Annotated in this window: 230 protein-coding genes and 1 tRNA gene (2 of these 231 running past the window's edge); 108 read left to right on the top strand and 123 right to left on the bottom strand. The window is 63.7% G+C overall.

Translation table 11 applies throughout. The features are described 5' to 3' along the window. Positions 1-21: the 3' portion of a VOC family protein gene (locus AC1DYJ_RS16075; RefSeq protein ID WP_477287694.1), read on the top strand. Its footprint begins 408 nt before the window's first position; 21 of the gene's 429 nt are visible here — the last part of the coding sequence; its start codon lies beyond the left edge, outside the window; it ends in the stop codon at positions 19-21. Here AC1DYJ_RS16075 and lhpI read toward each other — a convergent pair. From lhpI to sppA, 4 genes are all read right to left on the bottom strand, one after another. Beyond that, positions 11-976, bottom strand: a complete 966-nt coding sequence (gene lhpI, locus AC1DYJ_RS16070; RefSeq protein ID WP_477287696.1) for a bifunctional Delta(1)-pyrroline-2-carboxylate/Delta(1)-piperideine-2-carboxylate reductase — start codon at positions 974-976, stop codon at positions 11-13. The two genes, AC1DYJ_RS16075 and lhpI, sit on opposite strands and share 11 nt — an antisense overlap. A 30-nt stretch (positions 977-1,006) precedes the next feature. Continuing rightward, entirely contained in the window at positions 1,007-1,351 is a 345-nt protein-coding gene (locus AC1DYJ_RS16065; protein ID WP_477287698.1) for a LapA family protein, read from the bottom strand. Positions 1,352-1,405: 54 nt separating this feature from the next. Continuing rightward, positions 1,406-1,690, bottom strand: a complete 285-nt coding sequence (locus AC1DYJ_RS16060) for an integration host factor subunit beta (RefSeq protein ID WP_006200394.1) — start codon at positions 1,688-1,690, stop codon at positions 1,406-1,408. A gap of 80 nt (positions 1,691-1,770) precedes the next feature. Beyond that, positions 1,771-2,727 carry a signal peptide peptidase SppA gene (sppA, locus tag AC1DYJ_RS16055; RefSeq protein WP_477287699.1) on the bottom strand — a complete coding sequence of 319 codons (957 nt, stop codon included), beginning with the start codon at positions 2,725-2,727 and terminating at the stop codon, positions 1,771-1,773. Between the two features lie 295 nt (positions 2,728-3,022). On the opposite strand from sppA, the gene lptC reads away from it, so the two are divergent. The 6 genes from lptC to ptsN all read left to right on the top strand — a co-directional run bounded on the left by lptC (position 3,023) and on the right by ptsN (position 8,266). Further along, positions 3,023-3,736 (top strand): LPS export ABC transporter periplasmic protein LptC, encoded by a 714-nt coding sequence (gene lptC / locus AC1DYJ_RS16050; protein ID WP_477287702.1) that lies wholly within the window; start codon positions 3,023-3,025, stop codon positions 3,734-3,736. After that, on the top strand, positions 3,723-4,304 hold the full coding sequence (locus tag AC1DYJ_RS16045; protein ID WP_477287704.1) for an LptA/OstA family protein: 582 nt from the start codon (positions 3,723-3,725) through the stop codon (positions 4,302-4,304). Before lptC ends, AC1DYJ_RS16045 begins: the two co-directional genes overlap by 14 nt. Further along, a complete protein-coding gene (gene lptB / locus AC1DYJ_RS16040) occupies positions 4,304-5,122 on the top strand; it encodes an LPS export ABC transporter ATP-binding protein (RefSeq protein ID WP_477287706.1) in 819 nt (272 codons plus the stop codon). The genes AC1DYJ_RS16045 and lptB overlap by 1 nt, the downstream gene beginning before the upstream one ends. Before the next feature lie 215 nt (positions 5,123-5,337). After that, positions 5,338-6,864 (top strand): RNA polymerase factor sigma-54, encoded by a 1,527-nt coding sequence (rpoN, locus tag AC1DYJ_RS16035; RefSeq protein WP_477287708.1) that lies wholly within the window; start codon positions 5,338-5,340, stop codon positions 6,862-6,864. Between the two features lie 293 nt (positions 6,865-7,157). Continuing rightward, positions 7,158-7,742 (top strand): ribosome hibernation-promoting factor, HPF/YfiA family, encoded by a 585-nt coding sequence (hpf, locus tag AC1DYJ_RS16030; protein WP_477287710.1) that lies wholly within the window; start codon positions 7,158-7,160, stop codon positions 7,740-7,742. 59 nt (positions 7,743-7,801) lie between these two features. Continuing rightward, positions 7,802-8,266: a PTS IIA-like nitrogen regulatory protein PtsN gene (gene ptsN / locus AC1DYJ_RS16025; RefSeq protein ID WP_006200387.1), complete on the top strand. Its 465-nt coding sequence runs from the start codon at positions 7,802-7,804 to the stop codon at positions 8,264-8,266. Positions 8,267-8,340: 74 nt separating this feature from the next. On the opposite strand, the gene AC1DYJ_RS16020 is transcribed toward ptsN, so the two are convergent. Continuing rightward, the gene (locus tag AC1DYJ_RS16020; protein WP_112562677.1) at positions 8,341-8,598 is read right to left on the bottom strand and encodes a BQ00720 family protein; all 258 of its coding nucleotides are present in this window, start codon (positions 8,596-8,598) and stop codon (positions 8,341-8,343) included. Between the two features lie 64 nt (positions 8,599-8,662). After that, positions 8,663-9,088: an Hsp20 family protein gene (locus AC1DYJ_RS16015; protein WP_023669741.1), complete on the bottom strand. Its 426-nt coding sequence runs from the start codon at positions 9,086-9,088 to the stop codon at positions 8,663-8,665. 144 nt (positions 9,089-9,232) lie between these two features. On the opposite strand from AC1DYJ_RS16015, the gene AC1DYJ_RS16010 reads away from it, so the two are divergent. After that, positions 9,233-10,174, top strand: a complete 942-nt coding sequence (locus tag AC1DYJ_RS16010; protein ID WP_477287713.1) for a nucleoside hydrolase — start codon at positions 9,233-9,235, stop codon at positions 10,172-10,174. Between the two features lie 60 nt (positions 10,175-10,234). On the opposite strand, the gene AC1DYJ_RS16005 is transcribed toward AC1DYJ_RS16010, so the two are convergent. The 6 genes from AC1DYJ_RS16005 to AC1DYJ_RS15980 form a co-directional block, all read right to left on the bottom strand. Further along, complete coding sequence (locus tag AC1DYJ_RS16005; protein WP_477287715.1) at positions 10,235-10,606, bottom strand: hypothetical protein; 372 nt, start codon at positions 10,604-10,606, stop codon at positions 10,235-10,237. A 57-nt stretch (positions 10,607-10,663) separates the two neighbouring features. Beyond that, entirely contained in the window at positions 10,664-10,936 is a 273-nt protein-coding gene (locus AC1DYJ_RS16000; protein ID WP_477287717.1) for a hypothetical protein, read from the bottom strand. 148 nt (positions 10,937-11,084) lie between these two features. Beyond that, positions 11,085-11,699: a LysE family translocator gene (locus AC1DYJ_RS15995; RefSeq protein ID WP_477287719.1), complete on the bottom strand. Its 615-nt coding sequence runs from the start codon at positions 11,697-11,699 to the stop codon at positions 11,085-11,087. A 301-nt stretch (positions 11,700-12,000) separates the two neighbouring features. After that, positions 12,001-13,449 (bottom strand): amidase, encoded by a 1,449-nt coding sequence (locus AC1DYJ_RS15990; protein ID WP_477287720.1) that lies wholly within the window; start codon positions 13,447-13,449, stop codon positions 12,001-12,003. Positions 13,450-13,455: 6 nt separating this feature from the next. Next, a complete protein-coding gene (locus AC1DYJ_RS15985; RefSeq protein WP_477287722.1) occupies positions 13,456-14,364 on the bottom strand; it encodes a ribokinase in 909 nt (302 codons plus the stop codon). 166 nt (positions 14,365-14,530) lie between these two features. After that, positions 14,531-15,436: a methylated-DNA--[protein]-cysteine S-methyltransferase gene (locus AC1DYJ_RS15980; RefSeq protein WP_477287724.1), complete on the bottom strand. Its 906-nt coding sequence runs from the start codon at positions 15,434-15,436 to the stop codon at positions 14,531-14,533. 115 nt (positions 15,437-15,551) lie between these two features. On the opposite strand from AC1DYJ_RS15980, the gene AC1DYJ_RS15975 reads away from it, so the two are divergent. Then, positions 15,552-16,367, top strand: coding sequence for a class I SAM-dependent methyltransferase (locus AC1DYJ_RS15975; protein WP_477287726.1), 816 nt, complete (start codon positions 15,552-15,554; stop codon positions 16,365-16,367). Between the two features lie 8 nt (positions 16,368-16,375). On the opposite strand, the gene AC1DYJ_RS15970 is transcribed toward AC1DYJ_RS15975, so the two are convergent. Next, complete coding sequence (locus AC1DYJ_RS15970) at positions 16,376-16,870, bottom strand: DUF2244 domain-containing protein (protein ID WP_477287728.1); 495 nt, start codon at positions 16,868-16,870, stop codon at positions 16,376-16,378. A 22-nt stretch (positions 16,871-16,892) separates the two neighbouring features. On the opposite strand from AC1DYJ_RS15970, the gene nth reads away from it, so the two are divergent. Then, positions 16,893-17,699 (top strand): endonuclease III, encoded by an 807-nt coding sequence (gene nth, locus AC1DYJ_RS15965; RefSeq protein WP_477287730.1) that lies wholly within the window; start codon positions 16,893-16,895, stop codon positions 17,697-17,699. Between the two features lie 32 nt (positions 17,700-17,731). On the opposite strand, the gene AC1DYJ_RS15960 is transcribed toward nth, so the two are convergent. The 5 genes from AC1DYJ_RS15960 to AC1DYJ_RS15940 form a co-directional block, all read right to left on the bottom strand. After that, a complete protein-coding gene (locus AC1DYJ_RS15960) occupies positions 17,732-18,379 on the bottom strand; it encodes a glutathione S-transferase family protein (protein WP_477287732.1) in 648 nt (215 codons plus the stop codon). Between the two features lie 116 nt (positions 18,380-18,495). Beyond that, the gene (locus tag AC1DYJ_RS15955; RefSeq protein ID WP_477287735.1) at positions 18,496-20,004 is read right to left on the bottom strand and encodes a tripartite tricarboxylate transporter permease; all 1,509 of its coding nucleotides are present in this window, start codon (positions 20,002-20,004) and stop codon (positions 18,496-18,498) included. A 4-nt stretch (positions 20,005-20,008) separates the two neighbouring features. Then, entirely contained in the window at positions 20,009-20,488 is a 480-nt protein-coding gene (locus AC1DYJ_RS15950; protein WP_477287737.1) for a tripartite tricarboxylate transporter TctB family protein, read from the bottom strand. A gap of 90 nt (positions 20,489-20,578) precedes the next feature. Further along, on the bottom strand, positions 20,579-21,553 hold the full coding sequence (locus AC1DYJ_RS15945) for a tripartite tricarboxylate transporter substrate-binding protein (protein ID WP_477287739.1): 975 nt from the start codon (positions 21,551-21,553) through the stop codon (positions 20,579-20,581). A 179-nt stretch (positions 21,554-21,732) separates the two neighbouring features. Continuing rightward, a complete protein-coding gene (locus tag AC1DYJ_RS15940) occupies positions 21,733-22,188 on the bottom strand; it encodes a DUF2214 family protein (RefSeq protein WP_477287741.1) in 456 nt (151 codons plus the stop codon). A gap of 252 nt (positions 22,189-22,440) precedes the next feature. On the opposite strand from AC1DYJ_RS15940, the gene AC1DYJ_RS15935 reads away from it, so the two are divergent. Next, complete coding sequence (locus AC1DYJ_RS15935) at positions 22,441-22,980, top strand: GNAT family N-acetyltransferase (protein ID WP_477287743.1); 540 nt, start codon at positions 22,441-22,443, stop codon at positions 22,978-22,980. A 138-nt stretch (positions 22,981-23,118) separates the two neighbouring features. After that, a complete protein-coding gene (locus AC1DYJ_RS15930) occupies positions 23,119-24,219 on the top strand; it encodes an OmpA family protein (protein WP_477287745.1) in 1,101 nt (366 codons plus the stop codon). An 18-nt stretch (positions 24,220-24,237) separates the two neighbouring features. Here AC1DYJ_RS15930 and AC1DYJ_RS15925 read toward each other — a convergent pair whose 3' ends face one another. Together AC1DYJ_RS15925 and AC1DYJ_RS15920 are read right to left on the bottom strand one after the other, a co-directional pair. Beyond that, positions 24,238-26,724, bottom strand: a complete 2,487-nt coding sequence (locus AC1DYJ_RS15925; RefSeq protein WP_477287747.1) for an EAL domain-containing protein — start codon at positions 26,722-26,724, stop codon at positions 24,238-24,240. Between the two features lie 330 nt (positions 26,725-27,054). Beyond that, complete coding sequence (locus AC1DYJ_RS15920; protein ID WP_477287749.1) at positions 27,055-27,807, bottom strand: IclR family transcriptional regulator; 753 nt, start codon at positions 27,805-27,807, stop codon at positions 27,055-27,057. 206 nt (positions 27,808-28,013) lie between these two features. Between AC1DYJ_RS15920 and AC1DYJ_RS15915 the strand changes: the two genes are divergently transcribed. The 5 genes from AC1DYJ_RS15915 (at position 28,014) to AC1DYJ_RS15895 (ending at position 33,238) form a co-directional block, all read left to right on the top strand. Beyond that, positions 28,014-28,991, top strand: a complete 978-nt coding sequence (locus tag AC1DYJ_RS15915) for a Bug family tripartite tricarboxylate transporter substrate binding protein (protein WP_477287751.1) — start codon at positions 28,014-28,016, stop codon at positions 28,989-28,991. Between the two features lie 140 nt (positions 28,992-29,131). Continuing rightward, positions 29,132-29,668, top strand: coding sequence for a tripartite tricarboxylate transporter TctB family protein (locus tag AC1DYJ_RS15910; RefSeq protein WP_477287753.1), 537 nt, complete (start codon positions 29,132-29,134; stop codon positions 29,666-29,668). Positions 29,669-29,672: 4 nt separating this feature from the next. Beyond that, the gene (locus AC1DYJ_RS15905) at positions 29,673-31,196 is read left to right on the top strand and encodes a tripartite tricarboxylate transporter permease (protein WP_477287755.1); all 1,524 of its coding nucleotides are present in this window, start codon (positions 29,673-29,675) and stop codon (positions 31,194-31,196) included. Positions 31,197-31,211: 15 nt separating this feature from the next. Continuing rightward, positions 31,212-32,390, top strand: coding sequence for a CaiB/BaiF CoA transferase family protein (locus AC1DYJ_RS15900; protein ID WP_477287757.1), 1,179 nt, complete (start codon positions 31,212-31,214; stop codon positions 32,388-32,390). Further along, positions 32,387-33,238, top strand: a complete 852-nt coding sequence (locus tag AC1DYJ_RS15895) for a citryl-CoA lyase (protein WP_477287759.1) — start codon at positions 32,387-32,389, stop codon at positions 33,236-33,238. Before AC1DYJ_RS15900 ends, AC1DYJ_RS15895 begins: the two co-directional genes overlap by 4 nt. 3 nt (positions 33,239-33,241) lie before the next feature. Here the strand turns inward: AC1DYJ_RS15895 and AC1DYJ_RS15890 are convergent, their stop codons facing one another. Both AC1DYJ_RS15890 and AC1DYJ_RS15885 read right to left on the bottom strand, forming a co-directional pair. After that, positions 33,242-33,718 (bottom strand): NUDIX hydrolase, encoded by a 477-nt coding sequence (locus AC1DYJ_RS15890; protein ID WP_477287761.1) that lies wholly within the window; start codon positions 33,716-33,718, stop codon positions 33,242-33,244. Positions 33,719-33,841: 123 nt separating this feature from the next. After that, positions 33,842-34,114, bottom strand: coding sequence for a hypothetical protein (locus AC1DYJ_RS15885; RefSeq protein WP_477287763.1), 273 nt, complete (start codon positions 34,112-34,114; stop codon positions 33,842-33,844). A gap of 228 nt (positions 34,115-34,342) precedes the next feature. On the opposite strand from AC1DYJ_RS15885, the gene AC1DYJ_RS15880 reads away from it, so the two are divergent. Next, a complete protein-coding gene (locus tag AC1DYJ_RS15880) occupies positions 34,343-34,921 on the top strand; it encodes an invasion associated locus B family protein (protein WP_477287765.1) in 579 nt (192 codons plus the stop codon). Positions 34,922-34,936: 15 nt separating this feature from the next. On the opposite strand, the gene AC1DYJ_RS15875 is transcribed toward AC1DYJ_RS15880, so the two are convergent. The 8 genes from AC1DYJ_RS15875 to AC1DYJ_RS15840 form a co-directional block, all read right to left on the bottom strand. Next, entirely contained in the window at positions 34,937-35,629 is a 693-nt protein-coding gene (locus AC1DYJ_RS15875) for a response regulator transcription factor (protein WP_477287766.1), read from the bottom strand. After that, the gene (locus AC1DYJ_RS15870; protein ID WP_477287768.1) at positions 35,626-38,361 is read right to left on the bottom strand and encodes a DUF4118 domain-containing protein; all 2,736 of its coding nucleotides are present in this window, start codon (positions 38,359-38,361) and stop codon (positions 35,626-35,628) included. Before AC1DYJ_RS15870 ends, AC1DYJ_RS15875 begins: the two co-directional genes overlap by 4 nt. A gap of 53 nt (positions 38,362-38,414) precedes the next feature. After that, positions 38,415-38,981, bottom strand: coding sequence for a potassium-transporting ATPase subunit KdpC (gene kdpC, locus AC1DYJ_RS15865; RefSeq protein WP_477287770.1), 567 nt, complete (start codon positions 38,979-38,981; stop codon positions 38,415-38,417). Between the two features lie 11 nt (positions 38,982-38,992). Beyond that, positions 38,993-41,086: a potassium-transporting ATPase subunit KdpB gene (gene kdpB, locus AC1DYJ_RS15860; RefSeq protein WP_477287772.1), complete on the bottom strand. Its 2,094-nt coding sequence runs from the start codon at positions 41,084-41,086 to the stop codon at positions 38,993-38,995. Continuing rightward, positions 41,083-41,298: a hypothetical protein gene (locus AC1DYJ_RS15855; protein WP_477287774.1), complete on the bottom strand. Its 216-nt coding sequence runs from the start codon at positions 41,296-41,298 to the stop codon at positions 41,083-41,085. Before AC1DYJ_RS15855 ends, kdpB begins: the two co-directional genes overlap by 4 nt. Positions 41,299-41,306: 8 nt before the next feature. Beyond that, positions 41,307-43,010: a potassium-transporting ATPase subunit KdpA gene (kdpA, locus tag AC1DYJ_RS15850; protein WP_477287776.1), complete on the bottom strand. Its 1,704-nt coding sequence runs from the start codon at positions 43,008-43,010 to the stop codon at positions 41,307-41,309. Between the two features lie 34 nt (positions 43,011-43,044). After that, complete coding sequence (locus AC1DYJ_RS15845; protein WP_477287778.1) at positions 43,045-43,293, bottom strand: potassium-transporting ATPase subunit F; 249 nt, start codon at positions 43,291-43,293, stop codon at positions 43,045-43,047. 184 nt (positions 43,294-43,477) lie between these two features. After that, positions 43,478-43,876 (bottom strand): GFA family protein, encoded by a 399-nt coding sequence (locus tag AC1DYJ_RS15840; protein WP_477287780.1) that lies wholly within the window; start codon positions 43,874-43,876, stop codon positions 43,478-43,480. Between the two features lie 220 nt (positions 43,877-44,096). Here AC1DYJ_RS15840 and AC1DYJ_RS15835 point away from each other — a divergent pair, with 220 nt between their 5' ends. Further along, entirely contained in the window at positions 44,097-45,887 is a 1,791-nt protein-coding gene (locus AC1DYJ_RS15835; protein WP_477287782.1) for a flavin-containing monooxygenase, read from the top strand. Between the two features lie 181 nt (positions 45,888-46,068). On the opposite strand, the gene AC1DYJ_RS15830 is transcribed toward AC1DYJ_RS15835, so the two are convergent. Beyond that, positions 46,069-47,295 carry an amidohydrolase/deacetylase family metallohydrolase gene (locus AC1DYJ_RS15830; RefSeq protein ID WP_477289101.1) on the bottom strand — a complete coding sequence of 409 codons (1,227 nt, stop codon included), beginning with the start codon at positions 47,293-47,295 and terminating at the stop codon, positions 46,069-46,071. A 40-nt stretch (positions 47,296-47,335) separates the two neighbouring features. Then, positions 47,336-47,701, bottom strand: coding sequence for a RidA family protein (locus tag AC1DYJ_RS15825; RefSeq protein WP_477289099.1), 366 nt, complete (start codon positions 47,699-47,701; stop codon positions 47,336-47,338). A gap of 185 nt (positions 47,702-47,886) precedes the next feature. Between AC1DYJ_RS15825 and AC1DYJ_RS15820 the strand changes: the two genes are divergently transcribed. After that, entirely contained in the window at positions 47,887-48,372 is a 486-nt protein-coding gene (locus tag AC1DYJ_RS15820) for a hypothetical protein (RefSeq protein WP_477289097.1), read from the top strand. On the opposite strand, the gene AC1DYJ_RS15815 is transcribed toward AC1DYJ_RS15820, so the two are convergent. Further along, complete coding sequence (locus tag AC1DYJ_RS15815) at positions 48,369-48,611, bottom strand: DUF982 domain-containing protein (protein WP_477289095.1); 243 nt, start codon at positions 48,609-48,611, stop codon at positions 48,369-48,371. The two genes, AC1DYJ_RS15820 and AC1DYJ_RS15815, sit on opposite strands and share 4 nt — an antisense overlap. A 128-nt stretch (positions 48,612-48,739) precedes the next feature. Next, positions 48,740-48,970 carry a hypothetical protein gene (locus tag AC1DYJ_RS15810; RefSeq protein ID WP_477289093.1) on the bottom strand — a complete coding sequence of 77 codons (231 nt, stop codon included), beginning with the start codon at positions 48,968-48,970 and terminating at the stop codon, positions 48,740-48,742. 146 nt (positions 48,971-49,116) lie between these two features. Here AC1DYJ_RS15810 and AC1DYJ_RS15805 point away from each other — a divergent pair, with 146 nt between their 5' ends. The 3 genes from AC1DYJ_RS15805 to AC1DYJ_RS15795 all read left to right on the top strand — a co-directional run bounded on the left by AC1DYJ_RS15805 (position 49,117) and on the right by AC1DYJ_RS15795 (position 52,477). Next, positions 49,117-49,758, top strand: a complete 642-nt coding sequence (locus AC1DYJ_RS15805; RefSeq protein WP_477289092.1) for a glutathione S-transferase family protein — start codon at positions 49,117-49,119, stop codon at positions 49,756-49,758. A 137-nt stretch (positions 49,759-49,895) separates the two neighbouring features. Then, the gene (locus tag AC1DYJ_RS15800; RefSeq protein WP_477289090.1) at positions 49,896-51,398 is read left to right on the top strand and encodes a helicase HerA domain-containing protein; all 1,503 of its coding nucleotides are present in this window, start codon (positions 49,896-49,898) and stop codon (positions 51,396-51,398) included. A gap of 149 nt (positions 51,399-51,547) precedes the next feature. Continuing rightward, positions 51,548-52,477, top strand: a complete 930-nt coding sequence (locus AC1DYJ_RS15795; protein ID WP_477289105.1) for a hypothetical protein — start codon at positions 51,548-51,550, stop codon at positions 52,475-52,477. Between the two features lie 61 nt (positions 52,478-52,538). Here AC1DYJ_RS15795 and AC1DYJ_RS15790 read toward each other — a convergent pair whose 3' ends face one another. Then, on the bottom strand, positions 52,539-52,982 hold the full coding sequence (locus AC1DYJ_RS15790) for an SRPBCC family protein (protein ID WP_477289088.1): 444 nt from the start codon (positions 52,980-52,982) through the stop codon (positions 52,539-52,541). Positions 52,983-53,389: 407 nt separating this feature from the next. Here AC1DYJ_RS15790 and eglC point away from each other — a divergent pair, with 407 nt between their 5' ends. Genes eglC through AC1DYJ_RS15775 form a run of 3 tightly spaced genes read left to right on the top strand, consistent with a single transcriptional unit; the run spans position 53,390 to position 57,892 of the window. Continuing rightward, positions 53,390-54,811 carry an endo-1,3-1,4-beta-glycanase EglC gene (eglC, locus tag AC1DYJ_RS15785; protein WP_477289086.1) on the top strand — a complete coding sequence of 474 codons (1,422 nt, stop codon included), beginning with the start codon at positions 53,390-53,392 and terminating at the stop codon, positions 54,809-54,811. A gap of 3 nt (positions 54,812-54,814) precedes the next feature. Continuing rightward, positions 54,815-56,569 (top strand): type I secretion system permease/ATPase, encoded by a 1,755-nt coding sequence (locus AC1DYJ_RS15780; protein WP_477289084.1) that lies wholly within the window; start codon positions 54,815-54,817, stop codon positions 56,567-56,569. Positions 56,570-56,572: 3 nt separating this feature from the next. Beyond that, positions 56,573-57,892, top strand: coding sequence for an HlyD family type I secretion periplasmic adaptor subunit (locus AC1DYJ_RS15775; protein ID WP_477289082.1), 1,320 nt, complete (start codon positions 56,573-56,575; stop codon positions 57,890-57,892). On the opposite strand, the gene AC1DYJ_RS15770 is transcribed toward AC1DYJ_RS15775, so the two are convergent. After that, positions 57,879-58,868: a GlxA family transcriptional regulator gene (locus AC1DYJ_RS15770; RefSeq protein ID WP_477289081.1), complete on the bottom strand. Its 990-nt coding sequence runs from the start codon at positions 58,866-58,868 to the stop codon at positions 57,879-57,881. The two genes, AC1DYJ_RS15775 and AC1DYJ_RS15770, sit on opposite strands and share 14 nt — an antisense overlap. A 235-nt stretch (positions 58,869-59,103) precedes the next feature. Beyond that, positions 59,104-59,571, bottom strand: coding sequence for a hypothetical protein (locus AC1DYJ_RS15765; protein ID WP_477289079.1), 468 nt, complete (start codon positions 59,569-59,571; stop codon positions 59,104-59,106). A gap of 94 nt (positions 59,572-59,665) precedes the next feature. Between AC1DYJ_RS15765 and AC1DYJ_RS15760 the strand changes: the two genes are divergently transcribed. From AC1DYJ_RS15760 to AC1DYJ_RS15750, 3 genes are all read left to right on the top strand, one after another. Then, positions 59,666-60,082, top strand: a complete 417-nt coding sequence (locus tag AC1DYJ_RS15760) for a hypothetical protein (protein ID WP_477289077.1) — start codon at positions 59,666-59,668, stop codon at positions 60,080-60,082. 25 nt (positions 60,083-60,107) lie between these two features. Next, positions 60,108-61,256 carry an amidohydrolase gene (locus tag AC1DYJ_RS15755; RefSeq protein WP_477289075.1) on the top strand — a complete coding sequence of 383 codons (1,149 nt, stop codon included), beginning with the start codon at positions 60,108-60,110 and terminating at the stop codon, positions 61,254-61,256. Between the two features lie 84 nt (positions 61,257-61,340). Beyond that, on the top strand, positions 61,341-61,700 hold the full coding sequence (locus tag AC1DYJ_RS15750) for a hypothetical protein (RefSeq protein WP_477289073.1): 360 nt from the start codon (positions 61,341-61,343) through the stop codon (positions 61,698-61,700). A gap of 39 nt (positions 61,701-61,739) precedes the next feature. Here AC1DYJ_RS15750 and AC1DYJ_RS15745 read toward each other — a convergent pair whose 3' ends face one another. The 3 genes from AC1DYJ_RS15745 to AC1DYJ_RS15735 all read right to left on the bottom strand — a co-directional run bounded on the left by AC1DYJ_RS15745 (position 61,740) and on the right by AC1DYJ_RS15735 (position 63,814). After that, entirely contained in the window at positions 61,740-62,447 is a 708-nt protein-coding gene (locus tag AC1DYJ_RS15745; RefSeq protein ID WP_477289071.1) for a hypothetical protein, read from the bottom strand. Between the two features lie 131 nt (positions 62,448-62,578). Beyond that, positions 62,579-63,304, bottom strand: a complete 726-nt coding sequence (locus AC1DYJ_RS15740) for an SDR family oxidoreductase (RefSeq protein ID WP_477289069.1) — start codon at positions 63,302-63,304, stop codon at positions 62,579-62,581. A gap of 30 nt (positions 63,305-63,334) precedes the next feature. Continuing rightward, positions 63,335-63,814: a VOC family protein gene (locus tag AC1DYJ_RS15735; protein ID WP_477289067.1), complete on the bottom strand. Its 480-nt coding sequence runs from the start codon at positions 63,812-63,814 to the stop codon at positions 63,335-63,337. 125 nt (positions 63,815-63,939) lie between these two features. Here AC1DYJ_RS15735 and AC1DYJ_RS15730 point away from each other — a divergent pair, with 125 nt between their 5' ends. From AC1DYJ_RS15730 to AC1DYJ_RS15715, 4 genes are all read left to right on the top strand, one after another. After that, a complete protein-coding gene (locus AC1DYJ_RS15730) occupies positions 63,940-64,821 on the top strand; it encodes a transcriptional regulator GcvA (protein ID WP_477289065.1) in 882 nt (293 codons plus the stop codon). Positions 64,822-64,954: 133 nt separating this feature from the next. Beyond that, positions 64,955-65,368: a hypothetical protein gene (locus tag AC1DYJ_RS15725; RefSeq protein WP_477289063.1), complete on the top strand. Its 414-nt coding sequence runs from the start codon at positions 64,955-64,957 to the stop codon at positions 65,366-65,368. Between the two features lie 66 nt (positions 65,369-65,434). Continuing rightward, positions 65,435-66,310, top strand: coding sequence for an alpha-1,2-fucosyltransferase (locus AC1DYJ_RS15720; RefSeq protein WP_477289061.1), 876 nt, complete (start codon positions 65,435-65,437; stop codon positions 66,308-66,310). Next, positions 66,307-67,221: a glycosyltransferase family protein gene (locus AC1DYJ_RS15715; RefSeq protein ID WP_477289059.1), complete on the top strand. Its 915-nt coding sequence runs from the start codon at positions 66,307-66,309 to the stop codon at positions 67,219-67,221. The genes AC1DYJ_RS15720 and AC1DYJ_RS15715 overlap by 4 nt, the downstream gene beginning before the upstream one ends. Here AC1DYJ_RS15715 and AC1DYJ_RS15710 read toward each other — a convergent pair. Both AC1DYJ_RS15710 and AC1DYJ_RS15705 read right to left on the bottom strand, forming a co-directional pair. Continuing rightward, complete coding sequence (locus AC1DYJ_RS15710) at positions 67,205-68,443, bottom strand: cytochrome P450 (protein WP_477289057.1); 1,239 nt, start codon at positions 68,441-68,443, stop codon at positions 67,205-67,207. The genes AC1DYJ_RS15715 and AC1DYJ_RS15710 overlap by 17 nt on opposite strands. Continuing rightward, a complete protein-coding gene (locus tag AC1DYJ_RS15705) occupies positions 68,440-69,069 on the bottom strand; it encodes a GNAT family N-acetyltransferase (protein ID WP_477289055.1) in 630 nt (209 codons plus the stop codon). Before AC1DYJ_RS15705 ends, AC1DYJ_RS15710 begins: the two co-directional genes overlap by 4 nt. Positions 69,070-69,318: 249 nt before the next feature. On the opposite strand from AC1DYJ_RS15705, the gene AC1DYJ_RS15700 reads away from it, so the two are divergent. Beyond that, positions 69,319-70,317 carry a hypothetical protein gene (locus AC1DYJ_RS15700; protein ID WP_477289054.1) on the top strand — a complete coding sequence of 333 codons (999 nt, stop codon included), beginning with the start codon at positions 69,319-69,321 and terminating at the stop codon, positions 70,315-70,317. 160 nt (positions 70,318-70,477) lie between these two features. Continuing rightward, entirely contained in the window at positions 70,478-70,918 is a 441-nt protein-coding gene (locus AC1DYJ_RS15695) for a hypothetical protein (RefSeq protein ID WP_477289052.1), read from the top strand. Between the two features lie 271 nt (positions 70,919-71,189). Here AC1DYJ_RS15695 and AC1DYJ_RS15690 read toward each other — a convergent pair whose 3' ends face one another. The 8 genes from AC1DYJ_RS15690 to AC1DYJ_RS15655 all read right to left on the bottom strand — a co-directional run bounded on the left by AC1DYJ_RS15690 (position 71,190) and on the right by AC1DYJ_RS15655 (position 80,467). Beyond that, positions 71,190-72,170, bottom strand: coding sequence for an ABC transporter permease (locus tag AC1DYJ_RS15690; protein WP_477289050.1), 981 nt, complete (start codon positions 72,168-72,170; stop codon positions 71,190-71,192). Positions 72,171-72,387: 217 nt separating this feature from the next. Then, positions 72,388-73,359 carry an ABC transporter permease gene (locus AC1DYJ_RS15685; RefSeq protein WP_477289048.1) on the bottom strand — a complete coding sequence of 324 codons (972 nt, stop codon included), beginning with the start codon at positions 73,357-73,359 and terminating at the stop codon, positions 72,388-72,390. Further along, a complete protein-coding gene (locus tag AC1DYJ_RS15680) occupies positions 73,356-74,906 on the bottom strand; it encodes a sugar ABC transporter ATP-binding protein (RefSeq protein WP_477289047.1) in 1,551 nt (516 codons plus the stop codon). The genes AC1DYJ_RS15685 and AC1DYJ_RS15680 overlap by 4 nt, the downstream gene beginning before the upstream one ends. 238 nt (positions 74,907-75,144) lie before the next feature. After that, the gene (locus AC1DYJ_RS15675; RefSeq protein ID WP_477289045.1) at positions 75,145-76,179 is read right to left on the bottom strand and encodes an ABC transporter substrate-binding protein; all 1,035 of its coding nucleotides are present in this window, start codon (positions 76,177-76,179) and stop codon (positions 75,145-75,147) included. Positions 76,180-76,255: 76 nt separating this feature from the next. Beyond that, positions 76,256-77,173 carry a sugar phosphate isomerase/epimerase family protein gene (locus tag AC1DYJ_RS15670; protein ID WP_477289043.1) on the bottom strand — a complete coding sequence of 306 codons (918 nt, stop codon included), beginning with the start codon at positions 77,171-77,173 and terminating at the stop codon, positions 76,256-76,258. Positions 77,174-77,185: 12 nt separating this feature from the next. After that, on the bottom strand, positions 77,186-78,721 hold the full coding sequence (locus AC1DYJ_RS15665) for a mannitol dehydrogenase family protein (protein ID WP_477289041.1): 1,536 nt from the start codon (positions 78,719-78,721) through the stop codon (positions 77,186-77,188). Beyond that, positions 78,718-79,500, bottom strand: coding sequence for an SDR family oxidoreductase (locus AC1DYJ_RS15660; protein WP_477289039.1), 783 nt, complete (start codon positions 79,498-79,500; stop codon positions 78,718-78,720). The genes AC1DYJ_RS15665 and AC1DYJ_RS15660 overlap by 4 nt, the downstream gene beginning before the upstream one ends. Positions 79,501-79,579: 79 nt before the next feature. Then, positions 79,580-80,467: a MurR/RpiR family transcriptional regulator gene (locus AC1DYJ_RS15655; RefSeq protein WP_477289037.1), complete on the bottom strand. Its 888-nt coding sequence runs from the start codon at positions 80,465-80,467 to the stop codon at positions 79,580-79,582. Between the two features lie 87 nt (positions 80,468-80,554). Here AC1DYJ_RS15655 and AC1DYJ_RS15650 point away from each other — a divergent pair, with 87 nt between their 5' ends. Continuing rightward, positions 80,555-81,739, top strand: coding sequence for a Gfo/Idh/MocA family protein (locus AC1DYJ_RS15650; protein ID WP_477289035.1), 1,185 nt, complete (start codon positions 80,555-80,557; stop codon positions 81,737-81,739). Between the two features lie 219 nt (positions 81,740-81,958). Here the strand turns inward: AC1DYJ_RS15650 and AC1DYJ_RS15645 are convergent, their stop codons facing one another. Next, positions 81,959-83,398: an amidase gene (locus AC1DYJ_RS15645; RefSeq protein WP_477289033.1), complete on the bottom strand. Its 1,440-nt coding sequence runs from the start codon at positions 83,396-83,398 to the stop codon at positions 81,959-81,961. Between the two features lie 77 nt (positions 83,399-83,475). Here AC1DYJ_RS15645 and AC1DYJ_RS15640 point away from each other — a divergent pair, with 77 nt between their 5' ends. Together AC1DYJ_RS15640 and AC1DYJ_RS15635 are read left to right on the top strand one after the other, a co-directional pair. After that, the gene (locus tag AC1DYJ_RS15640; protein WP_477289031.1) at positions 83,476-84,252 is read left to right on the top strand and encodes a helix-turn-helix transcriptional regulator; all 777 of its coding nucleotides are present in this window, start codon (positions 83,476-83,478) and stop codon (positions 84,250-84,252) included. A 98-nt stretch (positions 84,253-84,350) separates the two neighbouring features. Next, entirely contained in the window at positions 84,351-84,722 is a 372-nt protein-coding gene (locus AC1DYJ_RS15635) for a hypothetical protein (RefSeq protein ID WP_477289029.1), read from the top strand. Positions 84,723-84,750: 28 nt separating this feature from the next. On the opposite strand, the gene AC1DYJ_RS15630 is transcribed toward AC1DYJ_RS15635, so the two are convergent. Continuing rightward, complete coding sequence (locus tag AC1DYJ_RS15630; RefSeq protein ID WP_477289028.1) at positions 84,751-86,082, bottom strand: APC family permease; 1,332 nt, start codon at positions 86,080-86,082, stop codon at positions 84,751-84,753. 285 nt (positions 86,083-86,367) lie between these two features. On the opposite strand from AC1DYJ_RS15630, the gene AC1DYJ_RS15625 reads away from it, so the two are divergent. Further along, on the top strand, positions 86,368-86,658 hold the full coding sequence (locus AC1DYJ_RS15625) for a hypothetical protein (protein ID WP_477426146.1): 291 nt from the start codon (positions 86,368-86,370) through the stop codon (positions 86,656-86,658). 166 nt (positions 86,659-86,824) lie between these two features. On the opposite strand, the gene rsgA is transcribed toward AC1DYJ_RS15625, so the two are convergent. Both rsgA and AC1DYJ_RS15615 read right to left on the bottom strand, forming a co-directional pair. After that, positions 86,825-87,859: a ribosome small subunit-dependent GTPase A gene (gene rsgA / locus AC1DYJ_RS15620; protein ID WP_477289024.1), complete on the bottom strand. Its 1,035-nt coding sequence runs from the start codon at positions 87,857-87,859 to the stop codon at positions 86,825-86,827. Positions 87,860-88,604: 745 nt separating this feature from the next. After that, positions 88,605-89,633 carry an aldo/keto reductase gene (locus tag AC1DYJ_RS15615; protein WP_477289022.1) on the bottom strand — a complete coding sequence of 343 codons (1,029 nt, stop codon included), beginning with the start codon at positions 89,631-89,633 and terminating at the stop codon, positions 88,605-88,607. A 185-nt stretch (positions 89,634-89,818) separates the two neighbouring features. On the opposite strand from AC1DYJ_RS15615, the gene AC1DYJ_RS15610 reads away from it, so the two are divergent. The 4 genes from AC1DYJ_RS15610 to kdgD all read left to right on the top strand — a co-directional run bounded on the left by AC1DYJ_RS15610 (position 89,819) and on the right by kdgD (position 93,912). Continuing rightward, positions 89,819-90,895 carry a substrate-binding domain-containing protein gene (locus AC1DYJ_RS15610; RefSeq protein WP_477289020.1) on the top strand — a complete coding sequence of 359 codons (1,077 nt, stop codon included), beginning with the start codon at positions 89,819-89,821 and terminating at the stop codon, positions 90,893-90,895. Between the two features lie 107 nt (positions 90,896-91,002). Beyond that, a complete protein-coding gene (locus AC1DYJ_RS15605; protein WP_477289018.1) occupies positions 91,003-92,076 on the top strand; it encodes an ABC transporter permease in 1,074 nt (357 codons plus the stop codon). Further along, positions 92,073-92,900 carry an ATP-binding cassette domain-containing protein gene (locus AC1DYJ_RS15600; protein WP_477289016.1) on the top strand — a complete coding sequence of 276 codons (828 nt, stop codon included), beginning with the start codon at positions 92,073-92,075 and terminating at the stop codon, positions 92,898-92,900. The genes AC1DYJ_RS15605 and AC1DYJ_RS15600 overlap by 4 nt, the downstream gene beginning before the upstream one ends. A 79-nt stretch (positions 92,901-92,979) precedes the next feature. Beyond that, positions 92,980-93,912 carry a 5-dehydro-4-deoxyglucarate dehydratase gene (kdgD, locus tag AC1DYJ_RS15595; RefSeq protein ID WP_477289014.1) on the top strand — a complete coding sequence of 311 codons (933 nt, stop codon included), beginning with the start codon at positions 92,980-92,982 and terminating at the stop codon, positions 93,910-93,912. A gap of 48 nt (positions 93,913-93,960) precedes the next feature. Here the strand turns inward: kdgD and AC1DYJ_RS15590 are convergent, their stop codons facing one another. Further along, complete coding sequence (locus AC1DYJ_RS15590; RefSeq protein ID WP_477289012.1) at positions 93,961-94,686, bottom strand: FadR/GntR family transcriptional regulator; 726 nt, start codon at positions 94,684-94,686, stop codon at positions 93,961-93,963. Between the two features lie 152 nt (positions 94,687-94,838). Here AC1DYJ_RS15590 and AC1DYJ_RS15585 point away from each other — a divergent pair, with 152 nt between their 5' ends. After that, entirely contained in the window at positions 94,839-95,669 is an 831-nt protein-coding gene (locus AC1DYJ_RS15585) for an NAD-dependent epimerase/dehydratase family protein (protein WP_477289010.1), read from the top strand. Between the two features lie 4 nt (positions 95,670-95,673). Here AC1DYJ_RS15585 and AC1DYJ_RS15580 read toward each other — a convergent pair whose 3' ends face one another. Beyond that, positions 95,674-97,269 (bottom strand): GMC family oxidoreductase, encoded by a 1,596-nt coding sequence (locus AC1DYJ_RS15580; RefSeq protein ID WP_477289008.1) that lies wholly within the window; start codon positions 97,267-97,269, stop codon positions 95,674-95,676. Positions 97,270-97,487: 218 nt separating this feature from the next. Between AC1DYJ_RS15580 and AC1DYJ_RS15575 the strand changes: the two genes are divergently transcribed. The 4 genes from AC1DYJ_RS15575 to AC1DYJ_RS15560 all read left to right on the top strand — a co-directional run bounded on the left by AC1DYJ_RS15575 (position 97,488) and on the right by AC1DYJ_RS15560 (position 102,183). Further along, positions 97,488-98,558 carry a sugar ABC transporter substrate-binding protein gene (locus AC1DYJ_RS15575; protein WP_477289006.1) on the top strand — a complete coding sequence of 357 codons (1,071 nt, stop codon included), beginning with the start codon at positions 97,488-97,490 and terminating at the stop codon, positions 98,556-98,558. Between the two features lie 160 nt (positions 98,559-98,718). Continuing rightward, positions 98,719-99,702: an ABC transporter permease gene (locus AC1DYJ_RS15570; protein WP_477289004.1), complete on the top strand. Its 984-nt coding sequence runs from the start codon at positions 98,719-98,721 to the stop codon at positions 99,700-99,702. Positions 99,703-99,707: 5 nt separating this feature from the next. Next, a complete protein-coding gene (locus tag AC1DYJ_RS15565) occupies positions 99,708-101,210 on the top strand; it encodes a sugar ABC transporter ATP-binding protein (protein ID WP_477289103.1) in 1,503 nt (500 codons plus the stop codon). Positions 101,211-101,214: 4 nt separating this feature from the next. Continuing rightward, positions 101,215-102,183 carry an ABC transporter permease gene (locus AC1DYJ_RS15560; RefSeq protein WP_477289002.1) on the top strand — a complete coding sequence of 323 codons (969 nt, stop codon included), beginning with the start codon at positions 101,215-101,217 and terminating at the stop codon, positions 102,181-102,183. A gap of 71 nt (positions 102,184-102,254) precedes the next feature. Here AC1DYJ_RS15560 and gloA read toward each other — a convergent pair whose 3' ends face one another. Then, positions 102,255-102,668, bottom strand: coding sequence for a lactoylglutathione lyase (gene gloA / locus AC1DYJ_RS15555; RefSeq protein ID WP_477289000.1), 414 nt, complete (start codon positions 102,666-102,668; stop codon positions 102,255-102,257). Between the two features lie 152 nt (positions 102,669-102,820). On the opposite strand from gloA, the gene AC1DYJ_RS15550 reads away from it, so the two are divergent. Next, the gene (locus AC1DYJ_RS15550; RefSeq protein ID WP_477288999.1) at positions 102,821-104,263 is read left to right on the top strand and encodes an FAD-binding oxidoreductase; all 1,443 of its coding nucleotides are present in this window, start codon (positions 102,821-102,823) and stop codon (positions 104,261-104,263) included. 3 nt (positions 104,264-104,266) lie between these two features. Then, positions 104,267-105,064 (top strand): FadR/GntR family transcriptional regulator, encoded by a 798-nt coding sequence (locus AC1DYJ_RS15545; protein ID WP_477288997.1) that lies wholly within the window; start codon positions 104,267-104,269, stop codon positions 105,062-105,064. Between the two features lie 235 nt (positions 105,065-105,299). Here the strand turns inward: AC1DYJ_RS15545 and AC1DYJ_RS15540 are convergent, their stop codons facing one another. Further along, positions 105,300-106,193 carry an AraC family transcriptional regulator gene (locus AC1DYJ_RS15540; RefSeq protein WP_477288995.1) on the bottom strand — a complete coding sequence of 298 codons (894 nt, stop codon included), beginning with the start codon at positions 106,191-106,193 and terminating at the stop codon, positions 105,300-105,302. Positions 106,194-106,496: 303 nt separating this feature from the next. Between AC1DYJ_RS15540 and AC1DYJ_RS15535 the strand changes: the two genes are divergently transcribed. Then, positions 106,497-107,627 (top strand): IS481 family transposase, encoded by a 1,131-nt coding sequence (locus tag AC1DYJ_RS15535; RefSeq protein WP_477426144.1) that lies wholly within the window; start codon positions 106,497-106,499, stop codon positions 107,625-107,627. A gap of 229 nt (positions 107,628-107,856) precedes the next feature. On the opposite strand, the gene AC1DYJ_RS15530 is transcribed toward AC1DYJ_RS15535, so the two are convergent. Next, on the bottom strand, positions 107,857-108,780 hold the full coding sequence (locus AC1DYJ_RS15530) for an NAD(P)-dependent oxidoreductase (RefSeq protein WP_477285942.1): 924 nt from the start codon (positions 108,778-108,780) through the stop codon (positions 107,857-107,859). Positions 108,781-108,885: 105 nt separating this feature from the next. Here AC1DYJ_RS15530 and AC1DYJ_RS15525 point away from each other — a divergent pair, with 105 nt between their 5' ends. Then, positions 108,886-109,626 carry a FadR/GntR family transcriptional regulator gene (locus AC1DYJ_RS15525; protein WP_477285944.1) on the top strand — a complete coding sequence of 247 codons (741 nt, stop codon included), beginning with the start codon at positions 108,886-108,888 and terminating at the stop codon, positions 109,624-109,626. Positions 109,627-109,652: 26 nt separating this feature from the next. Here AC1DYJ_RS15525 and AC1DYJ_RS15520 read toward each other — a convergent pair whose 3' ends face one another. The 5 genes from AC1DYJ_RS15520 to AC1DYJ_RS15500 form a co-directional block, all read right to left on the bottom strand. Further along, positions 109,653-110,375, bottom strand: coding sequence for an ABC transporter ATP-binding protein (locus AC1DYJ_RS15520; protein WP_477285946.1), 723 nt, complete (start codon positions 110,373-110,375; stop codon positions 109,653-109,655). Continuing rightward, a complete protein-coding gene (locus AC1DYJ_RS15515; RefSeq protein WP_477285948.1) occupies positions 110,372-111,094 on the bottom strand; it encodes an ABC transporter ATP-binding protein in 723 nt (240 codons plus the stop codon). Before AC1DYJ_RS15515 ends, AC1DYJ_RS15520 begins: the two co-directional genes overlap by 4 nt. Then, positions 111,091-112,101: a branched-chain amino acid ABC transporter permease gene (locus tag AC1DYJ_RS15510; RefSeq protein ID WP_477285950.1), complete on the bottom strand. Its 1,011-nt coding sequence runs from the start codon at positions 112,099-112,101 to the stop codon at positions 111,091-111,093. Before AC1DYJ_RS15510 ends, AC1DYJ_RS15515 begins: the two co-directional genes overlap by 4 nt. Then, positions 112,098-112,970, bottom strand: a complete 873-nt coding sequence (locus AC1DYJ_RS15505; protein WP_477285951.1) for a branched-chain amino acid ABC transporter permease — start codon at positions 112,968-112,970, stop codon at positions 112,098-112,100. Before AC1DYJ_RS15505 ends, AC1DYJ_RS15510 begins: the two co-directional genes overlap by 4 nt. Positions 112,971-113,046: 76 nt before the next feature. Next, positions 113,047-114,261: an ABC transporter substrate-binding protein gene (locus tag AC1DYJ_RS15500; RefSeq protein WP_477285953.1), complete on the bottom strand. Its 1,215-nt coding sequence runs from the start codon at positions 114,259-114,261 to the stop codon at positions 113,047-113,049. A gap of 176 nt (positions 114,262-114,437) precedes the next feature. On the opposite strand from AC1DYJ_RS15500, the gene AC1DYJ_RS15495 reads away from it, so the two are divergent. Both AC1DYJ_RS15495 and AC1DYJ_RS15490 read left to right on the top strand, forming a co-directional pair. Beyond that, on the top strand, positions 114,438-115,424 hold the full coding sequence (locus AC1DYJ_RS15495; RefSeq protein WP_477285955.1) for an aldo/keto reductase: 987 nt from the start codon (positions 114,438-114,440) through the stop codon (positions 115,422-115,424). 429 nt (positions 115,425-115,853) lie between these two features. Next, the gene (locus tag AC1DYJ_RS15490; RefSeq protein ID WP_477285957.1) at positions 115,854-116,999 is read left to right on the top strand and encodes an extracellular catalytic domain type 1 short-chain-length polyhydroxyalkanoate depolymerase; all 1,146 of its coding nucleotides are present in this window, start codon (positions 115,854-115,856) and stop codon (positions 116,997-116,999) included. A 63-nt stretch (positions 117,000-117,062) separates the two neighbouring features. Here the strand turns inward: AC1DYJ_RS15490 and AC1DYJ_RS15485 are convergent, their stop codons facing one another. The 10 genes from AC1DYJ_RS15485 to AC1DYJ_RS15440 form a co-directional block, all read right to left on the bottom strand. After that, positions 117,063-117,281: a hypothetical protein gene (locus AC1DYJ_RS15485; protein ID WP_477285959.1), complete on the bottom strand. Its 219-nt coding sequence runs from the start codon at positions 117,279-117,281 to the stop codon at positions 117,063-117,065. A gap of 39 nt (positions 117,282-117,320) precedes the next feature. Beyond that, positions 117,321-119,432, bottom strand: coding sequence for a catalase (gene katE / locus AC1DYJ_RS15480; RefSeq protein ID WP_477285961.1), 2,112 nt, complete (start codon positions 119,430-119,432; stop codon positions 117,321-117,323). A 90-nt stretch (positions 119,433-119,522) separates the two neighbouring features. Further along, positions 119,523-120,128, bottom strand: coding sequence for a hypothetical protein (locus tag AC1DYJ_RS15475; RefSeq protein WP_477285965.1), 606 nt, complete (start codon positions 120,126-120,128; stop codon positions 119,523-119,525). A gap of 33 nt (positions 120,129-120,161) precedes the next feature. After that, positions 120,162-120,926 carry a DUF4142 domain-containing protein gene (locus tag AC1DYJ_RS15470; protein ID WP_477285967.1) on the bottom strand — a complete coding sequence of 255 codons (765 nt, stop codon included), beginning with the start codon at positions 120,924-120,926 and terminating at the stop codon, positions 120,162-120,164. 175 nt (positions 120,927-121,101) lie between these two features. Continuing rightward, positions 121,102-121,608 (bottom strand): YciE/YciF ferroxidase family protein, encoded by a 507-nt coding sequence (locus AC1DYJ_RS15465; RefSeq protein WP_477285968.1) that lies wholly within the window; start codon positions 121,606-121,608, stop codon positions 121,102-121,104. Between the two features lie 114 nt (positions 121,609-121,722). Next, positions 121,723-121,896 carry a hypothetical protein gene (locus AC1DYJ_RS15460; protein WP_477285970.1) on the bottom strand — a complete coding sequence of 58 codons (174 nt, stop codon included), beginning with the start codon at positions 121,894-121,896 and terminating at the stop codon, positions 121,723-121,725. Positions 121,897-121,975: 79 nt separating this feature from the next. Next, on the bottom strand, positions 121,976-122,182 hold the full coding sequence (locus tag AC1DYJ_RS15455) for a hypothetical protein (protein ID WP_477285972.1): 207 nt from the start codon (positions 122,180-122,182) through the stop codon (positions 121,976-121,978). Positions 122,183-122,207: 25 nt separating this feature from the next. Next, positions 122,208-122,396 carry a hypothetical protein gene (locus AC1DYJ_RS15450; protein WP_477285974.1) on the bottom strand — a complete coding sequence of 63 codons (189 nt, stop codon included), beginning with the start codon at positions 122,394-122,396 and terminating at the stop codon, positions 122,208-122,210. Between the two features lie 8 nt (positions 122,397-122,404). Further along, a complete protein-coding gene (locus AC1DYJ_RS15445) occupies positions 122,405-122,662 on the bottom strand; it encodes a hypothetical protein (protein ID WP_477285975.1) in 258 nt (85 codons plus the stop codon). Between the two features lie 100 nt (positions 122,663-122,762). Continuing rightward, positions 122,763-122,993, bottom strand: coding sequence for a DUF6894 family protein (locus tag AC1DYJ_RS15440; RefSeq protein ID WP_477285977.1), 231 nt, complete (start codon positions 122,991-122,993; stop codon positions 122,763-122,765). Positions 122,994-123,206: 213 nt separating this feature from the next. On the opposite strand from AC1DYJ_RS15440, the gene AC1DYJ_RS15435 reads away from it, so the two are divergent. Beyond that, positions 123,207-123,935: a Crp/Fnr family transcriptional regulator gene (locus AC1DYJ_RS15435; RefSeq protein WP_477285979.1), complete on the top strand. Its 729-nt coding sequence runs from the start codon at positions 123,207-123,209 to the stop codon at positions 123,933-123,935. Between the two features lie 121 nt (positions 123,936-124,056). Further along, positions 124,057-124,311, top strand: a complete 255-nt coding sequence (locus AC1DYJ_RS15430) for a DUF6894 family protein (protein ID WP_477285981.1) — start codon at positions 124,057-124,059, stop codon at positions 124,309-124,311. A gap of 29 nt (positions 124,312-124,340) precedes the next feature. Here AC1DYJ_RS15430 and AC1DYJ_RS15425 read toward each other — a convergent pair whose 3' ends face one another. Beyond that, entirely contained in the window at positions 124,341-124,532 is a 192-nt protein-coding gene (locus tag AC1DYJ_RS15425) for a hypothetical protein (protein ID WP_477285983.1), read from the bottom strand. Between the two features lie 216 nt (positions 124,533-124,748). Here AC1DYJ_RS15425 and AC1DYJ_RS15420 point away from each other — a divergent pair, with 216 nt between their 5' ends. Further along, positions 124,749-125,066 carry a hypothetical protein gene (locus AC1DYJ_RS15420; RefSeq protein ID WP_477285985.1) on the top strand — a complete coding sequence of 106 codons (318 nt, stop codon included), beginning with the start codon at positions 124,749-124,751 and terminating at the stop codon, positions 125,064-125,066. A 99-nt stretch (positions 125,067-125,165) separates the two neighbouring features. On the opposite strand, the gene AC1DYJ_RS15415 is transcribed toward AC1DYJ_RS15420, so the two are convergent. Next, entirely contained in the window at positions 125,166-125,339 is a 174-nt protein-coding gene (locus tag AC1DYJ_RS15415) for a hypothetical protein (protein ID WP_477285987.1), read from the bottom strand. 189 nt (positions 125,340-125,528) lie between these two features. Between AC1DYJ_RS15415 and AC1DYJ_RS15410 the strand changes: the two genes are divergently transcribed. Further along, on the top strand, positions 125,529-125,867 hold the full coding sequence (locus AC1DYJ_RS15410; protein WP_477285988.1) for a hypothetical protein: 339 nt from the start codon (positions 125,529-125,531) through the stop codon (positions 125,865-125,867). 83 nt (positions 125,868-125,950) lie between these two features. Here AC1DYJ_RS15410 and AC1DYJ_RS15405 read toward each other — a convergent pair whose 3' ends face one another. Continuing rightward, positions 125,951-126,211, bottom strand: coding sequence for a hypothetical protein (locus tag AC1DYJ_RS15405; protein ID WP_477285990.1), 261 nt, complete (start codon positions 126,209-126,211; stop codon positions 125,951-125,953). A 150-nt stretch (positions 126,212-126,361) separates the two neighbouring features. On the opposite strand from AC1DYJ_RS15405, the gene AC1DYJ_RS15400 reads away from it, so the two are divergent. After that, complete coding sequence (locus AC1DYJ_RS15400; protein ID WP_477285992.1) at positions 126,362-126,949, top strand: TetR/AcrR family transcriptional regulator; 588 nt, start codon at positions 126,362-126,364, stop codon at positions 126,947-126,949. A gap of 113 nt (positions 126,950-127,062) precedes the next feature. Further along, on the top strand, positions 127,063-127,650 hold the full coding sequence (locus AC1DYJ_RS15395) for a DUF308 domain-containing protein (protein ID WP_477285994.1): 588 nt from the start codon (positions 127,063-127,065) through the stop codon (positions 127,648-127,650). Between the two features lie 290 nt (positions 127,651-127,940). Here the strand turns inward: AC1DYJ_RS15395 and AC1DYJ_RS15390 are convergent, their stop codons facing one another. Continuing rightward, complete coding sequence (locus AC1DYJ_RS15390; RefSeq protein WP_477285996.1) at positions 127,941-128,399, bottom strand: DUF3237 domain-containing protein; 459 nt, start codon at positions 128,397-128,399, stop codon at positions 127,941-127,943. Between the two features lie 93 nt (positions 128,400-128,492). Here AC1DYJ_RS15390 and AC1DYJ_RS15385 point away from each other — a divergent pair, with 93 nt between their 5' ends. The 3 genes from AC1DYJ_RS15385 (at position 128,493) to AC1DYJ_RS15375 (ending at position 130,017) form a co-directional block, all read left to right on the top strand. Further along, on the top strand, positions 128,493-129,350 hold the full coding sequence (locus AC1DYJ_RS15385) for a LysR family transcriptional regulator (RefSeq protein WP_477286310.1): 858 nt from the start codon (positions 128,493-128,495) through the stop codon (positions 129,348-129,350). A gap of 125 nt (positions 129,351-129,475) precedes the next feature. Next, a complete protein-coding gene (locus AC1DYJ_RS15380; protein ID WP_477285998.1) occupies positions 129,476-129,685 on the top strand; it encodes a hypothetical protein in 210 nt (69 codons plus the stop codon). A gap of 62 nt (positions 129,686-129,747) precedes the next feature. Beyond that, positions 129,748-130,017 (top strand): PilZ domain-containing protein, encoded by a 270-nt coding sequence (locus tag AC1DYJ_RS15375; RefSeq protein WP_477286000.1) that lies wholly within the window; start codon positions 129,748-129,750, stop codon positions 130,015-130,017. Positions 130,018-130,403: 386 nt separating this feature from the next. Here the strand turns inward: AC1DYJ_RS15375 and AC1DYJ_RS15370 are convergent, their stop codons facing one another. Together AC1DYJ_RS15370 and AC1DYJ_RS15365 are read right to left on the bottom strand one after the other, a co-directional pair. Continuing rightward, complete coding sequence (locus AC1DYJ_RS15370) at positions 130,404-131,360, bottom strand: DMT family transporter (protein ID WP_477286002.1); 957 nt, start codon at positions 131,358-131,360, stop codon at positions 130,404-130,406. 174 nt (positions 131,361-131,534) lie between these two features. After that, positions 131,535-132,008 carry an MgtC/SapB family protein gene (locus AC1DYJ_RS15365; protein ID WP_477286004.1) on the bottom strand — a complete coding sequence of 158 codons (474 nt, stop codon included), beginning with the start codon at positions 132,006-132,008 and terminating at the stop codon, positions 131,535-131,537. Positions 132,009-132,489: 481 nt separating this feature from the next. On the opposite strand from AC1DYJ_RS15365, the gene AC1DYJ_RS15360 reads away from it, so the two are divergent. Both AC1DYJ_RS15360 and AC1DYJ_RS15355 read left to right on the top strand, forming a co-directional pair. Then, positions 132,490-132,645: a hypothetical protein gene (locus tag AC1DYJ_RS15360; protein WP_477286006.1), complete on the top strand. Its 156-nt coding sequence runs from the start codon at positions 132,490-132,492 to the stop codon at positions 132,643-132,645. A gap of 297 nt (positions 132,646-132,942) precedes the next feature. Continuing rightward, positions 132,943-134,937 carry an AI-2E family transporter gene (locus AC1DYJ_RS15355; RefSeq protein WP_477286008.1) on the top strand — a complete coding sequence of 665 codons (1,995 nt, stop codon included), beginning with the start codon at positions 132,943-132,945 and terminating at the stop codon, positions 134,935-134,937. Positions 134,938-135,027: 90 nt separating this feature from the next. On the opposite strand, the gene AC1DYJ_RS15350 is transcribed toward AC1DYJ_RS15355, so the two are convergent. From AC1DYJ_RS15350 to AC1DYJ_RS15340, 3 genes are read right to left on the bottom strand one after another with little or no spacing between them, the layout of a single operon-like run. Continuing rightward, a complete protein-coding gene (locus AC1DYJ_RS15350; RefSeq protein WP_477286009.1) occupies positions 135,028-135,324 on the bottom strand; it encodes a helix-turn-helix domain-containing protein in 297 nt (98 codons plus the stop codon). Positions 135,325-135,383: 59 nt separating this feature from the next. Beyond that, positions 135,384-135,590 carry a hypothetical protein gene (locus AC1DYJ_RS15345; RefSeq protein ID WP_477286011.1) on the bottom strand — a complete coding sequence of 69 codons (207 nt, stop codon included), beginning with the start codon at positions 135,588-135,590 and terminating at the stop codon, positions 135,384-135,386. An 18-nt stretch (positions 135,591-135,608) separates the two neighbouring features. Continuing rightward, a complete protein-coding gene (locus AC1DYJ_RS15340; protein WP_477286013.1) occupies positions 135,609-135,812 on the bottom strand; it encodes a hypothetical protein in 204 nt (67 codons plus the stop codon). Positions 135,813-136,188: 376 nt separating this feature from the next. On the opposite strand from AC1DYJ_RS15340, the gene AC1DYJ_RS15335 reads away from it, so the two are divergent. From AC1DYJ_RS15335 to greA, 4 genes are all read left to right on the top strand, one after another. Further along, entirely contained in the window at positions 136,189-136,593 is a 405-nt protein-coding gene (locus tag AC1DYJ_RS15335; RefSeq protein WP_477286015.1) for a host attachment family protein, read from the top strand. 55 nt (positions 136,594-136,648) lie between these two features. Next, complete coding sequence (locus AC1DYJ_RS15330; protein ID WP_477286017.1) at positions 136,649-137,152, top strand: hypothetical protein; 504 nt, start codon at positions 136,649-136,651, stop codon at positions 137,150-137,152. A gap of 175 nt (positions 137,153-137,327) precedes the next feature. Beyond that, a complete protein-coding gene (locus tag AC1DYJ_RS15325) occupies positions 137,328-138,728 on the top strand; it encodes a phospholipase D family protein (protein ID WP_477286019.1) in 1,401 nt (466 codons plus the stop codon). A gap of 198 nt (positions 138,729-138,926) precedes the next feature. Continuing rightward, positions 138,927-139,409 (top strand): transcription elongation factor GreA, encoded by a 483-nt coding sequence (gene greA, locus AC1DYJ_RS15320; RefSeq protein ID WP_477286021.1) that lies wholly within the window; start codon positions 138,927-138,929, stop codon positions 139,407-139,409. A 277-nt stretch (positions 139,410-139,686) separates the two neighbouring features. Here the strand turns inward: greA and AC1DYJ_RS15315 are convergent. Then, positions 139,687-139,776 (bottom strand) — tRNA-Ser (locus AC1DYJ_RS15315). 362 nt (positions 139,777-140,138) lie between these two features. On the opposite strand from AC1DYJ_RS15315, the gene AC1DYJ_RS15310 reads away from it, so the two are divergent. The 4 genes from AC1DYJ_RS15310 to AC1DYJ_RS15295 all read left to right on the top strand — a co-directional run bounded on the left by AC1DYJ_RS15310 (position 140,139) and on the right by AC1DYJ_RS15295 (position 143,086). After that, a complete protein-coding gene (locus AC1DYJ_RS15310; protein WP_477286023.1) occupies positions 140,139-140,894 on the top strand; it encodes a hypothetical protein in 756 nt (251 codons plus the stop codon). Positions 140,895-141,010: 116 nt separating this feature from the next. Next, a complete protein-coding gene (locus AC1DYJ_RS15305; protein WP_477286025.1) occupies positions 141,011-141,334 on the top strand; it encodes a hypothetical protein in 324 nt (107 codons plus the stop codon). 233 nt (positions 141,335-141,567) lie between these two features. After that, complete coding sequence (locus AC1DYJ_RS15300) at positions 141,568-142,557, top strand: BMP family lipoprotein (protein ID WP_477286027.1); 990 nt, start codon at positions 141,568-141,570, stop codon at positions 142,555-142,557. Positions 142,558-142,624: 67 nt separating this feature from the next. Then, positions 142,625-143,086, top strand: a complete 462-nt coding sequence (locus AC1DYJ_RS15295; RefSeq protein ID WP_477286029.1) for a GNAT family N-acetyltransferase — start codon at positions 142,625-142,627, stop codon at positions 143,084-143,086. Here the strand turns inward: AC1DYJ_RS15295 and AC1DYJ_RS15290 are convergent. After that, positions 143,081-143,476 (bottom strand): hypothetical protein, encoded by a 396-nt coding sequence (locus AC1DYJ_RS15290; RefSeq protein WP_477286030.1) that lies wholly within the window; start codon positions 143,474-143,476, stop codon positions 143,081-143,083. The two genes, AC1DYJ_RS15295 and AC1DYJ_RS15290, sit on opposite strands and share 6 nt — an antisense overlap. Positions 143,477-143,489: 13 nt before the next feature. Further along, complete coding sequence (locus tag AC1DYJ_RS15285; RefSeq protein WP_477286032.1) at positions 143,490-143,699, bottom strand: SlyX family protein; 210 nt, start codon at positions 143,697-143,699, stop codon at positions 143,490-143,492. 214 nt (positions 143,700-143,913) lie between these two features. Between AC1DYJ_RS15285 and AC1DYJ_RS15280 the strand changes: the two genes are divergently transcribed. The 6 genes from AC1DYJ_RS15280 (at position 143,914) to deoA (ending at position 150,209) form a co-directional block, all read left to right on the top strand. Beyond that, positions 143,914-145,446: an ABC transporter ATP-binding protein gene (locus AC1DYJ_RS15280; protein WP_477286034.1), complete on the top strand. Its 1,533-nt coding sequence runs from the start codon at positions 143,914-143,916 to the stop codon at positions 145,444-145,446. Continuing rightward, positions 145,443-146,582 carry an ABC transporter permease gene (locus tag AC1DYJ_RS15275; RefSeq protein WP_477286036.1) on the top strand — a complete coding sequence of 380 codons (1,140 nt, stop codon included), beginning with the start codon at positions 145,443-145,445 and terminating at the stop codon, positions 146,580-146,582. Before AC1DYJ_RS15280 ends, AC1DYJ_RS15275 begins: the two co-directional genes overlap by 4 nt. 1 nt (position 146,583) lies before the next feature. After that, entirely contained in the window at positions 146,584-147,555 is a 972-nt protein-coding gene (locus AC1DYJ_RS15270; protein ID WP_477286038.1) for an ABC transporter permease, read from the top strand. A 108-nt stretch (positions 147,556-147,663) separates the two neighbouring features. Continuing rightward, positions 147,664-148,056, top strand: a complete 393-nt coding sequence (gene cdd, locus AC1DYJ_RS15265; protein ID WP_181057375.1) for a cytidine deaminase — start codon at positions 147,664-147,666, stop codon at positions 148,054-148,056. A 12-nt stretch (positions 148,057-148,068) separates the two neighbouring features. Next, on the top strand, positions 148,069-148,890 hold the full coding sequence (locus AC1DYJ_RS15260) for a purine-nucleoside phosphorylase (RefSeq protein WP_477286040.1): 822 nt from the start codon (positions 148,069-148,071) through the stop codon (positions 148,888-148,890). Further along, positions 148,890-150,209, top strand: coding sequence for a thymidine phosphorylase (gene deoA / locus AC1DYJ_RS15255; protein ID WP_477286042.1), 1,320 nt, complete (start codon positions 148,890-148,892; stop codon positions 150,207-150,209). Before AC1DYJ_RS15260 ends, deoA begins: the two co-directional genes overlap by 1 nt. A 12-nt stretch (positions 150,210-150,221) precedes the next feature. Here the strand turns inward: deoA and AC1DYJ_RS15250 are convergent, their stop codons facing one another. From AC1DYJ_RS15250 to AC1DYJ_RS15240, 3 genes are all read right to left on the bottom strand, one after another. Continuing rightward, positions 150,222-150,785: a TIGR02281 family clan AA aspartic protease gene (locus AC1DYJ_RS15250; protein ID WP_477286044.1), complete on the bottom strand. Its 564-nt coding sequence runs from the start codon at positions 150,783-150,785 to the stop codon at positions 150,222-150,224. A 130-nt stretch (positions 150,786-150,915) separates the two neighbouring features. After that, positions 150,916-151,545, bottom strand: a complete 630-nt coding sequence (gene upp, locus AC1DYJ_RS15245) for a uracil phosphoribosyltransferase (RefSeq protein WP_095084682.1) — start codon at positions 151,543-151,545, stop codon at positions 150,916-150,918. 113 nt (positions 151,546-151,658) lie between these two features. Continuing rightward, positions 151,659-152,633, bottom strand: a complete 975-nt coding sequence (locus AC1DYJ_RS15240) for an adenosine deaminase (protein ID WP_477286046.1) — start codon at positions 152,631-152,633, stop codon at positions 151,659-151,661. Positions 152,634-152,768: 135 nt separating this feature from the next. On the opposite strand from AC1DYJ_RS15240, the gene ubiE reads away from it, so the two are divergent. From ubiE to coaBC, 3 genes are all read left to right on the top strand, one after another. Then, a complete protein-coding gene (ubiE, locus tag AC1DYJ_RS15235) occupies positions 152,769-153,545 on the top strand; it encodes a bifunctional demethylmenaquinone methyltransferase/2-methoxy-6-polyprenyl-1,4-benzoquinol methylase UbiE (RefSeq protein ID WP_477286048.1) in 777 nt (258 codons plus the stop codon). 31 nt (positions 153,546-153,576) lie between these two features. Beyond that, complete coding sequence (ubiB, locus tag AC1DYJ_RS15230) at positions 153,577-155,151, top strand: 2-polyprenylphenol 6-hydroxylase (protein ID WP_477426142.1); 1,575 nt, start codon at positions 153,577-153,579, stop codon at positions 155,149-155,151. Positions 155,152-155,213: 62 nt separating this feature from the next. Then, positions 155,214-156,686: a bifunctional phosphopantothenoylcysteine decarboxylase/phosphopantothenate--cysteine ligase CoaBC gene (coaBC, locus tag AC1DYJ_RS15225; RefSeq protein WP_477286052.1), complete on the top strand. Its 1,473-nt coding sequence runs from the start codon at positions 155,214-155,216 to the stop codon at positions 156,684-156,686. A gap of 14 nt (positions 156,687-156,700) precedes the next feature. Here coaBC and AC1DYJ_RS15220 read toward each other — a convergent pair whose 3' ends face one another. After that, a complete protein-coding gene (locus AC1DYJ_RS15220; RefSeq protein WP_477286054.1) occupies positions 156,701-158,026 on the bottom strand; it encodes an aspartate aminotransferase family protein in 1,326 nt (441 codons plus the stop codon). 96 nt (positions 158,027-158,122) lie between these two features. On the opposite strand from AC1DYJ_RS15220, the gene AC1DYJ_RS15215 reads away from it, so the two are divergent. After that, a complete protein-coding gene (locus tag AC1DYJ_RS15215; protein ID WP_477286055.1) occupies positions 158,123-158,968 on the top strand; it encodes a LysR family transcriptional regulator in 846 nt (281 codons plus the stop codon). A 44-nt stretch (positions 158,969-159,012) separates the two neighbouring features. Here the strand turns inward: AC1DYJ_RS15215 and AC1DYJ_RS15210 are convergent, their stop codons facing one another. The 8 genes from AC1DYJ_RS15210 to AC1DYJ_RS15175 form a co-directional block, all read right to left on the bottom strand. Further along, a complete protein-coding gene (locus tag AC1DYJ_RS15210) occupies positions 159,013-160,449 on the bottom strand; it encodes an MFS transporter (protein WP_477286057.1) in 1,437 nt (478 codons plus the stop codon). Positions 160,450-160,690: 241 nt separating this feature from the next. Beyond that, positions 160,691-161,173: a DUF992 domain-containing protein gene (locus AC1DYJ_RS15205; protein WP_477286059.1), complete on the bottom strand. Its 483-nt coding sequence runs from the start codon at positions 161,171-161,173 to the stop codon at positions 160,691-160,693. A gap of 169 nt (positions 161,174-161,342) precedes the next feature. Then, a complete protein-coding gene (locus tag AC1DYJ_RS15200) occupies positions 161,343-161,816 on the bottom strand; it encodes a DUF992 domain-containing protein (RefSeq protein WP_477286061.1) in 474 nt (157 codons plus the stop codon). A 203-nt stretch (positions 161,817-162,019) separates the two neighbouring features. Then, positions 162,020-162,589: a DUF4274 domain-containing protein gene (locus AC1DYJ_RS15195; protein ID WP_477286063.1), complete on the bottom strand. Its 570-nt coding sequence runs from the start codon at positions 162,587-162,589 to the stop codon at positions 162,020-162,022. A 301-nt stretch (positions 162,590-162,890) separates the two neighbouring features. Then, entirely contained in the window at positions 162,891-163,745 is an 855-nt protein-coding gene (locus tag AC1DYJ_RS15190) for a tetratricopeptide repeat protein (RefSeq protein ID WP_477286064.1), read from the bottom strand. A gap of 208 nt (positions 163,746-163,953) precedes the next feature. Further along, the gene (gene rpsU, locus AC1DYJ_RS15185) at positions 163,954-164,232 is read right to left on the bottom strand and encodes a 30S ribosomal protein S21 (protein ID WP_023671138.1); all 279 of its coding nucleotides are present in this window, start codon (positions 164,230-164,232) and stop codon (positions 163,954-163,956) included. Between the two features lie 176 nt (positions 164,233-164,408). Further along, positions 164,409-164,795, bottom strand: a complete 387-nt coding sequence (locus AC1DYJ_RS15180) for an SET domain-containing protein (protein ID WP_477286066.1) — start codon at positions 164,793-164,795, stop codon at positions 164,409-164,411. A gap of 103 nt (positions 164,796-164,898) precedes the next feature. Next, positions 164,899-165,669 carry an SDR family oxidoreductase gene (locus AC1DYJ_RS15175; RefSeq protein ID WP_477286068.1) on the bottom strand — a complete coding sequence of 257 codons (771 nt, stop codon included), beginning with the start codon at positions 165,667-165,669 and terminating at the stop codon, positions 164,899-164,901. Between the two features lie 229 nt (positions 165,670-165,898). Here AC1DYJ_RS15175 and AC1DYJ_RS15170 point away from each other — a divergent pair, with 229 nt between their 5' ends. The 5 genes from AC1DYJ_RS15170 (at position 165,899) to AC1DYJ_RS15150 (ending at position 171,414) form a co-directional block, all read left to right on the top strand. Then, positions 165,899-167,152, top strand: coding sequence for a sarcosine oxidase subunit beta (locus tag AC1DYJ_RS15170; protein ID WP_477286070.1), 1,254 nt, complete (start codon positions 165,899-165,901; stop codon positions 167,150-167,152). Positions 167,153-167,214: 62 nt separating this feature from the next. After that, positions 167,215-167,511, top strand: a complete 297-nt coding sequence (locus AC1DYJ_RS15165) for a sarcosine oxidase subunit delta (protein ID WP_477261157.1) — start codon at positions 167,215-167,217, stop codon at positions 167,509-167,511. Continuing rightward, on the top strand, positions 167,508-170,516 hold the full coding sequence (locus AC1DYJ_RS15160; RefSeq protein ID WP_477286072.1) for a sarcosine oxidase subunit alpha: 3,009 nt from the start codon (positions 167,508-167,510) through the stop codon (positions 170,514-170,516). Before AC1DYJ_RS15165 ends, AC1DYJ_RS15160 begins: the two co-directional genes overlap by 4 nt. Continuing rightward, positions 170,509-171,081 (top strand): sarcosine oxidase subunit gamma, encoded by a 573-nt coding sequence (locus AC1DYJ_RS15155; RefSeq protein WP_477286073.1) that lies wholly within the window; start codon positions 170,509-170,511, stop codon positions 171,079-171,081. Before AC1DYJ_RS15160 ends, AC1DYJ_RS15155 begins: the two co-directional genes overlap by 8 nt. A 102-nt stretch (positions 171,082-171,183) precedes the next feature. Beyond that, positions 171,184-171,414, top strand: a complete 231-nt coding sequence (locus AC1DYJ_RS15150) for a hypothetical protein (protein ID WP_477286075.1) — start codon at positions 171,184-171,186, stop codon at positions 171,412-171,414. A 122-nt stretch (positions 171,415-171,536) separates the two neighbouring features. On the opposite strand, the gene AC1DYJ_RS15145 is transcribed toward AC1DYJ_RS15150, so the two are convergent. From AC1DYJ_RS15145 to AC1DYJ_RS15120, 6 genes are all read right to left on the bottom strand, one after another. Continuing rightward, a complete protein-coding gene (locus AC1DYJ_RS15145) occupies positions 171,537-171,770 on the bottom strand; it encodes a DUF680 domain-containing protein (protein WP_477286076.1) in 234 nt (77 codons plus the stop codon). A gap of 193 nt (positions 171,771-171,963) precedes the next feature. Then, positions 171,964-172,608, bottom strand: coding sequence for a TetR/AcrR family transcriptional regulator (locus AC1DYJ_RS15140; RefSeq protein WP_477286078.1), 645 nt, complete (start codon positions 172,606-172,608; stop codon positions 171,964-171,966). Between the two features lie 124 nt (positions 172,609-172,732). Continuing rightward, positions 172,733-173,509: an SDR family NAD(P)-dependent oxidoreductase gene (locus tag AC1DYJ_RS15135; RefSeq protein WP_477286080.1), complete on the bottom strand. Its 777-nt coding sequence runs from the start codon at positions 173,507-173,509 to the stop codon at positions 172,733-172,735. Positions 173,510-173,528: 19 nt separating this feature from the next. Beyond that, a complete protein-coding gene (locus AC1DYJ_RS15130) occupies positions 173,529-174,566 on the bottom strand; it encodes a phosphotransferase (protein ID WP_477286082.1) in 1,038 nt (345 codons plus the stop codon). Continuing rightward, positions 174,563-175,078, bottom strand: coding sequence for a MaoC family dehydratase (locus AC1DYJ_RS15125; RefSeq protein WP_477286084.1), 516 nt, complete (start codon positions 175,076-175,078; stop codon positions 174,563-174,565). Before AC1DYJ_RS15125 ends, AC1DYJ_RS15130 begins: the two co-directional genes overlap by 4 nt. Next, complete coding sequence (locus AC1DYJ_RS15120) at positions 175,075-175,890, bottom strand: SDR family oxidoreductase (protein ID WP_477286086.1); 816 nt, start codon at positions 175,888-175,890, stop codon at positions 175,075-175,077. The genes AC1DYJ_RS15125 and AC1DYJ_RS15120 overlap by 4 nt, the downstream gene beginning before the upstream one ends. 138 nt (positions 175,891-176,028) lie before the next feature. Here AC1DYJ_RS15120 and AC1DYJ_RS15115 point away from each other — a divergent pair, with 138 nt between their 5' ends. From AC1DYJ_RS15115 to AC1DYJ_RS15095, 5 genes are read left to right on the top strand one after another with little or no spacing between them, the layout of a single operon-like run. After that, positions 176,029-176,670, top strand: a complete 642-nt coding sequence (locus tag AC1DYJ_RS15115; RefSeq protein WP_477286087.1) for a TetR family transcriptional regulator — start codon at positions 176,029-176,031, stop codon at positions 176,668-176,670. Beyond that, entirely contained in the window at positions 176,667-177,908 is a 1,242-nt protein-coding gene (locus tag AC1DYJ_RS15110; RefSeq protein WP_477286089.1) for an acyl-CoA dehydrogenase family protein, read from the top strand. The genes AC1DYJ_RS15115 and AC1DYJ_RS15110 overlap by 4 nt, the downstream gene beginning before the upstream one ends. A 4-nt stretch (positions 177,909-177,912) precedes the next feature. Continuing rightward, complete coding sequence (locus AC1DYJ_RS15105) at positions 177,913-178,881, top strand: NADPH:quinone oxidoreductase family protein (RefSeq protein WP_477286091.1); 969 nt, start codon at positions 177,913-177,915, stop codon at positions 178,879-178,881. A 12-nt stretch (positions 178,882-178,893) separates the two neighbouring features. After that, the gene (locus AC1DYJ_RS15100; protein WP_477286092.1) at positions 178,894-179,931 is read left to right on the top strand and encodes a zinc-binding dehydrogenase; all 1,038 of its coding nucleotides are present in this window, start codon (positions 178,894-178,896) and stop codon (positions 179,929-179,931) included. 26 nt (positions 179,932-179,957) lie between these two features. Then, entirely contained in the window at positions 179,958-180,455 is a 498-nt protein-coding gene (locus AC1DYJ_RS15095; RefSeq protein ID WP_477286093.1) for a hypothetical protein, read from the top strand. A gap of 29 nt (positions 180,456-180,484) precedes the next feature. On the opposite strand, the gene AC1DYJ_RS15090 is transcribed toward AC1DYJ_RS15095, so the two are convergent. From AC1DYJ_RS15090 to AC1DYJ_RS15080, 3 genes are all read right to left on the bottom strand, one after another. After that, positions 180,485-183,616 carry an efflux RND transporter permease subunit gene (locus AC1DYJ_RS15090; RefSeq protein WP_477286095.1) on the bottom strand — a complete coding sequence of 1,044 codons (3,132 nt, stop codon included), beginning with the start codon at positions 183,614-183,616 and terminating at the stop codon, positions 180,485-180,487. Next, a complete protein-coding gene (locus tag AC1DYJ_RS15085; RefSeq protein WP_477286097.1) occupies positions 183,613-184,770 on the bottom strand; it encodes an efflux RND transporter periplasmic adaptor subunit in 1,158 nt (385 codons plus the stop codon). The genes AC1DYJ_RS15090 and AC1DYJ_RS15085 overlap by 4 nt, the downstream gene beginning before the upstream one ends. Before the next feature lie 169 nt (positions 184,771-184,939). After that, a complete protein-coding gene (locus AC1DYJ_RS15080; RefSeq protein WP_477286099.1) occupies positions 184,940-185,767 on the bottom strand; it encodes a MurR/RpiR family transcriptional regulator in 828 nt (275 codons plus the stop codon). Positions 185,768-185,913: 146 nt separating this feature from the next. On the opposite strand from AC1DYJ_RS15080, the gene AC1DYJ_RS15075 reads away from it, so the two are divergent. From AC1DYJ_RS15075 to AC1DYJ_RS15030, 10 genes are all read left to right on the top strand, one after another. After that, the gene (locus tag AC1DYJ_RS15075; RefSeq protein WP_477286101.1) at positions 185,914-186,732 is read left to right on the top strand and encodes an N-formylglutamate amidohydrolase; all 819 of its coding nucleotides are present in this window, start codon (positions 185,914-185,916) and stop codon (positions 186,730-186,732) included. A 19-nt stretch (positions 186,733-186,751) separates the two neighbouring features. Next, a complete protein-coding gene (locus AC1DYJ_RS15070; protein ID WP_477426140.1) occupies positions 186,752-188,296 on the top strand; it encodes an amino acid permease in 1,545 nt (514 codons plus the stop codon). A 78-nt stretch (positions 188,297-188,374) separates the two neighbouring features. Then, positions 188,375-189,931 (top strand): amino acid permease, encoded by a 1,557-nt coding sequence (locus tag AC1DYJ_RS15065; protein ID WP_477286105.1) that lies wholly within the window; start codon positions 188,375-188,377, stop codon positions 189,929-189,931. An 85-nt stretch (positions 189,932-190,016) separates the two neighbouring features. Continuing rightward, positions 190,017-191,387, top strand: a complete 1,371-nt coding sequence (locus tag AC1DYJ_RS15060) for a glutamine synthetase family protein (protein WP_477286107.1) — start codon at positions 190,017-190,019, stop codon at positions 191,385-191,387. Positions 191,388-191,519: 132 nt separating this feature from the next. Continuing rightward, positions 191,520-192,908 (top strand): aldehyde dehydrogenase family protein, encoded by a 1,389-nt coding sequence (locus tag AC1DYJ_RS15055; RefSeq protein WP_477426138.1) that lies wholly within the window; start codon positions 191,520-191,522, stop codon positions 192,906-192,908. A 17-nt stretch (positions 192,909-192,925) separates the two neighbouring features. Next, positions 192,926-194,098, top strand: a complete 1,173-nt coding sequence (locus AC1DYJ_RS15050) for an iron-containing alcohol dehydrogenase (RefSeq protein ID WP_477286111.1) — start codon at positions 192,926-192,928, stop codon at positions 194,096-194,098. A gap of 240 nt (positions 194,099-194,338) precedes the next feature. Further along, on the top strand, positions 194,339-195,445 hold the full coding sequence (locus tag AC1DYJ_RS15045) for an extracellular solute-binding protein (RefSeq protein ID WP_025583855.1): 1,107 nt from the start codon (positions 194,339-194,341) through the stop codon (positions 195,443-195,445). Positions 195,446-195,511: 66 nt separating this feature from the next. Further along, positions 195,512-196,429, top strand: a complete 918-nt coding sequence (locus AC1DYJ_RS15040) for an ABC transporter permease (protein WP_477286114.1) — start codon at positions 195,512-195,514, stop codon at positions 196,427-196,429. Then, on the top strand, positions 196,426-197,217 hold the full coding sequence (locus AC1DYJ_RS15035; RefSeq protein WP_477286116.1) for an ABC transporter permease: 792 nt from the start codon (positions 196,426-196,428) through the stop codon (positions 197,215-197,217). The genes AC1DYJ_RS15040 and AC1DYJ_RS15035 overlap by 4 nt, the downstream gene beginning before the upstream one ends. Positions 197,218-197,233: 16 nt before the next feature. After that, complete coding sequence (locus tag AC1DYJ_RS15030) at positions 197,234-198,298, top strand: ABC transporter ATP-binding protein (RefSeq protein ID WP_477286118.1); 1,065 nt, start codon at positions 197,234-197,236, stop codon at positions 198,296-198,298. A gap of 49 nt (positions 198,299-198,347) precedes the next feature. Here AC1DYJ_RS15030 and AC1DYJ_RS15025 read toward each other — a convergent pair whose 3' ends face one another. Together AC1DYJ_RS15025 and AC1DYJ_RS15020 are read right to left on the bottom strand one after the other, a co-directional pair. Next, a complete protein-coding gene (locus tag AC1DYJ_RS15025) occupies positions 198,348-198,893 on the bottom strand; it encodes a hypothetical protein (protein ID WP_477286120.1) in 546 nt (181 codons plus the stop codon). Positions 198,894-198,965: 72 nt separating this feature from the next. Further along, on the bottom strand, positions 198,966-199,592 hold the full coding sequence (locus tag AC1DYJ_RS15020) for a glutathione S-transferase family protein (RefSeq protein ID WP_477286122.1): 627 nt from the start codon (positions 199,590-199,592) through the stop codon (positions 198,966-198,968). 125 nt (positions 199,593-199,717) lie between these two features. On the opposite strand from AC1DYJ_RS15020, the gene AC1DYJ_RS15015 reads away from it, so the two are divergent. The 3 genes from AC1DYJ_RS15015 (at position 199,718) to AC1DYJ_RS15005 (ending at position 203,120) form a co-directional block, all read left to right on the top strand. After that, positions 199,718-201,271, top strand: coding sequence for a cation:proton antiporter (locus AC1DYJ_RS15015; RefSeq protein WP_477286124.1), 1,554 nt, complete (start codon positions 199,718-199,720; stop codon positions 201,269-201,271). 87 nt (positions 201,272-201,358) lie between these two features. Next, the gene (locus tag AC1DYJ_RS15010; protein WP_477286126.1) at positions 201,359-202,267 is read left to right on the top strand and encodes an endonuclease/exonuclease/phosphatase family protein; all 909 of its coding nucleotides are present in this window, start codon (positions 201,359-201,361) and stop codon (positions 202,265-202,267) included. A gap of 7 nt (positions 202,268-202,274) precedes the next feature. Continuing rightward, positions 202,275-203,120, top strand: coding sequence for an EamA family transporter (locus AC1DYJ_RS15005; protein WP_477286128.1), 846 nt, complete (start codon positions 202,275-202,277; stop codon positions 203,118-203,120). On the opposite strand, the gene AC1DYJ_RS15000 is transcribed toward AC1DYJ_RS15005, so the two are convergent. From AC1DYJ_RS15000 to AC1DYJ_RS14935, 14 genes are all read right to left on the bottom strand, one after another. Then, on the bottom strand, positions 203,117-204,334 hold the full coding sequence (locus tag AC1DYJ_RS15000) for an MFS transporter (RefSeq protein ID WP_477286130.1): 1,218 nt from the start codon (positions 204,332-204,334) through the stop codon (positions 203,117-203,119). The two genes, AC1DYJ_RS15005 and AC1DYJ_RS15000, sit on opposite strands and share 4 nt — an antisense overlap. A gap of 90 nt (positions 204,335-204,424) precedes the next feature. Further along, the gene (locus AC1DYJ_RS14995) at positions 204,425-204,742 is read right to left on the bottom strand and encodes a Dabb family protein (protein ID WP_477286132.1); all 318 of its coding nucleotides are present in this window, start codon (positions 204,740-204,742) and stop codon (positions 204,425-204,427) included. Positions 204,743-204,764: 22 nt separating this feature from the next. Beyond that, on the bottom strand, positions 204,765-206,393 hold the full coding sequence (locus AC1DYJ_RS14990) for a GMC family oxidoreductase (protein WP_477286134.1): 1,629 nt from the start codon (positions 206,391-206,393) through the stop codon (positions 204,765-204,767). A 13-nt stretch (positions 206,394-206,406) separates the two neighbouring features. Further along, the gene (locus AC1DYJ_RS14985; RefSeq protein WP_477286136.1) at positions 206,407-207,168 is read right to left on the bottom strand and encodes a 3-ketoacyl-ACP reductase; all 762 of its coding nucleotides are present in this window, start codon (positions 207,166-207,168) and stop codon (positions 206,407-206,409) included. Further along, positions 207,165-208,667 (bottom strand): GMC oxidoreductase, encoded by a 1,503-nt coding sequence (locus AC1DYJ_RS14980; RefSeq protein WP_477286138.1) that lies wholly within the window; start codon positions 208,665-208,667, stop codon positions 207,165-207,167. The genes AC1DYJ_RS14985 and AC1DYJ_RS14980 overlap by 4 nt, the downstream gene beginning before the upstream one ends. Positions 208,668-208,672: 5 nt before the next feature. After that, the gene (locus AC1DYJ_RS14975; RefSeq protein WP_477426136.1) at positions 208,673-209,788 is read right to left on the bottom strand and encodes an ABC transporter ATP-binding protein; all 1,116 of its coding nucleotides are present in this window, start codon (positions 209,786-209,788) and stop codon (positions 208,673-208,675) included. A gap of 22 nt (positions 209,789-209,810) precedes the next feature. Beyond that, positions 209,811-210,755, bottom strand: coding sequence for a carbohydrate ABC transporter permease (locus AC1DYJ_RS14970; RefSeq protein ID WP_436261269.1), 945 nt, complete (start codon positions 210,753-210,755; stop codon positions 209,811-209,813). Then, positions 210,752-211,702 carry a carbohydrate ABC transporter permease gene (locus AC1DYJ_RS14965; protein ID WP_477286142.1) on the bottom strand — a complete coding sequence of 317 codons (951 nt, stop codon included), beginning with the start codon at positions 211,700-211,702 and terminating at the stop codon, positions 210,752-210,754. Before AC1DYJ_RS14965 ends, AC1DYJ_RS14970 begins: the two co-directional genes overlap by 4 nt. A gap of 156 nt (positions 211,703-211,858) precedes the next feature. Next, positions 211,859-213,112, bottom strand: coding sequence for an ABC transporter substrate-binding protein (locus AC1DYJ_RS14960; protein ID WP_477286144.1), 1,254 nt, complete (start codon positions 213,110-213,112; stop codon positions 211,859-211,861). Between the two features lie 59 nt (positions 213,113-213,171). After that, a complete protein-coding gene (locus tag AC1DYJ_RS14955) occupies positions 213,172-214,683 on the bottom strand; it encodes an aldehyde dehydrogenase family protein (RefSeq protein WP_477286146.1) in 1,512 nt (503 codons plus the stop codon). Between the two features lie 10 nt (positions 214,684-214,693). Then, positions 214,694-215,470, bottom strand: coding sequence for an enoyl-CoA hydratase/isomerase family protein (locus AC1DYJ_RS14950; protein ID WP_477286148.1), 777 nt, complete (start codon positions 215,468-215,470; stop codon positions 214,694-214,696). After that, the gene (locus AC1DYJ_RS14945) at positions 215,463-217,064 is read right to left on the bottom strand and encodes an acyl CoA:acetate/3-ketoacid CoA transferase (protein WP_477286150.1); all 1,602 of its coding nucleotides are present in this window, start codon (positions 217,062-217,064) and stop codon (positions 215,463-215,465) included. The genes AC1DYJ_RS14950 and AC1DYJ_RS14945 overlap by 8 nt, the downstream gene beginning before the upstream one ends. Further along, positions 217,061-218,077: a Gfo/Idh/MocA family protein gene (locus AC1DYJ_RS14940; protein WP_477286152.1), complete on the bottom strand. Its 1,017-nt coding sequence runs from the start codon at positions 218,075-218,077 to the stop codon at positions 217,061-217,063. Before AC1DYJ_RS14940 ends, AC1DYJ_RS14945 begins: the two co-directional genes overlap by 4 nt. Further along, positions 218,074-219,132 (bottom strand): LacI family DNA-binding transcriptional regulator, encoded by a 1,059-nt coding sequence (locus AC1DYJ_RS14935; protein ID WP_477286154.1) that lies wholly within the window; start codon positions 219,130-219,132, stop codon positions 218,074-218,076. The genes AC1DYJ_RS14940 and AC1DYJ_RS14935 overlap by 4 nt, the downstream gene beginning before the upstream one ends. A gap of 230 nt (positions 219,133-219,362) precedes the next feature. On the opposite strand from AC1DYJ_RS14935, the gene AC1DYJ_RS14930 reads away from it, so the two are divergent. Together AC1DYJ_RS14930 and gmd are read left to right on the top strand one after the other, a co-directional pair. Further along, on the top strand, positions 219,363-220,517 hold the full coding sequence (locus tag AC1DYJ_RS14930; RefSeq protein ID WP_477426134.1) for a dihydrodipicolinate synthase family protein: 1,155 nt from the start codon (positions 219,363-219,365) through the stop codon (positions 220,515-220,517). A gap of 101 nt (positions 220,518-220,618) precedes the next feature. Continuing rightward, positions 220,619-221,588 carry the 5' portion of a GDP-mannose 4,6-dehydratase gene (gene gmd / locus AC1DYJ_RS14925; RefSeq protein WP_477286158.1) on the top strand. It continues 101 nt past the right edge of the window, so the window shows 970 of its 1,071 coding nt (coding positions 1-970); it begins with the start codon at positions 220,619-220,621; the stop codon falls past the right edge of the window.

Here is a 221,588-nt window from a genome sequence, read left to right as displayed (position 1 = left end):
GTGGCAGACGCTACGGCTTGAGCGCGTTGTAGACGGCGATGCCGGCGGCGAGATCCTCGAGCGCGGCGCCAACCGATTTGAACAGGGTAATCTCACTGGCGCTCTGACGGCCCTTTTTCTCGCCGCGCGCCAGTTCGTGCAGATCGGCGACGATCGCTTCCGGCTTCAGCACGCCGGAGGCGAGTGGCTGGACGATGTCGCCGGCTTCCTTGGTGGCCCCGGCGCGGGTGTCGACATAGATGCGGGCACGCATGATCGCATCGTCATCGCTTTCGCGCATGGTCGGCGTGAAGCCGCCGACCAGATCGACATGCGCGCCCGGTTTCAAGAGCGCACCCTTGACCAGCGGCGTCGTCGTGATCGTCGCCGACGAGACGATGTCGGCTTGAGCAAGCTCGGCGTCGAGATCGCCAGCGGCCTCGGCCGCAAAACCTTCAGCGCTTAATTCCGCCGCGACCTTTTCGGCATTGGCCAGCGTGCGGTTCCAGATGCGGATGGTCTTGATCGGCCGCACCGCCGAATGCGCCTTGGCCAGGAATGGCGACAGCGCGCCGGCGCCGACCACCAGGAGCCGTGAGGCGTCCTCGCGGGCGAGATAGGAGGCAGCCAGCGCCGAGGCGCAAGCGGTGCGCCACTGCGTCAATCGCTGGCCGTCGATCAGCGCCTCGGGCTCGCCAGTGGCGCCGTTGAGCAGGAGATAGAGGCCCATGACAGCCGGCTTGCCGATGGCGTTGTTGTCGGGCGAGACGGTGACGATCTTGACGCCGATATGGCCGCCCACCGATGTGCCGGCGGCATGGAAGTCGGTCCAGGCCGGCATCAAAAGCAGCGTGGACGTGGCGCCGTCGGGCCGCTCGACGCCGTGATGATGGCGGACCGGCTGTACAGCACCCTCGCGGAAGGCCGTGCGCAATGTCTCGACCAGTCCGGGAAAGGTCAGCGCCTGGTCGACAGCGTCGGCCGAAATGGTCAGCATGCAAAACTCCGCGACGATAAAAGCGCCGGCTCAGGCCGTCGGCTTCGGTAGCGCCGTCCCCGGGGCAGAGCCTTGCGGCGCGGCCGGCACGCGGCTGACCGCCTGGCGCAAATTCTCGGCTTCGACGCCGCGCTGGCGTGCCAGCTTGCGGTAGCGGCCCTGCTTGACCCAGGTCGCCAGGCTGCCGACGACCATGCCGATGGCGAGCGCCACGAACAGGTAGATGAACAGCGGCAAGTTCAGCGTCAGCTTCGGGTTGCCGGGATTGAACGGGTCGAGCGTGAAGGCGACCAGTTCGCGGTTGGCGACGGCCAGCGCAATCAGGATGACGGCCAGCGGCACGAAGACCACGATGAGTATGAAGCGGTTGAACATAGAGATTCCTTGGGGAGGGCAGGCCTTGAGAAAGGCCGGCGCGTTGGTCCGCGCTTATTTGCCGCCGTTCAGCCTTTCACGCAATTCCTTGCCGGTCTTGAAGAACGGCACCCACTTCTCCTCGACCTCGACGGATTCGCCGGTGCGCGGGTTGCGGCCGGTGCGGGCAGGGCGGTTTTTCACCGAAAAGGCGCCGAAGCCGCGCAACTCGACCCGGTTGCCTTCAGCAAGGGCATCAGTGATCTCGTCGAATATCGCCCCCACGATGTTTTCGACGTCGCGCAGGAAAAGATGCGGGTTGCGCGTGGCAATGATCTGCACAAGCTCGGATTTGATCATCAGAAAGGTCCCCGTGAAAGCGCTGCGGTCAAATTATCAGGATGATTTTATTTGCTTTTTTACTCGCCCCAGACGGCAGATCAAGGGTGCCAGACGGAAACGAGACCGTCAAGAAACAAGCGATCAGCGCCAATTTCGTGAAGAACGTCGCTTCCCGAGTCCGACAGGCCGAGCGCGCTGCCGACGCTGCGCGCCATTGCTTTCGAGAACAGGAAGCCGCCACGCCGTTCGGTGTCCTTCCATTCTACCACCTTGAGCTTGGCGTCGACGCCCTTGGTTGCCAGCCAGTCGATCGCCACGCTTTCGCCGCCGACAGCGTCGATCAGACCGTTGGCGAGACCCTGGCGGCCGGTGAAGATCGAACCGTCGGCCAAGGCGAGTGCCTGCTCGCGGGTCATCTTGCGGCGCTCGGCGACGATTCCGACGAACCAGTCATAGCTGTCGAGGATGAGCTTGCGGACCATGGCGCGCTCATCGTCATTGGTCGGCTTGAAGGGCGAGGGCGCGGCCTTCAGCGGTGAGGATTTCACCTCTTCGAGCTTGATGCCGACCTTGTCCATCAGGCCGCTGACATCGGGATACTGGATCAGCACGCCGATCGAGCCGACGATCGAGGTCTTGCGGGCGACGATGTGGTCGCTGGCGCTGGCGATCATGTAGCCGGCCGATGCGGCCAGCGTGCCGACCTCGGCCACCACCGGCTTGTCGGCGGCAAGCTTGCGCACCTCTTCGTAGATCGATTCGCCGCCAACTGTGGTGCCGCCGGGCGAATCGATGGCCAGGATGACGCCCTTGACCTGCGAGGACGTGCGGATGGTTTCCAGCCGCTTGATCAGTTCCTCGTCTTCGGTGATGGTGCCTTCGATCCTGACCTTGGCGATGTGGTCGACGGAAGTGCCGCCGAGGTCTTCGCCGTAGAACCAGCTTGCAAGCGCAATCACACCGAGGGCCACGATGGCAATGGCGGCACCGCGCCAGAAGGTCAGCTTGCGCCGCAAGCGGCGGCGGTCGATCAGGTCGTCGGCTCTCAGTGCCATGGTCTGCCTCATAGTCGGTGGGAAGCGATGCTTTTAAAGCAAGCGTCAGCGCCCGGCTACCTCTTCCTCACGGGCCTGCGACGAAGCGACCGAGGCAGTGGCAGCCTTTCAGGAAAGAATTACGCGGCGCGTTGGTTTCTGCTATGAAGTGCCGAAATTGTGTCGCCTGATTTCCGTTTGCAAAAACAACGGCGGTCACATTTTTGCGGTTTTCCTCCGCTTGTGCTTGCTTGCGGGGGCCGGCAACCCACCTATAGCAGGTGTTTTGGCGGCAAGGGTTTATTAGAAGACAGTCATGCTAGCGCGATCGAACGAACCGACCAACGCCGATGCGGCCTTGGCGCCCACGGCGCCAGCGGGCACGCGCGGTGACGCCTTCGACCGTGCCCAACGCCATTCGCGCCGCGTGCGGGTGCTGAAATTCGCAGTGCCGCTGCTTGCCGCCGGCATCGCGGTTGCATTTCCGGTCTATTCCTATCTCGCGGCGCCGATCAACATTTCGATACAGGCAGACGGCACCGCTTTCGCCGATGGCAAGCTGGTGATGGCCAATCCCAAGCTCAACGGTTTCACTAAGCAGAAGCTTCCCTATTCGCTGACGGCGGAGCGCGCCATCCAGGACGTCGGCAAGCAGGACATCATCGAGCTCGAAGGCATCCATGCCAAACTGCCGCTGACGGCCGACAATGTGGCGGTCGTCGACGCCAAGCGCGGCATCTACAACCGCAGCGCCAACACGATGGACATGACCAGCGACGTCACCGTCACCACCACCGACGGCGTCGCGGCCATCTTCAAATCGGTCTTCCTCGACATGGGCAAAGGCTCTATGAAGACAGGCGATCCGGTCGATGTCAGCCGCAACGGCTCGCGGATCACGGCGGGTTCGATGTCGGTCGAAGAAAATGGCAAGGTTGTCGTTTTCGAAAACAAGGTAAGCGTCCACATCGATCCGGCCACTATGAAGGCGGCAGAGGCAAAGAGCGGAGAATCGAATGCGTCCCAGTAATTCGGCACGGCTTGTCGCCGCAGCCTCGGCCTTGCTGTTGCTGGGTATGGCGCCGTCCTGGGCTCAGTCCAGCGCCAGCAGCCAATCGGGGCTCAAGCTGTCGGGCGACCAGCCGATCCAGATCGAAAGCGACAAGCTCGAGGTCCGCCAGGCCGACAGCATGGCGCTGTTCAGCGGCAACGTCACCGTCACGCAGGGGCCGACGCTGCTCAAGGCCGGCAGTATGGAGGTCTACTACGTCAAGGACCCCAATGCCGCCAAGGGTGCGGCCGCCGGCGCTTCGGCGATGACAGGTTCGGCAAACATCGATCACCTGGTGGTCAAAAACAAAGTCTACATCAAGTCGAATGACCAGATCGCCACTGGCGACAACGCCACGTTCGACATGAAGACGCAGGTTCTGGTCCTGTCGGGCAATGAAGTCGTGCTGTCCCAGGGCCCAAACGTGCTCAAGGGCTGCAAGCTCACCGTGCAGATGAAGAGTGGCCTGGCTCAGGTCGATGGTTGCGGCAAGCGCGTCATCATGTCGATGACGCCGCCGCCGAAATCCGAGGCGCCGAAACAGTAATGACTGGCGTATCTTCGCTGCTGACCCGCCTTCCGGGACGGGCGGCGAGCAAACTTGCTGCCCCGGCCACGGTCACTGTCGATTCCGCGAAGTTCAAGGGCACCCTGATCGCCAAGGGTCTGACCAAGAGCTACAAGGGTCGCAAGGTGGTCAGCGGCGTCACCATCGGCGTGCGCGCCGGCGAGGCTGTCGGATTGCTCGGCCCGAACGGCGCCGGCAAGACCACCTGTTTCTACATGGTCACCGGCCTGGTGCCGGTCGACGAGGGCACGATCGAGATCGACGGTTTCGACGTCACCTCGATGCCGATGTACCGCCGCGCCCGACTCGGCATTGGTTATTTGCCGCAGGAAGCATCGATCTTCCGCGGCCTCAATGTCGAGCAGAACATCCGCGCCGTGCTTGAGGTGGTCGAGAAGGACCGCAAGGTGCGCGAGCGCAGTCTCGACGAACTGCTCGAGGAATTCCACATCAGCCATCTGCGCAAGTCGCCGTCCATGTCGCTGTCGGGCGGCGAGCGGCGGCGCCTCGAAATCGCCCGTGCGCTGGCGACGCGCCCGGCCTACATGCTGCTCGACGAGCCTTTCGCCGGCATCGACCCGATTGCCGTCGCCGACATCCAGCAGCTTGTGCGCCATCTGACGGCGCGGGGCATCGGCGTGCTCATCACCGACCACAATGTGCGCGAAACGCTCGGCCTCATCGACCGCGCCTACATCATTCATGCCGGCCAGGTGCTGACGCATGGCCGCGCCGACGAAGTGGTGGCTAACCCCGATGTGCGCCGGCTCTATCTCGGCGAGGGTTTCACACTCTGAGCGTGAAATTTGTTTCCTGACGTGATTTTTTGCCGCGTCGCCGGAGTTTTTTCGCCGATTTTGCGTGAGATAGCGCTCCGGTAGGCGCCTTTTGCCAGCATTTGCCTTGACAAGCAAAAGCCGGGCCAGTTTCTATGGAGGGTCGGAAAAATTCATTTTTCGGCAGCTTCTGATGTGTAGGCTTGCGGGTGCAGAAGGGCGTTTGAAACCGAACCATGGCGCTGGCGGCGAAATTACAGCTACGACAATCCCAGTCGCTGGTGATGACGCCGCAGCTGATGCAGTCGATCAGGCTGCTGCAGCTCACCCATATCGAGCTCGACCATTTCATCGACGACGAGATCGAGCGCAATCCATTGCTGGAGCGCGCCGAGCCCCAGGACGACGCCGCAAGCGACCAGGTGCAGAAGAGCGATGCCGCGCCTGAGCCAGCCGCCGATGGCGACTGGTTCGAGAGCGAGACGGTCTGGAGCGCCGAAGCAATCTCGGACAAGCTCGACAGCTCGCTGGAAAACCTGTTTCCTGACGATCCCGGCACCAGCGAGCGGCTCGGTCCCGACCTGACGGCGCAGTGGAAGTCGGCCACCGGCAATGGTTCGTCCGGCTCGTCCGAAGGCTTCGACGTCGGCGACATGGCTGCTGCCGCCATCACGCTGCGCCAGCATGTCGGCGAGCAGATCGCGCTTGCCTTTGCCGATCCGGCCGCAAGGCTGATTGCCGGCGAGCTGGCCGATGGCCTGGACGAGGCAGGCTATCTGCGCGCCGACCTGGCAGACATCGCAAAACGGCTCGGCGGCGATCAGGCCATGGTGGCCAAGGTGCTGGCCGTCTGCCAGACATTCGAGCCGGTCGGCCTGTTTGCGCGCGACCTTGCCGAATGCCTGTCGCTGCAGCTTGCCGTGCGCGATCGCCTCGATCCGGCGATGAAGACGTTGATCGGCAACCTCGAACTCCTGGCGCGACGCGACTTCCAGACGCTGAAGCGGCTTTGCGGGGTCGACGAGGAGGATCTCCTCGACATGCTGGCCGAAATCCGCGCGCTCGACCCGCGCCCGGGTACGGCATTTTCGGGCGGCACCAGCGACGCCATCGTTGCCGATGTCGAAGTCCGCGCCGCCAATGATGGCAGCTGGACGGTCGAGCTCAATGCCGAGACGCTGCCGCGGGTTTTGGTCGACCACATCTATTTCGCCCAGGTCTCGCCGCAGGCGAAGAACCAGGCGGAGAAGGATTTTTTGGCCGAATGCCTGCAGAACGCCAATTGGCTGACGCGCAGCCTCGACCAGCGGGCAAAGACGATCCTGAAAGTGGCGTCGGAAATCGTGCGCCAGCAGGACGCTTTTCTGGTTCATGGCGTACGTCACCTCAGGCCGCTCAACCTGCGTACGGTGGCCGACGCCATCGGCATGCACGAATCGACCGTGAGCCGGGTGACGGCCAACAAATACATGCTGACGCCGCGTGGCGTGTTCGAGCTGCGCTATTTCTTCACCGCCTCGATCGCGGCGTCGGGCGGCGGCGACGCGCATTCCTCTGAAGCGGTGCGCGACCGCATCAAGCAGCTGATCGACGAGGAAAAGCCCGCTGACGTGCTGTCCGATGACGCCATCGTCGACATGTTGAAGGAAAGCGGCGTCGATATTGCCAGGCGCACGGTGGCCAAATACCGCGAGGGCATGAACATCCCCTCCTCGGTGCAGAGGCGGCGTGAAAAGCGCGCTTTGGCCAGTGCCGGGCGCTAGTTGTGCTTGCCCGACGGGGCTTTTGCTACGGCTGGATTTCCACAAGTTTGGAGCTTCATTGACAAGCTGCAATGAAGTGTCTAGAAGCCCGCCCGCATGAGACGGGCTTGCGGCCCGCATGCGGATGGTCCGTCACGATGAAGGCCACGGGACGGCCAAGAAGGCGGATTGTGATCAACCGGAAAGTTCGGATCTAAAATCGGCGCGAGTTGACGCCGCAAAGCTTGTGCGCACGGACCACGAGTATAAACTCTGGCCAGTTTGAAGCCTGAGCAAGGAAGGTCAGTTTTCAGATGAAGCTGCGCATATCGGGAAAGCACATGGATATCGGCGATGCGTTTCGTACGCGCATCACCGATCGTGTCGGCGAAGCGATCGGTAAATATTTCGATCGCGGTTTTTCAGGACATGTCACCGTCATCAAATCGGGGTCGCGCTATTCCGCCGACTGCATGATAAGGCTGGATTCCGGCGCTTCTCTGCAGGCGACCGGGGATGCCCAGGATCCAACGCTGGCCTTCGAGGCGGCGGCGGATCGCCTCGAAACCCGGCTTCGGCGCTACAAGCGCCGGCTGAAATCGCACAATTCAGGCAATGGCAACGGCGAAATCACCGACATCGCCTATACGGTGATGGCGCCGCTTGCCGACGACGACGAGGAGTTTCCGGAGGATTTCGCCCCGGCCATCGTCGCCGAATCAACCATGACGCTGCAGACCATGTCGGTGGCGTCGGCAGTCATCGAGCTCGACACCAAGGAGAGCCCGGTCTTCGTCTTCCGCAACGCCGGAAACGACCACCTCAACATCGTCTATCGGCGACCGGACGGAAATATCGGCTGGATCGACCCGTCCACGACCAAAGTCGCACAAGGATAATTGCCAGCCGCGCGAGGGGCGAGGACTGGCGACGGCAGGCGAATAAGGGATTTTCAAGCATGGATCTGAGCGATCTTATCAACGTTCCGGCGATCATGCCGGCGTTGAAGGCGAACTCCAAAAAGCAGCTTCTGCAATTGCTGTCCGAGAGAGCGGCGGCGATTTCGGGCATTCCGGAGCGCGAAGTGTTCGACACCATCCTGCAGCGCGAACGGCTGGGTTCCACCGGCGTCGGCAACGGCATCGCCATTCCGCATGGTAAGCTCGCGGGGGTCAAGCGTATCGCCGGCGTCTTTGCCCGGCTGGAGACGCCGGTCGATTTCGAGGCGCTGGACGACCAGCCGGTCGATCTGGTGTTTCTGCTGCTGGCCCCGGAAGGCGCCGGCGCCGATCACCTCAAGGCGCTGTCGCGCATCGCCAGGGTGCTGCGTGACGCTGACACGGTGGCCAAGATCCGCGGCACGCGCGATGCGGTCGCCATCCACGCGCTGCTGTCGGACACGCAGGCTTCGCACGCTGCCTGAAGTTTTGTTGGATTAAGCGTTCCAGGGGCCGCCAAAGGCGGCCCTGTGCATTTCCGACACTGAACGCTATCGCCTTAGTGAATGGCGACGGTGGTCAGGTCGTTTTCCATGGCGCCGGCCAGAGCCCGGTCTTTCGCATCCGAAAGCAGGATCGGCTGGCCGTTGGCGGCAAACAGCGCCCACAGGACCATTCCGGGCGCGATTTCGCCGAGATTGGGAAAGCGGCCGAGCAATTCTTCGCTCGAGACCTTGCGGAGGTAAGCGACCGAGCCTTCGCCGAGATGGGCGAATTCGCCGCTGGTCATGGTGATGGTTTCGTCAGTTCTGGTCATTTCAAGCCTCCTTGGCGCGAGGACGCCGCTCAAGGCCATCCCGCATGAGAGCCATCGGTAAAGATCAGTCTTTCACCGATATATTTATTTTCCGTACCAGCCGTTCGGTGTCAGGCCGATCGAGATCGATCGACAAAAGGCCGTTCTTCAGTTCCGCTGCGATCACCCGCATGCCGTCGGCCAGCACGAAACAGCGCTGGAACTGGCGCGCGGCGATGCCGCGATGGAGGAATTCGCGCTCGGTGTCGTCGGTCTGACGGCCGCGCACGACCAGCTGGTTTTCCTCCGTGGTGACATCGAGATCGCTTTCGGCGAATCCCGCGACAGCGAGCGTAATGCGCAGCCTTTCGGCCTTGCCGTCGGCACCGCTGAGGCGCTCGATGTTATAGGGAGGATAGCTGTCACCGGATTTCGCCAATCGTTCCAGGGTCTTTTCCATGGCATCGAAACCCAGGAGAAGCGGGCTGGAGAAGGGCGTCATTCGGCTCATGTTACACTGTCCTCTTTGGAGCGACATAAACTGGAAAAACCCGGATGGCATTTTTCCCGATGGTCTTGATATGGTCCGCGCCGCGGCGAAGTTCAAGCCGTCTAAAACCCCCGCCAAAAAGACTCCCCCGCATAAGGAAATGAAATGCCCCAAACCCGCAAGATCATCATCGACACGGATCCCGGCCAGGACGATGCCGTCGCCATATTGCTGGCGCTCGGCAGCGCCGAACTGGAGATCGTCGGCATCTCCGCTGTTGCCGGCAACGTGCCGCTGAAATTGACCGAGAAGAACGCCAGAAAAATCTGCGAACTGGCCGGCCGGCCCGACATCAAGGTCTATGCCGGCGCCATCCGCCCGCTGGCGCGCGAACTGGTCACCGCCGAGGAAGTGCATGGCAAGACCGGCCTCAACGGCCCGCAACTGCCCGACCCGAAGATGAAGCTGCAGCACCAGTATGCGGTCGATTTCATCGTCGAAACGCTGATGAAGGAAGAGGCCGGAACCATCACGCTGTGCGCGCTCGGCCCGCTCACCAATGTCGCGCTGGCGCTGATCCGCGAACCGAAGATCGCACCGCGCATCAAGGAAATCGTGCTGATGGGCGGAGGTTTCTTCGAAGGCGGCAATGTCACGCCGACCGCCGAGTTCAACATCTATGTCGACCCGCAGGCTGCAGACCTGGTGTTCAAATCCGGCATCCCGATCGTCATGATGCCGCTCGACGTCACCCACAAGGCGCTGACCACAGCCAAGCGTACACAGGCCATCCGTCAGCTCGGCACCAGGGTCGGCACCGCGACGGCCGAGATGCTGGAATTCTTCGAGCGCTTCGACGAGGAGAAATACGGCACCGATGGCGGGCCGCTGCACGATCCGTGCGTCATTGCCTATCTCTTGAAGCCGGAGCTGTTCACGGGCCGCAACTGCAACGTGACCGTCGAAACGGCCTCCGAGCTGACCATGGGCATGACCGTCATCGACTGGTGGGGCGTGACCAAACGGCCGAAGAACGCCATGGTGATGCGCGACATCGACCATGATGCGTTTTTCGCGCTGCTGGTGGAGCGGTTGGCGCGGCTCTAAGCCTGCCTCGATGCAGATCGTTCGCCCAGGGGCTTGCGCCTCTGGGCGATGGCTGTTCGCCTATTCGCGCAGCAGGCGGTATGTTTGGGTGTCGTTGCGGCGATGCTGCCGCTCGATCGAGACCTTGGCGCCGATGGCTCGCGGCGCTGTCGCGTCGCCATAGACGAAGACCAGGCGGTCATTTTCGTCGAGGCGAATTCCATACAAATAGGTGAACCCTCTGCCGGCCGAGCTTTCGGGATCCGGAGTCGTGTTGAGAACGTTGATCACAGTACCGGTCAGGCGTTCCACATTGACGATGGGGCTGCTTTGCCTTGCAATCGGGATGCCGATTGCAAGGGCGCAGACGCCTACGACGAGGATGGTGATGAGGATGCCCCTGAGGTTCTCCTGCAGGGTTATCCAGGCGAGGGAATGCCGGTGATTGGTCATGCGTATCACCTGACAGCAAGGACGCTGTGTTTCATCGGTACCGTGACCGGTGGTGGTTCAATTCGCGAACCTGTAGAAGGTCGAGCCATTCTCGCGCGTGACAAGCTCCAATCTTGCCGGCGCGCCGATCAGATGCGGGAGGTCGTCTTCGACAAGAGTGGACGAACCGGTTTCGAGTGCAACCAGATAAAGCGTGCGGCCGTGGTCTGAATGGGTACTTCTGACCGTTGCGTCGATTGGCTCGACCGACCGGATGGGGCTCGCATCATTCGTCCATTTGTAGAGAGCCGAAGGAACCATCACCGCAAACAGCACGACGATCAGGACCACGCCGGGCGTGTCCCTTTTTATGCCAGCGTAAGTCCATGACATCGACGTGAATCCCCCCACGCCGATTCATGTGGTGGCGTAAAGGCAGACTTTCAATCAGCCTTTGTGTTCCGGCTCATACTGCGTCGGGGATATCTGTTCGCGGTTGTTACTTCGCCTTTGAAAAGGCCAGCCACAGGCCGCCGCCGACCAAAAAACTGCCGCTGATCCTGGACATCAGCTTGATGCGGCTGGCCGAGAGCAGGCGTCCGGCGCGGCTGGCGGCGAGCGCGTAGGTCGAATCCGAGACGGCGGCGAAGATCATGGCGGTGAGGCCCATGACGACGATCTGAAGCGTGTAGTTGCCCTGCGGGGCGATGAACTGCGGGAAGAAGGCGCCGAAGAACACCAGCGTCTTGGGGTTGCTCAGCGCCACCAGCAGGCCCTGCAGGAAGAAGCCGCCGCGCGGCTTCCTGGCGGTGCCGTCGGCGTTCAGCGTGCCCTTGGCGCGGAACATCTGCACGCCCATCCAGATCAGATAGGCGGCGCCGATCAGGCGCACCCATTCGAACCAGTGGCCCATGCCCGATATCAGCGTGTTGAGGCCGATGCCGACAATCGCGATCATCACGGCAAGCCCCGCCTGCGTGCCGGCGACATTGGCGAGCCCGGCGCGCGCGCCATGGCGGATGCTGTTGGCGATGATCAGCGTCACGGTCGGGCCGGGCACCAGGATGATGACGATGCAGGCAAGGACATAGGCGGCGTAGAGTTCCAGCGACATTGGGTTCCTCGGGGATTTCCTCAGGCAGGATGCGCCTCGCACGGGCGCGTCAGATCGTGATCAATGCACGCCAGCAAGGCCGGTGCAAGCCGGCTTGGAGAGCAGAGCCAATCAAGAATGGTGGCAGAGGCAAGGAGTGAGCTGCCCTTTTCTCACCCGGTGCCCAAGACCCTGGGCGCGGTCAGCATTACCCTCTGTTGCCCCGTATGGGGCTGGCCTTCCCCTCTGCCACGACGGACTTATACAACAACTTTGAGGGAGCGATAAGTGGATCCAGGATTTCAATTCGGACCCTGGGTATCTATGCGCCTGCCTGCCATGGCAGCGTCGCCTCATAGGCGGCTCCGGCCCTGAGCACCGCAAGGTCGCCGCGCGGCCGACCGATCAGCTGCATGCCCATCGGCCTGCCCCTGGCGTCGAAGCCGACGGGAATGTTAAGCGCCGGACAGCCGCCGAGCGTGGCGAAGGCCGAAACCTGCATCCAGCGGTGGTAGCTGTCCATCGCGCGCCCGGCGACTTCGCGCGGCCAATGAATGCCGACTTCGAAAGGAAACACCTGCGCCGTCGGCAGCGCGATGAGATCGAAGCGCTCGAACAGCGATAGCAGCGTCCTGTGCCAGGAGGTGCGGATGACCGAGGCCGCGCGGATCTGCGGCGCCGTCAGCCGCATGGCGTTCTCCACCTCCCAGACGGCTTCCGGTTTCAGCAGGGCGCGCTTGTGCGGCTCGTCATAATGGATCTTGAGCGCGGAGCCGCTGGTCGCCTGGCGCAGCGTCACGAAGGCTTGCCACAGCGCCTCGACATCGACATCCGGCAGCAAGGGCTCGCTCACGAAGGATGCCTCGGCGAAGCGGCCGAGCGCGGCCCCGCACAGATCGAGGATGCCTGGTTCGACCGGCAGATGGCCGCCGAGGTCGCCGAGCCAGCCGATGCGGCCGCCCGTCGCCGGCGTAGCCAGGCCTGCGAGGAAGGAGCCAGGCTTGTCCCACGACAGTGGCGCCTGCGGGTGATAGCCCGCCTGCACATCGAGCAGCAGCGCCATGTCACGCACATTGCGGCCCATCGGCCCGTCGATGCCCATCTGGGCATGAAAGACCTCGACGTCCGGTCCGCCGGGAACAAGGCCCTGCGACGGGCGGAACCCATAAACATTGTTCCAGGCGGCCGGATTGCGCAGCGAGCCGCCGAAATCGCTGCCGTCGGCGACAGGCACCATGTCGAGCGCCAATGCGACAGCGGCGCCGCCGCTCGAGCCGCCGGCGGTGAGGGCCGGATCGAAAGCGTTCAATGTCGGGCCGAACACGGGGTTGTAGGTGTTGGAGCCGAGCCCAAATTCGGGAACATTGGTCTTGCCGATGATGATGGCGCCGGCCTTGCGGATGCGCTCGACGAAGAAATCGTCTTCCTGCGGCACGAAATCGGCGAAGATCGGCGAGCCGAAACTGGTCCTCAAGCCGCGTGTCATGGCGAGGTCTTTTATCGCCATCGGCAGGCCGAACAGCGTGCCGGCCGGCTTGCCTTGCGTCAGATGCGCGTCAGCCGCGTCGGCCTCGCGCAGAATGTCGGCGCGCTCGCGCAACGACACGATGGCGTTGACCAAGGGGTTCACCGCGTCGATGCGGTCGAGGAAGGCGGTCACCACCTCGCGCACGGACAGGCGGCGGCTCTTGATCGCTTCGGCGAGATCGACGGCGGACAGGCGGCAGATGTCGCCGGCCGGCGGCACGGCGTGTTTTATCGCGGGGCGCATGGGCTGTTACTCGGCGTTGTTGCGCAGGGCTGCATCTACATCGGCCGCMAGCGGGATCGCCGGCTGGGCGCCGGGCTTCAGGCAGGCCAGGGAACCAGCCGCGGCGGCGCGGATGAGAGCCTGTTCGAGCGGCAGGTTGGACGCGAGCCCGGCAGCAAGATAGCCGCAAAACGTATCGCCGGCGCCGACTGTGTCGACCGGGGTGATCTTCAGCGCCGGCACGGTCAGGAAACCGTCAGGCGTCGCCGCCAGCACGCCGTCGCCGCCGAGCGTGACGACGATGGTGCGGCCGGTCTTGCCGGCGAAGTCGCGCATGCGCGCCGGGCGGTCGCGGCCCTTCAGCGACAGCGCCTCGCCGTAAAGGTCGAATTCGGTTTCGTTGGCGACGGCGTAATCGGCCTTGCCGAGAAAAGAAGCCGCCTCGCCGCGGAAGGGCGCGGTGTTGAGCACGGTGATCGCGCCGGCGGCGCGCGCGGCATCAAGGGCGGCATCGACCGTCTGCAGCGGTATCTCGTGTTGCAGCAGGACGACGTCGCCTTTCGCAAGGAAAGCCTTGGCAAGATCGCCCGGCAGCACCGAATCATTGGCGCCGGGCACCACTGCGATGACGTTCTCGCCGTCGGCGCCGACCAGGATCAGCGCCGTGCCGGTGGAGGCGAAACTCTGGCCGACGCCGGAGAGATCGACCATGCCGGCCACAAGCAGGGCGAGCGCATCGGTGGCGAAGTTGTCCTTACCGACGGCACCGACCATGCGCACCTTGGCGCCGGCACGGGCCGCGGCCAGCGCCTGGTTGGCGCCCTTGCCACCCGGGGCCGTGGTGAAGCCGGAACCGCGCACCGTTTCACCCGGCGAGGGCAAGCGGTCGACATTGGCGATAAGGTCGAGGTTGATCGAGCCGATAACGATAATCAAGAAAATGCCTCCAGCAGAACGTGCCGGACGCTAACCCGTAAGCCGGCAGCTTGCCAGACCATGCGGATGTTTTGCGCAAATTGCGAGTGGCTTTGCCGATCGCCTGGGGCCAGACGCAAAAAACACCGGCGAAGGGTTTCGCCGGTGTTGCTTTAAGCGGCTCGTTTCAGGACGCGGTCTGGCCCGCTTCCCAGCCGAGGATGGCGCGCTTGCGCGTCAGGCCCCAATGGTAGCCGGTGAGCGCGCCGGATTTGCCGATCGCCCGGTGGCAGGGCACGACGAAGGACATCGGGTTGGCGCCAACCGCCGCGCCCACCGCCCGGCTGGCCTTCGGCGCGCCGATCTGGGCTGCGATCGAGGAATAGGTGCAGGCCCGGCCCATCGGGATGCGCAGCAGGGCGTCCCAGACGCGCAGTTGGAAGTCGGTGCCGATCATCACCACGCGCAGCGGCTGGTCGGCGCGCCATAGCGTCGGATCGAAGATGCGCGCGGCATAGGGTTGGGTGGCGCTCATGTCCTCGACATAGGTCGCGTTCGGCCAGCGGCCCGACATATCGGCGAAGGCCGCCCGCTCGCCGCCTGGATCGTTGAAGGCGAGCCCGGCAAGGCCGCGATCGGTGACCATGATCAAGGCGATGCCGAAGGGCGAGATGTGATAGCCGTAGCGGATGGTGAGCCCGGCGCCGCGCGTCTTGTAGTCGCCCGGCGACATCGCCTCATGGGTGACGAACAGATCGTGCAACCGGCCGGGGCCGGACATGCCAAGTTCGAACGACGTCTCCAACAGCGGCATGCCTGAATCGAGCAGCTTGCGCGCATGGTCGAGCGTGACCGCCTGCAGGAAGGCTTTTGGCGACAGGCCGGCCCAGCGGGTGAACAGCTTTTGCAGCCCGGTCGGCGTCTCGCCGACATCGGCTGCCAGGGCTTCCAGCGAGGGCTGGTCGCGATAGTCGAGGCTGATCTTCTCGATGGCGCGGCGCACGACCTCGTAGTCGCTGCCTTCGGGGGTGATGTCGTGCTGCAGGATGGCTGTCGGTTTCATTTGCGTATTCATGGTCATCTGGGCGTTCATGGCAATATCTCCTTGACCGCGAATATCGGTCTTTCCGCCCATTGCAACCACCCGAAACTTGCCTTGTCGCCGACCGTTCCCAGATAGACACAGGATTGCCAAGCAGGAGATGCCGATGGCCGGCGAAAAGGTAAACCTGAGCGGGGCAAGGGAGACCTTGCTGATGACGCTCTACGGCAAGGCGCTGGAGAGCCGGCTGCCGCATTCGCTGCTCAAGGACCGTTTCGCCGATGAGGCGGTGCGCGCGATCGACTATGATTTCTCGCGGCTCAAGGTCGACAGCAATCTCGGCATTGGCCTGGCGATCCGGGCGAAAACGTACGACGTCCGCGTCCAGGATTTTCTCGCCAGAAATCCCGGCGCCATCGTGCTGCATCTCGGCTGCGGGCTCGACACACGCATCTTCCGCGTCGATCCGCCGGAAGGCGTCGAGTGGTTCGATGTCGATTTTCCCGACGTCATCGAACTCAGGCGCAAGCTCTACCCGTCCCGGGACAATTATCATCTCGTGGCGTCATCGGTCACCGAACCGGACTGGCTGGCTGAGGTGCCGCGCAACCGCCCGGCCGTCGTGGTGATGGAGGGGCTGACGCCCTATCTCCCGGCAGAGGAAGGGCCACGGCTGTTGGCACGCCTCGTCGCACATCTTGCCAGCGGCGAGCTGATGTTCGACGCCTACAGCCGTTTCGGCCTGAAGCTGCTGCGCCTCAACCCAACCATCAGGGCGACCGGCGCCGAGGTTCACTGGGCGATCGACGACCCGCACGAACTGGAGCGCGCCGTCCCGAAGCTGCGCTTTGTCGATGACATCTCGGCCTACAGCGCCGAACGCACCACTCACATGGGCTGGTCCGCGCGACTGTTCATCGGGCTATGGAGACACATTCCCGCGCTACGCAAGGTCGGCAGGATCCTGCGCTTCCGGTTCTAACGCAGGCTCTAGCGCGTCCTGGCTTTTGTCAGCGCACGCGAAAAGGCAGTGGCAAAACTTTCGCGGGATTCTGGATCCAGGAAAGACCCGATCGGCACATTCTGCCCTTGTGCTTCCACCGCCATCCTGGTGATGCCGATCTCGGCATGGCGGGCGACGGAAAAGCGCGCCCAGAACGGGTTGAAGCGATGCGCTTCCGACTTGCCCGAGGGCGCGGTCTTGCGGATGTCGAGGCTGGTGCGCGACACCGACACTTCCTCGCGGGCGCGGGCGGCGCGGTAGTTGACGCGGAAGGCGATGTAGACGGCAATCACGTCGAGCCCGAAGAAGCCGAACACCGGCCAGGCGCCGCGCGACAGAAAAAATGCGCCCGTGACCACCCAGCCGAACAGCAGCGCGCCCATCAGGATCAGGAAGCCCGTCCTGCCCAGCGACCGGTGTGGGGTCAGCAATGCGTGGAAGAATGGCTCGTCAGCCTGAAACGAGGCGTTTGTGTCGCTCATGGCGGGATACTATAGGAGGGAAATGGCGAGCCCCAAGTCCAAAGATTCTTCCCTGCCCAAAAGTGAACTACCGCCCGGGCGGCGCGATGGCTCCAACGCCAAGCCGCGGCCGCGGCCGGCACGCGCCCGCTCGCTCTACAGCGCCGCCGAAGTGCACGAGATTTTTCGGCGGTTTTCGGTGCAGCGGCCCGAGCCGAAGGGCGAGCTCGAGCATGTCAACGCCTTCACGCTGCTGGTGGCGGTGGTGCTGTCGGCGCAGGCGACCGATGCCGGCGTCAACAAGGCGACGCGGGCGCTGTTCAAGATCGCCGACACGCCGCACAAGATGCTGGCGCTTGGCGAGGCCAGGGTCGGCGAGTACATCAAAACCATCGGGCTTTGGCGCAACAAGGCCAAGAACGTGATTGCGCTGTCGGAGGCGCTGATCCGCGACTATGGCGGCGAGGTGCCCGGCGAGCGCGATGAACTGGTCAAGCTGCCGGGCGTCGGGCGCAAGACCGCCAATGTCGTGCTCAACATGGCGTTCGGCCAGCATACGATGGCGGTCGACACCCACATTTTCCGCATCGGCAACCGGCTCGGTCTGGCGCCGGGCAAGACGCCGGAACAGGTCGAGCAAGGGCTGCTGCGGATCATCCCGGACGAGTATATGCGCCACGCGCACCACTGGCTGATCCTGCATGGCCGCTATGTTTGCAAGGCGCGCAAGCCGGACTGCCTGGCCTGCGTCATCGCCGATACCTGCAAGGCGGCGGAGAAGACCACCGATGTGCCGGCGCCGCTGGTGGAAATCTCGGCGCCCGTCCCCGTTGGCGAGCAAGCGCCATAGCGAGGACCTTGGTCCCAAGCGTGTGGTGATTTTCAGCTGGTTGATGCGGCGTTGATCGCAAATTGCGCGGCGAACGCCCTGACATAAGCGGGCCGGGCTTCCCCGCGCGCGACATAGGCTGCCAGGTTTTGATATTCGTCCAGAATGCCGGACATTCTCAGGCGCAACAGCACGGATACCATCAACAAATCGCCGGCGCTGAACGCACCATCGAGCCAGTCGGCGGCGCCCAAGTGTGCCGAGAGCGGGTCCAGCCGAGCGCGAACACGGTCTTTTACCAGCGGCAAGCGCGCCTCGCTCCAAGGCTTGTCGGCTTCGAATATTCTTGCCGTCGTCAGGTCGAGGATCGGTGGCTCGACGGTGTTGAGGGCGGCAAACATCCACGTGATCGCACGCGCTCGCGCGTCGCGATCCCTGGGCAGCAGGCCCGCATGCTGTTCGGCAAGATGAAAGACGATCGAGCCGGTCTCGAACAGCGAGAGGGAACCGTCCTCATAGGTGGGGATCTGGCCGAAGGGATGGATGGCCAGATGGTCGGGCGCCTTCATCTTTGCGAAGGAAACGAGACGAACCTCATAGGGCTGCCCCACCTCTTCGAGCGCCCAGCGAACGCGTGTATCGCGCGCCAGTCCCTTGCCGCCATCCGGCGATCGTTCAAAGGCTGTGATCGTGATCGTCATCGTCTCCATGTCCTTGCCTGGGCGAATTTCTTCCGCCCCCTGACATGAAGACGAATGAGCTTGCCGAACAACGACAGCGGTCCTGAACTATTTTCATTGCCTGGCGCAGCTACTTCCTAGTTCTCATCCACGAACACCTCTTCGCGCTTCTTCTTGACCGAGGGCAGGAAGACAACGACGAGCACGGCGAGTGCCACGAGCAGCAGGCCGGCGCTGATCGGTCGCTCCACGAAGGTGCTCGGATCGCCACGCGACAGGATCATGGCGCGGCGCAGGTTTTCCTCCAGCAGCGGTCCCAGAACGAAGCCGAGCAGCAGCGGTGCGGGTTCGCAGCGCAGCTTGGTCAGGACGTAGCCGAGCAGGCCGAAGAAGGCGACGGCATAGAGATCGAAGGCGTTGGTGTTGACGCTGTAAACGCCGATCGAGCAGAACGCCATGATGATCGGGAAGAGCACATAATAGGGGATCGTCAACAGCTTCACCCAAAGCCCGATCAGCGGCAGGTTGAGCACGATCAGCATCAGATTGCCGATCCACATCGAGGCGATGATGCCCCAGAACAGTGCCGGTTGTTCGGTGGCGACATTGGGACCGGGCACGATGCCCTGGATGATCATGGCGCCGATCATCAGCGCCATGACCGGGTTGGCCGGAATGCCCAGCGTCAGCATCGGAATGAAGGAGGTCTGGGCGCCGGCATTGTTGGCCGACTCCGGTCCGGCGACGCCGGCGATGGCGCCCTTGCCGAACTCCTCCGGGTGTTTCGAGACACGCTTTTCGACGGTGTAGGAGGCGAAGGCGGCAAGCACCGCGCCGCCGCCGGGCAGGATGCCGAGCGCCGAACCGATAATGGTGCCGCGCACGATGGGTGCCGCCATCGCCTTGAAGTCGTCGCGGGTCGGCATCAGGCCGGAGACCTTTTTGATCAGCACCGAGCGCTCGTGCTCGTTTTCGAGGTTGCGCAGGATCTCGGCGACACCGAAGACACCGACCGCCACCGCGACGAAGTTCAGCCCGTCGGCATATTCGCGGATGCCGAGCGTGAAGCGCGGCGTGCCGGTGTAGATGTCGGTGCCGACAATGCCGAGCAGCAGACCGAGCACGACCATCGCCAGTGCCTTGACGATCGAGCCATGGGCGAGCGCGATGGACGAGACGAGGCCGACGATCATCAGCGAAAAATACTCCGCCGCGCCGAATTGCAGGGCGATTGCGGTCAGCGGCGGGGCGAAGACAGCGACCAGGAAGGTCGACACCGTGCCGGCGAAGAACGAGCCGATTGCGGCGATGGCGAGCGCTGCCCCGGCGCGGCCGTTGCGGGCCATCTGATAGCCGTCGATCGCGGTGACGGCCGAGGAGGATTCGCCCGGCATGTTGATCAGAATGGCGGTGGTCGAGCCGCCATACTGGGCGCCGTAGTAAATGCCGGCAAGCATGATGAGCGAGGAGACCGGGTCGCCGATCTGGAAAGTGATCGGCAACAGCATGGCGATGGTTGCCGTGGCGCCGATGCCGGGCAGCACGCCGATCAGCGTGCCGAGCAGAACGCCGATCAGGCAGAACCCGAGATTTGCCGGCGTTGTCGCCGTCGAGAAGCCGAGTTCGAGGTTTCTGAGGAGGTCCATCTCATTACCTCAGAATTGCCGGCCATTGGGGCAGCCAGGGGCCGAAGCGCTGGAACGGCAGCCCGAGCGCGTAGCTGAAGACCAGCACCGAAAACAGCGTCAGGCCTGCCGACAGAAGAAGTGCCGTCAGCGGCTTCATGCGGGCGCTGGCGAAAGAGGCGATCAGCGCCGTCAGGAAGATCGACGGAACGAAGCCGAGGCCGCGCACCGTCAGGCCGAAGAAGATCGGCGCAGGCAGGATGAACAGCATRCCGCGCCAGGCGATGGGGCCGATTGGCTCGCCTTCGATGCGCACCGCCTGAACGAGGATGATGGCGCCAAGCACGATCAGCACGACCGCCAGCACCAGCGGGAAATAGCCCGGTCCCATGCGGAAGGCGGTGCCGATTTCGAGGCCTAGCGATTGTATGGCGAAAAAGGCGCCGAAAAAGATGAACAGCGCGGCGCACAGGCCGTTTGTCCTGTCGATAGCGAAAGGTTTCATGACGGTCCTCCCAGGCCCCCGGGCCCTGCCGTTGCGAATGGAAACGGGTCGAAGCGAAAACGGGGCACTGGTCGCGCCCCGTTCAAGCCCTCAGTCGGCGTATTGCCCGGCGGCTTCGATGATCGGCTTCCAGCGCGTGATCTCGCCTTCCAGCTTGGCCTTCAGCGCCGCCGGCGTCGCGTCGGCTTCGGATGACGGCTTGGTGCCGAGTTCGGCGAAGCGGGCGACGACGTTCGGGTCCTTCAACGCGACCTGGAGCGACTTCGACAGGCGCTCGGTGACTGCGGCCGGCGTGCCCTTGGGCGCATAGAGGCCGTGCCAGATGCCGACCTGCACTGCGGGCAGGCCACCTTCGATGGTCGTCGGCACGTCCTTCATGACATCGAGGCGTTCCGGCGTGGTGACGGCATAGGCCTTGATCGTGCCGCCCTGGATCTGCTTGGTGGTGTTTGTCGTCTGGTCGCACATGATATCGACCTGGCCGCCGAGAAGGTCGGTCATGGCCGGGCCGGTGCCCTTGTAGGGCACGGTGACCAGCGGCGTGCCGATGGCGCTCATGAACAGCATCCCGCACAGATGCGAGGCAGCACCGATGCCGGCATTGGCGACGGTGATGGAGTCCTTGTTGACCTTGGCGTATTCCACCAGCCCTTTCAGGTCTGTCGGCTCGAGGTCCTTGCGGGCGACGATGGCCATCGGCACCTCGGTGACGAGGCCGACATATTCGAAAGCGTTCAGCGTGTCGTAGGCGAGCTTCCTGTAGAGCGTGGCGCTTGTCGCCATGCCGATGTGGTGGAGGAGCAGCGTGTAGCCGTCCGGGTCGGCGTTGGCGACGCGGCCGGCGCCCAGCGTGCCGCCGGCGCCGCCGACATTCTCGACGATGATCTGCTGGCCGAGATCCTTCGACATGGCCTCGGCGACAAGGCGCGTGACCGTGTCGGTCGGGCCGCCGGCCGCAAACGGCACCACGACGGTAATGGTGCGTTCGGGATAGGTCTGAGCGCTGGCGGTGAACGAATAGAGTGTGACGGCCGCGGCGGCCAGGGCGGCAACAAATTTCCTCATCGTAATTCTCCTCCCAGGATATCAATTTCCGATCGCTGTGCAGGTCAGGCAGCGATGGTGCAACAAAAGCAAGCTAACAGATTGTCGCCTGACGCAAACTGTTAAATACAGTCGTTCGCAGCCATGGCGATCAGTGGGGCGTATGCCCGGCGGAGGTGGGGTTTCGTGTCGGCGTTGCTTCAATAACCGTAGCCGCGCGCCATCGCCGCCGCGAAGATCGGGATCAGCAGGAAGATGAACGCTTCGGCGCGCACATAGGTCTTCACCGAGGCGAGTTCGGCCGCCGGCACCTGGAAGCCAGGACTGGCGCTGGCCTGCCGGTTCCAGGAGATGAAGCGGATGGTGGGCACGATCGACAGCAGGCCGACGATGCCGAACGCCACCATCTTCGCCCAGAACACCCAGTTGTAGATGTAGAACTCCCAGCCCTTCAGGCCGTAGATGACGCGGCCGATGCCGATGATGATGATCAGCGTGGCGAGGACGCCATAGTGGCGGTCGATGTTGGCAAGCCGCTTGAGCGTGGCGGCGGACAGATCGCCGCGGATCAGGACAAATTCGGCGCCGATGATGCCGGCCAGCGAGAACACCAGAAGATGATGGAAAATGGCAAGCACAAGATCGGTGGTGTCCATGGTGTTCTCCTGCCATTGGCGGTATCGAGACCGGCCCTTGCCGGACCGGTTGCGGAAGGTAGCATCGTTCGGCAGAATTCCCAGAGGCGGGCTGCTTCTGGTCCATTCATCAGTGTCATTGACGCCACATCCTGACAGCCAGCTTTTGGTTTGATCGAGATAGTTTCCCTGGCCGTACGATGATACGGCCTGGCCCTTGTCCGGGCGCGCGGGTTTGCTAAGCGCTGCCACGTCAACGGAGGCAGAGTTTTCATGGGTAGTCCAAAAGCAGCCGGCGTTCCGATCCTCGAAACGGAGCGGACCATCATGCGGGCGCACCGGATCGATGATTTCGACGACTACGCCGTCATGTGGGCCGATCCCGTCACCACCCGCTTCATCAGCGGCAAGCCGCGGACGCGCGAGGAAAGCTGGATGCGTTTCCTCAGGCACGCCGGCCTGTGGTCGCTGCTCGGCTACGGCTTTTGGGCGGTCGAGGACAAGGCCAGCGGCCGCTTCATAGGCGAGGCCGGTTTTCACGATCTGAAGCGCGACATCCAGCCGTCGCTCGAAGGCATACCGGAGGCGGGTTGGGCGCTGGCGCCGCACGCGCATGGCAAGGGTTTTGCCAGCGAAATCGTCAGGCGAGCGCTGGCCTGGGGCGACGAAACCTTTGCCGGCGCAAAGACCGTCTGCATCATCGATCCGGAAAACACCGGCTCGCTGAATGTCGCGGCAAAGTGCGGCTACATCAAAGTGCTGGAAACCACCTATCACGATGGGCCGACGATCCTGCTCGAACGGCGGGTGTGAAGCACTTCATCGACGCAATTGCCTCGTTCTGGAAAAATTGCCATCCTGATCCAGCGACGCAATTCCGGTGGGAAAGCCGCTCATGCTTTTCCTGGAATTGCTCTTGATTCCTGGAATTGCTCTTGGGGGAGGCTCACCATGCGTACGATCAATGCGATAGTTGCAAAGTTTTTCTGGGCGGGGCTGCTGCTGTTTGCAGCGGTGCGGCTGGCTGGCGCCGATGCGACTGTGCCGACCGCCGACCTAGAGGGTGCCGCCGACAATCATCTGGCCAAGCGCTATGAGGGGTCGTTCATCGTCTCCTACGAAAAATTCGCCTACACCGATTTCACTGTCCCGCTGTCGCCGCTGAAGCCCAGTGCCGATGCGGAGGCGCGCGATACGATGAACAATCGCATCTATGCGCCGGACAAGAAGGCCGAGGTCGAGGGCGCGCTCACCCGCATCGCCTATGTGCTGCCGGCCGAGCGCTCGCCGCTCGAAGTGCTGCGCAACTATCAGGATGTGGTCGAGGCCGCCGGCGGCGAAGTGCTGTTTGAATGCAAGAAGGAAGAGTGCGGCGGTGCTGCCGACCGGTCGTCGAGCGGCGGCGGCGGCGACATGAGCCTGATGATGTATTTCTTCCATGAAAGCGACATCAAGGACGCGGCGTTTTCCAATGGCGCCTGTGCCCTGACCTCGGGCATCAACGACCAGCGCTTCTTCGCCGCCAAGGTGCCGCAGGATGGCGGCGACGCCTATGTCACCGTGCAGGCCTATTCGATGATCGATGAGCAATACTGCAAGGAACTCAACGGCCGCACCATCGCCGTCGTCCAGGTGCTGGAGCCCAAGGCGCGCGACAAGAAGATGGTGGTGGTCGAAGCCGCCAAGATGGCGGATTCGCTGTCGGCCACCGGATCGATCTCGCTCTACGGCATCTTCTTCGACACCGACAAGGCCGACATCAAGGCGGAATCGGAACCGACGCTGAAGGAGATCTCGACGCTGTTGACCAACGAACCCGGCATGGCGGTGATCGTCGTCGGCCACACCGACAATCAGGGCGCCTTCGACTACAACATCGACCTGTCGTCGCGCCGCGCCCAGTCGGTGAAGGCCGCCCTTGTCTCGAAATACGGCATAGACGGCGGGCGGCTGACTGCCGCCGGCGCCGGCATGATGGCGCCTGTCGCCAGCAATGACGACGAAACCGGCCGCGCCAAGAACCGCCGCGTGGTGCTGGTCAAGGCGAACTGAGGAAGCCGGTTTCTGTGGTCATCCAGCCTTGCGCAGCTTGCGCGCAAGGTCGCTCCACAGATCGTCATCTCGACCGGACGGTGCTGCACCCGGGTTCAGCAACCTCGTCGACGCATCGAAAGGTTGCGGCCGGGCGATCGCGTAGCCCTGGGCGTGGTCGACGCCGATTTCCTTCAGCGCCGCGACGATGCCTTCGCTTTCGACGAATTCGGCGATGGTGCGCTTGCCCATCACCTTGCCGATATGATGGATCATCTCGACCATGGCGCGGTCGATCCTATCCTCCAGCATGTCCTTGACGAAGCTGCCGTCGATTTTCAGATAGTCGACGGGCAGGTGCTTCAGGTAGGCGAAGGACGACATGCCGGAGCCGAAGTCGTCGAGGGCGAAGCGGCAACCCAAGCCGCGCAGATCGGCAATGAAGCGCATGGCATTGGCGAGATCGGCGATGGCGCTGGTCTCGGTGATTTCCAGACAGATCATTTTCGGCGGAATGCCATAGGCAAGAAACTGCTCGCGCAGGAAGCCGAGGAAGGTCTCGTCACCGAAGCTTGCGCCGGAAAGATTGATGGCACAGGTTGTGATGGGAGAGGCTGACGGATCGGCGAGGCGCGCCGCCAGGACGCCGAAGGTGTTGCGCACGACCCAACGGTCGATCGACGGCATCAGCCCATAGCGCTCGGCGGCCGGAATGAAGCTGGCGGGCGAGACGACGAGACCGTCCTCGTCGGTCAGCCGCAGCAGGATCTCGATATGTGCGCCGGCTTCGGCGGCGACCTCGTTGAGCGGCCAGATCTCCTGGGCATGAAGCGTGAAGCGGTTTTCTTCCAGCGCGGCATGCAGGCGCTGAACCCAGGCCATCTCGCCGAACCGTTCGCGCAAGGCGGCATCGCTGTCGCTGTGCAGCTGAACCCGGTTGCGGCCTTTTTCCTTGGCCATGTAACAGGCGACATCCGCAGCCCGCAGGGTCTCTTCAATGGTGATTTCGGCATTGGTGATCTGAACCACGCCGATACTGACGCTGCTGTTGAAAGGCCTGGCTTCCCAGGTGAAATGCAGGTCCTGCACCGTTGCACGCAGGCGTTCGGCGATGTCGACGGCGAGATCCGGGCTGCAATCGAACAGCAGAACGCCGAACTCGTCGCCACCCAGCCGCGCCAGCATGTCACCAGGCCGCAGCGCATTGCCGAGGAGAACGGAAATCTGCCGCAGCAACTGATCGCCGGCGGCATGACCACACGTATCGTTGACAAGCTTGAACTGATCGAGATCCAGGTACATCAGCGTGTGCTGGCGGGGCTTGTGACGCAACTCGGCGATTTCCAACTCCAGCCGGCTTTCGAAGTCGTGGCGGTTGGCAAGCCCGGTCAGCGCGTCATGCGAGGCCTGCCAGGAGAGCCGCTCAATGTAGTCCTGCTCGCGCGTCATGTCGTGGAAAACCAGCACTGCGCCAACCACATGGCCGGAAATTAGCAGTGGCGCGCCGGTCAGCGCCACGGGGATGACCGAGCCGTCCGCACGCTGCAGCAGTTGCGGGCGCACGTTGGGGCGGCGCGGCTCGCCAGCCACCAGGCGTTCCGCCAACCCAAGTTCCTCGACACCGGTGTCCTTGTCCAGCAAGCGGAACAGCGAGGCTATCGGCTTGCCTCTGGCGGTGTGGAGCGGGTGTGCCAGCAGCCGCTCGGCGACGGGATTCATGTAGTCCACCAGTCCGTCCGCTTGCGTGCTGATGACAGCCTGGCCGATCGAGGCGAGGGTGATCTGGGCGCGCTCGCGTTCGGCGTTGAGGGCGGATTGGAAAGCCCGGCGCTGCGCCAGCAGTTTGCGGGTGCGCCACACGGCGAGCAGGATGAGCAAGGCAGCGGTAACCAGATTGGCGAGCGTCAGCGCCATCTTGATGAAGCGGGATCCCTCACCGAGGCTGTCGGAGAAGGCCTTGGAAAGGGGACCGATCAGATGGTTGAGTTGATGGATCTGCGCTTTCCAGATGCTGATTTGCGCAGCCGAAACGGCACCTTCCGCAAATCCCTGGTGGATCGTGGTTCCGAGCCGATCGATTTCAAGGATCATGCGGTCGGCGGCCCTCCAGTGCTGGATGGCAATGTCGAGATAGCTCACCTTCCGGAAGTTCTGGAACAGCCAGATCAATCCTGAGAGATCGTCAGGGTGGTTGCCGCCTTGCAGGAAGCCGGCGCGGGCAGCAGCGATGTCGGGTTCGGGTTGCTCGAGGGCAAGTCGAGCCGAACGATCGGCGAGCGGAACGGCGATGGCGCCGCGATACTCGTTGAAGAATTCTTCCTTGCCGGTTTCGGCATAGAGACTGAGAAAGTAGATGGCCTGCTTCTGTCCCTTGGACCAGTGGCTTTCGCCGCCGACATAGGCGCGCACCGCCGAGAGCGTGTAAAGGCTGCCGCTGGCAACCAGGGCCTGGACAAGAACCACGAGGATGAACGGCCAGACCAGCCCGAGAAGACGGGGGCTGGTGTCGGTTGGTGACAGCCTCATCAAGCTTCCATGGGAATAGCCATGGCTCCTCACGAATTGCCTGCCGCCCAGATGCCGGTCGGCCGACCCTCTCCCCATGTCACCATATCCGGCGACGCTTGTTTGACTAGCCTACCGGCATTAACAGCCAATAAATTCTTAGGCTATTTGCTTCCGGATTGGCCCGATTTCTGTAAAACGTGCTTACGCGGCGTCAGGCGCGCAATCTTTCGCAAAAGCTGCATTGTATTCGAGTACGCCAGGAGAATACATTCGCGGTCGAGGACCTGCAAGGGCGGGTGGAAACACTGCGTGACCGCAGGTTTGATCGCGTTGCGGGGCCCGATTGCGCTAGGTGAGGTTGCCTGCTTGCACGCCTGCACGCTCAAGGGCTGACGCGTCCTCGCCGAAGGCACGCGTGGCTCGGGCCGCCGCTTCCAGAAGGGTCGGCGTCATGCGCCGCAGGAACGCTGCGTCGACACGCGTCGACGGGCCGGCGAGCGTCAAGGCGCCGAGCAAAATGTGTCCGGGCCCGAACACCGGCGCCGACACGCCCGCGGTCTCGGGGTCACGGTCGCCGATCGACAGATAGTGGCAGGTTTCGCGGATGGTCTCGTAAGGTTCGCCCTGCTGGCCAGAAAAGGCAGCGAGTACACGGCCGCCGGAACCGGCGAGCAGGGGCAGCAGGTCACCTTCCCGGATGGTGTAGCGGATCGGATGTTTGGATTCGACGCGGTAGAGGCAGGTGCGGGCGTCGCCCGAGCGGACATAGAAGGCCACGCTTTCCCAGCTGCGCTCGGCGAGATCGCGCATGATCGGCAACAGGATGTCGACCGCCACCACCGAGCGCTGATAGAGCGCGCCAAGCCGGAAGGTCGCTGGCCCGATGCGGTAGCGGCCATCGTCGAGCCGCTCGAGCAACTGACCGCGCAGCAACGAGTTCGCCAGCCGCAAAATGGTGCTCTTGTAGAGCCCGGTCCGCGCCGCGATTTCGGCCAGGCTGAGCGAGCGGTCGGCGGTGGCGAAAGCGTCGAGAATGGCGATCGCGCGATCGAGCGCGGCAACGCCATCGGCCGGCAACGGCTGGGATCGCGCTTCGGTCATCTCAGGGACGGTTTCATTCCAGTTTACTCGCTCGGGCACAGGCCGATCGGCAGGATTGTGCCGCATATCCATTGTTCTGTCTAGTAGAACGTCGTTCCTGTTGACAGAACGTGCTGAAATCGGCATGAATTTTTGCCGAGCGGGTCTGTTTTCAGGCTACGTTTCTGGCAGGCACCGGAGGAGGTGTCGTGATTTGGAGGAATCCCATGCTGAACAGACGCAAATTTTTGATGAGCACCGCGGCCGCAGGCGCTGCCGGTTTCGTCGCAACGCATTTGACGCCCGCCTTCGCCCAAGATGCTCCGCAGATCCAGATTTTCGTGCCAGCCGCGCCGGGTGGCGGCTGGGACCAGACAGGACGCACCATCGACCAGGTGCTGCGCAGTGAAAAACTGATCTCCGGCTCGCAGATCACCAATGTCGGCGGCGCCGGCGGTACGGTCGGCCTGCCGCAGTTCATCAGCCAGTGGAAGGGCAAGGGCAATTCGCTGATGGTGGCCGGCATGGTCATGGTCGGCGCCATCATCGCCAACAAATCCGCCAACAACCTCTCCGAAGTCACGCCGATCGCCCGCCTCACCGGCGAGTTCGAGGCGCTGGTGGTGCCGGCGGATTCGCCGTTCAAGACGGCCGGCGATTTCGTTGCCGCGCTCAAGGCGGATCCGACCAAGGTGCCGGTTGCCGGCGGCTCGGCCGGCGGCTCCGACCATATATTGTTCGGCCTGATCGCCAAGACGGTCGGTGTTCCGGCAACCAACCTCTCCTACGTGCCGTTCGCCGGCGGCGGCGAGGCGCTGTCGGCGCTGCTCGGCAACCAGGTGGCGGCCGGCATTTCCGGCTTTGGTGAGTTCTCAGAACAGGTCAAGGCGGGCGCGCTTCGGTTGCTGGCGATCTCCGCCGACAAGCGCCAGGACGGCATCGACGCACCGACGATGAAGGAAGCCGGCATCGACGTCGAGCTGTTCAACTGGCGCGGCGTCTTCGCACCGCCCGGCGTCTCCGATGCCGACAAGGCGGCGATGGTCACGATGATCGAGACCATGGCCAAGAGCGATGCTTGGGCAACCGAGTGCAAGAACCGCAACTGGACGCCCATCCTTCTGACCGGCGACGACTATGCAAAATTCCTCGCCGACGACACCGCACGCATCGCCGCCATCCTCAAGGATCTCGGCCTCGCCTGATGTCTTCACGGGGCGGCCTCTCCAAGGAAGCTTGGGCCGCCCCTTCCGACTTTCGCCTGCGGCATGGACATATCATGCGGTGGGAGTGAAACTGCGGATGCGGCCGGCGGGAGGATGCCGGCCCTATTGGGAGGACATTGATGAGCAGCAGCGACCAGCAGCCGGCGCCCCCGCGCCTTGCCATGCCCGAATTGTTGATCGGCGTCGGGCTTCTCGCCTGCGCCGCGGCCGTGGCGTGGCAGACCCTGGCGATCCCGGTGTCGCCGCTCTATTCCAAGGTCGGGCCGACCGTCTTTCCCTACATCACCATGACCGGCATGATCGTGCTGTCGCTGCTGCTCATCGTCGCCGCGGTGCGCGGCGGCTGGCAGCCGCTGGAGGAAAAGGAAACACCGACCGACTGGAAAGCGATGGGCATCGTCGTTGCCGGCCTGGTTGCCAATCTGGTGCTGATCCAGCCGCTCGGCTTCACCGCCGCCTCCGTCATCATGTTCGTGCTCGTCTGTTACGGGTTCGGCAGCAAGCACACGCTGCGCGATGCGCTGACTGGGTTGATCCTGGCGCTGGCCGCCTATTTCGGCTTTGCCAGGGCGCTCGGCGTCAACATCGGCGCCGGCTTCATCGAAAACCAGCTGAACACGGTGATCGACGCGATCATCACTGCAGTGAGGGGCTGACGCCATGGAGACGCTCGGTCATCTCGGTCACGGATTTTCCGTCGCTTTCTCACCGATGAACCTGCTGTGGTGCCTGGTCGGCACCACGCTCGGCACCGCCATCGGCGTGCTGCCCGGCCTCGGGCCGGCACTCACCATCGCGCTGCTGTTGCCGATCACCTACCAGGTGGCGCCGGAGGCCTCTTTCATCCTGTTCGCCGGCATCTATTACGGCGCCATGTATGGCGGCTCGACAACGTCGATCCTGCTGAACACGCCGGGTGAAAGCGCCACCATCGTCACCGCGCTCGAAGGCAACAAGATGGCCCGCTCCGGCCGCGGCGGCGCGGCACTGGCGACCTCGGCAATCGGTTCCTTCGTCGCCGGCACCATCGGCACGCTGGGCGTCGCCTTCCTGGCGCCGGTGGTGGTGAAGTTCGCGCTGGCTTTCGGGCCGGCCGAATATTTCTCGCTGATGGTGCTCGCCTTCATCACAGTGTCCGCCGTGCTCGGCTCGTCGGCGGTGCGCGGCCTCACCAGCCTGTTCATCGGCTTCGTCATCGGCATGATCGGCGTCGACCTCCAGACCGGACAGCCGCGCTTCACCTTCGGCACAAACGAACTGCTCGACGGCGTCGATGTCATCATTGCCGCGGTCGGCCTGTTTGCCGTTGGCGAGACGCTGTACATGGCCTCACGCCGCTATGCCGGCAAGGACGAGATCGTGCCGCTCAAGGGCTCGCTCTACATGACCGCCGCCGAATGGGGGCGCTCGTGGAAGGCCTGGCTGCGCGGTGCTGCGATCGGCTTCCCGATCGGCGCCATGCCGGCCGGCGGCGCAGAAATCCCGACCTTCCTGTCCTATGCCATCGAAAAGAAGCTGTCGAAGCACAAGGAGGAGTTTGGCACGGTCGGCGCCATCGAGGGCGTCGCCGGCCCGGAAGCCGCCAACAACGCGTCGGCCGCCGGCGTGCTGGTGCCGATGCTCACCCTTGGCCTGCCGACCTCGGCGACCGCCGCGATCATGCTGTCGGCCTTCCAGAGCTACGGCATCAATCCGGGGCCGCTGCTGTTGACGACGCAGGCCGATCTGGTCTGGGGCCTGATCGCCAGCCTGTTCATCGCCAACGTCATCCTGGTCATCCTCAATCTGCCGCTGATCGGGCTGTGGGTGCGGCTGTTGAAAATCCCGGCGCCGCAGCTCTACGCCGGCATCCTGGTGTTCGCCACCGTCGGCACATACGGCATCTCGCAATCGCCGATCGACCTCGTCATCCTCTATCTGCTGGGGGCCGCCGGCTTCCTGATGCGGCGCTTCGATTTCCCGACCGCGCCGGTGATCATCGGCATGATCCTCGGGCCGCTCGCCGAAACCCAGTTCCGCCGCGCGATGACGATCTCGAATGGCGACTGGTCGGTGTTCTATACCCACAAGCTGTCGCTGGTGCTGCTGATCCTCGCCTTCATTGGCCTCGCCGGTCCGCACATCTGGGCCTTCATCGAGCATCGGCGCCGGCGCGGACCGGAGCATGTGCCGGGCGATGCCTGAGCGATCTGGAGTATCATGACCGATCTGCTTGCCGGTATCCGCGTTCTCGACCTGACCAACGTGCTGGCCGGGCCTTACTGCGCCTACCAGCTGGCGCTGCTCGGCGCCGATGTCATCAAGGTCGAGGCGCCGCAAGGCGGCGATCTGGCGCGCCAGCTCGGCGCCTCGCCGGCGCTCAACAAAGCCGGCATGGGCGCGTCGTTCCTGGCCCAGAACGCCGGCAAACGTTCGGTGGTGCTCGATCTGAAGAAAGAAGCCGACCGCGAGCGTTTCCTCGATCTGGTGGCCTCCGCCGACGCACTGGTCGAGAATTTTCGTCCTGGTGTGATGGCGCGTCTTGGCCTTGGCTATGAGCAGCTGAAAGAGGTTCGCCCCGATCTCGTCTATTGCGCCATATCGGGGTTCGGCCAGACCGGACCGATGCGCGACAATCCGGCCTACGACCAGATTATCCAGGGGCTGTCCGGCATTATGAGCATCACCGGCACGCCGGAGACCGCGCCGCTCAGGGTCGGCTATCCCGTTGCCGACACGCTGGGCGGGCTGGTCGGGGCCTTTGCCATCGCTGCTGCGCTGGTCAAGCAGAAGACATCGGGCGAGGGCGCGTTTCTCGATGTGTCGATGCTTGAATGCACACTGTCGGCGCTCGGCTGGCCGGTCTCCAACTATCTGACCGCCGGCGTCGAGCCGAAGCCGATGGGCAATGAGAACATGACGGCGGCGCCCTCCGGCGCGTTCCGCACCGGCGACGGGTTGCTCAACATCGCCGCCAACAAGCAGGAACAGTTCGTCACGCTCTGCCACCTGATCGGCCAGCCGGAGCTGGCCTCGGATCCGCGCTTTGCCGAGCGCGAGACGCGCAAGCTGAACCGCGCGGCCCTGAAGGCGCTGATCGAGACGGCGCTCGCCAGTGCCTCGGCCGCCGAATGGGAAGAAAAGTTCAACCGCGCCGGCGTGCCGGCGGGTCGGGTGCTGACCATCCCGCAGGTGCTGGGCGAGCGCCAGGTGGTCGAGCGCGACATGACCGCCAGCTTCCGGGGCCTGCCCGGCATGGATGAGCCGCTGACCGTTGTGCGCGGCGGTTTCATGGTCGATGGCACGGCACCCTTGCCGGTCTTGCCGCCGCCGGTGCTCGGCGAGCATATGGACGAGGTTTTTTCCACCCTGCCGCCGCGCGCCAGGAGAAGCGCGTGAGCGAGAAGGCGAAAAAAACCGGCCGCGAGCGCGGCGAGGAGTGGTGGCAGACCGGCATCATCGAGATGAGCCCCGGCATCATCCGGCTGCGCGGCTATGAAATCCAGGATCTGATCGGCCGGGTCAGCTTCCCGGCCACGATCTGGCTAATGCTGCGCGGCGAGTTGCCCAGCGAAGAGCAGGCGGCGCTGCTTGGCATTGCGCTGGGGGCGGCCGTCGATCACGGGCCGCAGGCTCCGTCTATCGCCATTGCCCGCATGGCGATCACCTGCGGCGTCGGCATCAACAGCGCCATGGCCTCGGCCGTCAATGTGCTGGGCGACGTGCATGGCGGCGCCGGCGAACAGGCGCTGTCCTTCTACGGCGACATCGCGGTGGCGCTCGATGCAGGTGCTGCGCTCAGCGAAGCGGTCTCGGCGCGGCTCGACCGCTTCTCTGCCGAGGAGAAAGGCTACGTGCCGGGCTTTGGCCACCGCTTCCATCCGGTCGATCCGCGCGCGCCGCGCCTCATCGAAGTGACCCGCGATTTTGCCGCGCGCGGCGTCGTCAGCGGGCGCTTCGCCGACATCGCCGAGGCTGTCGAGGCGGAGGTCGCCCGGCGCAAGGGCAAGAAGATCCCGCTCAACATCGACGGCGCCACCGCCGTCATCTATGGCGAACTCGGCTTTCCGCCGCCGCTGACGCGCGGCCTGTTCGTGCTGTCGCGCTCGGTCGGCATCCTGGCGCATGCCTGGGAGCAGTCGCAGCAGAGCGACCGCAACAAGGGGCCGCTGCCGCGCGAATGGCTATGGGCGTATACCGGCGCGCCGGTGCGGCCGTTTCCTGCTGAAGGCGACGAGGGCAAGTGAGGTTTAGACCGGGCCTGGCACCGCTGGCTGCGTGGTCGCCAGGTTCGCCATCAGTGTCGAAAGATCGGGCTCGTCGATGAGCAATGCCGCGTCCTGTGGCTTGAGCCATGCGCGCTGGCGGCTCTTGGCCTCCTGCCAGTTGGCCAGCTCTTCGTGCACTTCGAGCAGGTAGACGACGACGTCGACGCGAACGAAATTGTGTTCCAGCCGTTTCCAGTAGGAGTAGCTGCCGGCCGGCGCCTTGCGCGTCTTACCGAGCACGCCGGCCTCTTCTCGTGCCTCGATGGTGGCGGCCTTGCGGCCGCTCTTGCCTTTCATCGGCCAGCCCTTCGGCACGATGAAGCGCTTGGTCGTGCGCGACGTCACCAGCATCACTTCGAAATTGCCATGCTCATCCAGGCGAAACGGGATGGCGGCGACCTGGCGTATCCGCTCGCCTCGCCTTGCCTTGCGCACCGCCTTTTTCTTCGTCGTTGCCATGTGCTGAAAAACCCGGTCGACGGGCGCATCGCCGTACGCCGTCTGCAAACCCCAAAAATGCCCGCGAGGCAATGAAGCATTTTTATTAGATAAGTCGACTAAGTAAATCGAAAGCGACCGATATCAACGGCAAACACGCACAATCTGGTTGTTGACGATCTGAATCGGGCAAGCTTGCCTGACGACGGGGACGTCGGGGCGCGGTTGCGGCACGATCCGGCGGTCCTGGTCGCGATACTGCTGCTGCTGTTGCTGGAACTGCTGCCGCTGCAGAGTGTTGCGCAACTGCTGCAGCTGGTTCTGCTGCATCAGCCGGTTGGCGCTGGGATTGACGGCCTGCGCCGCGGCAGCTCGCACCATGCCCGACAGCGTCGCTGCCGCCAGCATCGCCGACATCAGAACCGTCGATAGGCGAAGCGTCGACATCCGTTCATTCCCGTACAAACATAATCTCCTCCCTATATAGGGCGTCCCCACCGATCTGCCATGGGCCGCCGAAATCGGCAGAACCAGGCGCCGAAGCGACCTGCCCGCACTTGACAGAAATCACCTGATGACCGCTCTATCGGGCGCGGTCCTCGGGCCCAATGGCGGGCGGCTCGAGGCAGAATCGGGAGCATATTGATGAAAAGCAGGCAAGTATATTTCGCAGCGCTACTGGGCGGCATCTGTATTCTTGGCCCGGCGGCGGTCGCTGCGCAGACCAAGACCGACAAGGCGGCACCTGCCGCCGCTGCCGCCGCCCCGACCCTGCCTGGCGGCGCGTCGGCGCTGTCCGAAACCCATGGCGACTGGACGGTCAATTGCCAGATAACGGGCACCAATAAGGCCTGCAGCCTGTCGCATCAGCAGTTCAACAAGCAATCCAACCAGCGCCTGCTGGCGATAGAGCTGTCGAGCAAGAGCGGCGAGGATGCTGCCGGAACGCTGGCGCTGCCGTTCGGCCTGGCGCTGGCCAAGGGCGTCAGCCTGACCATCGACGACCAGAAGCTGGACGGCAGCCTGCCCTTCAACACCTGCCAGGCCGTCGGCTGCCTTGTGCCGGTGGCGTTCGACGCCAGCCTGACGCCACTGCTCAAGGCAGGCACGACGCTGAAGATCGACGCGTTTGCGGCCGACACCGGCCAGGCGGTGAGTTTCACCATCCCGCTCAACGGCTTTGGCGGCGCGCTGGCCCGGACAGCTGAATTGTCGGCGGACTGAGCAGCGCCCGCCCGGTCACTCGACTTCGCGCAGCCGATACCCCACGCCGGTTTCGGTGGTGATGTAGCGTGGCTGGTCGGGCGACTTTTCGATCTTCTGCCGGAGCTGGCGGACATAGACCCGGAGATACTGCACGTCGGTCGAATCGCCCCACACCTGCTTGAGCAGGAAATGGTGGGTCAGCACCTTGCCGGCGTGCTGCACCAGAATGCGCAATATGTCGTATTCCTTCGGCGAGAGTTTTATCTCCTTGTCCTCGACCTTGACGATGCGCTTGACCAGGTCGACGCTGAGATCGCCGGTGTGGAAGACCGGCTTCTCGCCCTGCTGCTGGAATTTGTGGCGCAGCGCGACACGGATTCTGGCGACCAGTTCGTTCATGCCGAACGGCTTGGTGATGTAGTCGTCAGCGCCCAGTTCCAGTGCTGCGACGATGCCGGCCTCGTCGGTGCGGCTGGACAGGATGACCACGGGGACATCGAGCCCGTCGTCGCGCCATTTGCGCAACAGGTCGAGGCCGCCCATGCCGGGCAGGCCGAGATCAAGCAGGATCAGATCCGGCTTTTCCATATCGACGATCTCGATCGCGGCCCTGGCGTTGGGCGCCTCGCTGACCGCATAGCCCTGGCTGCCGAGGCCGACGCGCAGCAGTTTGCGGATCGGCGGCTCGTCATCGACCACCAAAATGCTGACGTTGGAATTTGTCATGCCGGATCACCAGATGTTTGCCCGTCCGCGCTCTGTTCGTCCATGCTGGGCGATTGCGCCGGCCTCGGCATGCGGATGGTGAAGACCGCGCCCGGGCGGTCGCTGCGGTTCGCCGCCGTGATCGTGCCGCCCATGGCCTCGATGAAGCCGCGGCAGATCGACAGACCGAGCCCGGTGCCGGCCTGGACCTGGTCTCGCTTGCGCACCCGGTAGAAGCTGTCGAAGATCCGCTCAAGGTCGGCGGGTGGAATGCCCGGGCCTTCATCCATGACCTGCAGCATGACGGAGCCATTGTCGACCCAGCCCTGCAGCCGGATGGTCGATCCCGGCGGCGCATATTTTGCGGCATTGTCGAGCAGGTTGAACAGCACCTGCTCGAACAGGACGGGGTCGAGCTTCAGCATCGGCAGGTCGGCTGGAATGTCGACTTCGGTCGTGTGGCCGGCGGTGATCTTGCGCGCCCGCTGCAAGGCCGAGCCGACGATGTCGCCGACATAGTGGAACGCGAAATTCGGCTCCATGGCGCCGGATTCGATCTTGGTCATGTCGAGCAGATTGGCGATGAAGCGGTTCAGCCGTTCGGATTCGTCGAGCACGGTCGTCAGCAGCTCCGCCCGATCGTTCTCGGGCAATGAAGGTGCGAATTCCCGCAACGTGCCGGCCGCGCCCATGATGGCGGCGAGTGGCGTCTTCAGATCATGCGAGATCGACGTCAGCAGCGCCGAGCGCAGCCGATCGGCCTCGGCCGCCAGCTTGGCGCGGTCGACATCGGCGACCAGTTGGATGCGTTCGATGGCGACAGCCGCCTGGTCGGCCAGTGCGTCGAGCAGGCGCTGCTGCTCCGGCGTCAGCAGCGGCCCTTGCTTGTCATTGTCGAGCCCGACGACGCCGATGGCCGTGCGGCCCGTGCGCAAGGGCAGATAGAGGCGCTTGGCGCCGGGCAGCGTGTCGGCACCGCGGCCGGCGGCACGGTTGTGCTCCCAGGCCCAGCGGGCGGCGGCGATGTCGGCCTCGGCCAGCGTGTCGTCGGGCGGATAACCGGCCTTGACGGTGATCGTGCCGTCCTCCGGCAACAGCAGCACGACGCGCAGTTTCAGCATCGAGGCGATCTGGAAGGCGGTGGCCCACAGCACGTCGTCGAGCGTGCCGGCGCCGGCGAGCTTTTTGGAGAAGAGGTAGATGTCTTCCGTCGCCCGCGCCCGCGAGCGTGCAGCGACCGCCTGGCGCTGGACGCGTGCCGTAAGATTGCTGGCGATGACGGCAACGACGAGGAAGACGGCGAGCGCCACGATGCTCTCCGGGTCCCGGATCGTCAGCGTGTAGCGCGGTTCGAGGAAAAAATAGTTGAAGGCAAAGGCGCTGGCCACGCAGGCATACAGAGCCGGCCACAGACCTCCGGCCACCGCCGATGTCAGCACGCCGATGAGAAAGATGATCGCGAGATTGCGAACGTCGAGAAACTGGTCGAGCAGGACGGCGAAGCCGAGCGAGCCGGCAACGAATGCCGTGGCCTTGAGATAGGGCCAGACGTCGAACTGCCACTGTTCGTCGGCCGCCTTGACGTTCCGTGAGGCCGCCTCGTTGCCGCGCTCGGTTCCCGAAATGACATGGACGCTGATGTCGCCGGCATTGCGGATGAGATCGTAGGTGAGCGAGCCTTCGATCAGCTCTCGCCAGCGCGATCGTGTCGGCCTGCCGACGACGATGTGCGTGAAATTGTTGGCCGTCGCATGGCGCACGATATCCTGGGCAACGTTCTGGCCGGGAATGGTCGTCACCTCGGCGCCGAGCTGCTCGGCAAGGCGCAAGAGCGTCGCCAGCCGGTCCTTGTCCTCCTCCGACATGGCCGCCGAACGCGGCGTGTCGACATGCAGCGCCGTCCAGGGCGCCCGCAGCCGGTCGGCCAGCCGGCGCGCATAGCGGATGCGGGCCGCACCGCCCGGACGCGCGTCGACGCAGACAAGCACCCTTTCGCCCGCCGCCCACGGGCCCTGGATGGCGTGCGACTGCATGTGGTTGAGCAACTGCTCGTCGACACGCTGGGCGGTGCGGCGCAGCGCCAGTTCGCGAAGCGCCGTCAGATTGCCGGGCGAGAAATAGTTCTCGACCGCGCGCTGGGCGGTGTTGGGGAAATAGACCTTGCCTTCCTTTAACCGCTTGATCAGGTCGTCGGGCGTGAGGTCGATGATCTCGATGTCGTCGGCCTGGTCGATGATGGAGTCCGGGACCGTTTCGCGCACCCTGACGCGGGTGATCTGCGCCACGACGTCGTTCAGGCTCTCGACATGCTGGATGTTGAGCGTGGTGTAGACGTCGATACCGCGCGTCAGGAGTTCCTGGACGTCGAGATAACGCTTGGGATGGCGGCTGCCCGGCGCGTTGGTGTGGGCAAGTTCGTCGACCAGCACCAGCGCCGGCCGGCGGGCGAGAATGGCATCGATGTCCATCTCGTCGAGAACGCGGTCCTTGTAGTCCACCTTCTTGCGCGGGATGACCTCGTAGCCGTCGACCAGCGCCAGGGTTTCCTTGCGGCCGTGGGTCTCGACGATGCCGATCACCACGTCGACGCCGTCGGCCAGCCGGGCGCGGCCGGCCATCAGCATCTCATAGGTCTTGCCGACGCCGGGTGCGGCACCGAGAAATATCCGCAGACGGCCGCGCTCTTCCCGCTCCGCATGCTCGAGCAGTGCGTCCGGAGAGGGTCTGTTATCGTTGCTTCGGTCGTCCGGCATCAGGCTCGATCATGAACGGCGCCGGGGGTGGTGTCGATCCCCGGCGCTTTGCTTCATTGCTTGGTATCGTCCAGCGCCAGGTTCAGCGCCAGCACATTGACGACCGGCTCGCCGAGGAAGCCGAGCTCGCGGCCTTCGACATGGCTGTCGACAATCGCCTTGACCTTGGCTTCGTCGAAGCCCCTGGCCTTGGCCACCCTGGCGACCTGGAAATAGGCGGCCTCGGGGCTGATGTCGGGGTCGAGGCCACTGCCGGAGGTAGTGACCAGGTCCATCGGCACCGGCTGGTTCGGGTTCTCCGCCTTCAGCTTGTCGGCATCGCCTTTGATGCGGTCGATCAGCTTGGGGTTGGTCGGGCCGAGGTTGGAGCCGCTCGAGGCGGTGGCGTTATAGCCGTCGCCGGCAGCCGAGGGGCGGCCACGGAAATATTTGTCGCCGGCAAAGCCCTGGCCGATCAGTTCGGAGCCGACGACCTTGCCGTCCTTCTCGATCAGGCTGCCATTGGCCTGGTGCGGGAACAGCGCCTGGGCGATGCTTGTCATGCCGAGTGGATAGATCAGGCCGGTCAGCACGGTGAAGAAGACGATCATGATGATCGCGGGTCTTATCTGGGTGAGCATGGGCTTTATCCTTAAGCGAGGCCGAGGCCGGTGACGATCATGTCGATCGCCTTGATGCCGACGAAGGGAACGATGATGCCGCCGAGGCCGTAGACCAGCAGGTTGCGGCTGAGCAGGGCGCCGGCGCCGATGGCGCGGTATTTGACGCCTTTCAGCGACAGCGGGATCAGCGCGATGATGATCAGCGCGTTGAAGATGATGGCCGACAGGATGGCGCTTTGCGGCGTCGCCAGGTGCATGATGTTGAGCGCCTGCAGCGGCCCGGTGGTCTGCCCCGGCGCGACGTAGAAGACGGCGAACATCGCCGGGATGATGGCGAAGTATTTGGCGACGTCGTTGGCGATCGAGAAGGTCGTCAGCGAACCACGCGTCATCAGCAGCGCCTTGCCGATCTCGACGATCTCGATCAGCTTGGTCGGGTCACTATCGAGGTCGACCATGTTGCCCGCTTCACGCGCGGCCACCGTGCCGGTGTTCATGGCGACGCCGACATCGGCCTGGGCAAGCGCCGGTGCGTCGTTGGTGCCGTCGCCGCACATGGCGACCAGCTTGCCCTTGGCCTGTTCGTCGCGGATCAGCTTCAGCTTGTCCTCGGGCGTCGCCTGGGCGAGGAAGTCGTCGACGCCGGCTTCGGCCGCGATCGCGGCCGCCGTCATCGGATTGTCGCCGGTGATCATCACCGTGCGGATGCCCATCTTGCGCAGTTCGGCAAAGCGTTCGCGAATGCCGCCCTTGACGATGTCCTTGAGGTGGACGACGCCGAGCAGGCGGCCATCACGCTCGACCGCCAGAGGCGTGCCGCCGGCCTTGGCGATCTCGTCGGCGATCGCCTGGAGATCCTTGACGGTGTCGCTGCCGGGGCGCGCGCCATGGGTGGCCGATGTCGACTGGTTGACATAGGCGAGAACCGAATCGACGGCGCCCTTGCGCACCGACGAGCCATCGATGTCGACGCCACTCATGCGGGTCTGCGCCGTGAAGGGCACGAAGGTGGCATGCAAGGTCGCCATGTCGCGGGCGCGGATGGCGTATTTCTCTTTGGCCAGCACGACGATCGAGCGTCCCTCGGGCGTCTCGTCGGCGAGCGAAGCAAGCTGCGCCGCATCGGCCAGTTCCTGCTCGGTGACGCCCTTGACCGGGCGGAACTCGGTCGCCTGGCGATTGCCGAGCGTGATGGTGCCGGTCTTGTCGAGCAGCAGCGTGTCGACGTCGCCCGCGGCTTCGACGGCACGGCCCGACATGGCCAGCACATTGAAGCGCACCAGGCGGTCCATGCCGGCAATGCCGATGGCCGACAGCAGCGCGCCGATGGTGGTCGGAATCAAAGTGACGAACAGTGCGACGAGCACGGTCACCGAGATGTAGCCGCCCGAATAGGAAGCAAAGCTCGGGATCGTCGCGGTGGCGAGCACGAAGATCAGCGTCATGCCGACCAGCAGGATGTTGAGCGCGATTTCATTCGGCGTCTTTTGGCGCGCCGCACCTTCGACCAGCGAGATCATACGGTCGAGGAAGGTGTGGCCGGACGCGGCCGATATGCGCACGCGGATCCAGTCGGACAGAACCTGCGTGCCGCCGGTGACCGCCGAACGGTCGCCGCCGGATTCGCGGATGACGGGTGCGGACTCGCCGGTGATCGCCGCCTCGTTGACCGAGGCCACGCCTTCGATCACTTCGCCGTCGGACGGGATGATGTCGCCGGCTTCGACCAGCACGACGTCGCCGACCTTCAGGCTGGTGCCGGGCACCAGCTTGAATTTGGAGCGGTCCTCGCCGGACAAAAGCTTGGCCTGGGTCTCGGTGCGCGCCTTGCGCAGCGAGTCGGCCTGTGCCTTGCCGCGGCCTTCGGCGACGGCTTCGGCGAAGTTGGCGAACAGCACGGTGAACCACAGCCAGATGATGATCTGCAAGGTGAAGCCGAAATCGCCGCCGCCGGTGAAGCGATCCCTGATGAACAGGACCGTGGTCAGCAGTGAAACGATGGCGACGACGAACATCACCGGGTTCTTGATCAGGGTGCGCGGGTCGAGTTTCCTGAAGGCGCCGCCGATGGCGGGCCACAGGATGCTGGCATCCATGATGACAGCGGATTTGGACTGGCTCATTTGGTGGCTCCAGTATCTGGAATGTTGGCCGGCACCGAGTGGTCGGATGCCGAAAAGAGTTGCGGCGGCCCATAGGCCAGCAGCCAGATCACGATCATGACTGCTGCGAGGCCGAGGAAGGTGGACACGCTGGGGAAGGGAGGGGGAGTTTCCTCCCCCTCAGTGTCGGCTCGCGGCCGGCCCTTCCTGCGTTTGGGGTTGAACCAGGACATCACGAGCCTCAGAAGGTCTGTCCGTTGATCGCAGCCAGGTGCTCGACGATCGGCCCGATCGCCAGTGCCGGGAAGAAGGTCAGGCCGACGACGATCAGGATGACGCCGACGAGCAGGCCGACGAACAGCGGACCATCGGTCGGGAAGGTGCCGGCGGAGGCAGGCACCGTCTTCTTCGCCACCAACGAGCCGGCAATGGCGAGCGCTGGAATGATGACGAAGAAGCGACCCACCCACATGGTGATGCCCAGCGTGATGTTGTACCAGGGCGTGTTGCCGGAAAGGCCGCCAAAGGCCGAGCCGTTGTTGGCCGCCGCCGAGGTGTAGGCATAGAGAACTTCGGAGAAGCCGTGCGGACCGCCATTGGCCATCGAGGCCACGGCGCTCGGCAGCACCACCGCGATTGCCGTGAAGACCAGCATGACCAGCGGCAGAGCAAGGATGGCGAGCATGGCCATCTTGACCTCCTTGGCCTCGATCTTCTTGCCGAGATATTCCGGCGTGCGGCCGACCATCAGGCCGGCGACGAAGACGGCGACGATGATGAACATCATGATGCCGTAGAAGCCGGCGCCGACGCCGCCGACGATGACTTCGCCGAGCTGCATGTTAACCATCGGGATCAAGCCGCCAAGGGCCGTGAACGAGTCATGCATGGCGTTGACGGCGCCGCACGAGGCAGCCGTGGTGATGACTGCGAACAGTGCCGAGGCGGCAATGCCGAAGCGGCTCTCCTTGCCTTCCATGTTGCCGCCGTCGATGCCCAGCGCGTGGACCAGCGGATTGCCGGCGGCTTCCGCCCAGTAGCAGATGGCGACGCCGGCGATGAACAGCACGCCCATCGTGGCCAGGATCGCCCAGCCCTGGCGCTGGTTGCCGACCATGCGACCGAAGACGTTGGTCAGCGCCGCACCCAGCGCGAAGATCGTCACCATCTGGATCAGATTGGAGATCGCGTCCGGGTTCTCGAAGGGATGCGCGGCATTGGCGTTGAAGAAGCCGCCGCCATTGGTTCCGAGCATCTTGATGGCGATCTGCGAGGCAACGGGGCCGAGCGCGATGGTCTGCTTGGCGCCTTCGAGCGTGGTGGCGTCGACATACGGCCCGAGCGTCTGCGGCATTCCGAGCCAGACGTAGACCAAGGTGAGCACGATACAGAGCGGCAGCAGGATGTAGAGCGTGCAGCGGGTCATATCGACCCAGAAATTGCCGATCGACTTGACCGAATGCCGGGCGAAGCCACGGATCAGCGCCACCGCAATGGCAACGCCGACAGCCGCGGACATGAAGTTCTGCACGGTGAGGCCGGCCATCTGCACGAGGTAGGACATCGTGCTTTCGCCGCCGTAATTCTGCCAGTTGGTGTTGGTGACGAAGCTGACGGCGGTGTTGAAAGCGAGATTGGGCTCGACCGCGGTCATGCCCGCCGGATTGTAGGGCAGCACGCCTTGCAGGCGCTGCAGAAAGTAAAGCACCAGGAAGGAGGCCAGGCTGAAGAAGATGATGCCTGCCGAATAGGTCGTCCAGTGCTGCTCTTCGCGTTCACTGGTTCCCGAGATGCGATAAAGGCCGCGTTCAATGGGCCCGAGTATGGGCGAGAGAAAGGTGCGATCGCCATTGAAGACGCGATACATGTAGCCGCCGAGCGGCTTCACCAGCAAAACGACGATCCCGCAATAGACGAGGATCTGTATCCATCCGTTGATAGTCATGAGAATAGCTTTCCGTGCCTTGCACCAGGAGCGATCAGAAGCGTTCTGGGCGAACGAGGGCGTATGTCAGGTAGACGAGCAGGAACAAGGTCACGCCGCCACCGAGGATGTAATCGACAAGCATGGTGTGATCCTTCCGCTTAAAGCGCGTCACAGGCTTTGATGTAGACGAGGGAAAGAGCGAAAAACAAAACGTCGATCCCGATGACGACAATGTCCATTCTTGTTGTTCCTTGCTGCTGCTTGTATTTGGCGCCAGCTGCTGGCGAGCCAGAAATTCCATGAGAACGACCCGCCGTACCTAGATCGGTCACGACGGCCGGAGCGTTTTGCTCGCAACGGAATATGGACCCGATCGCCATAAAGGTTCGAGACGGGCCGCGGAGGAAAGATATAAAATTCCTATAAAGATTTTGCGCCGGCCCGCGCGCTGCGACTGAACCAGTCCGCGCTCGCCGATCTCCGCGCTAGCCTTTCGTATAGTCAGGCCCGACACGGGTCGGCAGGCCGTCGGCGAGTTTCAACCAGGGGAGCTTCTCTTCAAAAGCGACATGCAGCGTGGGTACAAATTTTTCCGGCTCCTCCATAGCTGCCGAAAAGAAATGCATGACACCGGACATGTTCTTTGAGCGGAAGGACAGCGGCGAGCCACATTGATCGCAAAATGTTCTTTCCACGCCGGGAGACGAGTTGAAGACCTTCGGTGGCTTGGACAGCCATCGCCATTGGCTGTCCAGGACGCCAATGTAGGCGGTCATCGGCGCAGAACATTGCCGCCGACAACTTTCGCAATGACAGACCACGCAGGCCTGTACCGGGCCATCGACTTCAAAAGCAATGGCGCGACATAAGCAACGACCACGCATGCAAACTCTCCTTGAGTTAACAAGGACAGCTTCAGGCCTGGGCGTGAGGAAGGCGCCATGAAATGCGCCGAGCTGGAGCGCAATTCCGACATTCGGCGCCAGTCTAGGCCACCACAGCCCGCCGGCAGCGGCGCCCGAAAATGATGCCTTGATATCGTGGCCCCTCTTGCGGCGGCGCCGTCTTTCGAAACAATGTGAGCGGAAAATAGGGGAAGATCAGATGCTCGACATGGCACCATCGAAACAGGCGGCCACATGGCTCTCCACCCTTGCGCGGGCGCTGGAAGCGGATGACGCCGAGGCGGCCGCGAACCTGTTCGTCGAGGACTGCTACTGGCGCGATCTGCTGACCTTCACTTGGAACATCACGACCATGGAAGGCCGCGACGCCATAAGCGACATGCTGCAGGCCACGCTGGCGGTTGCGAAGCCTTCACACTGGACCTTATCTGGCGAAGCGACGTCGGACGAAGGCACCATCGAGGCATGGTTCAGCTTCGAAACCTCTGTCGCGCGCGGCGAAGGAATCATGCGCCTTAGGGGGGGCCGCTGCCGGACATTGTTCACGGCGATGCGCGAGCTCAAGGGGTTCGAGGAACAAAAGGGACCGGCGCGCCCGCTGGGCATCCGCCACAGGGCCGATCCGAAGCGCGAGACCTGGGCGGAAGCGCGGGCGCGCGAGACGCGTGACCTCGGCGCCACCGAACAGCCCTATTGCCTGGTCATCGGCGGCGGCCAGGGCGGCATCATGCTCGGCGCGCGGCTCAGGCAGCTTGGCGTGCCCACCATCATCATCGAGAAGAATGCGCGCCCCGGCGATTCCTGGCGCAACCGCTACCGCTCGCTCGTGCTGCACGACCCGGTCTGGTACGATCATCTGCCCTACATTCCGTTCCCGGAGAACTGGCCGGTGTTCACGCCCAAGGACAAGATGGGCGACTGGCTGGAGATGTACACCAGGGTGATGGAGCTCAACTATTGGGTCGCCACCAAATGCGTTAGCGCCAGCTATGACGAGGCCGAGAAGGTGTGGACCGTTGTGGTTGACCGCGTCGGCCGGCACATCACGCTGAAGCCGAAGCACATCGTCTTTGCCACCGGCGCCTACGGCCCGCCACGGCAGATCGCGCTACCCGGCGCCGAGACTTTTAGGGGCGAACTGCTGCATTCCAGCCAGTACGCAAGCGGCGAAAAATTCCGCGGCAAAAAGGTCGCGGTCATCGGCGCGGCAAGCTCGGGGCACGACGTCAGCGTCGACCTCTGGGAGAGCGGCGCCGACGTCACCATGATCCAGCGGTCGCCGACGACGGTGGTGAAGTCCGATACGCTGATGGAGGTGGGTTTCGAAATCTTCTCGGAAAAGGCGCTGGCGCTCGGCATTAGCACCGACAGAGCCGATTTGATCGTTGCTTCGACACCATTCGCGCTGGTGCCGAAGGGGCAGCGGGACCTCTACGAGGTGATCAAGGCGCGCGACGCCGACTTCTACGACCGGCTGCGCGCGACCGGCTTCGCCATCGATTTCGGCGAGGACGAGACCGGGCTGTTGATGAAGGCCTACCGCACCGGCTCCGGCTATTACATCGATGTCGGCGCCTGCGAGTTGATCATCAACGGCGAGATCAAGGTGAAGAGCGGTGTCGGCATCAAGTCGCTGACGCCGACCGGTATTTTGTTCGACGACGACAGCGAGCTGGCGGTCGACGCGATCGTCTCATGCACTGGCTACCAGTCGATGAACGAGACGGTGGCGGCCATCGTCTCGCGCGAGGTCGCCGACAAGGTCGGCCCGTGCTGGGGCCTCGGCTCCGGCGTCAAGGGCGATCCCGGCCCATGGCAAGGCGAGTTGCGCAACATGTGGAAGCCGACGGCACAGGACGCGCTGTGGTTCCACGGCGGCAATCTGGCGCTGTCGCGGTTTTATTCGAAATATGTGGCGCTGCAGATCAAGGCGCGGATGGAGGGGATTGAAACACCGGTTTATGGGAAGGTGAGTAATTCGGGGCGGTGAAGCGGCCAATCTCCCCCCTCGTGGGGGAGATGTCCGGCAGGACAGAGGGGGGCGCTGTCCCGCCGAGGTCTCGGCTCGATTGCAGGTCGTCGACTTCTTGCTAGGCCGCAAGGCCTTAAAGGTTAGCGTCCCTTCGCGCCCCCCTCTGCCCTGCCGGGCATCTCCCCCACGAGGGGGGAGATTATCTCCGCCCGAAATGCCGTGCCGCCACCTCCACATGCGTATGCGGTGCATGCGGCTCGAACCTCTCAGTCGCATTGTGGTCAGGCGCCTCGTTCGGATACCAGACACCGCCGATGGCGATGCCGTCCGACGTCAGCCGCTGATTGGCGACGAGCGCCGCACCCACGGCGTCGACGAAGGTGAAGCGGCCGGAGGTCAGGCGCAGCACCGCGACATCGCCCACGCCGCCGACTTTCAACGTACCTAGCTCCGGCCTGGCGATCGCCTCGGCCGGGCGTTGCGTGGCGGCGCGCAGCACTTCGACCAGCGGCATGCCGAGCGCCATCAGTTTCGACATGCAGACGAGGATGTCGAAGGCGGGGCCGTCGATGCAGTAGAGATGCACGTCGCTGGAGATCACGTCGGGCGCGATGCCCTCGGCCAGCATTGCCTTGGCCACCGCGAAGTCGAACGAGCCCATGCCGTGGCCGATGTCGAAGATGACGCCGCGCTCGCGCGCCAGATACATGTCCGGCCGCACCGCGCCGGAGGCAAAGACCGGGGCGTTGGGGAACGGCCGAAAACAGTGGGTGAGGATGTCGCCGCGGCGCAGGCGCGGCAGCACTTCGGAGCGGCCGGGCGGCGGCTCGTCTATGTGCGCCATCAACGGCAAGCCGGCCTGGTCGGCCGCCTCAAGGGCAAGGTCCACCGGCGCGATGCCGCTGGTGCCGCCGGCATGCTTACCGGAGCGCACTTTTACGCCGACGACGACATCGGCGTGCTCGCGCACCGCCGCTACCGTCTCGCGTGGTTCGCAGAGCCTGAGATCGCTGCATTCGCCGACCGAGACCGTCTGCGAGAAGCCGAATATGCCGGCGAAGGAGATGTTGACGTAGGCGAGGATGCGCACCTTAGAGCGCTCGATGACGTGGCGGCGAAAGCCCAAAAAATTGCCGGCGCCGGCGCTGCCGGCGTCGATGAAGGTGGTGGTGCCGCTCTTGGCCGCCAGCCGGTCGGCGTCGACGCCGAGCGAGGTGCCGCCCCAGTAGACGTGGCTGTGCAAATCGATGAGGCCGGGGGTGACGATGCAATCGCGTGCATCGACAACTTGCGCGGCGTGTTCGGCATCGATCGCGGCTTCGATGGCCGCGATGCGACCGCCGGCGACGGCAACGTCACGCGGAGCGTCAAGCCCAGAGGCCGGATCGATCAGGCGGCCGCCCTTGATCAGGAGATCGAACTGCATCGGCGCCTGCCTCCGTATCTGGTCTTGTATTTGTCGGCGATCAAACCGGCCGGTAGGCGACGGCTTCGACCTCGATCTTGATGTCGATCATCAGCCGCGATTCGACCGTGGTGCGGGCCGGCGGATCCTTGGGAAAGTGTTTCGCGTAGACGGCATTGAAGGCGCCGAAGTCGCGCGCGTCCTCGAGCCAGACCGTGGTCTTGACGACATCGTCCATGGTGCAGCCGGCCAATGCCAGCGCCGCCTTCACATTCTGCAGCACTTGCTCTGTCTGCTCGGTAATGCCGCCCTTGACCACGATGCGGTCGGCATCGACCGGCACCTGGCCGGAGATGTAGACGAAATCGCCGGCGCGCACCGCCGGAGACAGCGGCACATGCGATGTTCCGAAACACTGCTTGGGCAAGGGAAAACTCCTGTTCAGACTTTGGCGGATCACGCCTGCGGTTCAATTCCAGCCGACCGCTCTACGCCTCTCCCCATGATCCTCATAGGGGGCTTTTGGGAAAGCAAGATTTTTCCAGACGCGTGTTGCTTTATTGGGGGACCGCCAGCATCTTGCGCGTCGCCTTTTCGGACAGGAGATTTCCAATGAACTTCGACAAGAACCCGTTTCCAGAAGGCGACGCCGATCGTCACGCGCTGTGGGAAATGCTGGTGCGGCGCGACATTGACGCCTTCATCGGCCAGGACTGGGCGATGGTCGAGGATGATTTCATCGCCGACAGTTTCTTCGGCATGCACGCGCATTTCCTGAGCGATGCCGACGCCTGGCGGCTGCAATTTCCATCGCTTGGCGTCTATCGCGACGAATGGCTGCGCCAGGCCAAGGAGACGGCGGCGACAAAATTCGCCGAGCCGCTGCGCGAAGCCCTGTTTCGCGTCACCAACATGCGCGACATCGATGTCGATGGCGATCGCGCGGTGCTGCACAAGAAGTTCAATGGTTCGGTCACCAAGGCTGACGGCAGCGTCGACCGGCTGAAGTGGCAGACGCTGTATTTCTGCAGGAAGGTGGCGGGGCGCTGGAAGATTGCCGGCTTCGTCGGCTACATGCCGCATCCCCTGGGGAGCTAACCTTCGCGCACGACCAGATGCGCTTCCCGGGCCGCGGCGGTGAAGGCGCGGCGCGCCGTGCCAACCGCGCGGCGCTGTTCCATCGCATCCATCATCGCTTTGAGCGCGGACCGGTATTTCGGGCCGCGCTCCTCATCCGGCCATCCGTCGACCAGCAGGGAGGCTGCCTGCACCGTTCCGGTCACGGTCAGGCCGTGGCTTTCGATGGTCACGGGAACGTCGAATTGTTCATCGCGCATTGACGCTACTCCTGGAACTCAACTGTTTACTTTGACGCAATTCCGGACGGAAAACCGCTCGCACTTTTCCTGGAATTGCTCGAACTTGAAGACGTCAGAAACGGCGCAATGCCCGTTTCGTTCCAGCGTTACTGCTGGCGGTGGTCGAATACGACCGCCATGGTCTTACCAATTGCCGCCATGACGATCAGCTCGACGAGATCGTCGTCGCTGTCGACACAGGCCGGATCCATGCGGCGGATGGCTTCGAGCGCCGCCCTGGTCGAGACGGTATCGCCGGCGCGGAATTTTGAAAGCACTGAGGAAACAAGATTTTGTGCTGTCAGATCGATGACAGGTACGCTTGATACTGCGTTCATTGGCTTCCTCCTGCCAAGAACCCTCTCCCAAGCGAATGATACGCCGAACGGCGGTTTGCGCCAGCGGAATCGTGGTCCGACCAGATTGCCGAGCGGGCACGTTTGCGTGTTTGATAGGATCGAGCCAACAGCGCCTATGGACCGACATGAAACTGTACTTCAGCCGCAACCCCAATCCGCGCCTCGCGGTCGCAACGGCGCGTCATCTCCAGGCCAAGGTCGAGTTTGAGTTCGCGGCACCTTTCGCACCGGGGCAGGCGGAGCGGTTCCGGTCGCTCAACCCGAACCTTTCCATCCCGATCCTGGTGGGATCATGGGGTAGCCTGTGGGAAGCCGACGCCATTGCCTGCAAGCTGTCGCGCGAGTCTGGGTCGGATTTCTGGCGCGCCGGCGACGACCAGCCCGACATGATCCGCTGGCTGAGCTGGGGCAAGGAGAATTTCGTCCGCGCCTGCGACATGGTCCATTTCGAGCGCGGCACCAAGCAGCGCTACGGGATTGGCCCGATCGACCAGGGCAAGGTCGAGGAGGGGCTGGCGGAGTTCCATAGGGCGGCGGCGATCCTCGAGGCGGAGCTTGCCCGGCGGGAATGGCTGGTCGACGGTTCGCCTTCCTATGCCGACTTCCGCATGGCGACATTCCTGCCTTTCAACGAGGTCGCCGGCCTGCCGCTGGGCGACTATCCCTGCGTTTTCGCCTGGTATCGCCGGCTCGAAGCCATCGACGCCTGGCGCGATCCCTTCGACGGGCTGGAAGCGCCGCATCTGCCGCCGGTGAAGCCTGCCTGATCCGCCTTCCCATGGGGCAGGCGGGCTGAGGTGTGGCGCTTTGGCAGCATAGGTGTGGAACACCGGGACTGTTGCCTTCGCGCGCTCGACGGCTTGCGGTCAGGTTGATAAGCCCTCTCCTCAAGGAGAGTCGTGATATGACCGTAGCCATCGAGATGGGACAGACGACGGCGGGTGCGCCGGCGGCGCTCGACCTCGAGGAGCTGCTGGCGACGCGCCTTCTGGTGCAAGGCAATTCCGGCTCCGGCAAATCGCATCTTTTGCGCCGGCTCCTGGAGCAGAGCGCGCCCTGGGTGCAGCAGACCATCATCGACCCCGAAGGCGATTTCGTCTCGCTGGGCGACCATTACGGCCACCTCGTCATCGATGCCGAGGAGCATACCGAGCGCGGCCTGCAGGCGGCCGGCGAGCGGGCGCGTATCCACCGCGTCTCCACCGTGCTCAATCTCGAAGGGCTCGACGCCGAGAACCAGATGCGGCGCGCCGCCGCCTTTCTCAACGGCTTGTTCGAAGTCGCCCGCGAGCACTGGTACCCGATGCTGGTGGTGGTCGACGAAGCGCAGCTGTTTGCACCCGCGGTGGCCGGCGAGGTGTCCGACGAAGCGCGCAAACTCTCGCTCGGCGCCATGACCAATCTGATGTGCCGCGGCCGCAAGCGCGGCCTGGCCGGCATCATCGCCACCCAGCGGCTGGCCAAGCTCGCCAAGAATGTCGCGGCCGAAGCCTCCAATTTCCTCATGGGCCGCACCTTCCTCGACATCGACATGGCGCGCGCCGCCGACCTTTTGGGCATGGAGCGGCGCCAGGCCGAGGCGTTCCGCGACCTGGAGCGGGGGCACTTCATGGCGCTCGGACCGGCGCTGTCGCGCCGACCGCTCGGCGTGCGCATCGGCCAGACCGAGACAAGCCCGCGCAACGGCACGCCGCGGCTGATGGCGATGCCGGAATCGGCACTTGAGGATGCCCGCGCCATCATCCTGGCGGCGCCGCCGCCCGAAACGATGCGTGCGCCGCGCCGGGTCGCATCGCCGGACCTGCTCGACCAGCTGATGGCGGCGAAGTCTGCGGCGATGGAAATCCGCCCCGAGCCGGCGGAACCGGAAATCAGCGCCGAGGATCTGGCCGAGCGGCGTGGGCGCGTCGACCGCGTGCTGCGCGCCGTGCTGGCCGAGCCCGATGCCGGCTTTCGCGTCATCGGCGTGCTTTACCAGGAGTTCGTCGTCCGCTGCCGCATCGAAGGGCTTGCTTCGGTGGTGCCGGATCTCACCGAATTCCGCCGTATGCTGACGCGGGCCCGCGCCGGGCTCGGCGCCGACATGGCAGGCGACGACGCCTGGCAAGATGTTTCCGTCCGTGCGTCGCTGCTGCCCGAGGACATGCAGGGCGTGTTCATGATGATCGCGCGGGCGGCGAAGGAAGGCTGGCCGTGCCCGAGCGACGCCGCGATCGCGCGGGCCTATGGCTCGCACTCGCTGCGCCGGGCCAGACGGCTGCTCACCTATATCGAGGAACAGGGCCTCATCGTCTGCCAGCTCGACGGCACCGGCCGGCGTACCGTGACGCTGGTCGAACTCGCCTGGGCAACCGCGCCGGGCGACCCCAATGCCGTCGAGGCGGAGCAGGGGAGCCTTGCGCTGTAACTGGCGCGATGGGTGAGGCGCTGCTGAACAATATGTGTTTCGCCGTTCGGCGTGCGGCGATTTATGATCATTCCCGAGAATCGCGGAACGGTTCGGGCGGGAGGGTTGCTCCGGTGCGGTTGAAATCTCTGGCTGTCTTTGTCCTCGGCATGCTTGGCGTCGTCGCCATTGCGATCACGGTGTCGGTCCGGTCGTTTGCCGCGTCCTCCGCTATACCGGACTGGCTGCAGGCGCATGTCGGCGACGGTGACGGCGAAATCTCTCAAGTGGTGCTGGAACGGGCGCGCGCGCTTTATCAGAAGAAGGTGTCTCAGGGCGCGGTCCACAATGGCTGTTATTTCGCCATGGATGCCACGCGGCCCGGCGATCTCGGCGGCGGTGCGCTGGGACGGCGCTACTATGTCATTTGCGAGGCCAAGCAGTCGTTTCGTGCGATATCGTCAGGGCACGGCGGCGGCCGCAATCTGAAGGGTGTCGTCGATTTCTCCAACGGGAAACGCTGCGCGAAAAACTTCGGCAACGCCCTGGACTCGTCCTTGACGATGGGCGGCGCCTATATGACCAGCGAAGCAAAAACCTCGTTCAAGGGTTTCTATCGCGTCGGCGCCAAGCAGGATCAGATTCTGCAACGCACCTTCATCCAGTTCGACGGCGAGGGCGAGACAGCGAATGCCCGGCAGCGGGTGATCGGCGGCCACGCGGCGCGTCTGCTGCGCGGCATGTGCCTGCGCAAGAAGCCGAACAGTTCCTACGCCGACCATGACGGCTTTGTGCCCTACGGCAAGCTGGTGGATTACGCCGGCGGCCGCAGCAATGGCTGCACCAGCTGGTCGCCGGCCGACGCCGACCAGATCATTTCGATGGTGAAGGGCAATCCGACGACGCTCTACATCTATCCGGAATCGCGTGATATCGCGGCGGCCGGCAAATCCGGCGCCTATTGGAACGCGTCGTGCCTCAGGGAGATCGGCAAGCCGAAATTCTGGCCGCGCCAGCGCCTCGAGCCGATCATCGCGCAATACAAGAAGGACAATCCGCCACCGCCACCACAGCCGACGCCGATCTGCAAGGATCCGTGAGCGCTGCGATGAGGCAAGGGTTCGGCGGCGCGGGCCGGTTGGACCGCGCCGCCATGCGGCTCTACTGATTGATCTCGGGTTCGACGAGCTTTGCCAGGTTGCGAAGCGATTCCTGCCAGCCGAGATAGCAGGCCTCGGCCGGAATGAGGTCGGGAATGCCGGCCTGGGTGATATCGAGTTCGGTGCCGACGGAGACTTTCTTCAGGATTACGGTCACTTCGATCTCACCGGGCAGATTGGGGTCGTCGAACCTGTCGGTGTAGCGCAGGCGCTCGCCGGGAACGAGCTCGAGATATTCGCCGCCGAAGGAATGGCTGCCGCCGGTGGTGAAGTTGCGGAACGACATTTTGAAGGTGCCGCCGACTTTCGCGTCGAAGCTGTGCACCGTGCAGGTGAAGCCGTTCGGCGGAAGCCACTTTGCCAGCGCATCAGCCTCGGTGAATGCGCGGTAAACTTTCTCCGGGCTGCTCGTCAGAACGCGGTGCAAACGTACGGTGCTTGGCATGTCTTCGGTATCCTTTGTGGTTTCGTTGGTCGATGCCCCAAGGACGGGTGAACTTCGCCCGGTCCGACATTGCCTGTCAAATTTTTTGGGCCGCTTGCTTGCAGCCATCCGTCCCGCGATTTCGTGCCGCCGCTTCGGAGTGTAGCCACAGCGCGACGGAATGCCTGCATCACCGACACTCTGCCTAATATTTTTGCACAAATTTCGCAATATTTATTAAAATTGGCAAAGTCTCTCCTTAAAATTGTATTAGGATCATCTTATTATATTCGACCTGACTGAGTGACTATCTTCCTCCTGTACTATAGGATGATTCCCAGGAGCCATGGATTAATCTAAAAGTTGATCCGAAGTGTTCGCTCGAAGGTTGTCGAGCGACCAAGGCAGCACGCGCAAGGAGTGTCCGAATGACCACCGTCCTCAACGCCAAAGGCATTGCGCTTCCTTACACCGGCGCTTCCACCCATTGGTTCTCGGCGACTGGCGCGCCTTACCTCTACGGCACCTCGGGCAACGATTCGTTCTGGGGCGACACCAACGTCAAGGTCACCATGTATGGCGGCGCCGGCGACGACTATTACCATCTCTATTCGACGATCAACAAAGCGGTGGAGACCTACGGCGCGGGGGTCGACACGATCGACACCTGGATGAGCTACAAGCTGCCGGCCAATTTCGAGAACCTGGTCGTCACCGGCGACGGCCACTATGCCTTCGGCAATGGACAGGACAACATCATCACCGGCGGCGCCGGCAGTCAGACGCTAGACGGCGGCAAGGGCAATGACGTGCTGATCGGCGGCGCCGGCGCCGACACCTTCATCATCACCAAGGGCAACGGCAGCGACCTGATCTCCGATTTCGGCGCGACCGACACGGTGCGCCTCAACGGCTACGCCTTCACCTCGTTCGAGGCCGTCCAGGCCAATATGGTCCAGGTGGGATCGAATGTGCAGCTGAACCTCGGCTCGAGCGAGGTGCTGGTGTTCAACAACACCACGATCGACAAGTTTCAGCCCGGCCAGTTCGAGCTGCCGATCGACAAGACAGGCATGACGCTGTCTTTCAACGACGATTTCAACACGCTGAGCCTGTGGAACGGCCAGAGCGGCACCTGGGATTCCAATTTCTGGTGGGGGGCGCAGAACGGCAGCTCGCAGCCCCAGAACGGCGAGCTGCAATGGTATATCGACGCCAATTATGCGCCGACGAACTCGGTCCATCCGTTCAGCGTAACAAGCGGCGTGCTTACCATCACCGCCGCGCAGGCGGCGGACGACATCAAGCCGCTCATCAACAATTACGAATACACCTCCGGCTTGCTTACGACGCACGACACCTTCTCGCAGACCTACGGCTATTTCGAAATGCGCGCCGACCTGCCGGAAACCACCGGCGCGTGGCCGGCCTTCTGGCTTCTGCCCGAAGACGGTTCCTGGCCCCCGGAACTCGACGTGATCGAAACGTATGGCCAGAACCCGAATGGGCTTCTCATGACGGCGCACACGAATGAGACGGGAACCCACACCACGGTCGGGTCGACGGTGAATGTCTCGAACACCGACGGCTATCACACCTACGGCCTGTTGTGGGCGCCGGACAAGCTGATCTGGACCTATGATGGCGTCCAGGTCGCGGAAGCGGCGACGCCCTCCGATATGAACACGCCCATGTACATGCTGGTCGACCTTGCGATCGGCGGTCAAGCCGGCGCGCCGCCCGACTATCTGGCCACGCCCGCGCAGATGAAGATCGATTATATCCGCGCCTACACGCTGGACGATGTGCAGCAGAGCCATCTGAACTCAACAGGCGAGCACGCGGTCTAGGGAATGCAGAGCGATACAGCCATTCGGCCCGGCCTGCGCCCGGTCTTTGTGCGCGCCATCGCCGATATCGGCCTCTTCTCGCTGCTGATCAACATCCTGCTTCTGGTGATCCCGCTCTATCTGCTGCAGGTCTATGACCGGGTGCTGCCGTCCTCCAGCATCGAGACGCTGCTTTATCTCTCGGCCATGGCGGTCGTCGCGCTCGCCTTACTCGGCCTGCTGGATGCGGTGCGAGCCATTTATGCGCAGCGTGTTGCGGCTACCGTCGGCCAGAAACTGGGACCGCGAACCTTCGCTGTCTCGCTCAGCGCCAGATATGCCGGCAGCGCGCTGTCGCCGCTGAGCGACCTTGCCACGGCCTGCGCCTTCATCAGGTCGCGCGGCGTGGCGGTGCTGTTCGACCTGCCGTTTGCGCCCGTCTTCCTGGCCTTGCTCTATTTCATCCATCCCGTGCTGTTCTGGCTGACGCTCGGCGGCGCGGTGCTGCTGTTGTTGCTGGTCGTCGCCAACCAGTCTGCCATCGGCAGAAACGATGCCGTGTCGGCGGAACGCTCGGCCTTGGCCAGCCAGGCGGAGCAGGCCTTTGCCCGCAACACGGATACGCTGCGCGCCATGGGCATGGTGCAAAATGCCGCCGCGGTCTGGGGACAGCACGTCAGTGAGGCGCTGACCATGCACGACCGTTCCGGAAGCGCCAACGCGATCTTCAGCGCGACATCGCGATCGCTGCGCATGATGCTGCAACTGGCGATCCTCGGCGCCGGTGCGTGGCTGGTGCTGCAAGGGCAGATGACCGCCGGCATGATCTTCGCCTCCTCGCTGGTGTCGTCGCGCGCGCTGCAGCCGCTCGACCAGCTGATCGGATCGTGGCGGCAGATCGTCGACGCCAGGCGATCGTGGAAGCGGCTGGACACCGCGCTTGCGGCGCAACCGACGCAAGCGCGCAAGCTCGTCCTGCCCGATCCGTCCGGCGCGATTTCGGTGCAGGATCTGTTCTTCATCGCGCCGAATGCGTCTTTCGGCACGGAGCCCATCGTCAAGCGGCTGAATTTTGCCATCGGCGCCGGCGAAGCGGTGGCGATCGTCGGTCCAAGCGGCGCCGGCAAATCGACGCTGGCGAAATTGCTTGTCGGGGCACTGCAGCCGACCGGCGGCGCGGTCAGGATCGACGGCGCCGACCTCAGGAGCTGGGACGAAACCCAGCTTGGCAGGCATATCGGCTATCTCCCGCAGGAGGTCGAACTTTTCCCCGGATCGATCGCGCAAAACGTCGCCCGCTTCGACCCGGATGCCGATGACGCAGCGATCGTCGAAGCGGCCATGCGCGCCGAGGCGCATGCGCTTGTGCTGACGTTTCGCGACGGCTATCAGACCATGATCGGCCCGTCGCATACCGTGCTGTCGGGCGGCGAACGGCAGCGGATCGGGCTGGCGCGAGCCTTCTACGGCAAGCCACGCATGCTGGTGCTGGACGAGCCCAACGCCCATCTCGACGGCAGCGGCGAAGCGGCGCTCGAAGCGATGCTGTCGGTCGCGCGTGGCGCGGGCGTCACGGTGCTCGTGATAACACATCGCCCGTCGATCGCCGCGGCCTGCGACCGCGTGATGGTCCTGCGCAACGGCGCGATCGAAGCCTTCGGTCCCGCGAGCGAGGTGCTGCGGCAATCGGCGGCCGGTAAGGGCGTCGCCGCGAGCGCCATGGTGACGGGCTCGTTCGTGCCGACCGTGCGCCCGCACAGCGTCCGCTTCGGGTCATAGACGATGATGCAGCAGAGCCTTGTCTTCGACAGCCGACCGCGCACCGACTTCCGCCGCACGGCCGTTGTCGGTTACGCAGCGATTGCGCTTTTCGCCGGCTGCTTCGGCTATTGGGCGGCAAGCGCGCCGCTCTCCGGCGCGGTGATCACGTCCGGCACGATCTCGGCGACGGGCGGCAACATCCTCATCCAGCACCCTGAGGGCGGCATTATCGATGAGCTGCTGGTCCATGAAGGCGACCGCGTGCAACAAGGTGAGCCGCTGGTCCTGCTCGACCGCACGGCGGCCGAGGCCGACCTCAATCGGCTGACCAGACAGTCGATCGCGCTCAGGGCAAGTGCGGCGCGGCTGGAAGCGGAGCGCGATGGATCGGACAGGCTGGCGCCGATCACCGAGGCGGCACCCGCGCCGTTCCAGGGCGATTTCGACAGTCTGGTGCACGAGCAGCAGAAGGAGTTCGACGCCAGGCTTGCCCGGTTCCGCTCCGAGCAGTCGATCCTGGCGCAGCGCGTCGCCATGCATCGCGAATCGGCGCTGGGCCTGGATGCGCAGAAACTGGCCATCCAGCAACAGGCCGACATCGTGAAGAAGGAGCTCGGCATCAAGGCCAGCCTGCTCGACAAGGGCCTCACCAACCGCAGTGAATATTCGCAGCTTCTGCGCAGCGAGGCCGATCTGGTCGGCCAGGCCGGCGCGCTGGAGGCCGACCTGGCGGCGACCAAGACCCAGATCGTCGAAGCCCAGGCGCAGGTCGAGCGCGCCACCACGCAACGCGTCGAGGAGGCGCTGACCAAGCTCGACGAGGTTCGCACCCAGCTGGCCGACATCGGCGAACAGATCACGGCGGCCGAAGCGGTGCTGAGGCGCACGACGATCAAGGCGCCGGCTGCCGGCATCGTGGTGTCGTCGACCTTTAATTCCAAGGGCAGCGTGATTGCGCCAGGGCAGAAGATCATGGAAGTCCTGCCCACCGCGTCAGGCCTCATTGTCGACGCGAAGCTGCGGCCGAAGGACGTGGATCTGGTTCGCGTCGGTCAGCCGGCGAAGCTCCGACTGTCGGCGCTGAATGCGCGCCTCACGCCCGAGGTCCCGGCGACGGTGACACAGATTTCCGCCGACCGGCTGATCGATGAAACCACGCATGAGGCGTATTTCCGCGCCAGGCTGAAGATCACGGACACGCTGCCGCAGAGCGTGAAGGCCGAGCAGCTTTACCCGGGAACGCCGGTCGAGGCGTTTATCAGCACCGGCGACCGGACCTTCTTCGAATATCTGGCGCGGCCGATGCTGGATTCGTTCGCCCGGGCGTTCACGGAGCGGTAGGCGCCAGCGCCTCACCTGGCATTCGGTCCGGATGCCTGAGATGGGTCGGCGTGATGCCGGTTTGCTGGCGAAAGACACGGCTGAAATGGCCGGCATTGGGAAAGCCGCAGCGGTAGGCGACGTCGCCGATTGCCAAGTCGCTCCCCTCCAGCAGCGACTTCGCGTGATGCACGCGCAGCGCAAGATAGGCCGCCATCGGGCCGATGCCGAGCTCGGCGCCGAACAAACGTTCGAGCTGGCGTCGTGACAGGGTCAACCGGCTCGCGATCTCTTCGACCGACAACGTTTCCTGAAGGTTGCTTTCCATCAGCAACAGCGCCCGCTTCACCGCGCGGCTGGACGCCGCGGGAAAGAGGTCGCCGACGGGCTGCACGTCCCGGCTCGAGCGGATGCGGTCGAGCACGAGGATCTTGGCGGCTTTTTCCGCCGCCTTGCGGCCGATGAACTGCGAGACGAAATGGCCGGCAAGGTCCGCCGCACCGGTGCCGCCAGCGCAGGTCGAGCGGCCGCGGTCGACGGAAAACAGGCTGTCGGCATGGGCGTTCACATCGGGGAACTGATTGCGGAAATCCTTGATGTGAAACCAGCTGACGGCAGCGCTGTAGCCGTCGAGCAAACCGTAGCGCGCGAGCACGAAGCTGCCGGTGCAAAGTGCCGTCAGCGGCACGCCCTTTTCGGCGGCGCGCAACAGGAAGGCTTCCTTTTCGGAGCTGAGTGACCGATTGGTGTCGAGCAGGCCGCCGACCACGACGATGTTGTCGAACTCCTCCGGATTGCCGATCGCTCTGGTCGGCAGCAGTTCGACACCGCAGCTCGCGCGGATCGGCAGGCCGCGTTCGCCGACGATCTCCCAGTCGAACTCGATCCTTCGGCTGCGGTCGCCCTCATCGCCGGCGAGCCGCAGCGTGTCGATGAACAGCGACAGCGGCGACAGTGTGAAGTCGCGAACCAACAGAAACGCAAACCGCCTGGCCATTTGTCCGGAACCGCCCTCGGCTGGATGGAGCCTGATATCGCCGAAGGTGTGCCACAGGCGTGCCCCCCTGTGCTTCTCAGGAGCGGCCGCCGGATGTCGGAGATGAGATCGACGGATCTCGGAAAGGGCGTCTTATGTCATTCGGCTTGCTGGCTCAGGATCTTCCGCAGCTGGGCCGCTTCCTTGCTCGAACTCTCGAACAAGAACGGATTTGCGCAAGGCGCCTGAAGCACCGTCAGCATTGCCGGAGCCGGGTTGGGTGCAATCGTGGCGCTTGGCCGCGCAGCGGCGGCATCGGAGATTTGGGGTCACGCAGCGCGATCAGAAACGTGCCCGGCCCCATACCGTCGGCCTCACCGAATGTGGAATTGTCCCAGGTCGCTGCCAACCGGTCCGGCGCTCTTCCGCGTAGAACCTCGCTAACCACTATGTCGAAGCGCGCGTAGTCCGTCATGAAGCCGCGAGGCTCCTTTGGCATGACCTCCCGCAACTTGGGGGAGCGGGCCAGCATGTCGCGATATCGTTGCCGGGCGACCGGGTCGCGAACGATCTGATAGTTGACAATCCGGCCAACGACGACGACGTCAGCGTACTTGATGTCATCCAGATCCCGCTGGGCTTGCATGGCGCAGGCAAAGGAAGGCGTCGCTGACAACATCGTCACGATGTTCAGAGTTGCAAACCAGAAGACGCGCATCTCCATTCGCTCCCGCGATTTCAGGGTCGGCCTCTGTCAGCTTTGACCGCTTAACGGTGTCGAATGTAAGGATGGTTTCCGGTTCACGGGGAGGATGGGCATGGGTCTCGACATCGCAGTTTTCAAAAATGTCTCGACCATGGAGCGGGAATTTCCCGGCTATCGGTTCCAACGAGAGCCGATGACCGGCGAATGCGAAGTGATCCATCCCGCGGGAGTTAACCTTGCCCTCGACGCAGTCACGGCTTGCCATTTCCGTGTAGGAAACCTCGCCCAAGTCGGTTACCTGCGCGAGTGGATAGCCGGCAATATCGGTGAAGGAACGGCGTTGGAACGGCTTGTGCTCTATTCCGGCAGTCATTGCGGAGATGTTATCGAGGAGCCTAGCTTCGGTGAACTGGAGTGCGAACTAAAGATCATCGTATCGAGCCCCGATCCCGATGTGCGAGATTTTGCAATTGAGCTAGCGGAGTTGATCCGCGTTGCACGACGCGAGAAAAACCCCATCGTGTTTTGACTGACAGCATCACCGGAGCCTCGCCATGACCCTGACCAATCGCGACATTGTCGAGTTGACCGAATGGCGGCGCAAGCTGCACCAGCAGCCGGAAATCTCCAATGAGGAGGAGAAGACGGCGAAAGAGGTCGTCGCCTTCCTCGCCGACACCGGTCCGGACAAGGTGCTGACCGGTCTCGGCGGGCATGGCGTGGCGGCGGTCTATGATAGCGGCAAGGCGGGGCCGACGGTGCTGTTCCGCTCGGAGCTCGATGCGCTGCCGATCGAGGAGCTTTCGGGCGTCGACCATGCCTCGCAGGTGCCGGGAAAATCGCATATGTGCGGCCATGACGGCCATACCGCGATCCTCGCCGCACTTGGCCGCCAGCTTGGGCGCGAAAGGCCGGCGCGTGGCCGCGTCGTCTTGATGTTCCAGCCGGCGGAGGAGACCGGCAATGGTGCGGCCGGCGTCGTTGCCGATCCGCGCTTTGGCGAGATCGCCCCGGACTTCGCCTTCTCGCTGCACAATTTGCCTGGCGTGCCGTTCGGCGAGGTGCGCCTGAAGCCCGGCGTGGTCAACTGCGCCTCGCGCGGCATCCGCATCGTGCTTGAGGGCAAGACCGCGCATTCCTCCATGCCAGAAACCGGGGTGTCGCCGATGCCGGCAATCAGCCAGCTGATGCCGGCACTGCCGGCACTCGGGCGCGGCACCTTTGCCGATGACGATTTCAGCATGGTGACCGTCACCCACGCCACGATGGGCGAGGCAGTGTTCGGCATTGCGCCCGCCCATGCCGAGGTCTGGGCGACGCTGCGCACAAGGCGTGACGAGCGCATGGCGGAGCTGGTCGCCGCGGCGGAAGTGCTTGCCACCAGGATCGCGGTCGAGCACCGCCTGTCGATCCGCTGCGATTATCACGAGATCTTCGTCGCCAGCGTCAATGCGCCGGATGCCGTGGAGCATCTGAACCGCGCGCTGGACGAGGAAGGTGTCATGCGCAGCGAAGAAGCCCTGCCGATGCGCGCCTCGGAAGATTTCGGCATTTTCGGCCACAAGGCCAAGTCGGCGATGTTCTTCCTCGGCGCCGGCGAGCGTACCCCTTCGCTGCACAATCCGGACTATGATTTTCCCGACGATCTGATCCCGATCGGCTCGAAAATCTTCATGCGCACGGCGCGCAACCTTTTGGGTTGAGCGGCTTCTGCGAAATCTCGAAGCTGCCTTTTTGCGGCTCGAATCGTCCTGTAGTCGCCGTCCTAAATTAGGAGAGGCTTGCGGATGAGGATTGCAATGGTTGTCGCATTGACCGCGACAGTGGCGGGATGCGTGTCGTCTCCGGCCCAATACGGCGCGTCGCTTTCGCCGCAGGATCCGAAATGGGCGACGCCGGAATGCCAGCAGGCCCGCACCGATGCCATGAATTACGACCAGCGCGAGAAGGGGCAGCCGGGATGGGGCTTCGGCGTGCTGCTAGGGCCCTACAGCATGGGCCTCGTCGCGGCGGCAAAGGAGCATCAGCAGCAGCAGCGAAGGCTGATTGCCCGCCAGGTGCATCTGCAGTGCTCGAGCCGGCCGCTGCCGAAGGATCTGGACTTCGATCCGCAAATCTACGCACCCAAGCCGGCGAAATATCCGTAGGGCGGTTCATCGGAACCGCGCTACTTTTCCAGCACCAGGCTAGGCATAGTCGAGGAGCGATCGGCTGCGTGGCGCATCGGCGCGAGGAACCGCGGTGGGCACCGGAGCACCGGCCAGCGCGCGTTCCTGCCATTCGATCAGCAGCGTCTTGAGCGCTTGATTGGACACGCCCAGTGGGCCGGCGATCATCAGTGAACGCCGAAGGACCGGATGGCGGTGCGACTGATGCGCGAATTCGCACAAAAGATAGCTCCACTTCGCATTGAAAACACGGAAGCCGGAGAACTCGGACCAGCGATAGGAATGGATCCGCCGAAATGACCGGTATTCAAGCCTGTCAAGGCTGAGCACCAGTTCACGGCGCGGCAACAACATAAGAGCGCCAATCGCGCACACCAAACCAAAGATGCACGCGACCACGACCTTTGCGAATTCCCATTCGCCGCGTCGGACCTCGATGATGACGCCACCAAAAAGGGGGACGGCTGTCAGCAACAGCATAGTGAGGCAGAGCAGAACCCGCTGCCATGTTGGCGCACTGATCACAACCGGTCCGGGAAAGGCGGCGAGCCAGTCGTCGGCCTGTTGGTGCGAGTATGCGATGGCCACGATCCAGGCAAACAGGACAACCGAGACCAGCAGCAGGAACACAGCGCGGTCCGAGCCTCCGGACGCCATGACCCAGATGGCGGCGGCGATCGCCACAACCAGCATGCCGAATCCGAGAAGGAGATCAAGGAAGGTCATCGTTGCTCAGCCTATACTTCAGACGCTAAGGCTTGGTTTCGTGCAACGATAAGATGCGCTGGAGAGGATTATTGCGCGCTGTGCTCGTCCCGGGCGGACCGCCCGGGTTTGATGTCGCTGGACATATCCGCTTACACCAACCGCTGCCCGCCATCGATGTGGATCGTCTCGCCGGTCATGAAGTCGTTGCCCATCAGGTAGAGATAGGCCGGCGCGACATCGGCCGGCGCCGCGACCTTGCCTGCCGGCACGCGCCCGGCCATGGCGGCGAAGTAGCCGGACTTGGCCTCGCCGACGAGTTCGTCCCACATCGGCGTGTCGACCCAGCCGGGCGAGACGATATTGACGCGGGTGGGGGCAAGCTCCTGCGCCAGCGCGCGGGCGAAATAGCTGAACGAGCCGGCGATCGCCGAGACCACCGAACCACCGGGAACAGGCGGCCGGTCCTTGTTGATGCCCGAGGTGAAAATCAACGAGCCGCCCTTTCTCAGACCGCGCACGGCATGCTTGGCCAGCATCACCGCGCCGATCAGCTTGTTGTCGACAAAGCCGCGCACGAACGCCATGTCGGCGTCGCCGATCGGATAGTTCGGCGGCGGCGTGCCGGCGGTGGAGGCGAGGTGGTCGAAGGCGCCGACGTCGTCGAACAGGCGGGCGATCTCGGCTTCGTCGGTCATGTCGGCGGCAATGCTCTTTGCCCGGCCGCCAAGCGCCTTTTGTGCCGCCCTCAGCCTGTCGGCCGAGCGGCCCACGATCACCACTTCGGCGCCGTCTTCCAACGCGGCTTTCGCCACGCCGAGACCGATGCCGGAACTGCCACCGACGACGACGATTTTCTCCCCCCTGAGCGATGCCATTGACACCTCCTGTTGTTGGAAATTCGGTGATTATTCCGCGCGGGCGTGGGCGGCTTCGATGTCGGCGAGGATGATCTTCATCATCGAATACATCGCCTGCCGGGCCCGGTGCGCCTTGTCACGGTCCGGATCGTTCATCAGCCGGATCGCCGCCTCGGGGATGACCTGCCAGTAGACGCCAAACTTGTCCTTCAGCCAGCCGCAGGGTTTTTCCACGCCGCCGCCCGCCGTCAGCGCCTGGTAGTAATAGTCGGTCTCGGCCTGGTCCTTCGTCTCGATGTAGAGCGACATGCGCTCGTTGAAGGCCGGCATCCCGCCGGCGTTGAGCGCCGTCAGCCGCAGCCCCTCGAGCTCGAAGTCGAAGATCGCGTGCGGCACGTTGCTGCCGCCGACATGATCGGTGAAGGTCACCGTCTCCAGCGCGCGGCTGTTGGCGAACACCGAGAGATAGAAGTCGCGGGCCTGCTCGGCATTGCCGGTGTACCAGAGGAAGGGGTGAATGGTGGCCATGTCGTCCTCCTGAAGTGAGGTTTGATCACAAATCTTGTGAGGATTTGTGACTGGAAAAAGCCGCATGGACAAACCAAAATTTGGCAAGTATTTGTTACCAACGCTCACAAATCCTTGGCACGCGCATGCCCCGGAAACTGCCGCCGCTCAACGCATTGCCGGCCTTCGAGGCCGCCGCCCGGCATCTGAATTTTTCCCGCGCGGCCGACGAGCTCAACCTCACCCATGGTGCCATCAGCCGGGCGGTAAAACATCTCGAGGAGCAGCTCGGCGTACAGCTGTTCGAGCGCGCGACGCGCTCGGTGCGCCTCACCCCTGTCGGCGAACCCTATGCCCGCGCCGTGCGCGAGATGCTCGACCAGCTGTCGGTGGCGACGCTAGCTGCGACATCGCGCCATTCGAACACGAGCCTGAATGTCAGCACCTCGGACGGTTTTGCCGGCAAATGGCTGGTGCCCCGGCTCTACCGTTTTCATCGCGCGCATGGCGACATCGATGTCAGGGTATCGACGTCAGGCAAGCTGACCAACTTCCTCGGCGACGGCATCGACATCGCCATTCGCTATGGCGGCGGCCATTACCCCGGGCTGACCTCGGAATTCCTGACCGGCGAGGAGGTGTTTCCGGTCTGCAGCCCAAGGCTGCTCGAAGGGCTGCACCCGCTGCGCACGCCTGCGGATCTCAAACACCACACGCTGATCCGCGACGGATACCGCATCGACTGGGCGGCGTGGCTGGCAAGCGCTGGCGTCGAAGGCGTCGATCCCAATAGCGGGCTGACCTTCGATTCCGCCACCTTCGCGGTCGAGTCGGCCGTGCAAGGCGAAGGCGTCGTGCTCGGCCGCACCATGCTGGTCTCAGCCGACCTCGCGACTGGGAGATTGGTGCGGCCTTTCGATCATGCGCTGAAGGCGGTTTCGAGTTTTTACGTGGTGTACCCGCCGGAAGCGATCAGGCAGCGCAAGGTGAAGGCGTTCCGGGACTGGCTGTTTGCGGAGGTGGGGTAGGGGGCGCCTACCGCTCAGGTGGTCGCCGGTTGCGGCGGGAGCTGACAATGGCCACATTCTTCTTGCGGGATCGGCCGTCAAGCTGGTTCAACCTCTCGCGAGGTGTTAGGCGTTCGAGCATTGGGGGCTTGCAGTGCTTCAGAGATTTCCCAAAACGGTAAAGTGGCACAACGACCGCATGCAGCGGCTGGCGAGCCTCGCCAAGGCTCTGGCCTTCCAGACTTTGGCGATGACGTTCGCCACGATGATTGCCGTGACGTTTTGGCGGCAGCTTGCTGACACGCAGACACCGTTCGGGTTGATTTTTAGCCTCGTGGTTTCGCTGATCCTTGCCAGCAAGATCATCCCGGGCTTGTTCGACCTATGGCGGATGTTCCTGTGGGCTGGCCGCGCACTCTTTCGCCCCAGGGGAACGCAGTACCTTCAGATAGCCGTGGCGTCACTGGTGACCTTCGGCTGGATTGCGATGATGGTCGTGACAGCACTGAGGTTGGCCGGGCCGGTGATGCAGTTTTTCGGGCGCTGGGGGATTCACGTATCGGTGTAGGTAGTGGCCTGTCGACCGGCCCGCGCCGTTCGGGTAACAATGGCTGCCTTTGGCGAAAGGGGTCCAATGCGGCATGTTCCCATCGTGATGCAGCCTTATGGCGGCATCGCGAACAGAATGTTCCAGTACATGTTTTGCGATGTGCTGGCCAAGCGCATCCCCGAGGGCTATGTCTGCAACGCCGAGCTGCCGGAATGGTCCATCGCCAGGGTGCGGCCGCCTTTGTTCTGGAAATATCGGCTGCTTCGGGTCGCGGGCTTTCATCGCTACGACCCCGACGGCATCACTGCGGCGTTCCGCGAAAAACGGGCGCGCAGCATCCGCTTCAAGGGCTTCGCGCAGAGGCTGGGCTATTATGACCGGGATGAGGTGTCCCGGCTGTTTGACGGGCGCACGATCGAAGCGCCAACCTACGGCGACGATTTTCTCGTCATCAATGTGCGGGCCGGCGAAATCCTCGACGGGTTCCATCGCAACTATTGCCCGATGCCATTCGGGTTTTTCGAGGCTCTCATCAGGGAGAGCGGCCGCAAGCCGGTCTTTGTCGGCCAGACCCATGACGACAATGATTATTGCCGGCGCCTGCGGCAGCGTTTTCCCGACGCCGTCTTTGCGCCGAAGATTTCGCCATTGACGGATTTCGAGACGCTGCGCCGGGCGAGCCATCTCGTCGCCGCGGTCAGCAGCTTTTCCTGGCTGGCCTGCTGGCTGTCGTCGGCGCGCACGATCAGCCTGCCGGTGGCCGGCATCTTCGACCCGTTGATCAGGCCCGATATCGACCTGCTCCCGCTTGACGACGCCCGCTATCGGTTCCACCAATTCGACATGGGCGACTGGACGGGCTCTTCCGAGCAACTCGCAGCCTTCTATGGCGATGCGATCCCGTTCCGGCAGGTTGAGCCTCGGGCAGCAGCCGATGGCGCGGGGAAAGCGTTGCGATGAGAATTCCGTTTTCGGTCAAAAGGCCGGTGATCTGCGCGATCATGAAGCTGGAGCAGCCCTATGTGATCGAGTGGGTCGCGTGGCACAAGCTGCATGGCTTCGACCTGATGATCGCCGACAACTGCACCGCCGGACCGCAGACGGCGGTGCTTTCGGCGTTGCGCGATGCCGGCTGGATCCGGCTGGTCGACTGGCGGCACGACACGGTGCTGCCGCAGCGGCGGGCCTATTCCTATCTTTACTGGCAGGCACTGCTCAACGGTTACCGCTATCTGGGCTTCATGGACGCCGACGAGTTCCTCGAGCCGCTCGACGGACCGCCCTGGAGCGGAGCGGAACTGGTCCGCTCGCTGTTGAGCCTGCCCGGCGTGCGCAGCGCCGCTTTTCGCTGGGTGAATTTCGGCAGCGACGGCAAAGAGGTCTATGACGACGAACTGGTGACGGTGCGGTTTCAAAGGCGCGGCACGCATGTCGCCCCGACCGCGCGCTGGAAGAAATCGTTTGCCCGCGTGTCGTCGGTGCTGCGCAAGGCGCTGCGCGATCCGAAGCTGCTCATGCCGCACCCGCACGGCTTCCGCATCTCGCTGCGCCGGACGCTGGTCGACGGCATGACGCTCGACAAGCACCCGGCCGCCATGCCGATGGAATGGAAAATCGGCTGGATCCGCCACTATGCCGTGAAATCGAAGCAGGAACTGGCTGACAAGCATGCCCGCGGCGGCGGCTACACGCCGCAGAGCGAGGCGCCGTCGCTCGAAGAGTACAGGGCGTCGAGAGATCAGAACGATATTTTCGATCCGCTCGACGATGCGACGGTCAGAACCTTGCGAGCAAAGGTTGCGGAAATCGTCGCATCGCTTGACCCGGCGGTCATCGCCCAGACGCGGCCGCTGTTCACGCAGCGCGGCTGAGGACAAGCGGCGCGGTGGCCATGCCGTAAAACGACATCGAGGCGCGGCGCTCGGCATTTGCGGCATCGAGCCGCCAGCCGGGCGCACGGGTGAACAGCGCTTCGATCATTGCCGCGATCTCGATGCGGGCGACATGCTGGCCGAGGCAGACATGCAGGCCGGTGCCGAAGGTCATCGACATGGCCGGCTGTCGCGTGAGGTCCAGCCGGTCGCCATGCGGGAAGACGGCATCGTCGCGGTTGCCGCTGCCGAGCACCGGTACGACCGCTTCGCCGGCAGCAATCCTGATTTCGCCGAGGTCGATGTCTTCCGCCGCGATGCGGGCGACAGCGTATTGCACCGAGGCACCATAGCGAAGCAGTTCGGCCGCGGCGTTGCTCCAATCGACCACGCCGCGCTCGAGCAGCGCGCGCTGTTCGGGGAAACGATCCAGGGCGACCAGGGCGTTGCCGAGAGCGTCGACGACGGTTTCCTGCCCGGCAAACAGCATGAAGACCACGTTGGCCACCATGTCCTCGCGCGACCAGCGGCCCTCTGCCACCTCCCTCACCATGCCGGCGACCATTCCATGCGGCCGATAGGCGTGACGAGCCAGCCGTTCCTCGACAAAAGCCTGGCATTCGCCATAGGCCTCGGCGCTTGCTGCTGCCGGCTGCTCCTTTCGCATGTCGAAGGCGATTGCTATGCGGCGGGTCACCGATTTCAGGGCCCAGGGGTCCTCAATCTCAAGGCCGAGGATTTCCTGCAGCAGCCAGAAGGACACCGGCACGGCGAGGCCGGCAACGGCGTCGACGCGGCCGTCGGCCAGCGCCTGGTCTACCAGGTCGCGGCTTAGCGCCCGAAGACCTTGCGTCAGCACCTCGACGGCCGGACGGGCGAGGTAACCGGCGACCGGCCGGCGCAAGGCACCATGCCGCGGCGGATCGGCGAGCAGCAAAGACCGGGTAAGCAGCGCCATCGCCGCCTGGTCGACAAGCTTGCGTCGGACCTCTTCGTACTGGCCCGGCGGCGCCTGCAGCAGAGCGGGGTGCTTCAACACGCGCGACACCAGGTCATGGCTGAAGACATAATAGGCGTCGGCAATCTCCGGATAGGGTGCCGTGCCGCGCGCGATGCCGCCGGCGGCGCGCATGCGGGCAAAATGCGGAAACGGATCGTCGCCGAGCACGAACGGATCGAAGAACGGAACCGTCATGAAGCGGCCGGAACGTGTGTCATTCACTGAGATCCTTTGGCACTGAGATCCTTGGCTGAAATGACCCGAAATCCCCCGGATGCCGGGTCCTGCGGAAAGAAATCCGGCATGACATAGAGGAACTCGCATTCAAGGGCACGATAATGCAGACGGAGCAGCGGATCCCGGATGATTTCTTCCAGCGGCGGTCTTATGCCGGTCTCGTTCCAACGGTCGATGGTGGCGCGGAACCTCGGGTCCGCCTTGACATGGTCATCGTCCTCGGCCGGGGAACCGGCATAGGACGAACAGCGGCCATCACCGATCAGCCAGCGGGCGCCGAGGCGGCGGCCGTGGCGCTCCATCTCCTTCAGCAGCCGGATCGCCGTGTTGGAGCCGCGATGGCTGGGGCGGACGCAGAGATTGTAGGCGTAAAGCGCGTGAACCGGCTCGCTGCGCGGCAGTGACGCATAGGCATCGAAATTTGCCGGGAAATCGGCGCGCACCAGGGGGTCCTGGCTGGTCTCGGTGAAGCAGATGGTGCCGGCGAGCACGTTGCCATGGATTGCTCCGAACATCGTGTGCCCAAGCGCCAGCCGGCGGCGAATGGTTGCCTCGCTCGCTTGCAGCGGGGCGGCCCAGGCGGCAGCCTCGAGCTCCATCAGCAACGGCATGTCTTCCATGTCTAATTGGCGGATGGGTACCGCAACATTGTCTAAATTCATCTGCCGGCTGCCTCGACTTTTAGCGCGTTAGTGGCATATGGCAGTTCCTGCCAATACGATTTGCAGCTGCATGGAAACGTCAACCAGTTCTATCTCCTGTTTGACGCAACGCTGGAACGAGAACCATTTCACGGCCTCCCCGAATCTCTCTAATCATCATGGTTCCCCTTTGCAATTACATACGGATAATGGGATCGCATGATATTCTATGTGGCACATAGGGAGCACGCATACACCCAGGCGGTGGTGCTGCTTTATCATCGGACCGACCTGCAGGCGTCGTTCCGGCTGGTGCGCTATGAGGATGCCGGGCTGCTGCGCGGCGTTCGCGCCGGCGTGGTCATCTGGTCCGACATGGACCGGCTAAGTCCCGACGAATTGAGCCGCGCCGCCTCCATCAGCGCCGAACTGGCTGAGAAGACAGGTCTGACACAGCTCAATCACCCGACCGCCAGCCTGCAGCGCTTCGACCTTTTGCGCATGCTGCACGCCGACGGCAGCAACGCTTTTCGTGTGTTCAGGCCGGACGAGCTGGAAAACCCGATACGCTATCCCGTTTTCATCCGCGACGAGGCGGGCGCGCTGTACAAGGAGCCGCCACTGCTGCACGGCCGCCCGGCGCTGGACGCCGCAATCGCCCGGCTGGACGGCAGCGATCTGATGCGGCCGATGGTGGTGGAGATGATCGGTACGCCAGGGGCGGACGGTTACTTCAGGAAATACGCCGCCTTTCGGGTCGGCGATACGATCTATGGCCAGCACTGCGCCATGTCGAAATCATGGTTCGTCAAGAATTCGCCCGCGCAGTTGCTGCCGGCGCACATCGAAGAAATCAGGAGCTATATCGATACGAATCCTGACGCCGATGCGGTCATGCAGGTCTTCGAAAAAGCCCGCATGCAGTATGGCCGCATCGACTACACCTTCGTGGACGGCAGGCTTGTGGTGTTCGAGATCAACAGCAATCCCACCGTGCTCAGCGACCCGCCGACGCCGTTTGCCAGCTATGACCCGAAACCCTTCGCCGACCGTCATGCCGAAGCGCTGCTTGCCCTGCCGCAAGTGAGCGCGCCGGACACGCTGCCCGCGATCGACGCCGCCCACCGCGCGGCCCTGGCGACGTTGCGGCGGCAGTACCGGGTGAGGCGGTTGAAGTTGGTGGTGCGCAGGGTGCTGAGGCGGGTGCGGGGGAGGTAGGGGCGATAATCGGCGTATGCCGCGCGTGCCGTTTTCGTGGAAGTCTTGTCGCACCCATCCGCCTGCCGGGAACCAAACCACACGCTAAATTGTTCCAGTTTGATTCGACGCCGACGAGCCCTGCCTGTTGGGTAAGCGGCGATCTTGAGGAGCTTCATCCATGACCATCTCGTCCAGCTTTCGTTCGCTTGCGGTTGCGGCTATCGCCGCAGTTGCCGTCAGCGCTGCCAGTGCGGCGCATGCCGATAGCGCCACGATTCGCTTTTCCGTCTACAAGGCGGCGTTCTTTGTCGGTGGCTCCGGTGGCGAGGGGACGCTGACCTACCATGGCCGCTCCTACCCCATCTCGATCGGCGGCGTTTCGGGCGGGTTCGCCTTTGGCGTGTCCAAGACCTACTTCAAAGGGACTGTGCGCAACATCCGCAGGGTTCGGGATGCAACCGGGGTTTATGGTGCTGCGGGAGGCGGTGGCGCGATCGGCAAGGGCGCGCAGGTGATTGTTATGACCAATGACAGGGGCGCCAAGCTGGAGCTCACGGGCCGGCAGGTGGGGTTGCAGGTGAATGCGGATTTGAGCGGGATCGCGATTTCGTTGAAGTAGGGGGCATCGCTCTGGGTGGGTGAGCTCGCCAAGGGTGATGGCAATCGCGTGTAAAAGGCCCCCTCATCCGGCCGCTTCGCGGCCACCTTCTCCCCGAGGGGAGAAGAGATGGGCACATCGCTGGCTCCCTCCTCTCCCCTCGGGGCGAGGTCGGATTGCCCCGAATTGCCCTTCGCAATTCGGTTGGCAATCCGGGTGAGGGGGAACTTGCTCCCGTGCGATTGTCCCGCGCCCGGATGGCAAGCTTGGCGAATGCAGCCTTGAGACCGCCCTACCTCTCCTCGACAATCCTTAGATACGCCGCCGTCACGAACAGCACGATCAGCCCGAACAAAATCCGCCTCGCGCCCTCCGGCATCTGCAGGATCGTCAGCAGCGTCGTCAGCACGGTCAGGATCAGCGCGCCGATGATGGTGCCGGTGTAGCCGCCGCGGCCGCCGAAGATGGAGGTGCCGCCGATCACGGCCGCCGCCACTGAAGGCAGCACCAGCGGTTCGGCGAGCGACAGTGAGGGGGCTTTGATCAGGCCGATATAGAGCAGGCCGGTGATGCCGGCGAGCACGCTGGAGGTGACGTAGAGCGCGGTGATTACCTGCCAGTATTGCACGCCCGACAGGCGGGTCGCATGCTCATTGTCGCCGACGGCATAGAGCAGGCGGCCGAAGCCGGTGCGGGCAAGCGTGAAGACGATCAGCGCTGCCAGCGGCAGGAACAGAAGCAGTGCGTTGGGGAAGCCCCAGGTAACGCCGGTGCCGAGCCAGGCGAGGAAGTCGGGAATCTTGGCGCCCGACGCGATCACCGTGCGCTGGTAGACTTGCAGGCAGCCGGTGCCGATCAGGCTGGTGCCCAGCGTCATGATCAGCGGGTGGACGCGGAAGACGCCGACGCCGACGCCGTTGACCAGGCCGATCAGCACCGCCGGCATCATCGCCAGCAGGAATGCCACTGCCGGGTCCTGGTTGACGATCTGCGTGGCCATGATGAAGGCGCTCATCGTCGCCACCGTGCCGACCGAAAGGTCAATGCCGCCGGTCAGCATGGTCATGGTCTGGCAGCCGGCGAGGATCGCCAGCGGTATGGCGAACTTTATCGTGTTGGCGATCCAGCGCTCGTTGACGATGCCGGGGCGCAGGATCTGCAGGATCGCCACCAGGATGACGAGCAGGATGATCAGCGGGATGAGCGGGCGATCGGCCATGAAGCGCTTTATGCGGCGGCCGAGGGGGACGGGGGTGATCGCGCTGGTGCTCATGGGGTGGCTCGCGATTGGAGTGGCGCGACGCATCTTTGCCTTCTCCCCCTGTGGGAGAAGGTGGATCGGCGCGATGGCGCCGAGACGGATGAGGGGTGTTCCAGCGGAGTGAGACGTCGGTGTTTTCTGGAACACCCCTCATCCGTCTTGCCGCTGCGCGGCAATCCACCTTCCCCCACAAGGGGGGAAGGAAGAAGCGCGCGTTGATGCCCACCCATCATTGCCGCCCCCGCATCGTAATAAACGCGCCGAACATCACCACCGCCACCATGATCAGGCCCTCGATGATGGCGGTGACATTCGGGTCGATGGCGAGCAGCGTCAGATCCGTGCGCACCAGGCGCAGCACGAAGACGGCGACGATGGGGCCGAGCAGGCCACCCTTGCCGCCGCCGAGCGCCACGCCGCCCAGCACGACCGCGGCGACGCTGGCCAGCAGATAGGGGCCGGGGATGGGGGCGCCGATGCCGGTGCTCATGGTCAGCGCCAGACCGCCAAAGGCGGCGAACAGGCCAGACAGCGCATAGGCGATGATGCGGGTGCGCTTGACCGGCACGCCCGAGCGGAACGCCGCCAGTTCGCTCGAGCCGATGGCGTAGAGGGAAAGGCCGAGGCGCGAGCGCCTGAGCGGTATCCAGATGATGCAGAGGCAGACGATCAGCACCAGCAGCGCCTTGGGCAGCCAGGCGTCGATGGAGTCGGGCAGGCCGGGGATCGGCACGGTGCCGGAGATCAGCGCCTTCAGCCATTCGGCGGCAGCGCCGCCCGGCGCGTCGAGCACCAGCAGGGCGGCGCCTTGCAGCACGAACAGCATGGCGAGGGTGACGACAATGTCGGGCACGCGGGTGACGACGATGAGCAAGCCGTTCAGCGCGCCAAGGACAAAACCCATGGCGAGCACGAACGGCACGACGAACAGCGCGTATTCCTCCGACGCGCCATTCATCATCGAAGCGGCGGTGACGCTGGTCAGCGCCATCATGGCGGCGACCGACAGGTCGATGCCGCCGGCGATGACCACCACCGTCTGCGCGGCCACCGCAAAGGCGTAGGGCAGCACGGCGCGGGCGAGCGAGCCGAAATCGCCGCTGCCATAGGCGGGCTGGATGATCCTGGTGGCGATGAACAGCACGATGAGCAAAGCGAACAGGCCGACGACCCAGCCCTGGCGGCGCAGGAAATGGTTCATGGCGTCGCCTCCGGCGCATCAGAAGCATTCGCAGTCGGATCGGCCAATATGCCGATATCGGCCTTGGCGCCGCGCGGCAGGCCATAGGCGGCGCGCATCAGCGCCGGCTCGTCGGCCTCCTCGACCGGAAAAATGTCGACCAGGCGGCCGCCGAAGATGACGATGACGCGGTCGCAGACGCGCTGCACCTCTTCCAACTCCGACGTGTAGAACAGCACCGACTTACCGTTGCCGGCGAGCTCGCGCAGCAGCTTGTAGATCTCCTGCTTGGTGCCGACATCGATGCCGCGCGTCGGGTCGAAGCACAGGATCGTGCGGGCGTCGGCGGCGATCCAGCGGGCGATGGTCACCTTCTGCTGGTTGCCGCCGGACAGGCGCTGCACCTCTCCTTGCGCGCGGGTGTCGATCTGCAGCCGCTCGATGGCGCTGAGCACGGTGGCGCGCTCACGGCGCATGTTGATCGGCCCCCAGTTGCGCAAGGCGGCACTGAAGGGCAACGCAATGTTTTCACGCACCGAGCGCTGCATGGCGAGCGCCTCGGAACGGTCGCCAGGCACATAGGCGATGCCGGCGCGGATGGCGTCGATCGGGTGGGAGAATTTCACGGGGGCGCCATCGACTTCGATCGTGCCGCCGGAGGGGCGGATCGAGCCGGCAAGTGCGGCGAACAACTCGTCCTGGCCCTGGCCTTCGAGCGCGACGACACCGGCCACCTCGCCATCGGCGAGATCGAAAGAGACATCGCTGAGCTTGGTGCCGACGCGCAGATTGTGCACGGCAAGCCGCGGCTTGGCAGCGGCGGGCGCTGCCTTCTCGGCGGCGCTGCGCGCGGCGACATGGGTTTTCACGATGCGGGTGCCGAGCATGAGCTCGACGATCTTTTCTTCCACGCCCGGCACGATGTCGACGACGCCGACGGTCTCGCCGTCGCGCAGCACGGTGGCGCGGTCGCACAGTGCCGAGATCTCGACGAAGCGGTGCGAGATGAAGATCACCGCGCGGCCGGCATCGCCCTGGCGGCGCACCACCTCCAGCACCTTTTCGGCGAGGTTGGCGGGGAGCGCCGCCGTCATCTCGTCGAGCAGCAGCACATCGGGCTCGACGGCGAGTGCGCGGGCAAGGTCGAGCACGCGCAGCACGGCGAGCGGAATGTCGCGCGCGGTGTCGCGCAGATCGAGGTCGGCAATGCCGAGCTCGCGCACCCAGGCGCGGAACGGCTCGACCGGCGTGCCGGTCAGCCTGAGATTGGACAAAACGTCGAGGTCGGGGATCAGCGACGGCTCCTGGTAGACCGGCAACAGCCCGGCGCGGCGCGCGGCCGCCGGCGAGCGAATGTCGCGCGCCTCGCCGCGGATCAGGATGCGGCCGGCGTTGGCTGGAATGGCGCCGGTCAGGATCTTCACCAGCGTCGACTTGCCGGCACCGTTGGCGCCCATGAGGGCGTGGACCTCGCCCGGCAGGACGGACAGCGACGCGTTGCGCAGGGCGGCGACCGCACCGTAGTTCTTGGCGACGCCAGAGGCGTCGAGGAGGGGGCTGGTGGTCAAATGGTGGTCTCGGTTTGTGTGGTCTGTTTAAAACAACAGTACGCCAGGCTTGTGCGCGGCGTACTGCTGAAAGGCTCCCCCTTCTCCCCTTGTGGGAGAAGGTGTCGCCGAAGGCGACGGATGAGGGGTGTTCCAGCGGAGTGAGGCGTTGGTGTTCCCCGGAACACCCCTCATCCGTCTCGGCGCTAACGCGCCGATCCACCTTCTCCCACAAGGGGAGAAGGCAGAGGCGCCCTGCTTACTCCCCAGGCCCCTTGCACGCCACGATCTGCTCCTTCGTGTACGTCGTCCACTCGGGGATCGAGATCGAGACCGGCCATTCGGGGCTCAGCGACGGATCGGCCGCTGCCTTCAGCTTGGCCTTGCCTTCTTCGGTGGCGTTTTCCCAGAGCTGCGGCTCGACCAGCACGGTCTGCTGCGCCGGCTTCTTGCCGTCGAGGATCTGCAGCGCGAGTGTCACGCCGGCGCCGCCGATCGAGCCGGGGTTGGTGACGGCGGCGCCGACCAGACCCTTGACCGAGCTCAACTGGCCGACAAAGCCGGCATTGTCGGCGCCGACCACCGGCACCAGCGGCGCCTGCGATTCCACCAGCGCGTCGACGATGACGTTGTCGATGCCGGAGGTCCAGATGCCGTTGATCGGCGTGCCGGTGGCCAGGAACGACAGCATCTGCTGCTTGGCCTGGTCCTGCTGCCAGCCGGTGAAGACCTCCTGCGCGACCTTCACGTCGGGGAATTCGGCCAGCGCCTTCTTGAAGCCTTTGTCGCGATCGGAGTCAGCGGACGCGCCGGCGGCGCCGCGCATGTAAAATACCTCGCCCTTGCCGCCCATCTGCTGGAACAGCCATTTGGCGCCGAGATAGGCATACTGCTCCTGGTTGTTGGAGATGATGTAGGCCGACGGCTCGGTGACCGCCTGGTCGACGGCGACGACGACGATGCCGGCCTTGGTGGCTTCCTCAAGGCCCGCCTTGATGCCGGCGGGATCGGCCGGGTTGACGACGATGGCGTCGACCTTGGCGCTGATCAGGTTGCGAATGTCTTCGAGCTGGCCGGCAGCGTCGGTGTTGCGGTGGGCGATGTTGAGTTTGGTCACTTCGCCCGAAGCCAGCGCCTGCGCCTTCATGGCGCAGACCATTTCCTCGCGCCAGCCATTGCCCTGCACGGTGTTGGAAATGCCGATCGTGTATTTGCCTTCGGCCGACGAGACGCCCATCGAGGCGAGCAGCGCGGCACCCGCAAGTAGTGGGACCATGGTCAGTATTTTCTTCATGTCAGTACTCCTCCACATTGTTTTTTCAGTTTCTGGGTTTTGCTCCCGACGGGGTCAAAACCAAGTTGTTGCCTCGTCATTTGACGAAGGGGCGCAGCACGTCGCGGGCCAGCAGGAAACCGCGCTTGACCTGATCGTCGCTGCCTTCAAATCGCCTGTCCTCATGTTCGATGATGACCGAGCCGTCATAGCCGGCGCGGTAGAGGCCGGAGAAGAAGCCGCTCCAGTCGACATCGCCCAACCCCGGCATGCGCGGCACCTGCCAGCCTATCCCGGCGGAAAGGATTCCGCGCTCATAAAGTCCATCATGATCAATCATCAGGTCCTTGGCGTGGACATGCAGCATGTAGGGGCCGAATTCCCTGATAAAGCGGGCCTGGTCGATCATCTGCCAGACCAGATGCGAGGGGTCGAAATTCATGCCGACCTCGCCGCCCCATGCCTCCAGGATGCGGCGCCAGATCTGCGGCGAGTACGCGATGTTGTGCCCGCCCGGCCATTCGTCATAGCTGAAGATCATCGGGCAGTTCTCGAAGGCGAGTTTTATGCCGTGGTCGCGCGCATAAGCGACGATCTCGGGCCAGACCTTCAGCGCGTCCTGCCAGTTGACGTCGACGGTTTTGGAGGCATCGCCGCCACAGAAAGTGTTGACGACCGGCACGCCCATATTGGCGGCCAGCACGATCACCTTCTTCAGATGGCCGATAACGGCCTCGCGGTGCGCGGGGTCTGGGTGCAGCGGGTTCGGATAGTAGCCGAGGCCGGAGACCGTCAGCTTCTTCTGCGTCAACTCCGCGACGATTTCTTTCGCCTCTTGCGGCGAGGTGGAAGCGGCATCGATATGGCTGGTGCCGGCATAGCGCCGCGTCGCGCCGGAGGTTTTCGGCCAGCAGGCGATCTCCAGCGCCTCGAAGCCGGCGGAATGCGCCCAGCCGGCGACTTCGGCAAGCGGCGTCTCCGCGAACGGTGCCGTCAGCAGTCCAAGTTTCATCATGCCTCCCAATCCTTATAATGCCGATTGTTTGGATCGTTTCAACCGTGCAACCTCATCTTGTTCCAGACTGTGCCGGACGGTCGCCATCGGAGTGTCCGAAAGCAGGTCGCCAAGTGCCGATGTGACGGCCGCACGGAACGTCCCGTCAGCGGCAAGGCCGGGATCGAATATCCCGTCGATGGCAAGGATGGCGGAAGCCAGCGTCTGTGCATCATGGCCAGCCGCGTCAGCGATCGCAGCGACCTTGCCGGCATAAGGATCCGACACCGGCCAGCGTTTGCCGAAGCGGTCGGAAGCCTGGATCAGATAGGCCATCCAGCCGGCGACCGGTACCGCCAAAAGGCCGATGCTCTCACCCTGGCTCAGCCGGTCGCGGATCGGGTTGAGCAGGCGCTGGACGATCTTCTGCGAACCGTCGGTGGCGACCTGGTGGTTGCGGTGGCGGATTGCGGTGTTCTTCAGCCGGGCAAGGCTTTGTTCGACATAGGCGAGCGGCAGGATGCCCGGCACGGGCATCAGCGTCGGCACAGTCTCTTCGACCAGCATGCGCCTGATGAAGTCCGACAGCAGCGGGTCGGCCATGGCATCCGACGTGTGCTCGAGGCCGGCCAGCACGCCGAGTGTGGCAAGCGTCGTCTGGGCGCCGTTCAGCACCCGCATCTTCAGATGCTCGAACGGCGTGACGTCGTCGACGAAGGTGGCGCCGACCAGATCCCAGCGCGGCATGCGGCCGGCGAATTTTTCCTCGATCACCCACTGCCGGAACGGCTCGCCGACAGCAACGGCGCCATCGCGGTAGCCGAACCAGTTTTCGACGCTATCGAGGTCATCCTGCGTCACCGCCGGGGCGATGCGGTCGACCATGGACGACGGGAAGGCGACACTGGCCGCGATCCAATCCGCCAGCCCATTGCCGCGCCGTTCGGCAAAGCTGCGCACGACATTGGCCAGGATGATGCCGTTGGCCGGGATGTTGTCGCAGGAGAGCAGTGTCAGCGGCCGCTCATGCGTGGCCATGCGCAGCTCCAGCGCCCGCACCAGCAGGCCGGGCACGCTGCGCGGCGTCTCGGGGTTGGCGAGGTCGTGGACGATGTCGGGATGGGTAAGATCGAGTTCACCGCTCGACGGGATGTGGCAATAGCCTTTTTCCGTCACCGTCATTGTCACCAGTTCGATGTCGGGCGACACCAGAACACCCAGCGCCGGTGCGGCGCTCTCCTGGCTGTCGACCACCCGGACGATGCTGCCGATGACGCGCGCCTCGATGTGGCTGTTTTCCCGGATCAGTCGTGTGTAGAGCCCGCTCTGCCGTCCCAGCGTGTCGGCAAGGCCGGGTGGGCGGATGTTGATGCCGACGATCCCCCAGCGGTCGAAGCGGAGCGAGATGAGATCGTCGGTGTATTCGGCCTGGTGACAGCGGTGGAAAGCACCGACGCCGAGATGCGCCATGCCGGGCGAGAGCAGCGTGCGGTCGTAGGACGGTGTCTGCACCGATGCCGGCAAGCGATCGAGCAGCCCCGGCCCGAGTGTCTCGGCGGAAGCGCTCATCGGTTCGCCCCGATCACCGCTTGCTCCTGGTCGACCACCGCGCCGGTCATCGGCCCTGCGGCGTCGGAGAGCAGAAAAACGGCCAGGCTGGCAATATCGTTGGGCGTCAGCAGCCGGCCGAAAGGCTGCGCGGCATTGGCCTTGTCGAGCCAGCCCGGGCCATTACCCAGCGTCTGCGCCTGCATGACGCGTTCGGCCGGCGTGTCGGTCCAGCCGACATTGATGCCGTTGACGCGGATGCGGTCGAAGCGGTGGGCGTTGGCCGCGTTCTTGGTCAGCGTCGCCAGCGCGCCCTTGGTGGCGGAATAGACGGCGAGCTCCGGCGAGCCGCAATGGGCGTTGATCGACAGGATGTTGAGAATAGCGCCGCCCTGGCCGCGTTTCTTCATGTCGGCAATCGCCGCCTGCATCAGGAAGAACGGCGCGCGCGCATTGACGGCGAACAGCGCCGCCCAGTCGTCGAGGCTGGCGTCGAGGAATGAGGCACGGTCGGTCAGCCCGGCGGCGTTGACCAGCGCATCGATGCGGCCGAAGCGCTCGATGCAGGCTTGCGCCAGAAGGGCAGGGGCTTCCGGGTCGGCGAGATCGGCAGCAACGAAGACGGTCGGCGTGCCCAACTGCGAGAGCTCGGTCGCCACGGCCTTGCCGCGCGTTATCTCGCGCCCGGTGACCAGAAGGCCGGCCGCACCGGAACGGGCCAGCGTCTCGGCGATCGCACGGCCAATGCCTTGCGTCGACCCGGTGACCAAAGCCACCTTGCCGTCCAGCCGGATCTCCATTCCTCCTCCCGGGAATAAAGTTTCTATTTTTAGAAATATGGAACGCTAATTCCCGATAGTCAATTGGACCAGCGGCGCCTCACTCCCCGCGCCGCGCTGCCACCCCATGGACCAGCGCCATTCCCACGGCGAGTGATGCCGCCAGCGAGCGGAAGCCGGCGAAGTCGGATTCCACCACTTCCAGCCAGGCGTCCGACAGGCGGATCAGCGGGCTGAAGGTGCTGTCGGTGACGGTGACGATGCGCGCCTTGCGCTCATGCGCGACCGCGACGAGGTCGGGCGTGATCGAATTGTAGGGGCTGAAGGAGACGGCGAGCACCGCATCCTTCATGCCGATGCAGCCGATCTGGTCGAGCGCCGAGGAGCCGACATTGTCGACCAGCACGTTGCGCACGCCTTGCTGCGACAGCGTCAGCGACAGATAGGCGGTGACCGGAAAGGCGCGCTTGGAGCCGATGACATAGATCAGCTCGGCATCCGCCAGCAGCGCCACCATCTTGTCGAAACTCGCGACGTCGAAGCCGGCCTCGATGCGGCCGAGCGAGGCCTGCGATGCCCCGACCATGCCGCGCAGGAAATGCAGATTGGGCTCGGTCTCGGTGCGCGGCTCGCCGCGCCCTTCCGGCCACGAACCCTTGACGTGTTCCTTGAACAGGCCCTGGAAATCGGAAAAGCCGGAATAGCCGAAGATTTGGGCGAAGCGCACCAGCGTCGAGGGCTGCACGCCGGCCTGCGCCGCCACCTGCGCGATGGTGCCGAGCGCCACATCGCTCGGATGCTGCCACAGGAAGATCGCCACCTGGCGCAGGCGCTTGGGGAAATGCACCGTGCCCGACGACAGCACGGCGCGCAGTTCCTCATAGGTCTGCGGCTGGATGTAGCCGAGTGCGGCCAGCGAGCGCCCGCGCTTGCGCGTCGCCGCCTCGTCGACGACCGACCGTCCGGATGCTTTGCTTGCGCCACTCATGATTTTCAGGCTAGCGCGATACGATTGTTTTACAATATGAAAATTGGAAATCGTGTTCGAAAGCGGTCTGCCGGGAGGAGAAGCAAAATGGTCTACGCAACATCGGACGGATCGGCGGGCAAGCGGCTCAGGGTCGGCATGGTCGGCGGCGGGCGCAATGCCTTTATCGGCGCGGTGCATCGGCTGGCCATGCGGCTCGACGACCAGATCGTGCTGGTCGCCGGTGCGCTGTCGTCCGACCCGGAAAATGCCGCCGCCTCGGCGGCCGAGATCGGCATCGCGCCGGAGCGCAGCTATGCCGACTACCGCGAGATGGCACGAGCTGAAGCCGCGCGACCCGACGGCATCGAAGCGGTGGTCATCGTTACGCCCAACCATCTGCATGCACCGATCGCCACCGCCTTTCTCGAGGCCGGCATCGACGTGATTTGCGACAAGCCGCTGTCGACGACGCTGGATGAGGCGCAAGCGCTGGTGGCGCTGGCCAAAGCGAAAAAGCGCCGCTTCGTCGTCACCCTCAACAACACCGGCTACGCCATGGTGCGCCAGGCGCGCGAGATGGTGGCAGCGGGTGAGCTCGGACGGATCGTGTCGGTGCACGGCGCCTATATCCAGGACTGGCTGACCAAGCCGATCGACGCGGAAGGCCAGAAGCAGGCGGAGTGGCGCACCGATCCGGCGCGCGCCGGGCAGTCGGCGGTGTTGGCCGATATCGGCGTGCATGCCTTCAACCTGGCAAGCTATATCTCCGGCTGCGAGGCCGAAGCGGTGTCGGCGGATCTGTTCACCGCCGTGCCGGGACGGCGGCTCGACGACAATGCGCATGTGCTGCTGCGCTGGACGGGCGGCGCGCGCGGCACGATCCTGGCCAGCCAGACCTCGCCCGGCCACTACAACGATCTCTCCGTGCGCATCTATGGCGACAAGGCTGGGCTCGAATGGTCGGGCGGGCGGCCGGAAGAACTGCGCTTCTCCGTCTATGGCGAGGAAACCCGCACGCTGGTGCGCGGCGGCCATGGCTCGACGGCGGAAGCCCAGCGCGTGTCGCGCATGCCGGCGGCGCATCCGGAAGGCTATATCGAAGCCTTCGCCAATTTCTACCGCGACGCCGCCGATATCATTCGCGCGCATCGCTCTGGTGGGATGGTGGACGCAGCAAGGGCGGCGCAGGTGCCGGATGTCGTGGATGGGGCGAGGGGCGTGAAGTTTGTCGCGGCGGCAGTGGAGTCGAACGCGGCCGGTGGGGCTTGGACGGCAGCGCGGTTTGGGTGAGGGGTGGGGTAGTTGCTGTGGTTTGGCGGCAGTGCCAATCACCTACGGCGCTCCCCCTCTCCGTCTCGGCTTCGCCGAGCCACCTCTCCCCCGCTCCCGCGGGGGCGAGGAACCCAAGCTTATGGAGGCCGCGACCTCGGAGACTAGCGTTTCCTCGCCCCCATGAAATGGGGGAGAGGTGGCTCGGCGAAGCCGAGACGGAGAGTGGGCTGGCGCGACCTATGCGATTGCCCTGGATGCCGTTGCCGCAGCAAACCGATCCACATCGAAACCAGAAACCCCCAACCGCGCTTCCACCGCCGCCCCCATCGCCAGCACCTCTTCATCGGCAAACCGCCGCCCGACAATCTGCAGGCCGACCGGCAGTCCATCCGCCGCAAGCCCGGCCGGCAGCGACAGCGCCGGCAGTTGCGGCAGCATGTTGAAGGGGCAGGTCAGGTCCAGGCCCTTGAAGCGACCGTCGGGTAGTGTCGCGACATAGTCGTCGTCGGTCTCGCTCACCGGTGGCGCCGTGATGGCGCAGGTCGGGCACAGCAATGCGTCATAGCGTTCGAAGAGCTTCGCCATGTCGCGCCACATTGCGGTGCGCAGCAGTTCGACACGCTTGTAGGCGGTGGCGTTCATCGCCAGCCCGCGCTCGATCATCGCGACCACCGACGGGTCCATGTGATGGCGGTGGTCTGCAAGCTCGTCGCCGAAGAAGGCCGACATGAAGACGCACCAGAGATCGAACCATTCGTCGTTGACGGCGCGCGTCCAGACCATCGGCACCTCGTCGACGATGGCGCCCGCCTTGCGCATCTCGGCGACAGCTTGCCGGATGACGGCTTCGACCTGCGGCTCGATCTGGTAGTAGCCGAGGTCGAGCGATAGCGCGAAGCGTTTGCCTTGAAGCCCGCCTGTCCGCGCAGCTGCCCCGTCAAAGCCGATCGGCAACGAGGTGATGTCCTCGTCGCTGCCGCCGGCTGTCGCTTCCATGAAGGCGACGGCATCGCCAACGCGGCGCGCCAGTGGGCCGAAATGCGAAATGTTGTCGAAGACGCTGGGCAGGATGGTCATCGGGATGCGGCCGAGGCTTGGCTTCAGGCCGACGACACCGCAGAAGGCGGCGGGGATGCGCACCGAGCCGCCCATGTCCGTGCCCTCGGCGAACGGCACCACGCCCGCCGCTACGGCCACGCCGGATCCGCCGGAAGAGCCGCCGCTGGTGCGCTCAGGGTTCCACGGGTTGCGTGTCGAGCCCCAGCGCGGGCTGTTGGTGAAGGAGGAGAAGGCGAATTCCGGCGTCGTCGTCTTGCCGATCAAGATGGCGCCGGCCGCTTGCAGGCGGCGGATGCAGAGCGCCGTCTCCGTCGGCACCCAATCGCCTTTGGTCCACGAGCCCAGCGTCGTCAGGTCGCCGGCGGTCGGTGTCAGGTCCTTGGCCGCGAAGGGCACGCCGTGCAGCGGCCCGGTCGCCTCGCCACGCGCTACGGCGCGGTCGGCCAGCCGTGCCACTTCCAGCGCCTGCTCCTCGCGGATCACGGCGAAGGCATTGAGCGTTTCGCCAACCGTTTTGGCGCGGCGGATGGACTCGCCCACCACGGTTTCGGCGCTGAAGGCGCCGGAGCGGATGCCATCGGCGATGGCGTTGGCTGTGAGGTCCAGCGGATGGGTCATGGCGAGGTTCTCCTTGTGCTGCACGGGCGGACCTGTGCAATCTCGCCGGTGCCGCCAATACGAGACCTATCGTTCCTATGAAACCCGCGCCAAGAGGCTCGCCCCCGTCCTTCGATGCCTGGAATGCTGGCCTCGGTGCCGCGGCATCCGCCATCGGCTCGCGCGGATTTCCCGATGCGCTGGCTGCGGCGTTGCGGCTGCTCACGCCCTTCCAGATGATGAACGGTTTTCTCTATTCTCCGGCCGGCCGCGCCTTCGACCTCTACAATGACAAGATCGTCGCCGAGCGTTCGATCATCGTCGACCGTTACCTCGCCGGCGCCTATGTGCTGGACCCGTTCTACGACGCGGTTCGCAGCGACGGCACAGAGCGCATGATCGTCATGCGCGAACTCGCGCCCGACGATTTTCAGCACACCGAATATTATCGGCGGCACTACGCGACGACCGAGATCGGCGACGAGATCGGCTTCGTTTTGAAACTGGAGAACGGTTTTGCCGGTGTGTTGTCGCTGTCGCGCACGGGTGACGCGCCGGTCTTCGCCGAGGACGAACTGGAGCGGCTGAGATCCGCCGCGCCTATCGTCTGCGCGCTGGCGGCACGACACTGGTTTCACGTGCCTGGCCTCTCGCTCGACATAAAAGACGCAGCACCCGCGGCGAGGATCGAGCATCCACTGCTGACCCGGCGCGAACTCGAGATCGTCACGCTGATCCTCAAAGGGCATTCCAACCTCTCGCTCGCCGCCGTGCTGTCGCTGTCGCCCAACACGGTGAAGGTGCATCGGCGGCAGATCTATTCGAAGCTTGCTATTTCCAGCCAGGCGGAGCTGTTCCGGCTGTTCCTGACGTAGGTAAAATTCAATCAGATGGGCGCCTGAACTGGGTGGTTAGCTGTCGTTTAAGCATCGGGCATGCAGTGTGACCGGCCGTGCTGGATGGAGCTGCGCCCATGATAAAGAATATTCTCTTGGCAGTGTCGCTGATCGCGAACGCTGCGGTACTCTACATCGTCTTCAATCCCCCGCGTTTTCCGGATCCCAAGATGACCTGCGATCAGTCCCGAAATGAAGCTTTGAACAAAAAGGCGACATCCGATTTTGCCCATGACAACGGTGCCTCATTTTTCAAGGTGCACGAGTACCTGAGATCAAGCGACTACCAGCTTCGCAACGTTGCGACTGAAGGTGGTTCAACCACCTTTGTATATACGGCGAACACATATCCCAGCACCTGCGGATCGTTGTTGCCGGGCATTGATGGGACCATAGTGCGCGTAAAGACCGACCTTGCCGTCGAGCCGAATGTCGTGGCGGTAAATTGATTCTCGAACAAAGCCCGCCGCCCAAGCATCACTCGGCGAAGTCCATCTCCGGCGGCGCGACCTGGAAGAAGCGGGTGAGGTAGGCGAGATAGGCGACGCCGACCGCCAGCCAGATCAGGCCGAGTACCTTGGCGTGCTCGTCGAGGTTCCACAGCAGGAAGAGGTCGCAGACCGCCGCCAGCGCCGGCACGACCAGGCCGATCAGCATGCCGAGCGGGCGCACCTGCTGGTCGCTCTTGAGGTAGAGCGCGATCACCGAGACGTTGACGGCGGTGAAGGCGAGGAAGGCGCCGAAATTGATGAAGGAGGTCGAGGTGGTGACGTCCATCGTCAGCGCCGCGAGGCCGATGACGCCGACGAGGATCAAGTTGAGGATCGGCGTGTGCCATTTCGGATGCAGATTGCCGAAGAACGAGGCCGGCAGCACCGTGTCGCGGCCCATGGCGTAAAGCAGCCGACCGACGCTGGCTTGTGCGGCCAGGCCCGAGGTGAACTGCGCCACGACCAGCGTCGCCAGGAAGATGGTGACGAACAGGTCGCCGCCGATCGCCTTGGCGATTTCGGTGGCAGCTGCATCGACCGAGGCGAAAGCGGCGCCGGGATGGGCAAGCTGCGTGATGTAGGCCGAGGCGATGAAGATCAGGCCGCCGGCCAAAGCGATGATCAGGATCGCCTTCGGCATGGTGCGCTTGGCGTCCCTGGTCTCCTCGGTCAGCGTCGACACCGCGTCGAAGCCGAGGAAGGAGTAGGCGGCGATTGCCGCGCCCGCGACCGACGCCGAGAACGGCACGCCGGTGGTGAAGAAGGGCGTGACCGAGACGAGGCCGCCGGAGCCGTTCAGCGCCACGACATAGCGGGCGGCGAGCACCAGGAAGGCGACGAGCACGCCGAGCTGCACCAGCATCAGGATGAAGTTGATGCGGTTGGCGAAGGCGATGCCGACGACATTGACCAGCGTCGTGACAGCGATGAAGCCGACGATCCACACCCAGGTCGGAACGGCGGGGAAGGCCGAAGCGAGATAGGCGGCGCCGATCAGCCAGATCACCATCGGCAGGAAGAAATAATCGAGCAGCACCGCCCATCCCACGAGGAAACCGATGCTGGGGCTGATCGAGCGGCGGGCATAGGTGTAGGCCGAGCCGGCGACGGGATAGACGCGCGCCATGACGCCGTAGCTGATGGCGGTGAGCAGGATGGCCGCCGCAGCGATGAGATAGGCCATGGCGGTGGTGCCTTGGCTTGCCGTTGCCAGCGCGCCAAAAGTGCCGAAGACGATCATCGGCGTCATGTAGGCCAGGCCGAAAAGCACGACGGACCAGAGGCCGAGCGCGCGGTCGAGTTTGACAGTGTCTTGCATTGTTCCGCCTCCGGGAAGCTTGTGTCCGATGCTTTTCCGGAGACTGCCTCAGGAGCAGGCGTCCGGTCGCATTTCTCGAAGTTGAGGCGGAGCATGACTTAGCCGGCGCAGCGCGACCATAACCCCAAGGGATTATGGGGGAGGTGCTTGCGGGGTGGGTGATTGTCCTGCCGAAGGCGTTGCAGTCGTTCAGCAGACCTGGCTGCATCTGAAGCCAAGTACTCTTTGGCGCCTATATTGGATGAAGCAAAAATGCTGCTACGCATGTGTTAATCATGATATGGCTTGTTCATTGTCATGACATCGGCCCGGCCGTATTCGGTAACAATGCGCAATCTCTATCTCTTCCTCGCCGCCAGCCTTGGCTGCCTCATTCTCTCGGCGGTTTCCCTTGGCGCGCCGCAAAGCCTGCGGGTCACTCTGTTTCCAGACAGCAATGCAGCGAAGGTGGCGAAATGCAGAGGCCTTCTCAAAACCCATTTCGACAGCGGCAAATGGCCGGACAAGGGTACGCCCGACTATGTAAGCTTCTATGATTGCTACGTTCTGATCTGCGGGCGCAAGCCGGACGCGTGACCGCCGCCGCTCGGGGCAAGGGCGCTCATCGCGCGACGGCCGGCGTCAAGGCCCTTGTGCCGGCGATGATCCTGCAACAGGCAGGCAAGATAGCGCGGCTATCAATACAGATAGGCCTGGAATACCCGCCGGACCTCCCGAATTTCTCGTCGTGGAATTTGGTCGTTCAGCGCCGCTTGCCGCGAGCGCCGGGAGAGCCAGGAGATTTGTTGCCGCGCGGGCCGCTCTGAACCGGCGTGTTGCCCTGGTTTTCCTCGGATAGTTTGCGCCAGCGGGCCAGGCGCTCGGGATCGAGCGTACCAGCCTTCAAGGCAGCCTGCACCGCGCAGCCCGGCTCGTGGACATGGGTGCAGTCGCGGAACTTGCACAGCGGGGCAAGCTCGGTGATTTCGGCAAACAGCGTGTCGATGCCAGAGGCGACGTCGCTGACATGCAGCGTGCGCATGCCCGGCGTGTCGATCACCCAGCCGCCGCCGGCAATGGCGTGCAGCGATCTGGCGGTGGTGGTGTGGCGACCCTTGGCATCGTGTTCCCGGATGCCGGCGGTCTGTTGCGGCGATTGCTGTGCCGATCCGGCCAGCGTGTTGACCAGCGTCGATTTGCCGACGCCGGAGGAGCCGACCAGCGCCACCGTCTGGCCCGCGCCGCACCAGGCGGCAAGTGCTGTTGCGGCATCGGCGACGCGTGGGTTCAGCATCACCACGGCCAGTCCGCGCTGAAGGGCGGCGGCCTGCGTTCGATACGCCTCGGCGTCGTCAGCCGTATCGGCCTTGGTCAGCAGGATCACCGGTGTCGTTCCGGCCTCGTTGGCCAGCGCCAGATAGCGCTCGAGCCGGGCGATGTTGAAATCGGCATTGCAGGACGTGACGATGAACAGCGTGTCGACATTGGCCGCTGCCAGTTGCGGCACCCTGCCGCCCTGCGTGCGACGCTCCAGCACCGTCTTGCGGGTCAGGCGCCGGCGCAGCAGGTACGTATGGGGCTCGACGAGCACCCAGTCGCCGACGGCATAGTCGCCGGTGTTGGCATTGGCCGGCAGCGTCAGATCCGCTGGCCCTGCCAGAGACAGGCCGGCCAGGCGGTCACGGTGCACCGAGGCGATGCGCGTCGGGACGAGATTGGCCTCATCGGCTTCAAGCTGATCGCTGAAGAAATCCGTCCAGCCGAGACTTGCGAGCGTGGCCGTCACAGCTTTGACCAAGGCGTCACAGACATCGGAAGGATCCTTGACACATGGCTGCGGACAACAGCCTCTCGGGCGATGATGCGAGCCGTTCTATGGGCGGCGTGGCGATGTTTGGCAAGCCGGGCGATGCGGACAGGCGAGCCGTTTCCCGATCCGTTCGTGGACAAAAGCAGTGCGCCGCGCCAGGAAAGAGAAGAAACCGCCGCAGCCATAGGCTCCGTCGGCGCTCGCAGTCTTCGTAAGGGGAGGGAGGGGATGGCCGGCGCCACAGGGGGSGGGGGGTTGGGATGGGGTTGCCTGAAGCACCGGCCAAAGCGGGACAAGTCCCGCGCTCAACAAGGTATCAGAGGTTGGATCGGTTCATATGGTGTGATCGCGGAACTGGCGCAAAAGCGCTTTCGCATCGCCGCTTCGATGCCGCCAAAGGCCGCGCAACCGGGGGTTTCCGGTGGGTTGTACGGGTTGCGCAAGTAGCGGTTGAAGGGCTGGCGACGGCTGTCGTTTGGAGTGTTGGTTCGGGCATCAAGTTCTCAATAGCAGGCAGGGCAATCGCATAGCCGAGGCTTTCGCTCTACGCGAATACCCCCACCCCTAACCCCTCCCCACAAGGGGGAGGGGGACCCGGTAGGCGCCGATCTCCGCAAATCGCCGACGTTCGACGCCAAAAAGGGATGGCACGCGGCAGCGTTCCCTCCCCCTTGTGGGGAGGGGTAGGGTGGGGGTCCCTCTTCGCAAGTATCTTTATGCGATTGCCCAACGCTCAAGGCGTTGGCGCGTCCGCTTCGATCAGTCCGGCCTGCTTGAGATCGGCCCACAGCGCCGGCGGAATGGTCTCCCGGAGATATCCCAAATTCTGCTTCAGCTCTTCAGCCGAGCGTGCGCCTGGAATGACGCTCGACACCAGCGGATGGCCGAGTGGAAACTGCAGGGCTGCCGCCGGCAGCGAAACCTTGTGGCTGGCGCAGATCGCCTCGATGCGGCGCACGCGCTCCAGCACCGGCTCCGGCGCCTCGCGCGTGTTGAAGGTTGCGCCCTTCACCGCGCCCGTTGCGAGAATGCCGGAATTGTAGGGACCGCCGATGATGATCCTGGTGCCGCGCTGTTCGCAAAGCGGCAGCAAGGTCGCCAGCGGCTCCTGCTCCAGCAGCGTGTAGCGGCCGGCGAGCAGGAAATAGTCGAAGGCGCCGGCGACGACGAAGTCGGACAGCATCTGCCACTGGTTGATGCCGACGCCGACCGCCTTGATGACGCCTTGCGAACGCAATTCGTCGAGCGCCGGATAGGCGCCGTCCATGGCTTCCTTGAAACGGCTCCTGGCATAGGGATCTTCGCCGGGGCCGAAATGGATGGCTTCGTCGGGATCGTGGATCGAGATCATGTCGACATAGTCGGTGTCGAGCCGCTTCAACGTGCCTTCGAGCGAGCGCATCACGGCATCGCGCGAATAGTCGAACTCGGCGCGGAAGGCGCCGGGCTGATCCCACAGCGCCGGCTTCAAGTCTTCGGGCGGGATCGGCACGAGGTCGTAGCCGATCTTGGACGAGATGACGATGTCGGCGCGGGGCAGCGACTTGATGGCGAGGCCGAGACGCGTCTCGCTGACACCGAAGCCGTAGACGGGTGCTGTGTCGAAATAGCGGATGCCGTTGGCATAGGCCGCCTGCACGGTGTTGACCGCGGCGTCGGTATCCACGGCGCGGTACATGTTGCCGAGCCCCGTGCCGCCGAGCCCGATCGTCGTCACCTTCAGGCCGCCCTTGCTGACAGCCCTGAATTCGATTTCAGCCATGTTCTCTTCCTGTAATTCCTGATCGTCCTTCGCGGCGACCCTGCGGCCGCCTTCCCGCGCCGTTCAGATCGGATGCGTCCGTCCCGATTTCGGTGGCGAAAGACCATTGACACAAAAGTTGTCATATAACAATGTAATCAGACGACAAATGTAGCGACGCCTACAAAACGACAAGGGAGGAACGCATGGACGACGACACGAAAAATCAGATGGCGGCGATCAGCCGGCGCAGCGCTTTTGCGCTGGCGGGAAAGCTTGGCCTCGGTGCTGCCGGCCTCGCCAGCGGTCTGGGCGCTGGTCTCGCGGGCGGCATCAGCGCGGCAAAGGCAGCCGATTCATCGCCCGGCCTGCCGAAGAAGCCCTACAAGTTCCACTTCGTCTGCCATGTGACGCTCGACCAGTTCTTCACGCCGACGGTCTACGGCATCCAGGACGCTTGTGCGGCCTTCGGCTGCTCCTATCAGTGGACGGGTTCGCAGAAGAACGTCGTCTCCGAAATGGTCAGCGCTATGCAGACGGCGATCGCGCAGAAGTCCGACGGCATTGCGGTCTGCCTCGTCGACCCGACGGCATTCGACGCCGCCACCGACATGGCGGCGCAGGCCGGCATTCCGGTCGTCGCCTTCAACGCCGACGTGCCGGTCGGCAGCCCCAACAAGCGGCTCTCCTATGTCGGCCAGCCGCTTTACCAATCGGGCTACAATTCGGCGCTGAAGTGGCTGAAGCTGATCCCCAAGGGTGGCCATGTCATGCTGTCGATCGGCGTGCCCGGCTCGCTCAACACGCAGCCGCGTCTCGACGGCTACATCCAGGCGATCAAGGATAGCAACACCGGCGTCACCTACGATGTCGTCAACACCGGCCCGGATCCGGCAACCGAAATCTCGCGCGTCGAGAGCTATTATCTTAGCCACAAGACCGTCAACGGCCTGTTCGGCACCGGCGGTTCCGACACCTATGCCTGCGGTTTCGTGTCCAACAAATACGGGCTGGTGAAGGCAGGCGGCGCGGTTGCCGGCTTCGACCTGTTCCCGCAGACGCTGGACTTCATCAAGGCCGGCGACGTCAACTTCACCACCGACCAGCAGGCCTATCTGCAGGGCTTCCTGCCGGTGCAGCAAATGTATCTCTACAAGCTGTCCGGCGGCCTCGTCGGCCCGGCCAACAGCGACACCAGCCAGGCCTATGTGACCAAGGACAATGTCGACGCCTATGTCGGCAAGTCCCGCTTCGAGGGCCGCTCAGACGTCGAGCCGACCTGACGCGTTCAGCCGCCAACTCCAGCCCTCGCCGCGTCACCTTGAGGTGACGCGGCGAGGGCGCCAGTTGCTGCCGTTCAGGCAGCCGTCTCACAAATCAGGAAGAAAAAGTGCCGCCAAGCAAAACCATAACAGCCGGGAAGGGCGCCGTCGGCGTCAAGGCTCCGCAGACGGCGACGGAAAGGCTGCTCATCTTGCTGTCGCGCTATCGCGAGGCGAGCATCGCCGTCGTCGCCATTGTGCTCGTTGTCTATTTTCAGATCGGCAGCGATGGTGGATTCCTGTCACCGCAATTCATGAGCGTTGTGCTGCGCGACACCGGCCGGCTCGGCCTGATCGCCGCAGCCGAAGTCATGCTGATGATCACCGGGGAGATCGATCTGTCGCTCAGCGCCATCTTCTCGATCGCGCCCTATGTCATGGCCCTGCTGTCGGTCACCTATGGCGTGCCGCTGGTCGTCGGCGCGCTGATCGGCGTGCTCATCGGCATCCTCGTCGGCGCCATCAATGGCATCATCACCGTGCGCTTCAAGGTGCCGTCGCTGATCACCACGGTCGGCATGCTGTTCTTCCTGCAAGGCATCGTCGTCTCGATCTACAACAGCCAGCCGATTGTGGCGCCGGTCGAGCAACCCTTCAACGCCATCTTCGGCCAGAGCCTCTATCAGCCTTCCGACGGGCTGCTGTCGTTGCACGGTATCACCGCCTTCACGCCCTTCCTGTGGGCAGTGGTGCTGGTGCTGGTTCTGGCGCTCGTGCTGTCGCGCACCACCTTCGGCCTGCACACGATTGCCACCGGCTCCAACATCATCGGCGCGCGTGAAATCGGTGTGCGCACCGACCGCATGAAGATCTACAATTTCATGATCGCCGGCGGCTTTGCCGCCTTTGCCGGCATCATCAACACGGCGCAGTTCACCTCAGCCGACCCGCAGGCCGGCAGCCCGTTCCTCACCTTGCAGGCGATCGCCGCCGCGGTCATCGGCGGCACCTCGCTGCTCGGCGGCTCGGGCACCGTTATCGGCGCGCTGATCGGCGCCTTTGTCGTCGCCTCGCTCAACAACGGCCTGGTGATGATCGGCGCCCAGGCGACCGTCTCCGATATCTATCTCGGCGCGGCCATCATCGCCGCCATGATCCTCTCAATCCAGGTCGACCGCCTGCGCACACGGAGGCGCGTATGAACACGCAGACGATACCACCGCTCGCCGCCGACGCGCCTGTCGTGCTGGAGATGAACAACATCTCCAAGAGCTTCGGTGCGGTCACCGCACTCGTCGATGTCTCGATCAAATTGCGCCAGGGCGAAGTGCTGGCGCTGGTCGGCGACAATGGCGCGGGCAAGTCGACGTTGATCAAGATCCTGTCGGGCTTTCACCAGCCCGACACCGGAACCATCGTCTCGCAAGGCAAGGAAGTGCGCTTCGCCTCGCCGCGCGATGCGCGCGCCCAGGGCATCGAAACCGTCTATCAAGACTTGGCGCTGGTCGGCGACCTCAGCGTCTTCCACAACATGTTTCTGGGACGCGAATACCACAAGCGCTTCCTCGGCCTGAACCTGCTCGACAACAGGAAGATGCGCGAACAGGCGCAGCTCTATCTGGACACGCTGGGCATTACGATCCCCAGCGTCAACAGCACGGTCGACCTGCTCTCGGGAGGACAGCGCCAGTGCATCGCGGTCGCCCGCTCGATCTATTCGTCGCCCAAGATTCTGGTGCTCGACGAACCGCTGGCGGCACTCGGCGTACGCGAGAGCGCGCATGTGCTTGGCCTGATCCAGAATTTGCGCCAGCAGCGCCAGGTCTCGGTGATCCTGATCGTCCACAACTACAATCAGATTTTCGAGGTCTGCGATCGCATCAACTTCCTGCATGCGGGCGAGGTCGCGCTCGACGCCTCCACCGCCGACACCAGCGAGGAGGAGTTGATCCGCATCGTCAAGTCGGGCCTCGGCACCAGGGCGATCGAAGCCGCCGCGGCCGAAGTCCGGCCCGGCCTCGTATGAACCAGCCGCCTGCGGCTGCTGCCAAAATCCTTGCCGACAAGAACTCCCCCTTGCCGGCGCCTTGCATGGAGTATTCGCCTTGACGTTCTCACCCACCGAACTGACCAGATCCCTTGGCCGTGGCCTGTTGTCCTTTCCGCTGACCTTTTTCGACGATGACGGCGCCTTCAACGAAGGCGGCTATCGCGCCCATGTCGCTGCCCAAGGCACAGCCGGGGCGAGCGGGCTGTTTGCAGCCGGCGGCACTGGCGAGTTCTTTTCGCTGACGCTGGAGGAATACAAGCGCGTGGTGCGGGCGGCGTCGCAAGAGGTTCCCGATACCATGCCGCTGCTGGCCGGCGTCGGCTACGGCACGCATATGGCGGTGGAGTTCGCCAAGGCCGCCGAAGCCAATGGCGCCGACGGCCTGCTGGTGCTGCCGCCCTACCTCGTCAAGTCGGAGCAGGAGGGCTTGCGCCGTCATCTCACCGCCATCTGCCGTTCGGTCGGCATCGGCGTGATCGCCTATAACAGGGACAATGCCATTCTGACGCCTGAGACGCTCGAGCGCGTGGCGCAGGATTGCCCGAACCTGATCGGCTTCAAGGACGGTGTCGGCGACATCGAACTGCTCACCGCCACGCGCTACCGCATGGGCGACCGGCTGGTCTTCATCGGCGGCATGCCGACGGCCGAAGTTCATGCCAGTGCCGCAGCCGCCATCGGCATGACGACCTATTCCTCGGCGATCTACAATTTCGCGCCGGAGATTGCCCTGCGTTTCTTCAATGCGCTACGCGCCGGGCGTGCGGCCGAAGTCGGCGATCTCATCCGCTCGTTCTTCCTGCCCTACCTCGCCATCCGCAACCGGCGCGCCGGCTATGCCGTGTCGATCGTCAAGGCGGGTGCGCGCATTGCCGGCATCGACTGTGGTCCGGTGCGGTCGCCGCTGCTCGACCTGACCGCGGATGAAGAGCGCCAGCTCGCAGCGCTGATGCAGTCCTGCAAGATGCCGGTCGCGGAACTGGCGTAAAAGCAGATGGATCGGGCGGGTGGATCGAAGACCGGATTTGACGACGTGTCAGGCCGAACCGTCGACCATGCGGCGATAGCGCTCGCGCCCGGCTTCCAGATGCTCGCGCAAGGTGAAGCGGGCGGCCTCGACATTCTGCCGCTCGATCGCCTGGTAGATGCGGCGATGCTCCATCTGGACCTGCTCCAGATAGTGCCGCCGCTGCTCAGGCGTCTCGTCGCGCGGGCGCATCAGCTGGCGCGGAATGAGGACGGGTCCGAGAAAATGCATGAAACGCTCGAAGTAGGGATTGCCGGTGGCCGACGCGATCGCCCGATGAAAGGCGAAGTCGGGCTCGATGGCGCTTTCACCCGCGGCGATCGAGGCGTCGATGGCATCAAGGCAGTCGCGCATGCGGGCAAGGTCGTCGTCGCTGCGCTTCTCGGCGGCGAGGCCGGCGGCTTCCAGTTCCACCGCAAGCCGCAGCTGCAGCACGTTCTGCACTTCGGTCAGCGAATGGAGTTCGTCGGAAATGATGCGGAAGGTGGTGTTGGTCTGGTGGTCGGCGACGAACACGCCGGAACCCTGGCGGCTTGTCACCAGCCCTTCCGAACGCAGCGACGCCATCGCTTCCCGGATCACCGTGCGGCTGACGCCGAATTGCGCGATCAGTTCCTGCTCGGTCGGGAGTTTCTCGCCGCTGGTCAAATGTCCCGCCCGTATTTCGCGCGCAAACCAGTCGGCAACCTGCGCCGTGCGGCTGATCTGCGGGGGAAGGCCAAAGGAACGTTTCATCGTCCCCAAGCAATAAACGAACGGCGTTTCTTGGCAACCCATAATTTGTCTGGTGATATGATAAGATCTTGGACACGTCAGCCGAGCCCAATCTTTATTCGCCTTGCCCCACCGACACGAACATGTCTGCGGGTTCAGCGGAAGGGCAGGGCATGATGATCCCCGAAAAACCGGTACTGTTGACCGGGGCCTCCGGCACGATCGGACGCCTGCTGTCAGCGCGGTTGGCAGCCCTGGGGTGGACCTTGCGGCTCACTGATATCGTGCCGTTGCCGATCCCGCTCCCGGACGGAGCGAGCTTCACCCTTGCCGATATCGAGGACCGGCAAGCGGTGGACGATCTGGCGGAGGGCTGCGGCCTGATCCTGCATTTCGGCGGCATCTCCACCGAGCAATCCTTCGAGACCGTGCTCGGCCCCAATTTCCGCGGCGCCTTCCACATTTACGAGGCGGCGCGCCGGGAGAAGGCGCGGGTGGTGTTTCCGTCTTCGGTGCATGCGGTTGGGCTTTACGAGCGCACCGAGATTCTCGACCAGGACTGCCTGCTCAGGCCGGACGGCTACTACGGCCTGTCTAAGGCCTATGGCGAGATGCTGGCGCGGCTCTATTTCGACAAACATGCGGTGGAAAGCGTGCTCATCCGCATCGGCTCGGTGCTGCCGGAGGTGCCGGACGAACGCATCCTGTCGACCTGGATATCGCATAACGATTTCGTGCGGCTGATCGAGCGCTGTGCTGTAGCGGAAAAGGTCGACTGCTCGGTCATCTGGGGCCAGTCCAACAACAGCCGCGGCTTTTGGCGAAACGATGCCAGGCTGACGCTCGGCTGGGCGCCCCTCGACAGTTCCGACAACCAGGCCGAACGCGTGCGCGGCAAGGTGACCGACAATCCGGTGGTCGAACGGTATCAGGGTGGGAAGTTCATTGTGGTGGATTACAGCCGCGATGGTTTTCCACCGCGGGAGATGTTTCCGGAGGAGTAGCCCCTTACGCCGCCGACGCCTTCCGCCCCGCAATCAGATCCGCCGCCTTCTCGGCAATCATCACCACTGCCGCATTGGTGTTGGACGACACGATGCTCGGCATCACCGAGCTGTCGCAGACGCGCAGTCCCTGCAGTCCGCGCACACGCAACTCGGGGTCGACGACACTGTCGGCGTCGCCGCCCATGCGGCAGGTGCCGACGGGATGGTAGGCGCTCCGGCCATGTTCGCGGGCGAAGGCTTCGAGTGCCTTGCGGCCTTGCATCGCCTTGCCCGGCAGATGCTCACGGCTGATGTATTTCGAAAAAGCCGGCTGCGACAGGATCTCGCGGCTGATTTCGATGCCGTCGATGGCGCGCTCGAGATCGTAGCGCTCGGCGAAGGGGTTGGGGTCGATAACAGGGGCCTCGCGCAGATCCGCCGATTTGAGAGTGACGCTGCCGCGCGAGCGCGGGCGCACGTGATAGGAATTCAGCGTGCAGCCATTGCCGCCGGGGACCGAGCCGATGCCTTCCTCGACGCCGGCGCCGGGCAGGAAATGGAACTGGATGTCGGGCGTTTTCTCTGCCCGGTCGCCCCACCAGAAGCCGCCGGCCTCGACGATGTTGGAAGCGACTGGTCCCTTGCCGAACAGCGCGTATTCGAGGCCGGCCACCGCCTGCCAGCGCTTCTTCTTGTAGCGGTCGATGCCGTGCGGTCCGTTGAGTTCGGCGACGACGTCGACATCCATGTGGTCGTGCAGATTCTGGCCGACGTTTTTCGCATCATGGACTACCTTGATGCCGTGCTGGCCGAGATGCGCGGCAGGTCCGATGCCGGACAGCATCAGGAGTTTCGGCGAGCCGATGGCGCCGGCGGTGACGATCACCTCGCGTTCGGCGCGCAACAATTCGGTGCGGCCATTGGCGATGATCTCGACGCCGATGGCGCGGCCGTTCTCGACGACGACGCGGCTGACGGTGGCGTCGGTGCGCAGCGTCAGATTCTGGCGGCCGATCGCGGGCTTCAGATAGGCAACCGCCGTGCTCGAGCGTTTCCCCCGCCGCGTCGTTGTCTGGTAGAAACCGGCGCCGGCCTGTTCGCCGGCATTGAAGTCGGCGCGGAAGGGCAGGCCGGCCTGCTGCGCCGCCTTGACGAAGATGCGGGTCAGCGGATGCGGCGCGCCGCTGGAAACGCCGAGCGGTCCGTCGATGCCGTGCTGCGCATCGGCGAACGTGTCGTTGCCCTCGGAGCGGACGAAGTAGGGCAGCACGTCGGCATAGCTCCACCCGGCGCAGCCATCGTCAGTCGCCCAGCCGTCGTAATCCTGCGGGCAGCCGCGGGTGAACACCTGGGCATTGATCGAGGAACCGCCGCCGAGCACGCGCGCCTGCGGATAGACCATGGTGCGGCCGTCGATCGCCTTGCCGGGCGCGGTGTCATAACCCCAGATCAGCGGCCCCGACGTCATCTTGAAGAAGCCGACCGGCAGATGGATGTAGCGGTCGGTGTCGGGCGGGCCGGCCTCGAGCACGACGACTGAGACGTCGCGATCCTCGCTCAGCCTGGCAGCCAGAATGCAGCCGGCCGAGCCGCCGCCGACGATGATGTAGTCCGGCATTCTCACTCCCTTTGCCGGGGCAAAATCAGTGCCCCCTTCTCTTGCGTGCGACGATCTCAAGTCGCTTGTGCCGCGTCAAGAGAAAGGGTATGGTTATCGTGTTGAAGGGTTGTCGTACAAGTAGAGGAGCTTGATAACCCGTCGCATGGAAGTCCCGGTCGCGCGCTCCGCGCACCATGCCGGGCGGGAACAGAATTCAATCGGGAGGATTTCGCGACATGAAGGACACGAAGAATTTTACCGTCAACCGGCGCACGCTGATGTTGGGCGCTACCGCCGGCGTAGCGGCGCTCGCCATGCCGAGCGTGCTGCGCGCGCAGGACAAGCCGACGCTGGTGACGTCGATCCGCTCACTGTCCAACCCCTATCACGCGGTGTGGAAGACCGGCGCTGAGGCCTATGCCAAATGGGCGGGGCTGGAACACGTCACGCTGGTTTCGGAAGGCAATTCCGAGAAGGGCATTGCCGACATCAAGGCGATGCTGGCCAAGACCGGCGGCAATATGGTGCTGAATTCCGACCCGAACGATACGCCGGATGCGCGCCCGATCGTCGAGGCCTGCGCCAAAGCCGGCGCCTATGTGGTGACGCAGTGGAACAAGCCGGCGGATCTGCATCCGAAGGATTTCAACCCGAACTATGTTTCGCATATCGAATTCGACGGCATCGACAGCGGCAAGACCATTGCGGAAATCCTGTTCAAGACCATCGGCGGCAAGGGCGGCATCGTCGCGCTCGGCGGCCTGATCTCGACCACGGCGGCGATCGAACGCAAGAAGGGTCTCGACGCGGCTCTCGCCGCCAACCCCGACATCAAGCTGCTCGACTTCCAGGTCGCCAATTGGAAATCGACCGAGGCCTTCGACCTGATGGGCAACCTGCTCACCCGCTTCGGCGACGACATCAAGGGCATCTGGGCCGCCAATGACGATATGGGCTCCGGCGCGCTCGAGGCGCTACGCGCCGAAAACCTCGCCGGCAAGGTGCCGATCGTCGGTGTCGACGGCATCAAGACGGCGGTCGATGCGGTGCGCACCGGTGAGTTCGCCTGCACCGTCACGTCGGATCCGTTCTGGCAGGGCGGCATGGGTCTGGCCATCGGCTACAACGCCAAGATCGGCAAGTTCGACCCGACCAAGGAGCCGCCGGAACACCGCGAATTCTACGGCAAGGCGGTGCTGATCTCGCACGACAACGTCGAGGAGTATTACAAGACCAATGTCGACGCGAAGCCCGAGATCGACTGGAACGATCTGTGGGGCCGGGTGACCGGGGCGATCCGCACCTGATCCATCGGAGCGGGCCGCTCTCCCTGGCGGCCCGCTTCCTCCCGCAGCCGTCGCGATTCCCCCTTGTCGCGACGGCTGTCACCAGCAGACGGGAAGCGGTTTCTTGACAATCCATACAGAACCCCTGAAGTCCGTTTCGGACATCGAGCGGACGACCTCCATGAGTTTGATCCCCGGCCGCATCGCCACACTGTTCGGCGGCAGGCGCTGGCGCAGCCTGGCGCCGCTGGCGGTGCTGATTGTGCTGTGCGTCCTGATCGCGATTGCCAATCCCAATTTCATCGAGGTCCGCAATCTGGTGCGCCTCGCCAACTCCGCCGCCGTGCCGCTGACGCTGGCGATGGGGCTGACCTTCATCATCCTGATGGGCAGCATCGACCTCTCGGTCGAAGGCACGCTGTCGGTATCGGCCATGGTGGTCGTGCTGCTCGCGGCCAATGACGGCAATGGCAATGACTATGGCTGGTGGGCGGTGCTCGCGGCAATCGTTGCCGGTACCGCCATGGGATTGGTCAGCGGTCTCGTCCAGACCATGCTGCGCATCCCGTCCTTCATGGCGACGCTCGGCATGTGGTTCATCGGCCTTGGCCTGTCGGTCTATATGCTGGGCGGCTCGGCCATCAAGCTCAACGATGCCTCGATCCGCGACCTGGCACTGCACCGATTCCTCGGCCTGCCGGTGGCGGTGTGGGTTGCTTTCGGAGCTTTCCTGCTTGCCGCCGTCATCCAGTACCACACCAAGCTTGGCCGCCATATTCTGGCGATCGGCGGTGACGAGGATGTCGCCAAGCTCTCCGGCGTCAACGTGGTGCGCGTGCGCGTCACCGCCTTTGCGCTGGCCGGTTTCTTCTTCGGTATAGCTGGCGTGCTGGCGGCAGCGCAGCTCGGCCAGTCGCATGCCGTCATCGGCGACGGCAGGCTGTTTGCCGCGGTCACCGCCGTTGTCGTCGGCGGCACCGCGCTGACCGGCGGCGAGGGCGGCGTCGTCAACACGCTGATCGGCGTCTTGATCGTCACCGTGCTGGCCAACGGCATGATCCTGCTCGGCATCTCGCCCTACATCCAGCAGACGGTGCAGGGCCTGATGATCATTGCCGCCGTGGCGCTGTCGCTCGACCGCGTCCGCCTGAAGATCGTGAAGTGAGCGCCATGCTGCAGGCGTCGAACATCATCAAGAATTTTCCTGGCGTCCATGCCTTGCGTGACGTCTCCATCGAGGTACGGCCCAACGAAGTGGTCGGGCTGATCGGCGAGAATGGTGCGGGCAAATCAACACTGATGCGGGTGCTGGCCGGCGGCTACCGGCCGGATAGCGGCAGCCTCACTCTGGACGGCGAGCAACTGCGCATGCGCAATGCCCGCGACGCCGCCAGGCACGGCATCGGCATGGTGTTCCAGGAACAGTCGCTGGTGCTCAATCTGACGGTCGCCGAAAACATCTATCTCGGCGAGGAAGACCGCTTCACCCGTTTCGGCCTTGTCAACTGGCGCGCGATGAACGCGGCGGCGCGCCGGCAGCTGGCCAAGATCGGCATCGACATCGACGTCACCGCGCGCACCTCCGAACTCACCTTCGCCGCGCGCCAGATGGTCGAGCTGGCCAAGGCGCTGACCCTGGAAGAAGTCGTCGAACGGCAATTGCTCATCCTGTTGGACGAGCCGACGTCGGTGCTCAACGCCGCCGACATCGAGGTGCTGTTCGCGCGCGTGCGCTCGCTCAAATCCCGCGCCAGCTTCGTCTTCGTCTCGCACCGCCTCGACGAGGTGCTCAATATCTCCGACCGCGTCTACACGATGAAGGACGGCGCGGTCGTCGCCGAGCACCGCGCGGCGGAAGTGACAGCGCCGGAGCTGCACGAGATCATGGTCGGGCGCGGCCTGCAGGCGGAATATTATCGCGAGGCGCGCCAGCTGGTGCCGCGCGACACCGTCATGGTCGAGGCCAAGGGCCTTGGCGCCAACGGCTTCTATCACGGCGTCGATCTGAAGATCCGGGCGGGTGAGATCGTCGGCATTGCCGGCGTCGTTGGCTCCGGCCGCGAGGAGGTGACGCGCACCATTGGCGGCTTCGTGCAGCATGATGCCGGCGAGATGAAAATCGCCGGCGATACGGTGCGCTTCGGCTCGCCGGAGCCGGCGGTGCGCAAGGGCATCGGTTATGTGCCGCGCGAGCGCCGGCTCGAGGGACTGGTGATGTTCCTGTCGATCGCGGAAAACATTTCGCTGGCCGATCTCTCCAGCGTCATGCGCCATGGCGCCATCGACTATGGCAAGGAGCGGCGGCTTGCCGCCGACTGGATCAAGCGGCTCAGCATCAAGGCGCCCGGGCCGGATGCTGCCTGCCGCAAGCTCAGCGGCGGCAACCAGCAGAAGGTGGTGCTGGCGCGCTGGATGACGGCGGGCTCGCGCATCCTGGTGCTCGACCATCCCACACGCGGCCTTGATGTCGGCGCCAAGGAAGAGGTCTACGAGCTGGTGCGCGATCTCTCGGCGCAAGGTGTCGCGATCCTGCTGATCTCTGACACGCTGGAGGAAACGATAGGCCTGTCGCACCAGGTGCTGGTGATGCGCGACGGCGAGATCACCGCGCGTTTCGATGCCAGCCCAGGGAACAAGCCGAATCAAGTCGATCTACTACGAGCGATGGTGTGAGCCGATGAATGAACCGTTCTCCATCAAGCGGGTGTTCGAAGGCAAGTGGACGCAGGGCGCCATTCCGTTGGTCCTGCTGGTCGGCCTGCTGCTGATCATCGAGATCGCGGCGCCCGGCTTCCTCACCGGCGAGACCGTGGCGCTTTTGTTTGCCAACACCGCCGTGCTGTTCATCCTGGCGACCGGCGTCACCTTCGCCATCCTGCTCGGCGGCATCGACCTGTCGATCCAGGCGGTGGCGTCGCTGGCCAGTGTCATCCTAGCGCAGTTGCTGCCGTCGCTCGGCCTTGCCGCTTTCCCGGTCGCGATCCTCTCCGGCCTTGCCTTCGGCATCCTGAGCGGCGTCGTCCATGTCAAGCTGCGCGTGCCGTCCTTCGTCGCGACGCTCGCCACCGGCGGTGTGGTCACCGGTCTCGCGCTCTGGGTCTCCAATGGCCGCGCCATCACCATCGAGGAGGGCGGGCGCGAAAACACCGCCTGGATCAACGCCACCGTCGTTGGCATTCCGGTGGTGGTGCTGATTTCTGCGGTCATCGGCATCGCCGCCTTCCTGGCGCTGCGCTACACGCGCTTCGGCCGCCAGGCGATTGCGGTCGGCGCCGGCGAGCCGGCGGCCTGGGCGGCGGGCATCAATGTCGACCGCACCAAGATCATCGCCTTCGCGGCGTCCGGCATGCTGGCGGCCATCGCCGGCGTCGTGCTAGCGGCGCGTCTTTCGAGCGGTTCGCCGGTTCTGGCCAATCAGCTGCTGCTGCCTGCCATCGCCGCTGTCATCGTCGGCGGCACCGCGATCACCGGCGGGCTCGGCGGCGTTGCCCGCACAGCGGTCGGCGCACTGATCATCTCGATCGTGCGCATCGGCATGACCTTTGTAGGCGTCAATATCTTCCTGGAAAACATGGTGTTCGGCGCGGTGCTGATTGCCGCCGTCGCCATCACCATCGACCGCAGCAAGATCGCGGTCATCAAGTGATCCCGCCTCCCAAGCAAGCGCGGGCAGGAAGGGACCGCATCGGCGAGAGGCCGATGCGGTCCGACCTAAAGTTACTGCATCGTGTCGAGGCCGATCAGCTCGATCTTGTAGCCGTCCGGGTCTTCGACGAAAGCGATGTGGGTGGTGCCGTGCTGCATCGGGCCTGGCTTGCGCGGGATCTTGGCGCCACGCTTTTCCAGTTCCGCGCAGACGGCGTAGATGGCGTTGACGCCGAGTGCCAGATGGCCGAAGCCGGTGCCGATCTCATAAGGTTCCTCGCGGCCCCAGTTCAGCGTCAGCTCGACGACGGCTTCCTTGTCCTCGGGGCCGTAGCCGACAAAGGCGTTGGTGAACTTGCCGCCGGGATAGTCGTCGCGGCGCAGCAAGGTCATGCCAAGCACTTCGGTGTAGAAGGCGATCGACTTGTCGAGGTCGAGCACCCTGATCATGGTGTGCATATAGCGAAAGCCCGGGGCGTCGCTCATTGGGTAAGTCCTCCGAATGGGATTTGCAGTTCTGACCATCCACATCAAACGGTTGGCGGGGATATGGCTACGCTTGATGTTCTCAATCAGGGTTGTATGATAACACGACAACAGCCGTGCTTGTCCAGTCCCCTGGGGTGCAGAGTCCATTCATGAATGCCGTGCCGCCCACCTCCGCATCGCAGATCGCAGCCCTGGCCGGCCTGCTGCCGGATGGCGGGCTGCTGACCGAGGCAGCGGATCTGGCGCGTTACAGCCGCGACTGGTCGGGCGATCACTACGGCCGCCCGCTGGCGGTGGCGCGGCCATCCTCGGTGGAAGAGGTGTCGGCGGTGATGCGCTTCTGCCATGCCGAGCGCATTCCGGTGGTGCCGCAAGGCGGTCTGACCGGGCTGGTCGGGGCAGCCGTGGCCGCCGATGGCGGCGAGATCGTCATTTCGCTCGAACGCATGAACAGGATCCGCTCGATCAGCCCGATCGACTTCGCCATGGTGGTCGAGGCCGGCTGCATCCTGGAAGACGCCAAGCGCGCCGCGGAAGCGAGTGATTGCCTGCTGCCGATCACGTTCGGTGCGCAAGGCAGCTGCCGCATCGGCGGCAATGTCGCCACCAATGCCGGCGGCTTCAATGTGCTGCGCTACGGCATGACCCGCGACCTGGTGCTCGGCCTCGAAGTGGTGCTGGCCGACGGCCGGATCTGGAACGGGCTGAAAGTGCTGCGCAAGGACAATCGCGGCTATGATTTGAAGCAGATCTTCATCGGCTCGGAAGGCACGCTCGGCATCGTCACCGCCGCGGCGCTGAAACTCTTCCCCAAGCCGACGCAAATCGAAACCGCACTGGTCGGCCTGCGCTCGGTCGAGGATGCGATGGCGCTCTATGCCCGCGCCCGACGCGACTGCAGCGACCTGCTCACCGCCTTCGAGCTGATCCTGCGCGTCGGCATCGAGATCACCATGCGCGAAGGCCAGGGTTTTGCCGAACCGCTCGGCAAGCCCTATCCGGCCTATGTGCTGATCGAAGTGTCTTCCGGCGGGCTGATCGACCTCAACAGCATGCTTCTCGGTTTCCTCGGCAGCGTCGAGGATATTGTCGAGGACGGCATCATTGCCTCGACCAGGGCTCAAGGTGAGCGGCTGTGGCTCTACCGCGAGATCATGGTCGAGCGGCAGGGCAGGGGCGGGCGCTATCTGCGCACCGACGTGTCGGTGCCGATCTCCAGGCTTGCCGATTTTGTCACCGATGCGCTGGCGGCGCTGGACAAGGCCCGGCCCGATGCGCTGGCCGTCACCTACGGCCATGTCGGCGACGGCAACATCCATCTCAACGTCGTGCCGCCGGAAGGCATGGGCACTGAGGCCATCGAGCATCTGTTCGAGGAGGCGGAAGCCGAGATTTTTTCTGTCGTCGACCGCTATGGCGGCTCGATCAGCGCCGAGCACGGCATCGGCCGGGTCAAGCAGAAGGCGTTCCTCGACCGCATCGATCCGGTAACGCTCGATTTGGCCGCCGGCATCAAGGACGCGTTCGACCCACGCCATATCCTGAGCAACGGCCGCATTCTGGCGCCGGCCGCCGCTGTCGACTATAGGTGAGCGATGACGCTGAAACTCGACAAGGTCAATCGCGGTCCACACCTCTCCACTCTGGTGGCGAGTTCCATCTCGCGCGAGATCGCGCAAGGGCGGCTGAAGCCGGGTGACCAGTTGCCGACCGAGGCGGCGCTGGCGACCACATTCGGCGTCAGCCGCAACGTGGTGCGCGAGGCGATCGCCAGGCTTCGTTCCGAAGGCCGCATCTGGTCGCAGCAGGGCCGTGGCGCCTTCGTTGCGGAAACCAACAACCCGACGGTGCTGACCATCGACCACGAGACGCTGCAGCGCGCCGATTCCTTCCGCAACCTGTTCGAGCTGCGCGGCATCCTCGAAGTGCAGGCGGCGGCGCTCGCCGCCAAACGCCGCAGCGACGCCGATCTGAAAGCCATGGGCGATGCGCTGTCCGGCATGCGCGCCGCACCCTATGGCAGCGTCGCCTGGCTGCGCAGCGACCTCGAATTCCACCGCACCGTCGCCGAGGCGACGCGCAACGCCTATATGGGCCAGTTCCTGGTCTTCGTGTCCGAGCGCGTGCGCGAAAGCATTCTGGCCGCCGGCAACCAGCAGAAATCCGACGACATGGCCAGCATCACGCTTGGCGAGCACGAGCGCATTTTTGCCGCGATCCGCCACCGCGATGTCGAAGGGGCGCAAGCCGCGATGCGCGACCATCTGGCCGGTGCTGCACTACGGGTGGGGCTGCATGATGGGGAGGCCGCGGAGGTGCCAGCGAAAGAGGTGGCGTCGCCGGTGCGGCATTCGCGGTTGCGGAAGGCTGTAAGGGGTAGGGCTGGGGGTTAGAGTTCCAGCCCCCGCCGGATGGCGCTCTACGAATACCCCCACCCCTAACCCCTCCCCACAAGGGGGAGGGGGACTCGGTAGGTGCTGATCCCTGCAATCTACCGACGTTTCGATGCCAAAGGGATGGCGCGCGGCAGCGTTCCCTCCCCCTTGTGGGGAGGGTTAGGGTGGGGGTCCTCTTCGTAAAACCTCATATGCGATCGCGCTGCCATCAAAAGAGACAGGCCCCGCCGCGCTACTTCAGCGGCAAAAACAATTCCAGCACCACTTCCTGCACCCGCGCCTCCGGCAGGAAGGACAGCCGTCGCTGGCAATAGACCGGAAAGTCGCGCGCCTCCTCGCCGCTGGCCGGAAGCCATTCACGGTAGAGGTATAGGGCTGCCGGCTCGAGATTGTTGGTGTTGCCGGGGTAGCGCAGCACCGCGCAGCGTCCACCGGGGATCACGCCGGGCTTCATCTGTGCGTCCTCGATCGGCCCACCCTCTACCGGCATCTCGGTCGCGGAACAAATGTCCATGCTGTAGTCGGCCGGATTCGCCGGCTCCCGTTCGGAGCGGAAGACGTTGAAGGTCGGGCTTGTCTCAGGCGACAGGCCGGCGGCCTTGCGCCAGGCAATGAAGCGCTGGATGGTGTCAGGAAGCGTCGCCCGGTCGCCGCGATGCTCCATGATCGCCACCGGCGTCGGTGGCACCTCGCGGATCGTGACGTCGTCGGGTTCGAAGATGATCTGCATGAGCGTGGTCCTTGCTTTTTCGAGCGGCCCGAAGGCCATGAGCCACGACCCCCAGTTGGGGGATTTCCGGAACGACGACGGCGATTGTCCGAACCGTTGCCGAAAGGCGCGGGCGAAGGCATCCGGTGCGTCGTAGCCGGCGTCCATCGCAATGTCGGTGACGCTGTGGGCGTCGCTTTCGGCCAGCCTGTACGAAGCGCGCTTCATGCGGGCGAGCTGGACATAGCGATGCACGGACACGCCGAAGGTTGACGTGAACTGCCGGTGGAAATGGAATTTCGAGAACGCCGCGACGGCGCTCAGGGCGTCCAGATCCAGATCCTCGCCGAGATGCTGGTCGATATGGTCCAGCACCCGCTGCATCCGGGCCTGGTAGTTTTCAAGTGCCGTCTTCATTCCGTGTCTTTCGTGGCGGCACCAGATAGGCCTTTCCGGAAATGCCGCGCTCGACCGATCTTGCGGTTTGACATGGATGGGATGGTGTTTGCCAGCGGTAGGAGACGCAATTCATCTGCCGAGATTGATACGGCGCGGATGGGCGGTAGCTCAGTCCGGATATGCCGTGGGCGATGGCAAAAGGATTCTTGCGAAGAAGGACCCCCACCCTAACCCTCCCCACTGTTTGGACCGGGGACATCGCGAACAGGTGTGCGAGGACATCGCGAACAGTTTTGCGCTTTTTGCGCGAGGAGGTTCGGGATGCCATTCGAGGACAGAAGCGCGATGAGACAGAAGGAAGAGTTTGTTCGTCTGGCGSTGGCGCCGGGAGCGAATGTGAGTGCGTTGTGCCGGCGTTTTGGCATTGGCCGGACCTGTGGTCACAAGCTGCTTTCGCGCTATCGGGTCGATGGCGAGGCTGGCCTGGTCGAGCAGTCGCGGCGGCCGCGGTCGAGCCCGGCACGCAGTGCGCCGGAGGTGGAAGCGGCCACCCTTTCGTTGCGTGTGGCGCATCCTGCCTGGGGCGGACGCAAGATCGCGCGTGTGCTTSCCCGTGAGGGTATCGGCACGCCGGCAGCCTCCACGGTCACCGGCATCCTGCGCCGCAACGGCATCGCGCTGGGAGGGCTGGGCGGCGGGGCAAAACCGTTCATCCGCTTCGAGCATGCCGCTCCCAACGATCTGTGGCAGATGGATTTCAAGGGTCACGTCGCCTTGCGGGCCGGCCGATTGCATCCGCTCACCGTGCTCGATGATCATTCGCGCTTCTCGGTCGCGCTGTCGGCTTGCGCCGACCAGACCACCGAGACCGTAAAAGCCCGGCTGATCACCGCCTTCCGCCGCTATGGCCTGCCGTGGCGTATCGCCACCGACAATGGCCCGCCCTGGGGCGATGGCGGCCGCAACGACTTCACGCTGCTCACGGTCTGGCTGATCGAAACCGGCATCCTGGTCAGCCACTCCAGGCCCTGTCATCCCCAGACCCTCGGCAAGGACGAGCGCTTCCATCGTTCGCTCAAGGCCGAGACCCTGCAGGGACCACCCTTCGAAGATCTCGCCGAGGCCCAGGACGCATTCGACCAGTGGCGCCACGTCTACAACGCCCAGCGTCCCCACGATGCGCTTACCGGCGGCGTGCCGCTCGATCGCTATCAGGTCTCGCCGCGTCAGTATCGCGAAACGGTCGAGCCGTTCGAATACGCCAAGGACGATCTCATCYGCCGTGTCGAGCAGCAAGGCTTCGTCTCGATCCTCGGTCGCAAAACCCACGTGTGCAAAGCCTTCGCGGGAAAGTCCGTCGCCTTCAGGCCTACCGCCACAGACGGCGTCTTCGACGCATGGTTCAGACATCAGAAAATAGAAACAATCGACCTCAACACTCTGGCTCGATAGCATGCAAAACTGTTCGCGATGTCCTCGCACACCTGTTCGCGATGTCCCCGGTCCAAACACCCACAAGGGGGAGGGGACGCTGCCGCGCACTATCCCTTACTCGTCGTCGAAACGTAGGCAGTTAGGCGAGGTCAGCGCCTACGCCAGTCTCCCTCCCCCTTGTGGGGAGGGGTTAGGGGTGGGGGTACGTGCCGGGCAAACGTCTCAGAAATTGTCCGACTGCTTTGGGTTACTCCGCCGCCGCCACCAGCGACACCCCGTTCAACCCCGCCACAATATCCGACAGCGCCGGCACGAATTTCTCGCCATGACCCGTCGTGACCGCCGTCGCAAATCCATTGCGCACCGCCGCGCCGATGGGGTTGGCGATGCCGGCGGCCTGGGCGAAGGAGGCGAGGTAGGTCATGTCTTTCAGCGCATTGGCGATGGCGAAGCGCTGGGCGTTTTCGTTGCGGTTGAGGACGAAATCGAAGAAGGCCTGGTAGAAGCCGCAATCCATGCGGCTGCCTGAAATGACGCTGTTGAAGACCTGCGGCGTCAGCCCCGCCTTGGCGCCGAGGCTGAGCGCTTCCGAGTAGATGGCGGAATAGCCCATCGAGACGAAATTGTTGAGCAGCTTCATGGTGTGGCCGCTGCCGGTCGGGCCGGTGTGGACGACGCGCGCGGCAAAGGCTTCGAGCACCGGCCGGGCGCGGGCGACGATCTCGGCCGGGCCGCCGACCATGACGTCGAGCTTGCCTTCGGCAGCTTCCTTGGGCGTGCGCGCCAGCGGCGCGTCGATCAGCACTATGCCTTGCTGGGCGAGGTCGGCGGCAAGCGCTGTCGTCGAGGAGGGGTTGGAGGTCGAACAGTCGATGATCAGCAGCGGCTTCCCCGCGGCGGCATGTCCGTCCGCGGCTGCAGCCAGCCCGTCCGCGCCCTTGACCAGCGCTTCGACCTCGCGCGAGCCGGTGACGCAGAGAATGACGATGTCGCAGGCGGCGGCGAGCGCGCCTGGGGTTGCGGCTTCCGTGGCGCCGGCAGCGATCAGCCGATCGGCTGCAGTGCGGCTGCGGTGCACATGCACCGTCAGCGGCCAGCCTTTGCTGAGCAGATTGTCGGCCATGCCGGCGCCCATGCTGCCCAGGCCGATGAAGCCGATGCGTTCTTTCATGCAATCCTCCTTGTGGCCCGCGCCGGCGAGCTAACCATTGGTCACCTTGCGGTGCGCATCCGTCGATGCAATCCTTTGAACAAGAATCGAACCGGAGTGCCCTCGATGGCGGACCCCATGACTTTCGATGCCATACCGCAGGCGCCCAATCTGCGGACCGGGCTCGTCAACACGCTGATCGCGCAGATCGAATCCGGCGACCTGGCGCCGGGCCAGCGGTTGCCAACCGAACAGGAGATCGTCGCCGCGACGGGCGTCAGCCGCACCGTGGTGCGCGAGGCGCTTGCGGCGCTGCGTGCCCGCGGGCTGATCACCACGCGCCAGGGGCTCGGCGCGTTCGTCGCCAAGGATCCGCTGCCGAAGACCTTTTCCGTCCTGCCCGACGATCTCGAATCGATCGACGAGGTGCTGCGTGTGCTGGAGCTGCGCATGGGCATCGAGGTGGAAGCGACCGGCCTTGCCGCCGAGCGGCGGACCGATGCGGCGCTCTCGCAAATGAGTGCGAAGCTCGACGCGCTGGAGGCGGCGGTGCGCGCCGGCGGCTCCGGCTCGGAAGAGGACTTTGGTTTCCACCGCGCCATTCTCGCGGCGACGCAGAATGCGAATTTCACCCGGCTGTTCGACACGTTCGGCAGCGCCATGATCCCGCGCCAGTGGACGCGGCTCGACCGGATGACCGAGGCCGAGCGGGAAAAATATCTCGACCGCATGCAGCGAGAACATCGCGCCATTCTCGGGGCCATCGAGGCGAGGGACGTCAATGCGGCGCGGCGCGCCATGCGCAGCCATTTGACCAAGAGCTATGCCCGCTTCGAGGATTTGCGCGACAAGGCTGTTCACGAATAAGGGGCTGCTCACGACTAACGGCTTGCTCATCCGGCGACTCCGCCGAGATAGAGTTCGCGCATCAGCGACATGTCGCGCAGTTCAGCAATCGGACCTGAGACGACGATCCTGCCGTTCTGCATGAGATAGCCGCGCGACGCCACGGCGAGCGCCAGGCCGGCATTCTGCTCGACCAGCAGCACAGAGGCGCCGAAGCGTTCGCCAATGCCCAGAATGATCGCCTTGATCTCCTTGACCAGCAGCGGCGACAGGCCGAGCGACGGCTCGTCCAGCAACAGCACGCGCGGCCGCGTCATCAGCCCGCGCGCAATGGCCAGCATCTGCTGTTGGCCGCCGCTCAGCGAGCCGCCCCGGTCGCGGCGCTTGGTGGCGAGGATCGGGAAGAAGGATAACATGGTTTCGAAATCGGCCTCGACGGCGGCCTCGTCGCGGCGGGCATAGGCGCCGAGGCGCAGGTTTTCCTCCACCGTCATGTCGACGAAGATTTTTCGCCCTTCCGGCACCAGCACGACGCCACGCCTGGCCATGACATCGGCGGCAAGCCCGGTGACCTCGGCGCCGTCGAAGGCGATGCTGCCGGCGCGTGGTTTGATCAGGCCGGCGATGGCCTTGAGCAGCGTCGACTTGCCGGCGCCATTGGGGCCGAGGATGGTGACGATCTCGCCTTCGGCCAAGGTCAGCGAGACGCCGCGATTGACGATGGTCGGGCCATAGCCGGTGATCACTTCGGAGACGGCCAGCAGGCTCATAGCTCGCCTCCGAGATAGACGTCGAGCACCTTGGGGTCGGCCAGCACGGCCTCGGTCGGGCCGTCGGCGATCTTGGAGCCGAAATCGAGCACGGCAAGGCGCCGGCACAGCATCTGCATCAGCTTCATGTCATGGTCGATGACACAGACGGTGATGCCGTGGCCGGGAAGCTGGCGCACGAGGCCGACAAGGGCCGAGGTTTCGCGGTCGTTGAGGCCGGCGGCGGGTTCGTCGAGCAGAAGCAGCGACGGGCGCGAGGCCAATGCCAATGCCAGCCCGAGCAGGCGCAAGCTGCCGAAGGGCAGCACGCCGGCTTTTTCCTGGGCCAGCGCGCTCAAGCCGACAAAGTCGAGCAGCGCCTGCGGCGTCGGCCACGGGCTGGCGCCGCTGGAAGCCCGCGCGTGCTCGCCGGCGATCTGGACATTTTCCAACACGCCGAGGCCGGCAAAGGCCATGGCCTGCTGAAACGTGTAGCCGATGCCGGTGCGCGATATGGCATGCGGGGCGAGGCCGGTGATGTCCTGGCCGCGAAACAGCACCGTGCCGCCGCTCGGTTTGTGGACGCCGGTGACGACGTTGAACAGGGTCGTCTTGCCGGAGCCGTTCGGGCCGACGACGCCGAGGATTTCGCCCTCCTCGATGGCAAGGTCGACGCCGGCCAGCGCGGTGACGCCGCCGAATTGTTTTGAGAGACCGCTGATGGCCAGGATCGGGCTCATTGGCGCGCCTCCGAAGGGGCGGTCTCGCGCTCCGCCGTCTCCGGCTTCGGCTTGTTCGCGAACAGGCCGCGCAGCACCCGCACGACGCCGCCAATGAGGCCGTCGGGCAGAAGCATGATCACCGCGATCAGGCAGACGCCATAGACGATGCGCGACTGCACCGGATCGAGGTTGAGAACCTCCGGCAGGAAGGCGACGAGGATGCCACCGGCGAGCGGTCCCTCGATAAGGCGGGCGCCGCCGATCATGACCATCAGCGCGAGGTAGATGCTGGGGAAAGAAGAAAATTGCGAGGGCGAGATGTGGCCGAGGAAATAGGCGAGCAGCACGCCGGAGATGCCGGCAAAGACGCCGCTGACGACGAAGGCGCCGATCTTGTGGCGGCCGACATTGATGCCGAGCGAGGCCGCGAGCTTTTCGTTCTCGCGGATGGCGCGCAATGTGCGGCCATAGGAGGAATGGATGATCGCCCAGCTTGCGACGGCCGCTGCTGTGACGAACGCGACCACCATCAAATAGTAGCGGGTAAGGTCAGTCATATCGGCGCCGAAGAGGGTGACGTGGTCGGTCAGGTCAAGCCCGGTCGCGGCACCGGTATAGTCGCCGCCATTGGTGAGCACGATGGCGAGCAGCTGGCCGAAGGCGAAGGTCATGATGACGAAGTGATGGCCGCCAACGCGCAGCGACGGGATGCCGACGATCATGGCGAAGACGGCGCTGGCGATCGCCGCCACGGGCAATGCTGCCCAAAAGCCGACGCCAAAATCCCGCGCCAGGATCGCCGCCGCATAGGCGCCGACGCCGACCAGGGCGGCATGACCCATCGACAAGATGCCGGTCTGGCCGAACAGCACCGACAGGCCGTAGAGTGCAATGACATTGATGCCGGCCGAGATCGCCAGCGACAGGAAGCGGTTCGACGGCGAGGCGAGCGGCACCAGCGCGATCAGCGCCAGGATGACCAGCACCGGAAGCAGCGAGCGCAACGCCTTCGGGGCGATGCTCATGATGCCATCCTCGGTCCGCTGGTGCCGCCGAACAGGCCATGCGGGCGCACGATCAGCACCAGGATCATCAAAGCGAAGGAGTAGGCGTCGGTCCATTGCGAGAAGCCGTAGCCGGCGCTGAAGCCTTCGACGACGCCGAGGATGAGGCCGGCGGCAACGGCGCCATAGATGTTGCCGAGGCCGCCGATCAGCGCGACGGCAAAGCCTTTCATCACCATGGTGCCGCCGGTGAAGGGGGTGATGGGGAACAGCGCGATCAGCAACGCGCCGCCGAGGCCGGCCAGAGCGCTGCCGAGCACGAAGACGCCGGTGATGTAGCGGCGCACCGGAATGCCCATCAAGGCGGCGGTGTCGCGGTCCTCGACGCTGGCCCGCAGCGCGCGGCCGTAGCGGCTGGCGGTGATCATGCGGAAGCTCAGCGCCACGACGGCGATGGTGATGAGGATGACCATGACGCGTACGGACGCGATGCGCACGCCGCCGACTTCCCAGACGGTGGTGAGCGGGCGCGGGATGCTCTTCTGGTTGGGGTTCCAGAACAGCACGACGACATGCTGCAGGACGACGATGAGGCCGAGTGAGACGATGAAGCCGTTGGTCGGCCGTTCCAGCGTGAAGCGGAACAGGCCGCGCTCCAGCACATAGCCCATCAGCCCGACCGCGAGGATTGCCAGCACCACCGCCAAGGGGAAGCCGAGGCCGGCGCTGACGGCAAGCCAGGTGACGATGCCGCCCACCATCAGGAACTCGCCATGGGCGAAATTGATGATGCCGGTCAGGCCGAAGATCAGCGTCACGCCAATGGCGATGAGCGTGATGACGCTGGCGATGGAAAGGCCGTTGAGGATTTGCTGGATGAAAATATCCACGGCAATCGAAACCTGTCTGCAGTTCAGAAAAAGAGAAGCTGGCGGCTGATAAGGCCGCCAGCCCGGGGATGATGCCTCAGCTCTTCGGCGCTTCGGCCGGCGGCTGCTGCATGGCGCAGGAGATGTTACCGCCCGGGGCTGCCGCGCAGACTTCCGTCGCGTGGGTGACCTGGTGCGTCGGGTTGAAGGTCAAATCATCCGAGACCACGCCCTGGTGGTGGAGGCTGAGCAGCGCCTCGACCGTCTTGTCCGGATCGAAGCTGTCGGCCTTCTGCCAGGCCTCGACCAGGAAGTGGACATAGTCGTGGTAGAGCAACGACACTGACGAGGTCACGCCATGCGGCGCGCCGGCGGCGAAATAGGCGTCGAAGTAGGTTTTCGCCTTCGGGTTGGAGGACTCGCCCCAGCACACGGGAACGCAGCTCATCGCCACCGGCACATCGGCCGAAAGCTGCTTTTCCTTCCAGATGCCGGGGTCGACGCCGAACAGGAAGTAGCTCTTGGCGGCGCCGAGTTCCAGCGCCTGCGGCAGCGCGGTCAGCGTTGAATCGCCATTGTACCAGAAGTGGATGATGTCAGGATTGAGGCTCTTCGCCCGCGTCAGGAAGGGCGAGAAGTCGGTGGTGTCAGGCGGGTAGAAGATAATGTCGGGGACGTCCTGGCCCTCGGCCTTCAGCGCCTTGAAATAGTAGGATGACAGGAACTGGCCGGTGGCGTCATTGCCGACGATCATCACCGATTTCTTCGGCTTGAAGCCGAGCAGCGGTTCGAGCAAAGAGAGCACGCCGCGCGCGGTCGAGCCGGAGCGCTGAAATTCCTGCGGTTCGGACTGGAAGAGATAGTGGTCCTCGCCGCCTGGCTTGACCGAGTCCGGCGTCAGGATTTTCGCCAGCGTCGAATTGCCGGCGAAATGGATGATCTTGGCCGGCTGGGTGATCTTGGCCATTGCCAGCGTAAAGTCATGCGTTTCGGATCCGAAGATCGCCTGCACCTTCATGTCGCGGACCAGCTCCTGGGTGGCAGCGATTGCCGTGGCGATATCGGTGCGGTCGTCGCGCTTGACCATTTCGAGCTTGTAGGTCTTGCCGCCGACCTTGAAGCCGCCGGCGTCGTTGATCTGCTTGACGGCAAGGCCGACGCCCGCCGGCAGCGTGTGGCCGGCTGAGACGAACGAGCCCGACTCGGCGGCGACGACGCCGATCTTGACGATGTTGTCTTCGGCGAGCGCCGGATGGGCGAACGCGCCAAGGCACAAGGCCGCCGAGGCGGCCAGTTTAAATACGGTTTTCAATTTGAGATCCTCCCGACTCCAAATCATTGCAGTCTTACCGGGTTGTCATACAACCCTGTTATCTGGTAAATCTTACGGAAGGGGATGTCAATCGCGTTGCCATGCGATATGAGGCTTCCCGAAATCAGAATCATGGAACCGGCATTGCCGGCGAAGCCGCAGTCAGGAACAGCGAGATGCATTCACGGAAATTTGGCCGGACCGGCCGCAATGTCAGCGAGATCGGCTTCGGCGCCTGGGCGATCGGCGCCGCCTGGGGCGAGGTCAATGACGACGATGCCATCGCCGCCTTGCACGCCGCGCTCGATGCCGGCGTCACCTTCCTCGACACCGCCGATGTCTATGGCGACGGCCGCTCGGAAAAGCTGATCGCACGGGTGATGAAGGAACGCGGCGGCGCGCGCCCGTTCATCGCCACCAAGGCCGGACGTCGTCTGCCGAAGCAGAGCGTCGAGGGCTACAGCCTCGAGAACCTGACCGGCTGGATCGACCGCAGCCTGAAATACCTCGAGACCGATACGCTCGACCTGGTGCAGCTGCATTGCCCGCCGACCGATCTCTACTATCACCCGGAAGTGTTCGAGCGTCTCGACAAGCTGACCCAGCAGGGCAAGATCCGCAATTACGGCGTCAGCGTCGAGCGCGTCGAAGAGGCGCTGAAGGCGATGCAATATCCCGGCGTCGTCTCAGTGCAGATCATCTTCAACGCCTTCCGCCAGCGCCCGGCCGAGCTGTTCTTCGATCAGGCAAAGAAGAACGATGTCGCCATCATCGCCCGCGTGCCGCTGGCCAGCGGCCTGCTGTCGGGAAAGTTCAAGGCGGACACCAAGTTCGAAAGCACCGACCATCGCCTGTTCAACCGCAATGGCGAAGCCTTCGATGTCGGCGAGACCTTTTCGGGCGTGCCCTATGAGGTCGGCCTGGCCGCGGTCGAGAAGGTCCGGCCGCTGGTGTCGGGCGACACGACGATGGCGAAATTCGCGCTGCGCTGGATCCTGATGTTCGATGCGGTGACGGTGGTCATCCCCGGCGCCCGCAACCCGGCGCAGGCGGTTTCCAATGCCGAAGCGGCCGAGCTTGCGCCGCTGTCGGATGCGCTGATGGCCAAGGTGAAGGCGATCTACGACCAGGACATCAAGCCCTACGTGCATCAGCGCTGGTAACACCCGCAACCAACCCTTCACACAAGGGGCAGGGTTATCGCATCAATCTCAGATGCTTGTGGGGCACGTACCCCCACCCTTAATCCCTCCCCACAAGGGGGAGGGAGACTCCCGCTGGCGCTGATCTCAATAACTCCCGAGGTTTCAGCGCTGATGGATAGGGCGCGGCAGCGTTCCCTCCCCCTTGTGGGGAGGGCTAGGGTGGGGGTCCCCTTCGTAAAAACTCATATGTGATAGCCCTCGACCTGCTGACCCCTGGCGCGGTCAGCCGGGCCCAAATGCGCTCGTCGGTTACAAGCTGCGCAGCGGATCGTATGACCTCGTCGGGGCCATTAATCCGCCGCGCAGCTTGTTATTGTGCAGTGCAGCAACGATATTGCTGCAAGTGCGTTGTGCACGACTGCCATTCCGGCGCGCAAGGATATCGATTTGCGAAATATATCCGATACGATCGCTCGCCTCAGCGCGATGCGTGGCCGACCCATTGGTGCAGGGCAACACAAGGACGACCACCTGTCCGAGATGACGGGGTTCGGATCCAACCCCGGTGCCCTGCGGGCGCGGCTTTATCTTCCGGAGACTCTGCCAAAACAGGCGCCGCTGGTGGTCGTGCTGCATGGCTGTACCCAGACTGCCGCCGGTTACGATCATGGCTCAGGCTGGAGCGTGCTCGCCGCCGAGCAGGGCTTTGCCGTGCTGTTTCCCGAGCAGCAGCGCGCCAACAACGCCAATCTGTGCTTCAACTGGTTTGTGCCGGGCGATATCAGCCGCGACAGCGGCGAGGCGGCGTCCATCCGCCAGATGATCGAGGCGGCTGTCGTCACGCATGGTCTCGACCGCAAGCGGATCTTCGTCACCGGCCTGTCCGCCGGCGGCGCCATGGCGGCGGTGATGCTGGCGGCCTATCCGGAGGTGTTTGCCGGTGGGGCGATCATTGCCGGACTTGCCTATGGCAGTGCCTCGACCATCCCCGAAGCTTTTGACCGCATGCGGGGCCATGGCGGCCCGTCCAGGACCGACCTGCAGCGTCTGTTGCGGCAGGCTTCGCCGCACAAGGGTCCATGGCCGCGGATTTCGATCTGGCAGGGCTTGGCCGACACCACCGTCGTGCCTTCCAATGCGGATGCGGTGCTGGCGCAATGGCAAGGCGTGCACGGCGTCAGTGAGAGGCCGACACGCACCGAAAAGGTCGACGGTCAGACGCGAAAAGTCTGGTCCGACAGCAATGGACGCGACGTCGTGGAGACATACACCGTTGCAGGCATGGGCCATGGCACGCCACTGAAGACGGGCGGCGACGATGGCCTCGGCAGAGCAGGGCCATTCATGCTGGATGTCGGGATTTCCTCGACGCGCCACATCGCCCGCTTCTGGGAGCTGACCAGGCCGGACGTTCAACATAAGGCAAAAACCGAGACCGCTTCAGGCGCCGCATTGCAGGCCTTTGCGCCGAAGGAAAAACCGCGCGCGGTCCGTGTCGATCCCACGCCGGAACCTGCCGAGGCGCGCGGAACAGCCGGCGGAATTACCAAGGTCATCGAGGATGCGCTGCGCGCAGCAGGGCTGATGCGCTAGCGTTGGCGGCAGGGCTGATGCGCTAGCGTTGGCGGCAGGCGAGCTCTAGGCTCGCCGCCGCACTCATTGCTTTCGGGTAGGGGCCGGCGACGGGCGGGGCTCTTCAGCCTCGACACTGTTGTCGTTCACCCGCAGAGCATTTCCCTCCACCTTGTTCGGTCCGGCATCGGTGCGCGGCTTCGTCGGCACCGGCAAGGACGTCTCGTCGCGCTCGCCCGCGCTGTTGTCATTGACCCGCAACGCCTTGCCCGTGACCTTCGTCCGGTCGCTGTCATCGTTCATGTCGAACTCCTTGCCTGTGTTACTTCGGATGAGGCGTGGCTATGCCATCTTCACCTTCGGCTCGCGCGCCCACAGGCGCAGCGCGCCGAGGGCCGACACAAAGCCGGCGACATCCTTGGGCCCGGAAAGCGCAACGCAGCCCTCGTCCAGGCTGTCGGCAACCCCAGCCTTGTCGAGCAGCGGCAGTGCGGCCTCGACATAACCGATGAACTTGCAGTGGGCGAAAGCATCGGCGACGAAATCGCGCGCCGTGGCTTCCTTGATCAGACCGGCCATCGCCGCCTTTGATGGCAGCAAGGCGACCGCGTCGTAGAGCACCGACGGGCCGCCGCCGATCATCTGCTGCGCCTCGATGATGCTGCCGTCGCTGGCCTTCGCGCCGCCGACCTTGGGAGCGATGATTTCGAACACCGCACCGCTCTTGGTCAATGCAGCGGTGAGCGCCTTGAGCAGTGCAGCATCGGTGCCGTCGGTCACCACTATGCCGAGCTTGCGGCCCTCGAAACGGTTGGGGCCGTTGGTGATGATGCTGAGCGACGGTGAAGCAGCTAGGTCCTGCCTTGTGGCAATGGCGGCATCGGCCGGCTTCGGCATTGCCTTCAGGCCAAGCCCGTCGCCGACCTTGCCCGCCAGCCCTTCATCGATGTTGAGAAGGTGGGAGACCATGCGCTCGCGAATGACAGGGGTCTGCACCTTGCTGAGCTCGAAGGTCAGTGCGGCTGCGATATGGCCCTGCTCGGGCGGCGTCTGGCTGATGTAGAACTGCCGCGCCTGGCTGTAATGGTCGGCGAAGCTCTCGGCGCGGATGCGTTGTTTGGGACCCTGCTCGGCTTCGGCAAACGAGCGGAAGCCGCGCTGCGGCGATTCCCGCGGGCCTTCGCCGAACGAGTTTGGCTGGTAGTTCACCCGGCCGGTTGGGTTGCGCATGGCCATATGGCCGTCCTGCTGGAAATTGTGGAACGGGCATTTCGGCGCGTTAATCGGGATGTGGGTAAAATTGGTGCTGCCCAGCCGCTTTATCTGCGTGTCGAGATAGGAAAAATTCCGCCCCTGCAGCAGCGGGTCGTTGGAGAAGTCGATGCCGGGCGGAACGTTCTGGGTCATGAACGCGACCTGTTCGGTCTCGGCGAAAAAATTGTCGGGCATGCGGTCGAGCACCAAGCGGCCGACCGGGATCGGCGGCAGGATTTCTTCGGGAATCAGCTTGGTGGCGTCGAGCACGTCGAAATCGAAACTGTCGGCGAAGTCCTGGTCGAACAGTTGCAGCTGCAACTCCCACTCCGGGAAAGCGCCGGCCTTGATCGAGTCCCAGAGATCGCGGCGATGGAAATCGGGATCGGCACCGTTGATCTTGACCGCCTCGTTCCAGGCCACCGACTGCAGGCCGAGCTTCGGCTTCCAGTGGAATTTGACGAAGGTCGATTCATCCCTGGCGTTGAGCATGCGGAAAGTATGGACGCCGAAGCCTTCCATGAAGCGCAAGGAGCGTGGGATCGCGCGGTCCGACATCACCCACATGATCATGTGCATGGATTCGGGCGTCAGCGAGATGAAATCCCAGAAATTGTCATGCGCCGATTGCGCCTGCGGGAAGCCGCGATCCGGTTCCTCTTTGACGGAGTGGACGAGGTCGGGAAACTTGATCGCGTCCTGGATGAAGAACACCGGGATGTTGTTGCCGACAATGTCCCAATTGCCTTCCTGGGTGTAGAGCTTGACGGCGAAGCCGCGCACGTCGCGCGCCAGGTCTGCCGAGCCCTTGTTGCCGGCGACGGTGGAGAAGCGCACGAAGGCCGGCGTCTTTTCGCCGGCGCGCTGGAAGATGTCGGCACGTGTGTATTTGGCGAGCGACTCGTAGGTTTCGAAATAGCCGTGCGCGCCGTAGCCGCGTGCATGCACGACGCGCTCGGGGATGCGCTCGTGGTCGAAATGGAAAATCTTCTCGCGGAAATGGAAGTCTTCAAGAACGGTCGGTCCGCGGGCGCCGATCTTCAGGGAGTTCTGGTCATCTGAGACCGGACCGCCCTGGGCGGTGGTCAGCACAGGGACGTCGCCCTCGGCAATCTGATGCAACTCGCCCCCTTCGCCTCGAACAAGCTTCTGATCGTGGATGACAGCCCGGTTGCTGACGCGGCTTGGAGACTTGGACATGGACGGGTTCCTTGGGGTAGCGAGTGGACGCATTCCTGGGTGGTCGATACGGCGAAGCCCCGCCGCCTTTCGGCGACGGGGCATCGGTGATCAGAGCGGGCTGGCGTTGCGCGTCCTGTCGCGTTCCACCTCGATGTCGGTGTAAGGGTCGGCCTTGGGATCGAAACCGGTCCAGCCACCGGCCTCGTAGGTGCCGCGGCGGTCTTCCAGATTGACCGAATTGGTCTGCCCGAGAATGCGCTCGGCTTCACCGGCCTGATCGTCGTCGACCTTGGCGGTCACCATCGTGCCGCCGCGGCGAACGCCCTCGGCATAGACATGTGCATCCCGTTCCGAGACGCCGGAATCGGTCAGCGCCCCGACGATGCCGCCGGCAGCACCGCCGACGACCGCGCCGCCCACGGCGCCGACCGCGGTGGCCGCCAGCCAGCCGGCGGCCACGACAGGGCCGACACCTGGGATGGCCATGAGGCCGAGCCCGGTCAGCAGGCCACCGGCGCCGCCGATGACGGCGCCCACACCGGCACCGCCGGTTGCATCTTCAGCTGCCTTCGACGTGTCGCCGTCGTCGTACCAATCGTTCGCGTTGTTGGCGACGATGCTGATGTTGGCATGCGGAACGCCGCTGGCCTCCAGTTCGCCGACGGCGTCGGAAGCGTCATCGTAATTGTCGAAAAGTCCGGTTACGGTTTTCATGGTCTTGATCTCCTTGATCTGGTTTCAGTCGGTTCAGTTGGTGCCGGCAACTATGTTGCCCTGGTAGTCGAGCGCGACGGTCGTGTTCTTGCCGTCCTTGGTCGCCTGGCCGCGCCAGATGCCCTGCTCGTCCTTGGTCAGCTTCGACACGTCGGAGTAGCCGGCATCCTTGATGCGGTCCTTGGCCTGGTCCTCGGTGAAGGAGTTGGCACCGGGAACGGGAGCTGACGGATTGGCGGTGTCGGTCGTGGTCACGGCAGGGGTGGTCGAACTAGTGGCGGGGGCTGCCTCGCCGGTGGTGGAAGTGCCGGTGGCGGCGATCTTCTCGATCATCTCCTGATGCATCTTGAGCGTCGGCAAAGTCTCCGATGCGAAGGTTTTAAGCTGCGCGTTGTCGCCGTCCTTGGCATAGCTCTCGAACAGGGTGACCGCTTCCGAATGCGCATCGCGCTGCAGCTGCACATACGGCTTGTCGACGGCGTCCTTCGCGTTCTGCAGCGAGTCGAGATCAGCCTTGTGCCTGGCGTCCAGTTCCTTGGGCACCGTCAGCTTCTGTTCGCCGGCGATGGTCTGAAGCTTGGCGTTGGCCGCGCCATGATCGTCGATCATCTTCTGCGCGAAATCCTTGACGGCCTGGTCCTGCGCCTTGTCCTCGGCGATCTTGCTGGAGTCGACTTCGAACATGCCGCCGGCGGCGGCCTTGTCGACGAAATCCTGCGCGCTGTCGGCGGCGAAAGCGGGCAGAGCGAAGGTGATGGCCGTGGCCGTGGCCAGAGCCAGAAGCATACGATTTTTCATAAATAGGATCCTCGTTAGGCACACATTGTGCTGAGGGGCTAACAAGTACCGGAGAGCTTTGTTCCGCCGCGCGGACGTTTAAGGCGAGATGATTCTCCTACCCATCATGATGAAGCCCCGATGCGCGAGCATCGAGGCTTCAGGAGCGTGCAGCCGGGAAGCGCTGTCGGTAACGCTACGCTGCTTCCGCTGCGATGTTGACGGTCGACTCGGCGAGTTCGGTCAGGGCCGCATCGGTTTCCTTTTCCTCGCTCAGCGTCAGCTCGAGCAGGTTGACCGCATCGTTGTAGCCGAGCTCCGCGGCCCAGGTGCGCAAGGTGCCGTAGCGCGAAATCTCGTAATGCTCGACGGCCTGTGCTGCCGCCAGCAGGCCGGCGTCGAGCGCTGCAGCGCCCTTGTATTCGTCCATGATCTCGGCGCCTTCCTCGGTGATGCCCATGATCGCCGCGCAGGTTTTGCCGACCGGCTTCTTGCCGATGACGGCGAACACCTTCTCCAGCCGGGCAACATGCTCTTCGGTCTGGCCGCGGTGCTTTTCGAACGCCGCCTTCAATTTGGGGCTCTGCGCTGCCTTGGCCATTTTCGGCAGTGTCGCCAGGATCTTCTTTTCGGCGAAATAGATGTCCTTCAGCGTGTCGTGAAAGAGATCGCTGAGACCTTTGGATGCCTTTGTGGGTGCCATTGTTGTTCGTCCTTCTTGTGATGGGGGGTACTAGGGTCAACTCCCCCGCCTGACACAGGTTCCTGCCGCTGACGAAGAAAGCCCGCTCTTGTCCCCGCGAGATACTGTCGAGCTTCAGCGATCGCTGCGTTCGAGGCTGCGCGCAACCTCGGTCTGGGCGACCTGCAGCAGCGTGTCGATTTCGAACATCACGACGGCATGCCCCCCGTCGCGAATGGCAAGGCGGGCGCGGTGGAGCAGGTCGGACACCGCCCGCAATGTTTCGACATGGTTCAATGGGTTCGGCACATGCGTGTCCTCTCTTGCGAGAACAACCCTTGGGCGCAGAGAGCGTTCCAAGGATTCGCCCCAAGATCAGACCAATTGCTCAGATTCGGCTAAGCTCGCCGTAGAGCGCTTCTTCCTCAAAAATCCCGCGGCCAAAAAGATCCATCGCCATTGCAGCCAATTCGGCAGCCTCGGGACAACCGTGAGGCAGGCCCCGCTCGGCGCAGATGCGGTCGTACACCCTTTTCAGCAGCGTGAGGTCATCCGGATATGCTACGCCGCTATTCGATGCGTAGTGATCAGCCATGGCACATCCCCCGGACAGCCGTTTGTTAGTCGCGTTGCAAAGACCTGCTCAGCATCGACACTGCTTCCTTGAAAGCACGGGCCGCGGCATCACAGGCGACTTTCGATGGCCCGTTGGAAATCAGAACGATCTCGGCTGCACGCCTCGTGATGCCATGTTTTTCAGCGAAGCCCTCTGTGTCGTAGGGCATGTCGACGGCGTTCTCGGATTTCATCACAGCCTCTAGAATTCAACGGGTGCTTCGCGGTCAATGGGCGGTCCGCTGTCGATCGCGTTGAAATACCAGGCCTCGCCCGTCCTCGTGGTAATCGCCGCGACCAGCTTGGCGTAGGTGGTTGCGCCGGCGTTGTGCGCCTGCAGGATTTCCCACGCCAGATCCTCGCGCGGCAATGTTTCGATGATGCCGTTGGTTCCGGACCAATGCCGGAAGACTTGCCTGCAAAGCGCAAGCTCATCTCTGTTCCATACGCCGAATACCATAAGGGCTGCCCTCCCGCGAAGGCGTACGCGCGCGTCCAAGATCGAGCGCGTGGGAGGATTATGCCGTTCTTCGGATTGTCTGCCGCAACCTATGTTAACGCTAGGCGTCCCATTTACCGACGAGGCTGAGTGTTGCCTGATAAAGTTGCAGGGGTCCGGCGCCCCGCACCGAGACGACAATGGTCATCAGTTGCGGCAGGGCTTCCCTCGCAATCTCCAGCGCCAATCCCAGCGCCAGTTGCGGAACGAGGGCGTCGCTGGTGAGTTCGGTGCCTATCAGGTCGGGTTCGGGGACCGCGTCCCGCTGAACGTCGAAGTAAAATCGTGGCACGAACAATCCTCGGTTTGCGAAGAAACCGATCCACCGGCCGATCCCGCGCTGGGGAGGGCATCGTGCGCTGTTGGGGAAGTCATTCCCGCTTCGACGACCACCTTACAGAGATAGGCCGTGTGACGGCTTTTGGCCAGCCGCGTCTTATCATATGTTAAGGCCAATCCCGGAACTGGCCTTAAATCTGCAGGGGAATTCACCGCAGGTTGGATAATGAGCGTCAACTTTCTCAGTCGAAAGCTTCTCAATTTCGGCCACCTCGACCAAGCCGATCTCGCGCTCCTCGACGCGGTGGTGGGCAAGACCCGCACAGTCCAGCCCTATGTCGATCTGATCTCCGAAGGCGACAAGCCGGGCGATGTGCATTTGGTGCTGCGCGGCTTTGCCTGCCGCTACAAGATCTTGCAGGACGGCCGGCGCCAGATCATGGCCTACCTTGTGCCCGGTGATCTCTGCGACCTGCACGTCTATCTGCTCGATCACATGGATCACTCCGTCGGCACGCTGGCCGAATGCCAGGTGGTGGACGTCAGCCGCTCGGCCATCCAGCAGCTGCTTGACCGCCCGGCCATCGCCAGGGCCATGCTGATGAGCACGATGGTCGACGAGGGGACGTTGCGCGAATGGCTGGTCAATATCGGTCAAAGACAGGCCGAGCCAAGAATTGCGCATCTGCTGTGCGAATTGCTGGCGCGGCTGCGCTCGGTTGGCCTTGTCTCCGACGACCGGTACACGCTGCCGCTCACGCAGGTCGAACTGGCCGACACGATGGGTGTGACGCCGGTGCATATGAACCGCGTCCTGCAGTCGCTTCGGCGCAAATCGCTGATCAGCCTCGAAGGTGATCAGCTGACGGTGCTGAATGCCAAGGGGCTCGAACAGGAAGCCGGATGGAACCCGAACTACCTGCATTTGCGGGCGAAAGCAGCTGTCGGCGGCTGAAGCCTTTTGCGCCACCTTAATTCATCTGGCCTTAATGCATGTGAATGCGCGAGGGGCGATTCGGTGTCTTATGGCAAGACCAACCCATCCGGGTTGCGAAGGCAAACCTCGAGGCAGACCGATGCCCAGATACTTTTTCGACACCGGATACGGACCGCTGCTGCGCGACGATGACGGCGTCGTATTGGTCGATGTCGACGCTGCCTGGGAGCAGGCAACGCAGACCACCGGGCACATATTGCGCGATCTGGACGGGGCATTCGAACGCGATCGGGAATGGCGCATGGAAGTCAGCGACGGGCAGCGGCGCAAGCTGTTTACGCTGCACATTTCGACCACCGTCTTCAAAGACTGGCCGCCTGCTGTCAGAAGCTGAAGGCTTCAGCGCGCCCAGGCGCGCCAACGCTAAACCCGCGTGATCGTCTCCAACCTCAGTCGTATTCGCTGGCCCTCGGCGAAGGTCAGCGCGAAGGCTTCGAGTTCGAACGATGTCGTGGTTGCCTTGCCGTCTTCGACCACGCGGACGAACCATTCTCCGCACGCCTCGACCACCTCGACGGCGGGTTGATCGACTGTGTTGCTCTGGACGTTATCCATCGCAAATCTCCTGAATGAGCAATGGGAAACGTCTATTTTTATAACGCTCGTCCGAGGCGTTTTTCAACATCAAAAGTTGGCGGGCCGGCAACCCTGTTGTTCGGGAAACAGCGGCCTGTCCGCTGCGCTGGATGCCTGTTGTGAACAGCGAGCAAAACAGGATATCGGACTTAAAGCCCTCTTGACGAGGTAGGAATATGTTCCTCATGTCAGGATATGCCGGAACAACCCGAGAAATGGCCGAAAGGCGCGCAATGGACCTTGCTGCATGCGCACGATGCCGGGCAGGTGGCGCGCGTCCGGTGCGGCTATTGCAACATCAAGCGCTTCTACAAACCGCTGGAGCTTCGAGAGGTTGTCGGAAACGTCACCGTAGACCAGCTGCGCGCCAAGCTGCGCTGTGAGAAATGCGGCCGCAAGGAATCGATGGGCGCGGAGCTGTTTCATCCGGTTGGGCAGGAACTGGTGACGATCCGCTTCCGGCGCCTGATCGAGATCAGGTGGGAGAGGCGGGTGATCTGGAAGGACGAGTGAACAACAAACTCAACGAACTGGCCATGATCCTGCAGCGGAATGGTCTCGGCCTGTCGTCCTCACATGTCCCGACCTGAGGCGGGCTGAAGGGCTGTTCCGTCAGCTGTCGGCTAACGATGGGCCAAGGCCGGCCATGTCGGTGAGCCGGATGGCGGCGAGGGTAGCGACTTCCCTGGAGACGGGCGTATCGCTGTCGGTCTGGGCGGGCGTGCGCTTCGCAAAACCGATTGCGTCGCGGGTCTGGCCGATCATCGTTCGAACGGTGCTTAGCACGTGCGGTATCCTCTCGCTTGGCTCTGAATCCTACAACACGGCAGACTCCTTGTGGTTCCGCAGCATTGCGAAGAAGCTGACCGGCGAGCCGAGGCCGGATGAGAAGGCCGTGCGCGGCTGTACGCACAAGCGTTCGGAACCATCCTTGTCCGTAAGCCGTTCCCCGTACCTCAACGAAAGGAATAGCCCATGGCCGACAACGACACCCCGAAGATTTCCGCCCGCGAGGCCCAGGAGGCCTTGGAGAAGCAGGTTGCATCGCTCAAGCGCGAGATCAGCAAGATCAACCGCACACTTGCCGAGCGCGCCGACGATGCCGTCGAAGAGGCCGGCGCCTGGTATGGCAGCGCCACAGAGCGCGCGGCACGGGCAGCGCAACAGCTCAAGTCGCAGGCGCAGACGGTGTCCGACACCGTTCAGCAGAATCCCGGCACCATCAGCAGCGCTTTCGTGCTTGGCGGCATTGCCGGGCTGTTGATCGGCCTGCTACTCGGGCAAAGCCAGGAGCGGGATCGGCGCTGGTTCTAGCCGGGTATGGCGCCCGCTGGCTTGGCCGGCGGGCTCTTCATTGCAGGCGATACAGGCGGTGTCGCGGTTGACCTATGGCTGTGTCACGGCGTTGAAATGCCGACGCCAACGACTGCACATAGCGCCGCGACCCCAAGTCCCCCTGCAAGGATGCACCACCAGGCGCGGCCATTGCCCTGAAGCATGGGGTTCAGCTTCAGCATCCGTCGCGCCCGCAATCCTTGGTAAAGGGCATAGGAAGATCCGAAACCGGCAAGCCAGACAATGGAATAGACGATGCCCCGGGTGAGCATGCTGTTGAGCCTGGCTTGCTCGACCGCCAAACCTGCATTCTCAGTGTCCATGCCTCGCCCCCTTTTTGCGAACCGATGTTGCGGTTGGCTCGTACGGTTGTCGAGCCGTTTTTGAGATTTGTCGAGCCGTTTGGAGAAGCCTCGCACGGCTTGTGGAAATCTAGGATTGACAATCGTCCTACTAGTAGGTAGGTAAGCGACATGAGCAACCTTGCAACGACCTCCGACCAGATACTGGCATCCGCGCGAAACTTCATTGTGGCCGGCGGCTACAACGGATTCAGCTACGCCGATATCGCCGGCGAGGTGGGAATTCGCAAGGCGAGCATCCACCATCATTTCCCCGGCAAGGTCGATCTCGTTCGCGCTGTCGTTGTGCAGCATCGCGAGCGTACCGAGGCCAGCATGACGGATCTGGAAAGCAAAGTTCTCGATCCGCTCGCATCGCTTCGAACCTATGCCGGTTTCTGGGCGAAATGCATTGAAGATGCGAGCATGCCGTTTTGCGTCTGCGCACTGCTTGCCAGCGAACTTCCGGCACTGCCGCCCGAGATTGCCGTCGAGGTGCGGGCCTATTTCAGGTTTCTGTCGTCCTGGTTGACCAAGGTCATGCAGCGAGGCGCCGAACAGGGGGTGCTTAAATTCGCCGGCTCTGCCGAACTGGAGGCCGAGACCTTCATGGCCACCGTCCATGGCGCGATGCTGTCGGCGCGTGCCTATGGCAACCCGGCCATCTTTGACGCCATCCTGGCGCCAGCCGTGCAGCGTCTATCGGCGAAGCTTCACTAACAAGGAATTTGCCAGACAGAGGCGGCGAGATCGCCGCCGCATCCTCGTAACACGTCCACTCTGCCTACCTTCTAGTAGGTATGCAAACTATCAGATACAAAGGAGAAAACAACATGCTTGCCAAGACCAATGAGACCAACTTCGTCCAATCCTCGAACAGCTGGCTCAAGACCTACTATTTCACCCGCTTTGCCGTGGCGGCTGCCTGGGTCCTGCTGGCGTTCACCCTCGCCAAGTCAATGCCGTCCCTGGCAGCCATCATGCTGGTCGCGTACCCGGCCTGGGATGCGCTGGCCAATTTCGTCGACGCCCGCCGCAGCGGCGGCTTGAACCGCAACAAGACGCAGCTGCTCAACCTCGTCGTCAGCATCGTCACCACGGTTGCGGTCGCTATTGCGCTTGGCAAGTCCATGAATGCGGTGCTCGCCGTATTCGGCGTCTGGGCGGTGCTGTCTGGCCTTTTCCAGCTCGCCACGGCGGTCCGGCGCTGGAAGTCCGGCGCGCAGTGGGCAATGGTGCTGAGCGGCGCCCAGTCGGCGCTGGCCGGCATCTTCTTTGTGAAGATGGCGGGTAGTGCTGCGACGGTCGGCATCACCGACATCGCGCCCTATGCCGCCTTCGGCGCCTTCTACTTCCTGGTCTCCGCTGTCTGGCTGACGGTGAGCGATGCGCGGCGAAAGGCGGCTGAGGTGGCTGGCTGAGGGCAGCGCTTGTCTGGCGAGGCTGCAGATAGCGGCCTCGCCGATTGCGCCGCGCCGTTCAGCAACCGAAGCGACATTGACCTGGCTAGCGTTCATCGAGGCGGTCTGTTGGGCGTGGCGAGATTTTCCCGTTGGAGCTGCGGCGCTGGCCAATGTCGCCGAGTTGCTCGTCTGTCAGCTCGCGCAGCATGCGCGAGCTTTGGCGCCTCTGCATTTGCAGCCGAAACCAGCCAAGCATCATCTGCCATGCTCGCTCCAGGCGAGGCGTAGTGGGTAGCCGCGCTTTCACGTCAGAGGATTTCAAAGACCTCATACTCGACACCGCCTGCCGTCCGGCCACCGCTGGCGACCGACACAATGCTGTTAAGCCAGGCATGGGCCGGCGCGGCGGTTTCGAAATATGGCGTTGTGCGCAGATAGTATTCGGATGCATCGACCACCTCTCCCCGTGCCAGGCGTTCGTCGATGGCCTGAGAGGCGCGCCTCACGCCGCGATAGGTCATGATGATCAAGCCGCCATCATCGGCGACGAGGAGCAGCCTAACATCCTGTTGGAATGTGCCGTCCGCTCGGCCGAGAAGCAGATCGGACCCGATGAGCGGCGAGACCGTGCCGCTTATGTGCCCGCCTTGGAAGTGTCCGCCCGAGACCGCGAAAATACGTCGGCCGCCGGCCGGCGTGTGGCCAAGATCCAGGACGGGGTGAAGCGTCATGAAGAGGGTAAACAGGTGTCTTGATTGCAGCGACATCAAATGCCTCCTAATTTCAGGCCCGGCATCTAGACCAGTGCGCGTTGCTCGAAAAACGCGCTCTTCTTGTCGCTGTCACAAGGAAAACTAATCATGCGGCCCTCCCTGGAATCCTTGCGCATTCTCGAAGTATGCGTGGCGACCGCCAGCTTTGCCCGCGCGGCCGAACGCCTGTTTCTGACGCCTGCAGCGGTCAGCCTGCGTATCCGCTCGCTGGAGGCCGAGCTTGGGCAGCCGCTTTTTGTACGCGGCCATGGGCGCGTCGTGCCGACCCCTGCCGCCGCCGCACTGGCAAGCCAGATTCGCGAGTCGCTCGCCGGGATCGCTGAGGCGGTCGACCGATTTCAGGCGGCGACGCCTCCGCTCAAGGTCACCGCACCACCCACATTCGCATCACGCTGGCTCGCCCCGCGTCTGCCGCAATATCCCGCGTCGGGGCCGGCCGGCATCGAGCTCGATGTCTCGACGGACATACGCGACCCAAACGCCTTTGACGTCGTCATCAGAACGGGTCGTGGCGGGTGGACCGGCCTTGAGGAACATCGGCTCATTCCGGTGGACGTGACGCCGATGCTGGCGCCGTCACTGCTCGGAACGCATTCGCTTGCCGCTCCGGCGGACCTGGTGGACTTCGAGCTGTTGCCGCATCCAGACTGGGAACAATGGTTCATGATGGCGCAAGGCGAAATTCCGGCGGCCGTGCGGTTCGCCGCGGTCGATTTTCCAACCCACGAACTCAACGCCAATGTCGCATTGGCAGGCGGTGGCGTGGCACTGCTGTCACCCACCCTGTTCGGATCTTTGTTAGCCCAGGGACTTCTGGTCGCCCCCTTCCGCCACGTGCTGAGCGGTCCAGCCTGGCACTATGCGCTGCTACGCACCGACGACCGCCGCTCGGCTCCGAGGCATTTTTGCGCCTGGCTGCAGGAGCAGGCCGGCAATCCGCCATGAAGCGAAGGGCGAGCATGGGATGCGTTGGCAATTTCGTTGACGCCCGTCGCAGCGGCGCTCTCAACACGTGAGTTGAGTTTCCTGGCCGCGGTCGTATGTTCGTTGACCGGGGTGGAGGAGAACAAATGCCCATTCGACGAAAGGCCACGGAGGCCGGCATTCTGCAGCCACCCGAACTCGAGCTGTTGGGGCGCGTCTTCGACCAGCTCAAGCTCGACGGTCAATCGCCGGAAGCTCGCGAGGCTCTCGCATCCCGGATTATCGCGAACTATATGGCCGGCGTGGTCGACGAAGCCGAGCTCGTCACGCTTTCGCGGCAGCCGCTCGGCCGGTAGTGCGTTTCCAACCCGCGTTCCGGAATGAAGGGTTTCGGTCCGTCAAATCAAAGGAATGAGCAGTGCCGACTGACCCACCCATCGAGCGACGCTCCCATAGCCGTAACCTTGTTCTGAAGGAAGCGACAATCCACGCCGGCGACGCCACTATCAATTGCCTGGTCTGTAACCAGCACGCTCACGGCGCGGAGTTGCGGGTAAAGGCCGACATCGCCATTCCCGACCGTTTCGTGCTTCACGTGCCCGTCGATCAGACCAGCTATCGCGCCGTGGTTCGGTGGAGACGGAAGGAGCGGCTTGGGGTGCAGCTTGATGCGGGAAGGCAGACGTAGAGGGCGATAGCCAGGGACGCTCAGGAGCGCGTCGGCCATCCTGCCGCGCCTCGTCCGCGTGACGTTCCGCTCAGTGCAGGAATGGGAAGATGCCGGATGTGTCGGCGTCAGAACCTGATTATGCCTTGTGATTGGAGGACGTAGAGAACCACCAGGACAATTGCGACGATTGCGATCCAGAGGGACAGTCGGCTCATAAGGCGATCCTCATTGACAATACCATCGTTGCGTCCGTCAGGTCGGCGCAACCATGAGACGCATCAACGTCGCAAGGTGCGAACTCGTTCCAGCAATGTTCGGCTGCGACCGTCTGGCAGAAGGTGAACGACGCGCGGCGCCCAGGCCGCAGGCTGAGGCAACCTTGGCCAAAGTTGCCTTGCCGGTGGTTAAGCAGGCCTTGGCTTGATCGCGGTGGCAAGGACGATGCCGGCGACGATGAAGGCCGCACCGACCAGGTCGTAATCGTGCAACTCCTCGCCGAGCAGCAGATAGGCGAGCATGGCGACGAACACCGTCTGCAGGTAGAGCAGCATGCTCGCCCGGCTCGCGCCGAGCGTTTCCACGCTTTTGTTGTAGAGATAGTACATCAAGGCGCCGCCGGGACCTGCCAGATAAGCGAGCGCGAGAATGCTATCGACGTCCATGGCGGAGCGTTCGTCGTTGAACAATTCCCACGCATGGAAGGGCAAGGCGACCAGCGCACCGGCGCCGAGCAGCAGCACCACCATCGGCAGGAGTTCGATGCCGAATTTGGCACGGCGCAAAAGCACGGTGTACAGGCCCCAGCAGAACGCGCTGCCGACGATCCACAGCTCACCGGCGTTGAACTTGAGTTGCAGCAGCGCCGTCAGGTTGCCGTGGGCAACGATGAAAATCATGCCGGCGAGCGCAACCAGCGCGCCAAGCGACTTCCACAGCCCGAGCGGCTCGCCAAGCACGAAACGGGCGAGCACCATCGTCATGACAGGCGACAGCGCCATGATGATACCGGCCGTGGTGGCGTCGGTGTCGTTGAGGCCGTGGTAGATCATGCCTTGGCAGAGCGTGAGGCCGATCGCCCCCACCGCGATGACCTCCACGGCGCGTGTGCGCAAAAGCCCGATCATCGCGTCGTGATGATGGTGCACAATCGGCAGCAGGATGGCGCAAGCAAGCGTCAGCCGCCAGAAGCAGAGGCCCCAGGGCGGCATCTCGGGCGCCACCCATTTGGCCGCGATATAGACGCCAGCCGAAAGCAGCCAGCACAGGACTGCGGCCGGATAGCCGGTCAAGGAGGATATGGGCGAGGATACGGGCCCAACCTCGGCTTGCCCGGCTTGATGCGCTATCGGCATCGCCTGCATGTCATGCCCTCCCTCAATGACGTAGGCCCGACGGCGACAACATAGCTTGCGCCGTTGTGTTGTGCATCCGTTTTGAAAGGGTGAGGTTGAAAAGGGATCGGCACTCGGCCGGGGATCGCGCGACCAGTTTACCGGGTGCGGGTCGGTGCGACCCCGTAGCGCCGAATTCTTGTTTCAGTCCTTGTCGCCGACCTGCACGAACTGCAAGAGACCCAGCACGATTACGGCCAGCACAGTTGCCAAAGCTGCGATCTGCCAGAAGCCGAGGCCTACCGCCAAACCTATGGCACCCGCCAGCCACATGCCCGCCCCGGTGGTGAGACCTTGAACCTCTCCCTTGGAGAAGAAGATTATGCCGGCAGCCAAAAACGCTACACCGGCGGTGGTGGCTTCAATCAAGCGGATCGGATCGATCGCGATTTCCTGGCCGTCGAAGACGTGAAGATGGGTTATTTCAATCGTGAGGATGGCGATCAAGGCCGTCGCGAGACAGACGAGGATGTGCGTTCTCAGTCCCGCCGGCCGATTACGCCACTCGCGCTCCAGGCCAACGATTGACCCCAAGAGCGCCGCGAGCAAAAGCCTGGCTGAAATTACGGAAAAGGGTAGCCATGTCTGCTGCCCGAAACGTTCAATGAACTCATCCATGATGGCCAGAACGTATCTCGGGTCGCTCGGTTCCAGCCGGCGCGCCTTGATGCCTTTACTTCCACGCAGATCAGCTCTTTATGATCGCAGCGCAACCAGGCGCCGTTCTCCGCATTTATCTTGCCGGATGCGATTGAGCCAGGACAAGAAGGCATGGGATTCGAGCAACAACCGAAGGGCGGAGCCGTCCTCAAACCAACCGACATACAGATGCTCCAACGTGTGTTGGAGGCAACCCTTCCAGGCGGTGCCTCGGCCAGGGAGCGGGAAGCTCATGCCGCGACGTTGGTCACATTGTTCAAGTCGGGAATCACACGTGAGGAAAACCTCTTGAGCACTTTCTCGGGTTCTCCTGCGGCCTAGCAGGGGTCGAGCGGGTACCGCAAACCCCGCCGCGTACATTGGCCGCAAGATCGGCCCAACGCGCAAACCTTGGAACAATCACGTGTTCATGCGGTTTCTACCGTCGAAGGAGACTCATATGCTTAGATTCCTTATCCGCCTCGGCGCGATTTATGCGGCGTTCAAGATAGGCAGAGAGTTCGGCCGCAAGGAAACCGAAGTCATGCTTGCGCCGCCCGTTGACTATGAGCGACGCCCGACGTTGAAGAACGAGGCCGAGTTCGGAGAGGTTTAGGACCACAAGCCGTTGAGCGCTCCCCTGGTTCCGGTCCCGCTTGCCGCCGACACGGTATGAGCGGCAGCCGATGACAATCTCATTTCGTTGGGGCCGTCACACCTCAAGCCCGCATCAGGCGAGCTTAGGGGAACGGACAAAAACATATTCACAATTGGCGGTTCCCGAGCTTGGTTTCACGGAGAGGTGAGGCGGGAATCTGGAGCCTGTAAGCGGCAAAACGCATGTATTCGACCCTGCTAACATTGCCGGGCCGCCGAATGCGGCTAACTATCGTTGGGCAACGGGGGGAATCAGGTGGCTGCAAATCGTCGAAACGACATCGCATCGTCCGAGCGAGGGCTGGGACGGATCCTTGCGGCAGGGAATCCCCATCCGCGGACAGCGCTGCCCACGGTGGCAACGGTCGTCACGACGGTCGCTGCCTTGTATTTCGGACGCGAGGTTTTTCTGCCGATCGCCATCGCGTTGCTTTTGACCTTTGCGCTGGCGCCGGTTGTTGCCGGGCTGAAACGTGCCGGCGTACCCCGCCTGCCTGCTGTTCTTCTGAGCGTGATTGGCGCGTTCGCGGCGCTCGGCCTGTTCAGCTTCATTGTGGCGACCCAGGTCACCGAGCTTGCCCAGAACATTTCTGCCTACCAGATAAACATTCTGACCAAGGTGCGTTCGCTCAAGGAAACGGGCGTTGGTGGTGGCATCATTGCCAGGCTAAGCGGGGTGATCGAGCGTGTCGGTCAGGAGATCGACAAACAGGACGTGCCGCCGCCTGCCACGGACAAGCCCCGCCGTGACCCTGTGCCCGTCGAGATCGTCGCCCGAGAGCGACCGCTCGAGGTCCTGCAGAACATCATCGGACCGTTGATCAGCCCGTTGGCGTCGGCCGGCCTGATCATCATCGTCGTCATTTTCATGCTGCTCGAGCGCGAGGACCTGCGCGACCGGTTCATCCGGCTGGTCGGTTACGGCGATCTCCATCGCACGACACAGGCATTGCAGGACGCCGGCAAGCGGGTGGGCCGCTATCTGCTCATGCAATTGGTGGTCAACATCGTCTACGCGATACCCATTGCGATCGGGCTTTGGGTGCTTGGCATTCCCAACGCGCTGCTGTGGGGGTTGCTGGCACTGGCGCTTCGCTTCGTTCCCTATATCGGCCCGGCGATAGGCGCGATGCTGCCCTTGTTCCTCGCCCTGGCCGTGGCACCCGGCTGGTCGCTCGTGCTGTGGACCGCTGCATTGTTCATCGTGATGGAAATGGTAACCGGCAACATCGTCGAGCCGTGGCTCTACGGTTCGCGCACGGGACTTTCGCCTTTGGCGATCATCGTCGCAGCGATCTTCTGGACGTGGCTGTGGGGGGCCCTTGGCCTGGTGCTTTCAACGCCGCTGACGGTGTGTCTCGTCGTCCTTGGCCGGCACGTTCCGCAGTTCGAGTTTCTCGACGTCCTGTTTGGCAACGAGCCAGTCCTCGAGCCGCACGCCCGGCTCTATCAGCGGCTCCTGGCCGGCGATCCGGACGAGGCCACCGATCATGCCGAGGAAATCCTCGAGGAGAAGTATCTGATCGATTTCTACGACAAGGTCGCCATTCCTGCTCTCCTCTTGGGCGAGCAGGACCGCATGCGTGGCGTGATGGGGGATCAGCAGCGAAGGCAGGTGGCGGCGAGCGCCGAAATTCTTGTGGCAAATCTTGCCGACGATGCACTGGAAGAAGCAAGCGAGGAAGATGAGCCGACCGCGGAAGGCAGCGCGGGCAAGGAGCCCGATGGCGTCGAGGAGGAAGAGATCGAACTGCCCGACGGCAAGGACATGTCGGTGCTTTGTGCCGGGGGGCGGGGGGAACTCGACGACGCCGCGGCCGCCATGCTCGCTCAGGTGCTGGAGGTGCAAGGCGCAACGGTGGCGAAGGCAAGTTTCGTCGATTTGGAGCCGGCAGGTATTCGTCGCCTTGACCTCGCGACGATCGACACTGTCGTGGTCGGTTTCCTGAACCGGGATTCTCTCAAACATGCTCGCTTTCTGGTCCGCCGACTGAAACGCGCCAAGGCAGGATTGAGAATTGGGATTGTGTTCTGGTCGGACGCGGAGCAGGGCGATGCCGGCCAGGGAGGGCAAGCTCTGGCGGCCGACATGAGCGCCGATTTCGTCGCCAGTGGCATGGTCGACGCCGTGCTTGGCGCGCTGTCTCCGGCGCCGGCTGTTCCCCTCAAAGTCGTGTCGAAACGCCGCGATCGACGCCGTCCGGCCCCTCGAAAGCGGGTTCCGGCACAGGCGACGGCCGCAACCGCCTAGCGATGACGCCGTTTCCAGAACTGGTAAAAATGGTTGGGCAAACCAAAGAGCAGCTGTGACGAAAGGCGATGACCCTCAGCCTCGACACGCCTACATTTCGCTGTTCTCGATGATGCCGGCTTCGCCGTCCCGAATAATCGCGCGCGGGACAGCTGATTTTCCGAGCCGAACCCCCGGGCCGGCGTCGCCACCGCTCAGGAAAGCCACACCTGCCAGTTCCAACGCCGATTGAATTGCACTGAGCTTGTCGGCAGTGGGGACACGCTTGCCGTTCTCGAAATCGCGAACTGTTCCCTCACTTACATTCGCCTTTGCGCCCAACCGCGCCTGTGGCCAGTCAAGCAGCCCTCTTGCTGCACGGCATTGTTCCCGAGTCAGTTGGTTCATAGTCATTTCCTCGCTTCAGCGGGATCGCGTGCTTTTGCTTGCCAAGCCTCGACGAAATCTTACGCGCGGTCAGACGGGTCCAATGTTGGCCCAGACCGTGGCGTCTTGGTCTCTTCGGCAATGACCAGCAGGGCTTCGAGCGTCAATGCAATGCCCGACATCAGCGCGGAGATATCGGTATTCCCGTCTGGCAGCGCCAGCTCGGTTGCCCTGGCTTGCATGCGGGCGCTGTGGTCGATCAGCCTCTGTCTTAATGCATCGTCCATGCTTTCGTCCTCCGAGGGTCAGACCTTGCGACGCGATGCCAGCTCCCGGAAGACTGCCTCTCGATCGCCCATATGCTTATGCAAAAGAGCAACCGTCTCCTCGCGATTGAGACGGCCCACTTTGCTGATGAATTCCAGCTCGTGACGGGGAACCGACGCCCGGGTCAGGCGCCCGAGGAATGTCTTGGGCGCTCTATCCGCCGGTGTTGTGTTGTCCGTCATCTGTCGTCACCCACTGAATGCTACGCATCAATAGGTGAGACTGTGTTTTGTTCCCGGACGGCCGCGTTTAACGGACCGGTTGATGACACAATTTCATATGTCCCCCGTACCGTCGTCGTGGCCCCCATCGCTTCGATTTGGGTTGCAATTCGTCGGGCTGCCTCATCCGCCTTGCAAGACGAGTGCTGCCCGGCCACCGACGGTTTTGGGTGGCGCCTCGCTACAGCTCTCTGCCGCCCATGCGAAAGCTGGGACACCCGGTTTCGACCAAACTTCACGAGACGCATCCAATAGCGCGTTGAAACGTTGAGACTGACGTCAGCGGGCAATCAACCGGATTCGCCACCGGCTGGCGCAATCTCGGAGACCAATAAAAATGGACATCCCCAAGGGAGCGACCGTAGCCGTAGCTGATGGCGAGAAGCTCAATTTGTTTCGCAATTCGGGAGACGAGGCCAATCCCAGCCTGACTGCCGCAGCAGTTGAGGACGTGGCAAACGAGAACAAGGGATCCGGTGCCCGGCATCAAAGCAGCTCCGCCAACCCAGACAACAGCCGGATCGAGGAAGATAGCTTCGCAGCCGGAACCGCCGAACTGCTCAACCGCCAGGTTCTTGGCGGGCGGATCGACAATCTGATCATCATCGCCGCGCCCAAAACGCTCGGCGAACTGCGCAAGCACTACCATCAGAAACTGTCAGCCGTGCTCATCGGCGAAATCGCCAAGGATCTCACCGGCCATTCCACCCAGGAGATAGAGAAGGCAGTTGCCGCCGCCTAGGCGGATGGCATTGCCATTCCCTGTTATCCACTTGTTGAATTGAAGGATACTTATCATGAAGAAATCCCTAGGCGGTATCGCGGCAATAATGCTCTGCATCGCAGGGCCCGCACAGGCCGATGACGGTGCCTTTTTGAAATCGTTTGCCGGAAGTTGGGTTGGCAAGGGCACGGTGAAAACCGACGCCGATTCCAAGCCCATCAAGATCAATTGCAAATTTGCGTCCAGCGCTACGGTCAGCTCGCTGTCACTTGATGGCAAATGTACAGGCTACGTCGTGTTCTCGCGAGCCATCGGCGCCGACGTCAAGACGAATGGCGAGACATATACGGGCACGTATACCGGATCGAGCACCGGCCCGGCTGGACTGAATGGCAATCGTTCAGGCGACGCCTTGGTGCTGGGCATTCGTTGGGCGAAAGAGGTCAATGGCGACCGGGCGGCCCAGCTGAAGCTGGAGAAGGTTGGCGACAATGGCATGCGTCTGACGACAACCGACAAAGACCCATCCACCGGGAAGAACATTGTCATCAGCGAGATCAACCTGAACCGGCCGTAGGATTTAGGTGGTCCACCGCCGGTTCGCCGTCATTTGACCGGCGGCTCGTTCCGCGGCTGGTCGAATCGCCAGGCTATTAAACGGCTGGTTATGCAACCAGATTGGCCGTGGAGGGTTCTTGCTATGATTTTGAGCAAGGCCGGCTGCGACCGCCGTCCGAAGGTGGCCAAATTTCATGGACGTATCGGTTTCTCAAACCGCGGACGACAATATCAAGGCCGGCAAGAGCGGCTTGCTGCTTGTCTCGGACAATTATGATGCTTTCGCCGTGCGCGTGCTGGCGGCACGAAGTGCAGAGCGCACCCTCGACCTCATGTACTACCTTTGGCACGATGACCACACCGGCCGCTTGTTGCTGCAGGAGGTTTTTCGAGCTGCTGAGCGCGGAGTGCGGGTGCGCATGCTCCTTGACGACATCAATCCACGCAAGAACGATGCTGCTTATCTGGCGCTGAACAATCATCCAAACATCGAATTGAAATTGTTCAATCCGAGCGGCATCAGGAGCGGCCGGATCATGCGCGGTGTGGAAGTGCTGTTGCGGCTCTTTGCACTGACAAGACGTATGCACAACAAGGCTTGGATCGCCGATGACAGGTTTGCCATTGTCGGTGGTCGGAATATTGGCGACGCATATTTCGATGCGGCGGAGACGAATTTCCGCGACCTCGACATGCTGCTCATGGGGCCTGCGGTACAGCAAACGGCGGCGATATTCGATGCCTTCTGGGCATGCGAGGAATCCAAGCCAATCAAGACACTTGGTTCAGCGACGGAGCATGAGCAGGTCAAACGGTTCGAAGTGAACGAGTCCGAAGCCGACACAAACTTCTTGAACGGCATTGGGGACCGAGGCTCTGTCGTAGAATTTATCGCGGCCAGCAACGACGTTCACTGGGTGGAGGGTGTGCGGGTTATTTCGGATCCACCGGAGAAGGTTCGTGGTTGGAGACGTCGCAGCTGGCTTATGAAAGAGCTGCGCCCCATCATTCAATCGACACGCAAATGTCTGGAAATTGTGTCTCCCTATTTCATCCCAGGCAAAAGGGGGTCAGCGATCCTGTTGGACCTCGTCGGCGCCGGCGTCGAGGTCTCGGTCCTGACCAATTCCTTGGCCGCCACGGATGTCGCCGCGGTCCACGGCGCGTATGCAAACTACCGCAAGCGGCTGCTGAGGAAGGGCGTCAAACTTTTCGAGCTTCAACCCTTCAGCCGTCAGCCGTCGATCTCGGTGTTTGGTTCAAAGGGCGCCAGTCTGCATACGAAAGCGTTCACCGTTGACGACAAGACCGGCTTCGTCGGCTCCTTCAATTTCGATCCGCGGTCGGTGTCTCTCAATTCGGAAATGGGCGTGCTCTTCGAGGATGCGAGTTTGGTCGCTGAGTTGCGAGATCGATTCCAGTCAGAGATATCTCCAGAAGCGAGCTACCGGCTCGAACTGAAGCACAATGTCTTGCACTGGCACGGCTGCGACGAAGGCAAGCTGCAGGACTATACGCACGAGCCGGAAGCTGGGTTCTTTCGTCGTATCCTTGCAGCCTTGGTCCGCCATCTTCCGATCGAATCCCAGCTCTAGCCGGCAATACAAGATTGCGACGCGGAAGTTGCCCGTGTCCTTCTCAAGGCAATCGCCTCTAGCATTGAATGCGAGGGAACAGCCTGCCCTGAGCACGTATGGACGTTCCTGCCGAAGCCAGACCCAGATTGTTGCAGCTTTACCGTCAGCCCTGCGTTATCTGATTAATGATGGTGTTCGACAGGGAGTTTTGACCAATTGAGCGTAGCATTTGCCAAGGAGGAAAGCGCCGAGGCAGCGTCGGAAACCATATTGCCGGCTCGGCCTATCTCCGACCGCATCAACCTCGTCACTGAGGCGGGGCTTAAGATGCTGCAGGATGAATTGGCTCGCGCCCAACAGGCGCTCGAGGCTGCAAACGTGCTGGAAGATGTCAACGAAAGGCGGCGGCAGTCGGCGGTTCCGGTTCGAGATCTACGCTATTATACCGAACGCGTCCGTACAGCACAGCTTATGCCTGTGCCAACCTCCAATGAAGTGATCACCTTCGGTCACACCGTTACCTTCGAGCGTGACGATGGCCGCACTCAGACCTTCCGCATCGTCGGTGAGGATGAGGCCAACCCCTCTCAAGCTTCCATATCGCATGGTTCACCGGTTGCCATCGCGCTGATCGGCAAAACCGTTGGAGATGTTGTCCATCTAGGTCCGCGCGAACTCGAGATCCTGTCCATCTCTTAGTTGACATCGGCGGAAGGCGCACGACCGAATAGTGTTGCAGGGCGGCGTCTCAGGGCGACTAAAGGGTCGAGAGCAAATGCTATTTGTGGGGCTGAGATGAGGCGCAACGCTGCCGTGCGCGTCGCGGTCTAATCCATGAAACGACGTTCAGGAAAGCTGGGTCCCTCAGTAGCCTGCCCCGGCACTTCAAAGCGAACAGCCTTAAGGTGGGCCATAAGGTGGGTCTCTGCGTAACAGTTTTCTATCAGGTTGATTTTAATCAGTTTTATTGAATAGATGGCGGAGAGAGCGGGATTCGAACCCGCGTTACGGTCTCCCGTAAACACACTTTCCAGGCGTGCGCCTTCAACCACTCGGCCACCTCTCCGTCTTGTGCATGCGCGCCGGCCGGTTGTGCCGCGCGGGTTGGGGAGATGCATCCCTTTGGGAAGTGCGGGGGAGACCCGCGTCACGGGCGCCGCCAACCAGCGGATGCCCTTCCCGGCGCCCGTCAATCAAACAGGCGCGGGGCTCATCTAGTCGATCCGGCGCCGAATGCCAAGCCATAACGGCAGTCTATTCGCTTTGCCGGCCATGCATCGTTTCGTGAGGCCGCCAACGCCTCCGCTTCAAGGGGCGCCTCGGCTGCGAATGGTGTGCACGGCCAAGGCGGCAGAGCCGGCCGCGCTTGACTTCGTCCCCGGCCAGCTGTCGAGTGAGGCAGAGGCTTTGCGGGGGCAACGTCCAGACATGACATCGAGCAATGAACAGCCGGCCAGCGGAACGCCGGCCGGAGGCGTGCCGGGCAGCGGCGTGCCAGGCGGGCTGCCGTCGCCCGGGCGTTCGGACCTGTCCTTCATCCCGGTGGTCTGGCTCCTCTTCGTCATGGCATTGTCGGTCTATGGGCTGATCTCCGCCTGGTGGCTGGTCGGCAGTTCCGGCCTGCCGGACACGATCTTCTATTTCGTCCTCGGCGCGCTGGCCTTCGACATCATCACCATCCTTTGGGGGCTCTATCTGCTCGGCCTCGCCTTCGGCCGTTCGGCGCACTTCCCGCGCCATTTCACCTTCTGGCAGATCGCCGTCATCGTCTTTCTGCTGGCAAGGCAGATCTATGTGCTGGCCGTGCCGGAATTCGTCTTCTCCGCCAGAAGCCTGGCCATCACCGCCGCCGAAATCGGCATCGGCCTGTTTTGCATCTACCTTTTGCGCCGCGATGCCGGACCCACGGCTGTCTATGCCGCACCACAGGGGCAAGCGCCTTCAGCCTTCGCCTCGATTGCCGCAGCCCTGCTCGGCATTATCCTCGGGGCGGTCGTCGGCGCCGTCGCCGGCTTCGGGCTGGGTGCTGTCATCGCCGAAGTCACCGACATGAGCTGTTTCGAGGGCGGCTGCGGCTATTTTGCCGTGTTCATCGGCCTTGCCGGGCTGGTGGTCGGCGCCATTGCCGGCGGCATTCTTGCCGTCTGGCTCGTCCACCGGCGCGGCCGAAAGGCAGCGATATAGGCGGACGGGGGCTTCAAATTCGCGTAGGCCGATTGCGCGCCGGGCGTACGCATTCTATTCCTCGTCCTGACCGCAAGGTCCTCGGGAGGAGCTTGAGGACCGGAGGAAAGATCTCGATGTTGCGTTTTTTGTTTCGCCTCGCGGCCATGGTCGCACTTTCGGTCGCCGTCATCATGGCGGTGCTCGACGCGACACGCTCGGTGGCCGCCTCCGCGCTGGTCATGACGCCGCTCAATTCGAGCTGGCTGGCGGTGTCGCCCGACACCCGCGCGGCCTTCGAGACCTTCGTGCGCGCCAAGGCGAGCCCGATGGTATGGGATGGCGGCATCGCCTGGGTGCTTGCCCAGCCAGGCTTTGCCGTGTTCGCGGTCGCTGCCTTGCTGCTCTACGCGGTCGGCTACCGGCGCCGGCGGCGCGGCGGAGAATTCGCGCCGGGCTGACGGATTGTTCCGGCGGACTTGCGACGGCAAGGCGGCTACCGTTCCACGGCTGTCACCGCCTTGGGCATGCTTTTCCAAAAGGTCAAAATTCCGCGTGAATTTTGTTTCGGGCCGTGCCAGATTGCCTGGAGCGGGAGGGGAGTACGCTCCTGGCTGATGTCGCATGCCTGCCGGAGAACCGGGCAGGCGGGCGGCGCGTAACGGAAAAGAATAACCGACAGGGTGTGGATCACATGAAACGTATCGTTCTCGGCCTCCTGGCCGCAACCGCAATGGTTCTTCCGGCTTTCGCCGCGGATGTCCAGCCGGCCATCCTCTACGATCTCGGCGGCAAGTTCGACAAATCCTTCAACGAGGCTGCCTATCACGGCGCCGAAAAGTTCAAGACGGAAACCGGCACCGCCTATGTCGAGTTCGAAGTGTCCAACGCCTCGCAGCGCGAGCAGGCGCTGCGCCGCTTCGCCGAGGACGGCCGCAACCCGATCGTGATGGCAGGCTTTGCCTGGGAAGATGCGCTGAAGGTGGTCGCGAAGGAATATCCCGACCTCAACTTCGCCATCATCGACGACGCCGTCGATATGCCGAACGTCCGCTCGCTCGTCTTCAAGGAGAACGAAGGCTCCTATCTCGTCGGCATCCTGGCGGCGATGGCCTCGAAGACCAAGAAGGTCTCCTTCATCGGCGGCATGGACATTCCGCTGATCCGCAAGTTCGAATGCGGCTATGTCGGCGGCGCCAAGTCTGCCGGCGCGACCGACGTCATCCAGAACATGACCGGTGACACGCCGGCGGCGTGGAACGATCCGGCCAAGGGCGGTGAGATCGCCAAGACGCAGATCGACCAGGGCTCCGACGTGGTCTACGCCGCGGCCGGCGGCACCGGCGTCGGCGTGCTGCAGGCGGCGGCGGATGCCGGCAAGCTCGGCATCGGCGTCGATTCCAACCAGAACGGCCTGCAGCCCGGCAAGGTGCTGACCTCGATGCTGAAGCGCGTCGACGTGGCCGTCTACACCGCCTTCATGGACGGCAAGAACGGCACCTTCAAAGGCGGCCTGCAAAATCTCGGCCTCAAGGAAGGCGGCGTCGACTACGCCATGGACGACAACAACAAGGCGCTGGTCACCGACGAGATGAAGGCGGCGGTCGAAAAGGCCAAGGCCGACATCATCGCCGGCACGATCCAGGTGCACGACTACACCGCCGACAACGCCTGCCCGTATTGATCGGCAAGAATTCGCTTACAAACCGCCGGGTGAAAGCCCGGCGGTTTTGTTTTGGGGGGCAGTTGTGATGCCGACCACAATCGAAGCCATGGCGGAGCGCGACGTGGAGGCCGTCGCAAGGCTGCGGCTTGCCGCGTTCTTCGCGGGTACCAGACGAACTTTGGCGGAAGACGCAGCCGGGCTTCGCGAATTGCTGGCCAGCGACGGGTTCGAGGCCGCATTCGTTGCGCGAGACCAGGGCCTGCCAATCGGCAGTTGTCTGCTGGTCCGCAACGAGATCGATCCGGCGCACGATTTGACGCCATGGCTTGCCGGGCTGATCGTCGACCAAGACCATCGGGGGCGGGGTATCGGCACATCGCTGGTCAGGGCGGTCGAAGTCCATGCGGCATCGGCGGGCGTTGGCAGGCTCTATCTCTACACTTGGCAAGCGCGCCGCTTTTACGAAGCGCTCAACTGGGTGGAGGTGCAATCCTTCGAGCAGGATGGCGAACCAATGGCTCTGATGTCTCGCGAGCTCAGACTATAGCTGCCCCACGAGATATCCCAACGCAAACACCACGATCAGCGCAATGGCGATGACGGCGCCGCGACGGCCGCCGAGCGAATGCACGCCGACGCCATAGGGGCGGCGCTCCAGCTTGTTGATCACCGGTATCGGCCTCGCTTCGTCATGGCCGACCACACGCATTTGCGGCATTTCGGCGATGCGTTGCGAGATCAGTCGCCAGCGATCGCCATCGCCCGATGGCCGCCCCGTGCGATCGAAGACATGCATGCGCTCGGCCAGCCGCATCACCGTGTCGCGGAAGGCAGGGTCGATCTCCAGGTCGCGCTCGGCGCGCTCGCGCTCGCGGTCGTTCATCAGGCCAAGCACATAGTCGCCGGCACGGGCTACTCGATCGCTTTCACTGGCCATCCGCTTCTCCTTGCTACCAGTGCGGCGGTTTGGTTATCGGCACATCAGGCGACGACTGTTCCTCCAGCGCCATGAAGCGCTCGGCCAGCGCATCGAGCTTGCGCTGCATGCGTTCGATGACCTGCCATTGCTCGGCAATCTGGCCCGACAGTTCTTCGATGGTCTTTTCCTGTTCAGTGGCGCGGATTTCCAGCGTCGTCAGCCGGTCGGCAGGCATGATCATCGAGAAATTCCCCAGGTTCTGGCGCACGCAGCTGCACAATGCTGCGGCATTGAGCTTTGTATATTAGTGAATGTGAAGGTCTCAGGTCACGTTCGAAATTGACAATCGTACAGGGATTTGTCGAGAGTGTGCCTGCGCCGCCAATTGGCACGGGTGGGGCATCATGCTAGGCGTTTTGACCAAGCGATAAAAAAATAAGAGTGGGACAGGCTGCATGGCGCAAGCCGCAATCGAGCTGATCGGCATCAACAAGAGTTTTGGCGCCGTGCGCGCCAATCGCGACATCAACCTGGAGATCGCGCGCGGCACCATCCACGGCATCGTTGGCGAGAACGGCGCCGGCAAGTCGACGCTGATGTCGATCCTTTACGGCTTCTACCAGGCCGACAGCGGCGAGATCCGCGTCGGCGGCAAGCCGGCGTCGATCAAGACCTCCAATGACGCCATCGCGCTCGGTATCGGCATGGTGCACCAGCACTTCATGCTGGTCGACAATTTCACCGTGCTGGAAAACATCATCCTCGGCGCCGAAAGCGATGCGCTGTTGAAGAAGAGCATCGCCAAGGCGCGCTCCGAGCTGGAGCGCCTCGAACGCGAATACGGGCTGGAAGTCGATCCCGACGCCATCATCGAGGAACTGCCGGTCGGCCTGCAACAGCGCGTCGAAATCCTGAAGGCGCTTTATCGCGGCGCCGAAATCCTCATCCTCGACGAGCCGACGGGCGTGTTGACGCCGGCCGAGGCCGATCATCTGTTCCGCATCCTCAAGCAATTGAAGGACCAGGGAAAAACGGTGGTGCTGATCACCCACAAATTGCGCGAGATCATGGCCATCACCGACAATGTCTCGGTCATGCGCCAGGGCACGATGGTGGCGACGCGCGAAACCAACAAGACGACGGTGGGGGAACTGGCCGAGCTGATGGTCGGCCGGCGTGTGCTGCTGCGGGTCGAAAAGGGCGAGGCGGAAGCCGGCGCCGTCAAGCTCGCGGTCAAGAACCTGACGGTGAAGGATTCGCGCGGCGTCACCATGGTCGACGACATCTCGTTCGATATCAAAGCCGGCGAGATCGTCGGCATTGCCGGCGTGGCCGGCAACGGCCAATCCGAACTGCTGGAGGCGATCTCCGGCATCAGGCATGCCGTCTCCGGTTCGGTCATGCTCGACGGCAAGCCGATCGATCTTACCGGCAAGGCCGATCCCGGCGAATTGCGTGACCGGGGCTTGGCCCATGTGCCGGAGGACCGCCATCATGTCGGGCTGGTGCTGGCCTTCGAGGAGAACGAGAATTCCATCCTCGGCTATCATGACGACCCGCGCTATCTCAAAGGGCCGTTCCTCAACATCGATGCGATCATGGCCGACGCCAAGGACAAGATCGAGAAATACGATATCCGTCCCGGCAATCCGCGCCTGAAGACGGCGAATTTCTCCGGCGGCAACCAGCAGAAGATCGTGCTGGCGCGGGAAATGGAACAAGACCCGGGTGTTCTCATCGTCGGCCAGCCGACGCGCGGCGTCGATGTCGGCGCCATCGAATTCATCCACAAGCGGCTGATTGCCATGCGCGACCAGGGCAAGGCGGTGCTGGTGGTGTCGGTCGAACTCGACGAGATCCGCTCGCTGTCCGACCGCATCCTGGTGATGTTTGCCGGCCGCATCGTCGGCGAGCGCGGCCCCGAGGCGACCGAAGGCGAGCTTGGCCTCTTGATGGCCGGCGTCGAGCGCCAGGAGGCGGCGCAATGAGCACGCCTTACGCCAAATTGCCGGCATGGGCCGATTATGGGCTGATCCCGCTGATCAACCTGTCGGTCGCCTTCATCGTTGCCGGTTTCGTCGTCATGCTGGTGGGCGAGAACCCGTTCCGCGCCGCCGTCATCCTGGTCGAAGGCGCCTTCGGCAAAGGAACCGGCATTGCCTTCACCCTGTTTTATGCCACCACCTTCATCTTCACCGGCCTGTCGGTGGCGGTGGCCGCGCATTGCGGCTTGTTCAACATCGGCACCGAGGGCCAGGCCTATATTGCCGGCCTTGGCGTCGGCGTGGTGTGCCTGACCTTTGACAGTGTGCTGCCATGGTGGCTGACGTTTCCGCTGGCGATCGCCGCCGGGGCGGCCGTCGGCGCGCTGTGGGCGCTGATCCCCGCCTATCTGCAGGCCAAGCGCGGCTCGCACATCGTCATCACCACCATCATGTTCAACTTCATCGCCGCGTCGATCATGGTCTATCTCCTGGTCGGGCCGTTGAAGCCGGCGGCGTCGCAGGCGCCGCAAACGCGCAACTTCCTCGCCGGCGCAGAACTGCCCAAGCTCAACTGGATCATCGAATTGTTCGGCGCCAAGATCCGCTCGGCGCCCTTCAATATCTGCTTCCTGCTGGCGCTGGTCATGGCCTTCCTGGTCTGGCTGCTGATCTGGCGCACCAAGCTCGGCTATGAGATGCGCACCTATGGCCACAGCCCGAAAGCGGCGCGCTATGCCGGCATTTCGGAGACCCGCATCATCATCATCGCCATGATGATCTCGGGCGCGCTGGCCGGCATGATGACGCTCAACCCGGTGATGGGCGACCAGCACAATGTGGCGATCGATTTCGTCTCCGGCGCCGGTTTCGTCGGCATCGCCGTGGCGCTGATGGGCCGGCTGCATCCGGTCGGCATCGTGCTGGCGGCGATCCTGTTCGGCATGCTCTATCAGGGCGGCGCCGAACTTGCCTTCGAGATGCCGGCGATTTCCCGCGACATGATCGTCATCATCCAGGGCCTCGTCATCCTGTTCGCCGGTGCGCTGGAGCACATGTTCCGGCCCTATGTCCAGGCGCTGTTCGCCTCGTTCAGTCCAAGGTCGGTCGGCATTGAAGCGGTCAAAGGGAAGGGCGCCTGAGATGGATGTGTTCATCGCCATCGTGCAGATCCTCGACTCGACCATACGCCTGTCGGTGCCGCTGCTGCTCGCCTGCCTCGCCGGCCTCTATTCCGAGCGCGCGGGCGTCTTCGACATCGGGCTGGAAGGCAAGATGCTGGTCGGCGCCTTCGCCGGTGCGGCGGCAGCTTCGGTCTTCCATTCGGCCTTCCTCGGTCTCGGCATGGCGATCGTGATGTCGGTCGCCTTTGCCCTGGTGCACGGCTTTGCCTCGATCACCCATCGCGGCAACCAGATCGTCTCCGGCGTGGCAATCAACTTCGTCGCCGCAGGGTCGACCATCATTCTGGGCCAGGCCTGGTTCCAGCAAGGCGGGCGAACGCCGGCGCTGCAGCCGGGCGAGCGCTTCGAGGCCATCATTTTGCCGGGCGCCGACGCCATTCGCGACGTGCCGATCATCGGACCGATCTATGCCGAGCTTCTGTCCGGCCATTCGATCCTGGTCTATCTCGCTTTCGCCATGGTGCCGTTCACCTGGTGGGTGCTGTTTCGCACCCGCTTCGGTCTTCGCCTGCGCGCCGTCGGCGAGAACCCGGCCGCCGTCGATACCGCCGGCATTTCGGTCGCCTGGCTGCGCTACCGGGCGCTGATCTGCACCGGCATTCTGACTGGAATCGCCGGCGCCTATCTGTCGATGGTGCAGAATGGCGGCTTCGTGAAGGACATGACCGCGGGCAAGGGCTACATCGCACTGGCGGCGCTGATCTTTGCCAAATGGCGGCCGGTCAACGCCATGTTCGCCTGCCTTCTGTTCGGCTTCCTCGACGCGGCGGCGATCCGCCTGCAGGGCTCGCCGCTGCCGCTCATCGGCAAGGTGCCGGTGCAGTTCATGCAGGCGCTGCCCTATGTGCTGACCGTGATCCTGCTGGCCGGCTTCATCGGCAAGGCGATCCCGCCACGCGCCGGCGGCGTGCCCTATGTCAAGGAACGGTGATCCGCTAACGCTAGTCTGAGAACGCTGAGCCGAACCTCGGTGCTTGAAAGGCGCGGGGAAAACGCAAAGCGCCGGGTTTTGACCATGATCGTCGGAGAGAACGTCTAGATGTCGCATGATCTGTTCGAAGCCGCGCAGGAAGCCATGGCCAAGGCCTACGCGCCCTACTCCAAGTTTCCGGTGGGTGCGGCGTTGCGCACCGAGGACGGCCGTGTCTTCACCGGCGCCAACATCGAGGTCGCGTCCTATCCGGAGGGTTGGTGCGCCGAGACCACCGCGCTCGGCCACTACATCATGGGCGGCGGCGGCAAGATCGTGGAGATCGCCGTCATTGCCTCGCGCATGGCGAAGTGCTCGCCCTGCGGCGGCTGCCGGCAAAGGCTGGCGGAGTTCTGCCGGCCGGACACAAAACTCTACCTCTGCGACAATGGCGGCGTGGTCGAGACCGTGACTATGGGCGACATGCTGCCCTACGGCTTCCGTGGCGACATTTTGAAATGAAGATTGGCTGACATGAAAGAAGCTCTGGACCATCTTGTCGAGAAGCTGGACGGGCTGGCGCCAACCACGGCCATGGTGCTGGGCTCGGGACTTGGCGGGCTTGTCGACCAGGTCGAAAATGCCGTGCGCGTCTCCTACGCCGACCTGCCGGGTTTCCCCCGCAGCGGGGTCACCGGCCATGCCGGCGAAGTGGTGGCGGGACTTTTCGCCGGTACGCCGGTGCTGATGCTGTCGGGCCGCGCCCACTATTACGAGCACGGCGTTGCTGCCGCGATGCGGCCGGCGCTGGAAGTGCTCGCCGGCATCGGCATCACCAAGCTGATCCTGACCAACGCCGCCGGCTCGGTCGATCCCGACATGCCGCCGGGCTCGGTGATGATGATCACCGACCACATCAATTTCTCCGGCTCCAATCCGCTGATCGGCGAGCCGAGCGACCGACGCTTCGTCGGCCTGACCGAGGCCTATGACATCGGCTTGCGCGCGGCGATCGAACGCGCGGCGAAGGCGACCGGAACCAGGCTGCATCAGGGCGTCTATATGTGGTTTTCCGGCCCATGCTTCGAAACGCCGGCGGAAATCCGCATGGCCCGCATCATGGGCGCCAATGCGGTGGGCATGTCGACCGTGCCTGAAGTCATCCTCGCCCGTTTCTTGGGCCTGCGCGTTGCCGCCTGTTCGGTAATCACCAACCTTGCCGCCGGGATGACCGGGGCGGAGCTGTCGCATCAGGAGACCAAGGACATGGCGCCGATCGGCGGCGCGCGGCTGGCGACGATCCTTGCGCATGTGTTCCAGGACGGTCTTCCGGAGCCGAAGAGCGACGACGCCTGATGCTTCCGCAGGAAATCATCCGCCGCAAGCGCGACGGCCAGAAGCTGTCGGCGCAGGAGATAGCGGCCTTCGTCGCCGGCGTGACCTCGGGCAGCGTCACGGACGGCCAGGTCGGCGCCTTTGCCATGGCCGTGTTCTTCAACGGCATGAGCCGCGACGAAGCGGTGGCGCTGACGCTGGCGATGCGCGATTCCGGCGACGTGCTCGACTGGTCGGACCTGCCGGGTCCGGTCACCGACAAGCATTCGACCGGTGGCGTCGGCGACAATGTCTCGCTGATGCTGGCGCCGATCGTCGCCGCCTGCGGCGCCTACGTACCGATGATCTCGGGCAGGGGACTCGGACACACGGGCGGCACGCTGGACAAGATGGACGCCATCCCGGGCTATATCAGCCAGCCGGATATCGCGCGCTTCCGCAAGACGGTGCTGGAGACCGGCTGCGCCATCATCGGCCAGACCGCCGATCTGGCGCCCGCCGACCGCCGGCTCTATGCGATCCGCGATGTGACGGGGACGGTGGAATCGGTGCCGCTGATCACCGCCTCGATCCTGTCGAAGAAGCTCGCCGCCGGGCTGCAATCGCTGGTGCTGGACGTCAAGGTCGGCAATGGCGCCTTCATGGAGAAGTCGCGCGATGCGACTGCACTGGCCAACAGCCTGGTTGAGGTCGCCAATGGCGCCGGCCTGAAGGCCTCGGCGCTGGTCACCGGCATGAACGAGCCGCTGGCCTCGGCGGCCGGCAATGCGGTCGAGGTGCGCAACGCCGTCGACTTCCTCACCGGGCGGTTCCGCGACAAGCGGCTGGAGGATGTGACGCTGGCGCTGGCGGCAGAGATGCTGCAGTCGACGGGGTTGGTGTCGTCCCAGCAAGATGGTCTCAGGCGCGCCGCCGAGACGCTCGCGGGTGGCCGCGCGGCGGCCATTTTCGCACGCATGGTGGCCGCCCTTGGCGGCCCCGCAGATTTCGTCGAAAAGCCGGAGAAATACCTGCCCAAGGCGGCGGTGGAATTTGCCGTCAAGGCGCGCGGCAACGGCTTTGTCAGCGGGATCGCCACCCGCGATATCGGCCTTGCCGTGGTCGGGGTCGGCGGCGGGCGGACGCGGCCGGACGACCGGATCGATCATGGAGTAGGGATCACAAGGCTGCTGCCGCTCGGCGCCGAGGTGCGGTCCGGTGAGCCCTTGGCGCTGGTCCATGCCCGCACGCAAGCGGATGCCGAAGCGGCCGCAGCCACCATACTTGCGGCCTACACGGTTGGCGGATCCAAGCCGGCCGCCGACAAGACCGTCATCAGGCGTGTTTTGCCTCGAGGATAAAGCTGGAAGCGACTACTGCACGAGCAGCAAGGTGCCGTTTTCGACCTGGTATTTTGCCAGCCGCTGCAGAAAGCTCATGCCGATCAGGTTGGTTTGCAGCGCCCTGTCGTCGAGCACCACCGCCTGGATGTTGTCGACGCTGATCTTGCCGATCTGCAGGCGGTCGATGTTGACCACGGCTGCCCGGATCGCGCCGTTGGCGGTGTTGACCTGATGGCTGAAATCCGACGGGTTGAGCGAGATGCCGATGCGGCGTGCCGTCGAGGTGTTGATGGCGACCAAAGTGGCGCCGGTGTCGATCATGCCGTCGACCTGGCGGCCGTTGAGCTTGAAGGCGGAGGTGAAATGGCCGCGCTCGTCAGCCGCCACAATGACCTTGCGGCCGGTGGGCAGCGGTGCAGTCGGCTTGTCGGGAACCGAGGCGAGGTTCAGCTCGGGCTGCGGTTGCGGGGCTGGCTTGCTGGCAACGGCCGACTTCAGCAGGCCATCGAGGATCTGCGGATTCGACTGGTAGACGATCGGGATCGATGCCGATGTTCCGGCGAACACGCCCAGAATGATAAGCTTGCGCAGCATGAATGGACCTTCGTGAAGGCCCATTCTTGTCCGCACATGGTGTTTGCCGCTTTAACGCCGGAACGAAACCCGGGCTTTGCGTAAACGGGCGGTAAACGACGGCAATGTCAGCCGGCTTTGCCGGCCACCGTCATTTGGTCCCGTACATGCGGTCGCCGGCATCGCCGAGGCCGGGCATGATGTAGCCCTTCTCATTGAGCTGGCGGTCGATGGAGGCGGTGAAGACGGGCACATCCGGATGCGCCTTGGTGAAGCGCTCGATGCCTTCAGGCGCCGCCAGCAGGCAGAGGAAGCGGATGTTGGTGGCACCGCGCCCCTTCAGCTTGTCGATGGCTGCGATGGCCGAATTGGCGGTGGCCAGCATCGGGTCGACGACGATCACCAGTCGGTCGGCGAGATCGCTCGGCGCCTTGAAGAAATATTCCACCGCCTCCAGTGTCTCGTGGTCGCGGTAAAGGCCGATATGGGCAACGCGCGCCGCCGGCACCAGGTCGAGCAGGCCTTCGAGCAGGCCGTTGCCGGCGCGCAGCACCGAGGCGAAGACCAGCTTCTTGCCCTCAAGCGTCGGCGCCTCCATGGTCTCGATCGGCGTCTCGATGGTGGTCGTCGTCAGTTCGAGGTTGCGGGTGACCTCGTAGCCGAGCAGCAGCGAGATCTCGCGCAGCAGCCGCCGGAAGCCGGCGGTCGACGTCTCCTTCTTGCGCATGATGGTCAGCTTGTGCTGGACAAGCGGATGGTCGACGACGGTGACGCCCTGCATGGGTTGCTCCTGAATTTTTCGCTGCTTGGAACAACCCTAGCGACAATGCGCCGGCCAAGGAACCGCTTGGGCGTGACCGGCCACAGTTTTGTCGCCAGAAATCGGGGAAACGATCAGCGCGCGGCGCTGTTAAGCCGTGCCAGAAGCGCTGTCTTTGTCTTCCTGTCGACGAAAGCCGCCTCGATCGCCGTTTTGGTAACGGCGATCAGCGCCTTTTCGCTCATGGCGAAATGCTCGGCGGCGATGTCGTATTCGCGCTTCAGCGAGGTCCAGAAATAGGGCGGATCGTCGGAGTTCAGCGTCACCTTGCAGCCCGCTGCCTGCAAAGCGGGGAAGGGGTGGTCGGCGAAACTGTCGTAGACCTTGAGGGCGATGTTGGAGCCCGGGCAGCATTCGAGCACGATGCCCTCGTCGGCGATGCGCCTCACGAGATCGGGGTTTTCGATGGCGCGCACACCGTGGCCGATGCGCGACGGGCGGATGTGGTCGAGGGCTGCCTGCACCGTCTCCCAGCCGGTCAGTTCGCCGGCATGGATGGTGATGCCGAGGCCGGCTTCGCGGGCGATCTCGAAGGCCCTGACATAATCCTCCATCTCGCCCATGCGCTCGTCGCCGGCGACGCCGAAGCCGGTAACCAGCGGATTGCCGCAGCGCGCGGCAAAGCGCGCCGCCTGCTCGATCGATTCGACGCCGACATGGCGCACGCCGGTGACGATCATGCGGCCCTCAATGCCGGTCTTGGCCTTGGCGCGCAGCATGCCTTCGCCGAGCGCATCGGTGTAGGCCTTGGGCGACAGCCCGGCCCTGACGGCGTGATCGGGCGAGGTGAAGACTTCGGAATAGATGGCGCCGTCGCGGGCGAGGCTGGTCAGATAGTGGTCGGCGAGGCGGGCATAATCCTCTTCGGTGCGGAACAAATCGGCGGAAAAATCGTATGCGGCGAGGAACGAGGTGAAGTCGTGCCAGACGAACGAGCCGTTCTGGATATAGGGCGAGGTGTCCTTGCCGTATTTCTGCGCCTGGCGGATGACGAGCTCGGGCGCCGCTGCCCCTTCAATGTGGCAGTGCAGTTCTGCTTTCAAAGGCATTCAAACATCCCGTCTGTCAGTCCAGGTCTTCACAAACCCGCCACCTGGAAGCGCGGCTGAACACCGCGCCTTAAACAATAGCGCCCGCACCATCGATCGGCTATGGTCCCGCCGGTTTTATGACGGATCAAAATAATGTCAGTTGAGAGAACCACGGCCGCGGGCGGCATGGAAACCTCCTATGGTTTCAAGAGCGTAGGGCCAGGCGACAAGCAGCCCTTGGTCAACGACGTTTTCCACAAGGTGGCGAACCGCTACGACCTGATGAACGACCTGATGTCGGCCGGACTGCACCGGCTGTGGAAGGACGCCATGGTGACATGGCTCAATCCGCCGAAACGTCCAGGCTGGAAAGTGCTGGACGTGGCCGGCGGTACCGGCGACATCGCGTTTCGCATCGTCGACGCCAGCCATGGCAACGCGCATGCCACGGTGCTCGACATCAACGGCTCGATGCTCAGCGTCGGCCGCGACCGGGCCGAGAAGAAGGGCCTGTCCGCGAGCACCGATTTCGTCGAGGCCAATGCCGAAGAACTGCCTTTTGCCGACGGCACCTTCGACGCCTACACCATCGCGTTCGGCATCCGCAACGTGCCGCGCATCGATGTCGCGCTGACTGAAGCCTTCCGCGTGCTGAAGCCCGGTGGGCGCTTTTTGTGCCTGGAGTTTTCCGAGGTCGAAATGCCGCTGCTCGACAAGGTCTATGAAGCCTGGTCGTTCAACGCCATCCCGCAGATCGGCAAGATGGTCACCGGCGACGGCGAGCCCTATTCCTATCTGGTCGAGTCGATCCGCAAATTTCCAAACCAGCAGAATTTTGCCGCCATGATCACCCGCGCCGGCTTCGAGCGGGTCTCGTTCCGCAACTATTCCGGCGGCATTGCCGCCCTGCATTCGGGCTGGAAGCTTTGAGGCAGGCCGATTTGAAGAAGCAGGCTCGGGCATGAGCAGCGTCGGCGCCGCCTTTCGGCTCGCACGGGCCGGCTGGGTGCTGGTCCGCGAGGGCGTGATCGCGGCACTTCCGGGTGACGAACTCACCGGCCTGCCGAAATTTGGCTGGCGCATGGCCAGGCTGTTCACCCGCCGCCGCGCGCTCGCCTATGAGCGCAGCGACCGCCTGGCCAAGGCGGTGGTCCGGCTCGGGCCCTCCTACGTCAAGCTTGGCCAATTCCTGGCGACGCGGCCCGATGTCGTCGGCAACGACATGGCGCTCGACCTCGCCATGCTGCAGGACAAGATGCACACCTTTCCGCAGGCGGAAGCGGTGGCGGCGATCGAAGGCTCGCTCGGGCGCAAGATCGGTGAGCTCTATACGCAGTTCGGCGATCCCGTCGCGGCGGCTTCCATCGCCCAGGTTCATCCTGCGCAAGCCATCCATGATGGCGTCGACACCAAGGTGGCGGTGAAGGTGATCCGGCCGGGCGTGCGCCGCCGCTTCTTCCAGGATCTCGAAAGCTATTTCCTCGCCGCCCGCCTGCAGGAAAGATACATCCCGTCATCGCGCCGGCTGCGGCCGGTCGAGGTGACCGAGACGCTGGCACAGACCACCAAGGTCGAGATGGATCTAAGGCTCGAGGCGGCAGCGCTTTCGGAGCTCGGCGAGAACACCAAGGACGATCCGGGCTTCCGCGTGCCGTCGGTCGACTGGGAGCGCACCGGCCGCGACGTGCTGACCATGGAATGGGTCGATGGCGTCAAGATGAACGATCTGGCCGGTCTTGCGGCGGCCGGTCACGATCTCAAGGCGATCGCCACCAATCTGATCCAGTCGTTCCTGCGCCACACGCTGCGCGACGGCTTTTTCCATGCCGACATGCATCCGGGCAATCTGTTCGTCGAGGCCAACGGCGATATCGTCGCTGTCGATCTCGGCATTGCCGGGCGGCTCGGCAAGAAGGAGCGCCGGTTCCTCGCCGAAATCCTCTACGGCTTCATCACCCGCGACTATCTGCGCGTCGCCGAAGTGCATTTCGAGGCCGGCTATGTGCCGCGCCAGCATAATGTCGCGGCCTTCGCGCAAGCCATCCGCGCCATTGGCGAGCCGATCCACGGCCAGCCGGCCGAGACCATCTCGATGGCCAAGCTGTTGACGTTGCTGTTCGAGGTCACGGAACTGTTCGACATGGCGACGCGGCCCGAACTGATCCTGCTGCAGAAGACCATGGTGGTGGTCGAAGGTGTGGCCCGCACGCTCGACCCGGCCTTCAACATGTGGAAGACGGCCGAGCCGGTGGTGGGCCAGTGGATCGCCGGCAATCTCGGCCCGAGCGGCCTGCTGATGGACGCGCGCGACGGCGCCAAGGCGCTGCTGGCGCTCGCCCGCCAGGCCTCAGACTTTGTCGCCCGCACCGAGCGGCTGTCGCGCGAGATCGACCTGATGGCCGAGCACGGCCTGCGCTTCGACGAGGCGACATCGCGTGCCATCGGCAAGGCCGAAGCCCGCTACACCCGCTCCGGCCGGATCGCCCTGTGGGTGATCGCGCTGACGCTGGTTTATATCGCCTGGAAAATCTTGTGATTGCTGACCTGCGATAGCATTGCTATCATTGCACTCGTGACGGACCTGACGAGTGCAATCACATGGCCAGCATCACCATCCGTAACCTCGACGATGACGTAAAGGATCTGCTGCGGCAGCTCGCAGCGGAAAATGGCTGCTCGATGGAAGAGCAGGCGCGGCTGATGATCCGGGCGGCGGTTGAGGGCCGGGCAGGGCAGGCCGACCGCATCGAGCAGATCGAGAAGACACTGCTCGCCCTAGCTGGTTCCAACCAACAGGCGACTGCGGCTGTCGCCGTTGCCAGCAAGCCATCGCCGCGTGGTTCACTGTCGGGCAAGCGCATTCTGCTCATCATCGGCGGCGGCATTGCCGCCTACAAGGCGCTCGACCTGATCCGCCGGCTGCGCGAGCGCGGTGCTGCGGTGCGCGTGGTGATGACGGCGGCCGCGCAGGAGTTCGTCTCCACGCTCTCGGTAGGAGCGCTTTCGGCCGACCATGTGTTTACCGAACTGTTCGACCGCAAGGACGAGCATGATGTGGGCCATATCAGGCTGTCGCGCGAGGCCGACCTTCTGGTGGTGGCGCCGGCCACCGCCGACCTGATGGCCAAGCTCGCCAACGGCCACGCCAACGACCTGGCGTCGACCGTGCTGCTCGCCACCGACAAGAAGGTGCTGATGGCGCCGGCGATGAACCCGAAAATGTGGTCGCATGCCGCGACCCGCCGCAACCGGGCGACGTTGGCCAAGGACGGTATTGCCTTTGTCGGCCCGGCCAGAGGCGAGATGGCGGAAAGCAACGAGGCGGGCGAAGGCCGCATGGCCGAGCCGCTGGAGATCGTCGCGGCGATCGAGGCATTGCTCGACAGCAAGCCGAAGCCGCTCTCCGGCCGCAGGATCATCGTCACCTCGGGGCCGACGCATGAGCCGATCGACCCGGTGCGCTACATCGCCAACCGCTCGTCGGGCAAGCAGGGTCATGCGATTGCGGCGGCACTGGCGAGGCTGGGTGCGGATGTGCGCCTCGTCTCCGGCCCGGTCAGTATTCCCGATCCGGCCGGCGTCGCGACGACGCATGTCGAGACCGCGGGCGAAATGAAAGCCGCTGTCGAGAGCCTGCTGCCGGCGGACGCGGCGGTGTTCGTGGCGGCGGTCGCGGACTGGCGCACCGCCAATTCCGCCGGCGAGAAGATCAAGAAGGTGGCGGGCGAGGGGCCGCCGGCGCTGCAGATGGTCGAAAACCCCGACATTCTCGCCGGCGTCGGTCATCACCAGATGCGGCCAGGTCTGGTCGTCGGTTTCGCCGCCGAGACGCAGGATTTGATCGCCAATGCCGAGGCCAAGCTGAAGAAGAAGGGCGCCGATTTCATCGTCGCCAATGACGTCTCGCATGAAAGCGGTGTCGGTCCTACCGGCGTCATGGGCGGCGACCGCAACAAGGTGCGCATCGTTTCCAAGACCGGCGTCGAGGAATGGCCGGAAATGAGCAAGGACGAGGTGGCGGCGCGGCTCGCCGCACTCATCGCCGAACGGCTGAAAACCATCGTGGTCTGAGCCTCCCGGCCGCCTTACTCCGCCGCGATGCCTGGTGCGCCCGCAGCGAGCGAGGCTTCGATCGAGTCAGCAATGATCCGCAAGCCGAGATCCAGTTCCTGTTCGGAGATGGTCAGTGGCGGGGCGATGCGGAAGACGCCGCCCATGCCGGGAAGCTTGACGATGTTCATGCTGAGCCCGCGCCGGAACGCTTCCGCCGCAATCGCGGCGCCGAGCTGGTGGTCCGGCTCCTTGCCGTCCTTGACGATCTCCACGCCAAGCAGCAGGCCGCGCCCACGCACGTCGCCGACACATTCATGGCGCTGCTTCAGCCGCGACAGCCCGTCGAACAGCCGCGCACCCATATGCCGGGCGCGGTCGACCAGCTTTTCCTCCTCGACCACATCGAGCACGGCGAGGCCGATGGCCGCTGGCAGCGGGTCGGAGACATGCGTGGTGTAGAACAGGAAGCCTTTCTCGTGTGCTGCGTCTTCGATGTCTGCTGTCGTCATCACTGCCGACAGCGGCAGGCCGGCGCCGATGGTCTTGGACAGGGTGAGAATGTCGGGGGTGACGCCGTCCCTCTGGAAGGCGAACATGTCGCCGGTGCGGCCAATACCGGTCTGTGCCTCATCGAGGATGAGCAGCATGCCGCGCTCGCGGCACTTCTGCTGCAGTGCCGCCAGATAGCCCAGCGGCAGTTCCAATATGCCGCCGCTCGACAGGATCGGCTCGGCGACAAAAGCCGCCAGGCTTCCGGTCGACTGGCTGTCGACGAGGTCGAAGGCATCGTCGAGTTCGGTGCGCCAGTCGAGCGAACCATCGGCGTGCCTGAAGCGCGGCCGGAAGCTGTTAGGGGCGGGGATGGCGAGTGATCCGACCGTGGCCGGTCCATAGCCCTTGCGGCCGGCGCTGTAGGTCGCCGAGGCCGCCGCCCCCGTCATGCCGTGCCAGCTCTTGGAGAAGGCAACGATTTCGTGTTTTCCCGTCACCAGCTTCGCCATGCGGATCGCGGCTTCATTGGACTCGGCGCCGGTCGAAAGCAGCATCACTCGGTCGAGTCCCGGCGCCAGGGCGGCAAGCCGTTCGGCAAGCTCGACCACCGGCCTCGACAGCATGCCGCTGAAGAGATGCGCGACCTTTTCAGCTTGGCGGGTCACCGTCGAAACGATCCTGGGGTGGGAATGGCCAAGCAGCGCGCTCATCTGGCCGGAGGTGAAGTCGAGGATCGGCCTGTCGTCGGCATCGTAGACGAAGGAGCCTGCGGCGCGCTCTATGATGGCGGGTTCGAAGCTGCCGCCGTAGCGTATCAAATGCTTCTGCGCCGCAGCCCAGAATTCCCGATCCGCGTTTTTCGACATGCCGCTGCTCCATCAAACCGTTGAGGAGGAAAATAGCCGATGGCGCGAATGCAGTAAAATTGATAGTAATCGGATTCCGATATCAATGGAATTGATATGCAGGCTCCGCTCGACCTCAAGCTTCTGGCGACCTTCGTGCGCGCGGCGCATTCGGGAACGCTGAGCGCGGTGGCCATACAGGTCGGGCGCACGCAGTCGGCCGTGACCATGCAGATACAGCGGCTCGAGGAGGCGCTGGGCCAGAATCTGTTTCATCGCAGCGGCAGCGGCGTGCGGTTGACCGGCAGCGGCGAGCGGTTTCTCGCCTATGCCGAGCGCATTCTCAAAATCCATGACGAGGCGATCTCGGCGCTGTCCGACAAGGGCCTGCACGGCTCGATCATTTTCGGCAGCCCCGAGGACTATCTCAGCGCCTTCTTTCCAGCACTGCTGAAGAGTTTTGGCACGATGTATCCCGATGTCGAGATCAAGGTCGTCTCGGCGCCGACGGTCGAGCTAAGGACGCTGCTCAACGCACGCCAGATCGACCTGGCGCTGGTCTCGAATGCGCACGATGCGGAAGGCGTCGTGCGTACGGAAAGTCTGGTCTGGGTCGGCAGCAAACCGGCGCTCGACCTCTATGAGTTCGGCGACACCGTTCCGCTGGCGCTGTCGGCGTCGAATGCCGTCGACCACAGAGCGGCTTGCGAGGCCATGGCCCGCGCCGGGCTGCGCTACAAGATCGCCTATGCCAGCAACAGCCTTGCCGGGCTGATCGCGGTGGCGCGGTCGGGCCTGGCGATCAGCGTGATGGCGCAGGAGGCGGTGCCATCCGACCTGCATATTCTGCCGCTGCCGCCCCTGCCGCGCCTCGGCATTCTGATCGCCTTTGCCGACACCGAGCGGTCGCCTGCGGTGGAGGCGTTCGCCAATCACATCCGCAGCGTTCTTCCGTCGCTTTGAGGGGTGGCCGGTCCGGAGGCGACCGGGCAATCCCGGCGATGGCCTCAGCCTGTCGCCAATTGCGGCCGACCTGCCGTCACAGCCATCCGCAACGCCGCCAAACAGCCGACAATGCCGAGCGGCACGAAGGCGAGGAACAGCCAGCCGGCGACGCTGGCTGCCGCGTCGCGGTTCAACCCTGCGGAGAAGCCGCTGGCATTGGCGATGATGCCGGCCACGGCAGCGCCCACGGCGTAGCCGATGCGCTGCATGGTCGGCACGGCGGCCGAGGCGATCGTCTGCTCGCCATCGCGGGCCGAGGCGACGATGATGCGAGTCAGGAACGGCCAGGTGACGCCGAAGCCGCCGCCTTGCAGCAGGGCGCAGACCAGGATCAGCGGGATCGACCCCGACGGGATCGACCAGGCGAAACCGGCGAGGCCGGATGCAATCATCAGCGCGCCGATGACGATGATCTGCCGCTCACGCTCCAGCGGCGCATTGGCGACGGCAATCGACAGGATCGACCAGGCGATCGATTCGGCGGCGATGATGTAACCGGTGGTCAGGATCGGGATGCCGTGCAACGTGGTGAGCAGCAGCGGCCCGTAGATCGAGAAGGAGACCGTCGCCACCGAAAAAGCGGCGACCACGGTCATGCCGCTGCCGAGCGGCGAGCGCCACGAAAACAGCTGCGAGGGGAACAGCCGCGAGCGCGGCTTCATGGCGTCGACGAAGACGAACAGCGCCAGGCCGGCGAGGCCGAGGATGAGCAGCAGCGAGGACCGCAGCAGGGCTACGTCGACACCGGCAGTGGCGATCAGCACAACGGCGATGGTGAGAACGCCAAGTGCCGCAAAGGGGAAGGGCGGCGAGGTGCCGGCGGCGGCTTGCGGCTTTGTCGCTTCCGGCGTGTTGAGCACGATGAAGCTCGCCAGCGCCATGGCGATGCCGCCGAGCACGAAGACGCCGAAAGCCCAGCGCCAGGACAATAGCTCGACCATGATGGCGCCGAGCATCGGGCCGCTGAACGCGGCAACGCCCCAGATCGCCGACATGATGCCGAACAACTGCGGCCAGATGTTGCGGTCGAACAGCCGTTGGACCGAGACATAGGCCAGCGACACCAGCGCGCCGCCGCCGAGACCCTCGACCAGGCGGCCGGCGAGAAACACCGGCATGGAAGGTGCTGTGGCACAGATCAGTGCGCCGGCGGCATAGAGCAAAGCGGCGACCGTGACGTTGGAGCGCAGCGCGACATAGCTGACCATGCGCCCGGCGGCAGCGCCGGCGACGATGGCGCCGAGTTCGTAGACGGCCAGCGACCAGCCGACGAACTGCACACCGGCGAGGTCGCCGACCATGGCCGGCATCACGGTCGCCACCATCGTCTCGTTGGTGGCGTGCAGCAGGATGCCAAGGCTGATGAAGCAGAAGCGCGCAAGGTCGCCGCTTGCCCACAATGCCCGCCAGTCGACTTTGTTGCTGGTGATGTCAGTCATTCTTTTTACCCTGCCTTTGCATAGCGCGATGCCGGCGCAAGACGCCAGAAGCCAGGGAGGCTTTCCGGCCGGGCCATGCGCGGCTGTTTCAGTCAGGGCAGGCTTGTAAAACCTCAACCACGGTTGAGTTCAAGCGGCTTTTTACACTCAGCTTCGTCATCCTCGGGTCTGCGCCGCGTCGCTACGCTCCTTGCTCCGCCCGTGGATGACGAAGTGTTCGGGATCGCCTCGACGTTGCCGATCAGTTCTCGGTGCTGCGCAGCTGGAACTGGCTGACGCCGATGGCGATGTTGATGCCGGTCTGGGTCTGCAGGCTGAGCGGCTGCAGGGTGAAGGCCTGCGAGGAGCCGCCGACCAGAAGATTGGCGCCGGCGCCGACCGCGGCCGTCACTTCGGCGCTGGCGCCGACATAGTCGCCGGCCAGTGCGCCCGGCGCATAGATGTTCTTCAGCGGCGTCAGCACCAGCCACTGCATGACCGTCTGCTTGGTGGTGCCGATGTCGAGCCCGTATTTGTTGACGGCGCCGACATAGGCTTCCGGCGAGAAGCTCTTGTCGGCCGGGGTGAAGGTGCAGCTCAGATCCTTGCTGGAGCCGAAGATGAAGCCGGTGCCGCCACCGATGGCGCAATCGAGCACGCCGAGTTCGAGGCCCTGGTCCTGCGCCCGGGTCTGCCCAGTCCAGGCAATGGCGATAATGGCGGCGGCGATGATTGTCTTGAGCATGGCGGTCCCCCAGATCAGGATTTGCGTCCTGATCTTCTCTTTGTTGGAGCATGATCTTTTCCGAAAACCGGTGCCCACTTTTCGGGATCATGCTCTAAAAGCATGCGGCGCGAAACAGTATCCTGTTCCGCGCCGCATGTAGACGGATCAGTCGATCCTTATTTGCCGATTACTTGAACGAGTGGATCAGTTCCAGCGAGGTCACCGCCACTGCCACGTTGACGCCGGTCTGCGCCTGCACGCTGAGCGGCTCCAGCACAAAGGCGCCGTCCAGCCCGCCGACCAGCAGATTGGCGCCGCCGCCAGTCACCACGCTCGCCTCGGCGTTGACGCCGTAATAATGGCCGGCAAGGTCGCCCGCGTCCTGGCCGCGGGTGGCGGCCAGAACCGCCCACACCAGCTGGCCCTGATGCGTCTGACCGAGATCGACGCCCAGCTTGGAGATCATCCCCGTGTATTTCTCGGACGGTCCATGGTGGTAGGGGCGGAAGGTGCAGTCGACGCCCTTGTTCGACGTGACGACGTAGCCGACGCCACCGTCGATGGTGCAATCGAGCGTGCCGAGCTGAAGCTTGCCGGCGCTGGCGGGAGCGATGAAAGCGGTGGTGGCGAGCGCTGCGGCACAGATGATTTTCTTGATCATGGGTCAGTCCTTTCGAAAATTGCCTTCAACAACGGTTGAATGGCCCGGAGCGTTCCGCTGAAAACTTGGCGCGATCAAGGCAAGGGTTAACGCTTTGCCGTCGGTGGTTAAGATTGGGTGATGGTTGATGCTATTGCGCTTCACCGTTTCTTCAGGGAAACGGTGCGCCGCTCCCGGCGGAAAGCCGATTTTCCCTAAAGTGCCTAGTGGCGCCACAGGCGGCTGAGCGTGGACCACGCCTTGTCCAACGGGCTCTCGTCCTCGTCGTCCGGCAGGTCGACCAGGACGGAGCCATGGAGTTCCTCGGGATAACGCTGGTAAAAGGCGAGGTCGTTGATGACCTTGCTGCCGCCAAGCGAGCGGCGCATGTCGGGATGCGGTTTCAGCGGCGAGTTGGGCAACTGCCTTGCCGTTTGCGTCAATTCCTCGAAGTCCTGCAGCGTGCCTTCGTCCACCTTGTAGGCGATCTTCGAACGGACATAGCCATTGGCGTTTATGCGTTGGGCAATGAACTTCAGCATCTCCCATACCGGCGCGTCGCTGTCGTCCGATCCGCCATTCTCCGCCGCCAGGATAAGGTAATAAGCCGGCTGCCCCAGCCAGAACATGGTCAAGGCCGTGGCCTTGTCGCATTGCGGCTGGCGGGCGATCCAGAACAGCGGGTCGATGTCCCAGTCCCAGTTGAAGTCGAGCACGGCTCGGTGCCAATCGTCGGGAGAGGCGGTTTCAAGCCAGGCGATCTGCTGCTTGATCAGGAGTTCGTTCTCATCCATCGCGGTGCCGTTCCGATGTCGCGGTCCGGCTTCCATTCTGGCACGCAAAGATTGCGATTTTGCTGCACGACTTTGGTTGCGGGTAGCGGAATTGAACGCTTTTGCGAGAGGCTTGCGCTTTACGAGGACCCCCACCCTTAATCCCTCCCCACAAGGGGGAGGGAGACTTCCGCAGGCGCTGAACAGTGCCAAATCGCCGAAGGTCGGGACTCCAATGTGAATGGCGCGCGGCAGCGTTCCCTCCCCCTTGTGGGGAGGGTTAGGGTGGGGGTGCTCGTAGAGCGAAAGCTTTCGCCAGCTATCAGCCGGCGGCGGCGGCCGACGTGCGCGACAGGCCGTCCTTGGCCGGCTGGTAGGTCGGGTCGAGATGGACCGCCTCGCGGTAGGCTTTCGACGCCTTAACCTTGTCGCCGCGGCGCTCGTAGATCAACGCCTGGTTGGACCAGGCCTCGGCGTTCTTGCCGTCAAGCTTGATGGCCATGTTGAAGTCGGAGAAGGCGTTGTCCTCGTCATTCATGGCGAGATAGGACAGGCCGCGGCCGTTATAGGGTTCGGCGGCATCCGGCGCCAGCGAGATGGCGGTCGAGAAATCCTCGATGGCAAATTTGTGCTGGCCCTGGCTCTGATAGATCAGGCCGCGATTGTGGTAGGCGCGCGCGTCCGTGGTGTCGAGCTGGATCGCCTTCTGGAAATCGTTGAAGGCCTGCTGGGTCTGGCCGGCTTTGCGGTAGAGGTTGCCGCGGCCGATATAGGCGGCGTCATAGTTGGAATTGATCTGGATCGAGCGGTTGTAGTCGGCAAGAGCGGCGGCCTGGTTGCCGAGGAAGCGCTGGATCAGCGCCCGGTTCGAATAGGCCTGGTAGAAATTCGGATTGAGCTGGATGGCGGTGTCGAAATCCTTGAGCGCCGCCTGGTACTGGCCGCCACGGCCATAGGCCGAGCCGCGCACATTGTAGCCCTCCGGATCCTGCGGATTGCGCTGGATCACCGCCGACAGCGAGGAGATGTTCTCGGTCGAGCCTTGCGCCTTGTCGATGTTGTTGAACTCGCCGGTCGGGACCGTCTGGCAACCGGCAAGCGCCAGGCCGGAGAGCAAGGCTGCCGTCAGGGCGAAACCGCGCATTGTGGTTCTGCGCTCTACGCTGGTTGCGTTCATGTCTGCCCTGTCCTCACTTCAGTCGCGTCGCTCAGTCCAGGTCCCCCTCCGGGCCGGGTCCACAGATTGTCGTAACAAAATCTAGAGCGTCGTTTGCGCGTTCAAGGGAACGCCCTCTAACAAAAAGGCGGCGCTCTAAACAAAAAGGTGGCGGCGATTCCGCATCGCGCCACCTCTGATATCCTTCGAAAAGGACGAAAAATTGGCGTTAGAACCGCGGCGGACGCGGAGCACCACCAGGACCACCGGCGGCGCCGGCAGCAACCGGGCGCGGCGTCATCGGCAGCAGGCCTTCGCGCTGAGCGCGCTTGCGGGCCAGCTTGCGAGCGCGGCGAACGGCTTCAGCCTTTTCACGGGCGCGCTTCTCGGAAGGCTTCTCGTAATGGCCGCGCATCTTCATTTCGCGGAAAATGCCTTCGCGCTGCATCTTCTTCTTGAGAGCGCGAAGCGCCTGATCAACGTTATTGTCGCGGACGAGTACCTGCACGGGCAATCCTGTCTTTCGGGTTTGATATCAACAGGCAAGCGGCCATAGCCACATGCCTCCGCGGCGATTTACACCACGAATTGTGGCGGCTGATAGCAGAATCAGGCTGCGCTGTCCACACTCGAAATGAAGAGCGCCCGCCAATTTGCCACGGACGCCCCGAGATAAGGCGCCAATCAGGCGCTGGCCAGATGGAGCCGGGCGAAATCCTCGAAGAATTCGCCGTAATCGCAAGTGATTTCCTCGCCGGCTGCAATGTCGCGGGTCGCTGTCGCGCCGCCATATTGCGAAAAGTCGGTGTTCGGCCGCTCGGCATGGTTCATGAAGCGGCCATTGTCGACCTCATAGACCATGAAGCCGGGGCGGTCCGGGCTCGGATACGCGTAGCGGTCGAGCAATTCGCGCAGATGCGGCGGGGCCGTCTCGTATCTGTCCATCGGGATCAGCCGGTCGAAATCCGGATCGAGCCGCCAGATCGAGGCGCCTTTTTTGATCGGCTCGGCGGCGAAGACGCCGACGCCTTCGATTGCGCTCTGGGCGACATAGGTTCTGATCAGCAGCATGTCCGTCTCCTCACTCGAAACCGAATTGCCAAATCGCGAGGAAAAAGCAAGTCCGGTTTCGAGCGCTATGGCTGATCGGGAGAGGCAATGACCGCGAAATGCTTCACGTCCGGGTGATCGAGACGCCGCCATCGGCAAACAGCGCCGAGCCGGTGGTGAAGCTCGACGCGTCCGAAGCCAGGAAGAGCGCCGCGCGGGCAATCTCCTGCGGCTGCGCAATACGCTTCAACGCATGCAGCCCTTCGACGAAGGCCAGCACTTCAGGGCCGGCATCCGGTGCGTTGGTGATGCTTGCCGGCGTGTCGGTGCCGCCCGGCACCAGCGCGTTGACCCGCACGCCTTTGGCGCCGTATTCGGCGGCCAGCACCTGCGTCAGCCCGATCAGCCCGGCCTTGCTGGCGGCATAGCTGGTCATGCCGGGCATGCCGACGGTATGGCCGACGAAGGTCGAGGTGAAGATCAGCGACCCGCCACCGCGTTCGACCATGGCCGGCACCTGGTATTTGGCGCCGAGAAAGGCGCTGGTCAAATTGGCGTCGAGGGTCTCGCGCCAACCCTTGAGCGACAGTTCCGAAATCGGACCCATCGCGCCGACGGCGCCGACATTGTTGAAGGCGATATCGAGCCCGCCGAATTTTTCGACAGCCAGATCGACAAGCGCTTTCGCATAGGCCTCGTCGCGGACATCGCCGGCAAGGGCTACTGCCGTGCCGTCGGCCTCCTCGATTTCAGCAACCAGCGCGTCGAGCTCGGCCTGCCGGCGCGCAGCAACGACGACCTTGGCGCCTTCCTCGGCAAAGAGTTTTGCGGTGGCGCGGCCGATGCCGGAACTGGCGCCGGTGACAATGGCGATCTTGTTGGCGAGTGCGAACATTTTTCTGCATCCTTTTTCTTCGCCAGCAGCGCCGGCAATTGGGATGGTGATCGCAGGTTGGGGCAGCGCGAGCCACCCGATACGTGCGAAGGCTGCCGAGCCCTCTTTTTCGGCACGGCGCAAAACGGCAAGCGCCGTCGCAAACAGCGCAAGGGTGGAAGCGCTGTTTCGCTAGTGATACACCTCGCGCGCCGGGGAACGCCCTGCTGCCATTTGCGAGGCTGGAACGTTGAAAAAATATTCGGTATTCGCCATCGCCCGCGAGGCCATGCGCGGCCACAAGGGCTGGGAGGAACAATGGTCCTCGCCGGAGCCGAACAAGGAATACGACGTCATCATCGTCGGCGCCGGCGGCCATGGCCTGGCCACCGCGTACTATCTCGCCACCGTGCACGGCATCACCAATGTGGCGGTGCTGGAAAAGGGCTGGCTCGGCGGCGGCAATACGGGGCGCAACACCACCATCATCCGTTCCAACTATCTCTATGACGAGAGCGCCGGCATTTACGACCATGCGCTGAAGCTGTGGGATGGGCTCTCCCAGGAGCTCAACTACAACGTCATGTATTCGGCGCGCGGTGTGATGATGCTGGCGCACAATGTGCACGACATCCAGGTGCTGAAGCGCCACGTGCACGCCAACCGTCTGAACGGCATCGACAATGAGTGGCTCTCGCCGGAACAGGCGAAGGAATTCTGCCCGCCGCTGAATATCTCCAAGCAGGCACGCTATCCGGTGGTGGGTGCTGCCTTGCAGCGCCGCGGCGGCACGGCGCGCCACGACGCGGTTGCCTGGGGCTATGCCCGCGGCGCCTCGGCGCGCGGTGTCCACATCATACAGAATTGCGAGGTCACCGGGGTGAAGCGCGCCGCCAATGGTGCGGTCATGGGCGTCGACACGACGCGCGGCTTCATCGGCGCCAAGAAGGTTGGCGTCGTGGCGGCCGGCCATTCCTCCGTCATCATGAATATGGCCGGCGTGCGCATGCCGCTGGAAAGCTACCCGCTGCAGGCGCTGGTATCGGAGCCGGTCAAGCCGGTCGTGCCGTGCGTGGTGATGTCGAACACGGTGCATGCCTACATCTCGCAGTCCGACAAGGGCGAGCTGGTGATCGGCGCCGGCACCGACCAGTATGTCTCCTATTCGCAGACCGGCGGCCTGCACATTCTGCAGCATACGCTCGACGCCATCTGCGAGATGTTCCCGATCTTCACCCGCATGAAGATGCTGCGCTCCTGGGGCGGCATCGTCGACGTCACGCCCGACCGTTCGCCGATCCTGGCCAAGACGCCGGTGCCCGGCCTTTACGTCAATTGCGGCTGGGGCACGGGCGGCTTCAAGGCGACGCCGGGCTCGGGCCATGTCTTTGCCCACACCATTGCCAAGGACGATCCGCACCCGATCAACGCGCCCTTCACCATCGAGCGCTTCCGCACCGGCCGCCTCATCGACGAGGCAGCGGCGGCGGCAGTGGCACACTGATCTCCGGCAAGCTTTGCAATCAACCGGCCATCGGCCACGGCGAATTGTAGGAACGAAACAGAATGCTTCTCATCCGCTGCCCCTATTGCGAGGAAGAGCGCCCGGAGCTCGAATTCCGCAACGCCGGCGAGGCGCATATTGCGCGTTCGGCCAATATGGCGGGCGAGAGCGACGACGACTTCGAAAAGTTCTTCTTCATCCGCTCGAATCCCAAGGGCATCATCTATGAGCGCTGGCGCCACATCCATGGCTGCGCGCGCTTCTTCAACGCGGTGCGCGACACCGTCACCGACAAGTTCGTCATGACTTACAAAGCCGGCGAGCCGAAACCGTCCAAGCTGCCGGGAGTTGTGAAATGAGCGGGGCGTTCCGTATTCCCAGCGCCGGCCGGCTCAGCCAGGCCAAGACCGCACGGTTCTCGTTCGACGGCCAGTCCTATACCGGCATCGAGGGCGACACGCTGGCCTCGGCGCTGCTTGCCAATGGCGTCCATCTGGTAGGCCGCTCCTTCAAATATCACCGTCCCCGCGGCTTCCTGTCGGCCGGCGCGGAAGAGCCCAATGCGCTGGTTCAAATCGAGCGCGACGCGGCGCGCAAGGCGCCCAACATCCGCGCCACGGTGCAGGAGCTCTATGACGGGCTCGTCGCCAGTTCGCAGAATCGCTGGCCGTCGCTTGCCTTCGACGTCGGCGCGGTCAACGATCTGGCATCGCCGATGTTCTCCGCCGGCTTCTACTACAAGACCTTCATGTGGCCGAAGGCGGCCTGGAAGAGTCTGTATGAGCCGAAGATCCGCGCTGCGGCAGGCCTTGGCGTTTCCCCGGACAAGCCCGATCCCGACCATTATTCGTCGCGCTATGCGCATTGCGACGTGCTGGTGCTGGGCGGTGGTGCGGCCGGCATAACGGCAGCACTCGCCGCTGCCGAAACCGGCGCGCGCGTCATCCTCGCCGACGAGCAGGCGGATTTCGGCGGCAGCCTGCGTTTCGAGACCGGCGCGAAGATCGATGGCCAGGACGGTTATGCCTGGGCGCAAGCGGCGATCGCGAAACTCAAGGCCATGGACAATGTCCGCGTTTTGTCGCGCACGACGGCCTTCGGCTACTATGCGCAGAATTTCGTCGGCCTGGTCGAGCGCGTCAGCGACCATCTGCAAAGCCCCGGCCACGATGTGCCGCGCGAGCGGCTGTGGCAGGTCCGCGCCAAGCGCGTGGTGCTGGCGACAGGGTCGATCGAGCGCCACATGGTGTTTGCCGACAATGACCGGCCCGGCATCATGCTGGCCTCGGCGGCGCGCATCTTCCTCAACCATTATGGCGTGGCGGTCGGCAAGAATGTCGGCGTCTACACCGCCAATGATTCAGCCTATGCGGCGGCGATCGACCTGAAGAAGGCCGGCGTCAACATCGCGGCGATCGTCGATCTGCGCGACCATCCGACCGGGCCGGTGATCGACGAGGCGAGGGCGCTCGGCATCGAGATCAATTTCGGCCGCGCGGTGATCCGCGCCGGTGGCAAATTGCGCGTGACCTCGATGACCGTGCAGCCGAAGAATGGCGGCGGCGAGCGCACCATTCCCGTCGACGCCATCCTGATGTCGGCCGGCTGGACGCCGTCGGTGCATCTGTTCTCGCAGTCGCGCGGCAAGGTCGCCTTCAACGACGAGACCAAGCGCTTCGTGCCCGGCACCTACGCGCAGGACTGCGTCTCGGTCGGCGCTTCCAACGGCACGGACGGGCTGTCGGCGTCGATCGACGAAGCCTATGCGGCGGGCGCCAAGGCGGCGAAGGATGCCGCTGCCAAGGATTCCAGCGTTAAGGCGGGCAAGGGCACGAAGCCGAAGGTCGATGCGTCGGAAAGCTGGTCGCGCGGCATGCTGGGCGCGGCGCCCGGCGCCGGGCCGGACAAGACGGTCAAGGCCTTCGTCGATTTCCAGAACGACGTCACTGCCAAGGACATCCGCCAGGCGGTGCATGAAGGCATGCGCTCGATCGAGCACGTCAAGCGCTTCACCACCAACGGCATGGCGACCGACCAGGGCAAGACCTCCAACATGCACGGCCTGGCAATTGCCGCCGAGACGCTGGGCAAGCCGATCCCCGAGGTCGGCCTGACCACGTTCCGCGCGCCCTACACGCCGGTGACCTTTGGCGCCATCGTCAGCCATTCGCGCGGGCCGCTGTTCGACCCGACGCGCAAAACCGCGATCCATCCCTGGGCCGAAGCGCAGGGCGCCGTGTTCGAGGACGTCGGCCAGTGGAAACGCGCCTGGTATTTCCCCAAGGGTAGCGAAGATATGCACGCCGCGGTCGACCGCGAATGCGTCGCAGTGCGCAGCAATGCCGGCCTGTTCGACGCCTCGACGCTGGGCAAGATCGAAGTGGTCGGGCCGGATGCMGCCAAGTTCATGGAGCTGCTCTACACCAATCCGTGGGAGAAGCTGGAACCCGGCCGCTGCCGCTATGGCATCATGCTGCGCGAGGACGGCTTCATCTATGATGACGGCGTCGTCGGCCGCTTGGCGCCGGACCGTTTCCATGTGACGACGACGACCGGCGGCGCGCCGCGCGTCATGAACCACATGGAGGATTATCTCCAGACCGAGTTCCCGCACTTGAATGTCTGGCTGACCTCGATCACCGAACAATGGGCGGTGATTGCCGTGCAGGGGCCGAAGTCGCGTGACATCATCGCGCCCTTGGTCGAAGGCATCGACATGTCCGACGAGGCGCTGCCGCATATGTCGGTGCGCGAAGGCAAGATCTGCGGCGTGCCGACAAGGCTGTTCCGCATGTCGTTCACCGGCGAGCGCGGTTTTGAGGTCAATGTGCCGGCCGATTACGGCCAGGCTGTGTGGGAAGCGCTGTGGGCCGAAGGCCAGAAGCATGGCGCTGCCGCCTACGGCACCGAGGCGATGCACGTGCTGCGCGCCGAAAAGGGCTACATCATCGTCGGCCAGGACACCGACGGCACAGTGACGCCTGATGATGCCGGTCTCGACTGGGCGGTCGGCAAGAAGAAGACCGACTTCGTCGGCATCAGAGGCCTGAAGCGGCCCGATCTGGTCGCCAAGGGCCGCAAGCAGCTGGTTGGTCTCAAAACCAAGGACCCGAAAGTGGTGCTGGAAGAAGGCGCGCAGGTCGTCGCGGACCCGAAGCAGGCGATCCCGATGAAGATGATCGGCCATGTCACCTCGAGCTACTGGTCGGAAAATTGCGGCCGCTCGATCGCGCTGGCGCTGGTCGCCGGCGGGCGCGACCGGATGGGCGAGACGCTCTACGTGCCGATGCCGAACGGGGTGATCGAAGTGGAGGTTACCGGTATGGTGTTCTTCGACGAGACGGGAGGGCGCCTCAATGGCTAAGGCCGCCGTGAAAACCAACGCATCCGCGGCTGAGCGCCGTCCGGCGCAGGCCGGGCGCAGCGTGTCGGCGAAGAACGTCAAGGTCGAGGTGCTGCCACCAGCGGAGCGCATATCGCTGCGTGCGCCGGAGGCTTCCATTGCCGCGCTGTCCAAGGCGCTCGGACTGACCTTGCCGAAGCAGCCGAAGAGCTCGGCGACCAAGGCTGGCCGCACGGCGCTGTGGCTCGGGCCGGACGAATGGTTTGTGATCGACGAGGCCGGAAAAGACCCGCTCGCCGACTGCGCCAAGGTGGCCGCGCTGCATTCGGCGGTCGGCATTTCGCATCGCAACGTCGCCTTCGCCGTCACTGGTGCGGCGGCGGCAGCGGCGATCAACGCCGGCTGTCCGCAGGATTTGTCGCTCGAGGCATTTCCCGTGGGCGCGGCGTCGCGCACCATTCTCGGCAAGTGCGAGATCGTGCTGCTGCGTACGGCAGACGACGCCTTCCGGGTCGAGTGCTGGCGTTCCTTCTCCGACTATGTCTTTACTTTCCTGTCGGAAGCAGCCAGCGACGCAGCGGCGTAGAGCAATCCCCGGGGAAAGCGCTAAACGCTTTTCCCCAGGATTGCTCCGGGAACGTCTGCCGCGCAGGCTCGTTCTGCTTCCGCCTGTCGAGGGAGAGCCGCCATGCCGCCGAAAGCCACGCCAAAGTCACCGGTCAAGAAGACGTCGGCGGTGCGCTCGTTCGAACATGAGCAGCATCACGCGGTGAGTGCCGAAGAGGAACTTGAGGAAGGTCTCGAGGACACGTTCCCGGCCAGCGATCCGGTGTCGATCACCGCGACCGCCATTCCTGGTGCGCCGGCAAGACCAGGCAAGGCCAAGACGGTGCCGGGCAGAAAGCCTCGCAAGAACTAATCCGTTCCGCGACGCTTGGGTTTGAACTCAGGGGAACCTCGGCCTGCGCCGAGGAAAACGGGCGGCCGGGATTGTCCTGCCGCCCTCAGTTGTTGTGCTGTGCGTGGTCGAGTTCCATCAACTTAGAACGTGCTCGGCACGATCCACGGGTCGATCTCGATGCCGAGGCGCGGGCCCTTGGCCTTGACGTCCGACTTTTCAACCGAGCCGGTCACGCTGCAATCGAGCTTGGCATTGGTCTTGGTGTCGACGCAGGTCGCTGCCGGAGCCTGCTTGGGCGAAACAGTGTTGCTGCCTGCGAAAGCCGAGCCGGAGAGCGCCAGCACGGTGGCGAGAGCGAGAAGGGTCTTGTTCATGTCAGTCTCCATCGGTTAATTTGGTTTCGTACATGTACGATACAACGTACAGATACGCCCGAGGAAACGGACTTTCAAGTCAGAAAACGTACACGTACGAAAATTTTTTTGAACACCTGATATCGCGGCGTACTGACACAGCCGAAGTGTCGGGCCGGACGTTCAATCGGAGAGCCGGGGAATACCCAGGTGATCAGCAAATGACCGGGGTCTCGGTCAGCGGCGGCACGTCTTGCGTGGTGAGCGAGGCAAGGGTGGAATCGCACATCCGCCTGACGAAAGCCTGCGGGTCGCCAAAGGGGTAGAACGGAAAGGTAATGAGCAACGAGATGGTGCCGTGGCCGACCGCCCACAGCATGGTGGCGATGGCACGCGCATCGCCGTGCAATTTGCCGGCGGCGACGCAGGCTTCGACCCTGGAGATCAGCGCTTTCATCGCCGGGTTGCCCTCTTCCATCTCCTCATAGCTTCTGCCTTCCGGCAGCTTGGTCTTTTCGGTCATGAAGACGGTGCGGTATTCGTTGGGATTGCCGAGCCCGAAGGCGGCATACTCGGTCATCACCGCCTTCAGCGCCTCGATCGGGTCGTCGGACGGGTGCGCCTCGATGTTGCGGGCAAGTGTTTCGAACGCATCCTCGGCCAGCGCAAACAGGATGTCCTGCTTGTCGGCGAAGTAGGAATAGACCGACATCGGGGCATAGCCGACCCGGTTGGCCAGCTTGCGGATGGTCAGACCTTCATAGCCCTCTTCCTTGACGAGCTTGTGGGCTGCGTCGAGCAGCTCGGAACGCAGTTCTGCCTTTTGTTTTTCGCGGCGTTTCTGGACGCTCAGCGGCACGTGAGTCTGCCTTCATGTGGTGGGTGTTGGCTAAATTATATACGCTGTACGAAAACGAACAAGGGCGCCGTAGGTTCCCCACGGCCAATGGTTACCAAATCGGGGGTAAATCAAATCCTGGGTATCAAATCGCGCCGACGCCGCCATCCACGGCGAGCGTGTGGCCGGTCATGAAGGAATTCGAGGGGTCGGCGGCAAACAGGATGGCGGTCACCACCTCGTCGACTTCGGCCACCCGCTTCATCGGCACGCCGCGCGTCAACTCGGCCAGCGCCTCGGCTTCCGGGGCGCCAGAGATGCGCACGAAGCTGTCGACCATGGCCGTTCTCGTATGTGCTGGGCAAACGGCATTGATGCGTATGCCCTTGGTGGCGTATTCGGCGGCCGCCGATTTGGTCAGCCCGACGACGCCATGCTTGGCGGCGGCATAGACCGACAGTTTCGGCGCGCCGACCAGCCCGGCAACCGAGGCGATGTTGACGATGGCGCCGCCTTTGCCATCCGATTTGAACTGCCGCTCCATCTCAGGGATCTGGTGCTTCATGGCGTAGAAGACGCCGAGCAGGTCGATCTCCAGCACCCGGCGCGCCTCGTCGGAGGCCACTTGCGGCAGGCGCACGAAACTCTGGACGATGCCGGCATTGTTGATGGCGATATCCAGCCGGCCGAATTTCTCCGTGGCCAGTTTGACCAGGTCTTCGGACAGTTTTTCGTCCGCGATGTTGCCGGCGAGGATAGCGGTCTCGGCCTGCAGCGAGCCGGCGAGATCGGCCAGCGCCTTGTCGTCGATATCGGACAGCACCAGGCGGGCGCCCTCGGCGGCAAAGCCTTTCGCAGCACCCCGGCCGAGGCCGCCGGCGGCACCCGTGATCAGCACCGTTGCTCCGTCAAAACGGCCCATTTCAGCTCTCCCGGATTTTTCAGGTCTTGGTGTCGATGATGTCCACGGCGAGGCCGGCCAGCTGCTTGACGATCTCGCCATAGATCTGGGCTTTTCCCGGATTGGACGCGTTGCCGTCCAGCGCGCGGCGGTAGACGCCCTGGCAGATCGCAGCCAGCCGGAAGAAGGAGAAGGCCAGGAAGAAGTTCCAGTTGCCGATGCCGGTGAGCCCGCGCCGCCGGCAATAGGCGGCGACATAGTCCTCCTCTGAGGAAAGGCCTAGCGCGGCCCGGTCGATACCGCGCAGGCCGCGCAGGCTCGATGCGTGCGGCAGCCGCCATTGCATGCACTGATAGGCGAGATCGGCGAAGGGGTGGCCGAGCGTCGACAGTTCCCAGTCGAGCACCGCCAGCACCTTTGGCTCACGGGCTGCGAAAATCATGTTGTCCAGCCGGTAGTCGCCATGCACCAGCGAGACACGGCCGTCATCGGCCGGCATATGCGTCTCCAGCCAGGCGATCAGCCGGTCCATGTCGGCGACGGTTCCCGTCTCCGAGGCGCGATACTGGCTGGTCCAGCGTGCCAGCTGGCGTTCGAAGTAATTGCCGGGCTTGCCGAAATCGCCGAGCCCGACGGCCTCGACATCGACGTCGTGCAGCGCCGCCAGCGTGGCGTTCATGGCATCATAGAGCGCAGCGCGCTCCTCATTGCCGCCGGCTTCCGGCACGGTCGGATCCCAGAAGATGCGGCCGTCGAGGAACTCCATGACGTAGAACATGCGCCCGATTGGCGAGTCCTCACCCGACAGATGCAGCATCCGGGGCACCGGCACGGCGCTGCCGGCAAGCGCCTTCATGACGGTGAATTCGCGATCGACCTGGTGCGCCGATTTCAAAAGCTGGCCCGGCGGCTTGGCGCGCAGCACATAGCGGCCGCTGGCCGCGGTCATGAGATAGGTCGGGTTCGACTGGCCGGATTTGAATTTTTCGATCGTAGAAAGCCCGGCAAAACCCGGGATGTGCGCCTCGAGATAGGGTGCGAGCGCTGCCTGGTCGAGCGCGTTGGCGTCGCCGCTCATGCAGTCTCCGGCTCACGCTCGATCAATGTCAGCGTCAGCCAGCGCGCGGTTAGCGCCGGCTTCTTCGAGCCCTCGATTTCGATGGTCACGTCATGCGCCGTCTGCACCCAGCCCGAGGGCCTGACCTTGACGTCGGCCAGCACGAAACGGGTGCGGATGCGCGAACCGGTCTTCACCGGCGCCAGGAAGCGCAGCGAATCGAAACCGTGGTTGACGCCCATCTTGCCCTTTTCCAGCGGCGGCATGGTCTCGAAGGTCATGGCCGAGAGCAGCGACAAAGACAGGAAGCCATGCGCGATGGTGCCGCCGAACGGCGTCTCTCGCTTTGCCCGCTCGGGGTCGCAATGGATGAACTGGTGGTCGTCGGTGGCGTCGGCGAACTGGTCGATCATGGTCTGGGTGACCACGCGCCAGGGTGAGACGCCGACTTCCTTGCCGACGCTGGCCAAAAGCACATCGAGACTGATCGGTTCCACTGCGGTGTCCTCCGTTTGCCGCCGACCGCGGCTCATTCCTTGAACAGTGTCAGCCCATGCTGCACCGACTGCCCGCCGTCGATCGGCAGGATGGCGCCGGTGACATAGGAACCGGCACGGCTGCACAAATAGAGGGTTGCGCCGCCAATGTCATCCGCCACGCCGATACGGCCGATGGGGACATGGCTGCCGACATGTCTGGCCTTTTCCTCGGTGCCGGTGGCAAAGGCGGTCATGCGGCTCTGGAAGGGGCCGGGCGCGAAGGCGTTGACGGTAATGCGCCGCGCCGCAAGCTCGATCGCCAGGGTGCGCGTCAGATGGTGAACGGCGCCCTTGGACGCGGTGTAGGAGTAGGCATCGTCGGCCAGCGGCTGCGTGCCCATCACCGAACCCAGATTGATGACGCGCGCCGGATCGGCATCGCTGGCGGCGGCTTCGAGCAGCGGCAGAAGTTCGCGCGTCAGGTGGAAGACGGCGGTGACGTTGACGGCCAGCACCTTGGCCCAGCCGTGATAGGGAAAATCCTCCAACGTGGCGCCCCAGGATATGCCGGCATTGTTGACGAGGATGTGCAGTTTTTCGGTGCGCGCCTTGACCTCGGCGACCAGTGCGGCAATGCCGGCCTCGGTCGAGACATCGCCGGCAAAACCTTCGGCGCGGCCGGAGGTGCCCAGCGCGTTCAATTCGGCGGCGACCTTGATGCAATCCTCGCCTTTGCGCGAGGCGATCATCACGCTGGCGCCGGCCTGGACCAAAGCGGTCGCAACCATGCGGCCGATGCCGGTTGCGGCTCCTGTCACCAGCGCGGTCTTCCCGGCAACTGTAAACAGCTCGTCGAGATAGCTCATCGATCCTCCCCGCGGAAACGCCGCCTCTTTGGGCGGTTGCCGCATTGACAACATACCCGGTAGTATGTTCAACTTTTGCGCAGACGTAAAGGCCTTGAATGCAGCATCGCTGCGGAAGCAGGCGAAAGGCGAAATCCGATGCTCAGCGTCGAAGTTCCACTGCTGGACCGCCCGCGCGCCGACATATTGCGCGCCGCCGCCATCTGTTTCATGCAGCGCGGCTATGCCGCGAGTTCGATCGACGATGTCGCGCGCAGCCTCGGCTCGACCAAGGGCCGCATCTACCACCATTACCCATCCAAGGCCGACTTGTTCGCCGATGTGTTCCGCGCCGGCATGGATATGAATTTCGCTGCGATAGAGCCGGTGCGAACGCTGCCCGGCCCGGCGATCGGGCGCTGGCGCAAGATGGCTTCCATCCATTGCGGCCAGATGATCCGCACCAAGCCGTTCCAGCGCGTCGTCTGGGAAGGCGTCGAGCTTTATCTGCGCGGTGCGACCACACCCGAACAGCGCGAGGAATTTACCAGGCTGATGCAGTATCGCGATGCCTATGGCCGCATCTTTCGCGAGGCGATTGCGGCTGCGCGCGACGAAGGCGACATGCGCTTCGACACGATCGGCATTGCCGAGCAGTTGATGTTCCTGACGCTGAACTCGCCGCTGTTCTGGTACACGCCGCGACCGGCCGAGACCGACGGCGATGTCGAGGCAATAGTCGGCGAGGTCGTCGCTTTCGCGGCGCGTGGTCTGGGTGCGGCTGAGGAGAACATACGATGAGCGACATGAATCTCGGCATGACCGAGCGACTGAAGCCGATCCACGCCCGCGTCGCCACCATGGTGCGTGAGGAAATCATGCCGCTCGACCATGAATTTTTGAGCGAGGTCGGCAAGGCGGGTGACCGCTGGGTCTACAGCGCGCGGCAGACCGAAATCCTCGAAGGGCTGAAGAAAACCGCCAGGGAACGCGGCTTGTGGAATTTCTGGCTGACCGGCTCCGAGCGCGGCTATGGCCTGTCCACCGTCGAGTACGCCTATCTCGCCGAGGAGATGGGCAAGGCGCATCTGGGCGCAGAGACGTTCAACTGCTCGGCGCCGGACACCGGCAATATGGAGGTGCTGGAGCGCTACGGTTCGGAGGATCACAAGAAGGCATGGCTGGAGCCGCTGCTCGAAGGGAAAATCCGCTCGGCCTATCTGATGACCGAGCCGGATGTGGCTTCCTCCGACGCTACCAACATCGCCATGCGCTGCGAACGGCAAGGCAATGACTATGTGCTGAACGGCGAGAAATGGTGGGCGTCGGGCGCCGGCGATCCGCGCTGCGCCATCTATGTCGTCATGGTCCGCACCGGCAGCGATGCTGAGCCGCAGCATCGGCGGCATTCGATGATCCTGGTGCCGTCCGATACCAAGGGCGTGACCAAGCTGCGGCCGATGCAGGTCTATGGCGACGACGACGCGCCGCATGGGCATATGCATCTTCGCTTCGACAATGTGAGGGTGCCGGCATCGAACCTGATCCTCGGCGAGGGCAGAGGCTTCGAGATCGCGCAAGGCAGGCTCGGCCCGGGCCGCATCCATCACTGCATGCGCGCCATCGGCCAGGCCGAGATGGCGCTGGAAATGCTGTGCCAGCGCTCCGTGCGGCGCGAGGCCTTCGGCCAGAAGCTGGCAAAACTCGGCGCCAATTTCGACATCATTGCCGAATGCCGCATGGAGATCGAAATGGCGCGGCTGCTCTGCCTCAAGGCGGCGTGGATGATCGACCGGGGCGATGCGCGCGCCGCGGCGCCCTGGATCAGCCAGATCAAAGTCATCGCGCCCCGCGTCGCGCTGAAAGTCACCGACGAAGCGGTGCAGATGTTCGGCGCGCAAGGCATCAGCCAGGATACGCCGCTGGCGCGCTCCTGGACGCATCTGCGAACCCTGCGGCTGGCCGATGGGCCGGACGCGGTGCATCGCCGGCAAGTGGCGCGCACGGAGCTCAGGAAATACACGCAGGAAAAGGTATGACGGCATGAAAGCCATCATCGCCCGCGACTTCGCGCCGCTCGACCAGCTCGTCTATGGCGACTGGCCGGAGCCGGAGGCGAAGGGCAATACCGTCGTCATCGGGGCCGAGGCGATCGGTGTGAACTATCCCGACGGCCTGCTCGTCCAGGGTCTTTACCAGATGAAGCCGCCACTGCCCTTCGTGCCCGGCATGGAGGTCGCGGGACGGGTGGTCGCGGTCGGGCCTGACGTGCAATCGGTCAAGGTCGGCGACCGGGTCGCCGCGCTCTCGACCCATGGCAGCTACGCCGAGCGGGTGGCTGCGGCCGAGCCGTTCGTCATGCCGCTGCCTCCTGATATGCCTGCCGCAGACGCGTGCGCGCTGCTGGCCGGCTACGGCACGTCGCACTACGCGCTGAAGCAGCGCGGCGTGCTGAAAGAAGGCGAAACGCTCTGCGTGCTGGGCGCGGCCGGCGCCACCGGCATCGCCGCCATCCAGATCGGCAAGGCGCTTGGCGCCCGCGTCATCGGCGTCGCCTCATCGGAGGAAAAGCGCCGCATCGCCGCCGAGGCCGGCGCCGACATTGCGCTCGGCTACGACAACCTCAAGGAAGCGCTGAAAGAGGTCACCGGCGGCAAGGGCGTCGATGTCGGCTTCGATCCGGTCGGCGGCGAAACCTTCGACGTGCTGGCCCGTTCGATGGCGTGGAACGGAAGGCTGCTGGTCATCGGCTTTGCCTCCGGCACCATCCCGCAATTCCCGGTCAATCTGGCGCTGGTCAAGGGCTTTTCGGTCGTCGGCGTGTTCTGGGGCGCGTTCACGGCCAAGGAGCCGCGCGTCTATGCCGACAATATGAAGGAGCTTGTCGGCTGGTATCTCGCCGGCAAGGTCCGGCCGGTGATCGAAGGCACGTACCCGCTTGCCGACGCCGCCGCCGTGCTGAAGCGCGTGCTCGGCCGCGGTGCTTCCGGCAAGCTCATCCTCAAACCTTAAAGGAGCCCGGCCATGGCGATCCCCTCAGACATGAAAGCGCTGCTGCTGACCGGCGACGGCTACACAAGAACGCCGACCGGCAGCGTGCTGGAGGCGATGGAGCCGTATCTGCAACCGGGCACCATCGGCGTGCCGACGCCCGGGCCGAGCCAGGTGCTGATCAAGGTCAGCCTCGCTTCGATCAACCCGTCCGACGTGATGTTCATCAAGGGTCAGTATGGCCAGCCGCGCGCCAAGGGCCAGCCGGCCGGGTTCGAGGGCGTCGGCACCATTGTTGCCACCGGCGATGAACCTTATCCGAAAAGCCTGGCCGGCAAGCGCGTCGCCTTTGCCACCGGTGTCACCAACTGGGGCGCCTGGGCTGAATACGCGGTCGCCGAAGCCGCTGTCTGCATCCCGCTGCTCGACACCGTCCGCGACGAGGACGGTGCGGCGTTGATCGTCAACCCGCTGACCGCGATCGCCATGTTCGACATCGTCAAGGAGGCCGGCGAAAAGGCCTTCATCATGACCGCCGGCGCCAGCCAACTGTGCAAGCTGATCGCGGGCCTCGCCAAGGAGGCGGGGTATCGGCCGATCGTCACTGTGCGCCGTGACGAGCAGATACCGCTGCTGAAGGAGATTGGCGCTGTCCATGTGCTCAACGAGAAGGCGCCGGATTTCAAGGCGAAGCTGCGCGAGGTGGTCAAGGCCGAACAGCCGCGCATCTTCCTCGACGCGGTGACTGGCCCACTGGCTTCGACCATTTTCGACGCTATGCCGAAGCGCGCGCGCTGGATCATCTACGGTCGGCTCGACCCCGACACCACTGTCATCCGTGAGCCCGGCCAGATGATCTTCCAGAACAAGCAGATTGAGGGCTTCTGGCTGGTCGAATGGATGCGCCAGTTCCGCGACAAACGCGGCCCGGCTATCATGGAAGCGCAGAAGCGCTTTTCCGACGGAAGCTGGTCGACGGATGTGACGGCCGTGCTGCCGCTGGACGAAGCGATGGCGAAGGTGCCGGCGGAACTCGCCAAGCCGAACGGGAAGGTGTTTATTAAGCCATAGATCAGACAAGTTCGAGGTTTCTCCCCATGAAGCAGCTATGGTTCGTTGCAGTCGTCCTCACGTCGATGGCAGGTACGATTTCTGCCGAGGCCGCCGACAAGTTCCCTCCTTCCTGGCGCAAGTCGATGACCAACGATCCCAGCACAAACTTCTTCCTCAAGAAATATTCGGCAGCCCTGGACGATCCTGCTGCGACCGCAGTCAGAAATATCGTGCTGGCGCGAGAACTCGGTTCGGAGTGTCAGTCGTCCAAACTCAACAGAGCCAAGCTCAAAGCATATGGCGACAGCACGCTCGGTGGGCTTTCGCCTGACGCCCTCAAGGCGGCAGCGTTTCAAACCGGCGTTGCACTGCGCGGTTTCGACTATCAAGATCTCGCTCACCTCTGTGCCGGAATAGACTATCAATTCGGGCCGAAAGGAGCACTGATCGCGGGTGCCATATCACCGGGGAAAGGTGAGCCAAAGCGCCGCTACGACCCGGCCAATCCGTACATCCAGCTTCCAGAGTTCACTGGTCAATAGTACAGGCGCACTATTGACAGGAGAGCCAACTATTCCGCCGGTTCGATATTCGTATACGCCGCTTCTTCCAGTTCGCGCTTCAGCCTTGCTTCCTCATGCGTCTTGGGCGTGACGAAGCGCCCGAGCAGGAGGTAGGCGACCGGGGTCAGGAACAGCGTCGAGACGGTGGCGAGGCCAAGCCCGCCGACGATGACCCAGCCGAGTGCGATGCGCGCCTCGGCGCCGGCGCCGGCGGCCAGCACCAGCGGCACGCCGCCGAGAATGGTGCAGATCATCGTCATCATCACCGGGCGGAGACGGATGATCGAGGCCTGCTCGATCGCCTCGCGTACGCCGAGGCCTCGATCGCGCAGCTGGTTGGCGAATTCGACGATGAGAATGCCGTTCTTGGCCATGACGCCGACCAGAAGCACCAGGCCGATCTGGCTGTAAGCGTTGAGGCTGGTACCGGAGAGCAGCAGCGCAAAGATCGCGCAGGCAAGGCCGAGCGGCACCGTCGCCATGATGATGACCGCGCTGACGAAGCTCTCGAACTGCGCGGCAAGCACCAGCAGGATGATGACCAGCGCGAAGCCGAAAATGGTGACCATGGCACTGTTGGTCTCGCCGAGCGTCGCGGCTTCCGCCAGCGGCAGGATGCGGCTGCCTGGCGGCAGCAGCGGCGTGGCGATCTGCTCGGCGACACCAAGCGCGTCGCCAAGCGCGAAATTGCCGCTCAGGTTCGAGGTGATCGCCACCGAGGGCTGCTGCTGTTCGCGCGTCAGCGATGGCGGCACGGCGCGCTCGGTGAGCGTGGCGATGGTCGACATCGGCACGAAGCGGCCGTCAGCGGTTTTCAGGAAGATGTTTTCGAGATCGGTCGGATCGTTGATCGGGTTGGTGGTCGAGACCAGTTTCACGCCATAGCTGCGGTCGGCGATGTAGACGTCGACGACATCGTTGCCGTCGAGCATCGCCTGCAGCGTGTTTGCGAGCCCTGATATGTCGATGCCGAGATCGGAAGCGCGTTCGCGGTCGATGGCCACCGCCAGCTGCGGCTGTGTCGGGTCGACGGAGAGGCGCGGCGTCTGGAAGCGCGGGTCGGCCTGCATCTGGGCGATGATTTTGACCGCGGCATCGCCGAGCGCCTTGCGGTCGTTGCCGACCAGCGCGAATTGCAGGCCGTTGCCGGCACCTCTGATGCCGAGGCTGTTGGCCTGCACCGGGAAGATGCGCACCGATGGCACCTGGCGGGTTAGCTGGCTGATCTCCGCCATGATTTCCTGCTGGCTGCGCGCCCGCTCGTCCCACGGCGCCAGCGTCATCACCATGAAGCCTGAGTTATAGGCGCCGTTCTGGCCGGCGTTTTCGAAGGTCGAGACGATCTCGCCGGAATCGCGCAGCGGCTGGATCAGCCGCTCGATCTTCTGCATCTGCTGCGTGGTGTAGTCGAGGCTGACGCCTTGCGGTGCATTGATGCGCAACAGCACGACGGCGCGGTCCTCGCTCGGCGTCAGTTCCTGGCGGATGGTGCCGAACAGGCTGAAGGCGACGCCTGCAAACAGCACCGCGACCAGAAGCACGATCCAGGGCGCGCCGAGGCAGGCGTGCAGGGCGCGCTTGTAGGCTGAATTCAGCGCGCCGCCGATGCGCGCGCCAATACCGTGGCCGCCTTCATGGTGGAGCGATGCGCTGGTCAGCATGCGCGAGGCCAGCATCGGGCACAGCGTCAGCGCTACCACGCAGGAGAGCAGCACCGACATGGCAAGCACAAAACCGAATTCGCGAAACAGGCCGCCGGTCTGTCCGGGCAGGAAGGAGATCGGCACGAAGACGGCGACCAGTGTCAGCGTCGTGGCGATGACGGCGAAGAACACTTCCTGGGCGCCGAGCACGGCGGCGGCGCGGGGCCCCATGCCTTCGTTGCGCCGTCGCACGATGTTTTCGAGCACGACGATGGCGTCGTCGACGACCAGGCCTGTGGCCAGCACCAACGCCAGCAAGGTCAGGATGTTGATGGAGAAACCGGCGAGGTAGATGGCGGCGATGGTGCCGATCATGGCGACCGGCATCGACAGGCCCGGGATCAGCGTCGCGCGCCAGTCGAGCAGGAAGATATAGATGACGATCAGCACCATCGAGATCGACAGGCCGAGCGCGATCTCGACCTCGTGCACGGCGCCGTTGACGAAGACGGCGTCGTCGCTGGTGATCTTGATCGACATGCCCTTGGGCAGGTTTTCCTGCAGTTTGGCGACCGCTGCCTTCACGCCGGTGGAAATATCCAGCGTGTTCGATTCCGCCTGGCGGATGATGCCAAGGCCAATGCCGGTCTTGCCGTCGGAGCGCAGCGAGGTCTGGCCGATATCGGGGCCGAGGGTGACGGTGGCGACGTCGCGGATGCGGGTTGTGCCGCCGACGATGATGTTTTCGAATTCTTCCGGCGTCGTCACATCGGCTGTGGTGCGAACGATCAGGTCCTGGTTGGTGGTGGTGATCGACCCGGCCGGCGAATCGAAGGCGACGGAGCCAAGCGCTGCCCTCAAGTCGGCGACGGTGAAGCCCAGGCTCGCCAGCTTGTTTTGGTCGACATCGATGCGGAAGATCTTGTCGCGGTCGCCATAGACCTGGACGTCGGCGACGCCGGGCACCGCGGCCAGTTCGTCCTCGATCTGGTCCTGGACGATCACCGTCATGTCCTGCACCGACATTGAATCGGAGGTGACGGCCAGCCGCATCACCGGATCGGAATTGGCGTCGGCCTTGACGATGCGCGGCGGATCGGCGGTCTCCGGCATCATGTTGGCGACGCGGCCAACGGCGTCGCGCACATCGGAGGCGGCGACGTTCAAATCGACGCCGTCGTTGAACTCTATGGTGACGCGGCTCTGGCCAAAGGAGGAGGTCGACGAGATCGACTTGACGCCGGAGACGCGCGCCACCGCGCCCTCGATCGTGTCGGTCAGTTCACGGTCGACGGTTTCGGCGGCCGCACCCTCGAAGACGGTCGACACGGTGACGACGGCGCGATCGACGTCGGGCAGTTCGCGGATCTCGACGCCGTAGAAGGCGGCGAGGCCCGCCACCGCGATCAGCGTGTTGAGCACGAAGGCCATGACCGGCCTGCGGATGAAGAGCGCGGTGAAGCCGGTTTCGCTGGCGGCGTTGACGGGTGCGGTCATGAGCCTTCGGCGGCGTTGGCGGCGCGCTGGCCGGCGATGCGGACCTCGCCGCCTTCGCTGACGCTCTGGGTGCCTTCGGTGACCACCATGTCACCATCCTCGATCTCGGCGTCGATCAGCACCGTCTCGGTGTTGCGCTGGATGATGCGCACGGGAACGCGTTTGGCCTTGCCGTCCTCGACCTGCCAGACATAGGCGCCGTCGGAGCCCCACAGGATCGCCAGCGGGCTGACGGCCGGATAGGTGTCGCCGGGGAAGCGCATGGTGATGCCGAACGACATGCCGGCGCGCAGCGAATCCGCCGGATTGGCGATCGCGGCCTTGACCAGAAGAGTGCGGCTCTTTTCGTCGATATGGTTGTCGATGGCCGACACCGTGCCGGTATAGGCTTTGCTCGGATTGGCGATCGGCGTCGCCGACAGCTGCGCGCCGACCTTGACGGCGGCGGCAAAGCGCTCGGGCACTAAGAACTCGACCAGGATGGAGGAGCGGTCGTCGAGCGTGGCGATCGCCGACTGGCTGGTCACGTAGTTGCCGGCCGAGATCGGCAGGATGCCGACGGTGCCCGCTATCGGCGCGACGATCGAGCGTCGCTGCAAGGCGAGTTCGGCGTCCTGGAGCGCGAGTTTGGCGCCGGCCAGCACCACTTCGGCATCGGCGACGGCAACAGGTGTCGCGGCGTTGGAAGCGCGCAGCGACTTCACCCGCTCGAGCTTGTTCTGGGCATCCTGCAGAGCGAGCTTGGCGCGATCCTGAGAGATCACCTCGGTTTCGGAATCAAGGACGGCGATGACCTGCCCCTTGTCGACGCGAGTGCCGGACTGGACGAGGAATTCCACCAGCCGGCCGGAGCTGTACGGGTTGACCGTGACCGAGGCGTTCGCGCGGCCGGTGCCGATCGCCTGCAGGCGGTCGTTGATGGTGGCGGTGCCCGCCGGCAAGGCAACGACATTTGCCGGCCGCCCGGCGGCGCTGCGGCCATTCGCCTGTTTCGTCGTGTCGACCGCGCCGGTCGTGGCGGGCGCCGAGGCATAGGCCCAGTCGATGCCCCAGCGTGCCAGAACCTCCGGCGCGCCCGGAAAGAAGCGCGCCCAGGCGAGGGCAGCCGCGACCAGGATCACGAGCGCAAGAACGATCTGTTTCCAGGCGGCCATCGGCACTCCGGTTGGCAAAAACGTCTTCCGGTTTTCGAAACACAAAACCGCGGCGACGCACCCCTCACTGTGCGAAGCCACGCAATATCATGGCTTTATGGCAATTCTGCCGCGGCCATGCACATTAAATCTGCGTAACGTTGCGCGTCTGGGGCCGGGATTGAGGCTTTCAGCGCAGTCCCTCCAGGTCGCGGATGCGCTTGGCGCTGTCGGTCTCGAGCTGCCGGGTGACGGCGCCGATCAGCGTCTCGGCGACGACGAACAATGCCGCCGAGGAATCCCAGGCCGACGGCACGGCGGTGCGTCCGGCAATGACATGGCGGGCGAAGCGGGCGATCGGCGACAGCCACTGGTCGGTGAACAGCACGATCTGCACGCCGCGCTGATGCGCCGTCTCGGCAAAACGCACCAGGCTGTCCTGGTAGCGCCGGATATCGAAAATCACCAGCACGTCGCGCTTGCCCATGTCGATCAGCCGGTCGCGCCAGATGCTCTCCTGGCCGGCGAGGTGATAGACATCGGGCTGGATGATGGCGAGGTGGGCGGCCATGTAGCGCGCCAGCGGGTCGGTGAAGCGGCCACCGATCAGAAAGGTCTTGCCGCGCCGCTCGGCAAGCCTGGCCGCGATGTCGGCAAGTTGCCTGTCGGAGAGATGCCTGAAGGTCTCGCGCATGTTGTCCAGCGTCGCTTCCAGCATCGGCGATACGGCACTGCTGCCCGGCGATGCGGGGTTGAGCGTGCGCGATGCCGGCGACTGCAACTGCGCCGCCAGTTCGTCCTGCAGCGCCGACTGGAATTCGGGATAGTTCTGGAACCCCAGCCTGGAGACAAAGCGCAGGATGGTCGGCGACGACACGCCGGCGGCGGCCGAGAACTCTGCGACCGTCTTCAGGCCGATCAGCGGATAGTTGGCGATCAGCGTCTGTGCGGCGCGGCGTTCGCCAGCCGGCATCGTGCCAATGCGGTCCGAAATCAGTTCGGCAATGCTGGAAATCATGGTTTTCCCCCGCTCTTGGCCCGGTCCGTCATGCTTCCCCGAAATCGCATTTGACAAAGCCTGACAAACTGTATGAAATCATCCACAGGGACGCAATGAGGCAAAATACGTAACATAAGATACAGCGCTCCCCAGGGGACGGCAGTATGGAGAGAGCACGGCCCGCCAGCCTTGCATCGTCTGATACCGTAAGGGTGACGAACCCCGGCGGGTCCAGCCCGTTCGTGCTGACCTGCGACCACGCTTCCAATTTCCTGCCGGCCGAATTCGGCACGCTCGGCCTGAGCGCAGAAGATCTTTCTCGCCACATCGCCTGGGACCCGGGCGCGCTGCCGGTGGCAAGCCGCATGGCTCAGGCGCTCGATGCGACGCTGGTCGAAACCCGCATCTCGCGCCTCATCATCGACTGCAATCGTCCGCTCGACGCGCCGGACCTGGTTCCGCCAGTCAGCGAGACCACGATCATTCCAGGCAATACCGGCCTTTCGGACGCGCAGCGCGCCGAGCGCATCGGTTTGTCGTGGCGCCCGTTCCATGACACGATCGCCAACATCATCGACGATCGGCTGGCGCGCGGGCAGGAGACGTGGCTGGTGTCGGTGCATTCCTTCACCCCAGTCTACAAGGGCAAGAGCCGGCCTTGGCATATCGGCATCATCCATGATGACGACCGCCGGCTGGCGTCGCCGCTGATAGCAGCACTCCAGCGTCTTGCCGGCGTTACCGTCGGCATCAACGAACCCTATTCGCCGGCCGACCGCGTGTACTTCACCCTGGAGCGGCATGCGCGCTCGCGCGGCCTTGCCTGCGCGATGATCGAAATCCGCAACGACGAAATCTCCGGCGAGACCGGGCAGCGGAAATGGGCGGATCTGCTCACCGGCATCTTTTCTGATCTGGAACCCGAGGAGGCCAAGGGTTCCCGGCGACACGCAATGGGAAAATCAGTTCAATCGGCCAGCTAGAAACACGAGGGGAACGAAAATGGCAGGACCGGATACATCAGACCATGAGAGGTCGGAGGACGTAAAAACCCTCCATAGCATGGGCTATGCCCAGGAATTGGCTCGCCGCATGAGCGGCTTCTCGAACTTCGCGATTTCCTTTTCGATCATTTGCATTCTGGCGGGCGGCATCACCTCCTTCCCGCTGGCCATGGCGACCGGCAGTGGCTTCGAGGCGACCGTCGGCTGGATCATCGGCGGCGTCTTTGCGCTTATCGTGGCTGCCTCGCTTGGCCAGATCGGCTCGGCCTACCCAACGGCCGGCGGTCTCTACCACTGGTCGTCGATTCTCGGCGGACGCGGCTGGGGCTGGGCCACGGCCTGGATCAACCTGCTCGGCCTGATCTTCGTCGTCGCTTCGGTCAATGTCGGTGTCTATGCACTGTTCAAGGACCTCGTCTGGTCCGGCGTGTTCGGCCACGACGTATCGGCGTGGGGCTATCAGGAGCAGGTGATCGGCGTTGTGATCATCACCGTCGCGCAGGCGCTGATCAACCATTTCGGCATCAAGCTCACCACCATACTGACGGATTTCTCGGGCTACCTCATTCTGGTCGTCGCCGTCGTGTTGACCGCCATGTTCCTGATCTGGGGCGCAAGCTGGGATTTCTCGCGGCTCACCACATTCGTCAACAACACGGGTGATCCGGGCGCCGGATACGTTCCCACCGCACGGACGGCACTCGTCGCCTTCCTGATCGGCCTGCTCTACCCGCTCTATACGATCACCGGCTTCGATGCCTCGGCCCACACGTCCGAAGAGACCCACAATGCCCGCGTGGCGGTGCCGCGCGGCATGATCCATTCGGTTCTGTGGTCGCTGGTCTTCGGCTTCGTCATGGCCGTGTCGTTCGTGCTGGCCAGCCCCGATCTGGCAGCTACGGCCAAGGACGGCGCCAATGCCTGGTTCAATCTCTTCAACAACCTGCCGGCACCATTCTGGCTGAAGAGCATCATTGCCATCTCGATCGTGCTGGCGAACTTCATCTGCGCGCTCGCCGGACTGACGTCGACCTCGCGCATGATCTTTGCCTTTGCGCGTGACGGCGGCCTGCCCGGTTCGTCGGTGTGGAAGACGGTCAGCCCGACATGGCGTACGCCGGTGGCGGCGATCTGGCTCGGAGCGGTGCTCGCGGTCGCGGCAACTTTGTACTCGCCGGCCTTTGCCGCACTGGCCGCCGGCTGTGCATTGTTCCTCTACGTGTCTTACGCCATGCCGGTGGCGGCCGGCCTGCTTGCCGAGGGCAAGACCTGGACCGAATTCGGTCCGTTCCGCCTCGGCGTCTGGTCCAAGCCATTCGCCGTCATCACGGTGCTTGGCGTTCTGGTCCTGATGTATGCCGGCATCCAGCCGCCATTCGACATCCTGATCAACTATGCCATCGGCCTGATCGTTCTGCTCGTGGTTCTGTGGTTCGGCATCGAGTCGCGCCGCTTCAAGGGCCCGCCGATCGGCGCCGATATCGCTCGCCGCGCGGCGGAGATCGCGGCTGCGGAAAAAGCCGTTGGCCAGACGGCCGGTTAACAGCAAGACTAAATGCCCCGGCCGGCGCAAGCCGACCGGGGCAAGGCCCGCCAGCTAAGAACGCAAAGGGGACTTCAAATGGCAGCACCGGGTTATTCAGACACAGACAAGGCGGAGGACGTAAAGCACCTCCACAGCATGGGCTATGCCCAGGAACTGGAGCGGCGGCTCAGCCGCTTCTCGAATTTCGCGGTTTCCTTCTCCATCATCTGCATCCTGTCGGGCGGCATCAACTCGCTGGCACAGGCAACGTCGGGCGCCGGCGGCATCGGCATCGGCATCGGCTGGCTGGTCGGCTGCTTCGTCTCGCTGACCTTCGCGGTGGCCATGTCGCAGATCAGTTCGGCCTATCCGACGGCGGGCGGCCTCTATCACTGGGGTTCGATCCTCGGCAACCGCGGCACCGGCTGGGTGACGGCCTGGCTCAACCTGCTCGGCCTGATCACCGTGCTCGGCGCCATCAATGTCGGCACCTGGACGTTCTTCGTCGGCGCCTTCGGCCCGACGCTCGGCATCGAGGGCACGCTGACCAACCAGATGATCTTCCTGGTCATCATCACCGGCGCCCAGGCACTGATCAACCATCTCGGCATCAAGCTGACGGCGAAGCTGACCGACTTCTCGGGCTATCTGATCTTCTTCGGCTCGATCCTGATCGCGGTTGTCTGCCTGTTCTCCGCCGACACCTGGGACTTCAGCCGGCTCTTCACCTTCCACAACTACTCGGGTGAGGCTGGCGCCAGCGTCTGGCCGTCGGTCTCGAATGCCTGGGTGTTCGCGCTTGGCCTCTTGCTGCCGATCTATACGATCACCGGCTACGATGCCTCGGCGCACACTTCCGAGGAAACCATCAAGGCGGCGTCCTCGGTGCCGCGCGCCATGGTCATGTCGGTGATCTGGTCGGCGGTGTTCGGCTATCTGTTCCTGGCCGCCTTCGTGCTGATGATCCCGAACATGGACGACGCCGCCAAGCAGGGTTGGAACGTGTTCTTCTGGGCCTTCGACCAGCGCGTCAGCCCCGGCCTCAAGGAGTTCGTCTATCTTGTTGTGTTCATCGCCCAGCTGCTGTGCGGCCTCGCAACCGTCACCTCGGCTTCGCGCATGATCTTCGCCTTCTCGCGTGACGGCGGCCTGCCCGGCTCGGCGGCGCTGGCCAAGGTCAGCCCGACCTACCGCACGCCGGTGGCGGCGATCTGGACGGCATCGATCCTGTCGGTGCTGTTCGTCTGGGGTTCGACACTGGTTTCGGTTGCCGGCACCTCGGCCTACACCATCGTGGTGTCCTGCACCGTCATCTTCCTGTTCCTGTCCTTCACCGTGCCAATCGTGCTCGGCATGATGGCCTGGGGCACGCCGAAGTGGGACAAGATGGGGCCGTGGAATCTGGGCCGCGGCATCTTCATGCTGTTCGGCGTTCTCTCGATCATCTCGATGATCCTGATCTTCGTCATCGGCATTCAGCCGCCAAACGACTGGGCGCTCTACATCACCGTCGGCTTCTTCATCCTGACGGCGATCGTATGGTTCGCTTTCGAACGCAACCGCTTCCAGGGTCCGCCGCTCGGCGACATCATCGCGGCCCGCCAGGCAGCGATCAAGGCAGCCGAGCAGGCGGTCGGGGAAACCGGCCACTGACGTCAATCACCATGGCCATGGCCGGCCTCGCGCCGGCCATGGTTTCATTTACCCCTCAATCGACCAGCGCTGGAGTGCCAAAGGAATGGCCGGAAATTTCTCGTTCGATCAGTTGAAGAAAGCGGTCTCCAATGGCGAGATCGACACCGTGCTCGCCTGCATCGTCGACATGCAGGGCAGGCTCGCGGGAAAGCGCTTCCTCGCGCAGTATTTCGTCGATTCCGCCCATGACGAGACGCATGGCTGCAACTATCTGCTCGCCGCCGATATCGATATGGAGCCGGTGCCGGGCTACAAGGCGGCAAGCTGGTCGAAGGGCTATGGCGACTTCGTCATGAAGCCGGATCTATCGACGCTGCGGCGTCTTCCGTGGCTGGAAAAGACGGCGCTGGTGATCTGCGACGTGCTCGACCACCACACCCATGACGACCTGCCGCATTCGCCGCGCGCCATGCTGAAGAAGCAGGTCAAGCGGCTCTCCGAGCGCGGCTATATCGGCTACTTCGCCTCGGAGCTCGAATTCTATCTGTTCAACGAGACCTATGATTCGGCCCGCAAGAAGCACTGGCAGGGTCTCGACACCGCTTCGCCCTATATCGGCGACTACCAGATCGGCATCACCACCAAGGAAGAAGGCGTCATGCGCCGGCTTCGCAACGAGATGGAAGCGGCCGGCATCCCGATCGAAAACTCCAAGGGCGAATGGGGTCCGGGCCAGGAAGAAATCAATGTGCGCTATGCCGAAGCGCTCGACATGGCCGACCGCCACGTCATCCTGAAGAACGGCGCCAAGGAGATTGCCGAGTCCGAAGGCAAGTCGATCTCCTTCATGTCCAAATACAATTACGGGCTCGCGGGCAATTCCAGCCACATCCACAATTCGCTGTGGAGCGCCGACGGCAAGACGCCTTTGTTCTTCGACAAGAAGGCGGACTGGACGTTATCGACGCTCGGCCAGCAATGGGCGGCGGGGCAGCTGAAATACGCCAAGGAGTTCACCTGGTTCCTGGCGCCCTACATCAACTCCTACAAGCGCTTCCAGGCCGGCACCTTCGCGCCGACCAAGATTATGTGGAGCGAGGACAACCGCACCGCCGGCTTCCGGCTCTGCGGTGAGGGCACCAAGGGCATCCGCATGGAATGCCGCATCGGCGGCGCCGATCTGAACCCGTATTTGGCCTTCGCCGCGCTGATCGCGGCCGGCCTTGCCGGCATCGATGAGAAGCTCGAACTGCAGAAGCCGTTCGTCGGCGACGCCTACCAGGCGTCGCGCCTGCCGGAGATCCCGAAGACGCTGCGCGATGCCACCGAGACGCTCGCCAAGTCGAAGATGCTGAAGCAGGCGCTCGGCGACGACGTGCTCGAACATTACGTCCACACCGCCAAGTGGGAACAGTTCGAATACGACCGCCGCATTACGGATTGGGAACTGCACAGGGGGTTCGAGCGGTACTAGGGCAGCCTGCGAACGTCGGCTGCCTCGCACTCTTTCCCCGTTGAGAATGGGAGAGAGTGCGCCGCCGTTGGAGCGGAGGCAGCGCCAAGCCATGTCATTCTTGATTGTTGTAAAAGTACGAGGACTTACAAAATGACCGAAACGGTCAAACTCAAATCCCCCATCGATGGTTCGATCTATGCCGAACGCCCGATCGCGACCGACCAGGCGATCAATGCCGCGGTCGAGCGCGCCAAGGCGGCGCAGGAGAAGTGGGCGCAGACGCCGATCRTCGAGCGCGGCAAGTATATGCTGGCGATGCTGGAAGCGCTGGTTGCCATGACCGACGACATCGTGCCCGAGATCGCCTGGCAGATGGGCCGGCCGGTGCGTTATGGCGGCGAGTTCGGCGGCGTCAAGGAACGCACCAACTACATGGTCGAGATCGCCGAACAGGCGCTGAAATCCGTGCCGGCGTCCAACCCCAAGGACGGCTTCCGCCGCTATGTGAAGAAGGATCCGCTCGGCGTCGTCATGGTGATTGCGCCGTGGAACTATCCTTATCTGACCGCTGTCAACACCATCGTGCCGGCGCTGATGGCCGGCAATACCGTCATCCTGAAGCATGCGGCGCAGACGCTGCTGGTCGGCGAACGGTTCAGCCAAGCGTTTGACAAGATTGGTCTGCCCAAGGGCGTGTTCCAGAATGTCGTGCTCAACCATGCCCAGACCGAGAAGCTGCTCGGCTCCGGCAAGATCGACCATGTCAACTTCACCGGCTCGGTCGGCGGCGGCCGCGCCATCGAAAAGGCGGCGGCCGGCACCTTCATGACGCTCGGCCTCGAGCTTGGCGGCAAGGATCCGGCCTATGTTCTGCCCGACGCCAAGCTCGACCATGCGGTGGCCAATCTGGTCGACGGCGCCTTCTACAATTCCGGCCAGTGCTGCTGTGGCATCGAGCGCGTCTATGTGCATGAGAAGGTCTACGACCAGTTCGTCGAAGGCTTCATCGCCGAGACGAAGAACTATGTCGTCGGCAATCCGCTGGAGCAGGCGACGACAATGGGGCCGATGGCGCAGGCGCGCTTCGCCGACCTGATCCGCGAGCAGAAGGCCGAGGCGCTGCGCAAGGGCGCGGTGGCGCATATCAATATGAAGGTGGCTAACGATAGAGCCGGCTCGCCCTATCTGGCGCCGGAAGTGCTGACCAGCGTCGACCACCAGATGAGCGTCATGCGCGAGGAAAGCTTTGGCCCGATCGTCGGCATCATGAAGGTGCGCAATGACGAAGAGGCGATCGCGCTGATGAACGACAGCCCCTACGGGCTGACCGCCTCGATCTGGACGCGCGACACCGAGCACGCCATCGCCATCGGCGACCGTGTCGAGACCGGCACGGTGTTCATGAACCGTTGCGACTATCTCGATCCGGCGCTGGTCTGGACCGGCGTCAAGGACACCGGCAAGGGTGTTGCCCTGTCGGCGCTCGGCTATGACAATCTGACCCGGCCGAAATCCTTCCACCTGCGCGAAGCCATCTGATTTTTGAAAGACAAGACATGTCCAAGCTGATCTCCAAATGGAACTACCCGACCACCGTCCGCTTCGGCGCCGGGCGCATCAAGGAATTGCCAGACGTGCTTGAGGCCACCGGCATCAAGCGGCCGCTCTTCGTCACCGATCCCGGGCTGGCCAAACTGCCTGTTGTCGCTTCGACGCTGAAGATCCTCGACGACGCCAAGGTGCCCTATGGCGTGTTTTCCGAGGTGAAGCCGAACCCGGTCGATTCCAACCTCACCGCCGGCATCACCGTGTTCAAGAGGGGCAAGCATGACGGCGTCATCGCTTTCGGCGGCGGCTCGGCGCTCGATCTCGGCAAGCTGATCGCCTTCCAGGCAGGGCAGACAAGGCCCGTCTGGGACTTCGAGGATGTCGGCGACTGGTGGACACGCGCCAATTCCGATGCGATCGCGCCGATCATCGCCGTGCCGACCACCGCCGGCACCGGTTCGGAAGTCGGCCGCGCCGGCGTCATCACCAATGAGGCGACGCACACCAAGAAGGTCATCTTCCATCCGAAACTTTTGCCGGCAATCGTCATTGCCGATCCGGAACTGTCGGTTGGCATGCCCGGTTTCATCACCGCCGGCACCGGTATGGATGCGCTCGCCCACTGTCTCGAAGCCTATTGCGCGCCTGGCTACCACCCGATGGCCGATGGCATTGCCGTCGAAGGCATCCGCCTGGTGTTCGAGAACCTGCCCAAGGCCTATGCCAACGGCAAGGACCTGGTTGCCCGCGCCCATATGATGAGCGCGGCCGCCATGGGCGCCGCCGCCTTCCAGAAGGGGCTGGGCGCCATCCATTCGCTGTCGCACCCGATCGGCGCGCTCTATGACACCCATCACGGCATGACCAATGCGGTGTTCATGCCTTATGTCCTGGCCTTCAACCGGGACTCGATCGAGGAGCGCATTGCCCGGCTCGCCGCCTATTGCGGCATCAAGGGCGGCTTCGACGGCTTTGCCAAAGCGATCATCAAGCTGCGCAAGGAGCTGAAGGTGCCGCATGCGCTGCCCGGGCTGATCAAGGGCCTCGACATGGACAAGAAGCGCAAGGGGCTGATCGCCGACATGGCGGTGGTCGATCCGACTGCCGGCGGCAACCCGGTGAAGCTGACCAAGAAGGCGGCGCTGACGCTGCTCGAAAACGCCATTGCCGGCACCGTCTGAGGCGGATTGCGGCGACGGAAGTGATCTGGAAACGAGGGGAAAGGAAAGGGTAAGGGGGCAAAACGCAAGGCCATAAACCATTAGCCGGGAAATTAAGTAGAGGCTAATTGCTACGGCCCGTTAAAAAGAGTTAACTTTTCGTGCCGCCGGGGCCAGTTTCAAAAAGCTTTCATCTGGCTGTCACATGAAAACGATACCGCATCGCAGGCGTCCATGACGCCAGTTCAACGGAGAGAACACATGTTCAAGTTTACGGGGAAAGTGCTTTCCCTATCGGCCGTCGCCCTCATGGCGACCTCTGCTATCTCGTCGGCCCAGTCCATGGATGAACTGGTTGCCGCGGCAAAGAAGGAAGGCCAGCTCACCACCATCGCGCTGCCGCATGACTGGTGCGGCTATGGCGCCGTCATCGACGGCTTCAAGGCGAAATATCCGGAAATCACCATCAACGAACTCAACCCCGATGCCGGCTCCGGCGACGAGGTCGAGGCGATCAAGGCCAACAAGGACAACAAAGGGCCGCAGGCACCTGACGTCATCGACGTCGGCCTGTCCTTCGGTCCGACCGCGAAGGCCGACGGCCTTATCCAGCCCTACAAAGTGTCGACCTGGGACTCGATCCCCGACAGCGCCAAGGATGCTGACGGCTTCTGGTATGGCGACTATTACGGTGTTCTGGCCTTCGAAGTGAATAAGGATCTGGTCAAGGAGGCTCCGGCCGACTGGGCCGACCTCTTGAAGCCGGAATTTGCCAACGCAGTCGCCCTTGCCGGCGATCCGCGCACTTCGAACCAGGCGATCCAGGGCGTCTATGCCGCAGGCCTGTCGACGGGCGCCGCTGCTGGTGAGGCCGCCGGCACCGCGGGCCTCGACTTCTTCAAGAAGCTCAACGCCGCCGGCAATTTCGTTCCCGTCGTCGGCAAGGCTGCGACACTCGCCCAGGGCCAGACCCCGATCCTGATCACCTGGGACTACAACGCGCTCGCCGGCCGCGACACGCTGAAAGGCAACCCGCCCGTCGACGTCATCGTGCCGAAGACCGGCGTCGTCGCCGGCGTCTACGTGCAGGCGATCAGCGCCTACGCGCCGCATCCGAATGCAGCCAAGCTCTGGATGGAACATCTCTATTCCGACGAAGGCCAGATCGGCTGGCTGAAGGGCTACTGCCACCCGATCCGCTTCAACGATCTCGCCAAGAACGGCAAGATCCCGGCTGACGTGCTGGCCAAGTTGCCGCCGGCGGAGTCCTATGCCGCTGCCGTGTTCCCGACGCTCGAGGAGCAGGCCAAGGCTAAGGAAGCCATCTCCAAGAACTGGGACGCCACTGTCGGCGCCAACGTCAAGTAAGACTTGGAAAATCCACCGGGCGGTCGTAAGGCCGCCCGGCTCTCTCCAGAAGACGGTAGCCGGCGCATGACCGATCTCTCGCTTTCAAATCAGGCATTTGCCACCAAGCCGGCGCCACCGAAGGAGGCGACCGCTTTCCGCTTGCCGACGCAATGGATCGGCGTGGCGCCGTTCTTCATCTTTGCCCTGATGTTCCTTATCATGCCCACGCTCTATCTGGTGTTGGGCGCCTTCCGGAACGGTGAAGGCGGGTTCACGTTTGACAATATTCTGCAGCTGGTCAGCGATCCGTCGATCAGCAATTCCTACTGGTCTTCGATCAAGATCAGTTTCTGGTCGGCCATCATCGGGGCGTTTGCCGGGCTCGCAATAGCAATCGCGATCGTGCGCGGCGGACTGCCCAGCTGGACGCGCTCCGCGACCCTGACCTTTTCCGGCGTTGCCTCCAATTTCGCCGGCTTGCCACTCGCCTTCGCGTTCCTGGCCACGCTCGGCCGCGTCGGCATCGTCACGACGCTTCTGCGTGACGTCCTCAACATCAACATTTACGCGATGGGCTTCAATTTTCTAACCACAACGGGCCTGATCGCGGTCTATCTGTTCTTCCAGATACCGCTGATGGTGGTCATCATCGTGCCGGCGATCGACGGTTTGAAGAAAGAATGGGGAGAGGCGGCTGCCACGCTCGGCGCCACGCAGGCGCAGTACTGGCGCATGGTAGTCATCCCTGTGATATGGCCGAGTTTCCTCGGCACGGTCATCCTGTTGTTTGCGAACGCCTTCGGCGCTATCGCGACCGCCTATGCGTTTGCTGGTCCGACGCTCAACATCGTTCCGATCAAGCTCTACTCGCAAATGAATGGCGACGTGCTGCACAACCCGCAACTGGCTTATGCCATAGCCTTCGGCATGATCGTCATCACCGGGCTGGCGAATGTCTTCTACATCTGGTTTCGGACACGGTCCGAAAGGTGGCTCAAATGAAGTCGGGTAAGTTCTGGGCCTGGGTCGTCTTTATTGTCGGGGCCGCTTATTTCTTCATCCCGCTGATGGCGACGGTCGAGTTCTCGCTGCGCATGCGGCGCGGCGTCCACTCCTTCGACGCCTATCAAGTCGTGCTGGGCGACGCGCGCTTTCAGTCGACCTTCCTGTTTTCAGTCGTCGCTGCCATCTGCACCATTATTCTCGGGGTGCTGATCGTGGTGCCGGCCGCGTACTGGATCCGGCTGCGTCTGCCGCAGCTTAGGCCAATCGTTGAATTCATCACCCTTTTGCCACTCGTCATTCCGGCGATCGTCATCGTCTTCGGCTATATCAGGATGTACGGCTCCAACTCGCCATTGCCGTTCCTGGCAAGCAGTTGGGGTGCGAACGCGTTGCTTGTCATTGGCTATACGACGCTGTCCCTGCCTTACATGTATCGAGCCGTTGACACCGGTCTGCGCACCATCGATGTGCGCACGCTGACCGAAGCCGCGCAAATTCTGGGCGCAGGCTGGGGCACGATCATCACCCGCGTCATCCTGCCCAATGTGCTGATCGCAGTGCTGTCGGGCGCATTCCTGACATTCGCCATCGTCATTGGCGAGTTTACAATGGCCAGTCTGCTCAGCCGTCCGGCTTTCGGCCCGTATCTGCAGAACATCGGCGCCAACCGCGCCTATGAACCCGCGGCCCTTGCTGTGATAGCCTTCGCCATTACCTGGGGCTGCATGTCGCTGATCCAGATCCTGTCCCGCTTCGCGCCGAAATCGGCGAACCGCCCAAATTGATCGAGAGAACCACGCCATGGCCGACCCATTCCTCTCCATCCAGCACGTTCGAAAGTCCTTTGGCGCCACCACGGTGGTGGAGGACTTCAACCTTGATGTCGAACCGGGCGAGTTCATCTCGTTCCTCGGCCCATCCGGTTGCGGCAAGACGACCGTGCTGCGCATGGTCGCCGGCTTTGAGGAGCCCTCGGCCGGTAAGATCGTTGTCGGCGGCAAGGATATTACCAGGCTGAAGCCCAACCAGCGCAATGTCGGCATGGTGTTCCAGGCCTATGCGCTGTTCCCCAACCTGACGGTGGCGCAGAACATCGCCTTCGGGCTGAAAGTCGGCGGCATGAACAAGCCGGATGCCGACCGGCGCGTCGCCGAGATGCTCGACATCATCAAGCTGCCGCAGATGGCCGACCGCTATCCCTACCAGCTCTCGGGTGGCCAGCAGCAGCGTATCGCGCTGGCTCGCGCCATTGCGCCGAAGCCGAAGCTGCTCTTGCTCGACGAGCCGCTGTCGGCGCTCGACGCCAAGGTGCGCGTGTCGCTGCGCGAGGAAATCCGCTCGATCCAGAAGAAGCTCGGCATCACCACCATCTTCGTCACCCATGACCAGGAAGAGGCGCTGTCAATCTCGGACCGCATCGCGGTCATGTATGGCGGTAAGGCCGAGCAGGTCGGTACACCGTTCGAGATCTACAACCGGCCGGCGACGAAGTTCGTCGCCAATTTCGTCGGCACGCTGAACGTGCTCGAAGGCAAGGTCACCGATGCCGCGGCCGGCACGGTGCAGGTCAACACCCAGCAAGTCTCGCTCAAGGGCAAGCTCAACGGTTCGAAGTCCGGTGACATGCTGTCGCTTGCGCTGCGCCCCGAGGCGATTTCGCTGGGGCGTCAGCCCGGCCGCGATTCCAGCCTGTCGGGCGAAATCTCCGAGGTGCACTTCCTCGGCTCGGTGATCCGGGTTCGGGTGGGCATCGGCGGCAACACGGTATCGCTCGACACGTTCAATAGCCCGGCCTCGCCGCCGCCCGCCGTCGGCGAGAAGGCCGAGATTTCGTTCTCGTCGGACGATATGCTGGTGCTGCACTAAAAGGGGCAGACGCGGGCTTCGATGATGAGGAGTAAACCAGGCCGGAGTTCTATTCGGCCGGACAACGACCCCAGAGTGTAGGCATTCCGTAGTCGAAATCGACCTCCATCATGGCGTTGGGTGTCATCATCATCAGTGCGCTTGTGCCGTTGGCGGATCTTAGAATTTCTTTGCCGTTTCCGCCCAGTGTCCCCTGGACGTCCATTTTCTGCTGGACGTTCCACCGATAGCTGTAGGTCATTCCTATCCTGAAAATATACTCTTTGTAGATTGCCTGCTTCTCGCGGCGAGGCTGGATTATCATTTCGAAGGAATAATCAGTCAGTTTCTTGAAGTTTACGCCGTAGTCGAGGCAATCCTCCTTTACACCGTCCTCGCTGGTCAAGTCGGCATATCCTACATCGAACCATTTTCCTTCCAGGAGGGGGAGAGCTTTCTCGTTCGTCTGCTGCGCCCAGAGTCCCATACCTGGGTCCGGTCGCGGAGTTCCTAGAAGTTTGATCTTTGCCGCTTTCAATTCGTCGTAAAGCGCGGAAGCCTTCGCAACGGGTGAAAGCAGTATCAACGCGCACAATGCTATGAATAGTCTTTTCACCGAGAGCTCCTTACACGGCTGAAACCTGTGAGTTTCAGCGTTCCGCAGTAAACGACCGAAGCCTTCGACAGGTCAAGCAGGTGCGATAAAGGCCTGCGAAATCTCCTGGAAAACCGGCAGCGCTTCCATCCGCGCGGCGTGGGCTTCCAGCTTCGGGAAGTCGGCCAGCGAAACCAGGCCCGGATGGGCGTCGCCGAGGAAGCGCAGCATCACGGCCACCGCTATGTCGGCATGGCCGAAATCATCGCCGAACCACCAGGCGCTGGATCGGGCGGCGCGGTCTGCTTCAAGCACGGCCAGAACCGTCGCGATCTGCTTTCGGCAGCGGCCGACCCAGAGGTCGGAGACCTTGTCGTGCAGGCGCCCTTCGTAGAACAGGCTGACGATCTTGTCGCCGAGGCCTATCGCCAGGGCAGCGACCTTGAGGGCTTGATGCCGCGTCGGTTCGCCCGCTGGAAAAAGCCTCTTGTCGGTCGAAACAAGGCTGTCGAGATAGTCGAGGATCATGTGGCTTTCGATCAGCACCTCGCCATTGTCGAGCACCAGCGTCGGCACCCGCGTCAGCGGATTGTAGGGGCGGATCTTGTCGGCGTCGCCGAAGGCGGACCACGGCCGATGCTCGAAGGCAATGCCATACAGGGTCATGGCGATGCCGACGCGGCGGACGAAGGGCGAGTCATACTGGCCGATGAGGATCATGACCAATTCTATACGCCGGCAGTCCGGTCCGGGCATACGGCCAGAGCCGGGCGTTTGCTGGACAATCAACAGCATCTTGCCGTCCAGCCACTGCCCATGATGCCGCTTCGCCGCTACGATGGGCCATGGCTCTTTTCGAACTGACCCTTGTCCTGCTTCTGGCTGCCGTCGCGCTGACGGCGCTGTCGAGACGGCTGGAGATACCCTATCCGTCCCTGCTGGCCTTGGCCGGGGTCGCGATTGCCTTCGTACCCGGTGCGCCGACGATCGAGATCGATCCTGAACTTGCGCTTGCGCTGTTCATCGCGCCGGTGCTTCTCGATGCCGCCTATGACACCTCGCTGCGCGACCTGAAGCGCTACCGGCTGTCGCTGGCGCTGCTGGCGCTTGGCGCGGTTGTCTTCACCACCGTGGTGGTTGCCTTCGTCGGCTGGAAGATGGCCGGTCTGCCGATAGCGGCGGCGATCGCGCTCGGCGCCATCGTCGCGCCGCCGGACGCGGTGGCGGCATCCGCCGTGCTCAGCCAGTTCAAGGTGCCGCACCGCATCACCGCCATCCTGCAGGGCGAGAGCCTGCTCAACGATGCCACCGCGCTGTTGATCTACCGGCTGGCGGTTTCGGCAGCGCTCGGCACGATCATGCTGAGCAACGCCATTCCGGTGATCCTGCTGGCAACGATCGGCAGTCTGGTCGCGGGCTATGTGTTCGGCCGGATCTCGCTGCTGACGCTTGGCCGCATCGAGGACGCGGCGAGCAGCACGGTGGTGCAGTTCGCCGGAACCTTTGCCGTCTGGATCATCGCCGACAGGCTCGGTCTTTCCGCCATCATCACCATCGTCGTCTACGCCATCACCATCGCACGCAGGGCGCCGCGCCGTATGTCGGCCAGACGCCGTGTCAGCACCTATTCGGTGTGGGAATCAGCGGTGTTCGTGCTCAACGTGCTGGCCTTCGTGTTGATGGGCCTGCAGGCTCGCTCGATCGTCGGCCGTCTCGCCGGCGACGGGCAAGGCGAAGCCTTTCTCTTCGCGGGAACCGTGCTGGTGGTCGTCATCGTGGCGCGGCTGGTCTGGGTCGGGAGTTACGTCGCCATCATCCGATGGCTTGCCCGCCTCGGCAGCCAGGAGGCAAAGCGCGATCTGCCGACATTTGGCGGCGCCGTGCTGGTCGGCTGGTGCGGCATGCGCGGGCTGGTGACGCTGGTGGTGGCGATTGCCCTGCCGGCCGATTTTCCCCACCGCGACCCGATCGTGCTTGCCGCCTTCGCAGTGGTTCTGGGCACGCTGGTGCTGCAAGGCATGACCCTGAAGCCGCTGCTGCGCTGGATCAACTTCGCCCCGGACAGGACGATCGACAACGAGGTGGCGCAGGCGCGCGTTGCCGTCATGCAGGCAGCCCTCGACGTGTTGAGCCGCAAGACGTCGGCCGCGGCAGCCGTGGTGCGCGAGCAGTATGAAGCGCAGCGCCTGATCGCGGAAAATCCCGACGACGCTCAGGCCGCAACCGAATATGACCGGCTGCGCCTCTATGCCATCAACCGCCAGCGCGACACGCTGGAAGAACTGCGCCGCAACGGCACGATCGGTGATGAGGCCTATCACCGGCTGGAAGAGGAAATCGACTGGGCGGAACTGGCGGCGTCGCCGGCCGGAAGTTTCCAGCCGCTGACCACCTGGTAGGCTGGCCCAGCGCCGTTGCCGCGGCGGTCCATTGCAAGCCCATCGCCGAACCGCTACTGCCAACAGCGAAACTGAGCCGGATAAGCAATGAAGCTGGTCAGCTACAACATCCAGTACGGGTTCGGCGGCGACGGCCGTTACGATCTTTCGCGTGCCGCGCGGATCGTTGACGGCGCCGACGTCATTGCGCTGCAGGAAGTGGAGCGGCATTGGCAACGGAGCAATGAGGACGACCAGCCGGAGATCCTGTCAAAACTGCTGCCGGATTATCACTGGGTCTACGGGCCGGCTTTCGACATGGACGCCAGCGAGCGGCGTGACGGCCGGCTCGTCAACCGCCGCCGGCAGTTCGGCACCATGGTTCTGTCGAGATTGCCGATCGTCTGGTCGCGTCTGCATGCGCTGCCGATGCGCCGCACGCTGAGGCCGCTCAACACCCGCAATGCCGCACTCGAATGCATGATCCGCACGCCGGCCGGTCCGGTGCGTTTCCTGTCGCTGCATCTCGCGCATATTGCTGCCGAAGAGCGGCTGGAGCAGATCGACCATCTGCTTGCCGAACATCGCCGCGCGCCGTCAGAAGGCGGACCGTGGAGCGGCATCGATGACGAGCCTGCGCGCAACTGGACCAGCGGCGAAGCCGAGCCGGAAAATCCGACGGCGGCGATCTGGATGGGCGATTTCAACATGGAGCCGGGGAGTGCCGAATATCGCCGCATCGTCGGCAGCACGCCATACCATCGCGGCGCCGCCTATCTCGATGGCTTTGTCGATGCGGCTGCCGTCGCCAGCGAACCGGCAGGTGACTTCCACACCCATGTGAAAACCATCGACGGCAAGGTGACGAAGCGCCGGCTCGACCATTGCTTCGTCGGCGGCATGTTCGCGGACCGCGTCCGCTCGGTCAGTGCCGATATCGACGAGGTGGCGTCCGATCACTTCCCGGTTCGGGTCGACATCGACCTCGAAACGCCTTTGGGCTCGGGAGGTCGCTGAGTCCTCGATGACGCTTTTCGTCTTTTTCGCGGTGCTTGCCGCTGCCGCCATGCACGCGATCTGGAACGCGCTGGTCAAGGTGCATCTCGACCGTTTCCTGTCGATCACGCTGATGACGCTGGGCATGGGGTTTGCAGCACTCTTCGTGCTGCCTTTTGTCGAGTTCCCGAAGGCCGAAGTGTGGCCCTACATCATCGCTTCGGTGATCTTCCACATGGGCTACCGGACCTTCCTGATCGGCGCCTACAAGGCCGGCGATTTTGCCCAGACCTATCCGCTGGCGCGTGGCACGGCACCGCTGCTGACGGCGCTCGGCGGCGTTGTCGTGGTGCAGGAGATGCCGGCGCCGTTCGCCATCCTCGGCATTCTTCTGCTGTCGGCCGGCACGCTGGTGATGTCGTTTCGCGGCGGCGCGCATCTGGAGCGGATCAATCTGCGCGCGGTCGCCTTTGCACTGGGCACCTCGATCTTCATCTCCAGCTACACGCTCTCCGACGGCAGCGGGGCGCGGCTGGCGGCAACGGCGCAGAGCTATGCCGCCTGGCTGTTCATCTGCGACGCGTTCGGCGCGCTGGTGCTGTGCCTCATCTTTCGTGGCCCCAAGGCGCTTCCCGTTCTGGCGCGCGACTGGAAGGCAGGCCTGTTCACCGGCGTGCTCAGCGGCGCCGCCTACTGGATCGTGATGTGGGCAATGACCAAGGCGCCGATCGCCTCGGTGGCGTCGTTGCGCGAGACCTCGATCCTGTTTGCCATGATGATCTCGGTCTTCGCGCTGGGCGAAAAGATGACGGGCTGGCGCGGTGCGGCCGCGCTCAGCATTGTCGCCGGTGTGGTGGCGTTGCGGCTGGGTTAGCCGAGCACCGTCATCACCTGGCCGCGCCGTTCCGGACTGAAGCGGATAACGACGATGATGCAGACGGCGACCACGCCGGCAAACAGCGCCAGTGCATAGCCGTAGCTGCCTCCCGGCGCCTCGGCGATGCCGGCCTGGTAGGGACCGCCATAGGAGGCCGCGAGATTTCCGGCCTGGTAGATGAAGCCGGGCAAGGTCGCCCGCACCGCCCCCGGCGACAGCTCGTTGAGATGCACCGGGATGACGCCCCATGCGCCCTGGACGGCGACCTGCATGACGAAGGCGCCGATGGCCAGCATGAAGGGGGTCGAGCTGTAGGCCCAGAGCGGGATCGCCGGCAGCGCGATCAGGCAGGCGAGCGTGATCGCATTTATGCGGCCAATCCTTTCCGACAGCGCGCCGAACGCCAGGCCGCCGACGATGGCGCCGATGTTGGCGACGATGGTGATCCAGCTCACCGTGTGCGGGTCGAAGCCATGCTGCTTCTTGAGGAAGGTCGGGTAGAGGTCCTGCGTGCCGTGGCTGAAGAAGTTGAAGAACATCATCAGCACCACGGCATAGACGGCGACGCCCCAATGCTTCTGCAGCGTTTCCAGAAGCCCCGGCTTGACGGATTTCTGCGCCTCGACGAAAGCCGGCGATTCCGGCACATGCGAGCGGATGAACAGCACGATCAGCGCCGGCAGGAAGGAGAGCAGGAACATGGCGCGCCAGCCGATCGTGTAGCCGCCGATCGTCTGCTGGTAGAGTAGGCCATAGACCACGGCCGCCAGGAGATATCCGGTGGGGTAGCCGCATTGCAGGATGCCCGAGACCATGCCGCGCGCATTGGGCGGAATGGATTCCATGGCGAGCGAACTGCCCAGCCCCCATTCACCGCCCATGGCGATGCCGAACAGCGCGCGCAACGCAAGAAAAATGCCGAGATTGGGCGAGAAGGCGGCGAGCGCACCGATCACCGAGTAGCTGACGATGTTCAGCATCAGGATGGGTTTGCGCCCATATTTGTCGGCGAGCATGCCGAAGACGAACGCGCCGATGAAGCGCGTCGCCAGCGTCAGGAACAGCGCCTTGGAGACCGCCGGGACGTCGGTGTTGAATTCGGCTGCGATGTCGGTGAGCAGGAAGGTCAGAAGGAAGAAATCAAATGCGTCGAGCGTCCAGCCGAGGAAGGAGGCAAGGACGGTTTTCTTCTGTTGCGAGGTGAGGGCCACGACGTTGCTCCAATGCATCCCCCAGGCAACGATATGTTCCTCGGCTCGCAAAAGAGAACAGCGATCAGCCGGCTTTCGAAAAGACGGCGGTCACTTTTTCGAGATATCGAGATCGAACACCATCAGCCCGTCGGTGCCGCCTTCGAGGGCGGCGACAAGCCGAGCGCCGGCGCGCTGATGCGCTTCATGCACCAGATAGGCGTCGCGGGCGGCGGCATCGCGGAAGTCGATGGTGAAGCCATGGCTGAAACCGCGCGCGAATGGCTCCGGGCTGACATTGGCGCTGAAATGGACTGTGTCCATGCCGTCAACAACGGAGCGCAGCGCCTCGAGATCGGCATGGATTGCCGTCCGCTCGGCGTCGGCGACATCGCTGCGGAATTTGACGAAGACACAGTGCCTGATCATCTGAGAGTCCTTGCTGAACTTGTTACGCCGCGCGATTGCCGGAAAACACCGCCGGTGGCAGCGGCTCGCGGCCGAGGATGATGTCGGCGCCCTTTTCGCCGACCATGATGGTCGGTGCATTGGTGTTGGAGGAGGGCACGCGCGGCATCACCGAAGCGTCGCAGACACGCAAACCTTCGATGCCGCGCAGGCGCAGGTCCGGCGTCACCACGGCCATGGCGTCGTTGCCCATGCGGCAGGTGCCGGCCGGATGATGGTCGGTCTTGCCGGTGCGGCAGGCATAGTCGATCAGCTCCTGGTCACTGGTCAGCGAGGGTCCGGGCAGCACTTCGCGCAGGACGTAAGGCGCAAGCGCCTTCTGCCGCATGATTTCGCGCGCCAGCCTCAGCCCCTTCAGCGACATGTCGCGGTCATAGGGGTCGGCCCAGTAGTTGGGGTCGATCAGCGGATGGTCGGCCGGGTCGGCACTGTTCAGCCGCACGGTGCCGCGCGAGCGCGGCCGCAGCATCGCGGAATTCAGCGTCACGCCGGGGTTTTTCAGCTTCTCGACGCCGGCCTCGATACCGGAGCCAAGGCCGAAGTGAAACTGGATGTCTGGCGAGGCGGCGGTCGGGTCGGCGTACCAGAAGCCGCCGGTCTCAAACAGGCTGGAGGCGACCGGCCCCTTTTTCAGCAGCACATATTGCAGGCCGGCCCAGAGCGTGCGGTGCAGCTTGGCGTAGTTGTCATAGGTGTGGTCGCCGGTGCATTCGCAGATGACGAACAGGTCGAGATGATCCTGCAGGTTGGAGCCGACGCCGGGCAGGTCGTGGATCGGCGTCACGCCAACGGATTTCAGATGGTCGGCGGGGCCGATGCCCGATTGCATCAGCAGCTTCGGCGAACCGATCGCGCCGGAGGACAGGATCACTTCGCGCTCGGCGCGCAGGATCGTTTTCTGGCTGCCGGGCCGGTCGACGACCTCGACGCCGATGGCGCGGCCTTTCTCGATGATGACACGCGTCACCAGCACGCCTGTCCGGACGGTCAGGTTCTTGCGGTCGCGGATGGGCTTGAGATAGGCGACCGAGGCCGAGGATCGCCGCGCGTTCTTCTGTGTCAGCTGGTAGTAGCCGACACCTTCCTGGCTGGCGCCATTGAAGTCGGGATTGAAAGGCATGCCCATTTCCTGGCCGGCGCGGAAAAACGCCTCGCAGATCGGCAGCGGCGAAATCGGGTTGGAGACGCCGAGCGGACCCTGGTCGCCGTGATAGTCGTTGGAAAAGCGCTGGTTGTTCTCGGCGCGCTTGAAATAGGGCAGCACGTCGCGATAGCCCCAGCCGACCAGGCCTTCTTCCTTTTCCCAACTGTCGTAGTCGCGGGCGTTGCCGCGCGTGTAGACCTGTGCGTTGATGGACGAGCCGCCGCCGATCACCTTGGCCTGGGTGTAGCGCAAGACGCGGTCCTGCATGTGTCTCTGCGGCACGGTCGACCAGCCCCAGGAGGCGATGCCCTTGGTCATCTTGGCGAAGCCCGCCGGCATATGGATCAGGGGATGCCAGTCCTTGCCGCCGGCTTCAAGCAGCAGCACGGAATTTGCCGGGTCTTCGCTCAGCCGGTTGGCGAGAATGCAACCGGCGGGGCCGCTGCCAACGATGATGTAGTCGGTCATGGTCCTGGTCCACTTACAGTCGCGGCACCGAGAGCGCGCCGTCGACATTGATGATCGAGCCGGTGGAAAAGCCGAGCTTGCCGGCAGCAAGTGTCGCCACCACAGCGCCGATGTCTGATGCTTCGCCCCAGCGTTTGGCCGGCACCAGGCCGCCGTCGATGAGCGCGTCGTATTTTGCGGTCACGCCCGCCGTCATGTCGGTGCGGATGATGCCCGGGCGCAGCTCGAAGACGCCGATGTTTTCAGGGGCGAGGCGCAACGCCAGGTTCTTCACCCACATGGAAAGGCCGGCTTTGGAGATGCAGTAGTCGGCGCGTTCCGGCGAGGCCATGTCGGCACTGACCGAGGTGATGGTGATGATCGACTTCGGATGACCACCGGGCGTCGCCAGCATCGCCTTGGCGACGGCCTGGCTGAGAAAAACGGTGCCGCGCAAATTGATGTTCAGCGCATGGTCGAAATTTTCTGGCTTCAGCTCCAGCAGATCGCCGCGCACGACGGCGCCGACACCGGCGTTGTTGACGAGGCAGTCGATGCGGCCGAAGACGTTTGTGGCTTTGTCGACCAGCGCGGCGTGACCGGCGAGATCGGCTATATCGCAGCTGGCATAGGCGAACTTCGCGCCGCGCCCGGTGATGTTCTCGGCCAGATCGTCCGGCGATTGTTCGGCAAGATCGGCGACCAGAATGTCGAAGCCGGCATCAGCCAGCGCCTCGGCGCAGGCCAGCCCAATGCCGCGCGCGCCGCCGGTGACGATGGCGGAGGGGCGGGTCATGCCGCTAGGTCCGTCCGGCGGATATGATCGGCAACCCGCAGCGCTTGGGCCGCGATCGACAATGCCGGATTCACCGCGGCCGAGTTGGGCAGGAAACTGGCGTCGACCACGAACAGGTTCGGATGATCGAACGCACGGCAGAACGGGTCGAGCGGTGCGGTTGCGGGATTGTCGCCCATCTTGACCGTGCCGCACTGGTGCGACGGCGTGCGCTTGTCGAAGGGGCGCGACAGCACGATGGGGTAACCGCAGGCGCGGAAGTGTTCGCGCATCACCTTGGTCAGCCCATCGAGCGACTGCATGTTGGAGCGCCGCCACTGCATGACGATGTCCTTGCCGTCGACCATGATGCGGCTTTCGGGATCGGGTAGGTCCTCGCACATCAAATACCAGTCGACGGCGTGGCCGGCCATGTAGTCCAGCGCGAATTTCGGCACGGACTTCACATTGGCCTTCAGCATGTTGCCGTCGATTTTGCCGAGCAACTGGACGTTGCCGAGCGGCATGCCGCCCTTGCCGTCGGAGAGATAATAGTCGTTCAGCATCAGCGTCTTCTGGTAGACGCTGTCGTTCCTGCGGCGCGGATCGATCGCCAGCATGGCGCTCGAATTGTGGTTCATGAAATTGCGGCCGACCTGGTCGGATCGGTTGGCGAGGCCTTTGCCATCCGATGAAGGCGAGCGCAGGAGGATGACGGCGGAGTTGACCGCGCCGGCGGAGAGGATGACCAGTTTTGGCGCCACCTTTTTGAGCTCGCCATTCTGCCGGTAGTGGATGGAGGCGATGCTTTTGCCGTCCGACGCCGCCTCGAGATATTCGACGTAGCAGCCGGTCTCGAGCCGGATGTTGCTGTTCTTGAGTGCTGCCGCCAGCGGTGCGGTCTGGGCGTCCATCTTGCCCTGGCCGGTGTTCGGGAAAGCATCCCAGCCGGTCTTGCCCTCTTTCAGCCAGGTGTCGATGTCGACGCCGAGCGGCAGCGAGGCCGGGTGCAGGCCGAGGCCCTTCAGTTCGGCGCGGGCGCGCGCGATCGGCGCCTCGTCGGGCACCGGCTTGAAGGCATAGGGGATCGAGTGGAACGGTTCGGTCGGGTCTTCGCCCAGTGAGCCGCGGACGCGAAACAGCTGTTCTGCTTTCGAATACCAAGGCTCGAACTCGTCATAGGAAAACGGCCAGGCTGGCGAGATGCCGCCGAAGTGCTCCATGACGGCAAAGTCTTCCTTGCGGTAGCGGATCAGCACCGCGCCGAAGAATTTCGAGTTGCCGCCGACATAGTAGTAATTGCCGGGATTGAAGGCCGCGCCGCCGGCTTCGCGCCACATCTCCTTGGGGCGGTAGTGACCGTCAACGAAGATCGAGCGCGTGTCGCGGGCATGCGGCGTCGCCGGCAAGGGTTCGCCGCGCTCCAGCATCAGGATCGACGCGCCGCTGCCCGCCAGACCGGAGGCGATCGTGGCGCCGCCGATGCCGGAGCCGATGATGACGATGTCCGGATTTGCCATAGCCGTCAGCGAATGCGGCTCTCGGTCGCCGGATCGAAGAACACTGCCTTGGTCAGGTTGAAGGCGAGCGGCGTGCTGGTGCCCGGCTGGATGTTGGCGTCAGCACGCAGCCGCGCAACAACGGGCTTGCCGCCGAGATTGGTGACCGCGAACGTGTCGGAGCCCGCCGGCTYGACCACTTCGATGTGCAGGTCGGCGGTGGCGATGTTGGAGGCGTTGCGTTCAGCGCCTTCCGGATCGGTCAGCGCTTCCGGCCGCACGCCGAAGATGATCGGCTTGCCCTGGAAGGCCGAGAGGCCCGCCGGCGCGTTGGCCATCGGCAGCGCGATCGGCTCGCGCGCCTCGCGCTGCAAGACGACGGACAGCGCATTGCCCGATGTCGCAATGGTCGCAGGGATCAGGTTCATCGCCGGCGAGCCCATGAAGTCGGCGACGAATAGGTTGGTCGGGTTGTTGTAGATCTCGGCCGGGGTGCCGAACTGCTGCACCTCGCCGTCGCGCATGACGGCGATCTTGGTCGCCAGCGTCATCGCCTCGATCTGATCGTGGGTGACGTAGACGATGGTCGTGCCGGTGGTGGCGTGCAGACGCTTGATCTCGATGCGCATGTCGACGCGCAGCTTGGCGTCGAGGTTGGACAGCGGCTCGTCGAACAGGAACAGTTTGGGGTCGCGCACCAGCGCGCGGCCCATGGCGACGCGCTGGCGCTGGCCGCCGGAAAGCTGGCTTGGCTTGCGGTTGAGGAGATGGCCGATCTGCAGCACCTTGGCCACCTTGTCGATCGCCTTCTGGCGCTCGTCGGCCGGCACGCCGCGCATCTCCATGCCGAAGGAGATGTTTCCGGCCACCGTCATGTTCGGGTAGAGCGCATAGCTCTGGAAAACCATGGCGATGTCGCGCTTGGACGGATGCAGATCGTTGATGGCGCGGCCGTCGACGCGGATTTCGCCCTCGGTGATCTGCTCGAGGCCGGCAATGGTGTTGAGAAGCGTGGACTTGCCGCAGCCGGACGGGCCGACCAGAACCAGGAAGCCGCCCTTTTCGAGCTCGACATCGATACCCTTCAGGATCTCAACATTCCCGAAGCGCTTCTTCAGTCCATCAATTTCCAGAAAAGCCATTGGGTTATTCCTTCCTGATAGCTCAGCCCTTGACCGCACCGGCCATCAGCCCGCGCACGAAATAGCGGCCGGCGACGACATAGACGATCAGGGTGGGCAGGGCCGCGATCATCGCGGCCGCCATGTTGACATTGTATTCGACGACACCGGTCGAGGTGTTGACGACGTTGTTGAGCGCCACCGTCATCGGCATGGAGTCACCGGTGCCGGCATAGGCCGAAGCGAACAGGAAGTCGTTCCAGATGTTGGTGAACTGGTAGATGACGGTGACGACGAAGATCGGCATCGAGTTCGGCAGCATGATGCGGCGGAAGATCTGGAAGAACGAGGCGCCGTCGACCTGTGCGGCCTTGATCAACTCGTTCGGGAACGCCTCGTAATAGTTGCGGAAGAACAGCGTCGTGAAGCCGATGCCGTAGACGACGTGGACGAAGACCAGATTGACCGTCGGGTTGCCGAGGCCGAAGCTGGTGCCGACCGAGTTCTGCAGCGACACGCCGAAACGGCCGAGACTGCCGAGGATGGTCGCCATCGGCAGCAGCACCGACTGGAACGGAATGAAGCAGGCAAACAGCATCAGCCCGAACACCAGCGTGGCGCCGCGGAACCGCCATTTGGTCAGGACGTAGCCGTTGAGCGCGCCGAGCATGGTCGAGATCAGCACGGCCGGAACCACCATCTTGATGGAGTTCCAGAAATAGCCCTTGATGCCGGCGCAGGTGAGGCCGACGCAGGTCTCACCCCAGGCTTTTAGCCACGGGTCGAAGGTCGGCGCCTTGGGCAGGGCCAGCATGTTGCCGTTCTGGATCTCGTCCATGGTCTTGAACGACGTCACCAGCATGACGAACAGCGGCATCAAATAGAACAGCGCAAACAGCGCCAGCAGCCCGTAGATGACGACGCGGTTCAGGGTCTTGGTGCTCATGCCGCCGGAGGCCTGGCGAGCAGGGGTGGCGACAGCGCTCATCGCGGCTTCTCCCTGAGTTCGGAATAGAGATAGGGCACGATGATGGCGACGATGGTCATCAGCATGATCACGGCACTGGCCGAACCGACCGCCATTTCGTTGCGCTTGAAAGTGTACTCATACATGAAGTTGGACGGCAGCCAGGCCGAGCCGCCGGGCCCGCCGCTGGTCAGGGCCACCACCAGATCGTACGACTTGATGGCAAGGTGGGCGAGCACGATGAAGGCCGACAGGAAGATCGGCCGCAGCAGCGGGATGACGATGCGGCGGTAGAGCTGGAAGGTCGTGGCGCCATCGATCTGCGCCGCCTTCATGATCTCGCCGTCAATGCCGCGCAGCCCGGCCAGGAACATCGCCATGATGAAGCCGGAGGCCTGCCAGACGCCGGCGATGACCACCGTGTAGATGACGAAATCCTTGTTCTTGATCCAGTCGAAATGGAAGCTCGTCCAGCCCCATTGATGCAAGGTCTGCTCGAGGCCGAGACCCGGATCGAGGAACCATTTCCAGGCGACGCCGGTGACGATGAAGGACAGCGCCATCGGGTAGAGATAGATCGGCCGCAACACGCCTTCGCCGCGGATCTTCTGGTCGAGCAGGATGGCCAGGAACAGGCCGAGCGCCAGGCAAATGGCGATGTAGAGAAAGCCGAAAATGCCCATATTGACGATCGACGTGTACCAGCTCGAGGGCGGGTCGGAGTCGAAAGTCCAGCCCCATAGCCGCTGATAGGCGCGCGGTCCGGTGATGACATAGGACGGGAAGGTCTTGGAATTGGTGAAGGACAGATAGACCGTCCATAGGATGAAGCCGTAGACGAAGACGATGGTGATGGCGAAGCTCGGCGCCAGCACGATCTTCGGCAGCGCGTCCTGCAGGCGCGAGCGCACCGAGGGGCGCGACCGCTCCGGCGTCAGCTTGATCTGGCTTGTCGCTACACTGCTCATGAGGCTCCTCCCGTTTCGGGTCGTCCGTGCTCTGCCGTCAGGCGGCAAGGCGGCCCCGTGCATACGGGTCTCTGGTCGGCATGGTGTTCAAGCCGGCCCATTGCGAGATGGATACCTTCCCCGCCGAAGCGGGGAAGGTGTTTTTAGGCGTAGCGCTTACTTGGCGTCGTCGATTGCCTTGACCAGTTCGGTCACGGCTTCGTCCGAGGTCTTGATCTGACCATGGACGAACTTCGACACGACGTCCTTGTAGGCATTGGCGACCGCCGGAGGCGCGCCATAACCTTGGGCCAGCGAGCCGAACAGCGTGCCGCCTTCGTTGGCAGCCTTCAGGTCGGCGATGCCCTTCTTGCCGCACGCGTCGAAGTCGGTGTCCGGAACGTCGGTACGGGCCGGAACCGAACCCTTGACGACGTTGAAGGCCGACTGGAAGCTCTTCGACAGGGTGGCGGTGGCCAGCGCGACCTGGGCGGCCTTGCGGTCGTCCGGAACGTTGAACATGCCGAACATGTCGGAGTTGTAGATCACGGAGCCGTCGGTGCCCGGGAAGCGATAGCACAGGAAGTCGGTGCCCGGGGTTTTCTTGGCGGCGTTGAACTCGCCCTTGGCCCAGTCGCCCATGACCTGCACCAGGGCGTCGCCCTTGATGACCATGGCGGTGGCCAGGTTCCAGTCGCGGCCCGAGAAGTTCGGGTCGACATAGGTGACGAGCTTGGCGAGGTTGTCGAACGACTTCTTCATCGTGTCGGACTTGAGCGAAGCATCGTCGAGGTCGTTGAAGGCCTTCTTGTAGAACTCAGGTCCGCCGGTCGACAGCACGACCGAGTCGAACATGGTGGCTTCCTGCCAGTTCTGGCCGCCGAGAGCGAGCGGGATGACGCCAGCCGCCTTGGCCTTGTCGAGCAAAGCGACGAAGTCGTCGAAGGTCTTCGGCTCGGTGCCGCCGATCTTGTCCATCACCGCCTTGTTGATCCACAGCCAGTTGACCGAGTGGACGTTGACCGGAGCCGCGACCCACTTGCCGTCATAGACGGAGAACTTCTGCAGGGCCGCCGGAACCGACTTGTCCCAGCCTTCCTTCTTCGCCGTCTCGGTCAGGTCGCCCATGACGCCGGCCGCCGCATAATCGAGCACCGTGTAGCCGAGCATCTGCGATGCGGTCGGGTAGTTGCCGGCCGCGACCATCGCCTTCAGCGCGGTCATGGCGGCGTCGCCGCCACCGCCGGCCACCGGCACGTCCTTCCAGGCATAGCCTTCCTTGGACAGATCGCCCTTGAGGACGTTGAGAGCAGCCGCTTCGCCGCCCGACGTCCACCAATGCAGCATCTGCACTTCCTTGACGTCCTCGGCATGGGCCGAGAAAGCAAAGGCCGTCGCAAGAGCCGTTCCGATAAGCAGTTTGCGCAACATGTACTACCTCCCTTGTTGCAGTCACATAACCGACGGATGCCCGCCGGGTTCTTCCAAACTCAGCCGACCCACCAACCGGTGCGCTGGCCGCGATGAAACTGGATTGTCTTTTCCTCGGTATAGTCCTCGACAGCGCGTTTGCCGAGTTCGCGTCCGATACCGGACTGCTTGTAGCCCCCGAATGGCAGCTCGGGGTAGCCTTCCATGAATGTGTTCACCCAGACCGTCCCCGAACGCACACCACGCGCCACCGACATGCACGTGTCGATGCTGGCGCTCCACACCCCTGCCGATAGACCATAAGGCGTGTTGTTGGCGATGTGCAACGCCTTTTCAATCGTTTCAAAAGTCAGCACCGAGAGGACGGGGCCGAACACTTCCTCGCGCGCAATAGCCATGTCCTCGGTAACGCCGCTGACAATGGTCGGATCGAGGTATTGGCCGGCATTGGAGACCCGCTGCGCGCCGCCGCTGTAGACATTGCTGCCGTCTTTCTGAGCTGCCGCAACGTAACCCGCGACTTTACTCAGATGATCGGCGGAAATCATCGCGCCGACCTTGGTCTGGTCATCGAGCGGATCGCCGACCGCTACCTTGGCGGTAAGCGCCTTCACCGCGGCGAGGAAATCATCGGCGATCGCCTCGTGCACGATCAGCCGGCTGCCGGCATTGCAGCATTCGCCGGCGTTGAAGAAGCCGCCGAACACCGCCGCATCGGCGGCGGCCTCGAGATCGGCATCGGGGAAGACGATCTGGCCGTTCTTGCCGCCGAGCTCCATCGAGACTTTCTTCAGCGACTGCGCGGCGGACGCCATGGTCATCTTGCCGACCCGGGTCGAGCCGGTGAACGAGACCATTTCGACCAGCGGATGGCTGACCATCGGTGCGCCGACATCGGCGCCGAGGCCAGCCAGGATGTTGACGACGCCGGCGGGCAGGCCGGCCTGCATCAGGATATCGCCGAGCACGAAGGTCGAGGCCGAAGTCATTTCGCTCGGCTTGACCACCGCCGTGCAGCCGGCGGCAAGCGCGAAGGGCAGCTTCTGGCTGACGATGAGAAAAGGGAAATTCCACGGCGTGATGATCGAGACGACGCCGATCGGCTCGCGCACGACCACGCCCAGCATGGCGTCGCCGAGATTGGCGTAGCTCTCGCCATGCAGCGTGCGGGCAAGCGAGGCGGCATAGCGCCAGATGTCGACGGCGCCGCCGATCTCGCCGCGGGCCTGGGCGATCGGCTTGCCGGATTCCAGCGCGTCGAGCCGGGCGATGTCTTCCAACTGGGCTTCGATCAGATCGGCGGTCTTGAGCAGGATGGCGGCGCGCTCGGCCGCTTTCATGCGCGGCCAGGGGCCGGTTTCGAAGGCTCGATGCGCGGCCTGCATGGCCGCTTCCACCTCGGTCTCGCCGGCCTGCGCATAGCGCGAGACGGTGAAGCCGTGGCCGGGGCTGTTGCGCTCCAGCATGCGGCCATCATGGGCATCGACATGCTTGCCGTCGATCAGGAGCTTGTAAGCCTTCGGCGTCCTGGACGCCTCAGCCGGCATGGAAATGTTGAGTGGTGCGTTCATCGTGCTTTCTCTAGGATCTCGAAAAGGCCGGCTTCTGCTTGGCCTTGAAGGCGCTTACGCCGGTCTTGATGTCGCCGGTCAGCGCGATGAAGCCGCTGGCGAGCGCCTCGGTGGCGGCAGCACTTTCCTCGCCTTCGGCGACGGCGATCATCAGCTTGGCGGCCTCGGTTGCGAGCGGCCCGCGTTCGGCGATCTTTTGCGCCCACGTCTTGGACTCGGCCAGCGCCTGCCCTGTCTCGACCACGCGGTCGACAATGCCCAGGGCGAGCGCCTCTGGGGCGACAAAGACTTCGCCCCCCAGCGCCATGCGGCGCACGACCTGTGCGCCAAAGCGGCGCACGGCGCGCTGCGTGCCGGACCAGCCGGGCACGACGCCGATCGATGTCTCGGGGAAGCCGAGCTTGACCTGGGTTTCGGCGACGCGGAAGTCGCAGGCGACCGCAAGCTCCAGCCCACCGCCCAGCGCATGGCCGGAGAGCACCGCGATGGTCGGTTGCCGCAGCCTTGCCAGCCGGTCGAAGACGCGGTGGCCGTAGCGCACCCATTGCACCTGGAAATCGGCGGCGCTCATTTCGCCCCAGGCCTCGACGTCGCCGCCGGCGCAAAAGCCTTTGCCTTCGCCGCGGACCAGCACGACGCGTGCGCCTTCAGCCATCTCGGCTTCGTTGAGGGCTGCTTCGAGCGCGCGCAGCATCGGAATGTCCAACGCATTGAACTTTTCCGGCCGGCGCAGCGTGACGACGCCGATGGCGCCGTCCTGCTCGAAGGTGACGAGGCGCTCAGTCATGGGCGCCTCCGAGCGAGGCGCCGCCATTCAGCGACAGGCCGATCGGCCGATCCTGGTAGAGGGCCGTCGGCGTGACCTTGAGGTCGTTGGCGACGCCGAGCGGCGTTTCGGACTGCGCCAACACATCGCGCTCAAGGTCGATGCCGGGCGCCAGTTCCGTCACCATCAGCCCGTCCGGCGTCAGCTTCATCACGCAGCGTTCGGTGACGTAGGTGATGTCCTGACCCTGAGCGACGGCGCGCTTGCCCGAGAAGGAGATGTGCTCGACCTCGTTGACGACCTTCTTCACCTTGCCTTCCGCGTCGATGCGGATGCCGCCATCGGCGAGCGACAGTTTGGCGCCGGCGTTGAAGAAGCCGGAGAAGACGATCTTCTTCGCCCGCGCGGTGATGTCGACGAAGCCGCCGGCGCCGGCGGTGACATGCGGCCGTGCCGAGAGTTTCGAGACATTGACCGAGCCATGGCGGTCGATCTGCAAGAAGGAGAGCAGCGAGGCGTCGAAACCACCGGCCTGGAAATAGATGAACTGGTGCGGCGAGGGCATGATCGCCTCGGCGTTGGAGGCGCAGCCGAACTTGAAGTCGAGCAGCGGCACACCGCCGACAGCGCCCTGTTCGATCACCCAGGTGACCTTGCCGTGCTGGCCTTCCTCGAGAAGGATGCGCGGCACGTTGGCCGAGATGCCGAAGCCGATGTTGACGGCCATGCCGTCGCGCAACTCCATGGCGACGCGGCGCGCGATGACCTTCTGCACGTTCATCTCGGCGTTGCGGAAGCTCGACAGCGGCCGGAAGATCTCGCCCGAAATCGCCGGGTCGTAAGGCGTTAGCGTCGTCTGCAACTGGTCGGGCGCAACAACGATATGGTCGACCAGGACACCAGGCACGCGCACGTCATGCGGCTTCAGCGTGCCGTTCTCGACCACGCGCTTGACCTGCGCAATGACGATGCCGCCATTGTTGCGGGCGGCGAGCGCCTGTTCGAGGCCGCCGAGATAGGCGCCTTCATGCTCATAGGTGAGGTTGCCGCGTTCGTCGGCGGTGGTTGCCCGAATGATGGAGACGTTGGGCACGATCGAGCGGAAATAGAGCCATTCCTCGCCGTCGAACTGCTGTACCGAGACGATCGGCTCGCTGGCGGCAGCATTCATGGCGCAGCCTTGGTGGCGCGGGTCGGCGAAGGTGTCGAGGCCGACCTTGGTCAGCACGCCCGGGCGCTTGGCGGCGGCCTCGCGATGCATGTCGAACAGGATGCCGGAGGGCACATTGTAGGCGGCAACGGAATTGTCGCCGATCATCTTCCAGATCTGCGGTGGCTCGGACGAGGAGGGGCCCGAGGGATAGGAGCCGCACAGCGTGCGCTTCAGCAGGCCCGGCTTGGCCAGATGGTCGATGCCTTTGATGCCGTACATATCGCCCGCGGCGATCGGGTGCAGCGTGGTGATATTTTTCGGATGGCCTTCCATGTCAAAACGCTCGCCGATGGCGGCGAGCACCGCGTCCGGGCAGCCGAGGCCGCTGGACGACGAGACGGAAACAGTCATGCCGTCCTTGATCAGGCTTGCTGCTTCAGCGGCGGAAACGAGCTTGCTCACTGGGCGCTCCCAAGCTTTGGATCGATGGTTACCGCCTTGCCGGATTTCTCCGACTGCAGTGCCGCTTCGGCCGAGGCCAGCGACCAGACGCCGTCCTCGCCGGTGGCGGAGGGCTGACCCTGACCGCCTATAGCGGCATGGAACTGGCGCAGCGACCGGACATAAAGGTCTTCACGGTCGAAGCTCAGTTCCTCTTCGCCTTTTGCCGTGCGCAGAAGCACAGAGCCGATGGGCTTCTGCGTCATTACATTTTTGGCGATCAGCGAGCCTTCGGAACCATGCACCTCAAAGCCTGTATCAGCGAACTTTGTGGTGAAGCCTTCATGCGACTGGGCGATCACGCCGGACCGGAAGCGCCAGATGCACATGGCGCCGTCTTCCAGTCCGCTGTCGGCCATGCCGGCAGACTGGGTGAAAGCCGTCACTTCGATCGGATCGTCGCCAAGCACGAAGCGCAGCGTGTCGGCATCGTGCACCGTGATGTCGAGCACCACGCCGCCGCCGGCCTCAGGCTTGGTGATGCGCCAGCCTTGCAGGTTCTCCGGCAGGTAGACGGCGTGGAACACGCGCGCGGCGATGGGCTTGCCGATGCGGCCGGCCGATATGGCCTCGCGCATGGCGCGGTGAGCGCCGGCATTGCGCAGATGGTGGTTGGTGCCGAGCACAACGCCGGCGGCCTTGGCCGCAGCGACCATTTTGCGCGCGTCAGCGCTGGTCAGTGCCAGCGGCTTTTCGCACAGAACATGCTTTCCCGCCTTGATGGCAGCCAGTGCCTGTTCAAGGTGCAGTTCATTGGTGGTCGAGATGTAGACGGCATCGATATCGGCGCCGAGCAATGCATCAAGCGTCGAGACGGCCAGCGGAACGTTGTTTTCCGCAGCATAGGCCTTGGCCCGCTCCGGGCTGGAGCTCATCACCGCTGCTATCTCGCCATCCGCCTGGGCGCGGATGGCGTTGATCATGAATTGTCTGGCGATCGTGCTGGCGCCGATCAACCCCCATCTGACGCTCATGCCGCGTCTCCCATTCCTGCAGGCCTGTTCTGGGCGCGGCGATCGGGACCGCAGCTATCCCTGACGACCAGATTGACAGCGCCGATATGGTCCTCGGCATGTGTGGTGCGCGACTGGATCATCTTCAGCATGACGTGGGCGGCGCGCTCGCCGAGACCGGGCGTGTCCACCGAGACGCTGGTCAATGCCGGCATGTAATGCTCGGCCTCGACCACGTCGTCGAAGCCGACGACGGCGAAATCCGCGCCGGGCTCCAGCCCGCGCTTGCGCAGCGCCAGCATGACGCCGAAGGCGACGGCGTCGTTGAAGCACAGCGCCGCTGTCGGCGGCTCGGCCATGGCAAGGGCGGTTTCCAGGCAGGCGATGCCGCCCCTGCGGCTGGTCTCGCCTTCGACGACGAGCACGTCGCGCCGGGTAATGCCAAGCGTTTCGCAGGCCTCACGAAAGCCGCCGAGGCGCTCCTGATAGACGACCAGATCGGAGGTGCCGCCGAAGAAAGCGAGCCGGCGATGGCCCTTGCCGATCAGATGGGCCGCGGCGAGGTATGCGCCACGATGATTGTCCGGCGCGATCACCGGGATGCGGCTGTCCGGCAGGCGGCGCATGGCAAAGACCACCGGCACGCCTGCCGTCTCAAGACGGCGGAAGGCGCCCGGCGTGGTGCCGCGCGCCGGCGACACGATCAACCCGGCGACGCCCTGCTCCATCAGTGACTTCAAGACTTCTTCCTGGCGCACCGGATTTTCCGCCGTGTTGGCGATGAAGGGCACGATGCCAGCCGACTGGAAGACGCGCTCCATGCCGACCGCCAGCTCGGCGAAAAACGGGTTGGTGAGATCGTTGATGACCATGCCAATGACGTTGGAGTGGGCCTTGCGCAGATTGGCGGCGCCGCGATTGTAGACATAGCCGACATCCTCGATCGCCTTGCGGACTTTGACCGCGGTTTCAGGCCGGATCAGCCCTGAGCCTTGCAGCACGAGCGACACCGTCGATTTGGACACACCGGCCTCGCGGGCGATGTCCAGGATCGTTGCCTTGGGCCGGCTGGCCATACGAGTGGTTTCCTCCGTCTGAATTGGCAAATCTATTGGAACGTTCTAATCACTGTGCCAAACGAGAGTCAATCGGGATTCTGGCGAGCGCCTGAAAAATTGATGGATGTGGTGCACGGCAAGGCCCTTAGCCTCGGTTTGCCATTTGGACCGGTTCAATTTCAGGAATCATAAAGGTTCTTGATTTATTGGAACGTTCCATTTATAGGATGCCGGAAACGGAGGTTGCCATGGATATTGCCCTGCCTGCGGAGAATGGCGGCCGCGCCGGCTACAAGCTCGTGGGCGACCCGGTCGAGCCCAGGATCGGTGCAGCTTTCCCGCGCATCGCCTATGCAGCTGCCCATGTCGTCGCCGATCCTTTCGCCATGACCAATCCGTGGTCGAAGCCTGCGGTCGACTGGGACAAGACGATGGCGTTTCGCCACCATCTGTGGCGGCTCGGCTTCCGCATCGCCGAAGCGATGGATACCTCGCAGCGCGGCATGGGCTTTGACTGGACGAACGCGCAGGAATTGATTCGACGCTCGATCGCCGAGGCACGCGGTGTCGAAGGCGCCGACCTTGCATCAGGCGCCGGCACCGATCATCTGGCGCCGGGAGCTGCCAGAACGCTCGACGACGTGATCGCCGCCTATGAACAGCAGTTCGCTTTCATCGAAGGCGAGGGCGGCAAGGCGATCATGATGGCCAGCCGGGCGCTGGCGGCGGTCGCCAAAGGCCCGGATGATTATGTCAGGGTTTACGACCGCATCCTCAGCCAGGCCTCCGGCAAGGTCATCCTGCACTGGCTGGGCGACATGTTCGATCCTGCCCTGAAAGGCTATTGGGGCAGCGGCGACTTCGACGCGGCGCTTGATACCGTCGTCGCCATCATCGAGCGCCATGCCGGCAAGGTCGAGGGGATAAAGATATCGCTGCTCGATGCCGATAAGGAAGTTGCCTTGCGCAACCGGCTGCCGGAAGGCGTCGTCATGTTCACCGGCGACGACTTCAACTATCCAGAACTGATTGCCGGCGACGGGAAGCGGCATTCGCATGCCTTGCTCGGCATATTCGACGCCATCGCCCCGGTCGCCAATGCGGCGCTGGCGAAGCTGGCCGACGGCGACCGCGCCGGTTATGACGCGCTGATGGCGCCGACGGTGCCGCTGTCGCGCAAGATCTTCGAGGCGCCGACCGAGTATTACAAGGCCGGCATCGTCTTCATGGCCTGGCTCAACGGCCACCAGGACCATTTCACAATGGTCGGCGGCATGCAGTCGGCGCGCGGCATCCTGCACTATGCCGACATCTTTCGCCTTGCCGACCAGGCAGGGTTGCTCGCCGATCCCGCGCTTGCGCTGGCCAGGATGAAGAATTTCTGCGCGGTTGCGGGTGCCTGAGAACAGCGTAGCCGGCTGAAAAGCATCCCCCGTATGGGGATTTGCGTTCTCGCGCCAAATCTGTATTCCGTTGCCGGGATTCAGTGCGGACGAATGCGGCAATGACGGAAAAAGTGGCGCTCATCACCGGTGTAACCGGGCAGGACGGGGCCTATCTCGCAGAGCTGCTTCTGCGGAAGGGCTATATTGTCCATGGCGTCAAACGACGCTCGTCCTCGTTCAACACCGAGCGCGTCGACGACATCTATGTCGATCCGCATGAGCGCGGCGCACGCTTCTTCCTGCATTATGGCGACCTGACCGACGCAACCAATCTCATTCGCCTGGTGCAGGAGACGCAGCCCAGCGAGATCTACAATCTCGGCGCCCAGAGCCATGTCCAGGTGAGTTTCGAGACGCCCGAATACACCGGCAATGCCGATGCGCTGGGAACGCTCAGGCTGCTGGAGGCGATCCGCATCCTCAAGCTGGAGAAGTCGGTGCGCTTCTACCAGGCCTCGACCTCGGAGCTTTACGGCAAGGCGCGCGAGGTCCCGCAAAGCGAGACGACGCCGTTCCATCCGCGCTCGCCCTATGCTGCGGCCAAGCTCTATGCCTACTGGATCACGGTCAATTACCGCGAGGCCTACGGCATGTTCGCCGCCAACGGCATCCTGTTCAACCACGAAAGCCCGACGCGCGGCGAAACCTTCGTCACCCGCAAGATCACGCGGGCCGTCGCCTCGATCCAACACGGCCTGCAGGACACGCTCTATCTCGGCAATCTCGACGCCAGGCGTGACTGGGGCCATGCGCGCGACTATGTAGAAGGCATGTGGCGCATTCTCCAGCACAGCGAAGCCGACGATTTCGTGCTGGCGACCGGCGAGGCGCATTCGGTGCGCGAATTCGTCGAACTGGCTTTCGCCGAGACCGGACGGACCATTGCCTGGCAAGGCGAGGGTGTCGACGAGGTCGGTGTCGATGCCGGTTCGGGCACTGTGCTGGTGCGCATCGATCCGCGCTATTTCCGGCCGACCGAGGTAGACTTTTTGCTCGGCGACCCCGCCAAGGCCAAGGCAAGACTTGGCT

This window comes from Mesorhizobium sp. P2_B11, assembly GCF_056404855.1.
Note: the sequence above shows the minus strand (reverse complement) of the source record. Positions and strands in the feature narration are given on the sequence as shown.

Coding starts and splice junctions, on each gene's coding strand:
- coaBC (WP_477286052.1), top strand. CDS start 155,214: ATGGCCAGCATCACCATCCGTAACCTCGACGATGACGTAAAGGATCTG.
- AC1DYJ_RS15330 (WP_477286017.1), top strand. CDS start 136,649: ATGAAGAAATCCCTAGGCGGTATCGCGGCAATAATGCTCTGCATCGCA.
- AC1DYJ_RS15935 (WP_477287743.1), top strand. CDS start 22,441: ATGGGTAGTCCAAAAGCAGCCGGCGTTCCGATCCTCGAAACGGAGCGG.
- AC1DYJ_RS16015 (WP_023669741.1), bottom strand. CDS start 9,088: ATGAGCCGAATGACGCCCTTCTCCAGCCCGCTTCTCCTGGGTTTCGAT.
- AC1DYJ_RS15340 (WP_477286013.1), bottom strand. CDS start 135,812: ATGACGGACAACACAACACCGGCGGATAGAGCGCCCAAGACATTCCTC.
- AC1DYJ_RS15385 (WP_477286310.1), top strand. CDS start 128,493: ATGCGGCCCTCCCTGGAATCCTTGCGCATTCTCGAAGTATGCGTGGCG.
- AC1DYJ_RS15485 (WP_477285959.1), bottom strand. CDS start 117,281: ATGAACGATGACAGCGACCGGACGAAGGTCACGGGCAAGGCGTTGCGG.
- AC1DYJ_RS15305 (WP_477286025.1), top strand. CDS start 141,011: ATGTTGCGTTTTTTGTTTCGCCTCGCGGCCATGGTCGCACTTTCGGTC.
- AC1DYJ_RS15775 (WP_477289082.1), top strand. CDS start 56,573: ATGATGCAGCAGAGCCTTGTCTTCGACAGCCGACCGCGCACCGACTTC.
- AC1DYJ_RS15155 (WP_477286073.1), top strand. CDS start 170,509: ATGGCTAAGGCCGCCGTGAAAACCAACGCATCCGCGGCTGAGCGCCGT.
- AC1DYJ_RS15655 (WP_477289037.1), bottom strand. CDS start 80,467: ATGAGTGGCGCAAGCAAAGCATCCGGACGGTCGGTCGTCGACGAGGCG.
- AC1DYJ_RS15670 (WP_477289043.1), bottom strand. CDS start 77,173: ATGATGAAACTTGGACTGCTGACGGCACCGTTCGCGGAGACGCCGCTT.
- AC1DYJ_RS15800 (WP_477289090.1), top strand. CDS start 49,896: ATGACCGTAGCCATCGAGATGGGACAGACGACGGCGGGTGCGCCGGCG.
- AC1DYJ_RS15635 (WP_477289029.1), top strand. CDS start 84,351: ATGATAAAGAATATTCTCTTGGCAGTGTCGCTGATCGCGAACGCTGCG.
- AC1DYJ_RS15875 (WP_477287766.1), bottom strand. CDS start 35,629: ATGACAAATTCCAACGTCAGCATTTTGGTGGTCGATGACGAGCCGCCG.
- AC1DYJ_RS16005 (WP_477287715.1), bottom strand. CDS start 10,606: ATGACCAATCACCGGCATTCCCTCGCCTGGATAACCCTGCAGGAGAAC.
- AC1DYJ_RS15525 (WP_477285944.1), top strand. CDS start 108,886: ATGGCGGACCCCATGACTTTCGATGCCATACCGCAGGCGCCCAATCTG.
- AC1DYJ_RS14990 (WP_477286134.1), bottom strand. CDS start 206,393: ATGACCGACTACATCATCGTTGGCAGCGGCCCCGCCGGTTGCATTCTC.
- AC1DYJ_RS15930 (WP_477287745.1), top strand. CDS start 23,119: ATGCGTACGATCAATGCGATAGTTGCAAAGTTTTTCTGGGCGGGGCTG.
- AC1DYJ_RS15845 (WP_477287778.1), bottom strand. CDS start 43,293: ATGGAATTTCTGGCTCGCCAGCAGCTGGCGCCAAATACAAGCAGCAGC.
- AC1DYJ_RS15080 (WP_477286099.1), bottom strand. CDS start 185,767: ATGATTTCCAGCATTGCCGAACTGATTTCGGACCGCATTGGCACGATG.
- AC1DYJ_RS15475 (WP_477285965.1), bottom strand. CDS start 120,128: ATGAAAACCGTAACCGGACTTTTCGACAATTACGATGACGCTTCCGAC.
- AC1DYJ_RS15575 (WP_477289006.1), top strand. CDS start 97,488: ATGAAGGACACGAAGAATTTTACCGTCAACCGGCGCACGCTGATGTTG.
- AC1DYJ_RS15105 (WP_477286091.1), top strand. CDS start 177,913: ATGAAAGCCATCATCGCCCGCGACTTCGCGCCGCTCGACCAGCTCGTC.
- upp (WP_095084682.1), bottom strand. CDS start 151,545: ATGCAGGGCGTCACCGTCGTCGACCATCCGCTTGTCCAGCACAAGCTG.
- AC1DYJ_RS15075 (WP_477286101.1), top strand. CDS start 185,914: ATGGAGAGAGCACGGCCCGCCAGCCTTGCATCGTCTGATACCGTAAGG.
- AC1DYJ_RS15780 (WP_477289084.1), top strand. CDS start 54,815: ATGCAGAGCGATACAGCCATTCGGCCCGGCCTGCGCCCGGTCTTTGTG.
- AC1DYJ_RS15200 (WP_477286061.1), bottom strand. CDS start 161,816: ATGATCAAGAAAATCATCTGTGCCGCAGCGCTCGCCACCACCGCTTTC.
- AC1DYJ_RS15700 (WP_477289054.1), top strand. CDS start 69,319: ATGATATTCTATGTGGCACATAGGGAGCACGCATACACCCAGGCGGTG.
- rpoN (WP_477287708.1), top strand. CDS start 5,338: ATGGCGCTGGCGGCGAAATTACAGCTACGACAATCCCAGTCGCTGGTG.
- AC1DYJ_RS15145 (WP_477286076.1), bottom strand. CDS start 171,770: ATGAACAAGACCCTTCTCGCTCTCGCCACCGTGCTGGCGCTCTCCGGC.
- AC1DYJ_RS15790 (WP_477289088.1), bottom strand. CDS start 52,982: ATGCCAAGCACCGTACGTTTGCACCGCGTTCTGACGAGCAGCCCGGAG.
- AC1DYJ_RS15995 (WP_477287719.1), bottom strand. CDS start 11,699: ATGTCGCTGGAACTCTACGCCGCCTATGTCCTTGCCTGCATCGTCATC.
- AC1DYJ_RS15250 (WP_477286044.1), bottom strand. CDS start 150,785: ATGCTGCGCAAGCTTATCATTCTGGGCGTGTTCGCCGGAACATCGGCA.
- AC1DYJ_RS15565 (WP_477289103.1), top strand. CDS start 99,708: ATGCTGCAGGCGTCGAACATCATCAAGAATTTTCCTGGCGTCCATGCC.
- AC1DYJ_RS15675 (WP_477289045.1), bottom strand. CDS start 76,179: ATGAAGAAAATACTGACCATGGTCCCACTACTTGCGGGTGCCGCGCTG.
- AC1DYJ_RS15095 (WP_477286093.1), top strand. CDS start 179,958: ATGAAGCAGCTATGGTTCGTTGCAGTCGTCCTCACGTCGATGGCAGGT.
- AC1DYJ_RS14960 (WP_477286144.1), bottom strand. CDS start 213,112: ATGTTGCGCAAACTGCTTATCGGAACGGCTCTTGCGACGGCCTTTGCT.
- AC1DYJ_RS15325 (WP_477286019.1), top strand. CDS start 137,328: ATGGACGTATCGGTTTCTCAAACCGCGGACGACAATATCAAGGCCGGC.
- AC1DYJ_RS15435 (WP_477285979.1), top strand. CDS start 123,207: ATGAGCGTCAACTTTCTCAGTCGAAAGCTTCTCAATTTCGGCCACCTC.
- AC1DYJ_RS15180 (WP_477286066.1), bottom strand. CDS start 164,795: ATGCTGCTGATCAGAACCTATGTCGCCCAGAGCGCAATCGAAGGCGTC.
- AC1DYJ_RS15545 (WP_477288997.1), top strand. CDS start 104,267: ATGACGCTGAAACTCGACAAGGTCAATCGCGGTCCACACCTCTCCACT.
- AC1DYJ_RS15695 (WP_477289052.1), top strand. CDS start 70,478: ATGACCATCTCGTCCAGCTTTCGTTCGCTTGCGGTTGCGGCTATCGCC.
- AC1DYJ_RS15030 (WP_477286118.1), top strand. CDS start 197,234: ATGGCCGACCCATTCCTCTCCATCCAGCACGTTCGAAAGTCCTTTGGC.
- AC1DYJ_RS15085 (WP_477286097.1), bottom strand. CDS start 184,770: ATGGCCGCCTGGAAACAGATCGTTCTTGCGCTCGTGATCCTGGTCGCG.
- AC1DYJ_RS15190 (WP_477286064.1), bottom strand. CDS start 163,745: ATGAACGCAACCAGCGTAGAGCGCAGAACCACAATGCGCGGTTTCGCC.
- AC1DYJ_RS15610 (WP_477289020.1), top strand. CDS start 89,819: ATGGACGACGACACGAAAAATCAGATGGCGGCGATCAGCCGGCGCAGC.
- AC1DYJ_RS15530 (WP_477285942.1), bottom strand. CDS start 108,780: ATGAAAGAACGCATCGGCTTCATCGGCCTGGGCAGCATGGGCGCCGGC.
- AC1DYJ_RS15600 (WP_477289016.1), top strand. CDS start 92,073: ATGAACACGCAGACGATACCACCGCTCGCCGCCGACGCGCCTGTCGTG.
- cdd (WP_181057375.1), top strand. CDS start 147,664: ATGTCGCATGATCTGTTCGAAGCCGCGCAGGAAGCCATGGCCAAGGCC.
- AC1DYJ_RS15100 (WP_477286092.1), top strand. CDS start 178,894: ATGGCGATCCCCTCAGACATGAAAGCGCTGCTGCTGACCGGCGACGGC.
- AC1DYJ_RS15960 (WP_477287732.1), bottom strand. CDS start 18,379: ATGACGATCACGATCACAGCCTTTGAACGATCGCCGGATGGCGGCAAG.
- AC1DYJ_RS15975 (WP_477287726.1), top strand. CDS start 15,552: ATGGCCGGCGAAAAGGTAAACCTGAGCGGGGCAAGGGAGACCTTGCTG.
- AC1DYJ_RS16065 (WP_477287698.1), bottom strand. CDS start 1,351: ATGTTCAACCGCTTCATACTCATCGTGGTCTTCGTGCCGCTGGCCGTC.
- AC1DYJ_RS15615 (WP_477289022.1), bottom strand. CDS start 89,633: ATGGCTGAAATCGAATTCAGGGCTGTCAGCAAGGGCGGCCTGAAGGTG.
- AC1DYJ_RS14980 (WP_477286138.1), bottom strand. CDS start 208,667: ATGGCAAATCCGGACATCGTCATCATCGGCTCCGGCATCGGCGGCGCC.
- AC1DYJ_RS15395 (WP_477285994.1), top strand. CDS start 127,063: ATGCTTGCCAAGACCAATGAGACCAACTTCGTCCAATCCTCGAACAGC.
- AC1DYJ_RS15240 (WP_477286046.1), bottom strand. CDS start 152,633: ATGCCTTTGAAAGCAGAACTGCACTGCCACATTGAAGGGGCAGCGGCG.
- eglC (WP_477289086.1), top strand. CDS start 53,390: ATGACCACCGTCCTCAACGCCAAAGGCATTGCGCTTCCTTACACCGGC.
- AC1DYJ_RS15120 (WP_477286086.1), bottom strand. CDS start 175,890: ATGAGCTATCTCGACGAGCTGTTTACAGTTGCCGGGAAGACCGCGCTG.
- AC1DYJ_RS15295 (WP_477286029.1), top strand. CDS start 142,625: ATGCCGACCACAATCGAAGCCATGGCGGAGCGCGACGTGGAGGCCGTC.
- AC1DYJ_RS15125 (WP_477286084.1), bottom strand. CDS start 175,078: ATGAGCCGCGGTCGGCGGCAAACGGAGGACACCGCAGTGGAACCGATC.
- AC1DYJ_RS15690 (WP_477289050.1), bottom strand. CDS start 72,170: ATGAGCACCAGCGCGATCACCCCCGTCCCCCTCGGCCGCCGCATAAAG.
- AC1DYJ_RS15745 (WP_477289071.1), bottom strand. CDS start 62,447: ATGACCTTCCTTGATCTCCTTCTCGGATTCGGCATGCTGGTTGTGGCG.
- sppA (WP_477287699.1), bottom strand. CDS start 2,727: ATGGCACTGAGAGCCGACGACCTGATCGACCGCCGCCGCTTGCGGCGC.
- AC1DYJ_RS15360 (WP_477286006.1), top strand. CDS start 132,490: ATGCTTAGATTCCTTATCCGCCTCGGCGCGATTTATGCGGCGTTCAAG.
- AC1DYJ_RS15820 (WP_477289097.1), top strand. CDS start 47,887: ATGAACTTCGACAAGAACCCGTTTCCAGAAGGCGACGCCGATCGTCAC.
- AC1DYJ_RS15115 (WP_477286087.1), top strand. CDS start 176,029: ATGCTCAGCGTCGAAGTTCCACTGCTGGACCGCCCGCGCGCCGACATA.
- lhpI (WP_477287696.1), bottom strand. CDS start 976: ATGCTGACCATTTCGGCCGACGCTGTCGACCAGGCGCTGACCTTTCCC.
- AC1DYJ_RS15715 (WP_477289059.1), top strand. CDS start 66,307: ATGAGAATTCCGTTTTCGGTCAAAAGGCCGGTGATCTGCGCGATCATG.
- AC1DYJ_RS15705 (WP_477289055.1), bottom strand. CDS start 69,069: ATGCCGTTGCTGATGGAGCTCGAGGCTGCCGCCTGGGCCGCCCCGCTG.
- AC1DYJ_RS15420 (WP_477285985.1), top strand. CDS start 124,749: ATGCCGGAACAACCCGAGAAATGGCCGAAAGGCGCGCAATGGACCTTG.
- AC1DYJ_RS15390 (WP_477285996.1), bottom strand. CDS start 128,399: ATGTCGCTGCAATCAAGACACCTGTTTACCCTCTTCATGACGCTTCAC.
- kdpA (WP_477287776.1), bottom strand. CDS start 43,010: ATGACTATCAACGGATGGATACAGATCCTCGTCTATTGCGGGATCGTC.
- AC1DYJ_RS15630 (WP_477289028.1), bottom strand. CDS start 86,082: ATGCAAGACACTGTCAAACTCGACCGCGCGCTCGGCCTCTGGTCCGTC.
- AC1DYJ_RS15660 (WP_477289039.1), bottom strand. CDS start 79,500: ATGGAGATCCGGCTGGACGGCAAGGTGGCTTTGGTCACCGGGTCGACG.
- AC1DYJ_RS15430 (WP_477285981.1), top strand. CDS start 124,057: ATGCCCAGATACTTTTTCGACACCGGATACGGACCGCTGCTGCGCGAC.
- AC1DYJ_RS15005 (WP_477286128.1), top strand. CDS start 202,275: ATGACGCTTTTCGTCTTTTTCGCGGTGCTTGCCGCTGCCGCCATGCAC.
- AC1DYJ_RS15405 (WP_477285990.1), bottom strand. CDS start 126,211: ATGGACACTGAGAATGCAGGTTTGGCGGTCGAGCAAGCCAGGCTCAAC.
- AC1DYJ_RS15060 (WP_477286107.1), top strand. CDS start 190,017: ATGGCCGGAAATTTCTCGTTCGATCAGTTGAAGAAAGCGGTCTCCAAT.
- AC1DYJ_RS15425 (WP_477285983.1), bottom strand. CDS start 124,532: ATGGATAACGTCCAGAGCAACACAGTCGATCAACCCGCCGTCGAGGTG.
- AC1DYJ_RS15755 (WP_477289075.1), top strand. CDS start 60,108: ATGACCCTGACCAATCGCGACATTGTCGAGTTGACCGAATGGCGGCGC.
- AC1DYJ_RS15770 (WP_477289081.1), bottom strand. CDS start 58,868: ATGGCCAGGCGGTTTGCGTTTCTGTTGGTTCGCGACTTCACACTGTCG.
- AC1DYJ_RS15925 (WP_477287747.1), bottom strand. CDS start 26,724: ATGAGGCTGTCACCAACCGACACCAGCCCCCGTCTTCTCGGGCTGGTC.
- AC1DYJ_RS15980 (WP_477287724.1), bottom strand. CDS start 15,436: ATGAACGCCCAGATGACCATGAATACGCAAATGAAACCGACAGCCATC.
- kdpB (WP_477287772.1), bottom strand. CDS start 41,086: ATGAGCCAGTCCAAATCCGCTGTCATCATGGATGCCAGCATCCTGTGG.
- AC1DYJ_RS15810 (WP_477289093.1), bottom strand. CDS start 48,970: ATGAACGCAGTATCAAGCGTACCTGTCATCGATCTGACAGCACAAAAT.
- AC1DYJ_RS15945 (WP_477287739.1), bottom strand. CDS start 21,553: ATGAGGAAATTTGTTGCCGCCCTGGCCGCCGCGGCCGTCACACTCTAT.
- AC1DYJ_RS15540 (WP_477288995.1), bottom strand. CDS start 106,193: ATGAAGACGGCACTTGAAAACTACCAGGCCCGGATGCAGCGGGTGCTG.
- AC1DYJ_RS14995 (WP_477286132.1), bottom strand. CDS start 204,742: ATGATCAGGCACTGTGTCTTCGTCAAATTCCGCAGCGATGTCGCCGAC.
- AC1DYJ_RS14955 (WP_477286146.1), bottom strand. CDS start 214,683: ATGAACGCACCACTCAACATTTCCATGCCGGCTGAGGCGTCCAGGACG.
- AC1DYJ_RS15270 (WP_477286038.1), top strand. CDS start 146,584: ATGGATGTGTTCATCGCCATCGTGCAGATCCTCGACTCGACCATACGC.
- AC1DYJ_RS15855 (WP_477287774.1), bottom strand. CDS start 41,298: ATGTCCTGGTTCAACCCCAAACGCAGGAAGGGCCGGCCGCGAGCCGAC.
- AC1DYJ_RS15645 (WP_477289033.1), bottom strand. CDS start 83,398: ATGACCCATCCGCTGGACCTCACAGCCAACGCCATCGCCGATGGCATC.
- AC1DYJ_RS15750 (WP_477289073.1), top strand. CDS start 61,341: ATGAGGATTGCAATGGTTGTCGCATTGACCGCGACAGTGGCGGGATGC.
- AC1DYJ_RS15280 (WP_477286034.1), top strand. CDS start 143,914: ATGGCGCAAGCCGCAATCGAGCTGATCGGCATCAACAAGAGTTTTGGC.
- AC1DYJ_RS15795 (WP_477289105.1), top strand. CDS start 51,548: ATGCTTGGCGTCGTCGCCATTGCGATCACGGTGTCGGTCCGGTCGTTT.
- AC1DYJ_RS15740 (WP_477289069.1), bottom strand. CDS start 63,304: ATGGCATCGCTCAGGGGGGAGAAAATCGTCGTCGTCGGTGGCAGTTCC.
- ptsN (WP_006200387.1), top strand. CDS start 7,802: ATGGATCTGAGCGATCTTATCAACGTTCCGGCGATCATGCCGGCGTTG.
- AC1DYJ_RS15445 (WP_477285975.1), bottom strand. CDS start 122,662: ATGGTATTCGGCGTATGGAACAGAGATGAGCTTGCGCTTTGCAGGCAA.
- AC1DYJ_RS15470 (WP_477285967.1), bottom strand. CDS start 120,926: ATGAAAAATCGTATGCTTCTGGCTCTGGCCACGGCCACGGCCATCACC.
- AC1DYJ_RS15840 (WP_477287780.1), bottom strand. CDS start 43,876: ATGCGTGGTCGTTGCTTATGTCGCGCCATTGCTTTTGAAGTCGATGGC.
- AC1DYJ_RS15885 (WP_477287763.1), bottom strand. CDS start 34,114: ATGTCGGCGATGCTGGCGGCAGCGACGCTGTCGGGCATGGTGCGAGCT.
- AC1DYJ_RS15805 (WP_477289092.1), top strand. CDS start 49,117: ATGAAACTGTACTTCAGCCGCAACCCCAATCCGCGCCTCGCGGTCGCA.
- AC1DYJ_RS15835 (WP_477287782.1), top strand. CDS start 44,097: ATGCTCGACATGGCACCATCGAAACAGGCGGCCACATGGCTCTCCACC.
- AC1DYJ_RS15380 (WP_477285998.1), top strand. CDS start 129,476: ATGCCCATTCGACGAAAGGCCACGGAGGCCGGCATTCTGCAGCCACCC.
- AC1DYJ_RS15410 (WP_477285988.1), top strand. CDS start 125,529: ATGGCCGACAACGACACCCCGAAGATTTCCGCCCGCGAGGCCCAGGAG.
- AC1DYJ_RS16060 (WP_006200394.1), bottom strand. CDS start 1,690: ATGATCAAATCCGAGCTTGTGCAGATCATTGCCACGCGCAACCCGCAT.
- AC1DYJ_RS15310 (WP_477286023.1), top strand. CDS start 140,139: ATGACATCGAGCAATGAACAGCCGGCCAGCGGAACGCCGGCCGGAGGC.
- AC1DYJ_RS15335 (WP_477286015.1), top strand. CDS start 136,189: ATGGACATCCCCAAGGGAGCGACCGTAGCCGTAGCTGATGGCGAGAAG.
- AC1DYJ_RS15300 (WP_477286027.1), top strand. CDS start 141,568: ATGAAACGTATCGTTCTCGGCCTCCTGGCCGCAACCGCAATGGTTCTT.
- AC1DYJ_RS15760 (WP_477289077.1), top strand. CDS start 59,666: ATGGGTCTCGACATCGCAGTTTTCAAAAATGTCTCGACCATGGAGCGG.
- AC1DYJ_RS15135 (WP_477286080.1), bottom strand. CDS start 173,509: ATGGGCCGTTTTGACGGAGCAACGGTGCTGATCACGGGTGCCGCCGGC.
- AC1DYJ_RS15070 (WP_477426140.1), top strand. CDS start 186,752: ATGGCAGGACCGGATACATCAGACCATGAGAGGTCGGAGGACGTAAAA.
- AC1DYJ_RS15130 (WP_477286082.1), bottom strand. CDS start 174,566: ATGAGCGGCGACGCCAACGCGCTCGACCAGGCAGCGCTCGCACCCTAT.
- AC1DYJ_RS15815 (WP_477289095.1), bottom strand. CDS start 48,611: ATGCGCGATGAACAATTCGACGTTCCCGTGACCATCGAAAGCCACGGC.
- AC1DYJ_RS15890 (WP_477287761.1), bottom strand. CDS start 33,718: ATGGCAACGACGAAGAAAAAGGCGGTGCGCAAGGCAAGGCGAGGCGAG.
- AC1DYJ_RS15955 (WP_477287735.1), bottom strand. CDS start 20,004: ATGGACCTCCTCAGAAACCTCGAACTCGGCTTCTCGACGGCGACAACG.
- lptB (WP_477287706.1), top strand. CDS start 4,304: ATGACTGGCGTATCTTCGCTGCTGACCCGCCTTCCGGGACGGGCGGCG.
- AC1DYJ_RS14970 (WP_436261269.1), bottom strand. CDS start 210,755: ATGAGCGCTGTCGCCACCCCTGCTCGCCAGGCCTCCGGCGGCATGAGC.
- AC1DYJ_RS15915 (WP_477287751.1), top strand. CDS start 28,014: ATGCTGAACAGACGCAAATTTTTGATGAGCACCGCGGCCGCAGGCGCT.
- nth (WP_477287730.1), top strand. CDS start 16,893: ATGGCGAGCCCCAAGTCCAAAGATTCTTCCCTGCCCAAAAGTGAACTA.
- AC1DYJ_RS15210 (WP_477286057.1), bottom strand. CDS start 160,449: ATGACTGACATCACCAGCAACAAAGTCGACTGGCGGGCATTGTGGGCA.
- AC1DYJ_RS15350 (WP_477286009.1), bottom strand. CDS start 135,324: ATGAACCAACTGACTCGGGAACAATGCCGTGCAGCAAGAGGGCTGCTT.
- katE (WP_477285961.1), bottom strand. CDS start 119,432: ATGTCCAAGTCTCCAAGCCGCGTCAGCAACCGGGCTGTCATCCACGAT.
- kdpC (WP_477287770.1), bottom strand. CDS start 38,981: ATGCTCACCCAGATAAGACCCGCGATCATCATGATCGTCTTCTTCACC.
- AC1DYJ_RS16010 (WP_477287713.1), top strand. CDS start 9,233: ATGCCCCAAACCCGCAAGATCATCATCGACACGGATCCCGGCCAGGAC.
- AC1DYJ_RS15110 (WP_477286089.1), top strand. CDS start 176,667: ATGAGCGACATGAATCTCGGCATGACCGAGCGACTGAAGCCGATCCAC.
- AC1DYJ_RS15735 (WP_477289067.1), bottom strand. CDS start 63,814: ATGGCCACCATTCACCCCTTCCTCTGGTACACCGGCAATGCCGAGCAG.
- AC1DYJ_RS15940 (WP_477287741.1), bottom strand. CDS start 22,188: ATGGACACCACCGATCTTGTGCTTGCCATTTTCCATCATCTTCTGGTG.
- AC1DYJ_RS15830 (WP_477289101.1), bottom strand. CDS start 47,295: ATGCAGTTCGATCTCCTGATCAAGGGCGGCCGCCTGATCGATCCGGCC.
- AC1DYJ_RS15260 (WP_477286040.1), top strand. CDS start 148,069: ATGAAAGAAGCTCTGGACCATCTTGTCGAGAAGCTGGACGGGCTGGCG.
- AC1DYJ_RS15015 (WP_477286124.1), top strand. CDS start 199,718: ATGGCTCTTTTCGAACTGACCCTTGTCCTGCTTCTGGCTGCCGTCGCG.
- AC1DYJ_RS15215 (WP_477286055.1), top strand. CDS start 158,123: ATGCAGGCTCCGCTCGACCTCAAGCTTCTGGCGACCTTCGTGCGCGCG.
- AC1DYJ_RS15370 (WP_477286002.1), bottom strand. CDS start 131,360: ATGCAGGCGATGCCGATAGCGCATCAAGCCGGGCAAGCCGAGGTTGGG.
- AC1DYJ_RS15195 (WP_477286063.1), bottom strand. CDS start 162,589: ATGGATGAGAACGAACTCCTGATCAAGCAGCAGATCGCCTGGCTTGAA.
- AC1DYJ_RS15400 (WP_477285992.1), top strand. CDS start 126,362: ATGAGCAACCTTGCAACGACCTCCGACCAGATACTGGCATCCGCGCGA.
- AC1DYJ_RS15285 (WP_477286032.1), bottom strand. CDS start 143,699: ATGATCATGCCTGCCGACCGGCTGACGACGCTGGAAATCCGCGCCACT.
- AC1DYJ_RS15365 (WP_477286004.1), bottom strand. CDS start 132,008: ATGGATGAGTTCATTGAACGTTTCGGGCAGCAGACATGGCTACCCTTT.
- AC1DYJ_RS15050 (WP_477286111.1), top strand. CDS start 192,926: ATGTCCAAGCTGATCTCCAAATGGAACTACCCGACCACCGTCCGCTTC.
- AC1DYJ_RS15290 (WP_477286030.1), bottom strand. CDS start 143,476: ATGGCCAGTGAAAGCGATCGAGTAGCCCGTGCCGGCGACTATGTGCTT.
- AC1DYJ_RS15035 (WP_477286116.1), top strand. CDS start 196,426: ATGAAGTCGGGTAAGTTCTGGGCCTGGGTCGTCTTTATTGTCGGGGCC.
- AC1DYJ_RS15450 (WP_477285974.1), bottom strand. CDS start 122,396: ATGAAATCCGAGAACGCCGTCGACATGCCCTACGACACAGAGGGCTTC.
- AC1DYJ_RS15175 (WP_477286068.1), bottom strand. CDS start 165,669: ATGTTCGCACTCGCCAACAAGATCGCCATTGTCACCGGCGCCAGTTCC.
- AC1DYJ_RS15870 (WP_477287768.1), bottom strand. CDS start 38,361: ATGCCGGACGACCGAAGCAACGATAACAGACCCTCTCCGGACGCACTG.
- AC1DYJ_RS15650 (WP_477289035.1), top strand. CDS start 80,555: ATGGTCTACGCAACATCGGACGGATCGGCGGGCAAGCGGCTCAGGGTC.
- AC1DYJ_RS15550 (WP_477288999.1), top strand. CDS start 102,821: ATGAATGCCGTGCCGCCCACCTCCGCATCGCAGATCGCAGCCCTGGCC.
- AC1DYJ_RS15990 (WP_477287720.1), bottom strand. CDS start 13,449: ATGCGCCCCGCGATAAAACACGCCGTGCCGCCGGCCGGCGACATCTGC.
- AC1DYJ_RS15665 (WP_477289041.1), bottom strand. CDS start 78,721: ATGAGCGCTTCCGCCGAGACACTCGGGCCGGGGCTGCTCGATCGCTTG.
- ubiB (WP_477426142.1), top strand. CDS start 153,577: ATGAGCAGCGTCGGCGCCGCCTTTCGGCTCGCACGGGCCGGCTGGGTG.
- AC1DYJ_RS14935 (WP_477286154.1), bottom strand. CDS start 219,132: ATGGCCAGCCGGCCCAAGGCAACGATCCTGGACATCGCCCGCGAGGCC.
- hpf (WP_477287710.1), top strand. CDS start 7,158: ATGAAGCTGCGCATATCGGGAAAGCACATGGATATCGGCGATGCGTTT.
- AC1DYJ_RS15465 (WP_477285968.1), bottom strand. CDS start 121,608: ATGGCACCCACAAAGGCATCCAAAGGTCTCAGCGATCTCTTTCACGAC.
- AC1DYJ_RS15880 (WP_477287765.1), top strand. CDS start 34,343: ATGAAAAGCAGGCAAGTATATTTCGCAGCGCTACTGGGCGGCATCTGT.
- AC1DYJ_RS14985 (WP_477286136.1), bottom strand. CDS start 207,168: ATGACCCGCCCCTCCGCCATCGTCACCGGCGGCGCGCGCGGCATTGGG.
- AC1DYJ_RS15520 (WP_477285946.1), bottom strand. CDS start 110,375: ATGAGCCTGCTGGCCGTCTCCGAAGTGATCACCGGCTATGGCCCGACC.
- ubiE (WP_477286048.1), top strand. CDS start 152,769: ATGTCAGTTGAGAGAACCACGGCCGCGGGCGGCATGGAAACCTCCTAT.
- AC1DYJ_RS15640 (WP_477289031.1), top strand. CDS start 83,476: ATGAAACCCGCGCCAAGAGGCTCGCCCCCGTCCTTCGATGCCTGGAAT.
- AC1DYJ_RS15585 (WP_477289010.1), top strand. CDS start 94,839: ATGATGATCCCCGAAAAACCGGTACTGTTGACCGGGGCCTCCGGCACG.
- AC1DYJ_RS15590 (WP_477289012.1), bottom strand. CDS start 94,686: ATGAAACGTTCCTTTGGCCTTCCCCCGCAGATCAGCCGCACGGCGCAG.
- AC1DYJ_RS15560 (WP_477289002.1), top strand. CDS start 101,215: ATGAATGAACCGTTCTCCATCAAGCGGGTGTTCGAAGGCAAGTGGACG.
- AC1DYJ_RS15455 (WP_477285972.1), bottom strand. CDS start 122,182: ATGGCTGATCACTACGCATCGAATAGCGGCGTAGCATATCCGGATGAC.
- AC1DYJ_RS15580 (WP_477289008.1), bottom strand. CDS start 97,269: ATGCCGGACTACATCATCGTCGGCGGCGGCTCGGCCGGCTGCATTCTG.
- AC1DYJ_RS14940 (WP_477286152.1), bottom strand. CDS start 218,077: ATGAGCGTCAGATGGGGGTTGATCGGCGCCAGCACGATCGCCAGACAA.
- AC1DYJ_RS15150 (WP_477286075.1), top strand. CDS start 171,184: ATGCCGCCGAAAGCCACGCCAAAGTCACCGGTCAAGAAGACGTCGGCG.
- AC1DYJ_RS15515 (WP_477285948.1), bottom strand. CDS start 111,094: ATGAGCCCGATCCTGGCCATCAGCGGTCTCTCAAAACAATTCGGCGGC.
- AC1DYJ_RS14930 (WP_477426134.1), top strand. CDS start 219,363: ATGGATATTGCCCTGCCTGCGGAGAATGGCGGCCGCGCCGGCTACAAG.
- AC1DYJ_RS15920 (WP_477287749.1), bottom strand. CDS start 27,807: ATGACCGAAGCGCGATCCCAGCCGTTGCCGGCCGATGGCGTTGCCGCG.
- AC1DYJ_RS15345 (WP_477286011.1), bottom strand. CDS start 135,590: ATGGACGATGCATTAAGACAGAGGCTGATCGACCACAGCGCCCGCATG.
- gloA (WP_477289000.1), bottom strand. CDS start 102,668: ATGAGCGACGCCCCGGGCTTTCGCTATATGCACACCATGATCAGGGTG.
- AC1DYJ_RS15065 (WP_477286105.1), top strand. CDS start 188,375: ATGGCAGCACCGGGTTATTCAGACACAGACAAGGCGGAGGACGTAAAG.
- AC1DYJ_RS15040 (WP_477286114.1), top strand. CDS start 195,512: ATGACCGATCTCTCGCTTTCAAATCAGGCATTTGCCACCAAGCCGGCG.
- AC1DYJ_RS14950 (WP_477286148.1), bottom strand. CDS start 215,470: ATGACTGAGCGCCTCGTCACCTTCGAGCAGGACGGCGCCATCGGCGTC.
- AC1DYJ_RS15685 (WP_477289048.1), bottom strand. CDS start 73,359: ATGAACCATTTCCTGCGCCGCCAGGGCTGGGTCGTCGGCCTGTTCGCT.
- AC1DYJ_RS15720 (WP_477289061.1), top strand. CDS start 65,435: ATGCGGCATGTTCCCATCGTGATGCAGCCTTATGGCGGCATCGCGAAC.
- AC1DYJ_RS15765 (WP_477289079.1), bottom strand. CDS start 59,571: ATGGAGATGCGCGTCTTCTGGTTTGCAACTCTGAACATCGTGACGATG.
- AC1DYJ_RS15900 (WP_477287757.1), top strand. CDS start 31,212: ATGACCGATCTGCTTGCCGGTATCCGCGTTCTCGACCTGACCAACGTG.
- AC1DYJ_RS15970 (WP_477287728.1), bottom strand. CDS start 16,870: ATGAGCGACACAAACGCCTCGTTTCAGGCTGACGAGCCATTCTTCCAC.
- AC1DYJ_RS16020 (WP_112562677.1), bottom strand. CDS start 8,598: ATGACCAGAACTGACGAAACCATCACCATGACCAGCGGCGAATTCGCC.
- AC1DYJ_RS15495 (WP_477285955.1), top strand. CDS start 114,438: ATGCATTCACGGAAATTTGGCCGGACCGGCCGCAATGTCAGCGAGATC.
- AC1DYJ_RS15090 (WP_477286095.1), bottom strand. CDS start 183,616: ATGACCGCACCCGTCAACGCCGCCAGCGAAACCGGCTTCACCGCGCTC.
- AC1DYJ_RS15020 (WP_477286122.1), bottom strand. CDS start 199,592: ATGATCCTCATCGGCCAGTATGACTCGCCCTTCGTCCGCCGCGTCGGC.
- AC1DYJ_RS15165 (WP_477261157.1), top strand. CDS start 167,215: ATGCTTCTCATCCGCTGCCCCTATTGCGAGGAAGAGCGCCCGGAGCTC.
- AC1DYJ_RS15910 (WP_477287753.1), top strand. CDS start 29,132: ATGAGCAGCAGCGACCAGCAGCCGGCGCCCCCGCGCCTTGCCATGCCC.
- AC1DYJ_RS15570 (WP_477289004.1), top strand. CDS start 98,719: ATGAGTTTGATCCCCGGCCGCATCGCCACACTGTTCGGCGGCAGGCGC.
- AC1DYJ_RS15205 (WP_477286059.1), bottom strand. CDS start 161,173: ATGCTCAAGACAATCATCGCCGCCGCCATTATCGCCATTGCCTGGACT.
- deoA (WP_477286042.1), top strand. CDS start 148,890: ATGCTTCCGCAGGAAATCATCCGCCGCAAGCGCGACGGCCAGAAGCTG.
- AC1DYJ_RS14965 (WP_477286142.1), bottom strand. CDS start 211,702: ATGAGCAGTGTAGCGACAAGCCAGATCAAGCTGACGCCGGAGCGGTCG.
- AC1DYJ_RS15220 (WP_477286054.1), bottom strand. CDS start 158,026: ATGTCGAAAAACGCGGATCGGGAATTCTGGGCTGCGGCGCAGAAGCAT.
- lptC (WP_477287702.1), top strand. CDS start 3,023: ATGCTAGCGCGATCGAACGAACCGACCAACGCCGATGCGGCCTTGGCG.
- AC1DYJ_RS16045 (WP_477287704.1), top strand. CDS start 3,723: ATGCGTCCCAGTAATTCGGCACGGCTTGTCGCCGCAGCCTCGGCCTTG.
- AC1DYJ_RS15730 (WP_477289065.1), top strand. CDS start 63,940: ATGCCCCGGAAACTGCCGCCGCTCAACGCATTGCCGGCCTTCGAGGCC.
- AC1DYJ_RS15510 (WP_477285950.1), bottom strand. CDS start 112,101: ATGAGCATCGCCCCGAAGGCGTTGCGCTCGCTGCTTCCGGTGCTGGTC.
- AC1DYJ_RS15275 (WP_477286036.1), top strand. CDS start 145,443: ATGAGCACGCCTTACGCCAAATTGCCGGCATGGGCCGATTATGGGCTG.
- AC1DYJ_RS15045 (WP_025583855.1), top strand. CDS start 194,339: ATGTTCAAGTTTACGGGGAAAGTGCTTTCCCTATCGGCCGTCGCCCTC.
- AC1DYJ_RS15010 (WP_477286126.1), top strand. CDS start 201,359: ATGAAGCTGGTCAGCTACAACATCCAGTACGGGTTCGGCGGCGACGGC.
- AC1DYJ_RS15905 (WP_477287755.1), top strand. CDS start 29,673: ATGGAGACGCTCGGTCATCTCGGTCACGGATTTTCCGTCGCTTTCTCA.